Source organism: Pseudomonas sp. HD6422 (genome assembly GCF_025377065.1).
Taxonomy (GTDB): domain Bacteria; phylum Pseudomonadota; class Gammaproteobacteria; order Pseudomonadales; family Pseudomonadaceae; genus Aquipseudomonas; species Aquipseudomonas putida_U.
This window is the reverse complement of the sequence record NZ_JAHWIW010000005.1, coordinates 1-204,147: the sequence shown is the minus strand read 5'-3', so window position 1 is coordinate 204,147 and position 204,147 is coordinate 1. Positions and strand designations below refer to the sequence as shown.

General features: G+C 62.1%; 177 protein-coding genes, 3 tRNA genes and 2 pseudogenes. 92 read left to right on the top strand and 90 right to left on the bottom strand.

What is annotated here, in order from left to right:
• The first annotated feature begins 316 nt into the window (after nt 1–316).
• Nucleotides 317–1,003 carry a hypothetical protein gene (locus tag KY379_RS05535; RefSeq protein ID WP_186711451.1) on the top strand — a complete coding sequence of 229 codons (687 nt, stop codon included), beginning with the start codon at nt 317–319 and terminating at the stop codon, nt 1,001–1,003.
• Nucleotides 1,004–2,057: 1,054 nt separating this feature from the next.
• Here KY379_RS05535 and KY379_RS05530 read toward each other — a convergent pair.
• Nucleotides 2,058–2,321, bottom strand: a pseudogene (locus tag KY379_RS05530) (integrase); the annotation flags it as partial.
• Between the two features lie 211 nt (nt 2,322–2,532).
• On the opposite strand from KY379_RS05530, the gene KY379_RS05525 reads away from it, so the two are divergent.
• Nucleotides 2,533–2,883, top strand: a complete 351-nt coding sequence (locus tag KY379_RS05525) for a type II toxin-antitoxin system RelE/ParE family toxin (RefSeq protein ID WP_306466402.1) — start codon at nt 2,533–2,535, stop codon at nt 2,881–2,883.
• On the opposite strand, the gene KY379_RS05520 is transcribed toward KY379_RS05525, so the two are convergent.
• The 3 genes from KY379_RS05520 to KY379_RS05510 all read right to left on the bottom strand — a co-directional run bounded on the left by KY379_RS05520 (nt 2,880) and on the right by KY379_RS05510 (nt 3,907).
• Complete coding sequence (locus KY379_RS05520; RefSeq protein WP_261239389.1) at nt 2,880–3,203, bottom strand: helix-turn-helix domain-containing protein; 324 nt, start codon at nt 3,201–3,203, stop codon at nt 2,880–2,882. The genes KY379_RS05525 and KY379_RS05520 overlap by 4 nt on opposite strands.
• Nucleotides 3,204–3,484: 281 nt before the next feature.
• Nucleotides 3,485–3,560 (bottom strand) — tRNA-Thr (locus KY379_RS05515).
• Nucleotides 3,561–3,658: 98 nt separating this feature from the next.
• The gene (locus tag KY379_RS05510; protein WP_196172085.1) at nt 3,659–3,907 is read right to left on the bottom strand and encodes a hypothetical protein; all 249 of its coding nucleotides are present in this window, start codon (nt 3,905–3,907) and stop codon (nt 3,659–3,661) included.
• A gap of 542 nt (nt 3,908–4,449) precedes the next feature.
• Between KY379_RS05510 and KY379_RS05505 the strand changes: the two genes are divergently transcribed.
• Nucleotides 4,450–4,734 carry a DUF3077 domain-containing protein gene (locus tag KY379_RS05505; protein WP_133327521.1) on the top strand — a complete coding sequence of 95 codons (285 nt, stop codon included), beginning with the start codon at nt 4,450–4,452 and terminating at the stop codon, nt 4,732–4,734.
• Between the two features lie 307 nt (nt 4,735–5,041).
• Here KY379_RS05505 and KY379_RS05500 read toward each other — a convergent pair whose 3' ends face one another.
• The 5 genes from KY379_RS05500 to KY379_RS05480 form a co-directional block, all read right to left on the bottom strand.
• Nucleotides 5,042–6,247: an SAM-dependent methyltransferase gene (locus tag KY379_RS05500; protein WP_261239387.1), complete on the bottom strand. Its 1,206-nt coding sequence runs from the start codon at nt 6,245–6,247 to the stop codon at nt 5,042–5,044.
• A 144-nt stretch (nt 6,248–6,391) separates the two neighbouring features.
• The gene (locus tag KY379_RS05495; protein WP_133327517.1) at nt 6,392–7,081 is read right to left on the bottom strand and encodes an ABC transporter permease; all 690 of its coding nucleotides are present in this window, start codon (nt 7,079–7,081) and stop codon (nt 6,392–6,394) included.
• A complete protein-coding gene (locus KY379_RS05490) occupies nt 7,078–7,773 on the bottom strand; it encodes an ABC transporter permease (protein WP_133327515.1) in 696 nt (231 codons plus the stop codon). Before KY379_RS05490 ends, KY379_RS05495 begins: the two co-directional genes overlap by 4 nt.
• A 54-nt stretch (nt 7,774–7,827) precedes the next feature.
• Nucleotides 7,828–8,583, bottom strand: a complete 756-nt coding sequence (locus KY379_RS05485; protein ID WP_261239386.1) for an ABC transporter substrate-binding protein — start codon at nt 8,581–8,583, stop codon at nt 7,828–7,830.
• Between the two features lie 11 nt (nt 8,584–8,594).
• Nucleotides 8,595–9,368: an ABC transporter ATP-binding protein gene (locus tag KY379_RS05480; protein WP_196172081.1), complete on the bottom strand. Its 774-nt coding sequence runs from the start codon at nt 9,366–9,368 to the stop codon at nt 8,595–8,597.
• A 619-nt stretch (nt 9,369–9,987) separates the two neighbouring features.
• Here KY379_RS05480 and gabP point away from each other — a divergent pair.
• On the top strand, nt 9,988–11,373 hold the full coding sequence (gene gabP, locus KY379_RS05475; RefSeq protein ID WP_196172080.1) for a GABA permease: 1,386 nt from the start codon (nt 9,988–9,990) through the stop codon (nt 11,371–11,373).
• Between the two features lie 127 nt (nt 11,374–11,500).
• Here the strand turns inward: gabP and KY379_RS05470 are convergent, their stop codons facing one another.
• The 5 genes from KY379_RS05470 to KY379_RS05450 form a co-directional block, all read right to left on the bottom strand.
• A complete protein-coding gene (locus KY379_RS05470; protein ID WP_196172079.1) occupies nt 11,501–11,944 on the bottom strand; it encodes a hypothetical protein in 444 nt (147 codons plus the stop codon).
• A gap of 125 nt (nt 11,945–12,069) precedes the next feature.
• Nucleotides 12,070–12,145, bottom strand: a tRNA-Phe gene (locus KY379_RS05465).
• 91 nt (nt 12,146–12,236) lie between these two features.
• Complete coding sequence (locus tag KY379_RS05460; protein WP_133327505.1) at nt 12,237–12,509, bottom strand: oxidative damage protection protein; 273 nt, start codon at nt 12,507–12,509, stop codon at nt 12,237–12,239.
• Nucleotides 12,506–13,573, bottom strand: a complete 1,068-nt coding sequence (gene mutY, locus KY379_RS05455; RefSeq protein ID WP_261239384.1) for an A/G-specific adenine glycosylase — start codon at nt 13,571–13,573, stop codon at nt 12,506–12,508. Before mutY ends, KY379_RS05460 begins: the two co-directional genes overlap by 4 nt.
• Nucleotides 13,570–15,801, bottom strand: coding sequence for an AsmA family protein (locus KY379_RS05450; RefSeq protein ID WP_261239383.1), 2,232 nt, complete (start codon nt 15,799–15,801; stop codon nt 13,570–13,572). Before KY379_RS05450 ends, mutY begins: the two co-directional genes overlap by 4 nt.
• A gap of 442 nt (nt 15,802–16,243) precedes the next feature.
• Here KY379_RS05450 and KY379_RS05445 point away from each other — a divergent pair, with 442 nt between their 5' ends.
• The 5 genes from KY379_RS05445 (at nt 16,244) to hisF (ending at nt 21,028) form a co-directional block, all read left to right on the top strand.
• A complete protein-coding gene (locus KY379_RS05445) occupies nt 16,244–17,905 on the top strand; it encodes an OFA family MFS transporter (RefSeq protein WP_133327500.1) in 1,662 nt (553 codons plus the stop codon).
• A gap of 257 nt (nt 17,906–18,162) precedes the next feature.
• Nucleotides 18,163–18,756, top strand: coding sequence for an imidazoleglycerol-phosphate dehydratase HisB (hisB, locus tag KY379_RS05440; RefSeq protein WP_133327498.1), 594 nt, complete (start codon nt 18,163–18,165; stop codon nt 18,754–18,756).
• Complete coding sequence (hisH, locus tag KY379_RS05435; protein ID WP_133327496.1) at nt 18,757–19,395, top strand: imidazole glycerol phosphate synthase subunit HisH; 639 nt, start codon at nt 18,757–18,759, stop codon at nt 19,393–19,395.
• 114 nt (nt 19,396–19,509) lie between these two features.
• A complete protein-coding gene (hisA, locus tag KY379_RS05430) occupies nt 19,510–20,247 on the top strand; it encodes a 1-(5-phosphoribosyl)-5-[(5-phosphoribosylamino)methylideneamino]imidazole-4-carboxamide isomerase (RefSeq protein WP_003257484.1) in 738 nt (245 codons plus the stop codon).
• A 10-nt stretch (nt 20,248–20,257) separates the two neighbouring features.
• Entirely contained in the window at nt 20,258–21,028 is a 771-nt protein-coding gene (hisF, locus tag KY379_RS05425) for an imidazole glycerol phosphate synthase subunit HisF (RefSeq protein WP_079226229.1), read from the top strand.
• Between the two features lie 137 nt (nt 21,029–21,165).
• Here the strand turns inward: hisF and choV are convergent, their stop codons facing one another.
• The 3 genes from choV to KY379_RS05410 form a co-directional block, all read right to left on the bottom strand.
• The gene (gene choV / locus KY379_RS05420) at nt 21,166–22,344 is read right to left on the bottom strand and encodes a choline ABC transporter ATP-binding protein (RefSeq protein ID WP_133327494.1); all 1,179 of its coding nucleotides are present in this window, start codon (nt 22,342–22,344) and stop codon (nt 21,166–21,168) included.
• Complete coding sequence (choW, locus tag KY379_RS05415) at nt 22,341–23,189, bottom strand: choline ABC transporter permease subunit (RefSeq protein ID WP_196172089.1); 849 nt, start codon at nt 23,187–23,189, stop codon at nt 22,341–22,343. Before choW ends, choV begins: the two co-directional genes overlap by 4 nt.
• A gap of 81 nt (nt 23,190–23,270) precedes the next feature.
• Nucleotides 23,271–24,218: a choline ABC transporter substrate-binding protein gene (locus tag KY379_RS05410; RefSeq protein ID WP_133327490.1), complete on the bottom strand. Its 948-nt coding sequence runs from the start codon at nt 24,216–24,218 to the stop codon at nt 23,271–23,273.
• 443 nt (nt 24,219–24,661) lie between these two features.
• On the opposite strand from KY379_RS05410, the gene KY379_RS05405 reads away from it, so the two are divergent.
• Both KY379_RS05405 and KY379_RS05400 read left to right on the top strand, forming a co-directional pair.
• A complete protein-coding gene (locus tag KY379_RS05405) occupies nt 24,662–26,038 on the top strand; it encodes an L-serine ammonia-lyase (RefSeq protein WP_261239382.1) in 1,377 nt (458 codons plus the stop codon).
• 501 nt (nt 26,039–26,539) lie between these two features.
• Nucleotides 26,540–27,646, top strand: a complete 1,107-nt coding sequence (locus tag KY379_RS05400; protein WP_133327486.1) for a GlxA family transcriptional regulator — start codon at nt 26,540–26,542, stop codon at nt 27,644–27,646.
• A gap of 121 nt (nt 27,647–27,767) precedes the next feature.
• Here the strand turns inward: KY379_RS05400 and KY379_RS05395 are convergent, their stop codons facing one another.
• From KY379_RS05395 to choX, 5 genes are all read right to left on the bottom strand, one after another.
• Nucleotides 27,768–28,025 carry a hypothetical protein gene (locus KY379_RS05395; protein WP_084941137.1) on the bottom strand — a complete coding sequence of 86 codons (258 nt, stop codon included), beginning with the start codon at nt 28,023–28,025 and terminating at the stop codon, nt 27,768–27,770.
• Nucleotides 28,026–28,287: 262 nt separating this feature from the next.
• On the bottom strand, nt 28,288–28,764 hold the full coding sequence (locus KY379_RS05390; protein ID WP_196172074.1) for a thioesterase family protein: 477 nt from the start codon (nt 28,762–28,764) through the stop codon (nt 28,288–28,290).
• Between the two features lie 10 nt (nt 28,765–28,774).
• On the bottom strand, nt 28,775–29,740 hold the full coding sequence (locus tag KY379_RS05385) for an L-carnitine dehydrogenase (protein ID WP_261239380.1): 966 nt from the start codon (nt 29,738–29,740) through the stop codon (nt 28,775–28,777).
• Between the two features lie 18 nt (nt 29,741–29,758).
• Complete coding sequence (locus tag KY379_RS05380) at nt 29,759–30,643, bottom strand: 3-keto-5-aminohexanoate cleavage protein (protein ID WP_084942015.1); 885 nt, start codon at nt 30,641–30,643, stop codon at nt 29,759–29,761.
• Nucleotides 30,644–30,766: 123 nt separating this feature from the next.
• On the bottom strand, nt 30,767–31,711 hold the full coding sequence (gene choX / locus KY379_RS05375; protein WP_261239379.1) for a choline ABC transporter substrate-binding protein: 945 nt from the start codon (nt 31,709–31,711) through the stop codon (nt 30,767–30,769).
• Nucleotides 31,712–31,857: 146 nt separating this feature from the next.
• Here choX and KY379_RS05370 point away from each other — a divergent pair, with 146 nt between their 5' ends.
• From KY379_RS05370 to KY379_RS05360, 3 genes are all read left to right on the top strand, one after another.
• Nucleotides 31,858–32,808: a GlxA family transcriptional regulator gene (locus tag KY379_RS05370; protein ID WP_261239378.1), complete on the top strand. Its 951-nt coding sequence runs from the start codon at nt 31,858–31,860 to the stop codon at nt 32,806–32,808.
• A gap of 132 nt (nt 32,809–32,940) precedes the next feature.
• Nucleotides 32,941–34,095 carry a metallophosphoesterase family protein gene (locus KY379_RS05365; RefSeq protein WP_261239377.1) on the top strand — a complete coding sequence of 385 codons (1,155 nt, stop codon included), beginning with the start codon at nt 32,941–32,943 and terminating at the stop codon, nt 34,093–34,095.
• Between the two features lie 285 nt (nt 34,096–34,380).
• Nucleotides 34,381–35,541, top strand: coding sequence for a metallophosphoesterase family protein (locus KY379_RS05360; protein WP_261239376.1), 1,161 nt, complete (start codon nt 34,381–34,383; stop codon nt 35,539–35,541).
• A gap of 23 nt (nt 35,542–35,564) precedes the next feature.
• On the opposite strand, the gene KY379_RS05355 is transcribed toward KY379_RS05360, so the two are convergent.
• Nucleotides 35,565–35,966 carry a lysozyme inhibitor LprI family protein gene (locus KY379_RS05355; RefSeq protein ID WP_261239375.1) on the bottom strand — a complete coding sequence of 134 codons (402 nt, stop codon included), beginning with the start codon at nt 35,964–35,966 and terminating at the stop codon, nt 35,565–35,567.
• Between the two features lie 285 nt (nt 35,967–36,251).
• Between KY379_RS05355 and KY379_RS05350 the strand changes: the two genes are divergently transcribed.
• The 6 genes from KY379_RS05350 (at nt 36,252) to KY379_RS05325 (ending at nt 44,069) form a co-directional block, all read left to right on the top strand.
• On the top strand, nt 36,252–37,229 hold the full coding sequence (locus KY379_RS05350) for a dipeptidase (protein WP_054903400.1): 978 nt from the start codon (nt 36,252–36,254) through the stop codon (nt 37,227–37,229).
• A gap of 77 nt (nt 37,230–37,306) precedes the next feature.
• Nucleotides 37,307–37,837 carry a DUF5943 domain-containing protein gene (locus tag KY379_RS05345; protein WP_133327470.1) on the top strand — a complete coding sequence of 177 codons (531 nt, stop codon included), beginning with the start codon at nt 37,307–37,309 and terminating at the stop codon, nt 37,835–37,837.
• Between the two features lie 15 nt (nt 37,838–37,852).
• A complete protein-coding gene (dgcA, locus tag KY379_RS05340) occupies nt 37,853–39,913 on the top strand; it encodes a dimethylglycine demethylation protein DgcA (RefSeq protein WP_133327468.1) in 2,061 nt (686 codons plus the stop codon).
• 190 nt (nt 39,914–40,103) lie between these two features.
• Nucleotides 40,104–42,056 (top strand): dimethylglycine demethylation protein DgcB, encoded by a 1,953-nt coding sequence (dgcB, locus tag KY379_RS05335; protein WP_261239374.1) that lies wholly within the window; start codon nt 40,104–40,106, stop codon nt 42,054–42,056.
• Entirely contained in the window at nt 42,056–43,288 is a 1,233-nt protein-coding gene (locus KY379_RS05330; RefSeq protein ID WP_261239373.1) for an electron transfer flavoprotein subunit alpha/FixB family protein, read from the top strand. Before dgcB ends, KY379_RS05330 begins: the two co-directional genes overlap by 1 nt.
• A 10-nt stretch (nt 43,289–43,298) precedes the next feature.
• Entirely contained in the window at nt 43,299–44,069 is a 771-nt protein-coding gene (locus KY379_RS05325; protein WP_261239372.1) for an electron transfer flavoprotein subunit beta, read from the top strand.
• 504 nt (nt 44,070–44,573) lie between these two features.
• Here the strand turns inward: KY379_RS05325 and gbcA are convergent.
• Entirely contained in the window at nt 44,574–45,866 is a 1,293-nt protein-coding gene (gbcA, locus tag KY379_RS05320; RefSeq protein WP_133327460.1) for a glycine-betaine demethylase subunit GbcA, read from the bottom strand.
• Nucleotides 45,867–46,160: 294 nt separating this feature from the next.
• Between gbcA and gbcB the strand changes: the two genes are divergently transcribed.
• A complete protein-coding gene (gbcB, locus tag KY379_RS05315) occupies nt 46,161–47,261 on the top strand; it encodes a glycine-betaine demethylase subunit GbcB (protein WP_133327458.1) in 1,101 nt (366 codons plus the stop codon).
• A gap of 185 nt (nt 47,262–47,446) precedes the next feature.
• Nucleotides 47,447–47,902: an REP-associated tyrosine transposase gene (locus KY379_RS05310; protein ID WP_133327456.1), complete on the top strand. Its 456-nt coding sequence runs from the start codon at nt 47,447–47,449 to the stop codon at nt 47,900–47,902.
• 201 nt (nt 47,903–48,103) lie between these two features.
• Here KY379_RS05310 and KY379_RS05305 read toward each other — a convergent pair whose 3' ends face one another.
• On the bottom strand, nt 48,104–49,729 hold the full coding sequence (locus KY379_RS05305) for a methyl-accepting chemotaxis protein (protein ID WP_261239371.1): 1,626 nt from the start codon (nt 49,727–49,729) through the stop codon (nt 48,104–48,106).
• A 278-nt stretch (nt 49,730–50,007) separates the two neighbouring features.
• Here KY379_RS05305 and KY379_RS05300 point away from each other — a divergent pair, with 278 nt between their 5' ends.
• Both KY379_RS05300 and KY379_RS05295 read left to right on the top strand, forming a co-directional pair.
• Nucleotides 50,008–50,238 (top strand): hypothetical protein, encoded by a 231-nt coding sequence (locus tag KY379_RS05300; protein WP_133327450.1) that lies wholly within the window; start codon nt 50,008–50,010, stop codon nt 50,236–50,238.
• A complete protein-coding gene (locus tag KY379_RS05295; RefSeq protein WP_133327448.1) occupies nt 50,235–50,537 on the top strand; it encodes a cell division protein ZapA in 303 nt (100 codons plus the stop codon). Before KY379_RS05300 ends, KY379_RS05295 begins: the two co-directional genes overlap by 4 nt.
• Nucleotides 50,538–50,574: 37 nt before the next feature.
• Here the strand turns inward: KY379_RS05295 and KY379_RS05290 are convergent, their stop codons facing one another.
• Entirely contained in the window at nt 50,575–51,615 is a 1,041-nt protein-coding gene (locus tag KY379_RS05290; protein ID WP_196172068.1) for a threonine aldolase family protein, read from the bottom strand.
• Between the two features lie 311 nt (nt 51,616–51,926).
• Here KY379_RS05290 and KY379_RS05285 point away from each other — a divergent pair, with 311 nt between their 5' ends.
• The 8 genes from KY379_RS05285 (at nt 51,927) to KY379_RS05250 (ending at nt 61,631) form a co-directional block, all read left to right on the top strand.
• On the top strand, nt 51,927–53,180 hold the full coding sequence (locus KY379_RS05285; RefSeq protein ID WP_261239370.1) for a serine hydroxymethyltransferase: 1,254 nt from the start codon (nt 51,927–51,929) through the stop codon (nt 53,178–53,180).
• A 15-nt stretch (nt 53,181–53,195) separates the two neighbouring features.
• Nucleotides 53,196–54,446, top strand: coding sequence for a sarcosine oxidase subunit beta family protein (locus KY379_RS05280; protein ID WP_133327444.1), 1,251 nt, complete (start codon nt 53,196–53,198; stop codon nt 54,444–54,446).
• Between the two features lie 14 nt (nt 54,447–54,460).
• Entirely contained in the window at nt 54,461–54,796 is a 336-nt protein-coding gene (locus KY379_RS05275; RefSeq protein WP_133327442.1) for a sarcosine oxidase subunit delta, read from the top strand.
• Complete coding sequence (locus KY379_RS05270; protein WP_133327440.1) at nt 54,793–57,810, top strand: sarcosine oxidase subunit alpha; 3,018 nt, start codon at nt 54,793–54,795, stop codon at nt 57,808–57,810. Before KY379_RS05275 ends, KY379_RS05270 begins: the two co-directional genes overlap by 4 nt.
• A 129-nt stretch (nt 57,811–57,939) precedes the next feature.
• Nucleotides 57,940–58,572, top strand: a complete 633-nt coding sequence (locus tag KY379_RS05265; RefSeq protein WP_133327438.1) for a sarcosine oxidase subunit gamma — start codon at nt 57,940–57,942, stop codon at nt 58,570–58,572.
• An 11-nt stretch (nt 58,573–58,583) separates the two neighbouring features.
• Complete coding sequence (purU, locus tag KY379_RS05260) at nt 58,584–59,441, top strand: formyltetrahydrofolate deformylase (RefSeq protein WP_133327436.1); 858 nt, start codon at nt 58,584–58,586, stop codon at nt 59,439–59,441.
• Nucleotides 59,442–59,711: 270 nt separating this feature from the next.
• A complete protein-coding gene (gene fdhA / locus KY379_RS05255; protein ID WP_133327434.1) occupies nt 59,712–60,911 on the top strand; it encodes a formaldehyde dehydrogenase, glutathione-independent in 1,200 nt (399 codons plus the stop codon).
• 144 nt (nt 60,912–61,055) lie between these two features.
• On the top strand, nt 61,056–61,631 hold the full coding sequence (locus KY379_RS05250) for a DUF2780 domain-containing protein (RefSeq protein ID WP_133327432.1): 576 nt from the start codon (nt 61,056–61,058) through the stop codon (nt 61,629–61,631).
• Between the two features lie 115 nt (nt 61,632–61,746).
• On the opposite strand, the gene KY379_RS05245 is transcribed toward KY379_RS05250, so the two are convergent.
• Nucleotides 61,747–63,096 carry an APC family permease gene (locus tag KY379_RS05245; protein WP_196172067.1) on the bottom strand — a complete coding sequence of 450 codons (1,350 nt, stop codon included), beginning with the start codon at nt 63,094–63,096 and terminating at the stop codon, nt 61,747–61,749.
• A gap of 245 nt (nt 63,097–63,341) precedes the next feature.
• Nucleotides 63,342–64,229: an acyltransferase gene (locus KY379_RS05240; protein ID WP_196172066.1), complete on the bottom strand. Its 888-nt coding sequence runs from the start codon at nt 64,227–64,229 to the stop codon at nt 63,342–63,344.
• 182 nt (nt 64,230–64,411) lie between these two features.
• Between KY379_RS05240 and KY379_RS05235 the strand changes: the two genes are divergently transcribed.
• From KY379_RS05235 to creD, 4 genes are all read left to right on the top strand, one after another.
• Nucleotides 64,412–64,912 (top strand): ATP-dependent zinc protease, encoded by a 501-nt coding sequence (locus KY379_RS05235; RefSeq protein WP_133327426.1) that lies wholly within the window; start codon nt 64,412–64,414, stop codon nt 64,910–64,912.
• Nucleotides 64,913–65,007: 95 nt separating this feature from the next.
• Nucleotides 65,008–65,688, top strand: coding sequence for a two-component system response regulator CreB (gene creB, locus KY379_RS05230; RefSeq protein ID WP_261239368.1), 681 nt, complete (start codon nt 65,008–65,010; stop codon nt 65,686–65,688).
• Nucleotides 65,688–67,121, top strand: a complete 1,434-nt coding sequence (creC, locus tag KY379_RS05225; protein WP_133327422.1) for a two-component system sensor histidine kinase CreC — start codon at nt 65,688–65,690, stop codon at nt 67,119–67,121. Before creB ends, creC begins: the two co-directional genes overlap by 1 nt.
• Nucleotides 67,122–67,217: 96 nt before the next feature.
• Complete coding sequence (gene creD / locus KY379_RS05220) at nt 67,218–68,546, top strand: cell envelope integrity protein CreD (protein ID WP_196172064.1); 1,329 nt, start codon at nt 67,218–67,220, stop codon at nt 68,544–68,546.
• Nucleotides 68,547–68,715: 169 nt separating this feature from the next.
• Here the strand turns inward: creD and KY379_RS05215 are convergent, their stop codons facing one another.
• The 5 genes from KY379_RS05215 to aceE form a co-directional block, all read right to left on the bottom strand.
• A complete protein-coding gene (locus KY379_RS05215; RefSeq protein WP_133327418.1) occupies nt 68,716–69,339 on the bottom strand; it encodes a glutathione S-transferase in 624 nt (207 codons plus the stop codon).
• Nucleotides 69,340–69,342: 3 nt separating this feature from the next.
• A complete protein-coding gene (gene msrA, locus KY379_RS05210) occupies nt 69,343–70,011 on the bottom strand; it encodes a peptide-methionine (S)-S-oxide reductase MsrA (protein WP_133327416.1) in 669 nt (222 codons plus the stop codon).
• Between the two features lie 150 nt (nt 70,012–70,161).
• Entirely contained in the window at nt 70,162–72,852 is a 2,691-nt protein-coding gene (locus KY379_RS05205) for an EAL domain-containing protein (protein ID WP_133327414.1), read from the bottom strand.
• Between the two features lie 304 nt (nt 72,853–73,156).
• Entirely contained in the window at nt 73,157–74,794 is a 1,638-nt protein-coding gene (gene aceF / locus KY379_RS05200) for a dihydrolipoyllysine-residue acetyltransferase (protein ID WP_261239367.1), read from the bottom strand.
• Between the two features lie 13 nt (nt 74,795–74,807).
• The gene (gene aceE, locus KY379_RS05195) at nt 74,808–77,453 is read right to left on the bottom strand and encodes a pyruvate dehydrogenase (acetyl-transferring), homodimeric type (protein ID WP_133327410.1); all 2,646 of its coding nucleotides are present in this window, start codon (nt 77,451–77,453) and stop codon (nt 74,808–74,810) included.
• A gap of 383 nt (nt 77,454–77,836) precedes the next feature.
• On the opposite strand from aceE, the gene glnE reads away from it, so the two are divergent.
• The 8 genes from glnE to KY379_RS05155 all read left to right on the top strand — a co-directional run bounded on the left by glnE (nt 77,837) and on the right by KY379_RS05155 (nt 87,876).
• The gene (glnE, locus tag KY379_RS05190) at nt 77,837–80,770 is read left to right on the top strand and encodes a bifunctional [glutamate--ammonia ligase]-adenylyl-L-tyrosine phosphorylase/[glutamate--ammonia-ligase] adenylyltransferase (RefSeq protein WP_261239365.1); all 2,934 of its coding nucleotides are present in this window, start codon (nt 77,837–77,839) and stop codon (nt 80,768–80,770) included.
• 142 nt (nt 80,771–80,912) lie between these two features.
• A complete protein-coding gene (waaF, locus tag KY379_RS05185; protein WP_133327406.1) occupies nt 80,913–81,962 on the top strand; it encodes a lipopolysaccharide heptosyltransferase II in 1,050 nt (349 codons plus the stop codon).
• Nucleotides 81,963–83,024, top strand: coding sequence for a lipopolysaccharide heptosyltransferase I (gene waaC, locus KY379_RS05180; RefSeq protein ID WP_133327404.1), 1,062 nt, complete (start codon nt 81,963–81,965; stop codon nt 83,022–83,024).
• Nucleotides 83,024–84,148 (top strand): glycosyltransferase family 4 protein, encoded by a 1,125-nt coding sequence (locus KY379_RS05175; protein WP_133327402.1) that lies wholly within the window; start codon nt 83,024–83,026, stop codon nt 84,146–84,148. Before waaC ends, KY379_RS05175 begins: the two co-directional genes overlap by 1 nt.
• Nucleotides 84,145–84,951 (top strand): lipopolysaccharide core heptose(I) kinase RfaP, encoded by an 807-nt coding sequence (gene rfaP / locus KY379_RS05170; protein WP_133327400.1) that lies wholly within the window; start codon nt 84,145–84,147, stop codon nt 84,949–84,951. Before KY379_RS05175 ends, rfaP begins: the two co-directional genes overlap by 4 nt.
• Entirely contained in the window at nt 84,951–85,685 is a 735-nt protein-coding gene (locus KY379_RS05165) for a lipopolysaccharide kinase InaA family protein (protein ID WP_133327398.1), read from the top strand. Before rfaP ends, KY379_RS05165 begins: the two co-directional genes overlap by 1 nt.
• On the top strand, nt 85,682–86,434 hold the full coding sequence (locus KY379_RS05160; RefSeq protein ID WP_196172062.1) for a lipopolysaccharide kinase InaA family protein: 753 nt from the start codon (nt 85,682–85,684) through the stop codon (nt 86,432–86,434). The genes KY379_RS05165 and KY379_RS05160 overlap by 4 nt, the downstream gene beginning before the upstream one ends.
• Entirely contained in the window at nt 86,434–87,876 is a 1,443-nt protein-coding gene (locus KY379_RS05155; protein ID WP_261239364.1) for a lipopolysaccharide kinase InaA family protein, read from the top strand. Before KY379_RS05160 ends, KY379_RS05155 begins: the two co-directional genes overlap by 1 nt.
• On the opposite strand, the gene KY379_RS05150 is transcribed toward KY379_RS05155, so the two are convergent.
• The 8 genes from KY379_RS05150 to KY379_RS05115 all read right to left on the bottom strand — a co-directional run bounded on the left by KY379_RS05150 (nt 87,837) and on the right by KY379_RS05115 (nt 98,950).
• On the bottom strand, nt 87,837–90,656 hold the full coding sequence (locus KY379_RS05150) for a dermonecrotic toxin domain-containing protein (protein WP_261239363.1): 2,820 nt from the start codon (nt 90,654–90,656) through the stop codon (nt 87,837–87,839). The genes KY379_RS05155 and KY379_RS05150 overlap by 40 nt on opposite strands.
• A gap of 70 nt (nt 90,657–90,726) precedes the next feature.
• Nucleotides 90,727–90,903 (bottom strand): hypothetical protein, encoded by a 177-nt coding sequence (locus KY379_RS05145; RefSeq protein ID WP_165976054.1) that lies wholly within the window; start codon nt 90,901–90,903, stop codon nt 90,727–90,729.
• The gene (locus KY379_RS05140; RefSeq protein ID WP_133327390.1) at nt 90,900–92,012 is read right to left on the bottom strand and encodes a PepSY-associated TM helix domain-containing protein; all 1,113 of its coding nucleotides are present in this window, start codon (nt 92,010–92,012) and stop codon (nt 90,900–90,902) included. The genes KY379_RS05145 and KY379_RS05140 overlap by 4 nt, the downstream gene beginning before the upstream one ends.
• Nucleotides 92,013–92,068: 56 nt before the next feature.
• On the bottom strand, nt 92,069–94,501 hold the full coding sequence (locus KY379_RS05135; protein WP_261239362.1) for a TonB-dependent siderophore receptor: 2,433 nt from the start codon (nt 94,499–94,501) through the stop codon (nt 92,069–92,071).
• A gap of 163 nt (nt 94,502–94,664) precedes the next feature.
• Nucleotides 94,665–95,621, bottom strand: a complete 957-nt coding sequence (locus KY379_RS05130) for a FecR domain-containing protein (RefSeq protein ID WP_133327386.1) — start codon at nt 95,619–95,621, stop codon at nt 94,665–94,667.
• Nucleotides 95,618–96,136: an RNA polymerase sigma factor gene (locus KY379_RS05125; RefSeq protein WP_261239361.1), complete on the bottom strand. Its 519-nt coding sequence runs from the start codon at nt 96,134–96,136 to the stop codon at nt 95,618–95,620. The genes KY379_RS05130 and KY379_RS05125 overlap by 4 nt, the downstream gene beginning before the upstream one ends.
• Before the next feature lie 169 nt (nt 96,137–96,305).
• The gene (locus tag KY379_RS05120; RefSeq protein WP_261239359.1) at nt 96,306–97,016 is read right to left on the bottom strand and encodes a PolC-type DNA polymerase III; all 711 of its coding nucleotides are present in this window, start codon (nt 97,014–97,016) and stop codon (nt 96,306–96,308) included.
• Nucleotides 97,013–98,950 (bottom strand): DUF294 nucleotidyltransferase-like domain-containing protein, encoded by a 1,938-nt coding sequence (locus tag KY379_RS05115; protein WP_133327380.1) that lies wholly within the window; start codon nt 98,948–98,950, stop codon nt 97,013–97,015. Before KY379_RS05115 ends, KY379_RS05120 begins: the two co-directional genes overlap by 4 nt.
• Before the next feature lie 213 nt (nt 98,951–99,163).
• Here KY379_RS05115 and KY379_RS05110 point away from each other — a divergent pair, with 213 nt between their 5' ends.
• Nucleotides 99,164–99,607 carry a response regulator gene (locus tag KY379_RS05110; RefSeq protein ID WP_133327378.1) on the top strand — a complete coding sequence of 148 codons (444 nt, stop codon included), beginning with the start codon at nt 99,164–99,166 and terminating at the stop codon, nt 99,605–99,607.
• 43 nt (nt 99,608–99,650) lie between these two features.
• Here the strand turns inward: KY379_RS05110 and KY379_RS05105 are convergent, their stop codons facing one another.
• On the bottom strand, nt 99,651–101,828 hold the full coding sequence (locus tag KY379_RS05105) for a malate synthase G (protein ID WP_261239357.1): 2,178 nt from the start codon (nt 101,826–101,828) through the stop codon (nt 99,651–99,653).
• A gap of 346 nt (nt 101,829–102,174) precedes the next feature.
• Here KY379_RS05105 and KY379_RS05100 point away from each other — a divergent pair, with 346 nt between their 5' ends.
• Nucleotides 102,175–102,693, top strand: a complete 519-nt coding sequence (locus KY379_RS05100) for a glycine cleavage system protein R (protein ID WP_133327374.1) — start codon at nt 102,175–102,177, stop codon at nt 102,691–102,693.
• Between the two features lie 219 nt (nt 102,694–102,912).
• Here KY379_RS05100 and rarD read toward each other — a convergent pair whose 3' ends face one another.
• From rarD to KY379_RS05080, 4 genes are all read right to left on the bottom strand, one after another.
• Nucleotides 102,913–103,800, bottom strand: coding sequence for an EamA family transporter RarD (gene rarD, locus KY379_RS05095; protein WP_261239356.1), 888 nt, complete (start codon nt 103,798–103,800; stop codon nt 102,913–102,915).
• 64 nt (nt 103,801–103,864) lie between these two features.
• The gene (locus KY379_RS05090) at nt 103,865–104,839 is read right to left on the bottom strand and encodes a serine/threonine protein kinase (RefSeq protein WP_261239355.1); all 975 of its coding nucleotides are present in this window, start codon (nt 104,837–104,839) and stop codon (nt 103,865–103,867) included.
• Between the two features lie 83 nt (nt 104,840–104,922).
• Complete coding sequence (locus tag KY379_RS05085; protein ID WP_133327368.1) at nt 104,923–105,687, bottom strand: TOBE domain-containing protein; 765 nt, start codon at nt 105,685–105,687, stop codon at nt 104,923–104,925.
• Nucleotides 105,688–105,719: 32 nt separating this feature from the next.
• Nucleotides 105,720–106,457 carry a ComF family protein gene (locus tag KY379_RS05080; RefSeq protein ID WP_196172053.1) on the bottom strand — a complete coding sequence of 246 codons (738 nt, stop codon included), beginning with the start codon at nt 106,455–106,457 and terminating at the stop codon, nt 105,720–105,722.
• A gap of 88 nt (nt 106,458–106,545) precedes the next feature.
• Between KY379_RS05080 and bioB the strand changes: the two genes are divergently transcribed.
• The 9 genes from bioB to KY379_RS05035 all read left to right on the top strand — a co-directional run bounded on the left by bioB (nt 106,546) and on the right by KY379_RS05035 (nt 117,045).
• Complete coding sequence (bioB, locus tag KY379_RS05075) at nt 106,546–107,604, top strand: biotin synthase BioB (RefSeq protein ID WP_133327364.1); 1,059 nt, start codon at nt 106,546–106,548, stop codon at nt 107,602–107,604.
• 1 nt (nt 107,605) lies between these two features.
• Nucleotides 107,606–108,778: an 8-amino-7-oxononanoate synthase gene (gene bioF / locus KY379_RS05070; protein ID WP_261239354.1), complete on the top strand. Its 1,173-nt coding sequence runs from the start codon at nt 107,606–107,608 to the stop codon at nt 108,776–108,778.
• Entirely contained in the window at nt 108,771–109,502 is a 732-nt protein-coding gene (locus tag KY379_RS05065) for an alpha/beta fold hydrolase (protein WP_261239353.1), read from the top strand. The genes bioF and KY379_RS05065 overlap by 8 nt, the downstream gene beginning before the upstream one ends.
• On the top strand, nt 109,495–110,313 hold the full coding sequence (gene bioC / locus KY379_RS05060; protein ID WP_261239352.1) for a malonyl-ACP O-methyltransferase BioC: 819 nt from the start codon (nt 109,495–109,497) through the stop codon (nt 110,311–110,313). The genes KY379_RS05065 and bioC overlap by 8 nt, the downstream gene beginning before the upstream one ends.
• A 9-nt stretch (nt 110,314–110,322) precedes the next feature.
• Nucleotides 110,323–111,003: a dethiobiotin synthase gene (bioD, locus tag KY379_RS05055; RefSeq protein ID WP_133327356.1), complete on the top strand. Its 681-nt coding sequence runs from the start codon at nt 110,323–110,325 to the stop codon at nt 111,001–111,003.
• A 211-nt stretch (nt 111,004–111,214) separates the two neighbouring features.
• A complete protein-coding gene (locus KY379_RS05050; protein WP_133327354.1) occupies nt 111,215–111,511 on the top strand; it encodes a pyrroloquinoline quinone biosynthesis protein PqqE in 297 nt (98 codons plus the stop codon).
• Between the two features lie 301 nt (nt 111,512–111,812).
• Nucleotides 111,813–113,618 (top strand): phenylacyl-CoA dehydrogenase, encoded by a 1,806-nt coding sequence (locus KY379_RS05045; protein WP_133327352.1) that lies wholly within the window; start codon nt 111,813–111,815, stop codon nt 113,616–113,618.
• Nucleotides 113,619–113,861: 243 nt separating this feature from the next.
• Nucleotides 113,862–115,145, top strand: coding sequence for a sensor domain-containing diguanylate cyclase (locus KY379_RS05040; protein WP_133327350.1), 1,284 nt, complete (start codon nt 113,862–113,864; stop codon nt 115,143–115,145).
• Nucleotides 115,146–115,266: 121 nt separating this feature from the next.
• On the top strand, nt 115,267–117,045 hold the full coding sequence (locus tag KY379_RS05035; protein ID WP_133327348.1) for an acyl-CoA dehydrogenase C-terminal domain-containing protein: 1,779 nt from the start codon (nt 115,267–115,269) through the stop codon (nt 117,043–117,045).
• A gap of 231 nt (nt 117,046–117,276) precedes the next feature.
• Here the strand turns inward: KY379_RS05035 and KY379_RS05030 are convergent, their stop codons facing one another.
• Entirely contained in the window at nt 117,277–118,164 is an 888-nt protein-coding gene (locus KY379_RS05030; RefSeq protein WP_133327346.1) for a LysR family transcriptional regulator, read from the bottom strand.
• A gap of 210 nt (nt 118,165–118,374) precedes the next feature.
• On the opposite strand from KY379_RS05030, the gene KY379_RS05025 reads away from it, so the two are divergent.
• Together KY379_RS05025 and KY379_RS05020 are read left to right on the top strand one after the other, a co-directional pair.
• The gene (locus KY379_RS05025; protein ID WP_261239351.1) at nt 118,375–119,655 is read left to right on the top strand and encodes an aspartate aminotransferase family protein; all 1,281 of its coding nucleotides are present in this window, start codon (nt 118,375–118,377) and stop codon (nt 119,653–119,655) included.
• A 150-nt stretch (nt 119,656–119,805) separates the two neighbouring features.
• The gene (locus KY379_RS05020; protein ID WP_009681539.1) at nt 119,806–119,964 is read left to right on the top strand and encodes a YqaE/Pmp3 family membrane protein; all 159 of its coding nucleotides are present in this window, start codon (nt 119,806–119,808) and stop codon (nt 119,962–119,964) included.
• Between the two features lie 80 nt (nt 119,965–120,044).
• Here the strand turns inward: KY379_RS05020 and KY379_RS05015 are convergent, their stop codons facing one another.
• From KY379_RS05015 to KY379_RS04970, 10 genes are all read right to left on the bottom strand, one after another.
• On the bottom strand, nt 120,045–121,868 hold the full coding sequence (locus KY379_RS05015) for an alpha/beta hydrolase family protein (RefSeq protein WP_261239350.1): 1,824 nt from the start codon (nt 121,866–121,868) through the stop codon (nt 120,045–120,047).
• The gene (gene pqqE / locus KY379_RS05010) at nt 121,834–122,982 is read right to left on the bottom strand and encodes a pyrroloquinoline quinone biosynthesis protein PqqE (RefSeq protein WP_261239349.1); all 1,149 of its coding nucleotides are present in this window, start codon (nt 122,980–122,982) and stop codon (nt 121,834–121,836) included. Before pqqE ends, KY379_RS05015 begins: the two co-directional genes overlap by 35 nt.
• Nucleotides 122,954–123,229, bottom strand: a complete 276-nt coding sequence (pqqD, locus tag KY379_RS05005) for a pyrroloquinoline quinone biosynthesis peptide chaperone PqqD (RefSeq protein WP_133327338.1) — start codon at nt 123,227–123,229, stop codon at nt 122,954–122,956. The genes pqqE and pqqD overlap by 29 nt, the downstream gene beginning before the upstream one ends.
• Nucleotides 123,226–123,981, bottom strand: a complete 756-nt coding sequence (gene pqqC, locus KY379_RS05000; RefSeq protein ID WP_133327336.1) for a pyrroloquinoline-quinone synthase PqqC — start codon at nt 123,979–123,981, stop codon at nt 123,226–123,228. The genes pqqD and pqqC overlap by 4 nt, the downstream gene beginning before the upstream one ends.
• Before the next feature lie 8 nt (nt 123,982–123,989).
• Nucleotides 123,990–124,901: a pyrroloquinoline quinone biosynthesis protein PqqB gene (gene pqqB, locus KY379_RS04995; RefSeq protein ID WP_133327334.1), complete on the bottom strand. Its 912-nt coding sequence runs from the start codon at nt 124,899–124,901 to the stop codon at nt 123,990–123,992.
• Between the two features lie 80 nt (nt 124,902–124,981).
• On the bottom strand, nt 124,982–125,053 hold the full coding sequence (gene pqqA / locus KY379_RS04990) for a pyrroloquinoline quinone precursor peptide PqqA (protein WP_003243383.1): 72 nt from the start codon (nt 125,051–125,053) through the stop codon (nt 124,982–124,984).
• A gap of 169 nt (nt 125,054–125,222) precedes the next feature.
• A complete protein-coding gene (gene pqqF, locus KY379_RS04985; protein WP_261239392.1) occupies nt 125,223–127,511 on the bottom strand; it encodes a pyrroloquinoline quinone biosynthesis protein PqqF in 2,289 nt (762 codons plus the stop codon).
• Nucleotides 127,504–128,298: a carbon-nitrogen hydrolase family protein gene (locus KY379_RS04980; protein ID WP_261239348.1), complete on the bottom strand. Its 795-nt coding sequence runs from the start codon at nt 128,296–128,298 to the stop codon at nt 127,504–127,506. The genes pqqF and KY379_RS04980 overlap by 8 nt, the downstream gene beginning before the upstream one ends.
• A 15-nt stretch (nt 128,299–128,313) precedes the next feature.
• A complete protein-coding gene (locus KY379_RS04975) occupies nt 128,314–129,996 on the bottom strand; it encodes a flavin monoamine oxidase family protein (RefSeq protein WP_261239347.1) in 1,683 nt (560 codons plus the stop codon).
• A gap of 188 nt (nt 129,997–130,184) precedes the next feature.
• Entirely contained in the window at nt 130,185–130,646 is a 462-nt protein-coding gene (locus KY379_RS04970; RefSeq protein WP_133327326.1) for an Lrp/AsnC family transcriptional regulator, read from the bottom strand.
• A 272-nt stretch (nt 130,647–130,918) separates the two neighbouring features.
• Between KY379_RS04970 and KY379_RS04965 the strand changes: the two genes are divergently transcribed.
• Complete coding sequence (locus KY379_RS04965) at nt 130,919–131,449, top strand: DUF2442 domain-containing protein (RefSeq protein WP_196172041.1); 531 nt, start codon at nt 130,919–130,921, stop codon at nt 131,447–131,449.
• 236 nt (nt 131,450–131,685) lie between these two features.
• Here KY379_RS04965 and KY379_RS04960 read toward each other — a convergent pair whose 3' ends face one another.
• Complete coding sequence (locus KY379_RS04960) at nt 131,686–132,807, bottom strand: Fic family protein (protein ID WP_196172040.1); 1,122 nt, start codon at nt 132,805–132,807, stop codon at nt 131,686–131,688.
• A gap of 551 nt (nt 132,808–133,358) precedes the next feature.
• Here KY379_RS04960 and KY379_RS04955 point away from each other — a divergent pair.
• The 3 genes and pseudogenes from KY379_RS04955 to KY379_RS04945 form a co-directional block, all read left to right on the top strand.
• Complete coding sequence (locus KY379_RS04955) at nt 133,359–133,598, top strand: hypothetical protein (protein WP_196172039.1); 240 nt, start codon at nt 133,359–133,361, stop codon at nt 133,596–133,598.
• Between the two features lie 248 nt (nt 133,599–133,846).
• On the top strand, nt 133,847–134,116 hold the full coding sequence (locus tag KY379_RS04950; protein ID WP_196172038.1) for a DUF3077 domain-containing protein: 270 nt from the start codon (nt 133,847–133,849) through the stop codon (nt 134,114–134,116).
• A 652-nt stretch (nt 134,117–134,768) separates the two neighbouring features.
• Nucleotides 134,769–135,350: pseudogene (locus KY379_RS04945) on the top strand (transposase); the annotation flags it as partial.
• Nucleotides 135,351–135,529: 179 nt separating this feature from the next.
• On the opposite strand, the gene pqqA (KY379_RS04940) reads toward KY379_RS04945, so the two are convergent.
• Complete coding sequence (pqqA, locus tag KY379_RS04940; protein ID WP_003253598.1) at nt 135,530–135,601, bottom strand: pyrroloquinoline quinone precursor peptide PqqA; 72 nt, start codon at nt 135,599–135,601, stop codon at nt 135,530–135,532.
• Between the two features lie 229 nt (nt 135,602–135,830).
• On the opposite strand from pqqA (KY379_RS04940), the gene KY379_RS04935 reads away from it, so the two are divergent.
• The 3 genes from KY379_RS04935 to KY379_RS04925 all read left to right on the top strand — a co-directional run bounded on the left by KY379_RS04935 (nt 135,831) and on the right by KY379_RS04925 (nt 141,212).
• Nucleotides 135,831–136,987, top strand: a protein-coding gene (locus KY379_RS04935) for an IS3 family transposase (protein WP_261239346.1) whose coding sequence is annotated in 2 segments (ribosomal slippage) — nt 135,831–136,089 and nt 136,089–136,987 — 1,158 coding nt in all. Because the reading frame shifts where the segments join, the coding sequence is not laid out codon by codon here.
• A 382-nt stretch (nt 136,988–137,369) separates the two neighbouring features.
• Nucleotides 137,370–139,805, top strand: a complete 2,436-nt coding sequence (locus KY379_RS04930; RefSeq protein ID WP_054573694.1) for a membrane-bound PQQ-dependent dehydrogenase, glucose/quinate/shikimate family — start codon at nt 137,370–137,372, stop codon at nt 139,803–139,805.
• Between the two features lie 114 nt (nt 139,806–139,919).
• The gene (locus tag KY379_RS04925; protein WP_054573695.1) at nt 139,920–141,212 is read left to right on the top strand and encodes a carbohydrate porin; all 1,293 of its coding nucleotides are present in this window, start codon (nt 139,920–139,922) and stop codon (nt 141,210–141,212) included.
• A 472-nt stretch (nt 141,213–141,684) separates the two neighbouring features.
• Here the strand turns inward: KY379_RS04925 and KY379_RS04920 are convergent, their stop codons facing one another.
• Nucleotides 141,685–142,224, bottom strand: a complete 540-nt coding sequence (locus KY379_RS04920) for a plasmid mobilization relaxosome protein MobC (RefSeq protein WP_253153040.1) — start codon at nt 142,222–142,224, stop codon at nt 141,685–141,687.
• A gap of 392 nt (nt 142,225–142,616) precedes the next feature.
• On the opposite strand from KY379_RS04920, the gene virB5 reads away from it, so the two are divergent.
• From virB5 to KY379_RS04895, 5 genes are all read left to right on the top strand, one after another.
• On the top strand, nt 142,617–143,381 hold the full coding sequence (gene virB5 / locus KY379_RS04915; RefSeq protein WP_054573696.1) for a P-type DNA transfer protein VirB5: 765 nt from the start codon (nt 142,617–142,619) through the stop codon (nt 143,379–143,381).
• A gap of 1 nt (nt 143,382) precedes the next feature.
• Nucleotides 143,383–143,874, top strand: coding sequence for a hypothetical protein (locus tag KY379_RS04910; RefSeq protein WP_054573697.1), 492 nt, complete (start codon nt 143,383–143,385; stop codon nt 143,872–143,874).
• The gene (locus KY379_RS04905; RefSeq protein WP_054573698.1) at nt 143,871–144,125 is read left to right on the top strand and encodes an EexN family lipoprotein; all 255 of its coding nucleotides are present in this window, start codon (nt 143,871–143,873) and stop codon (nt 144,123–144,125) included. The genes KY379_RS04910 and KY379_RS04905 overlap by 4 nt, the downstream gene beginning before the upstream one ends.
• The gene (locus KY379_RS04900) at nt 144,122–145,207 is read left to right on the top strand and encodes a type IV secretion system protein (RefSeq protein WP_239688304.1); all 1,086 of its coding nucleotides are present in this window, start codon (nt 144,122–144,124) and stop codon (nt 145,205–145,207) included. Before KY379_RS04905 ends, KY379_RS04900 begins: the two co-directional genes overlap by 4 nt.
• A gap of 287 nt (nt 145,208–145,494) precedes the next feature.
• Complete coding sequence (locus KY379_RS04895) at nt 145,495–145,686, top strand: antitoxin VbhA family protein (protein ID WP_054573699.1); 192 nt, start codon at nt 145,495–145,497, stop codon at nt 145,684–145,686.
• A 275-nt stretch (nt 145,687–145,961) separates the two neighbouring features.
• On the opposite strand, the gene KY379_RS04890 is transcribed toward KY379_RS04895, so the two are convergent.
• The 8 genes from KY379_RS04890 to rpsU all read right to left on the bottom strand — a co-directional run bounded on the left by KY379_RS04890 (nt 145,962) and on the right by rpsU (nt 156,836).
• The gene (locus KY379_RS04890) at nt 145,962–146,795 is read right to left on the bottom strand and encodes a hypothetical protein (protein WP_054573700.1); all 834 of its coding nucleotides are present in this window, start codon (nt 146,793–146,795) and stop codon (nt 145,962–145,964) included.
• A complete protein-coding gene (locus KY379_RS04885; protein ID WP_054573701.1) occupies nt 146,792–147,028 on the bottom strand; it encodes a hypothetical protein in 237 nt (78 codons plus the stop codon). The genes KY379_RS04890 and KY379_RS04885 overlap by 4 nt, the downstream gene beginning before the upstream one ends.
• A gap of 238 nt (nt 147,029–147,266) precedes the next feature.
• Nucleotides 147,267–148,331 (bottom strand): tyrosine-type recombinase/integrase, encoded by a 1,065-nt coding sequence (locus tag KY379_RS04880; protein WP_004887790.1) that lies wholly within the window; start codon nt 148,329–148,331, stop codon nt 147,267–147,269.
• Nucleotides 148,332–148,457: 126 nt separating this feature from the next.
• Nucleotides 148,458–148,534, bottom strand: a tRNA-Ile gene (locus tag KY379_RS04875).
• A 17-nt stretch (nt 148,535–148,551) separates the two neighbouring features.
• A complete protein-coding gene (locus KY379_RS04870) occupies nt 148,552–152,295 on the bottom strand; it encodes a bifunctional diguanylate cyclase/phosphodiesterase (RefSeq protein ID WP_261239345.1) in 3,744 nt (1,247 codons plus the stop codon).
• A 117-nt stretch (nt 152,296–152,412) separates the two neighbouring features.
• Nucleotides 152,413–154,263 carry an RNA polymerase sigma factor RpoD gene (gene rpoD / locus KY379_RS04865; RefSeq protein WP_133327322.1) on the bottom strand — a complete coding sequence of 617 codons (1,851 nt, stop codon included), beginning with the start codon at nt 154,261–154,263 and terminating at the stop codon, nt 152,413–152,415.
• A gap of 67 nt (nt 154,264–154,330) precedes the next feature.
• Entirely contained in the window at nt 154,331–156,313 is a 1,983-nt protein-coding gene (gene dnaG, locus KY379_RS04860) for a DNA primase (protein WP_133327320.1), read from the bottom strand.
• Between the two features lie 307 nt (nt 156,314–156,620).
• Nucleotides 156,621–156,836 (bottom strand): 30S ribosomal protein S21, encoded by a 216-nt coding sequence (rpsU, locus tag KY379_RS04855; RefSeq protein WP_003255575.1) that lies wholly within the window; start codon nt 156,834–156,836, stop codon nt 156,621–156,623.
• Between the two features lie 205 nt (nt 156,837–157,041).
• Between rpsU and tsaD the strand changes: the two genes are divergently transcribed.
• On the top strand, nt 157,042–158,067 hold the full coding sequence (tsaD, locus tag KY379_RS04850; protein WP_261239344.1) for a tRNA (adenosine(37)-N6)-threonylcarbamoyltransferase complex transferase subunit TsaD: 1,026 nt from the start codon (nt 157,042–157,044) through the stop codon (nt 158,065–158,067).
• A gap of 15 nt (nt 158,068–158,082) precedes the next feature.
• On the opposite strand, the gene plsY is transcribed toward tsaD, so the two are convergent.
• Nucleotides 158,083–158,652 carry a glycerol-3-phosphate 1-O-acyltransferase PlsY gene (gene plsY / locus KY379_RS04845; RefSeq protein ID WP_133327316.1) on the bottom strand — a complete coding sequence of 190 codons (570 nt, stop codon included), beginning with the start codon at nt 158,650–158,652 and terminating at the stop codon, nt 158,083–158,085.
• A gap of 74 nt (nt 158,653–158,726) precedes the next feature.
• Here plsY and folB point away from each other — a divergent pair, with 74 nt between their 5' ends.
• Both folB and folK read left to right on the top strand, forming a co-directional pair.
• Complete coding sequence (gene folB / locus KY379_RS04840; protein ID WP_133327314.1) at nt 158,727–159,083, top strand: dihydroneopterin aldolase; 357 nt, start codon at nt 158,727–158,729, stop codon at nt 159,081–159,083.
• On the top strand, nt 159,074–159,583 hold the full coding sequence (folK, locus tag KY379_RS04835) for a 2-amino-4-hydroxy-6-hydroxymethyldihydropteridine diphosphokinase (protein ID WP_196172036.1): 510 nt from the start codon (nt 159,074–159,076) through the stop codon (nt 159,581–159,583). Before folB ends, folK begins: the two co-directional genes overlap by 10 nt.
• A gap of 48 nt (nt 159,584–159,631) precedes the next feature.
• On the opposite strand, the gene KY379_RS04830 is transcribed toward folK, so the two are convergent.
• The 11 genes from KY379_RS04830 to KY379_RS04780 all read right to left on the bottom strand — a co-directional run bounded on the left by KY379_RS04830 (nt 159,632) and on the right by KY379_RS04780 (nt 173,593).
• Nucleotides 159,632–160,738 carry a multifunctional CCA tRNA nucleotidyl transferase/2'3'-cyclic phosphodiesterase/2'nucleotidase/phosphatase gene (locus tag KY379_RS04830; protein ID WP_261239342.1) on the bottom strand — a complete coding sequence of 369 codons (1,107 nt, stop codon included), beginning with the start codon at nt 160,736–160,738 and terminating at the stop codon, nt 159,632–159,634.
• 60 nt (nt 160,739–160,798) lie between these two features.
• Entirely contained in the window at nt 160,799–162,367 is a 1,569-nt protein-coding gene (locus KY379_RS04825; RefSeq protein WP_133327308.1) for a SpoVR family protein, read from the bottom strand.
• Nucleotides 162,364–163,635, bottom strand: coding sequence for a YeaH/YhbH family protein (locus KY379_RS04820; RefSeq protein WP_133327306.1), 1,272 nt, complete (start codon nt 163,633–163,635; stop codon nt 162,364–162,366). Before KY379_RS04820 ends, KY379_RS04825 begins: the two co-directional genes overlap by 4 nt.
• A 141-nt stretch (nt 163,636–163,776) precedes the next feature.
• Nucleotides 163,777–165,699: a PrkA family serine protein kinase gene (locus KY379_RS04815; protein ID WP_133327304.1), complete on the bottom strand. Its 1,923-nt coding sequence runs from the start codon at nt 165,697–165,699 to the stop codon at nt 163,777–163,779.
• A 282-nt stretch (nt 165,700–165,981) separates the two neighbouring features.
• Nucleotides 165,982–166,311 carry a thiosulfate sulfurtransferase GlpE gene (gene glpE, locus KY379_RS04810; RefSeq protein WP_261239341.1) on the bottom strand — a complete coding sequence of 110 codons (330 nt, stop codon included), beginning with the start codon at nt 166,309–166,311 and terminating at the stop codon, nt 165,982–165,984.
• A gap of 14 nt (nt 166,312–166,325) precedes the next feature.
• Nucleotides 166,326–167,192 carry a symmetrical bis(5'-nucleosyl)-tetraphosphatase gene (locus KY379_RS04805; protein ID WP_196172034.1) on the bottom strand — a complete coding sequence of 289 codons (867 nt, stop codon included), beginning with the start codon at nt 167,190–167,192 and terminating at the stop codon, nt 166,326–166,328.
• Nucleotides 167,192–167,572 (bottom strand): Co2+/Mg2+ efflux protein ApaG, encoded by a 381-nt coding sequence (gene apaG / locus KY379_RS04800; protein ID WP_133327298.1) that lies wholly within the window; start codon nt 167,570–167,572, stop codon nt 167,192–167,194. The genes KY379_RS04805 and apaG overlap by 1 nt, the downstream gene beginning before the upstream one ends.
• A 145-nt stretch (nt 167,573–167,717) precedes the next feature.
• Nucleotides 167,718–168,518 (bottom strand): 16S rRNA (adenine(1518)-N(6)/adenine(1519)-N(6))-dimethyltransferase RsmA, encoded by an 801-nt coding sequence (rsmA, locus tag KY379_RS04795; protein WP_133327296.1) that lies wholly within the window; start codon nt 168,516–168,518, stop codon nt 167,718–167,720.
• Nucleotides 168,515–169,504: a 4-hydroxythreonine-4-phosphate dehydrogenase PdxA gene (gene pdxA / locus KY379_RS04790; protein WP_261239340.1), complete on the bottom strand. Its 990-nt coding sequence runs from the start codon at nt 169,502–169,504 to the stop codon at nt 168,515–168,517. The genes rsmA and pdxA overlap by 4 nt, the downstream gene beginning before the upstream one ends.
• The gene (gene surA, locus KY379_RS04785) at nt 169,501–170,820 is read right to left on the bottom strand and encodes a peptidylprolyl isomerase SurA (protein WP_261239338.1); all 1,320 of its coding nucleotides are present in this window, start codon (nt 170,818–170,820) and stop codon (nt 169,501–169,503) included. The genes pdxA and surA overlap by 4 nt, the downstream gene beginning before the upstream one ends.
• Nucleotides 170,801–173,593, bottom strand: coding sequence for an LPS-assembly protein LptD (locus KY379_RS04780; protein ID WP_261239337.1), 2,793 nt, complete (start codon nt 173,591–173,593; stop codon nt 170,801–170,803). The genes surA and KY379_RS04780 overlap by 20 nt, the downstream gene beginning before the upstream one ends.
• A gap of 131 nt (nt 173,594–173,724) precedes the next feature.
• On the opposite strand from KY379_RS04780, the gene KY379_RS04775 reads away from it, so the two are divergent.
• The 3 genes from KY379_RS04775 to KY379_RS04765 are packed head-to-tail and all read left to right on the top strand — an operon-like array spanning nt 173,725 to nt 176,178.
• On the top strand, nt 173,725–174,744 hold the full coding sequence (locus KY379_RS04775) for an aminoglycoside phosphotransferase family protein (RefSeq protein WP_261239336.1): 1,020 nt from the start codon (nt 173,725–173,727) through the stop codon (nt 174,742–174,744).
• Nucleotides 174,741–175,412 (top strand): N-acetylmuramate alpha-1-phosphate uridylyltransferase MurU, encoded by a 672-nt coding sequence (gene murU, locus KY379_RS04770; RefSeq protein ID WP_261239335.1) that lies wholly within the window; start codon nt 174,741–174,743, stop codon nt 175,410–175,412. The genes KY379_RS04775 and murU overlap by 4 nt, the downstream gene beginning before the upstream one ends.
• A gap of 1 nt (nt 175,413) precedes the next feature.
• Entirely contained in the window at nt 175,414–176,178 is a 765-nt protein-coding gene (locus tag KY379_RS04765; protein WP_196172030.1) for a TerB family tellurite resistance protein, read from the top strand.
• Between the two features lie 39 nt (nt 176,179–176,217).
• Here the strand turns inward: KY379_RS04765 and KY379_RS04760 are convergent, their stop codons facing one another.
• Complete coding sequence (locus KY379_RS04760; protein WP_261239334.1) at nt 176,218–177,213, bottom strand: alpha/beta hydrolase family protein; 996 nt, start codon at nt 177,211–177,213, stop codon at nt 176,218–176,220.
• 95 nt (nt 177,214–177,308) lie between these two features.
• Here KY379_RS04760 and KY379_RS04755 point away from each other — a divergent pair, with 95 nt between their 5' ends.
• The 9 genes from KY379_RS04755 to trpE all read left to right on the top strand — a co-directional run bounded on the left by KY379_RS04755 (nt 177,309) and on the right by trpE (nt 188,008).
• Nucleotides 177,309–179,714 carry a PAS domain S-box protein gene (locus tag KY379_RS04755; protein WP_261239333.1) on the top strand — a complete coding sequence of 802 codons (2,406 nt, stop codon included), beginning with the start codon at nt 177,309–177,311 and terminating at the stop codon, nt 179,712–179,714.
• Entirely contained in the window at nt 179,711–180,340 is a 630-nt protein-coding gene (locus tag KY379_RS04750) for a response regulator transcription factor (protein WP_196172029.1), read from the top strand. The genes KY379_RS04755 and KY379_RS04750 overlap by 4 nt, the downstream gene beginning before the upstream one ends.
• Nucleotides 180,341–180,478: 138 nt before the next feature.
• Nucleotides 180,479–181,603 (top strand): ABC transporter ATP-binding protein, encoded by a 1,125-nt coding sequence (locus KY379_RS04745; RefSeq protein ID WP_133327277.1) that lies wholly within the window; start codon nt 180,479–180,481, stop codon nt 181,601–181,603.
• 40 nt (nt 181,604–181,643) lie between these two features.
• Complete coding sequence (locus KY379_RS04740; RefSeq protein ID WP_133327275.1) at nt 181,644–182,678, top strand: ABC transporter substrate-binding protein; 1,035 nt, start codon at nt 181,644–181,646, stop codon at nt 182,676–182,678.
• Nucleotides 182,679–182,743: 65 nt separating this feature from the next.
• Complete coding sequence (locus KY379_RS04735) at nt 182,744–183,991, top strand: ABC transporter permease (RefSeq protein WP_196172028.1); 1,248 nt, start codon at nt 182,744–182,746, stop codon at nt 183,989–183,991.
• 11 nt (nt 183,992–184,002) lie between these two features.
• Complete coding sequence (locus KY379_RS04730) at nt 184,003–184,830, top strand: ABC transporter permease (RefSeq protein WP_133327271.1); 828 nt, start codon at nt 184,003–184,005, stop codon at nt 184,828–184,830.
• Between the two features lie 136 nt (nt 184,831–184,966).
• Nucleotides 184,967–185,641, top strand: coding sequence for a ribulose-phosphate 3-epimerase (gene rpe / locus KY379_RS04725; protein WP_133327269.1), 675 nt, complete (start codon nt 184,967–184,969; stop codon nt 185,639–185,641).
• Nucleotides 185,638–186,456 carry a phosphoglycolate phosphatase gene (locus KY379_RS04720; protein WP_261239332.1) on the top strand — a complete coding sequence of 273 codons (819 nt, stop codon included), beginning with the start codon at nt 185,638–185,640 and terminating at the stop codon, nt 186,454–186,456. Before rpe ends, KY379_RS04720 begins: the two co-directional genes overlap by 4 nt.
• 70 nt (nt 186,457–186,526) lie before the next feature.
• Nucleotides 186,527–188,008, top strand: coding sequence for an anthranilate synthase component I (gene trpE / locus KY379_RS04715; protein ID WP_133327265.1), 1,482 nt, complete (start codon nt 186,527–186,529; stop codon nt 188,006–188,008).
• A 31-nt stretch (nt 188,009–188,039) separates the two neighbouring features.
• Here trpE and estP read toward each other — a convergent pair whose 3' ends face one another.
• Nucleotides 188,040–189,929, bottom strand: a complete 1,890-nt coding sequence (gene estP / locus KY379_RS04710) for an esterase EstP (protein ID WP_261239331.1) — start codon at nt 189,927–189,929, stop codon at nt 188,040–188,042.
• 368 nt (nt 189,930–190,297) lie between these two features.
• On the opposite strand from estP, the gene KY379_RS04705 reads away from it, so the two are divergent.
• From KY379_RS04705 to KY379_RS04690, 4 genes are all read left to right on the top strand, one after another.
• Nucleotides 190,298–190,891 (top strand): aminodeoxychorismate/anthranilate synthase component II, encoded by a 594-nt coding sequence (locus KY379_RS04705; protein ID WP_196172026.1) that lies wholly within the window; start codon nt 190,298–190,300, stop codon nt 190,889–190,891.
• Between the two features lie 9 nt (nt 190,892–190,900).
• The gene (trpD, locus tag KY379_RS04700; protein ID WP_133327259.1) at nt 190,901–191,950 is read left to right on the top strand and encodes an anthranilate phosphoribosyltransferase; all 1,050 of its coding nucleotides are present in this window, start codon (nt 190,901–190,903) and stop codon (nt 191,948–191,950) included.
• Nucleotides 191,947–192,780, top strand: a complete 834-nt coding sequence (gene trpC / locus KY379_RS04695) for an indole-3-glycerol phosphate synthase TrpC (protein ID WP_133327257.1) — start codon at nt 191,947–191,949, stop codon at nt 192,778–192,780. Before trpD ends, trpC begins: the two co-directional genes overlap by 4 nt.
• Nucleotides 192,781–192,901: 121 nt before the next feature.
• Nucleotides 192,902–193,606 (top strand): biotin/lipoate A/B protein ligase family protein, encoded by a 705-nt coding sequence (locus tag KY379_RS04690; protein WP_261239330.1) that lies wholly within the window; start codon nt 192,902–192,904, stop codon nt 193,604–193,606.
• Here KY379_RS04690 and crp read toward each other — a convergent pair.
• A complete protein-coding gene (gene crp, locus KY379_RS04685) occupies nt 193,603–194,247 on the bottom strand; it encodes a cAMP-activated global transcriptional regulator CRP (protein ID WP_133327253.1) in 645 nt (214 codons plus the stop codon). The genes KY379_RS04690 and crp overlap by 4 nt on opposite strands.
• Before the next feature lie 189 nt (nt 194,248–194,436).
• On the opposite strand from crp, the gene KY379_RS04680 reads away from it, so the two are divergent.
• The gene (locus KY379_RS04680; protein ID WP_003255523.1) at nt 194,437–194,859 is read left to right on the top strand and encodes an OsmC family protein; all 423 of its coding nucleotides are present in this window, start codon (nt 194,437–194,439) and stop codon (nt 194,857–194,859) included.
• Between the two features lie 39 nt (nt 194,860–194,898).
• Here the strand turns inward: KY379_RS04680 and KY379_RS04675 are convergent, their stop codons facing one another.
• From KY379_RS04675 to hemJ, 5 genes are all read right to left on the bottom strand, one after another.
• A complete protein-coding gene (locus KY379_RS04675; RefSeq protein WP_261239329.1) occupies nt 194,899–195,939 on the bottom strand; it encodes a DUF2157 domain-containing protein in 1,041 nt (346 codons plus the stop codon).
• Between the two features lie 7 nt (nt 195,940–195,946).
• On the bottom strand, nt 195,947–196,594 hold the full coding sequence (gene coq7 / locus KY379_RS04670) for a 2-polyprenyl-3-methyl-6-methoxy-1,4-benzoquinone monooxygenase (RefSeq protein ID WP_133327249.1): 648 nt from the start codon (nt 196,592–196,594) through the stop codon (nt 195,947–195,949).
• 65 nt (nt 196,595–196,659) lie between these two features.
• Entirely contained in the window at nt 196,660–196,998 is a 339-nt protein-coding gene (locus KY379_RS04665; RefSeq protein WP_133327247.1) for a histidine triad nucleotide-binding protein, read from the bottom strand.
• A gap of 64 nt (nt 196,999–197,062) precedes the next feature.
• A complete protein-coding gene (locus KY379_RS04660; RefSeq protein WP_261239328.1) occupies nt 197,063–197,845 on the bottom strand; it encodes an SDR family NAD(P)-dependent oxidoreductase in 783 nt (260 codons plus the stop codon).
• Between the two features lie 87 nt (nt 197,846–197,932).
• Nucleotides 197,933–198,358 carry a protoporphyrinogen oxidase HemJ gene (gene hemJ / locus KY379_RS04655; RefSeq protein WP_133327243.1) on the bottom strand — a complete coding sequence of 142 codons (426 nt, stop codon included), beginning with the start codon at nt 198,356–198,358 and terminating at the stop codon, nt 197,933–197,935.
• Nucleotides 198,359–198,499: 141 nt separating this feature from the next.
• Here hemJ and argC point away from each other — a divergent pair, with 141 nt between their 5' ends.
• Nucleotides 198,500–199,534, top strand: coding sequence for an N-acetyl-gamma-glutamyl-phosphate reductase (gene argC / locus KY379_RS04650; protein ID WP_133327242.1), 1,035 nt, complete (start codon nt 198,500–198,502; stop codon nt 199,532–199,534).
• 147 nt (nt 199,535–199,681) lie between these two features.
• A complete protein-coding gene (gene erpA, locus KY379_RS04645; RefSeq protein ID WP_133327240.1) occupies nt 199,682–200,032 on the top strand; it encodes an iron-sulfur cluster insertion protein ErpA in 351 nt (116 codons plus the stop codon).
• Between the two features lie 59 nt (nt 200,033–200,091).
• Here the strand turns inward: erpA and KY379_RS04640 are convergent, their stop codons facing one another.
• A complete protein-coding gene (locus KY379_RS04640) occupies nt 200,092–201,183 on the bottom strand; it encodes an anhydro-N-acetylmuramic acid kinase (RefSeq protein WP_133327238.1) in 1,092 nt (363 codons plus the stop codon).
• A 4-nt stretch (nt 201,184–201,187) separates the two neighbouring features.
• Nucleotides 201,188–202,591 (bottom strand): peptidoglycan DD-metalloendopeptidase family protein, encoded by a 1,404-nt coding sequence (locus KY379_RS04635; protein WP_133327236.1) that lies wholly within the window; start codon nt 202,589–202,591, stop codon nt 201,188–201,190.
• A 212-nt stretch (nt 202,592–202,803) separates the two neighbouring features.
• On the opposite strand from KY379_RS04635, the gene tyrS reads away from it, so the two are divergent.
• Nucleotides 202,804–204,003, top strand: coding sequence for a tyrosine--tRNA ligase (gene tyrS, locus KY379_RS04630; RefSeq protein ID WP_133327234.1), 1,200 nt, complete (start codon nt 202,804–202,806; stop codon nt 204,001–204,003).
• Nucleotides 204,004–204,147 lie beyond the last annotated feature (144 nt).

Below are 204,147 nucleotides of genomic sequence, written 5' to 3'. Positions count from 1 at the left end.
CGCTGACGACTCATGGCACCTCCTATTTGGGCCTCATTATGAGGCTTGGAGGTGTCTACGAAACTAGGGGCGATTCACTAACCCAGATAATGAAGTTTATCGCCCTAGTCATCCATATAATCGATATGTCTTTATGAGGATATCTGAAAACTATCGGCGCGTGTACAACTCGCCTCCTGGCGATCTGAAGGGCCTACCATTACGGTACCGCCAATGTCTACTATTGACGGATATGATATCTGGCATGACAGACTCCTATGCGGTAAACCTTCTTCAGGAGCTCCGCTCCTATCAAGCTCGTGGGTGAGATAGCTCAATGAATTCAAAGTCAGCGAAAAAGAAAATTCAGGTATTTCTCGGTGAGGAGCTGGGAGAAACTCATCCGATTCAGCACCTGAAAAGCTCTCTCGCTGACTTAGCTATATTTGGTGGGATGATTCGCGATCTAACGTTAGGGCGTCCTGAATTTTTTAATTCGGATATAGATTTGGTATCAAGCGCATCTGCCGAAGAAATATACTATGCAATCCGAAATTACTCACCTGTGAGAAATAGGTTTGGAGGGTATAGGTTTTTCTTTTTAGGGCGCCCTTATGATATTTGGTCTCTAGAAGATACGTGGGCTGTTCGCGAAGGGTACGTGAAAGCAATATGCATAGAAGATCTGTGCAGGACAACCTTCTTTACTACTGATGCTGCCATATTTAACATTAATAGTGAATGTTTCTATTTGCCTAAATTTTGTAGGCAGTCTATTAGGCGTAAAATTCTAGATATTAATCTAATACATAATCCTTATCCTGCAAAAATGGCGATAAAAGCTATTGATCTATCAGTGAGAAGAGGGTTTAAGTTATCGCCAGGCTTATGCGAATATGTCTTGCGAAATGACGCCTTGTTAGGGAATTTCGCTGGCTTTAGGGCTAATTTGATTAGCCATCTTGAAAAAAGCCCAGAAAGGCCATTCGAATTTACTAGGCAGCTTTCTCTGGAGTTTATTTAGCTCAGCTTAAGGCTCATCAAAGCATTTCGGCTCATAAAGTAAGATAGTCGCTTCCAAAAACTACATTGGCACCTGTGGCGCTGCGTAGCTCATAGCTGAAATTGCGGCCATCTTGTATACCCACCAATGCCGATCACCTCATTTTTTCACCGACCCTCGCCCCACGTCATCCCGCCAAGAATGCTGAGTGTTATCAGGGATCAAGGCCCCTGCGACCTGTGGGGAATGTCCTCTACGCGGGACTGGCGGCTCCTTACAACCGGGAGCAAGGGCATCTCATGATCTGGCCTCCTGAGCACCGTTACCGGTGGGCGGGTGGAAGCAGCGCTGGCTGACTAAAGCAGCGCCTGAAGATCCTGAGCCGAGTGAACGCAGCAATGCGATGACCGGGGCATGCCTGACTGTCAGTCAGGTGCAGTCCATTCCGTGGTCTGCGGCACCATCATCTACAAGGCTGTTGCTGGTGACATCGGCGTTTGTCACGCCGATTGTCACGAGGGGGAATGCCGCAAAGCCACGTGCGATCAGGGCTGCAGCATTGGTAGAAGTGCCCGTCTCTTTTCAGGAAAAGAGACGGGCACAGGTTGGCGCAATATTCGGCCAAGCGGATAGGTTGCTGCAGGGCAGAGAGGTACGGTGTATCTGGCGCACGAGCGCAATACGTGTAAGAGCATCCATCACATGGGTAGTGACCGGGCGAGCTGCCGGATGCGAATCGCCCTTGGGGAGAACCACCGCGGGAGCGGCGTCACCTTTAAGGCTCGGGTCACCTGGGGTGCTGTCATCGACAGCGCTTGCAACTCCCGGTCTACGCCTGTGGACAATATTCGTCAAGCAAAGCGATTTCAGAGATTTAGCGCCTGTGGATAAAACTATCCCCCGGTGGACATCAGTGGTTTTCCACAGACGTACGCTGTGCCAGCAGTTTTTTTCTTAGGTATGGTCCTTTCAAACGGGGCGGCTTTGCAGCCCCGTTTGAAAGGACCCGCGCGGAGGAGCTTCATGCGGTGCTGTGGGTAACTTAACAGCGAGTTTGAGGTGGTGGTGCGGCGGGTTATTCGGTCTTCTTGGCACTGCGAAGGCGCGTGACGTTCTCGCCCGTCTGCTTGGCAAACTCATGCGGCGTCACATGGTCCTGGCGGTTCGCCTCCAGAAACCGGTTCCACCAGGTCATGATCATCCGGCGCTCTTCGAGGAACTCGGCCTTGTGGGTATCAGCGGCCCGTACGTTGTTGCGTTCCTTGTGGCTCATCTGCCGTTCGATAGCCGTCTCCGACCACAGCCCGGACTCGACCAGCGCACTGCACGCAATGGCTTGGTCAGCACTACAGGTGTACAGCAGCTTTGGGAAGACGAGTTATGTTGGCAGCAAACAGATCAGCTCCTGCAACGCACGGGTAAAAACTGGATACATCAGGCTACATCCCGAAATAGCTCTATCACTGTTGTCTGTAAGCAACTGCGATAAATTCCCTACTCTTCGGCATCCCGCCGTCCCCTGTTTCCGTATTTCCTTTGTGGGTAGAACGTTGAGAAAGTTTGCGTTTGTGAGTGCAGCTGCGGAGCGTGAGTACAAGGACCTGCCACTGGATGTTCAGGACGACTTCGGCAAGGATCTGCGTCGCATCCAGTATGGCCAGGACCCTGATCGGCCGATCAAGTCGCTGACGGAGTCGGTCGGCGCGGGTGCGATAGAACTCATCATCAACGGCAGCCCTGCATTCCGATGCGTCTATGTGGCCAAGTTTGCGGATATGGTCGTTGTGCTGCATTCGTTCGTGAAGACCACCAACAGATCCGACCGGCACGCGATGCAGGTTGCTGAAGAGCGCATGAAGGAGTTCAAGCAAGAGCTTCGCAAAATGGGATACAGGGTCTAGCTGCTAGGTACTTGCGAGATAACAATCTGCGGAAGAGCGCCAGCGTCGTTCGAGGGCAGGACCAGGCTCGTACGAAAGCCGAGCTTGTCGAGCATGTCCATCATGGCGTCCAGCGTAAATTTCTCGATCTTGCCATTTGCCAGCTCGGAGATACGCGATTGGGTCACGTTCAGCCTGACCGCAGCATCATGCTGCTTGAGGCCCATTTTTTTGATGCAGTCTGTTATGAAAATGGACAGATCCATCTTCAAGGCCATTTTGCTGGCCGTCTCTGCATCGTGGGTGGCGTGGAAGGGGCTTTCATGGAATTGAAGCGCCATTGGCTTGCCTCAGAAGAGATATCTAAAATTTACGATAAAAATCGTAGCTGGGCTTGATGGGCAAGTCAAAGCGTTTGTGTTTGGGGGCGTGTCTTTTAGGTCAGAGAATGCGGGATATTGAGATTGCCGGGGCCGCTGCGCGGCCCATCGCAGGCAAGCCAGCTCCTACATCGATCGCGTCGGCAGCTATGATTTGTTTCGGCACGACCCTGGGCGGTGAGGGTTTTGCAACGCAAACAAAAAAGGCCCACCTTTCGGTGAGCCTTCTTTGATACTGCGTATGGTGCCGGCACCAGGAATCGAACCCGGGACCTACTGATTACAAGTCAGTTGCTCTACCAGCTGAGCTATACCGGCAATGGGGCGTCATTATAGCGATCAGGGGGCGGCTGTAAACCACTTCCTTGCGTTTGCGTGCAAACGAGCTAAGTCACCGGCTTAAAAGGAGATTTTTCCTACCAGCCACGGTGGATGGTGTTGACGCTTGGCTCGGTCTTGCCTGGGTTGAAGAACAGCTTGTCGTTGTCGCAGCCGCGCTTGCGGCAAGGGCTCTCGTGGCGGATGGGCAGGCCGTTGTCGCCGCCCAGCTGCATGCCAGGCGTGTTCCAGTCGAGGTTGCTGCCGTGCGGGGCCGGGTTGCCGCTGGCGCAGGCGGCCAGGGCCAGGGTGGAGGTCAGCAGGGCAAGGGCTTTGGCTTGGGGCACGATGTTTAGGTCCGATAGTCCATTGTCGATCTGGCGCAACGCCAGAGGGTCGCGGGGGCTGGCGGGCAGCGCGCGACTCGGTTTTCTAGGTATTTAGGGTGGGGATGATACACCGTTCGGGTTTGGCGGTGGATGGCACGGGCTGCGCCCGTGTTCGCGGGCAAGCCCGCTCCCACAGGGACCGCGCCGACTTTTTCATTTTGAGCCAAGAGGCGCAGATGTCAGGGATTTCTGAAACTGGAACTGGATGCCTCGTGAGTGGATTGTATCGGACGTATCCTACGAGCGCTGGCGAGGTACTGCCGTAGGCGGGGAAGGCCTTCAGGGATAACGTTTCCAAGCCGCCTAGCAGGGCGGTCGGGCGTGAGAACCTGATCACGAATCCAACGTCAGCATCCTCCATGGCAGCTGTGCACGGGCAGACTATGTCTGGCCGAGAGTTTCTGGATTCGCTCGGTTTCTCACCCCGCGCACCGCTGCCACCCTAACCCGTGAGAAAGGTTGATGTGGCGGCTTCTGAGGCTCGAATCCGGAAAATCGTCATGAAAAATTCTGATGTGACTCAACCCAAACCCGTAGTCACCGCAGGCATCGAAACCTTCCTAGAGGTAGGCGCTTCGTCGGTCGACTTGCTCCGGGTCCAACCCGGTATCCCGATCGATGATGTCTACGAACAAGTCTCGATTCTGCTCGGATACATCAAGCACTTGCTGCGTGAAGGTGACCTTGAAGACGATCACAAACTGCTAGGCGCAGCGGATTACCTCACCAACCTGGCCAAGGCCCTGATGAACGATATCGAAATCGCCAGGAACGGCTTGCATTGATCGAGCGCGCCCTATCGCCGACATCCACGGCGATAGGGACAAAACACAGCGAAAAACACGATACAAAGCCCCCAAATCGCGAATACCAGTGGTGCGTCAACAGCCACATCAAAGGTTTATGCACAAGAGGCATCAGTGACTTTTGCCTAGAGCGTGCCAATTGACATAACCACCGGTCTTTGCGCAAACGCCTGTTTTCATTGGCCTGGAGCGGTACCCCGGAATAAGCCGAACCCTTTAAATAGCGCCCGGATCCAACCATTCATCAAAAGCTTGTTCACAGAGTTATCCACAGGCTGTGCTGTGGCTAAGTGTCGCGTTCGGCCAGTAGCAACAGATTGCGTGGTGTGAGCGGGTAATCACAGAACAAGCCCAGGCTGACCCGATAGCCTTGTTCTTCGAGAAACAGCGCGTGGTCGAGCACCAACCATAGTTCCAAGGGGCGACGGAACAGGTTGCGCACGCGTTCGAGGTTGCGTACCTCGGCCAGGCGCTGCCAGCCGGCGGCTTCCAGGGCCGCCCAGTCCGGTTGGCCGCGTAGTTCGACCTGACGCAGCTCCGCCAGCTCGCGACAGTACTGCTCGAACGGTTTGTCCAGCCACGCGATCGGCAACGAGGGGGTGGACAGGTATTCGTCACGTTGGCGTTGCTCGCGTTGCAGCAGGTCGAAGCCCAGGCGCCGGGCCATCGAGCAGTCACGCTGGTGGCGCACGCGGGCGCTGGCGGTGACGGCCTCGTTCAGCGGCAGGCCGAGGTCGGTCAGGCTCAGCGCCAGGGACGAACGCTGGGCGGCTGTGGATAACGGCTGGTAGTGCTCGCCCGGGATGCGGTTGTAGCAGCAGGGCGCTACCGCGACGTGGCGGCAGCCGCGCTGGCTGGCCAGGCGCAACAACTGCACGTGCAGCTCGCCGCAGGCGTGCAGGGCCACCACGCTCTTGTCACTGCCCAGGTGTTCGGCACTGCTGGGGTCCATGACGTCCTGGCGCACGTGCGTCGCCGGCAACTGATGGTGGTCGCTCAGCGCCTGACCGGCTTCGACCAGGGCCGGATCGTACTCCAGGCAGGTCAGTCGCTGGCCGGGCTGCAGCAGGCGGCGGCCGAGGTGGCCCTTGCCCGAACACCAGTCGAGCCAATGACGGGTTTGTTGGCGAAAGCCCAGGCGGCGGCTGAAGGCTTCGATCTGCTGCCACTTGCGTCCAGGCACGTTGACGTCGAGGCGGTGTCCGGCCTGGAGCAGACCAGTGTCGGGCAGCTCACCCACCGCTGAGAGTTGCCGGGCCTGGGCCGCCAGTTGCGGGAAGGGCGCGGGCAGGCTTTGCGTGTCGAGGTCGGCTTCGGCGTCGGCGAGGGTGCACTGGCGCAGGTGGGCGGCCAGTTCGGGGTGAGTGGTTTCCCAGTCCAGACGCAGGGCGGTGAAGGGCCGGGGTTTCCACAGCGGTTGGTGCTCGGTCAGGAACTGGTCGAGGGCCTGGAAGCGTTCGGCTAGGTAGTGGCTGTGGAGGATGGAAGGCATGGTGGTTTTACAGATGTGGGGGTGTTTTCGGGGGCCCTTTCGCGGGACAAGCCCGCACCCACAGAATCCTTACCGGCTGCACATGCAGCGGAAAACCTGTGGGAGCGGGCTTGTCCCGCGAAAGGCTGCAAGCAGCCTCAGGGGCTAGCGGCCCTGGCTCGCGTCGACGCGCAACCAGCGCTCCAGCAACTTGAAGCCTTGCACCAGCACGAACGAGATCACCAGGTAAAACACGCCGGCGGCGAAAAAGATCTCCACCGGCAGGTAGGTCCGAGCGATGATCGTGCGGGCCATGCCGGTCAGTTCCAGCAGGGTCACGGTACTGGCCAGGGCACTGGCCTTGAGCATCAGAATCACTTCGTTGCTGTACGCCGGCAGGCCAATGCGCGCAGCGCGAGGCAGCATGATGTACAGCAGCGCCTGCCCACGCGACATGCCCAGGGCTCGCGCTGCTTCGATCTCGCCTTTGGGGATGGACTGCAGCGCCCCGCGCAGGATCTCGGCGATGTAGGCCGCGGTGTGCAGGGTCATGGTCAGCACGGTGCACCAGAACGGATCGCGCAGGTACGGCCACAGGCTGCTCGAGCGTACCGCGTCGAACTGCGCCAGGCCGTAGTAGACCAGGAACAACTGCACCAGCAATGGCGTGCCGCGGAAGAAGAAAATGTAGCCGTAGGGCACGGCGCGCACGTACCAATGGCGGGACGAGCGGGCGATGCCCAGCGGAATGGCCAGGATCAGACCGGCGACCACCGCGATGGCCACCAGCTCCAAGGTCAGGGTCGCGCCTTGGGCCAGGCGTGGCAGCCACTTGATGATGACTTCCCAATTCATTGTTCGGCCCTCGCAAAGCCGCGAGCGGCGCGTTTTTCCATGAAGTGCATGCCGATCATGGCGACGACCGTCAGGCTCAGGTAGATGCAGGCCGCGACCATATAGAAGGTGAACGGCTCCTTGGTCACGGTCACGCCGATCTGCGCGTGGCGCATGATTTCTTCAAGGCCGATCACCGACACCAGGGCGGTGTCCTTCATCAGGATCATGAACAGGTTGCCAAGGCCCGGCAGGGCGATGCGCCACATTTGCGGGAGGATGATCCGCGCGAGAATCCGGCCTTTACTCAGGCCGAGGGCCAGGCCGGCTTCACGGTGCCCCTTGGGGATCGCCAGGATCGCGCCGCGGAACACTTCGGTGGCGTAGGCGCCGAAGCATAAGCCCAAGGCGATCACGCCGGCGGCGAAGGCATTGAGTTCCAGGCCAGGCAGGTGCAGGGCTTCGCCGAGGCTGTTCATCAGCCCGACAGTGCCGAAATAGATGAGCAGGACCCAGAGCAGTTCCGGCACGCCGCGCACCAGGGTCGAGTAAAAGCCGCCAAGCCATTGCAAGGGCTTGACCGAGGACGTTTTGGCCAGGGCGCCGAGCAGGCCCAGGACCAGCCCCAGCAGCAGGGCGCAGAGCGCCAGTTTTACGGTCATCAGGGTGCCGGCCATCATGGCCGGACCGAATCCGTGCAGGTCAATATTCATGGGCAGGTCATTCTAGGGACAGGCGCGCCACGAGGGCGCGCCGGTCAGGGCGGATCATTCGATGCTGAACGGGAAGTACTTGTCGTTGATCTTCTTGTACGTGCCATCGGCCTTGATTTCGGCCAGGGCCTTGTTCAGGTCGTCGCGCAGCTTGGTGTCACCCTTGCGCACGGCAATGCCGATCTTGTCGCTGTCCATCACCGGCTCGCCTTTGAACTCGAAGTTCGAGCCATCTTTGCTTTTCAGCCACTCGTACTGCACGTACTTGTCGGCCAGGATGCCGTCGATACGGCCGGACACCAGGTCCAGGTAGGCATTTTCCTGGGTGTCGTACAGCTTGATGTCGATGTCGCTGCCGTAGTTGTCTTCCAGCCAGGTACCGGCCAGGGTCGCGCGCTGGGTGCCGATCACCTTGCCCTTGAGCGAGGCCTTGTCGGTCTTGAAGTCGACGTTCTTCGGCGCGATGAACTGCAGCTTGTTGGAATAGTAGGGGTCGGTGAAGTCGACGGCCTGCTTGCGCTCGTCGGTGATCGACAGCGACGACACCAGGAAGTCGAACTTCTTGGCGTTCAGGGCCGGAATGATACCGTCCCAGTCGGAGGTGACGACCGAGCACTCGACCTTCATCTTGGCGCACAGGGCGTCACCGATGTCCTTGTCGAAGCCGACCACGTTACCGCTGGCGTCCTTGTTGTTGAACGGCGGGTAGGCGGCTTCGATGCCCATGCGCAGTTTTTCCGCGGCCAGGGCGTTGGCCGAAAACACCAGCGTGGCGGCAGCGGCCAGGAAGAGTTTCTTGTAGGTCTGCATGTGTTGCTCCGTTAGCGGTGGCTGGACATGAATTGCTTGCAACGCGCCGAGGTCGGGTTCTCGAACACCTGCTGCGGCGATCCTTGCTCTTCGACCAAGCCCTGGTGCAGGAAGACGACTTCGCTGGACACCTGGCGGGCAAAGTTCATTTCGTGGGTCACCAGCAGCATGGTGCGACCTTCTTCGGCCAGCGCGCGGATGACATTAAGCACTTCCTGGACCATTTCCGGGTCGAGCGCCGACGTCGGCTCATCGAACAGGATGACCTTGGGCTTCATGGCCAGGGTGCGGGCGATGGCGGCACGCTGTTGTTGGCCACCGGAAAGCTGGGCGGGGTAGCTGTGGCGCTTATCAAAGATGCCGACTTTGTTCAGCAGCGCCTCGGCAGCTTCGACGGCCTCGGCCTTGCTCTGGCCGAGCACGCGGCGTGGCGCCTCGATGATGTTGTCGAGAATCGACATGTGCGGCCACAGGTTGAAGTTCTGGAAGACGAAGCCGATTTCGCTGCGCAGGCGGTTGATCTGGCGGTTGTCGGCGGCGATCAGGTCGCCGTTCTTGGCGGCCTTGAGCTTGAGGGCTTCGCCGGCGACGAGGATTTCGCCCTGGTGCGGGTTTTCCAGCAGGTTGATGCAGCGCAGCAAGGTGGACTTGCCGGAGCCGGACGACCCCAGGATGGAGATGACGTCGCCGTCGCGCGCAGTCAGCGAAATGCCCTTGAGAATCTCCTGCTCGCCATAGCGTTTGTGCAGGTTGCGGATTTCCAGCGCGGGCGTGGCCTGGGCCATGTGCGGTCCTCATGTATTCGGGTGCGTTCCCAGCTGTTGGCGGCCTTCCTGGCGAGCGCCACGCTAGCATAGCGGCATAATGGCGGCCAACTGGGTTGCAAGGGGCTTGGGGCAATGCTGGGGCAGTTTGTCGCATCGCTGCAGCGCAACGTCGCGCAGATGTCCGCGATGGATCGGCCCAGCGCCATAGCCTTGATGAAAAAAGGCGCGATGGTGCCAGCTTTGGCCGGTCGTTGGAAGCGGTTTTAGACCATTCGCCGGTAATCTGCGGTACATAGGTCGCGCCCGTCCGGGTGACAAGGTTGCACCTTTAGGTTGTACTGTTTTGCGTTGCGTTGGTGCAAAGGTGTTACCGAGGAGCACCTTTGGTGCATTTGTAAGTGAGTATTTCAGTAATCCGGCATCGGCGGAGTCATCCGATGACCATTCGGTCGGATCCTGGCCGAATACCCTGCAGGCCGCGCAGTTCTTGGCGCGAAAGTCCTGTCCGACGAAACCATTCAGCAACTGGCCCACTTATTGCCAGTTGCAATGCGCCGATTGCAGTGACGCCTAATCCCACCCCCAGGTGCACTTCGTATGGCAATCGGCGTGGTCCACTCCTTACAAAGGTAGTTTTATGAGCGGTAACAATTCCAATGACCTCGCTCAGGGGCTCAAACAGCGGCATGTCACCATGCTGTCGATTGCTGGCGTCATCGGCGCCGGTCTGTTCGTAGGCTCTGGGCACGCCATCGCGGCGGCCGGTCCTGCCGTGCTGCTGGCGTATGCCGCCGCCGGAACCCTGGTGGTGCTGGTGATGCGCATGCTCGGTGAAATGGCGATCGCCTCGCCGGATACCGGTTCTTTCTCCACCTACGCCGACCGCGCCATTGGCCGCTGGGCCGGCTTCACCATTGGCTGGCTGTACTGGTGGTTCTGGGTGCTGGTGATCCCGCTGGAGGCCAATGCCGCCGCCGCGATCCTGCATGCCTGGTTCCCTGCGGTGGACCTCTGGGCCTTCTCCTTGCTGATCACCCTGGCGCTCACTCTGACCAATCTGTGCAGTGTGAAGAACTACGGTGAGTTCGAATTCTGGTTCGCTCTGCTCAAGGTGCTGGCGATCATCGGCTTCATTGTGGTGGGTTGCGTGGCCATGTTCGGCCTGGTGCCGAGCAGCCAGGTCAGTGGTGCCAGTCACCTGTTCGATACCCAAGGCTTCATGCCCAATGGCTTGGGCGCCGTACTGGCGGCCATGCTGACCACCATGTTCTCGTTCATGGGGACTGAGATCGTCACCATCGCTGCCGCCGAATCGAAAGACCCGGGCAAGCAGATCAGCCGCGCCACCAACTCGGTGATCTGGCGTATCTGCCTGTTCTACCTGGTGTCGATCTTCCTGGTCGTGGCCCTGGTGCCGTGGAACGACCCGGCGCTGGCCGAAACCGGCTCCTATCAGACCGTGCTGAGCCGTATCGGCGTGCCGAACGCCAAGCTGATCGTCGACATCGTGGTCCTGGTCGCTGTGACCAGCTGCCTGAACTCAGCGCTGTACACCTCCTCGCGCATGCTGTTCTCGCTGAGCAAGCGCGGTGATGCGCCGGCCATCGCCCAGCGCACCACCAAGGCGGCTACTCCGCATGTCGCTGTACTGCTGTCGACCGCGGCAGCCTTCCTTTGCGTGTTCGCCAACTATGTCGCCCCGGCGCAGGTGTTCGAGTTCCTGCTGGCCAGCTCCGGCGCCATCGCGTTGCTGGTGTACCTGGTGATTGCCGTGTCGCAGCTGCGCATGCGCAGCCAGCGTGAGGCGCGTGGCGAGAAGATCGACTTCAAGATGTGGCTGTTCCCAGGTCTGACCTGGGCGACCATCGCCTTCATCGTCGCGGTGCTGGGGGTGATGGCGCTACGTGAGGATCATCGCATCGAGATCATCGCGACCGCGCTGCTGAGCATCGGTGTGGTGGCGGCGGGCTTGCTGGTGCACCGCAAGCGTGAAGCTGCCGGACGGGTGGCGCTGGATAACTGATCCGCGCTGCTGATGATGAAAAGGCCGCGTCCTGTGCAGGGCGCGGCCTTTTTGTTTGTTCGACGCGAGGTTTGTGGTGGGGCGGCGCTCGATATCCGCCGCCCCCCAAACTCGAGACGAGCCCCTCTCAGCCAAACTGCTTCTGCTGTTGCTGCTGCTTGGCCACGACCTCCGAGGCTGCCACATAAGCGTCCTGGAACTCGTCACTTTCCAGCCAGGCCATGGTGGTGTCCTCGTCGGCGCCATCGAGCCATTTGCGGTACGCGGTGAACACCAGCACGATGTAGTCGGTGGCGTGTTCTTCCTTGTGCCCCTTGAGTACCAAGGTCAGCAGCGGGTCGACCAGGAACACCGAGATCATCGGCACCAGGCCGTTTTCCTGGGCTTCCTTCATCTTTTTGAACAGCGGTTCGTAGCTGCCCGACTCCATGGCCTTGTTGAAGACCTGCTCGACGCTGGCGCTGTCGCCGGCACTGGCCTTGACCGCCTGGCCACTGCGCACCATGCGATTTTGCTTGGCCTTGCTGGCGGCGCGTTTGGCGCGTTTCTGTTGCTTGGTATTGGAGGCCATGGGTGTCGGGTCCTTGGGGCGATAGGGGAGCCTATTGAAGCAAAAATCGCAGGCAACAAAAAACCCGCACTAGGCGGGTTTCTTGTGTCGCTTCGGGTAACTTTGCAACCACCAGAAGCTGAAGGTGGTGCCCAGAGACGGAGTCGAACCGCCGACACGAGGATTTTCAATCCTCTGCTCTACCGACTGAGCTATCTGGGCGACGGGGCGAATTAAAAAGGTTTTCAGACCTTCCGTCAACGACTTTTTTGAAAATTTTTTAAATTAATTCCGTCGCTTACGATTTCTGGGGTCATTCGCTCGGTGGAACGTAGCCTTCGGCCTGGGCGTACTCCTCACCGGCGAAGAACTTGTCCATCTCGGCCTGGAGGAATTTGCGGTCCTCGGCGTTCATCATGTTCAGGCGCTTCTCGTTGATCAGCATGGTCTGGTGTTTCTGCCAGTCAGCCCAGGCCTTCTGCGAGATGTGCTCGAAGATGTCCTGGCCCTTGGCGCCGGGGTAGGGCGGACGGTCCAGGCCTGGCAGTTCTTCGTTGTACTTGCGGCACATCACGGTGCGGGTCATCGGGCTTCTCCTGCAATCAATTCGTCGGCCGCGCGTTTGAGCAGCTTCTTCACCGGGGCGGCGAGGCCCAGGCGCGGCGGGGTGGCGAGGTTATACCAGAGCCAGTCGGCCTCGGCCACGTGCTCGCCGATCGGGTCGACGCGCACCAGCCAGGGTTCGATGGCCAGCTGGAAATGGCTGAAGGTGTGAGTCAGGCCATCCAGCGCGCGGCTTTCGGCCAGGCGCAGGCCGTGCTGGTAGGCAAGGTCGTCGAGCTGGCCGAGGTCATCCAGCTCCGGCAGGCTCCACAACCCGCCCCACAGCCCGCTGGACGGACGGCGATAGAGCAGGATGGCGCCGTCGTGGTTGGTCAGCAGCGGCATTAACGTGCGGCGTTGGGGCAGCGTCTTGCGCGGCTTGGGCTCGGGGTAGCGGGTTTCCTCGCCGTGCAGGTGCGCCTCGCAGCCGCGTTGCAGCGGGCAGATCAGGCAGCTGGGCTTGCTGCGGGTACACAGCGTCGCGCCCATGTCCATCATCGCCTGGGTGTAGTGGTTGGCCCGCGCCTGAGGAGTGAAGCGCTCGGCGGTGGCCCACAGCTGGTTGGCCACCTTGGGCTCGCCGGGGTATCCCGCCTGGGCGGTGTAGCGGGCCAGCACACGCTTGACGTTGCCGTCGAGGATCGGTGCACGGATGCCCATGCTGATGCTGGCAATGGCGCCGGCGGTGGAGCGGCCGATGCCGGGGAGCTCGATCAGCTGCTCGACGCTGCGCGGGAACTCGCCGCCGTGCTGCTCGACGACGATCTTCGCCGCCTTCTGCAGGTTACGTGCGCGGGTGTAGTAGCCAAGTCCGGTCCACAGGTGCAGCACTTCGTCCTCCGGCGCTTCGGCCAGCGCTTGCACGGTCGGCAAGGCTTGCATGAAGCGGTCGAAGTAGTTGAGCACGGTGCTGACCTGGGTCTGCTGCAGCATGATTTCCGACACCCACACCCGGTAGGGGGTGATGCCCTGTTGCCAGGGCAGGTCGTGCCGGCCGTGCTGGTCGTACCAATCCAGCACGGCGCTGGAGAACTGCTCGGGGCTCATCGTTTGAACAGCCCCTTGAGCGCGTCTTTCAATTCTGGGCTCACTTTTTCTCCGAGTTTTTCATCGATCTTGTCTTTCAGGCGGTCGCCGGCCAGCTTCGCGGCCACTTTGCCCAGCCCATTCTGGTCCAGGCGGCAGGCCTTGGCGCCCAATTCCAGGGGACCACGGCAGCGCAGCGGCACTTCGACGCCGACATAGCGCTCGTTGACCTGGCAGGCCGGGTCGGGCATGGCGCGCTGATCGCCCTCGACCACCACGCCGATGTTGTAGTCCATGCCCAGCACGCGCAGGTCGAGGTCGCCGTGGCCATTGACGGTCAGGCCTGGGATGCGGGCCTTGAGGTCGGGGTTGCTGGCTACACCGTTGCGCACCACCAGGCTGCCGCGCAGTTCCTGGAAGGGCGTATCCTTGCCGCGTGGTTCGCCGCTCAGGGTCTTGCGGTTGAGCGTGGCGATGGCCTGGCACAGCTGCTGCTCGAGGTTGGCATTGACCAGCACGCCGTCGTTGATCGTGAAGTGTGCGCTGCCATTGAGGGTGTCGACCAGTGCCTTCTGGCTGTTGCCGCTGGCGGTGAGGTCGCTGGTCAAGGTCAGCAGGCCTTTGACTGGCGGGGTCTGGTCCTTGCCGTGGGGCTTGATGAAGTGTTCCACCGGTACCCGGTTGATCTTGGTGTTGATGCCGACCTGCGGCACCGCAGGCCGCACGTCGACGGTGCCCTTGGCCTCGAAGCTGCCGTCGTAGAGGCCGCCGCGCAGGGTTCGCAGGGTAACCAGACCACCTTGGCCCGTGACCTGCAACTGGGCGTCGGTGATCGGCAGTTGGTCCAGGGTCAGGGCGTTGAACGCCAGATCGGCTTGCAGGTCGAGGGCGCGCAGACGGTCGACCGGCAGCAGTTTGTCATTGCTCCAGGCCACCTGGGTCGGGGCGTTGGGCAACGGCGTGCTGCCCGCCACGACGCTGGTTTGTTGTTGCTCGACCTCGGCCTGACGGGCAGCGGTGGCACCCTTGGCTTCTTCACTCTTGGCCGGCAGGTAGCGGTCGGCGTTGAACTTGTCGCCCTTGAGCTGTACGCGTATGGCCTGTTTGGCGAAATCTTCGATGGCGACGCGACCTGCGAAGCTGGTGTCGTCCAGTTTCACCGCCAGATCTTCCAGGGCCAGCGCATTCGGCGAGCCTTGCAGGCGGCTGACCAGCTCCAGCTTGGTGAGCGCGGCCGGGTCGGTGGTGGGCGGCAGTGTCTGACCGATGCCATCGAGGAAGGCGCGCAGGTCGAATTGCGCGATGGACAGGCCGCCGCTCAGCTGTGGGGTCTTGTCCAGGTCGCGCAGGTTCAGCTCGCCCAGGGCACGCAACTGGTTGGCCGAAAGCTTCAGGCCGGTCCATGAGGCGACGTTCGCCCCCATGTCGACCAGTAACTGGCCTTGGGCCGAGAAGCTCAGGGTCTTGCCGGCCAATGGCTCACCGGAGGTTTCACCCGACAGGCGCATGTCCTCGAAGTTGTAGCGCTTGAGCTTGCGGTCGAAGCGCAGATCGCCGGCCAGCTCGGTGCGCGCCTTGATATTGGGTTGGCTGGCGCTGAGGAAGGCGCTGGCCTTGAGCGAGATGTTCGAGCCTTCGTGCACGGGGCCGGTGCTCAGTTGGATGCTTTCGGCGCTGTAGCTTTTGCCGGTCTGGGCATCGGTGTACTGCACGCGGGCGTTGTTGACCGTCAGGCTGTCGATGTCGAGCTTGACCGCCCGCTCGTTGCTGCGCTCAGGCGTCGGTGCTGGCTGCTCGCCTGTTGCCGGTGCCGGCGTGCCAGGCGTGGTGCCGTTTTCGGCTGGCAGTGGCTTGCCGATGTCTTCCCAGTTGCCATGGCCGTGCTCGTCACGCGCCAGGGTCAGGTTCAGGCCTTCTACGCGCACGTCGCTCATCTGTACTTCGCGGCGCAGCAGTGGCAGTACGCGGACCGACAGACCCAGCATCTGCAGGTCGGCGAACGGCGCCTTGGGGTCAGTCAGCGTGGCGATGCTGGCATCGTGCAGTTCCAGACCCAGCCAGGGGAACAGGCTCCAGCCAATGTCGCCATTGAGGGTTAGCTCCACGTGGGCCTTGTTGCGGGCCAGCTGGCGGATTTCGTCTTTGTAATCGTTGGGATCGAACAGGTGGGTCAGGGCGAAGCCCAGCGCCACGATGATCAGCAACAGCCCGAGTAGGCCCAGCCCCAGGATTTTGCCGAACGCTTTCATGGGCGAGTCCTTGTAGTCCGTTTTATGAATTTCGCGGGGCAGAGTATAGCGCCGCCGCCATGGGCCCTGAGAATTCGACTAGCGAGATAGGGCATTTCGTACGAATGGATCGGGTTATGAGGATTCAGTTCCGGGTTTCCCTGCAGTTCCCACCGGATCTCCGAGGCCTTCGACAGCGGCGCGGTCCCTGTGGGCGGGCTAGCCCGCGAAAGGACCGCCGCAGGCATACAGCAAGGAAATACCGTTTCAGCTTGGCAAAAAAACGCGATATCAGATTGCTTTCATCGCGCCGGATGCTGGTAACCTTGCGCCGTTGTCGGAGCGGCCGCGACCTATGGTCGCAGCGCGTCACCCTGGAAAAGGCCTGCTACGCCTTGCGTACACCCCACAAGAGCCTGGGATTAAATCCGCCAGCCCCGTCTACCTACATAAGGATAAATCCATGAGCAGTACTATCACGGCCGAAGGCCTGGCGACATCGCCAGGCTTCCTGTCGAAGGAGCGCATCATCGCCCGCCCGGGCTTCAACCGCTGGCTGGTACCGCCGGCAGCCCTGGCGATTCACCTGTGCATCGGTATGGCCTACGGCTTTTCGGTGTTCTGGCTGCCCCTGTCGCAAGCCATCGGTATCACCGCACCGGTCGCCTGTTCCGCCGACATGGGCTTCATCGCCCGTATGTTCACCAGCGAGTGCGACTGGCCGATCTCGATGTTGAGCTGGATCTACACCCTGTTCTTCGTCTTCCTTGGTTGCTCGGCCGCCGTGCTCGGCGGTTGGCTGGAACACGCCGGCCCGCGCAAGGCCGGCTTGGTGTCGGCGCTGTGCTGGTGTGGCGGCATGCTGATCTCGGCGATCGGCGTGAAAACTCACCAGCTCTGGCTGATGTGGCTGGGGTCCGGTGTGATCGGTGGTATCGGCCTGGGTCTGGGCTACATCTCGCCGGTGTCGACCCTGATCAAGTGGTTCCCGGACAAACGCGGCATGGCCACCGGCATGGCGATCATGGGCTTCGGCGGCGGCGCGATGGTCGGTGCACCTCTGGCGACCGCGCTGATGGGCCACTTCGGCAACGCCCAGGAAGTCGGCGTCTGGCAGAGCTTCGTGGTGATGGCTGCGGTTTACTTCGTGTTCATGACCGCAGGTGCCCTGGCCTACCGCATTCCTCCGACTGGCTGGAAGCCTGAAGGCTGGACGGCTCCAGCGAAGAAAGCCGGCAACGGTATGGTCACCGACCGTCACGTGCACGTCAGCGTCGCCTGGAAGACCCCGCAGTTCGCCCTGGTCTGGCTGGTACTGTGCCTGAACGTCTCGGCCGGTATCGGTATCCTCGGCATGGCTTCCCCGCTGCTGCAGGAAGTGTTCGCCGGCAAGCTGCTGGGCAATGAGCTGAGCTTCAGCCAACTGGATGCCGCACAACTGACCCAGATCGCAGCGATCGCCGCCGGCTTCACCGGCCTGCTGAGTCTGTTCAACATCGGTGGTCGGTTCTTCTGGGCTTCGTTCTCCGACTACATCGGCCGCAAGAACACTTACTTCGCCTTCTTCGCCCTCGGCGTTGGCCTCTACAGTCTGATCCCCAACATGGGTCACCTGGGCAACGTGGCGCTGTTCGTAGCGGCGTTCTGCATCATTCTGTCGATGTACGGCGGCGGTTTCTCCACTGTACCGGCGTACCTGGCCGACCTGTTCGGTACCCAGATGGTCGGTGCCATCCATGGTCGCCTGCTGACCGCGTGGGCCGCGGCCGGTGTGCTCGGCCCGGTGCTGATCACCTACCTGCGCGAGTACCAACTGGCGGCAGGCGTGGAGCGTGCAGCGGCCTATGACATGACCCTGTACATCCTCTCCGGTCTGCTGGTACTGGGCTTCATTTGCAACCTGCTGATCCGTCCGGTGGCCGACAAGCACTTCATGAGCGATGCCGAACTGGCCGCCGAGCGTGCCCTGAGCCACGACAAAGGCGCCGATGGCGCGCGTTCGCTGGAATGGCACGCGGCACCGGGCAGCCTGCCGCTGGTGCTGATCGCCTGGGCGGTAGTAGTGATTCCGCTGGCCTGGGGGGTGTGGATCACCCTGCAGAAAACGGCTGTGTTGTTCCATTGAACGATGAAATAGCCAGCGTTTTCACGGCCTGAAAGGGCTCTGTCACCGGCAAACCGGCTCCTCCAGTGACCTCTTCTGCAGGAGCCGGCTTGCCGGCGATGGGCTGCCAAGCAGCCCCTGATACCCGGTTGTATAGACCTGTAGCACTATCGGTCCCCGTAATTCCTCGCTTTGCCATATGTCATCCGCGTTTCAAGCGGGCGCGTTCTGGGCCTATAATGGAGCCCTTTTCGCCCAATGATTTTGCGGAGCTGGTGATGGTCGAACGTAAGGCTTCCGTCGAGCGCAATACCCTGGAGACCCAGGTCAAGTGCTCGATCAACCTCGATGGCAGTGGCAAGGCCCGATTCGATATCGGCGTGCCGTTCCTTGAACACATGCTTGACCAGATCGCTCGCCACGGGCTGATCGACCTGGATATCGAGTGCAAGGGCGACCTGCATATCGACGATCACCATACCGTCGAAGACGTCGGTATCACCCTCGGCCAGGCATTCGCCCAGGCCATTGGCGACAAGAAGGGCATCTTCCGCTACGGCCACGCCTACGTGCCGCTGGACGAAGCGCTGTCGCGCGTGGTCATCGACTTCTCTGGCCGTCCGGGCCTGCAGATGCACGTGCCGTACACCCGTGCCAGCGTCGGTGGCTTCGATGTCGACCTGTTCCAGGAGTTCTTCCAGGGCTTCGTCAACCACGCTCTGGTGACCCTGCACATCGACAATCTGCGCGGCCACAACACCCATCACCAGATCGAGACCGTGTTCAAGGCTTTCGGCCGCGCCCTGCGCATGGCCGTGACCCTCGACGAGCGCATGGCCGGCCAGATGCCGTCGACCAAAGGGTGCCTGTAAATGCAGACGGTAGCCGTAATCGACTATGGCATGGGTAACCTGCACTCGGTGGCCAAGGCGCTCGAGCACGTCGGCGCCGGCAAGGTGCTGGTCACCAGCGACGCCGCGGTGATCCGCGAGGCGGACCGTGTGGTGTTCCCGGGCGTCGGCGCGATTCGCGACTGCATGGCCGAGATTCGCCGCCTGGGCTTCGACAGTCTGGTCCGCGAAGTCAGCCAGGATCGTCCGTTTCTCGGTATCTGCGTCGGCATGCAGGCGCTGCTGGAGCACAGCGAGGAAAACGACGGCGTCGACTGCATTGGCCTGTTCCCGGGCCAGGTGCGCTTCTTCGGCAAGGGCCTGGAAGAAGACGGTGAGCACCTGAAGGTGCCGCACATGGGCTGGAACGAGGTCAGCCAGACCATCGACCACCCGCTGTGGCACGACATCTCCGACCGCGCGCGCTTCTATTTCGTGCACAGCTACTACATCAATGCCGGCAAGCCGGGGCAGGTGGTCGGTCGTGGTCACTACGGCGTCGACTTCGCCGCTGCGCTGGCCGACGGATCGCGCTTTGCCGTGCAGTTCCACCCGGAGAAGAGCCATACCCATGGCCTGCAGCTGCTGCAGAACTTCGTCGCTTGGGACGGGCGCTGGTAAGTCTTTGGCTTCAAGCTCCGAGCTACTAGCGCCAGGCACTTGCGCCTAGCTCGGGCAAACGCGTGCAAGCTTGTCGCTTGAAGCTTGCAGCTTGTGACTTTTCGAGGAACACACATGCTGATTATCCCCGCTATCGATCTGAAGGACGGAGCCTGCGTGCGCCTGCGCCAGGGCCGCATGGAAGACTCCACGGTGTTTTCCGACGACCCGGTGAGCATGGCCGCCAAGTGGGTCGAGGGTGGTTGCCGCCGGCTGCACCTGGTCGACCTCAACGGTGCCTTCGAAGGCCAGCCAGTCAACGGTGAAGTGGTCACCGCCATCGCCAAGCGCTATCCGACCTTGCCGATCCAGATCGGCGGCGGCATCCGCTCGCTGGAAACCATCGAGCACTACGTCAAGGCGGGTGTCAGCTACGTAATCATCGGCACCAAGGCGGTCAAGCAGCCTGAGTTCGTGGCCGAGGCGTGCAAGGCGTTCCCGGGCAAGGTCATCGTCGGCCTGGACGCCAAGGACGGCTTCGTCGCCACCGACGGCTGGGCTGAAGTCAGCTCGGTGCAGGTCATCGACCTGGCCAAGCGTTTCGAGGCCGATGGCGTCTCGGCGATCGTCTACACCGACATCGCCAAGGACGGCATGATGCAAGGCTGTAACGTGCCGTTCACCAAGGCACTGGCCGAAGCCACCTCGATTCCGGTGATCGCTTCGGGCGGCATCCACAACCTGGGTGACATCAAGGCCCTGCTCGATGCCAAGGCCCCTGGCATCATCGGCGCCATCACTGGCCGCGCCATCTACGAAGGCACGCTCGATGTCGCCGAGGCCCAGGCCTTCTGTGACAACTACCAAGGCTGAGGACTGAACCATGGCATTGGCCAAGCGCATCATCCCTTGCCTGGACGTGGACAACGGCCGGGTGGTCAAGGGCGTCAAGTTCGAGAACATCCGTGACGCCGGTGACCCGGTGGAAATCGCCCGTCGCTACAACGAGCAGGGTGCCGATGAAATCACTTTCCTCGACATCACCGCCAGCGTCGATGGCCGCGACACCACCCTGCATACCGTCGAGCGCATGGCCAGCCAGGTGTTCATTCCACTGACCGTGGGCGGTGGCGTGCGTACCGTGCAGGACATCCGCAATCTGCTCAATGCCGGTGCCGACAAGGTATCGATCAACACCGCCGCGGTGTTCAACCCGGAGTTCGTTGGCGAAGCCGCGGACCGTTTCGGTTCGCAGTGCATCGTCGTGGCTATCGACGCCAAGAAGGTGTCGGGCCCTGGCGAGGAGCCGCGCTGGGAGATCTTCACCCATGGCGGACGCAAGCCAACCGGGCTGGATGCGGTCGAGTGGGCGAAGAAGATGGAAGGCCTGGGAGCGGGTGAGATCCTCCTGACCAGCATGGACCAGGACGGCATGAAGAATGGCTTCGACCTGGGCGTGACCCGCGCCATCAGCGATGCGCTGGGGATTCCGGTGATTGCTTCGGGCGGAGTGGGTAACCTGCAGCACCTGGCTGACGGGATTCTGGAAGGGCATGCCAGCGCGGTGTTGGCGGCGAGCATCTTCCACTTCGGCGAGTACACCGTGCCTGAGGCCAAGGCCTACATGGCTTCGCGCGGCATCGTCGTTCGCTGAAGCATTGATTGGGGCTGCTTTGCAGCCCATTCGCGGGCAAGCCCGCTCCCACAGGGACCGCACCGTCCTTGAAATCGGTGGAGGGCCTGTGGGAGCGGGCTTGCCCGCGAATGGGCCGCCAGGCGGCCCCAATTGCATCACCCGTGGGTCTTGCCGAGCAGCGCGTGATAGAGCTCGGTATCCCCGAGAATCCCCACCACTTTGTCGTCTTCCTGCAGCACCAGTTTGTTGCCGGTCTGGTAACGAATCTGCAGCGCGTCGCGCATGCCGATGTCGGCGTGCACCAGCGTCGGCTTGCGCCCCAGCCCTTCCACTGCCTGTCCCGGGGCCCAGTTCTGCATGTCCAGACCGTTCTGTCCCTGACGGGCGCGCTTGATCGAGTTGCCTTCGCCCAGGTCCAGCCACGAGTCGCCGCCCGGATCCAGACACACCGAACCATTGACTCGCTTGCAGTCGTCCAGAGTGCGCATCAGGCTGCGCCCGCACAGCACGTTCAGCGGGTTGGTGTGGGCGACGAAGGTACGTACGTAGTCATCGGCCGGGTTGAGGACGATTTCCTCGGGTTTGCTGTACTGGATGATCCGCCCGTCCTTCATGATGGCGATGCGGCTACCCAGCTTGAGCGCCTCGTCCAGGTCGTGGCTGACGAACACGATGGTCTTGCTCAGTTTGCGTTGCAGTTCCAGCAGTTCATCCTGCAGGCCTTGGCGGATCAGCGGGTCGAGGGCCGAGAACGGTTCATCCATCAGCAGGATATCGGCATCCATCGCCAGCGCCCGGGCCAGGCCCACGCGCTGCTGCATGCCGCCGGAGAGTTCGTCCGGTTTCTTGTTGCGCCATTGGGTCAGGCCGACCAGCTCGAGTTTCTCGTCGACCAGCTTGCGCCGTTCTTTCTCCGGACGGCCCTGCATCTCAAGGCCGAAGCTGATGTTCTCACGCACCGTCAGCCAAGGCATCAGGGCGAATTTCTGGAACACCATGGCGATGCGCTTGGTGCGCATCAGTTTCAGCTCCGCCGCGGTGCAGTTGGCGATGTCGATGTGCTTGCCTTCGTGCTCGACAAACAGCTTGCCGCGGCTGACGGTGTTGAGGCCGTTGATGCAGCGCAGCAGGCTCGACTTGCCCGAGCCCGACAGGCCCATCAGCACGCAGATCTCGCCCTTGTTGATGTCCAGATTGGCCTTCTCGACTCCCACCACCAGCCCGGTCTGCTTGAGGATCTGTTCGCGGGTCTTGCCCTCGTCGAGCAATGCCAGCGCTTCGCGCGGCTTGCTGGAGAAAATGACGTCGACGTCTTCGAAACGAATGATGCTCATGCTTCACCCCTTACCGGCAGCTCCGGTTGCTTGCAGATACGGTCGAGCATGATCGCCAGCAGCACGATGGCCAGACCTGCTTCGAAGCCCAGGGAAATATCGGCGGTGTTCAGTGCGTTGACCACAGGCTTGCCCAGGCCATCGGCGCCTACCAGGGCGGCGATCACCACCATCGACAGCGACAGCATGATGCATTGGGTCACGCCGGCGGCGATGCTCGGCATGGCGTGAGGCAGTTCGATGCGGGTCAGCAATTGACGGCGCGAGCAGCCGAATGCCTTGCCGGCGTCCATCAGCTCCTGCGGCACGTCGCAGATACCCAGGTAGGTGAGGCGGATGGGCGCGGCGATGGCGAATACCACCGTGGAGATCAGCCCCGGCACCACGCCCAGGCCGAACAGGGTCAGGGTCGGGATCAGGTAGACGAAGGTCGGCACCGTCTGCATGAGGTCCAGGATCGGACGCATGGCGGTATAGAACATCGGCTTGTGCGCCGCGACGATGCCCAACGGCACGCCGATGGCAACGCAGACGACGGTGGCGAAGCTGACCTGGGCTAGGGTCTCCATGGTTTCCTGCCAGTAACCCAGGTTTAGGATCAGCAGGAAGGACAGGGCGACGAAGACGGTCAGCGACCATTTACGCTGGATCAGGTAAGCAAGGGCGGCGAACAGGGCGACGAGGACATAGGGGTTGAACCAGGTCAGGGCACTGGTGACGCCATGGATCATGAATTCCAGGCCCTGAGCGATGGCGTCGAAATAATCGGCGCCGTTCTGGGTCAGCCATTCGACGAACGACGCGATGTACTGACCCAGGGGTATTTTGTGATCGATGAGCATGATAGCGAGCTTCCACCTGCAAAGATTGAAATCAGTCCGGGACGGGCACGGTCCCGCCCCGAGGTAGCGCTATTACGTATTTCGTTATTGCACGAGCTTGGCCTTGGCCGCCTCAAGGCCGGGTTTGCCATCCACGGTGGTAACGCCGGCGAGCCAGGTATCGAGCTTGCCGGGGTTGTCCTTGAGCCACTTCTTGGCGGCTGCTTCGGGTTTCATCTTGTCGTCCAGGACATAGCCCATCATGGTGCTCTCATCCTTGAGCTCGAACGACAGATTCTTCAGCAGTTGGCCAACGTTGCTGCATTCCTGCACATAGCCCTTGCGGGTGTTGGTCAGCACGGTCGCCTTACCGAAATCGGGACCGAAGAACTCGTCCCCGCCGGTCAGGTACTGCATCTTGAAGCGGGTGTTCATCGGATGCGGTTCCCAGCCCAGGAACACGATCGCCTCGCCACGCTTCTGCGCGCGGTCGACCTGCGAGAGCATGCCGGCCTCGCTGGACTGCACGATCTTGAACCCGGCGTCCTTCAGACCGAAGGCGTTCTTGTCGATCATGCTCTGGATGGTGCGGTTGCCATCGTTGCCGGGCTCGATGCCGTAGATCTTGCCGTCCAGTTCTTTCTTGAACTTGGGAATGTCGCTGAAATCCTTCAGCCCCTTGTCATACAGCGCCTGGGGGACCGCCAGGGTGTATTTGGCGTTTTCCAGGTTGGCGCGCACGGTTTCTACGGTGCCGGCGTCGCGGTATTGCTTGATGTCGTTCTCCATGGTCGGCATCCAGTTGCCGAGAAACACGTCCAGGTCCTTGCCGGTGGCCAGTGACTTGTAGGTCACCGGTACCGAGATCATCGTCGTGTGGGTCTTGTAGCCCAGGGCTTCGAGCACGACGCTGGTGGTGGCCGTGGTGACCGTGATGTCGGTCCAGCCGACATCGGAGAACCGTACCGTCTGGCACTGTTCGGGTTCGGCGGCCTGGGCCAGCAGCGGAGCGGTGAGCAACGCTACCAGCAACAGCGAGGGTGAACCTTTCATGGATGGACTCCTGTGATTTTGTCTTCGGGTTCGCGTGGGTCGCCGGGCGTTCTGAGGGTCCGGTCGACCAGGCCTGCAGAGGGCAGGTTGCGTGGCCGTGCTATACGAGTCGCTTTCGATAATCCTCCAGCGCCGGGCAATCGCCTACTGGTGGGGTCGTATCCAGTACGCAACGGGTCGCATCCAGTATGGGCGATGTCGTTTATGGGTTTTTCTACCCATACAGCCGCGGTTTTACGTCACAAGGTCACTCGAAAGCGGCGCTTGCGGGTAGGAAAAGTCAGCGGCGCAGCTGGACAAAAGTACGTCGGTTGCAGACGGCGAGGGGGTAGGCAAAAGCCCGATGATGCGTGCATTCCTGGCGGCTCGCAGCTATCAGCCTAGCAGTTGCCCCGCCCTGCGCATGGCGCGCAGAGACAAGCCCAGCAAGAGGTGATTCGACAATGGCCATCAGCGTGTTCGACCTGTTCAAGATCGGTGTCGGGCCTTCCAGCTCGCACACCGTGGGGCCCATGCGGGCCGGTGCGTTGTTCGTCCAGGGGCTGCGCGAGCGCGGCGAGTTGCAACGGGTCAAGCGGGTCGAGGTGCGGCTGTATGGCTCGCTGTCGGCCACCGGGGTCGGCCACGGCACCGATAACGCCACGATCATGGGCCTGATGGGAGAATGGCCTGACGCCATCGACCCGACGCAGATCGTGCCACGCATCGCCGACCTGCGCGAAACCAACACCTTGTTGCTGGATAACCAGCTGCCCGTCGAGTTCGTCTGGGCCCGCGACATGCTGCTGCTGGACGAGAACCTGCCATACCACCCCAACGCCATGACCTTGATCGCCGAAGGTGAGCAGGGCGAGCTGCACCGCGACACTTACTACTCGGTCGGTGGTGGTTTCGTGGTCGATGCCGCGCAGGCTGCCAGCGGTGTGCTGGACGCCGACCAGACGGTGCTGCCGTACGATTTCAACAGCGCCGCCGAGCTGCTGCGCTTGTGCAAGCAAAACGACCTCAGCGTGTCGCAATTGATGATGGCCAATGAGAAGGTCTGGCGCAGCGAGGAAGAAATCCGCGCAGGCTTGCATAAGCTCTGGGACGCCATGCAGGAGTGCGTCGCCAATGGCCTGAAGTACGAAGGCACGCTGCCGGGCGGGCTCAACGTGCGCCGCCGCGCCGCCAAACTGCACCGCAGCTTGCAGGAAATCGGCAAGCCCAATGTGATCGGCTCGACCATGAGCGCGATGGAGTGGGTCAACCTGTTCGCCCTCGCGGTCAACGAAGAGAACGCCGCCGGCGGGCGCATGGTCACCGCGCCTACCAACGGCGCGGCGGGGATCATCCCGGCAGTGTTGCACTACTACATGCGCTTCAGCGATGCCGTGGACGAGTCCAGTGTGGTCGACTTCTTCCTCAGTGCGGCCGCGGTAGGCATCCTGTGCAAGAAGAACGCTTCGATTTCCGGTGCCGAGGTCGGCTGCCAGGGTGAGGTCGGTTCGGCCTGCGCCATGGCCGCGGCAGGCCTCGCCGAGGTGCTCGGTGCAACTCCGGCGCAGTTGGAAAACGCCGCTGAAATCGCCCTGGAGCACAACCTAGGGCTGACCTGCGACCCGGTCGGCGGGTTGGTGCAGGTGCCGTGCATCGAACGCAATGCAATTGCCGCAGTGAAAGCCATCAACGCGGTGCAGATGGCGCTGCGTGGCGACGGCGAGCATTTCATTTCCCTCGATCAGGTGATCCGTACCATGCGTGACACCGGCGCCGACATGCACGACAAGTACAAAGAAACCTCGCGCGGTGGCCTGGCGGTCAGCGCCATCGAATGTTGATGTAACTGGTGTTGTTCGCGGGCAAGCCCGCTCCCACAGGAAGCCCACAATGCTTCGATTTCGTGGATTATCTGTGGGGGCGGGCTTGCCCGTGAAAACGCCACGAATGATCTACCGGTGCATCATTTTGTTTCAACGCTCCTTCTTGGTGCACCGCTCATCCCGACCGATCGTCGGCTGTCGTAATCAGTGTTGGCGTTGTCGGTGACACTCAAGAGTGTCGTTTCTGGGCAACCAATATTGCGCGTGTCACCAAATTGCTCAGCCGTTACGTGCAATGCGCTAGCACGCAGGTTTGCGAAGATTGACCAACGCTTGGCGAAGTGCTTGATTTGCCTGATTAAGGGGTCGTTTTCAGGTTTTTTCGGACGACCATTCAATTTTAGGCACGACCTTTGCGTTGAGATTGGCATCCAAGCGCCGGCATTTTGAGCCGGCGCCATAACAAGAATCAGTGCTCGCCTGAGGCACACCCCAGCATTTGTGTGAGGAGAAACCGCGATGACGTCCTACACCTCCGGGAATCAATCCCAGAACCGCACAGCACCCCAGTCCATCGGGTTTCTCCTATTGGACAACTTCACCCTGATTTCCCTGGCGTCGGCCGTCGAGCCGCTGCGCATGGCCAACCAGCTGTCCGGCCGCGAGCTGTACCGCTGGCACACGCTGACTGCCGACGGCGGCCAGGTCTGGGCCAGCGATGGCTTGCAGATCACTCCCGACGCAGCGATGCACAGCGCACCGCCCATCGATACCGTGATCGTCTGTGGCGGCGTGGGTATCCAGCGCAGCGTCACCCGCGAGCACGTCACCTGGCTGCAGGTCCAGGCGCGTCAGTCTCGCCGTCTGGGCGCGGTATGCACCGGCAGTTGGGCATTGGCCTGTGCCGGCCTGCTCGATGGTTTCGATTGCAGCGTGCATTGGGAATGCCTGGCCGCCATGCAGGAGGCCTTCCCGCGGGTCAACATGAGCACTCGTCTGTTCACCCTCGACCGTAACCGTTTCACCAGCTCCGGCGGCACCGCGCCGCTGGACATGATGCTGCACCTGATCAGCCGCGATCATGGTCGCGAGCTGTCGGCAGCGATCTCCGAGATGTTCGTCTACGAGCGCATCCGCAACGAGCAGGACCACCAGCGGGTGCCGCTCAAGCACATGCTCGGCACCAACCAGCCGAAGCTGCAGGAAATCGTCGCGCTGATGGAGGCCAACCTGGAAGAGCCGATCGACCTCGACGAGTTGGCGGTATATGTGTCGGTGTCGCGGCGACAGCTCGAGCGGCTGTTCCAGAAGTACCTGCACTGCTCGCCGTCACGCTACTACCTGAAGCTGCGCCTGATCCGCGCCCGGCAACTGCTCAAGCAGACCCCGATGTCGATCATCGAGGTGGCCTCGGTGTGCGGGTTCGTCTCCACACCGCACTTCTCCAAGTGCTACCGCGAGTACTTCGGCATTCCGCCGCGTGACGAGCGTGTGGGTTCCAATACCGCGCAGCAGGTGGCGATGATGCCGATTCCGCAGGCCATGGCCCTGTCGCCGCACAGTGGGCCGATGGCGGCGTTGAGTCAGGCGCGTAACGAGTCGACGTTTGCCAGTGTGAGGCTCTAGAACGACGCGGGCCTCTTCGCGGGGCAAGCCCGCTCCCACAGGTACCCCACTGTTCTCAAGGGCGGTGGGGTACCTGTGGGAGCGGGCTTGCCCCGCGAAGAGGCCCGCCCAGGAAAAACGCTCAGGCGCGTTTGTTGAACTGCGCCAACGCCGGTAACAGTTGCTTGTCGATCGCCTGTCGCACCGCCGGCAAGATCGTCGCGCTACCGGTGTACATCTGCTCGACCATGCCCTTGAGCGCCCGGGCATTGGGCTCGGTCAACCCCCGCACCACAGCCTCGCAGGCTTGCTCGGCACTGGCTCCTGCCGGAATCTCGAACCCGCGCGCCCGCAGTTGGCCCAACAGGTCGTCCTGATCAATCAAATCCGCATGCATCATGGCTGTTGTCCCTTTTATCGCGAAGAGAGTGCTGCTGTGATTTACGACCGATTCTGTGACGCGGGCGACAGGCCGGCAAGGACAGAATGTCGCAATGGCTGCTTTGACTAAGAACAGGTCGTTTCGGGCTAAATCGGCCAGGCAGGAAGTGCGCACACTCAAGCCATCTACCGCAACGGAGGTTTGGTCACCCTCGTTCGTGCACAGTGGATGTTGCTCGCTCTTGGCCCCGGATGCTCACGGCTTTCCGGGGTTATTTTTTTCAGCGGGGTTTGGGTAGGGCTATGACTCGTCCAACGAACGCGCAGGGCGGCAGATCCCTTTGTTGATCCGCGATGTCCTGCAGCGATGACGTGCTGCGCTCGCCGAACGGCGCTGAGCGCGGCCCAGCCAGATCCACGTGCAAGAGCATTTGCTCACTCGCTGCCAACACCTCGTCGAACCCCGGCCGGTGCAGGCTGTGACATACATGTAGACGCTTCGTGTCGAAACCAATGATCTGCGTCTGTACCCACACCTCGGTACCTTGCTTCACCTCATGCAGATAGTTGATGTGAGCTTCCAGAGTGAACAGCGAGTGGCCACTTTGCCCACGGCTGTCGGCGTCCAGACCGATGCGTTCCATCAGCGCATCGGTGGCGTAACTGAAGATCAGCAGATAGAAGGCATCGCGCAGATGCCCGTTGTAGTCGACCCAGTCCTCCTGGACTGGGGTACGGTAGGTGATCAAAGCGGGCATCGCGTTTTCCTCAGTCGCTGAACGACATGCCGTGATTGGCCTTGCTGGTCTTCACCGCATCGAGCACCGCCAGCAGCGTGTCATCACGATAGCGCTCCAGCGCGGCGATGCTGTGCTGGCCCAGTTGCTCCGAGGTGCCATCGACCACGTCATCGATCAGCTTGTCGGTCAATTCTGGCGCTGGCAGATAGGTCCAGGGCAGCTTCAGTGCCGGGCCGAATTGCGACATGAAGTGGCGCATGCCGGCGTCGCCACCGGCCAGGGTGTAGGTCAGGAAGGTACCCATGAACGACCAGCGCAGACCTGCGCCGAAGCGGATCGCATCGTCGATTTCGCCGGTCGTGGCCACGCCGTCGTTGACCAGGTGCAGGGCCTCGCGCCACAGCGCTTCGAGCAGGCGGTCGGCGATGAAGCCTGGCACTTCTTTGCGCACATGCAGTGGACGCATGCCAAGGGCGGTGTAGATGGTCTTCGCCGCCTCGATGGCTTCTGGCGTGGTGCGCTTGCCTCCGACGATTTCGACCAGCGGCAGCAGGTAAACCGGGTTGAACGGGTGGCCGACCACACAGCGTTCGGGGTGGGTGGACGATTCGTAGAACTCGCTGGGCAACAGGCCCGAGGTACTGGAACCGATGATCGCATCGGGCTTGGCGGCGGCGCTGATCCTGGCGTGCAGGTCGAGCTTCAGGTCCAGGCGTTCGGGGGCGCTTTCCTGGATGAAGTCGGCATCGCGCACGCAGTCTTCGACCGTGGCGACGAAGCTCAATCGGTCCTGCGAAGCGCCAGGCGCCAGACCTTGTTTTTCGAGGGCCGGCCAGGCATTGGCGATACGTTTGCGCAGTGCCTGCTCAGCGCCCGGTGCCGGGTCCCAGGCGACCACGTCCAGGCCATGGGCCAGGGCGCGGGCGACCCAGCCGCTGCCGATGACGCCGCTACCGAGGGCGGCGAAGGTCTTGATCTCGGTGATGAAGGACATATTGGTCTCCTGAGGGAATCAGCGGCGCTTGAGGTTCATCTTTTCCCGACCTTCTGCCGGGCTGAGCACGCGGCCACCCATACGGGTGATGATCTCGGCCGCACGCTCGACCAGCTGGCCATTGCTCGCCAGCACGCCACGGTCCAGGTACAGGTTGTCTTCCAGGCCGACCCGCACGTTGCCGCCGAGCAGCACCGCCTGGGCGGCCATCGGCATCTGCATGCGGCCGATGCCGAAGCCAGCCCAGGTGACGTTGGCCGGCAGGTTGTCGACCATGGCCTTCATGGTGGTAGTGTCGGCCGGCGCTCCCCACGGGATGCCCAGGCACAGCTGGAACAGTGGGTCGTCGAGCAGGCCTTCCTTCATCATCTGTTTGGCGAACCACAGGTGGCCGGTATCGAAGATTTCCAGCTCGGCCTTCACCCCCAGTTCGGTGATGCGCTTGGCGCCCGCACGCAATTGCGCCGGAGTGGAGACGTAGATGGCGTTGCCGTCACCGAAGTTGAGCGTGCCGCAGTCGAGGGTGCAGATCTCTGGCAGCAGCGCCTCGACGTGGGCCAAGCGCTCCAGCGGGCCGATCAGGTCGGTGCCTGGGCCGAACTCCATGGGCGACTCGCCCGGACCGATTTCCAGATCGCCGCCCATGCCGGCAGTGAGGTTGACGATGATATCCACGTCGGCTTCGCGAATGCGCTCCATGACTTCGCGGTACAGCGCCACGTCGCGGCTGAAACGGCCGGTCTCGGGGTCGCGAACGTGGCAGTGGACGACGGTGGCTCCGGCCTTGGCGGCTTCGACGGCAGATTCAGCGATCTGCTTGGGCGTGACCGGGACCAAGTGGCTCTTGGCGACTGTGTCGCCGGCGCCGGTGAGGGCGCAGGTGATGATGACGTCGTGGTTCATGGCGTATTCCTTCTAGTGTCTGTTGTGGCCCTTTCGCGGGCAAGCCCGCTCCCACAGGGGAGCGGAGTGCCCCTGGCATGCGCGTATGTCTGTGGGAGCGGGCTTGCCCGCGAAGAGGCCGGGTCAGTTGGCGCTGAGCTTGAGGTTCTCAGCCGCCGGCTTGCCGTCGAAGGTGGTCACCCCCTCAAGCCAGCGGGCCTTGTCTTCGGGGTGGTCCTTTAGCCACTGGCGCGCCGATTCCAGCGCATCTTTGTGGTCGAGCAACGGCTGCATCATGCGGCTCTCGTCCTCGGCGCTGAAGTTCAGGTTGGTCAGCAGGCGATTGGCATTGGGGCAGCGTTCGGCATAGTCCGGGGCAGTGACCGTCCACACCGTCGCACGGCCTTCGTCCGGGCCCAGAGCATCCTGGCTGTCGCCCAGGTAGACCATGTCGATGTTGACGTTCATCGGGTGCGGCGCCCAGCCGAAGAACACCACCGCTTGCTTGCGCCGCACGGCGCGGTCCACCGCGGCGAGCATCCCGGCCTCGCTGGACTCCACCAGCTGGAACTTGCCCAGACCGAACTGGTTCTTGTCGATCATTGCCTTGATCTGGGTGTTGGCACCCGAACCTGGCTCGATGCCGTAGATCTTGCCACCCAGCTCCTTCTCGAACTTGTGGATGTCGGCGAACGTCTTCAGGCCTTTGTCGGCCAGGTACTTCGGCACCGCGAGGGTGGCGCGGGCGTCTTCCAGGCTCGGTTTGTCGAGTACCTTGACTTGCTTGGCGTCGACGAACGGAGTGATGATCTGGGTCATGATCGGGTTCCAGTACCCCAGGAACATGTCCAGGCGTTGGTCGCGGATACCGGCGAAGATGATCTGCTGCGAGGCGCTGGTCTGCTTGGTGTCGTAGCCGAGGCCATCGAGCAGCACCTGGGCCATGGCGCTGGTGGCGATGACGTCGGTCCAGTTGACCACGCCCAAGCGGACGTTCTTGCATTCGGCCGGCTCGGCGGCGAACAGTGGGGTGACCAGGGTGCTGCTCAGGGCAAGGGACAGCAGGCTGCGGCGGACAAAGCGGTGCATGGTGGCTCTCCATCGGCAGTGCATATTGTTATGGTGGCCGGTCTCTCTGGACCGTGTGAACACGCTACGCTGCCCACAGTGCGAAAAATCGCACTCCGGCGACCAACATTTGCACGCAAGCGACTTCTTCTCCCGTGGAGCCTGCAATGCCGCAATTGATTCATTTCCTGCTGTTGCCAGGGTTCTCGGCCATGGGCTTCATCAGCGCCGTGGAACCCCTGCGGGTGGCCAACCGCTTCAAGGGGCCGTCGTACCGTTGGCGGGTGTTGAGCCTGGACGGCGGTGCGGTATTGGCCAGCAATGGCATGTCGGTGAACGCCGACGCTGCGCTGGGCGCGGTCGAGGCCGGCGCAATCGTGTTGATCGTTGCCGGCTTCGAGCCGCTGGCCTGCTACGGTCCGTCGCTGCAGCAGGCGTTGCGCCGTCTCGATCATGCCGGCGTGATTCTGGGAGGTATCGATACAGGCCCGATGGTGCTAGCCGAAGCAGGGCTGCTCGATGGTTACCGCGCCACCTTGCACTGGGAGGCACTGGAGGCGTTCAAGGAGCGCTATCCCCGATTGCAGGTGACCCAAGAACTGTTCGAGATCGACCGTCGGCGCATCACCTGTGCGGGCGGCACGGCCTCGATCGACCTGATGCTCGACCTGATCGGGCAGGCCCACGGCAGCGAGTTGGCGGTGCAGGTTTCCGAGCAGTTCGTGTTGGGGCGGATCCGCCCCCGCCAGGATCACCAGCGCATGCAGATCGCCAGCCGATATGGCATCAGCAATAAGAAGTTGGTGAAGGTGATTGGCGAGATGGAAAGGAATATCGAATCGCCGCTCGATACACACAGCCTGTCCGAATTTATTCAAGTAACCCGTCGGCAGCTGGAGCGATTGTTCCAGTTACACCTGGAAATGACACCCAGTGCCTTTTATCTGCGTTTGCGTTTGGACAAGGCTCGGCAGTTACTGCAACATTCGGATATGAGTGTGCTGGAGGTCAGTATTGCCTGTGGTTTCGATTCCCCCTCTTATTTTGCTCGATGTTACAAAACATGTTTCGGTAAATCTCCCCGCCAGGATAGAGCCATAAAAAGTGTGAGCGATTGATTCATGCTGGGCCAATGGAGGGTGCAACGCCGCTGAGTTTCCGGACTGGTCATTAGACCCTATCAGATATACGAGTATTGACCCGTATACCGCTTTGATAGGGTCTGCTGGCCTATTCAATGGAGACTTTGTATGTTTGGCTATAAGTGTTCGCCGCGTTTCCCATTTCTTGCGGCTATTGTATTGTTCGCCAGTGGCGCTAATGCGGGTGTGGTTCCGCCAGGAGGCATTTACCCGAAACCTCAACCGCCGGCACCATTCTCGCGGGGCTGTGAAGTTACCCGGAAAACTACCGAAGACTTCAGCGGGTATATTCGCCCCGGTTGGCAAACGGCGTCGCCAACGCTGCAAAAGATGCTGATCACCTCGGACATTCAGCCTTTCAGGGTGAAACCTGCCGCTGGCGGCGACGACGACGTCAACGCCAAGAGGTGGCGCGTCGTGAGCAGTAGCATGGCCGACATTCTACGCGCTGAGCGAGGGGGGGCTCACTATGTACCGTTGATCCTCAATGGTGACATCACAGAGTTTGGCCATAACGGAGAACGGAAGGCTTTCCGAGAGTTCATCAAGCGCACCTTCCCGGTCAGGGCGGGCGCCCCGGGTGGCCCCCTGTTCTTCCCTGGATTGGGGAACCATGATTATTCCAATAATCTTAACAAATGTGCGAACAATGGCTGCGCCCGGGATGCGGTATGTGACAACATCATCTGGACTCGGGCCATCCAAGAGCAGGCGAGGGGACTGAATTTCGACCATTCCTACAGCAGGAGCGTTCATAAAGGATCTTTGTCATATTCATTTGACGTGGGCAAGGTCCATGTGGTGCAGCTCAATAACGAGCCTACTTATACAGCGAGGTTTGGAACGGGAGGTGCGTTCATGTCGCCCGGCGAGGAGAGGCGCTTTGAAATCACTTCGTCGTTGGAATGGTTGAAAAAGGATTTAGCCGCCGCCAAGGCGCGAGGGCAGTACACGATAATAAACATGCACAAGCCCGACGACTGGCAAAACGAGGATGTTTACAAACGAACGTTCAAGCACATCATTGGCAATAAACGGGTGATTGCCGTGTTCGCAGGGCACTATCACACCAGTCTAGGGAAGAAGAGATACTCTGCCTTCGGCGATGTGCCTATGTTCTCGAGTGGTGCGATCATGCACAGCAACTATCTACGCCTGATGTTCGACTGGCGTAAAAATCAGCTACAGGTCAGCTGGTATGACGGGCGCACGCAGAAAGGTCAATATACCTACAATGTCGACACCTTGAAGGCTGTGAAGTAGGCGCCTACCCGTCACGCAGTACAGAGTGTAACCATGGCTCGTTCGTAGAAGAGCCGTGGTTGCACCTGTTGTGGCTATCGGTCATCGCTGCGCTAAGGCTAGTCGCCAGTTGCACAGGGAACTAAATTCCAGCGCCTTTTCTGAGCGGGTTGTATTTCCTGGGCTGTAATGCGATGGCGTGCGCATTGCGGTATCTGTTTGCGGAGAATACCTAATAGATCTACGAGTATGTGGCATGTTTTTCGATTGCTATGGTCTCCTCGGTCATTGAACGGAGGACCAATCGTGTTTAAATTAAGTTACATGTATCAATTGCCGCTGTTTGTGTTCGGCCTAATGTTCGCAACGGGTTCCATGGCCGGCCTAGTTCCGCCGGGAGGGATTTTTCAACCGCCCGATCGTCAATCGCCAGGGTGTGAAGTAACGGGGCGCGTTATGCCTGGGTTCAAGGACTACATCAAGCCGGGCTGGCAAGAAGCACCGCAGATGCAGCAAAAGCTTTTGATCACCTCGGACCCACAACCCTTCAGGCACAAGCTTGGAATGAACAGGAAGATTAAGGAGCCGTGGACGAGAATCACCAATCGTATGGCAGACATCTTGCGGTCGGAACGAGAAGGGGGGCGGTATGTACCGTTGATTATCAATGGAGATATTACTGAGTACGGTCACGGTGATGAACGGGCCGCGTTCCGGAGTTTTATTCAGAAAACGATGAGCAAAAGCGGCGGTGGGCCTTTGTTTCTGCCCGGGCTCGGTAACCATGATTACGCCAACAATGTAAACGACTGCGCGAATAATGGTTGTGCCCGCGATGCGGTTTGTGACCATATCGGCTGGGCGAGGACGCTGCAGGAAAACGCACAAAACTTCAGTTTTGACCATTCCTTCAGGGACCGCACGCACACGGGTTCGTTGGCCTATTCGTTCGATATCGGTAGGCTGCACATCGTGCAACTGAACAACGAGCCGGGTTATACCCGATCATTCGGAACGGGGGGGGGCGCGAAGGGCCTCACGCGCCGTTTCAATATCACCTCGTCCATGTCTTGGTTGGAGCGAGACCTGCAAGAGGCCAAGCGGCGTGGGAAAGTGACGATCATCAATATGCACAAACCTAACGAATGGCAGGATGGGTCCATCAGACCTAAGTTCAAACAACTCATCGAGCAAAACAATGTGGTGGCTCTGTTTGCCGGCCATCACCACGGCGACCTGGGCAAGATGAACTACTCGATGTACGGCAAGGTTCCCCTGTATTCCAGCGGGGCGATCATGTTTGGCACCTACCTACGTGTGATGTTCGACTGGAGTGCCTCCACCATGCGAGTGGAGTGGTTCGATGAGCGCACCTTGAAGGGCCACCATACGCAACCGTTTACAGTGCCTGCGACCGATAGACCGCCTGTAACGACCAAGCCTATAACGATCCCAGTGGGAAAATAAGGTCGGTCAGTACCGGCGGCGTTTCATTGTTGCCCAATGCCTTGTAAATATTCCGAGCGGTCATCGCTGCGCTGCGCCACACAGGTGCTCCACGCCGCTTCGAACGCCGGACTGCCAGGCTTTTCGGCATAGGTCTCGACCTTGCAATCGGCATCGCGCAACTGCGCCCACAGTTTTTCTGCCGCCTCCATGCGCTGGATCAGGCCGCTGGCCTGGCCCGGCGCATCGGCATATTGATCGCGGATGCGCTGGATCAGATCGTCGTACGCGGCTTTCAACTCACGCTCGGCGGTCTGCTTGTTGAACGCAGCGCAGGCGAATGTCTGCTGTTCGGTCTCGACGTTGTCGCACGGGGTGCTTTCTTCCTCACCGGCGTGGGCAGCCGTGACCACGGCCAGCAAGACCAGCCATGCCATTGATTTCATCCGTTTTCTCCTCAACAAGGCTGACGAATCGGCTGGATTCTCGCTCAGCCGCAGACAAGACGATAGCTCCCTGACGAAATGTTCATGTAATGCGGTAAATGTCGTTATCGCGACTGTCTCTCATCCCCGCGCACCGCGCCAGACGCCCCGATGTCGGGCATTGACGCTTTCGGCAAACCCCCTGTCGTTTTTGTATCGGGGCGCCTTTGGGCACAAGCATATGCTGGCTCCAAAGCGCCGGCAGAAGATTCGGCGCGACCCGTATCGATAATAGGGGACAGCCTGATGAGCCCAGCCGAACTTCACGCCGACAGCATCGTCATTGACGGCCTGATCATTGCCAAATGGAACCGCGAGCTGTTCGAGGACATGCGCAAGGGCGGGCTCACCGCGGCCAACTGCACCGTGTCGGTCTGGGAAGGCTTCAAGGCCACCGTCGATCAGATCGCCGCCAGCCAGAAGCTGATCCGCGACAACAGCGACCTGGTGATGCCGGTGCGCACCACCGCCGACATCCGCAAGGCCAAGGAACTGGGCAAGACCGGTATCCTCTTCGGCTTCCAGAACGCCCATGCGTTCGAGGACCAGATCGCTTACGTCGACGTGTTCAAGCAGTTGGGCGTGGGCATCGTGCAGATGTGCTACAACACCCAGAACCTGGTCGGCACCGGCTGCTACGAGCGTGACGGTGGCCTGTCGGGCTTCGGTCGCGAGATCGTCGCCGAGATGAACCGCGTCGGCATCATGTGCGACCTGTCCCATGTCGGCTCCAAAACCTCCGAAGAAGTCATTCTCGAATCGAAGAAGCCGGTCTGCTATTCGCATTGCCTGCCTTCGGGCCTCAAGGAGCACCCGCGCAACAAGTCGGACGAAGAGCTGAAGTTCATCGCCGACCATGGTGGCTTCGTTGGCGTGACCATGTTCGCGCCGTTCCTGGCCAAGGGCATCGACTCGACCATCGACGACTACGCCGAGGCCATCGAGTACACCATGAACATCGTCGGTGAAGACGCTATCGGTATCGGTACCGACTTCACACAGGGTCACGGTCAGGAGTTCTTCGAGTACCTGACCCACGACAAGGGCTATGCCCGACGTCTGACCAACTTCGGCAAGATCATCAACCCGCTGGGCATTCGCACCGTGGGCGAATTCCCCAACCTCACCGAAACCTTGCTCAAGCGCGGCCATTCCGAGCGCGTGGTACGCAAGATCATGGGCGAGAACTGGGTCAACGTCCTCAAGGACGTGTGGGGCGAGTAAGCCGCTCTCCAAAGCCTGAAAGCCCCTGCCAGCAACGCCGGGGCATCCAAACAAAAATTTTATGGAGTTGAGTTTCCATGGCCAAGATCGCCCCGCAATTGCCAATCGAAGTCGACAGCGAAACCGGTGTCTGGACCAGCGACGCCTTGCCGATGCTGTACGTGCCGCGCCACTTCTTCGTCAACAACCACATCGGTATCGAGGAAGTGCTGGGTGCTGACGCCTACGCCGAGATCCTCTACAAGGCCGGCTACAAGTCCGCCTGGCACTGGTGCGAGAAAGAAGCCGAGTGCCATGGCCTGGAAGGTGTGGCGGTATTCGAGCACTACATGAAGCGACTGAGCCAACGTGGCTGGGGCCTGTTCGAGATCCAGGACATCGACCTCGACAAGGGCACCTGCAGCGTCAAGCTCAAGCACTCTGCGTTCGTCTACGTCTATGGCAAGTGCGGCCGCAAGGTCGACTACATGTTCACCGGCTGGTTCGCTGGTGCCATGGACCAGATTCTCGCCGCCCGTGGCAGTTCGATTCGCACCGTGGCCGAGCAGGTCTACGGCGGTTCGGAAGAAGGTCACGATGACGGCCTGTTCGTCGTCAAGCCGTTGTAAGTCGGAGAGAGCGTCATGGCATTCGAAGCAATGTTCCAGCCGATCCAGATCGGCAAACTGACCATCCGCAACCGCGTGCTCAGCACCGCGCATGCCGAGGTCTACGCCACTGACGGCGGCATGACCACCGACCGTTACGTGAAGTATTACGAAGAAAAGGCCAAAGGCGGCATTGGCCTGGCGATCTGCGGTGGATCGTCGGTGGTTGCCATCGACAGCCCGCAGGAGTGGTGGTCCTCGGTCAACCTGTCCACCGACCGCATCATCCCGCACTTCCAGAATCTCGCCGACGCCATGCACAAGCATGGCGCCAAGATCATGATTCAGATTACCCACATGGGCCGTCGCTCACGTTGGGACGGTTTCAACTGGCCGACCCTGATGTCGCCGTCGGGCATCCGTGAACCCGTGCACCGTGCCACCTGCAAAACCATCGAGGTGGAAGAGATCTGGCGCGTGATCGGCAACTACGCCCAAGCTGCGCGGCGGGCCAAGGAAGGCGGCCTGGATGGCGTCGAGCTGTCGGCCGTGCACCAGCACATGATCGACCAGTTCTGGAGCCCGCGGGTCAACAAGCGTACCGACGAATGGGGCGGTAGCTTCGAAGGCCGCATGAAGTTCGGTCTGGAAGTGCTCAAAGCCGTGCGCGCCGAGGTCGGCGACGACTTCTGCGTGGGCATGCGTATCTGTGGTGACGAGTTCCATCCCGATGGCCTGAGCCACGAGGACATGAAACAGATCGCCGCTTACTACGATGCCACCGGCATGCTCGACTTCATCGGCGTGGTCGGTTCAGGTTGCGACACCCACAACACCCTGGCCAACGTCATCCCGAACATGAGCTACCCGCCGGAGCCGTTCCTGCACCTGGCTGCCGGCATCAAGGAAGTGGTCAAGGTCCCGGTACTGCACGCGCAGAACATCAAGGACCCGAACCAGGCCACGCGTATTCTGGAAGGCGGCTATGTCGACATGGTCGGCATGACCCGTGCGCACATCGCCGACCCGCACCTGATCGCCAAGATCAAGATGGGCCAGGTCGACCAGATCAAGCAGTGCGTCGGTGCCAACTACTGCATCGACCGCCAGTACCAAGGTCTGGACGTGCTGTGCATCCAGAACGCCGCCACCTCCCGTGAATACATGGGCGTGCCGCACATCATCGAGAAGAGCACCGGGCCCAAGCGCAAGGTAGTGGTGGTCGGTGCCGGCCCTGCCGGCATGGAAGCCGCGCGCGTGGCTGCCGAGCGTGGCCACGACGTGACCGTGTTCGAGAAGAAGGATCAGATCGGCGGGCAGATCACCATCGCCGCCAAGGCGCCGCAGCGCGACCAGATCGCCGGCATCACCCGCTGGTACCAGCTGGAGTTCGCCCGTCTGAAGGTTGACCTGCGCCTGGGTACCGCGGCCGATGTCGCGACCATCCAAGACCTGCGCCCGGACATCATCGTGCTGGCGGTGGGCGGTCATCCGTTCGTCGAGCAGAACGAGCACTGGGGTGCTGAAGAAGGATTGGTGGTCAGCAGTTGGGATGTGCTCGACGGCAAGGTCGCGCCGGGCAAGAACGTACTGGTGTACGACACCATCTGCGAATTCACCGGCATGTCCACTGCGGACTTCCTGGCCGACAAGGGTGCCCAGGTCGAAATCGTCACCGACGATATCAAGCCGGGCGTGGCGATGGGCGGTACGACATTCCCGACCTACTACCGCAGCCTGTACCCCAAGGAAGTGATCATGACCGGGGACATGATGCTGGAGAAAGTCTACCGCGAAGGCGACAAGCTGGTGGCGGTGCTCGAGAACGAATACACCGGCGCCAAGGAAGAGCGCGTGGTCGACCAGGTCGTGGTCGAGAACGGCGTGCGTCCTGACGAGCAGTTGTACTACGCGCTGAAGGAAGGTTCGCGCAACAAGGGCCAGATCGACGTGGAGGCGCTGTTCGCCATCAAGCCACAGCCGATCCTCAGCCAGCCGGGCGAAGGGTACCTGTTGTATCGCATCGGCGACTGCGTGGCCCAGCGCAACGTGCATGCGGCGATCTACGACGCCCTGCGCCTGTGCAAGGACTTTTGATCCTGGTGGCATGAATACCGCCCCACTGTGGGCGGGACTGGCCCCCTGTGGGAGCGGGCTTGCCCGCGAAAGCGTCAGCATGAACGACAGCGTTGTCTGATCTGACGTATTCGCGGGCAAGCCCGCTCCCACAGGGTCCGCGCCCATCCTGAGAATCGGCGCAAGAATCCAGCTGTTGTGGGAGCCTCCCATGTTGAACACCCTTCTACCCATCCTGCTGTTCGCTGCCCTTGGCCTGGCAGTGCTCGGCGCCCTGCGCCGGGTGCGCATGTGGCGTCGTGGCCGGCCGAGCAAGGTCGACCTGATCGGCGGGCTGCTGGCGATGCCGCGGCGCTACCTGGTGGACCTGCACCATGTGGTCGAGCGCGACAAGTACATGTCCAAGACCCACGTGGCCACCGCCGGTGGCTTCGTGCTCTCGGCAGTCTTGGCGATCCTGGTGCACGGCTTCGGCCTGCAGAGCAAGATCCTCGGTTACGCCTTGCTGGTCGCTACGGTGATCATGTTCAGCGGTGCCATCTTTGTCTTCAAACGCCGCCTGAATCCTCCTTCGCGCCTGTCCAAGGGCCCGTGGATGCGCTTGCCGAGAAGCCTGCTGGTGTTCGCCGCGAGCTTCTTCATCGCCACCTTGCCGGTCGCCGGCATCCTGCCGGCCAACACCGGGGGTTGGGTGATGATCGGTGTGCTCGGCCTCGGGGTGCTGTGGGGCGTGTCGGAGCTGTTCTTCGGCATGACCTGGGGCGGGCCGATGAAACACGCCTTCGCCGGTGCCCTGCACCTGGCCTGGCACCGCCGCGCCGAGCGCTTCGGCGGCGGTCGCTCCACCGGCCTCAAGCCGCTGGACCTGGAAGACCCGAATGCACCACTGGGCGTGGAAAAGCCCGTGGACTTCACCTGGAACCAGCTGCTGGGCTTCGATGCCTGTGTACAGTGCGGTAAATGTGAAGCCATGTGCCCGGCCTTCGCTGCCGGCCAGCCGCTGAACCCGAAGAAACTCATCCAGGACATGGTCATCGGCCTGGCCGGTGGCAGCGACGCTCAATTCGCCGGCAGCCCGTATCCGGGCAAGCCGATCGGGGAGCATGGCGGCCATCCGCACCAGCCGATCGTCAATGGTCTGGTCGACGCCGAGACGCTGTGGTCGTGCACCACCTGCCGCGCCTGCGTCGAGGAATGCCCGATGATGATCGAGCACGTCGACGCCATCGTTGACATGCGCCGACATCTCACCTTGGAAAAAGGCGCCACGCCGAACAAGGGCGCCGAGGTGCTGGACAACCTGATCGCCACCGACAACCCTGGCGGTTTCGCCCCCGGCGGACGGATGAACTGGGCGGCCGACCTGAACCTGAAACTGCTGTCGGAGGTGAAAACCACCGAGGTGTTGTTCTGGGTCGGCGACGGTGCGTTCGACATGCGCAACCAGCGCACCCTGCGTTCGTTCGTCAAGGTACTGAAGGCTTCGGGTGTGGACTTCGCCGTGCTCGGCCTGGAAGAGCGCGACAGTGGCGACGTGGCCCGTCGTCTGGGTGATGAAGCGACCTTCCAGCAATTGGCCAAACGCAACATCCAGACCCTGGCCAAGTACAGGTTCCAGCGCATCGTCACCTGTGACCCGCACAGTTTCCATGTGCTGAAGAACGAATACGGCGCCCTGGGCGGCGACTATCAGGTGCAGCACCACAGTACCTACATCGCCGAACTGATCGCTGCCGACAAGCTCAACCTCGGCCAGCACAAGGGCGGCAGCGTCACCTACCACGACCCGTGCTACCTGGGCCGTTACAACGGCGAGTACGAAGCGCCGCGGGCAGTGCTCAAGGCGCTGGGTATCGAAGTACGCGAGATGCAGCGTTCGGGCTTCCGCTCGCGTTGCTGTGGCGGTGGCGGCGGTGCGCCGATCACCGACATCCCAGGCAAGCAGCGTATTCCCGACATGCGCATGGACGACATCCGCGAAACCGAGGCCGAATTGGTGGCGGTGGGATGTCCGCAATGCACCGCGATGCTCGAAGGTGTGGTCGAACCGCGTCCACAGATCAAAGACCTCGCCGAACTGGTGGCCGATGTGCTGATCGAGGAGGAAACTCCCGCAGTCCCAAAGTCGCCAACGGTCAATCGTGAACCTGCGGAGGTGCACTGATGAGCGACATCATCCGCCGCGACCCACGCGCCGAGTGGATCGCCCGTAACCGTCTGCATCCGCTGCATGCGGCGATGCAGACGCAACAGAGCAGTTGGATGGGGCCCAACGGCCTCATCCGCAAGAACCCCCATGCGCTTGCCGCAGGTTTTATCGGCCCGGCCGGCATCAAGCGGATCGACCGCAGCGGCGCCCAACAGGGCACCGCTGGGGGCGCGCGCCGCACGGCGGCGGTCGAGGTCAAGCTGCCACTGCACCAAGTGGCGACGCCTGCCTTCTACATCGCCGTGGTGCCGGACATGGTCGGAGGCCGCCTGAGCAGCCACGACCGCGACCTGCTCGGGTTGGCCCACAGCCTGGCCGGCAGCGACGGTGCGGTGTTGGCAGTGGTCTTTGGCGAACACAAGGAAAGCAACTTTTCCACAGCCGGTGTCGACCGTTTGCTGGTCATTGAAGGCGAAGCTTTCGAGGGTTATGCACCGGAGCAACTGGTACAGGGCCTGCGCGCTGTGGATAACCAGTTCGCCCCGCGCCACTGGTTGCTGCCTGACAGCCGCACCGGTGGCGGCGAACTGGGCCGGCGCCTGGGCGCTGCGCTGGGCGAGCGTCCGGCAACGCGGGTATGGCAGGTCAAAGACGGGCAATGCATCGGCCGCGCCGGTGCTGGCCAGCAAGACCTGCAACGTGCCGTCCCGCGTTTGATCCTGGCTGCGGCAGAGTGCGCCGAGCCGGTCAGCGAAACTCGTCATGAAGCGTTGCCGGTGGAGTTGTCCACAGGCGTGGCGCGCAGCTTGTCGCGCATCGAGGATCTTGGCTCGGTGGCTGTGGATCCGGCTACCATCGCCATGGCCGAGGCCGAGTTCATCGTCTCCGGCGGCAATGGCGTGAAGGACTGGGACCTGTATCACAAGGCGACCGCAGCTCTCGGCGCTACCGAGGGCGCCTCACGGGTGGCGGTGGACGACGGCTTCATGCCACGTAACCGTCAGGTCGGAGCCACGGGTACTTGGGTCACCGCACGGGTCTACGTGGCGGTGGGTATTTCCGGCGCTATCCAGCACCTGCAGGGCATCGGTGCCTGCGACAAGGTGGTGGCGATCAACATGGACCCGGGCTGCGACATGATCAAACGGGCCGACCTGTCGGTGATTGGCGACAGCTCGGCGATTCTCCAGGCACTGATCGAGGCTGTGGAAAACTTCCGCAGTGGCGGCCAGCGCGACGCGGCATAAGGGCACGAGCATGAGTACGAAAGTCATCAGCCTGGTTTCCATCGGTGCCCACCCCAGCTCCGGTCGCGCCCGTCGCGCCGAGCAGGATGCGCGGGCCGTGGAGTTGGGCTTGCAACTGGCTGGGGATAACTTGCAGGTGGTGCATGCCGGCGATCCACGCGAGGAGGCCCTGCGTGCCTACCTGGGCATGGGCCTGAATCATCTGGACGTATTGGAACAACCCGCAGGCGCCGATGTGCTCGGGGTGCTGGGCGATTACCTGCGCGATGCCGGCGCCCAGTTGGTGTTGACCGGTAGCCAGGCGGAAACCGGCGAGGGGTCGGGCATGTTGCCGTTCCTGCTGGCGGAAAAGCTCGGCTGGCCGCTGATCGTGGGACTGGCCGAGGTGGAGTCGATCGACAACGGCACTGCCCAGGTGCTGCAGGCCTTGCCACGTGGCCAGCGTCGACGCCTGAAGGTGCGCCTGCCCTTGCTGGCCACTGTGGATAACGCAGCGCCCAAGCCACGTCAGAGTGCATTTGGACCTGCGCGCCGGGGCGTGTTGGCGGCGCGTAACGTGGCCATTGTCGAGGACGAATGGCTGTCCGACTCCGAACTGCAGCCTGCACGGCCTCGACCCAAGCGATTGAAGGTGATCAAGGCCAAGAGCGGCGCCGACCGCATGAAGGCTGCGACGGCCAAGGCCAGCGGTGGTGGGGGCAAGGTGCTCAAGGACGTATCGCCACAGGAAGGCGCCGAGGCGATTCTCAAGCTGTTGGTGGAGGAGGGCGTACTGCGCTGATCCCTAACCCAGGCGCCATCGCCGGCTTGACGACGAAGGCGCCTGGTGAGCTTTTTTGCCCACTGAATCTGTTCGCCAGTATGTGGATAAAGTGTTCATCCCTCGCTAAAGCCCCCGCCCTATAAGGCTTCCAGGCCTTTGATCAAAAAACGAACAGTCTTCCTGCCGACCCGTGCGGGGCAATCTTGCCCTGGAATCTCAGAGTTTCCCACAATCGCTGTTGGCGGCTCTGTGGATAATCTGTTCGACAAACCCTGCAGCCCACGTATATCCAGGCCTCCGCGGCTTTGGTCAAAAACTGATCAAATGCTCTTGCTGGCCGAAACAGACGAGTGATTTCAGTAGCTTGACTGGATTATCCACAGGGAGTAAAGCGGGGGTGGGCGGATGTGCACAGCATACATTGCGCAATCTGTGGTTAAGCTGTGCGAAGCCTTTGGATGGCCATGTAAAAACGCCCCGGCTGACGTGTCAGCCGGGGCGCTCCTGTGTTGCCCTCTGCAGTTATTGCGCTACGACTTCCTTGAGGTAAGGCGCAGGCTCGGCACCGAGGTTTTCCAGCACACGCTGGCTGTACCAGTCGATGAAGTTCACTACACCAAACTCGTAGGTCTTCGAGTACGGGCCGGGCTGATAAGCAGTGGAGTTGATGCCGCGTTGGTTCTCTTCAGCCAGACGGCGGTCCTGGTCGTTGGTGGCGTCCCACACCTTGCGCATGCGCTCAGGGTCGTAATCGACACCTTCCACAGCATCCTTGTGCACCAGCCACTTGGTGGTGACCATGGTCTCCTGGGCGCTGATCGGCCATACGGTGAACACGATCATGTGATCGCCCATGCAGTGGTTCCACGAGTGCGGCAGGTGCAGGATGCGCATCGAGCCCAGGTCCGGGTTCTTGATGCGGCCCATCAGCTTCTGGCAGGCCTGCTTGCCGTCCATGGTCATCGACACGGTGCCCTTGAGCAGCGGCATGCGCACGATCCGGTTACGCAGACCATGGCTCTTGTGCAGGTATGGGATCTTCTCGGCTTCCCAGGCGGCGGCGGAGGCGGCCACGTGGTCCTTGAAGGCCTGGTCGGCGCGTGGATCGTTGGTGTCGTCCCATTCCAGCAGGGTCTGCAACAGCTCCGGGTGGGAACCGTTGCAGTGGTAGCACTCGCGGTTGTTTTCCAGCACCAGCTTCCAGTTGGCCTTTTCCATCAAGGTGGTCTGTACGGCCACCTTGGTGTTCTCCATGTCGTACGGTTCCATGTAGTGGTCCAGGGTGGCCAGGAACTCGTCGATGGCAGGCGGATTCTCGGCCAGGCTGATGAAGATGTAGCCACCGGCTACCTTCACGTTCACCGGCTTGAGGCCGTACTGATTCATGTCGAAGTCGCTGCCCATCTCGGTGCCGGCGAACAGCAGGCGCCCGTCGAGCTCGTAGGTCCACTGGTGGTACGGGCAGACCAGCTTGGCCACCTTGCCCTTTTCGCTGACGCACAGGCGCGAACCGCGGTGACGACAGACGTTGTGGAAGGCATGCACCTTGCCTTCGGCCCCGCGCACCACGATGATCGGGTTCTTGCCGATCTGTAGGGTGATGTAGTTGCCCTTGGCCGGGATCTCGCAGGTCATGCCGGCGATCAGCCATTCCTTGTGGAAAATCTCCTGCATGTCGATCTGGAACAGACGTTCGTCGGTGTAGAACGGCTGGGGCAGCGAGTAGGTGCGCTCGCGGGTCTGCAGCATCTCGGCGGTGGCCTTGCGTGCAGGTTCCAGTGGATCGCCCAGGCTCAGGGTTGCGGTGACGTCCATCGTGTATTCCTCGGGGCCGTGTACGGCCGGCAAAAGGTGGCTAATCGTTGTGGTGGTGCCGCAAGGCTGTCGTTTGAAAACAGCGGTTTCTTTTGCCGAGGAGTGTGCGTCCGAAGACGCCCCGAACCGTATCCATGGGCGACATGGCCGATTTGAATTACGACGCGCCAGACCACGTATCGCGGGGCTGGTCGCGATAAGCACGCCGATGTCGCTGGCAGGAATGTACATCGCTCTCGGGTTGCGCATCATCACAGCCAGAAAAAGGCCAATCGTTGGCTGCTGGAGAAGAACATGTCCGATACATTCCTCAATCCGGTCACTACCCAGACCTGGGCCAACGGCCGCCACATCGTGCGCTGCGTCAAGGTCATCCAGGAGACCTGGGACGTGCGCACCTTCTGCTTCATGGCCGACCAGCCGATCATGTTCTTCTTCAAGCCAGGGCAGTTCGTGACCCTGGAGCTGGAGATCGAAGGCAAGCCGGTGATGCGCTCCTACACCATTTCCAGCTCGCCGTCGGTGCCCTACAGCTTCTCCATCACGGTCAAGCGGGTACCTGGCGGGCAGGTCTCGAACTTCCTCCACGACACCATGCATGAAGGCCTCGAGGTGCCGGTGCACGGGCCGGTAGGGTTGTTCAACGCCATCGACTTCCCGGCCGGCAAGGTGCTGTATCTTTCCGGCGGTGTCGGCATCACTCCAGTGATGTCGATGGCGCGCTGGTTCTACGACACCAACGCCAACGTCGACATGGTCTTCGTGCACAGTGCCCGTTCGCCCAAGGACATCATCTACCACCGCGAGCTGGAGCAGATGGCTTCGCGCATCCCCAACTTCAGCCTGCACATCATTTGCGAAAAGCACGGGCTGGGCGAACCCTGGGCGGGCTATCGTGGCTACCTGAACCAGCGGTTGATGGAGCTGATCGCCCCTGACTACATGGAACGCACCATCTTCTGCTGTGGCCCGACCCCGTACATGACGGCGGTCAAGCGCATGCTTGAGGCGGTCGGCTTCGACATGAACAACTACCACGAGGAGTCGTTCGGCGCGACGCCTGCAGAAGCCAAGGCCGACGCGGTGGAACATGCCGAGCAGGCTGCCGACGCGCCGGAAGTGGACGTCTCCGAACTCAACCTGGTGGAATTCATCGGCAGCGAGAAGAGCATCCGTATCGCCCCCGGCGAAACGGTGCACGCGGCGGCTGCCAAAGTCGGCCTGATGATTCCCAAGGCCTGCGGCATGGGCATCTGCGGCACCTGCAAGGTGCTCAAGCTTGGCGGCGAAGTGGAGATGGAGCACAACGGCGGCATCACCGAGGAAGACGAAGCCGAGGGTTACATCCTGTCGTGCTGCAGCGTGCCGAAGGGGGATGTGCGGATCGATTACTGATCCTGGGATGCATGGGGCTGCTTCGCAGCCCATTCGTGGGGAAAATCGGGACGCCGAACCGCCGCTCCCACAGGAATTGCGCTGAGCCTGTGGGAGAGTCTGCCAACATCCAGAAAGCATTCTCCGTCTCATGTCGTTGATCCCTCGGCTAGGGTCTATCCCGTGCTTTGATTCAGGGACATCACATGGACCGTGCCCAATCCTGCCTTCTACGCCGTGGTCGTTTCTCCCAGCCAGGTGGTATTTACCTGCTGACCACGGTAACTCACCAGCGAAAGCAGATCTTCACCCAGCTCCAACTCGCTCGCAGCGTCATCCAGCAATTCAGGCTGGCTGAAATCGATGGACTTTGTCACTCCCTGGCGTGGGTGGTGATGCCTGACCATGTGCATTGGTTGATCGAATTGCGAGACGCCACCCTTTGCTGCTTGATGCGCAGGTTCAAGTCACGCAGCAGTCATGCGCTGTATCGGCAAGGCATGCGCCGCGAAAGAATATGGCAGCCGGGCTATCAGGACCGGGCATTGCGTCGGGAAGAGAGCGTGTTGAAAGTTGCGAGGTACATCGTTGCCAACCCAATAAGAGCCGGATTGGTTGGCCGGGCAGGCGACTATTCGCATTGGGATGCTGTTTGGCTCTGATGACGCCTTCATGGGGCAAGTCGGAGCGCCGAAAACTGTGGCCTGTGGGAGCGGGCTTGTCCCGCGAATGGGGCGACGCGGTGGATGGCACCGGCTTCGCCGGTGTTCGCGGGACAAGCCCGCTCCCACAGATTTCGGCTAAATCAATGAGTTGTGTTTTGTTCTGCGGATGGGCCGCAAAGCGGCCCCGGCGTTCTCGGATCAGGTCCGGAACCGCGCCACCAAGCCATTCAGGTCGACCGCCAGGCGCGACAGCTCGGTACTCGCCGCGCTGGTCTGATGCGCGCCGGTCGCGCTCTGCACCGACAGGTCGTTGATGTTCACCAGGTTGCGGTCCACCTCCCGCGCCACCTGGGCCTGCTCTTCCGCCGCACTGGCGATCACCAGATTGCGTTCGTTGATCTGCGCCACTGCCCCGGCAATGGTATCCAGTGCCATACCGGCACCCTTGGCGATGTTCAGGGTCGATTCGGCGCGCTCGGTGCTGGTGCGCATCGACGCGACTGCCTCCTCGGTGCCGCCCTGGATGCTGCCGATCATGCGCTCGATTTCGCTGGTCGACTGCTGGGTGCGGTGAGCCAATGCTCGTACTTCGTCAGCCACCACGGCGAAGCCACGGCCTGCCTCGCCTGCCCGTGCCGCTTCGATTGCCGCGTTCAGAGCCAGCAGGTTGGTTTGGTCGGCCAAACCGCGGATCACGTCCAGCACCTTGCCGATGTCGCGCGACTGCTCGGCCAGGTGGGTGATCAACTTGGACGTGCCCTGCACGTCTTCGCTCATGCGTTCGATGGCGCCGACCGTTTCCATGACCAGGTCACGTCCGTCGCCGGCCGAGCGGCTGGCTTCGCTGGACGCTTCCGAGGTGCTGACGGCGTTGCGTGCGACTTCTTCCACGGCACTGGTCATTTCGGTGACCGCAGTGGCGGCCTGCTCGATTTCATTGTTCTGCTGTTGCAGGCCGCGGGCGCTTTCGTCGGTGACCGCGTTGAGCTCCTCGGCAGCGGAGGCCAGCTGGGTGGCCGAACCGGAAATCTGGTGCAGGGTCTCGCGCAACTTGTCCTGCATGCGGGCCATGGCACGCAGCAGGCGTGCAGCTTCGTCGGTGCCGTCTGCGCTGATGCTGTGCGTCAGGTCGCCATCGGCGATCTGCTCCGCAGCTTTGAGCGCGTCGTCGATCGGCTTGACGATGCTGCGGGTCAGCAGGAAGGCGCAGAGGAGGGTCAGCACTGTGGCGGCCACCAGCAGGCCGATGACCAAGGCAAAGGCGGCGTTGTACTGGCTGGCCGCCGTGGCGTTGGTTTCGCGGGTCTGATCGGTGTTGATCCGCACCAGGTTGTCCATCACCTGGTTGATTTGCTCGGAGTTTGCCTGCACTTCGGTGTTGATCAGCGCGCGCAGCTCTTCAAGCTTGTCGGCCTGGCTCAAACTGCGCATGCGCGATTCGAGCTGGCGGTACTGGGTGAGCAACTGCTCGTATTGGTCGTAGGCCGCCCGCTCATCGCTGGCGACGATCAGCGGCTCGTAGGTGCGCCGGGCTGTGTCGATCTGGCCGTTACGCTGCTCCATCAGCCTGAGGATATCCTGCTGGCTCTGCGCCTCACGGTTGAGCAGCAGGCGGAAGGACAAAGTGCGCAGACGCAGGTTCAGTGCGTTCAAATCGTCCAGGGCCTTGATGCTCGGCACGCTGATCTGCTCGATGGTGACACCAGCCTGTCGGATGTTGCCCATCTGCATGAGCGAGAAGATACCAAGGCCAAGCATCAGCACGCCGATCAAGGCAAACCCCAGCAGCGCACGCGGGGCGATATTCATGTTGCGTAAGGACATGGAAAGGAATCCAGGCAATGGAGAGGGAACGCGATCCATGCGACGAAATGAGACCCAACTCGCTATCGGTCGGGGGCGTCGAGTCTTGAGGCTCTGGCGGATGAAAATAGGAGGCAGCTATCCAAATACTCGACCAGCGGTTGACCAAGGTCGGAACAAGGTGGTGTTGAGCCTGTCAATCTGCGCAGGCTTTTGCCTTGAGAATCCGATATTTAATGGCGGGGGTTCGCGCTTTTCTTTATCGTGTGCGCCCTTTGCAACAACCGAGACCTGCCCCCATGTTGGAAGCCTCCCTGAATCAACTCGAGCAACTGGTCAGCGACCTGATGCACAAGAACGCTCAACTCACCGAGCAGAACACCGCCCTCGGCCAGGAACTGGCCCAGGCCAAGGAAGAAAACGAAAACCTGCAGCTGTCGTTGATGGAGCAGGAAGAGAAGCACGGTGCCACCGCCGCGCGTATCCAGGCGCTGGTCGAGCGCGCCAGTGCAGGCGTCGTCGGCGCATGAGACTGCAAGCGCAGCCGATCAATGTCGTGTCGATCCTGGGCAGCGACTATTCGATCAAGGCGCCTGAAGGTCAGGAGGAAACCCTGGCGCAGGCGGTGCGGATGCTCAACACCGCCCTGGCTGAAACCAAGCGTCAGTATCCGACGCTGATTGGCGACAAGTTGCTGGTGCTGGCGGCCCTGAACCTGTGTTCGAAACAGGTGGAGCTGCAGAAGGAACACCAGCAGACCCTCGAGCGTACCCAGGCTCAGATCGATGCCACGGTAGACGCCATCGTTCGGACCATCGCCGAGTCCTGATCGATAGCCGGGAGCGCATAGCGTCCCCGGCAAACTTTCAGGTGCCGAGGATGCTGCGGATATCCGCCGCCAGCTCCCGCACCCGTGCCTCTTGGGTATCCCACGAGCACATGAACCGCGCACCGCCGCTACCGATGAAGGTATAGAAGCGCCAACCCTTGCCGCGCAATGCGTCCAAGGCGGCCTCCGGCATTTGCAGGAACACCCCGTTGGCTTCCACCGGGAACATCAGCTCGACCCCGGGCAAGCCTTTCACCAACGACGCCAGCAGTTGCGCGCAGTGGTTGGCATGCGCGGCATGGCGCAACCAGGCGTCGCCTTCGAGCAGGCCGACCCAAGGCGCCGATAGAAAGCGCATCTTCGACGCCAGTTGTCCTGCCTGTTTGCAGCGATAGTCGAAATCCTCGGCCAGGGAGCGGTTGAAGAACAGGATTGCCTCGCCCACCGCCATGCCGTTCTTGGTGCCTCCGAAGCACAGCACATCGACGCCCGACTTCCAGGTCAGCTCCGCCGGAGTGCAGCCAAGGAAGGAGCAGGCATTGCTGAACCGAGCGCCGTCCATGTGCAGGTTCAAGCCCAGATCCTTGCAGGTGGCGCTGATCGCCTTGAGCTCGTCGGGACGGTACACGGTTCCCACTTCGGTAGCCTGGGTGAGGGTCACAACACGCGGCTTGGGGTAGTGGATGTCCTGACGTTTGAGCGCTACTTCGCGGATCGATTGCGGCGTCAACTTACCGTGGGTGCTGGCGGCGGTGAGCAGTTTCGAGCCGTTGGAGAAGAACTCCGGCGCGCCGCATTCGTCGGTTTCGACGTGGGCCGTCTCGGAACAGATCACGCTGTGATAGCTCTGGCACAGCGAGGCCAGGGCCAGCGAGTTGGCGGCGGTACCGTTGAAGGCGAAGAACACCTCGCAGTCGGTTTCGAACAATTGCCGGAAGTACTCGGCAGCACGCTCGGTCCACTGGTCGTCGCCATAGGCGCGCTCATGGCCGTGGTTGGCCTTTTCCATGGCCGCCCAGGCTTCCGGGCAGATACCGGAATAGTTGTCGCTGGCGAATTGTTGGTTGTTGTCGGTCATCACGGCGGTCCTTTATACGACGCAGAACCGCACTCTAAACCATCGATTCGGCGGTTGCCTATACAAGCTGTGGATCTGTGCCGGCCTCTTCGCGGGCAAGCCCGCTCCCATAGGTACACCACTGATTTCGAGATCAGTAGGGGCCTGTGGGAGCGGGCTTGCCCGCGAAGAAGCCAACACCGCAACGAATGTCGTAAACGCGCCATTGCAAGGCGTGCGCAGGCATCTGACCCACCCCGGCCAGTCATACCATCGCCACAAAGGGCCACAGTGCCCCACGACAAAAAACGATCGCTGCCGGGAGATACACGATGTTCAGCAAGCAAGACCAGATCCAGGGTTACGACGATGCACTGCTGGCGGCGATGAATGCCGAAGAACAGCGTCAGGAAGATCACATCGAACTGATCGCCTCGGAAAACTACACCAGCAAGCGCGTGATGCAGGCCCAGGGCAGCGGCCTGACCAACAAGTACGCCGAAGGCTACCCAGGCAAGCGCTACTATGGCGGTTGCGAGCACGTCGACAAGGTCGAGGCGCTGGCCATCGAGCGTGCCAAGCAGTTGTTCGGCGCCGACTACGCCAACGTCCAGCCGCACTCCGGCTCCTCGGCCAACGGCGCCGTCTACCTGGCCCTGCTGCAGGCCGGCGACACCATCCTGGGCATGAGCCTGGCCCACGGTGGCCACCTCACCCACGGCGCCAAGGTGTCGTCCTCGGGCAAACTGTACAACGCAGTTCAATACGGTATCGACACCAATACCGGCCTGATCGACTACGATGAAGTCGAGCGTCTGGCTGTCGAGCACAAGCCGAAGATGATCGTCGCTGGCTTCTCGGCCTACTCCAAGACCCTCGACTTCCCACGCTTCCGCGCCATCGCCGACAAGGTCGGTGCGCTGCTGTTCGTCGACATGGCCCACGTTGCCGGCCTGGTCGCCGCTGGCCTGTACCCGAACCCGATCCCGTTCGCCGACGTCGTCACCACCACCACCCACAAGACCCTGCGCGGCCCACGTGGCGGCCTGATCCTGGCCAAGGCCAACGAAGAGATCGAGAAAAAGCTCAACGCCGCGGTGTTCCCTGGCGCCCAGGGCGGCCCGCTGATGCACGTGATCGCCGCCAAGGCGGTGTGCTTCAAGGAAGCGCTGGAGCCTGAGTTCAAGGCCTATCAGCAGCAGGTCATCGAAAATGCCCGGGCCATGGCCCAGGTGTTCGTCGACCGTGGCTACGACGTGGTCTCCGGTGGCACTGACAACCACCTGTTCCTGGTCAGCCTGATCCGTCAGGGCCTGACCGGCAAAGATGCCGACGCCGCCCTGGGCCGCGCGCACATCACCGTCAACAAGAACGCCGTGCCGAACGATCCGCAGTCGCCGTTCGTCACCTCTGGTCTGCGTATCGGTACGCCAGCCGTTACCACCCGTGGTTTCAAGGTCGCCCAGTGCGTGGCCCTGGCCGGCTGGATCTGCGACATCCTCGACAACCTCGGTGACGCCGACGTCGAAGCCGATGTGGCGAAGAACGTCGCCGCACTGTGCGCAGACTTCCCTGTTTACCGCTGAGTGGAGTAAACGACAATGCAACGCTATTCGGGCTTCGGCCTCTTCAAACACTCCCTCAGCCACCACGAGAACTGGCAGCGCATGTGGCGCACGCCGACCCCTAAGAAGGTCTACGACGTGGTCATCGTCGGTGGTGGCGGTCATGGCCTGGCCACGGCCTACTACCTGGCCAAGGAGCACGGCATCACCAACGTCGCGGTGATCGAGAAGGGTTACCTGGGCGGCGGCAACACCGCCCGTAACACCACCATCGTGCGTTCCAACTACCTGTGGGACGAGTCGGCGCACCTGTACGAGCACGCCATGAAATTGTGGGAAGGCCTGTCCCAGGACCTCAACTACAACGTGATGTTCTCCCAGCGTGGCGTCTACAACCTGTGCCACACCTTGCAAGACATGCGTGACTCCGAACGCCGAGTCTCCGCCAACCGCCTCAACGGCGTCGATGGCGAGTTGCTCAACACCGCTCAGGTCGCGGCCGAGATCCCCTACCTGGACTGCTCGAAGAACACCCGTTATCCGATCCTCGGCGCCACCGTCCAGCGCCGCGGCGGCGTAGCCCGTCACGACGCCGTGGCCTGGGGCTTCGCCCGTGCTGCCGACGCCCTGGGTGTCGACCTGATCCAGCAGACCGAAGTGATCGGCTTCCGCAAGGAAAACGGCGCGGTCATCGGTGTCGAAACCAACAAGGGCTTCATCGGTGCCAAGCGCGTCGGCGTGGTCACCGCCGGTAACTCCGGGCACATGGCCAAGCTGGCTGGCTTCCGCCTGCCGCTGGAATCGCACCCGCTGCAAGCCCTGGTGTCCGAGCCGATCAAGCCGATCATCGACAGCGTGATCATGTCCAACGCCGTACACGGTTACATCAGCCAGTCCGACAAGGGCGACCTGGTGATCGGTGCCGGTATCGACAGCTGGGTCGGCTACGGCCAACGGGGTTCCTACCCGGTCATCGAGCACACCCTGCAGGCGATCGTCGAGATGTTCCCGAACCTGTCGCGCGTACGCATGAACCGTCAGTGGGGCGGCATCGTCGACACCACCCCGGACGCCTGCCCGATCATTTCCAAGACGCCGGTCAAGAACATGTTCTTCAACTGCGGCTGGGGTACTGGTGGCTTCAAGGCTACCCCAGGCTCGGGCAACGTCTTCGCGGCGAGCCTGGCCAAGGGCGAGATGCACCCGCTGGCCGCGCCTTTCTCCATCGACCGTTTCTACAACGGCGCGCTGATCGACGAACACGGCGCCGCTGCCGTCGCCCACTAACCGGAGACACTGTCATGTTGCAAATTTTCTGTCCCCATTGCGGCGAGCTGCGCTCCGAAGAAGAGTTCCACGCCTCTGGCCAGGCCCACATCGCCCGCCCGCTGGACCCTAATGCCTGCTCCGACGAGGAGTGGGGCACCTACATGTTCTTCCGCGACAACCCGCGCGGTATTCACCACGAACTGTGGGACCACGTCGCCGGCTGCCGTCAGTACTTCAACGTCACCCGTGACACCGTGACCTACGAAATTCTGGAAACCTACAAGATTGGCGAGAAGCCGCAGGTGACCGCAGGCGGCAAGTCCAGCAGCGCACCGTCGACCGTCAAAGGCCAAGGGGAAAAAGTATGAGCCAGACCTATCGCCTCGCCAGCGGCGGCCGTATCGACCGCAGCAAGGTCCTGAACTTCACCTTCAACGGCAAGAGCTACCAAGGCTATGCCGGTGACAGCCTGGCCGCCGCATTGCTGGCCAACGGCGTCGACATCGTTGGCCGTAGCTTCAAGTACTCGCGTCCACGCGGCATCATCGCTGCCGGTACCGAAGAGCCGAATGCCATCCTGCAGATCGGCTCCAGCGAAGCCACCCAGATCCCCAACGTGCGTGCCACTCAGCAGGCGCTTTACGCAGGCCTGGTCGCCACCAGCACCAACGGCTGGCCGAACGTCAACAACGACGTCATGGGCATCCTCGGCAAGGTCGGTGGCAGCATGATGCCGCCGGGCTTCTACTACAAAACCTTCATGTACCCGAAATCGTTCTGGATGACTTACGAGAAGTACATCCGTAAGGCGGCAGGCCTTGGCCGTGCGCCGCTGCAGAACGACCCGGACAGCTACGACTACATGAACCAGCACTGCGACGTGCTGATCGTCGGTGCTGGCCCTGCCGGCCTGGCTGCTGCACTGTCGGCCGCCCGTAGCGGTGCCCGTGTGATCCTGGCCGACGAACAGGAAGAGTTCGGCGGCAGCCTGCTCGACACCCGTGAGACCCTCGACGGCAAGCCTGCGACCGACTGGGTCAACGCCGTGGTCAAAGAGCTGGAAAGCCTGCCGGAAGTGACCCTGCTGCCCCGTGCCACGGTCAACGGCTACCACGACCATAACTTCCTGACCATCCACGAGCGTCTCACCGACCACCTCGGCGACCGCGCACCGATCGGCCAGGTCCGCCACCGTGTACACCGCGTACGTGCCAAGCGCGTGGTGCTGGCCGCTGGCGCCCACGAGCGTCCGCTGGTCTACGGCAACAACGACGTGCCGGGCAACATGCTGGCCGGTGCCGTGTCCACCTACGTGCGCCGCTACGGCGTGGCGCCGGGCCGCAAACTGGTGCTGTCGACCAACAACGACCATGCCTACCGCGCCGCATTGGACTGGCACGACGCCGGCCTGCAAGTGGTCGCCATCGCTGACGCCCGCCACAATCCGCGCGGTTCGCTGGTCGAGGAAGCCCGTGCCAAGGGCATTCGCATCCTCACTTCCAGCGCTGTGATCGAGGCCAAAGGCAGCAAGCACGTCACCGGCGCCCGTGTGGCCGCCATCGATGTGCAGGCGCACACCGTCACCAGCCCAGGCGAAACCCTCGACTGCGACCTGATCGCCACCTCCGGTGGTTACAGCCCGATCGTCCACCTTGCCTCGCACCTGGGCGGTCGCCCGGTATGGCGGGAAGACATCCTTGGCTTCGTGCCGGGCGATGCTCCGCAAAAACGTGAGTGCGTAGGCGGCGTCAATGGCGTGTACGCCCTGGGCGACGTGATTGCCGATGGTTTCGAAGGCGGCGCCCGTGCAGCCACCGAAGCCGGTTTCAAGGCCAGCGTCGGCACCCTGCCGAAAACCGTTGCCCGCAAGGAAGAGGCCACTGTGGCGCTGTTCCAGGTGCCGCACGACAAAGGCACCGCCCGTGCGCCCAAGCAGTTCGTCGACCAACAGAACGACGTCACCGCTGCCGCCATCGAACTGGCCACCCGCGAAGGCTTCGAATCGGTCGAGCACGTCAAGCGCTATACCGCGCTGGGCTTCGGTACCGACCAGGGCAAGCTGGGCAATATCAACGGCCTGGCCATCGCCGCCCGCTCGATCGGCATCACCATTCCGGAAATGGGCACCACCATGTTCCGCCCCAACTACACGCCGGTGACCTTCGGCGCGGTAGCGGGTCGTCACTGTGGCCACCTGTTCGAGCCCGTGCGCTTCACCGCCCTGCATGCCTGGCACGTGAAGAACGGCGCCGAGTTCGAAGACGTCGGTCAGTGGAAACGTCCGTGGTACTTCCCGAAAGCCGGCGAAGACATCCATGCTGCCGTTGCCCGTGAATGCAAGGCCGTGCGTGACAGCGTGGGCTTCCTGGACGCCTCGACCCTGGGCAAGATCGACATCCAGGGTCCGGATGCCCGCGAGTTCCTCAACCGCATCTACACCAATGCCTGGACCAAGCTCGACGTGGGCAAGGCCCGCTACGGCCTGATGTGCAAGGAAGACGGCATGGTCTTCGACGACGGCGTGACCGCCTGCGTCGGCGACAATCACTTCATCATGACCACCACCACCGGCGGCGCCGCACGTGTGCTGCAGTGGCTGGAGCTGTACCACCAGACCGAATGGCCGGAGATGAAGGTGTACTTCACCTCGGTCACCGACCACTGGGCGACCATGACCCTGTCCGGCCCGAACAGCCGCAAGCTGCTGAGCGAGCTGACCGACATCGACATGGACAAAGAAGCCTTCCCATTCATGACCTGGAAGGAAGGCAACGTCGGTGGCGTGCCGGCCCGTGTGTTCCGTATCTCGTTCACCGGTGAGCTGTCTTACGAAATCAACGTCCAGGCCAACTACGCCATGGGCGTGCTGGAACAGATCATCGAGGCCGGCAAGAAGTACAACCTGACCCCGTACGGCACCGAGACCATGCACGTGCTGCGTGCAGAGAAGGGCTTCATCATCGTCGGTCAGGACACCGACGGTTCGATGACGCCGGACGACCTGAACATGAGCTGGTGCGTCGGTCGCAACAAGCCGTTCTCGTGGATTGGCCTGCGTGGCATGAACCGCGAAGACTGCGTGCGCGAGAACCGCAAGCAGCTGGTAGGCCTCAAGCCTGTGGATCCGACCAAATGGCTGCCGGAAGGCGCCCAACTGGTCTTCGATCCGAAGCAGCCGATCCCGATGGACATGGTCGGCCACGTCACCTCCAGCTACGCGGCCAACTCCCTGGGCTATTCGTTCGCCATGGGTGTGGTCAAGGGCGGCCTCAAGCGCATGGGCGAGCGGGTCTACTCGCCGCAGGCCGATGGCAGCGTGATCGAGGCGGAAATCGTGTCTTCGGTGTTCTTCGATCCGAAGGGTGAGCGGCAGAACGTTTAAGGCCCATAGATCGGTCCCGTTGGAATGCAAACCCTGTGGGAGCGGGCTTGTCCCGCGAATGCGATGGCGAATTCAACGCCCTCTTCGCGGGACAAGCCCGCTCCCACCCGAATTCAAGGCAGGTAAGAAATGAGCGCTATCAACGTCTTCCAGCAAAACCCCGGTGCCGAAGCCAAGGCCCAGTCGCCGCTGCACCACGCCGACCTGGCCAGCCTGGTTGGCAAAGGTCGCAAGAACGCAGGCGTGACCCTGCGTGAACGCAAGTTCCTCGGCCACTTGACCCTGCGTGGCGACGGCCACGACCCGGAATTCGCCGCAGGCGTGCACAAGGCCCTGGGCCTGGAGCTGCCGGTGGCCCTGACCGTGGTCGCCAACGCCGAAATGTCGCTGCAATGGGTCGGTCCCGACGAGTGGCTGCTGATCGTCCCTGGTGGCCAGGAAGTCGCGGTCGAGCAAAAACTGCGTGCGGCTCTCGAAGGCCAGCACATCCAGGTGGTCAACGTCAGCGGCGGGCAGAGCCTGCTGGAACTGCGCGGGCCGAACGTGCGCGACGTGCTGATGAAATCCACCAGCTATGACGTGCACCCGAACAACTTCCCGGTGGGCAAGGCCGTCGGCACCGTGTTCGCCAAGTCGCAACTGGTGATCCGCCGCACTGCCGAAGACACTTGGGAGCTGGTGATCCGTCGCAGCTTCGCCGATTACTGGTGGCTGTGGCTGCAGGACGCTTCCGCCGAGTACGGCCTGAGCATCGAGGCCTGAGGAGAACGAACATGAGTCGGGCACCGGATACCTGGATTCTCACCGCCGACTGCCCGAGCATGCTCGGCACTGTCGACGTGGTGACGCGTTACCTCTTCGAGCAACGCTGCTACGTCACCGAGCACCACTCCTTCGACGACCGGTTGTCGGGGCGCTTCTTCATTCGCGTGGAGTTCCGCCAGCCGGACGATTTCGACGAGGCGGCCTTCCGGGCTGGCCTCGCCGAGCGTAGCGACGCGTTCGGCATGACCTTCGAGCTGACCGCCCCGAATCACCGCCCCAAGGTGGTGATCATGGTGTCGAAGGCCGATCACTGCCTGAACGACCTGCTGTATCGCCAGCGCATCGGTCAACTGAGCATGGACGTGGTCGCGGTGGTGTCCAACCACCCGGATCTGGAGCCGCTGGCGCAGTGGCACAAGATTCCCTACTACCACTTCGCCCTCGATCCGAAGGACAAACCGGCGCAGGAGCGCAAGGTGCTGCAGGTGATCGAGGAGACCGGCGCCGAACTGGTGATCCTTGCCCGTTACATGCAAGTGTTGTCGCCTGAGCTGTGCCGGCGCCTGGACGGTTGGGCGATCAACATCCATCACTCGCTGTTGCCCGGGTTCAAGGGCGCCAAGCCTTATCACCAGGCCTACAACAAGGGTGTGAAGATGGTCGGGGCCACGGCTCACTACATCAACAATGACCTCGACGAGGGGCCGATCATCGCCCAGGGCGTCGAGGTGGTGGACCACAGTCATTATCCGGAAGACCTGATCGCCAAGGGCCGCGACATCGAGTGCCTGACCCTGGCGCGCGCGGTCGGGTATCACATCGAGCGGCGGGTGTTCCTCAACGCCAACCGGACGGTCGTTCTCTAACGCCTATACTGGCCCTTTCGCGGGACAAGACCGCTCCCACAGGTTCACCGCCGTTTCGAACATGGCGGTGAAACCTGTGGGAGCGGGCTTGCCCGCGAAGGGGCCGACACATTTTTACCTGCCGTAAAAAGGCATCTCCCTGTCGCTTCCAGTCACTGCGACAAGCGCCATCAGGCCCACAATTCCTGCATTCCAGAAACACATGCCGCCCAAGGATGGTGGCGCGTTCAACCACCGCTGCATAAATAAAAACCAAGCGAGGTAAGAGCAATGTCTGGCAATCGTGGAGTGGTATATCTCGGCGCCGGCAAGGTCGAGGTGCAGAAGATCGACTACCCGAAAATGCAGGACCCACGTGGCAAGAAGATCGAGCACGGCGTGATCCTCAAGGTGGTCTCCACCAACATCTGCGGCTCCGACCAGCACATGGTCCGTGGCCGCACCACTGCCCAGGTCGGCCTGGTCCTGGGCCATGAAATCACCGGTGAAATCGTCGAGAAAGGTCGCGATGTCGAGCGCATGCAGATCGGCGACCTGGTGTCGGTACCGTTCAACGTCGCCTGTGGCCGCTGCCGTTCGTGCAAAGAAATGCATACCGGTGTCTGCCTCACCGTCAACCCGGCTCGCGCCGGGGGTGCCTACGGCTACGTCGACATGGGCGACTGGACCGGCGGCCAAGCCGAGTACGTGCTGGTGCCGTACGCCGACTTCAACCTGCTGAAGCTGCCGGAGCGTGACAAGGCCATGGAGAAGATCCGTGACCTGACCTGCCTGTCCGACATTCTGCCGACCGGCTACCACGGCGCCGTCACCGCTGGCGTTGGCCCAGGCAGCACCGTCTACGTCGCCGGTGCCGGTCCGGTCGGCTTGGCTGCCGCTGCCTCGGCGCGCCTGCTCGGCGCTGCCTGCGTGATCGTCGGTGACCTAAACCCAGCCCGCCTGGCCCATGCCAAGTCCCAGGGCTTCGAAGTGGTCGACCTGTCCCTGGACACCCCGCTGCACGAGCAGATCGTCGACATCCTCGGCGAGCCTGAAGTGGACTGCGCTGTCGACGCCGTAGGCTTCGAGGCCCGTGGTCATGGCCACGAAGGTGCCAAGCACGAAGCCCCGGCTACCGTGCTGAACTCGCTGATGCAAGTGACCCGCGTCGCCGGCAACATCGGTATCCCGGGCCTGTACGTGACCGAAGACCCGGGCGCGGTGGACGCTGCTGCCAAGATCGGCGCACTGAGCATCCGCTTCGGCCTGGGCTGGGCCAAATCGCACAGCTTCCACACCGGCCAGACCCCGACCATGAAGTACAACCGCCAGCTGATGCAGGCGATCATGTGGGATCGCATCAACATCGCCGAAGTGGTGGGCGTGCAGGTGATCAACCTGGATCAAGCGCCGGAAGGTTATGGTGAGTTCGATGCCGGTGTGCCGAAGAAATTCGTGATTGACCCGCACAAGATGTGGGGTGCGGCCTAAGGTCGAATGCAACGCCCCCGGTTCGGGGGCGTTGTGCTTTCTGGTGAGCCGAAAACAGGCCGATGGCCGGCCTGGAACAAACCCCTGAAGCCTCAGTCGAAAGCCTCGTTTCCCAGGCCATCCCGGCCGACGAGGTCCCTCCCGATGAAAGCATTTACCCTGGCAACCCTGATGACCTTGGCCGCAAGCCCGGTGTTCGCCTTCAACCTGAGCGACGCTGCCAACGCCGTGTCTGCCATGCAGACGCAGAAACAGCAGGGCCAGGTGCAGGCGCCCGAGGCGCAGGCCAATCTGCTCAATACCCTTGGCAGCGAACTGAACATCACCCCCGAACAGGCCGTGGGCGGGGCTGGAGCGATGTTAGGGCTGGCGCGCAATAACCTCAGTGGCGAGGACTATGGTCAGCTGACCAAGGCCGTACCGGGGCTCGATCTGCTGTCCGGCGCCAATGCGCTGAGGGGATTGAGCGGCTTGGGCGAGTTGCTGGGCAACGACAGCGAAAGCCAATCGGCCTTGAGTAAGGCCTTGGGCAACGACGTGGAAAACCGCAGCGATCTGGATAACGCCTTCAAGGCACTGGGCATGGATACCGGCATGATCGGGCAGTTCGCCCCGTTGATTCTGCAGTACCTGGGGCAGCAGGGTATTGCCGGGTCGTTGTTGCAGAACCTGGGGAGTTTGTGGGCGACTCCGGCGCCGCTGACCCAACCTTCGGTCTGAAGGTAGGTGGAGGGCGCTGTGGGAGCGGGCGGCGCGGTGGCTGGCACGGGCTTCGCCCGTGATCGCGGGGCAAGCCCGCTCCTACAGAAACCGCGCCGGCCTTTGATAGTGATGCTTAGGCAGCTTCGGTGAAGTCCACCAGCCGCACCGGTCGACGGAAGCCGGCAGTCAGTACCGCCAGGTACGCCAACCCCAAGGCAAACCAGCACAAGCCAATCACCAACGTCAGCGCTGACAGGCTGGTCCACAGCCACAGGGTCAGTGCCAATCCCACCAGCGGTACCACGCCGTAGCACAGCAGCGCCTTGGGCGTGCGCGCAGCGTTGCCGTCGATCAAGTGGGTCTTCACCACTGCCAGGTTCACCGCCGAGAACGCCACCAGGGCGCCAAAACTGATCAGCGAGGCGAGGGTCGCCAGGTCGATCACCAACGCCAACAGCGAGAATGCCGATACCAGCGCGATGGCGAACACCGGTGTGCCGAAGCGTGGCGACAGGTAACCGAAGCTGCGTCGTGGCAACACGTTATCGCGGCCCATGGTGAACAAAATGCGCGACACCGCTGCCTGGGAGGCCAGTGCCGAACCCAGGCTGCCGGCGACATAGGCGGCGGTGAAGAAGTTGGACAGGAATTGCCCACCCGCCTTGAGCATCACTTCATTGGCAGCAGCATCGGCGTTGGCGAAGCTGCTGCCCGGCAACACCAGTTGGCTGACATAGGCCAGCACGGTGAACAGCACACCGGCAAACAGCGTGGTGAGGATGATCGCCCGGGGTACGTCGCGGCGTGCGTCGCGGCACTCTTCGGCCAGGGTAGAGACGGCATCGAATCCGAGGAACGACAGGCACAGCACCGCAGCGCCGGCCATCAGCGGGCCGAAGCCGGGTTGTGTACCGTCACCCAGCAGCGGCGACAGCAGGTCGAGCGGCTGGCCAGCCAGGGATTTGCAGGAAAGCGCGACGAACACCGCGATGAACACGATCTGCGCGCCGACGATCAAGTTGCTGGTCTTGGCCACCGAATGAATGCCCACCACGTTGAGCACGGTGACCAGGGCAATCGAGGCCAGGGCGATCGACCACGCCGGAATGGCAGGGAAGGCGATGTTGAGGAACAGACCGATGAGCAAGTAGTTGATCATTGGCAGGAACAGGTAATCCAGCAGCAGCGACCAGCCGGCGAGAAAACCGACATTTGGGCCGAAGGCCAGGTTGGTGTAGGAGTATGCCGAACCGGCCACCGGAAAGCGCTTGACCATGAAGCTGTAGGAAGCGGCGGTGAACAGCATGGCCAGCAGCGTGACCAGATAGGCGCCGGCAGTGCGACCACCGGTGAGCTCGGTGACGATGCCGTAGGTGGTGAAGATGGTCAGGGGGACCATATAGACCAGGCCGAAGAACACCAGGGCGGGTAGGCCCAGGACACGGCGCAGTTGCGCGTTGGGGGAGCAAGGTGGATTGGCCATCGATCGATCCTGGCGTTTTTCTAGTTGTGATTAGATCGATTTTTATCCACTTAGGTGGGGGATGACAAAAAAGTAATCCTTATTTCGATTATTAGCCTGGGTTTTAATCGGAATTATGCGCAAGCCTGTGCCGGCCTCTTCGCGGGCAAGCCCGCTCCCACAGGAACTCCACCGAGCTCGAAGACGGTGGTGATTCTGTGGGAGCGGGCTTGCCCGCGAAGAGGCCGGTGAGGAGCAAGAAGATATCAGCCCATCTCCACCCGCAACTGCTCGATCCGCTGGTCCTTCTCGACCCACAACTGGTTCACCCAGTCCTGCACGGTCTGGCGGAAAACCGGGTCGTTCTCGTAGTCCCCAGCCCATAGCGCCGGGTCCAGTTCCCGCACGCGAATGTCGATAATCACCCGACTGATGCTGCCATTGAGCAGGTCCCAGAACCCGGGCGCCTTGTTGCCCGGATAGACGATGGTCACGTCCAGCAGTGCATCGAGCTGTTCGCCCAATGCCGCCAGCACGAACGCCACCCCGCCGGCTTTGGGCTTGAGCAGATGGCGATAGGGCGACTGTTGCTCCTGGCGCTTGGCCTCGGTGAAGCGTGTGCCTTCCAGGTAGTTGACCACGGTCACCGGCTGGCGCTTGAACAACTCGCAGGCGGCCTTGGTGATTTCCAGGTCCTTGCCCTTGAGCTCCGGGTGCTTTTCCAGGAAGGCCTTGCTGTAGCGCTTCATGAACGGGTAATCCAACCCCCACCAGGCCAAGCCCAGCAACGGCACCCAGATCAGCTCCTTTTTCAGGAAGAACTTGAAGAACGGTGTACGGCGGTTGAGGCTTTCGATCAGCGCAGGAATGTCGACCCAGGTCTGGTGGTTGCTCACCGCCAGATACGACGTGTCCTGGCGCAGCTTCTCGACACCGCGGATATCCCACTGGGTGGGAATGCACAGGGCGAAGATCAGTTTGTCGATCTCCGACCAGGTTTCGGCGATCCACATCACCCCCCAAGAGGCATAGTCACGCCCACGGCCTGGCAAGACCAGTTTGAGCAGGGCGAACACCAGTAGCGGACCGATCAACACCAAGGTGTTGAGCAGTAGCAGGGTGGTCGTAAGAATGCCAATCAGCAGGCGACGCATAAGAAGACTCTTGTTGTAGGACGTAAGCGGTCGGCAATGATAAGCAGCCCGGTGGGCTACGCCAAATGTCCATTGTCTCGGCGGTAGGACAAATGTTTCACATTATGTTGAATACTCTGGTTACACCGAACTGTATCGCTCTTCACAGTCTAAGCACTGTCCCCGATCAAGGAAGCCTGCCCGTGAAATCACTGCTTGTCCTGTTGTCACTCTTGGCCCTGCCTGCCGTGGCAGCCGAGCCCACCCTCTACGGACGTTACGAATACATCGGTCTGCCGGAAATCGGTGAAACCCTCAAGGCCAAGATGGACACCGGTGCCTACACGGCCTCGTTGTCGGCCAAGGACATCGAGCTGTTCACCCGCGATGGCGAGGAATGGGTGCGGTTCCGGCTGGCCACCAAGGATGCCGATGACAAGGTGTACGAACACAAGCTGTCGCGTATCAGCAAGATCAAGAACCGAGTCGACGAAGAGGAGGAAGGCGATGCCCCCGAGCTTTCCAAGCGACCGGTGGTCGACCTGGAGCTGTGCCTGGGTGATGTGAAGCGCACCGTCGAAGTTAACTTGGTGGACCGCAGCCACTTCAACTACCCCTTGCTGGTCGGTGCCAAGGCGCTGCGCGAATTCAAGGCGGCGGTAAACCCAGCCAAGCGATTCACCGCAGGCAAGCCGGATTGCTAGGACGTAAGCTGCAAGCTGCAAGCACAAGCGGATCGGTGTAAGTTCACGCGATCCGCTTTTACTTGAAGCTTGCAGCTTGAGGCTTGCCGCTCATCATGCCCCATATCCTCATCGTCGAAGACGAAGCCGCCATCGCCGACACCCTGGTCTACGCCCTGCAGGCCGATGGCCACAGCACCGCCTGGGTGACCCTGGGCAGCGCCGCCCTCGACCAGCAGCGCCAGTGCCCCGCCGACCTGATCATCCTCGACATCGGTCTGCCCGACATGACGGGCTTTGAAACCTGTCGCCAGCTACGCCGTTTCAGTGAGGTGCCGGTGATGTTTCTCAGTGCCCGCGATGGCGAGATCGATCGTGTGGTGGGCCTGGAGATCGGTGCCGACGACTATGTGGTCAAGCCGTTCAGCCCTCGCGAAGTGGCGGCGCGGGTACGTGCGATTCTCAAGCGTATGGCCCCCAGGGCCGAGCCTGCCAGCGAGGCCACGTTGTTCCACCTCGACACCTTGCGGATGCAGATCACCTACCGTGGCCAGCCACTTCCCCTGACCCGCCACGAGTTCCGCCTGCTGCAATGCCTGCTTGAGCAGCCGCAGCGGGTATTCAGCCGCGAACAACTGCTCGACGCCTTGGGTGTGGCCTCCGACGTCGGCTACGAGCGCACCATCGACAGCCACATCAAAAGCCTGCGCGCCAAACTGCGCCAGGTGGTCAGCGACGCCGAGCCAATCCAGACCCATCGTGGCCTCGGCTACAGCTATAGCCCGGACCACGCCTGATGCGCCTGGGCATCCGGATCTTCCTGGTGTACTTCCTCTTCGTGGGTCTGGCCGGCTATTTTTTGCTCAATACCGTGCGTGAGCAGATCCGACCGGTGGTCCGTCAGTCCTCCGAGGAAACCCTGGTCGATACCGCCAACCTGCTGGCGGAAATCCTCCATGACGAGGTCAAGGCCGGCACCCTCGGCCAAAGTCGCTTGCCGGAGGTGCTCAAGGCTTATGGGCTGCGCAGCCCCGGTGCGCAGATCTGGGGCTTGGAGAAGGCGGCGGTGAGTCACCGCATCTACGTCACCGATGCCAAGGGCATCGTGCTGCTCGACTCCACCGGGCAGGACCTGGGCAAGGACTATTCGCAATGGAACGACGTCTACCTGACCCTGCGTGGCCAGTACGGCGCGCGCTCCACACGCAGCGTGGCGGACGACGAGAGCACGTCTGTCATGCATGTCGCCGCGCCGATCGTCGATGCCGGCAAGATCATCGGCGTGGTGACCGTGGCCAAACCCAACAGCTCATTGCAGCCCTATATCGACCGCTCCGAGCGACGCTTGCTGATCCTGGGGCTGAGCCTGATCGGCCTGGGGCTGGTGATCGGCGCAGCACTGTCCTGGTGGCTGGCCCGCTCGCTGCGGCGCTTGGCCCGCTATGCCCAGGCGGTCAGCGAAGGTCAGCGCGCGGCCTTGCCGCACTACAAGGGCGGTGAACTGGCGCACCTGGCCAACGCCGTGGAACGCATGCGTACGCAGCTCGAAGGCAAGGCCTACGTGGAGCGCTACGTGCATACCCTGACCCACGAGCTGAAAAGCCCGTTGGCGGCGATCCGCGGCGCCTCCGAGCTGCTCCAGGGCGATATGCCGGATGAGCAGCGGGCGCGCTTTGCCGGCAACATCGAACGGGAAAGCGAGCGCTTGCAACAGATGATCGAACGGCTGCTCAATCTGGCTCGGGTCGAGCAGATGCAGGCGCTTGAGGATGAACAGTTGGTGGCGCTGGCACCCCTGGTCGACGAGATGCTGCTTGCCCATGCACCGCGCATCGAGGCCGGTCACCTGCAGGTTCGCCAGCGGGTACCGGTGCAACTGCGGCTGTGGTGTGACCCGTTCTTGATGCGTCAGGCATTGGCCAATCTGCTCGATAACGCCCTGGATTTCACCCCGCCCGGGGGCGCACTGCTGTTCGAATTGGAGCGCCAGGGCGAGCGCGTGGCGTTGAGCCTGTTCAACCAAGGTGAGGCGATTCCGGACTATGCCCTGGAGCGGGTCAGCGAGCGGTTCTACTCGCTGCCGCGGCCAGGCAGCGGGCGCAAGAGCACCGGCTTGGGCCTGAACTTCGTGGCCGAGGTGATGCAGCTGCATGGCGGGGCGTTGGAAGTAGAGAACGTCGACGGCGGGGTAAGGGTGCGGCTGTGGCTGCCGGCCCGGCGCATCAGCTGAGCGCGCAGCAGCGGCAAAAACACACAATCTCCACACAGTCTCCCTGAAGCCTCCATGCAAGGCGCAGACACTGCGCCCACTGCCATAGGAGGCCCCATGAACAAGACCCTGAGTTTCAAGCTCGGCACCATCGCCTTGCTGATCGTGCTGCTGCTCATCCCCCTGCTGATGATCAGCGGCCTGATCGACGAACGCCAGCAACTGCGTGACGGCGTGCTGCACGATATCGCCCAGAGCGCCAGCTATGACCAGCAGATCAACGGCCCGCTCCTGGTGGTGCCGTACCGCAAGTTCCAGCGCCGCTGGATCGAAAAGGACGGCCAGAGGGTGGAGGAGACCAGCACCGTCGCCGGGCACCTGTACTTCCTGCCGGAAACCTTCGATGCCGACCTGGGTGTGGACACCGAGCTGCGCGCCCGAGGCATCTACCAGGCGCGTCTGTTCCACGCCAAGGGGCGTCTGTCTGGCAGCTTCAAGCTACCGGCGCGTTGGGGCATCGAGAAGGACTACGACGACTATCGCTTCGACAAACCGTTCCTGGTGGTCGGCATCACCGATATCCGCGGCATCGAAAGTGCCCTGGAACTGAGCGTCGACGATCGGCGCGTGCCGTTCGAGGCGGGCACCGGCCTGGACTGGCTGCGCAGCGGCGTGCATGTACCCCTGGCGCAACTCGATGGTCAGCAGGCCCAGGCGTTCACCTATGGTTTCGATCTGGCCTTGCAGGGTACCGGGCAGTTGCACGTCTTGCCGGTGGGGCGCACCAGCAGCGTCGACATGCATGCCAACTGGCCGCACCCGAGCTTCATCGGCAGCTACCTGCCCAGCCGCCGCGACATCGACGAGCAAGGTTTCACGGCGCACTGGCAGACCTCGTTCTTCGCCACCAACCTCGAAGATGCCCTGCGCCAGTGCGCCATTGGCGGTCAATGCGCGGACTTCAGCGAGCGTACCTTCGGCGTGAGCTTCGTCGATCCGGTCGACCAGTACCTGAAGAGTGAACGGGCGATCAAGTACGCCCTGCTGTTCATCGCCCTGACCTTTGCCGGCTTTTTCCTCTTTGAGGTACTCAAGGGCCTGAGCGTGCATCCGGTGCAGTACATTCTGGTCGGTGTGGCCCTGGCGTTCTTCTACCTGCTGTTGCTGTCGCTGTCCGAGCACATTGGCTTTGGGCCGGCCTATGGGCTGTCGGCGTCGGCCTGCGTGCTGCTGATCGGTTTCTACCTGAGCCACGTATTGCGCAGCCTGGGGCGGGGCGTGGGGTTCGCGGCGGGGCTGGCGGCGTTGTACGCGATGCTCTATGGCTTGCTCAGTGCTGAGGACTACGCACTGCTCATGGGCTCGCTGCTGTGCTTTGGCCTGTTGGGGGTGTTCATGGTGCTGACCCGGCGGCTGGACTGGGCGCGGGTGGGGAGGGCGGCATGAGGGAGGATAGAGAGGTTGGGCGCTGGTTGGCCCGCAGAATCAGGCAGTTGTTTCCTGTAATACCGCGTTGAGGCCTGGGGCTGCTGTGCAGCCCATTCGCGGGGCAAGCCCGCTCCCACAGGTACTGCGCTGTGTCTGTGGGAGCGGGCTTGTCCCGCGAAGAGGGCGGTCAGGCCACCGGTGCCGTGGCAGCCATCGAGGGCCGCTTGGCCACCTCGGCATACCAAGCCGCCAACCCAGGCTGCCGCTCCCGCCAACCGAACGCCGGCTGGCGCAGGTCGAGATACCCCAACGCACAAGCCACGCCGATCGCCGCGAGATCGAAGCCGCAAGCCAGTTCGGCCAGGTGCTCCTGCTCCAGGTTGGCCAGGCTGCGGCGGATCTTCCCGGCTTGCGCCTCGAGCCAGCCGTCCCAGCGCTTGTCCTCGGGCCGCAGGAAGCTCTCGTAGCGACTGGATACCGCGGCATCCATGATCGCATCGGCCTGGGAGGCCAGTGTCATGCGCCGCCAGCGAGCCGATCCCTCGCGCGGCAGCAGCGGTTCGCCGACATGCTGCAGGTCGAGGTATTCGCAGATCACCCGGCTGTCGTGCAGGACCGTGCCATCGGCCAGGCGCAGGGCAGGGATCTTGCCGATCGGGTTGCCCTGGTTGAGTTGATCGTCGCCGCTCACGGGGCTGACGTTCACCGCTTGCAGCGTGACGCGTTCGAGCTGGCCGGTCTCGTGCAAGACGACCATGACTTTGCGCACGAAGGGAGACAGCGGCGAATGGAACAGGGTCATCGTGCTCATGGGTCAGTTGCCTTGCAGGCTGGGCGGCAGGCACACGCCGGTGCCGCCGATGCCGCAGTAGCCCTGCGGGTTCTTGGCCAGGTACTGCTGGTGGTAGGCCTCGGCGAAGTACACGGTCGGCGCCTGGTCGATTTCGGTGGTGATCTCGCCGAAGCCGGCCTTGCTCAGTTCGGCCTGGAAGGCATCGCGGCTGGCCTTGGCTTGCTCCAGCTGTTCAGGGCTGGTGCAGTAGATGGCCGAGCGGTACTGGGTGCCGACGTCGTTGCCCTGGCGCATACCCTGGGTGGGGTTGTGCAGCTCCCAGAACATCGCCAGCAGCTCGCGGTAGCTGACCTTGTCCTTGTCGAACACCACCAACACCACCTCGGTGTGGCCGGTCAGGCCCGAGCAGACTTCTTCGTAGGTGGGATGGGGGGTGAAGCCGCCGGCATAGCCGACCACGGTGCTGACCACGCCTTCACGCTCCCAGAAACGGCGCTCGGCGCCCCAGAAGCAGCCGAGGCCGAAGATGGCGAAGTCGATGTTGCCTTCGAAGAACGGGCCGAGCAGCGGCGTGTCCTTGAACACATAGTGGAACTCCGGCAGGGCCATCGGGGTTTCGCGACCGGGCAGGGCTTGCTCGGCGGTAGGCATGACGTTTTTGTTCACCAGGATTTCAGAACGCAGGACCATGGCCGTTCCTCTGTGTCTATTCAGTTGGATAGGTGCTGGCCTCTTCGCGGGCGAGCCCGCTCCCACAGGATCACCATCGAATCTTGTAGGAGCGGCCTGGCCGCGAAAGGGCCCGAATGGGTTCTATAGTGCCCGAGCTTTACGCCGCTGTCAGGCCATTGGACCGCGCGGATAGCGCTTGAGTCGTGCTTCGAGCTCACGCCCCGGGATCGGCCGGTCGAACAGATAGCCTTGGCCGACGTCGCAGCGATGCCTGCGAAGGAACGCCAGCTGTTCCGGGGTCTCGATACCCTCGGCCACCACCTTGAGCTTGAGGTTGTGGGCCATGGCCACCACTGCCGAGGTGATTTCCATGTCGTCCTGGTTGTCGGGGATCTCGTTGATGAAGCTGCGGTCGATCTTGATGATGTCGATCGGGAATTTCTTCAGGTAGCTCAGCGACGAGTAGCCGGTGCCGAAATCGTCCATCGCCAGGTTCAGGCCCAGGGCCTTGAGCTCGTCGAGCTGGCGGTGGGTGTCCTCGCTGGCTTCCAGCAGCAGCCCTTCGGTCAGTTCCAGTTCCAGCAAGTGTGGAGGCAGGGCTTCTTCCTTCAGGATACTGCCGATCGAGGCGACCAGATCGGGGTCGGAGAACTGCTTGGGCGACAGATTGATGGCGACATGCAGACTGCCCATACCGGCCTGGCGTAGCTGTTGGCTCATGCAGCAGGCCTGGCGCACCACCCATTTGCCGATAGGAATGATCAGGCCGGTTTCCTCGGCCACGCTGATGAACTGGTCGGGGCGGATCATGCCGCGTTCTGGGTGATTCCAGCGCAGCAGCGCCTCCAGGCCGAGCAGGCGACCGCTGCGCAGGCACAGCTTGGGCTGGTAGAACACTTCCAGTTCGTTCTGGGTCAGCGCGCGGCGCAGGTTGTTCTCGACGAACAGCTTGTAGCTGGCCTCGGCGTTGAGGACCTCGGTGAACACCTGTACCTGATGCTTGCCGTTGGCCTTGGCCTTGTGCAGTGCCAGGCCGGCGTTCTTCATCAGCGTGGTCGGATCGCTGCCGTGCAGCGGCGCACAAGCCAGGCCCACCGAGGCGGTGACGTTGATCAGCTGATTGTCGACGAACATCGGTTTGTCGAGGGTGTGCAACAGCTGCTGGGCGACCCCTTGGCCGTCTTCCAGGCTGGTGTTGTCGAGCAGTACGGCGAACTCGTTACTGGCGAAGCGGGCCAGCATGCCGTCGGCGTTGAGGCTGTTGCGCAGGCGCCGGGCCAGGCTCACCAGCAACTTGTCGCCGGTTTGGTGGCCAAGGCTGTCGTTGATCCGCTTGAAATTGTCGATGTCCACCAGCAGCAGGCAGATCGGGCTGTCGCTGACATGGGTGAAGCGCTCATCGAGGCTGCGGATGAACGCTGGGCGGTTGCCCAGGTTGGTCAGGTTGTCGGTGTAGGCCAGGCGTTCGATGCGCTGTTGGGCCAACTTGGACTGGGTGATGTCCTCGTAGATGCCGATGTAGTGGGTCAACTCGCGGTTATCGCCGTACACCTTGGAGATCGATAGTTGACCCCAGTAGGGTTCGAGGTTCTTGCGTCGGCTCTTGAACTCGCCTTGCCAGCTGTTGCCCATGGCCAGGCTCGACGGCGAGTCGAACAGCAGTTCGCTGAGGTTCTCCAATGCCGGTAGCTCGCCCAAGTGCCGGCCTTGAACCTCCTCGGTGCTGTATTGGGTGATGGCCGTGAAGCTTGGGTTGACGTACTCGACCATGCCGTCGCGGTTGACCAGCAGGAAGGCGCTGGCGCTTTGTTCCACCGCGCGTTGGAACAGGTGCAGGGCGCTGGCCGCGGTACGTCGGTTGTGGTTGGTGATGACCTGGGCGAACTGGTCGGCCAACTCACCGGCGAAGGCGATCTCGTCGGACTGCCAGGCCCTGGGTGTGCCGGTTTGCTCCAGGCATAGCACACCCACCACCTGGCCATCGACGCGGATGCTGGCGTCGAGCATGGCGTTGTCGGCAACCGAGAGGGTGGCTACCAATGCGCGGGTCCGCGGGTCTTGGCTGGCGTTGTGTGCGTCGATGGCGCGGCTGGTGTGCAGGGCTTCGAGGTAGTCGGGAAAGCGGCTGGCGTCGACCGGTGCTGGCAGGCGGTACCCTTGCTCGTCGCGCAGCCAGGCACTGATCGGCTCCAGGCGCTGACCTTCGAGGTGCCAGATGCTGGCACTGTCGACTTTGTAGATCTCGCAGGCGCTGCGGGTAATCAGCTCGGCGGCTTCCTGCAGCGAGTTTTCGGCACTGTAGCGCTGGCGGGCGAGGCGCAGGATCAGGTCTTGCTGGCTGCGTACCCGTTCGAGGTGCTCGAGTTGCTCCTGCTGGGCATGCTGGTTGAGCTGCAAGGCCAACTGCAGGCGGTTGTTGCGCGATTCCAGCTCGTCGGCAGTCGGGTCGGTGGCGCCGTGTGCCTGATCGTCGAGCACCATCAGGTAGCCGCGCAGCAGCTGGCGGTTGTGCTGCTTGTAGACCTCACCGGTTTCCAGCAGGCGCAGCGCACCGGCCTGGGCATGCAGGGTGTAGCGTACCCGGTAGTAACCGCGACGGCCCAGTTGTTGCTGGATGTCGTCGTGCAGGGCATAGCGCGCCTCGGGCTCCATCAGGCTGGCGTAGGGCGAGCCTATCAGTGCACAGAGCTCGGCCGCCGGCAGGGCGAACTGGCGTTCGCAGGCGGGGTCGAGGTAGAGCATGGCCCAGCTGGCTTCGTTCAGCCTTTCGAAACGCAGCATGCCGAGCCGCGAAGGCACGGGAAGCTGCGTAACGACCTCGGCCGCCACACGGCTGGCGGCATCGGGTTGGCTTTTCATCGAAGACTCGCTTGAAGAGGTGACGCGGCCTGGGGCGGCGGCGCATCTGGCAAGGTTGCATCATGTCCCCAGAGCTGGCAAGCGGCCATATGGGGTATCAGTCAGGTTTTCGGCCGTTGGTCGAGAATCCTTAAGGCTGATTGGCGGGTGGAGGCTGAAAGGTGTTTGGCTGGGGATTTCAATCGCGCTGCAAATGTCTGGGCGAGCGGAAAAAAAAGCCCCGCCAGAGGGCGGGGTTGAGGTACGAGCGTGGCAGCTCGAAAAGGGTGCCTGCCTCCCCGCAGGGAGGCAGGTTGGCTGCCGGTTACAGCAGCATGGTGCGGATGTCGGTCAGCAGATCGCCCAGCCGCTTGGTGAAGCGTGCGGCGGCGGCGCCGTTGATCACGCGGTGATCGTAGGACAGCGACAGCGGCAGCATCAGCTTCGGCTGGAAGGCCTTGCCATCCCAGACCGGCTGCATGGTGGCCTTGGAAACGCCGAGGATCGCCACCTCCGGCGCGTTGACGATCGGCGTGAAGCCGGTGCCGCCAATGTGGCCGAGGCTGGAAATGGTGAAGCAGGCGCCCTGCATGTCGTCGGCCGACAGCTTCTTGGTGCGGGCCTTCTCGGCCAGGGCCGCGGCTTCGCCAGCCAGTTGCAGCAGGCTCTTCTGATCGACGTTCTTGATCACAGGGACCAGCAGACCATCCGGGGTGTCCACGGCAAAGCCGATGTGCACGTACTTCTTGCGGATGATCGCCTTGCCGCTTGGCGCCAACGAACTGTTGAAGTCCGGCAGTTCCTTGAGCAGGTGGGCACAAGCCTTGAGCAGCAGCGGCAGCACGGTCAGCTTGACGCCCGCCTTCTCGGCCACGGCCTTCTGCGCGACGCGGAAGGCTTCGAGCTCGGTGATGTCGGCCGAGTCGAACTGGGTGACGTGAGGCACGTTCAGCCAGCTGCGATGCAGGTTGGCAGCACCGACCTGCATCAGGCGGGTCAGGGCGACTTCTTCGACTTCGCCGAACTTGCTGAAGTCGACGGTCGGAATCGGCGGGATACCGGCACCACCGGTCGCGCCGGCGGCCGGGGCTTCCTTGGCCTTCTGCATGACCGATTTGACGTAGACCTGCACGTCTTCCTTGAGGATACGGCCGTGCGGGCCGGTTGCGGCGACCGCGCCCAGGTCGACACCGAATTCACGGGCCAGCTGGCGTACTGCCGGGCCGGCGTGAACCTTGGCGTTGCTGCCGGCCGCCGGAGCGGTGGCCGCTGGTGCTGGAGCAGCAGCCGGGGCGGCAGGAGCGGCCGGGGCTGCGGCCGGGGCCGCCTCGGACTTGGCCGGTGCAGCAGCCGGAGCCGGTGCGGCAGCAGGTGCTGCGCCGGCGACTTCCAGCTTGAGGATCAGGTCACCGGTGCCGACTTCGTCGTCCAGCTTGGCGATCACTTCCTTCACCACGCCAGCGGCGGGCGACGGGATTTCCATGGAGGCCTTGTCGGACTCCAGGGTGATCAGCGACTGATCGGCTTCGACGGTATCGCCGGCCTTGACCAGCACTTCGATGATCTTGGCCTTGCCCGACGAGCCGATGTCCGGCACGTGGATGTCCTGCACGCTGGCGGCAGCTGGTGCTGCGGCCGGAGCAGGAGCAGCAGCGGCTTCTGCGGCAGGCGCAGGTGTAGCAGCCGGTGCAGGCTCGGCAGCCGGAGCCTCGGGGGCCGCAGCAGCGGCGCCCTCGGCTTCCAGAACCAACAGCTCGTCGCCTTCTTTCAGACGGTCGCCCAGCTTGACCTTGAGTTCCTTGATGACGCCGGCCTTGGGGGCCGGGATCTCCATGGAGGCCTTGTCGGACTCCAGGGTCAGCAGGCTCTGGTCAGCCTCGATACGGTCACCGACCTTGACGAACAGCTCGATGATTTCACCTTCACCGCTGCCGATGTCAGGTACGCGAATGAGTTCGCTCACTTAAAGATACTCCTCAGCAGTCCAGTGGGTTGCGCTTGTCCGGGTCGATGCCGAACTTGACGATGGCGTCAGCCACAACCTTGGGTTCGATCTCGCCACGGTCAGCCAGGGCTTCCAGGGCAGCCAGCACCACGAAGTGGCGGTCGACTTCGAAGAAGTGACGCAGCTTCTTGCGGCTGTCGCTGCGGCCGTAGCCGTCGGTACCCAAGACCTTGAACTCTTTGCTCGGCACCCACTGGCGGATCTGCTCGGCGAACAGCTTCATGTAGTCGGTGGAGGCGATGACCGGACCTTTGCGACCGTTCAAGCACTGCTCGACGTAGGTCTGCTCTGGCTTCTGGCCAGGCTTGAGGCGGTTGGCGCGTTCCACGGCCAGGCCGTCGCGACGCAATTCGTTGAAGCTGGTGACGCTCCACACGTCGGCACCGACGTTGAACTCTTCACGCAGGATCTTCGCCGCTTCGCGGACCTCGCGCAGGATGGTGCCGGAGCCCATCAGCTGTACGTGGTGCGCGGCTTCGCGGGTGTCTTCTTCGAGCAGGTACATGCCCTTGATGATGCCTTCCTCAACACCGGCCGGCATGGCTGGCTGCTGGTAGGACTCGTTCATCACGGTGATGTAGTAGAAGATGTCCTGTTGCTCTTCGGTCATCTTCTTCATGCCGTCCTGGATGATCACCGCCAGCTCGTAGCCGTAGGTCGGATCATAGGTGCGGCAGTTCGGGATGGTGCCCGCCATCATGTGGCTGTGGCCGTCCTCGTGCTGCAGGCCTTCACCGTTGAGGGTGGTACGGCCGGCGGTACCGCCGATCAGGAAGCCACGGGTACGGCTGTCGCCAGCGGCCCAAGCCAGGTCGCCGATACGCTGGAAGCCGAACATCGAGTAGAAGATGTAGAACGGCAGCATCGGCTGGTTGTGGCAGCTGTACGAGGTGCCGGCAGCGATGAACGACGACATGGCGCCGGCTTCGTTGATGCCTTCCTCGAGGATCTGGCCCTTCTTGTCCTCGCGGTAGAACATCACCTGGTCCTTGTCGACCGGCTCGTAGAGCTGGCCCACGGACGAGTAGATGCCCAACTGGCGGAACATGCCTTCCATACCGAAGGTACGGGCTTCGTCCGGAATGATCGGAACGATGCGCTGGCCGATTTCCTTGTCCTTGACCAACTGCGCCAGGATGCGCACGAAGGCCATGGTGGTGGAGATTTCGCGGTCGCCCGAGCCATCCAGGATCGCCTTGAGCGTTTCCAGTGGCGGGGTCGGCACGCTGAAGCTCTTGGCGCGACGCTGCGGCACGAAGCCACCCAGGGCGCTGCGGCGCTCGGCCAGGTACTTGGCTTCGGCGGAGCCTTCTTCCGGGCGGAAGAACGGCAGATTTTCCAGGTCGGCATCCTTGACCGGGATGTCGAAGCGGTCACGGAAGTGACGCAGGCTGTCGACGTCGACCTTCTTGGTGTTGTGCGCGGTGTTCTTGGCTTCGCCGGCACCGGTACCGTAACCCTTGATGGTCTTGGCCAGGATGACGGTCGGCTGATCCTTGTGGTTCACAGCCTGGTGATAAGCCGCGTAGACCTTGTACGGGTCGTGGCCGCCACGGTTGAGCTTCCAGATCTCGTCGTCGGACAGGTCTTCGACCATGGCCTTGAGCTCTGGGGTGTTGAAGAAGTGCTCACGGACGTACGCACCGTCCTTGGCCTTGTAGTTCTGGTATTCGCCGTCGATGACTTCGTCCATGCGACGCTGCAGGGCGCCGTTGGTGTCCTTGGCGAACAGTGGGTCCCAGAAGCGGCCCCAGACGACCTTGTTGACATTCCAGCCACCGCCACGGAACACGCCTTCGAGTTCCTGGATGATCTTGCCGTTGCCGCGTACCGGGCCGTCGAGGCGCTGCAGGTTGCAGTTGATGACGAAGATCAGGTTGTCCAGCTTCTCGCGGCCGGCCAGGGCGATCGCGCCCAGGGATTCCGGCTCGTCGCACTCGCCGTCGCCCATGAAGCACCAGACCTTCTGCTTGCCGGCCGGGATGAAGCCACGGGCTTCGAGGTACTTCATGAAACGGGCCTGGTAGATCGCCTGGATCGGGCCCAGACCCATGGAAACGGTCGGGAACTGCCAGAAGTCAGGCATCAGCCAAGGGTGTGGGTACGACGACAGGCCGTTGCCGTCCACTTCCTGACGGAAGTTGTTCATCTGGTCTTCGCTGATGCGGCCTTCCATGAAGGCACGAGCGTAGACGCCAGGCGAGGCGTGGCCCTGGAAGAAGATCAGGTCGCCGCCGTGTTCTTCGGTCGGCGCCTGGAAGAAGTAGTTGAAGCCGATGTCGTACAGGGTGGCACTGGAGGCGAAGCTGGAAATGTGTCCGCCCAGGTCCGAGTCTTTCAGGTTGGTGCGCATGACCATGGCCAGGGCGTTCCAACGTACCATCGAGCGAATGCGGCGTTCCATGAACAGGTCGCCAGGCATGCGTGCTTCGTGGGTGACAGGGATGGTGTTGCGGTACGGCGTGGTGATGGCATACGGCAGCTGCGAGCCACTGCGGGTGGCCAGCTCGCCCATACGGGTCATCAGGTAATGAGCGCGGTCTTCGCCTTCTTTGTCGAGGACCGACTCCAGGGCATCCAGCCATTCCTGGGTTTCGATTGGATCGAGGTCTTGCATGGCTTGCTCCAGGGCGGAAAGGCCACCAGAATCGGGGGCCTGAGTTTGCGACTGGCCTTATGGGCAGACGTCGTGAATTCTTGGATTACCGGGGTGTGATCCGGCGCCGTGTAGTTTTACTACAAATGCTTTCGCATTTCATGCTTTTACCCTGTTGGGGTAGTAGTAAAACTACAGAAATGCGACGTTCGGTCGCACCTTGGCTTGTGAGGAAAAACGTTCATGTTGGTTGGCGTTGTGTTGCGAACGGGTGATTCTTGATGTTTCTTGCCAATGTTTCGTTTTTTTCAGCTATTTCCAACTTTTGTACGACACTCCAACCGTGGTCGAGCATCCCCTTGGCCGCTTCCACCCCTCACTTTCTCGCCGATCAAGGATAGTCCATGCGCCTGCCTTTGCCGCTCGATCTGCCCGCTACCCTGCAACCGCTGGTCGCCCGTAACCAGCAGTTCCTGCACGACGCCGTGGCTGCCCATCCAGAAATCGATCTGAAGACTTGGAGCCCTGTGCACCGGCAACAGTTCGATCAGGTCGCCGCGGCCAGCGAGTTCGTGCTCGACCAGGCCCAGCGCGAACCGGCACAGCTCTGCGCGTTGCTGGCCAGTGGCGAGCTCGACCGCCGCTATGCCCCCGGCGAACTGCGCGGACACGTTGCCCAAGCGGCCCAGGCGGCGCAGAGCGAAGACGAGCTGGCGCGCAACCTGCGACGTGAGCGCAATCGCCAGCAGCTACGGATCATCTGGCGCGACATCACCCGCCAGGCCGAGCTGGGTGAAACCTGCCAGGACCTTTCCGATCTCGCCGATGCCGCCATCGACGAGGCCTATCAATGGCTGTACCCGCGTCATTGCCAGCAGTTCGGCACGCCGATCGGCAATCGCAGCGGCCTGCCCCAGCACATGGTGGTGCTGGGCATGGGCAAGCTGGGCGCAGTGGAATTGAACCTGTCATCCGACATCGACCTCATCTTCGCCTTTCCCGAGGGCGGCGAAACCGAAGGGGTCAAGCGTTCGCTGGATAACCAGGAGTTCTTCACCCGGCTGGGCCAGCGTCTGATCAAGGCACTGGACCCCGTCACCGTCGACGGCTTCGTGTTCCGCGTCGACATGCGCTTGCGCCCCTACGGCTCGTCCGGCGCCCTGGTGCTCAGCTTCAATGCGCTGGAGCACTATTACCAGGATCAGGGCCGCGACTGGGAACGCTACGCGATGATCAAGGCGCGGGTGGTCGCCGGCGATCAGGCCAGTGGCGCGCAACTGCTGGAGATGTTGCGCCCGTTCGTCTACCGGCGTTATCTGGACTTCTCCGCGATCGAGGCGCTGCGCACCATGAAGCACCTGATCCAGCAAGAGGTGCGGCGCAAGGGCATGGCCGACAACATCAAGCTCGGCGCTGGGGGTATCCGTGAGGTCGAGTTCATCGCTCAGGCTTTTCAGTTGATCCACGGCGGGCGTGACCTGAGCCTGCAGCAGCGGCCTTTGCTCAAGGTCCTGGCCACCCTGGAAGGCCAGGGCTACCTGCCCCCTGCGGTGGTGCAGGAACTGCGCGAAGGGTATGAGTTCCTGCGCTATACCGAGCATGCCATCCAGGCCATCGCCGACCGCCAGACGCAGATGCTGCCCGAGGGCGAAACCGATCGGGCGCGGGTCGCGTACATCCTCGGCTTCACCGATTGGCAGACCTTCCATGACCAACTGATGCATTGGCGTGGTCGGGTTGACTGGCATTTCCGCCAGGTCATCGCCGACCCGGACGAAGAGGAACGCGAGGGCGAGCTGGTGGTGGGTGGCGAATGGTCGCCGCTGTGGGAGCAGGCCCAGGATGAGGATGCGGCCGGTCGTCAGCTCGAAGAAGCCGGCTTCCGCCAGCCGGCCGAGGCCCTGCGGCGTTTGGCCGGCCTGCGCGCCAGCCCGCAGCTGCGCTCGATGCAACGCATTGGTCGTGAGCGTCTGGATGCCTTCATTCCCCGACTGCTGGCCCAGGCCGTCGAGCACGACAACCCGGATCTGGTCCTGGAGCGTGTGCTGCCGCTGGTCGAAGCGGTGGCACGGCGTTCGGCCTATCTGGTGCTGCTCACCGAGAACCCGGGCGCTTTGCGCCAACTGCTGACCCTGTGTGCGGCGAGCCCATGGATCGCCGAACAGATCGCCCGTTACCCGCTGTTGCTCGACGAGTTGCTCAACGAAGGACGTTTGTTCAGCCCGCCATTGGCCCCGGAACTGGCCGCCGAGCTGCGTGAGCGCTTGACGCGCATTCCTGAGGACGACCTCGAACAGCAGATGGAAGCCCTGCGCCATTTCAAGCTCGCTCATAGCCTGCGCGTGGCCGCTTCGGAGATCAGCGGCAACCTGCCCTTGATGAAGGTCAGTGACTACCTGACCTGGCTCGCCGAAGCCATCCTCGACCAGGTACTGGCCCTGGCCTGGCGCCAGACCGTTGCCCGCCACGGTCAGCCCAAACGCAGCGATGGCAGTCTGTGCGACCCGGGCTTCATCATCATCGGCTATGGCAAGGTGGGCGGGTTGGAGCTGGGCCACGGTTCGGACCTGGACCTGGTGTTCATCCATGATGGCGACCCACAGGCCGAGACCGATGGCGCCAAGCCCATCGACAGCGCGCAGTTCTTCACCCGTCTGGGGCAACGCATCATCCACCTGCTGACCACCCAGACCAACTCCGGCCAGCTCTACGACGTCGACATGCGCCTGCGCCCTTCCGGTGCTTCGGGGCTGCTGGTCAGTTCGCTGGGGGCGTTCGAGCGCTACCAGCAGAACGAGGCCTGGACCTGGGAGCACCAGGCCCTGGTGCGGGCCCGGGTGCTGGTCGGCTGCAAGCAGGTGGCGGCGGCTTTCGAAGGCGTGCGCGCCAAGGTGTTGGGCCGCGCACGCGACCTGGTCGGGCTGCGCACCGAGGTGAGCGAGATGCGCGCCAAGATGCGCGACAACCTCGGGACCAAAGCGACCGCCGCCGGCACTGCCGGCAACGCCTTCGATGCCGGGATGCCCTTCGATATCAAGCAGGATGCCGGCGGTATCGTCGATATCGAATTTATGGTGCAATACGCCGCCTTGGCCTGGTCCCACGACCACCCTGCCATCCTGCGCTGGACCGATAACATCCGGATCCTCGAGGAACTCGAGCAGGCAGGCCTGATGCCGGCCAGCGACGCAGTCCTGTTGCGCGAGGTGTACAAGGCGTTCCGTTCGGCGTCGCACCGTCAGGCTTTGCAGAAGCAGGCCGGGGTGATCGATGCGGCGCAGTTCGCCGCTGAGCGCCGCGAAGTGAGGCGGATCTGGGGAGAACTCGGGTTGGCCTGATAGCGAGCTCGTCCGCGGATGGGCCCTGGTGAACAGCTTCAGACCCTGAGTGTTACACTGTCCGCCACATAGCCTGAATATATAGAGGGGAGGCCAGGCTGTAATGCAGCCTGCAGCCTCCCCGACCGTTTCTGGACCAAGCATGAGAATACTGATCATTGGCCCCAGCTGGGTCGGCGACATGGTGATGGCGCAGACCCTGTTCCAGTGCCTGAAACAGCAGCACCCCGACTGCGTGATCGACGTCCTGGCTCCCGAGTGGAGCCGGCCGATCCTCGAGCGCATGCCCGAGGTGCGCCAAGCCCTGAGCTTTCCGCTCGGCCACGGTGCGCTGGAGCTGGCCACGCGGCGGCGCATCGGCAAATCCCTGGCCGGCCAGTACGACCAGGCCATCCTGCTGCCCAACTCGCTCAAGTCGGCGCTGGTGCCGTTCTTCGCCGGTATCCCCAAGCGCACCGGCTGGCGCGGTGAAATGCGCTTCGGCCTGCTCAACGACGTACGCAAGCTGGACAAGGCCCGCTACCCGCTGATGATCGAGCGTTTCATGGCCCTGGCCTACGCGCCGGATGCCGAACTGCCGCAACCCTACCCGCGTCCGAGCCTGCGCATCGAGCCGCAGAGCCGCGATGCCGCCCTGGCCAAGTTTGGTCTGGAGCTGGACCGGCCGGTGCTGGCGCTGTGCCCGGGAGCCGAGTTCGGCGAGGCCAAGCGCTGGCCGGCCGAGCACTACGCCGAGGTGGCCGATGCCCTGATTCGCCAGGGCTGGCAGGTGTGGTTGTTCGGCTCGAAGAACGACCATCCGGTCGGCGAGCAGATCCGCGACCGGTTGATCCCAGGGTTGCGTGAAGAGTCCTGTAACCTGGCCGGCGAGACCTCGCTGGCCGAGGCCATCGACCTGATGTCCTGCGCCGCTGCCGTGGTGAGCAACGACTCCGGCCTGATGCACGTGGCCGCCGCGCTCAACAGGCCGCTGGTGGCGGTCTACGGGTCGACCTCGCCGGGCTTCACCCCGCCGCTGGCCGAGCAGGTCGAGGTCGTACGCACCGGCATCGAGTGCAGCCCGTGTTTCGACCGCACCTGCCGGTTCGGCCACTACAACTGCCTGCGCCTGCTCGACCCGGGCATGGTCATCGCCGCGCTCACGCGCCTGAGCGGGCCGGAGTTGATCGATACCGTGACCGAGGTCGACTAAGTGCGGGTACTGATCATCAAGACCTCGTCGCTGGGCGACGTCATTCACACCCTGCCGGCCCTTACCGATGCGGCCCACGCGATTCCCGGGATCCGCTTCGACTGGGTGGTGGAAGAAGGCTTCGCCGAAATCCCCAGCTGGCACCCGGCGGTCGATCAGGTCATTCCGGTGGCGATCCGTCGTTGGCGCAAGAACCTCTGGCAGACCTTCAAGAGCGGCGAGTGGAAAGCGTTCAAGCAGCGTCTGCGCGAGCGTAAGTACGACCTGGTGATCGATGCCCAGGGCCTGGTCAAATCAGCCTGGCTGACCCGCTACGTCAAGGCACCGGTGGCCGGCCTGGATCGCTATTCGGCCCGCGAAGGCTGGGCCAGCCGCTTCTATGATCGGCGCCTGTCGGTCGCGGTCGGGCAACATGCCGTGGAGCGCGTGCGTCAGCTGTTCGCCATGGCCCTGGCCTACGACCTGCCCGAGGGTCTGGGCAACTACGGGCTCGACCTCGACCGCCTGCAACTGCCGCCCGCCGCGCCCTACGTGGTGTTCCTGCATGGCACTACCTGGGCCACCAAGCACTGGCCCGAGGCCTATTGGCGCGAACTGGCCGAACGCATGGGTCGGCGCAAGCTGCAGGTGTGCCTGCCGTGGGGCAACCCGGCCGAGAAGGCCCGGGCCGAGCGTATCGCCCAAGGCTTGAACAACTGCCAGGTACTCCCCAAATTGAACCTGGCCGGGGTGGCCCGCGTGTTAGCCGCAGCCAAGGCTTGCGTGGCCGTGGATACCGGGCTGGGCCACCTGGCCGCGGCGCTCGACGTGCCGACCATTTCCCTGTTCGGCCCGACCAATCCAGGCCTGACCGGGGCCTATGGCCGCACGCAGATCCACCAGGCCAGCGACTGGCCGCCTTGCGCCCCTTGCCTGCAAAAGAAATGCACTTATAAACCGAGCGCCGACGACCTGCGCCGGTTCGATATCAAACGCGAGTGGCCGTTGTGCTTCACTCGCCTGAATCCCGAGCATGTGGCGAGCCGCCTGAGCGCGCTGCTGCTGGCTGAGGATGTTCGTTGATGCAACTGGCTTTCGTGCTTTACAAATATTTCCCCTTCGGTGGCCTGCAGCGCGATTTCATGCGTATTGCCCTGGAGTGCCAGAAGCGTGGCCATCAGATCCGCGTGTATACGCTGATCTGGGAGGGCGACGTGCCGCCGGGCTTCGAGGTGCTGGTGGCGCCGGTCAAGGCGTTGTTCAACCACCGCCGCAACGAAAAGCTCAGTGCCTGGATGGCTGCCGACTTGGCCAAGCGCCCGGTCGACCGACTGATCGGCTTCAACAAGATGCCTGGGCTGGACGTGTACTACGCCGCCGACGGTTGCTTCGAGGACAAGGCCCAGACCCTGCGCGGCGGTCTGTACCGCCGTTGGGGCCGCTACCGGCACTTCGCCGAGTACGAGCGCGCCGTGTTCGCCAAGGATGCTCACACCGAGGTGCTGATGATTTCCGAGGTGCAGCAACCGCTGTTCATCAAGCACTACGGCACCCCGGTGGAGCGCTTTCACCTGCTGCCGCCGGGCATTTCCCAGGACCGCCGCGCGCCGGCCAACGCCGCCGAGATCCGTGCCGAGTTCCGCAAGGAGTTCGGCCTCGGCGATGACGACCTGCTGTTGGTGCAGATCGGCTCGGGATTCAAGACCAAAGGCGTCGACCGCAGCCTCAAGGCCCTGGCCGCCCTGCCTTCGGCCCTGCGCAAGCGTACCCGGTTGATGGTCATCGGCCAGGACGATCCCAAGGTGTTCCAGCTGCAGAGCGCTACCCTGGGCTTGGGCGAGCAGGTGCAGTTCCTCAAGGGGCGCAGCGATATCCCACGCTTCCTGCTCGGTGCCGATCTGCTGATCCACCCGGCCTACAACGAAAACACCGGTACCGTGCTGCTCGAAGCCCTGGTGGCCGGGTTGCCGGTGCTGGTGTCGAAGGTGTGCGGCTACGCCCACTACATCGCCGAGGCCGACAGCGGCCTGGTGCTGGACGAGCCGTTCGAGCAAGAGCAGCTCAATGATTACCTGCAACGCATGCTCGAAGACCCGCAAGCCCGTGCCGACTGGGCGCGCAACGGCCTGGCGTTCGCCGACACCGCCGACCTCTACAGCATGCCGCAGCATGCCGCCGACGTGATCCTCGGGAAGGTGAGCGCATGAAGCTGATCCTGGCCGAGCCATTCAAGCGCCTGTGGGCCAAACGCGATGCCTTCGAGGCGGTCGAGGCCCTGCAGGGCGAGGTGTACCGCGAGCTGGAAGGGCGCCGCACGTTGCGCACCGAGGTCGACGGTAAAGGCTACTTCGTGAAGATCCACCGTGGCATCGGTTGGGGCGAGATCTTCAAGAACCTGTTCACTGCCAAGCTGCCGGTACTCGGTGCCGGCCAGGAATGGCGGGCCATCCAGCGTCTGCACGAAGTGGGCGTACCGACCATGACCGCGGTGGCCTATGGCGAGCGCGGCAGTGATCCGGCTCGGCAGCACTCGTTCATCGTCACCGAAGAGCTGGCGCCGACCATCAGCCTGGAGGACTACAGCCTCGACTGGGTCAGGCAGCCACCCGCGCCTCGCCTGAAATGGGCGCTGATCGCCGAAGTGGCGAAAATGACCGGCGGCATGCACCGCGCCGGGGTCAACCACCGCGATTGCTACATCTGCCATTTCCTGCTGCACACCGATCGTCCGGTGACGCCGGAAGACTTCAAGCTGTCGGTGATCGACCTGCATCGTGCCCAGACCCGGGCGACAATCAGCCGCCGTTGGCGGGACAAGGACCTGGCCGCACTGTACTTCTCGGCGCTGGACATCGGTCTGACACGGCGGGACAAACTGCGCTTTTTGCGCGGCTACTTCCAGCGTCCACTGCGCCAGGTGCTCGCCGACGAAGCGGCACTGCTCGCCTGGCTCGAACGCAAGGCGCAGAAACTCTACGATCGCAAGCAACGCTATGGGGATGCACTCTGATGGCGGGTTGGACACTGGCGCCGGGTTACGAACATCTGGCGGCGGACTTCGGTAGCCTCGACGCGGTATTCGCCGTCGAGGGCGAACGCCTGACGCGCGACCCGCTGAGCGAGGTCGTGCGGGTCGAGCGGGACGGGGTCAATTATTACGTCAAGCGCTACACCGGCGCTGGCAAGCACATGCGCCGTTACCTGGGCCGGCCGCGGATCAAAGCCGAATGGCAGAACCTCAAGCAGTTCGCCAAATGGCAGATCCCCACTGCCGAAGTGGTAGCCTGGGGCCTGGAGCGCAACGGCCTGGCATTCGGCCGCGGGGCCATGGTCACCCGCGAACTGCCACGCACCGAAGACCTGCAAGAGCTGGCCAAGCGCAACGATCCGCGCCTGGCCGACCGCCATTGGGTCGACCATGTCAGCCGCCAATTGGCACGGCACACCCGGGTCATGCATGAGCACCGTTTCGCCCACAACGACTTGAAGTGGCGCAACCTGCTGGTCGACGACCAGGGCACGCTGTTCTTCATCGACTGCCCCACCGGCGACTTCTGGCGGGGATTCATGTGGCGCCACCGCCTGATCAAGGATCTGGCGTGCCTGGACAAGGTCGCCAAATACCACCTGTCGGCGACCCAGCGCCTGCGTTTCTATCTGCAGTACCGCCAGCACCAGCGTCTCGATGCCCGTGACAAGCGGCGTATCCGCCAGGTGCTGGGTTTCTTCGAGGGAAGGGAATGACCGATTACCTGGCCAGCGCCGACCTCGCGCTGCTGCAGCGCCATGGCCTGAACGACTTCGAGGCGTTATGGGCGCTGCAACTGGACGCCGTGGACGAACCCAACACCGGGCGTGGCGGTTGGAGCCAGGTGTTTCGCATGGAACTCGAAGGCAAGGGATATTACCTCAAGCGCCAGGCCAACTACCTGACTCGAACCCTGCACCGTCCCTTCGGCGAGCCGACGTTCGCCCGCGAGTTCCGCAACATCAGCCGTTACCAGAAGCTCGCGATCCCGGCTTTGCAGGCGGTGTTCTATGGCGAGCGCAAGGAGGGCGGCGAGCACCGGGCGATCCTCATGACCCGCGCCCTGGATGGCTGGAGCGATCTGGACAGCCTGCTCAGGCAATGGCCGCAGTTCGATGCACCGACCCGCAACGCCATCCTGGTCGCCTGTGGCGGACTCGCCCGCACCCTGCACGCGGCCGGCCAGGTACACGGCTGCTTCTACCCCAAGCACATTTTTCTGCGTCAGCGCCGCGAGGGCTGGGACGCGCAACTGATCGACCTGGAAAAGACCCGACCGCTGCTGTTCGGCAAGCGTGACCGGCTCAAGGACCTGGAACCCCTGCTGCGCCGCGCCCGCGCCTGGAGCGAGGCGGATGTGCGCACGCTGTTGGCCGCCTACCTGGCGCAACCGGCCGAGAGCGCCCAGGTGGGCGCCTGGCTGCAACGCCTGACGCAACGCCGTCGTGAAAAAGAGGCCCGCTGATGCGTTTGTCTGAACTCAAGGATTTGGGCCGCAGCCCGGCGCTGCCGCTGTCCGTCACCCTCGCCGATGCCGCTGGCGACAGCGATCTGCAACTGCTCAGCCTGCTGCGTGTGTTGCCTGGTCAGCGCTACGTCGGTGCCGGGATCTGGCGTGGCACGCCAGTGCTGGCCAAGTTGCTGGTCGGCGGCAGTGCCCCGCGGCACTTCCAGCGCGAACTCGAAGGTGTGAAGCTGCTCGCTGAAGAAGGCCTGACCACGCCGACGTTGTTGGCCGATGGGCTCAAGGAGGGCGAGGGTGGTTGGTTGCTGTTCGAGTTTCTCGACGGCGCCCAGAGCCTGGCCGATGCCTGGGCCGAGGTAGAGCGCCAGCCGGTGCTGTCCGACGCCCAGCACCTGGTACTGGGCGAGGCCCTCACCGCCGTAGCGCAGATGCACGCCAAGGGCCTGTGGCAGGAAGACCTGCACCTGGACAACCTGTTGCGTCATGGCGGCAAGCTGTACCTGATCGACGGCGCCGGCATCCGCGCCGAGACCCCTGGTCAGCAGTTGTCGCGCCCGCGTGTGCTGGAGAACCTTGGCGTCTTCTTCGCCCAGTTGCCTAAGCGCCTGGAGCCTTTCATCGAAGAGTTGCTGGTGCATTACCTGTTGGCCAACGCCGAGCATGCTTTGCCCTTGGAAGCCCTGCAGAAGCAGGTGGACAAGGTCCGCAGCTGGCGGCAGAAGGATTACCTGGAAAAAGCTGGCCGCGAATGCACGCTGTTCAGCGTGCAGCGCAGCTTGTCCGGCCTGCGCGCCATCGTGCGCGACGAGGTCGAGGCCATGTTGCCGGTGCTGGAGCAGGCCGATACCCTGATCGACAGCGGCCACCTGTACAAGACCGGTGGCGCGGCCAGTGTCGCACGCATCGAAGTCGACGGGCGCCCGCTGGTGCTCAAGCGCTACAACATCAAGAACACCGCTCATTGGTTCAAGCGCTTCTGGCGCCCGAGCCGGGCCTGGCATTCGTGGATCGAAGGCCACCGCCTGGCGTTCCTCGACATTGCCACGCCACGCCCGTTGGCGGTGCTGGAGCAGCGTGTGCTGGGATTGCGCAGCCGCGCCTACCTGGTCACCGAGTACCTCGATGGCCCCGACCTGGCGGCCTGCTTCGCGCCCTACGTGGACAACGGCGAGGCGCCCGAGGAGCAGGTCGACGCTCTGGTCCGGTTGATGCGCCAGCTGATCCGTGAACGCATCAGCCACGGCGATTTCAAGGGCCACAACCTGTTCTGGGTGGACGGGCAATGGTCGCTGATCGACCTGGATGCCATGTGCCAGCATGCGACCCAGCTGAGCTTCGCCCCGGCCTATGCCCGCGACCGGGCGCGGCTGCTGCGCAACTGGCCAGCGAGCAGCGCCTTGCATCAGCGGCTTGACCGACTGCTGCCACGGTTGTCGGAATAGCCGGCCGGTAGCGCCAGCCAGTCGCTACTGCGTCCTGGCTGGCGCACGCGGATTCGCCATTGCTCATCCTGCCAGCGAAGGATTGCCCAGGCCGGACCACGACGATTGGGTTGGCCTGGGATCAGCAGGTGGTAATGGTGTTCGAGCAGGTGAGCGCGCAAGGGTAGGGCATGGCCGCCAGCGCGCAGGTGCAGCTTGTCGTTACTGCGGTAGACACCGGGTGTGGAGGGTTCGGCTTCGCCCTGCGGTACCTCCTCCAGACGACAACCGTCCAGCAGCGCCGCAAGGTCCGGCAGGCCTTCGTACCACAGGACCGGTGAGTCGACGACCCATTCACCATCTTCGCGGCGTTTGACCGCCACCTTGGTGTAGGCATCGACCTGTTGTGGGTCGACGGCGCGCCAGCGGTAGCCATCGAACGCTACCTGGTAGTAGAACCCGGTGTTGTCCTGGATGTAGTAGTGGGTCAGGCCTGGGTAGGTCGACGGCTTTTCGAATACCCCTTCGCCATGGATGCCATCGATGCGGTAGCGCAGTTTGGCGGGATCGGGTTGGACCTTGTAGCTCGGCGGCAGCATCACCGGTGGTGTCGGTGGCATGGCGCGGATCGCCCGGCGCACCACGGTTGAGCCGCTGATGCTGTTCAGGCCGTCGCCGGCGTGAGTGAACATCTCGACCAGATGGGCCAAGGCGCCGATCCGGTCATCCTCGTCCAGCGCCTGTACGCTATCCAGCGCGGAGATGGCTGCCCGGCCAAAGGCCAGGGGCGTCAGGGCGCGGTTGGGCAATATCAGGCTGACGATGTCGAGGATGACCCACAGCGCCCGCAGGCTGGCATGGCCCAGCAGTTCCAGGCGGGTGTTGGTACTGGCATCCACGGCCGCGATGACCGCACGCACTTCGGCCAGGTAACAGGCGTGCAGGAAGTTGCCGGTAATTTCCGGGGTGGTCAGTTCCCGTCCCAATCGCCCTTTGGTCAACAGGGTTTGCAGTGTGCTGCGCTTGGCCATGGGCAGGCGTTCGATCACGTAGTCGCGAAAGGCTGGCTTGTCGCGCAGCGAGCGTAGCAATTCGCGAACCGAGGCATATTCGCGCCAAGGCTTGCGGTCGGGCGCATCAGGGGCATACAGAAGGAAACGCTTGACCGTCGGCGTGTCGGTCGTGATCAGCAGAACGCCCTGAAGCGTCTGGTTGCTGATCAGCATTTGCCGCACCTGGATGCGGTTTTCCTGCACAAGGGGCCGCCATTGGCTGTCCGGAAAGTTCATGATCGCCCTGGCCCAGCGATAGCCGATTTGCCCAGGGCTGTACTTGAAGTGTCCGGCATAACGGCCTTTGGCTGCTTCGGCGTGCATGCGCGCGCGGTTGATGTTGGCATGCGCTTGCTGGCGCCACCGACCGGCAGCGGAGTCGATCAGGTGGGTGCGCAGAAAACGTGGATAGCTCGCCCCAGTATCCAGTTCGCGCACCAGCTTCTTCGCCTGTGCCGCGCTGAGCTCGGGCAACGCGCTGCCGTCTGCCTGGTGAACACGTGCGGTCAGCCAGTAGTCCACGTCCAGCCAGGCGACGTTGAGCAATGCCAGTTGTTCCAGGCTGTAGGTGCGAGGTACGAGCTCGACCGTCCCACCCACCCGATCACGGCTGGCCACAGGCACGTAGCTGTTCGGCAGCGAGGGATGGAGTACCGGTCCGACCTGGCGCGCCATGGTCACGCTGATCAGCACGTGACGGGGGTCGATGTCGAGCAGGTGCTGCTGGCGTAACGCCTGGCGTAGGCGTTCTCGGGTCCATACCTGCAAGCTATTTTGCTCGAGAAACTCGTGGTGGCGGGGAATACCCGGTGCAGCGGCCCGCTCGATGCTGATCACCAGTTCCTGGATGGTCTGCATGATATGCGTCAGAGCCTGCGGCGAGGCGCGCTTGAGCCAGGCGGGCGAGTGCTTTTCCAGCAGCAGAGCGTAACGTGTGGGCAATACCGCCCTGCTGGTGGTGGCCTCGAGCAGGTCTGCGGCGCGGCGCAGGCGTGCAGCGAATTCCTCCTGGGCGCTCGTCTGTGCTGGCTCGGGGTGGATCTGCCAGCAGTCGGCCAGGCGCCTTTGCTGGGCATCGAGCAGGTCTTGAACCTGCGACTGCAGCAAGTCATCGGTCAGCCAGTCATAGCGCAGGCGTTCGGCATTGTGCGCACAGCTCTGATCGTCGGTACGGACGAACAGCCGTAGCAAGGGCAGGCTTTGCAGTGGGTCGTCGAGCCGCTCGCAGAGCTCCCGGTGCAGTGCCGACAGGTCGCTGAACGCTTCGATACCGTGGGAGAGGCTGCACAGCAAGGCTCGGCCGCGGGCCTGGCCGTGGTTCAGCAACTGACCGGGCGGGCCGCCTTCCACGATCACCACTACACCGGGTATATGGCCCCGCCAATTGGGGCGGGTGATATCCAGCAAGGGTCGGTACAGTTGTGAGCGTGTCGCGGCGGGCAGTACTTGCCGCTGCCAGGACAGCGGTTTGTCCAGACAGGTTTCGAGTAGTTGGGCATGAGCAGGTTCGAGTGTCTGGTCGGCCATGCGCAGCTCGATCTCGGCGCGCAATTGCTGGCCCCGCAGCTGGATCAGGCGCGCTTTGCGGTTTTCGCCGGTGCTGTCCGGCGCATTCCAGTAATCGGCCAGGTCACCGAAGAAGCGTTGCCGGGCCTGCCAGGAGGGCAGCGCGCGGTCGTGTTCCGGAAAGCCGGAGAGCAGTTGGATGATGGGGGCGTCCAGGGACTTGAGACGCTGCAAGGGGGTCATGGGCATGCTCCTGTTGGGCGGGCCAGGAGCATGGTCGTTACGGCAGGCCTCGGTGTGGCAGCGGGTTACCTCACCTGCGGTACAGCCCGCGCAGGCCGAGTATGGCGGGTATGCCCAGGCCCAGCCAGGCGAGCGCGTCCCAGAGCCCGTCGCCGAGCAGCGCGGCGAACAGTCCCGCCGCGCCGAGCGCCGCGATCGCGCACGGCCAGAGGAAGATGCGCCAGGTAGCGCGTGACCGGTGGCTCATGGGCGCACCTCCCGGACCTTGCGTTGCTTGCCCCACCACAGGTACAGGCCACTGCCGAGCACGATGATGGTCAGCACATCGAGCACGGCCCAGAGAATCTGCATCGGTCGCCCGCCGTAGTCACCGAAGTGCAGAGGCTGTGACAGCCCCATGGCATCCATGTACCAGGGCCGATCGCCGACGGCGGTGACCGCCAGGGTGCGCGCATCGATCAGCACCGGGGTGAGCAAATGCGAGGTCAGGTGCGTGGCGCCTTTCATGAACACGGCATAGTGGTGCTCGCTGGAAAAGCGTGTGCCGGGGAAGGCGATGAAGTCCGGGCGCATGCCGGGGGCGGCCTGTTCGGCGATGTCCAGTAGCCGTGTCGCCGGGGCCCGTTCGGTGAGCGGGGGGGCGTCACGGTAGGGCGCGACCATCGCGGCCAGGCTGTCGTTGCGCCAGGCGGCGATGACCAGGTCCGATAGCGCGCTGATCACGCCGGTGACGCCTACGGTCAGGGCCCAGGCCAAGGTCACCACGCCGATCAGGTTGTGCAGGTCGAGCCAGCGCAGGCGCGTCGATTTGTCGTTACGTACCGTGGCGAAGTCCAGGCGGCGCATGAACGGGGCGTAGAGCACCGTTCCGGAAACGATGGCGACCACGAACAACAGGCCCATGAACGCCAACAATAGTTTGCCGGGCAGGCCGGCGAACATGTCCACGTGCAGGCGCAGCATGATCATCATGAAGCCGCCATTGGCGGCAGGCATGGCCACGGCTTCTCCGGTACGGGCATCGAGCATGAAGGTGTGCGACGAATTGGGTTCGGTGCCGGCGGTGGCTGCGGTGATGGCGATCACACCGTTGCGTTCGTCCTCGTCGTAGCCGAAGTATTGCATCACTTCGCCTGGGCGGTGCTGCTCGGCTTTGAGCACCAGTTGTTGCAGGTCGAGGTGCGGCGTGCCAGCGGGCATTTCGCGCAGTTCAGGAGCGTCGCCGAGCAGGTGTTCGAGTTCGTGGTGGAAGATCAGCGGCAAGCCGGTGAGCGCCAGCAGGAGCAGGAACGCGGTGCAGACCAGGCTGCTCCACGTGTGGACCTGCGACCAGCGGCGGATGGTTGGGCTTTTCATCAGAGTTCCGTTGCTTGTCTGTCGGAAGCCTGGGCCGCACAGCGGCCCGTGCTCAGTCAGAACTTGTAGGTGGCGCTGGCCACGACGCTGCGCGCATCGCCGTAGTAGCAGTAGAAAGCGTCACAGGTCGAAAGGTATTCCTTGTCGAACAGGTTGGTGGCGTTGACCGCCACCGAGGCACCCTTCAGGCTGTTATCCAGACGCCCCAGGTCATAGTGCACGGATGCGTCGAACACGGTGTAGGCATTGGCCTTCCCCAGGTAGGTGTTGGCCTGGTCGCCGTAGGTGTTGCCGGTATAGCGCGCACCGCCGCCGATGCCGAAGCCGTCGAGCCAGCCGCTGTGCCACGTGTAGTCGGCCCACAGCGAGGCCTGTTGGTTGGGCATCAGTTGCAGGCGGTTGCCTTTGTACAGGCCATCCTGCACTTCGGACTTGGCCAAGGTATAGGCGGCGATCAGCTTCAGGTTGTCGGTGACATCGGACACGGCCTCCAACTCCAGGCCGTGCACTTTCACTTCGCCGGTCTGGCTGGTGATTGTCACGCCGCCGACGTTGTTGGTGACCGAAACGTTCTTCTGGGTCAGGTCATAGATCGCTGCCGAGAGCAGCGTGTTGGAGCCAGGTGGCTGGTACTTGATACCCAGCTCCCACTGTTCGCCCTCGGTAGGCTTGAACGATTGGGTTGCCGAGGCGGTTGCATTGAGGGTCGGTTGGAACGACTCGGCATACGAAAGGTACGGTACCAGACCGGAGTCGAACACGTAGCTGATGGCCGCGTTAGCGCTGAACTTCTTGTCACGCTCAGTGTTGGTGGCGTCGTTGTCGTTGAAGAACTTGGTGCCGGTGTGCACCCAGTCCTCACGCCCACCCAAGGTCAGGCGCCAGTTGCCCAGCGCCATCTGGTCCTGGATGTAGACGCCGGTCTGGCGGGTCTTCTGGTTGTAGTCATAGAAGGCGTCGGCGCGATCCGGTCGGCTGATCGGCAAGCCATAGACCGGGTCGTTGACGTTGCTCGGCGGCACCGTGAAGTCGAAGATCGACAGGTAGTTGGTATTGATGCGCTGGTGGTCCAGGCCGATCAGGAGTGTATGGGTAACGTCACCGGTGGCGAAGTCGGCCTGGAAGTTGTTGTCCACGGCAAACTGGCTGATGTCTTCATCGGTGTTGGTGGACAAACGGCTGACGGTGCCATCGTCCTGCACCGGCGGGGTGATCGGGTTGTAGCTGCCGGGGGTGATGGTCTGGAACGCCAGGTCCGACTTGGTGTAGCGCAGATTCTGGCGGAACTGCCAGACGTCATTGAATCGGTGTTCGAAGGCATAACCCAACGCATAGTAGGTACGGTCGTAGAACTCGTAGTCCGGATCGCCCAGGTTCTTGTGGCGGGAGATCTTGCCGAAGGGCATGTCGATCTTGGTGCCCTGGATAGGTCGAAACTGGCTGGTAGCGCCGGTATCGTCGCGGGTGAACTGGGTCAGCAGGGTCAGCGAGGTGTCGTCGTCGATGTTCCAGGTCAGGCTTGGCGCAATGTTGTAGCGCTTGTCGTCGATGTGGTCGATTTGCGTGCCGCCATCGCGGATCACGCCACTCACGCCATACAGGAACTGGCCTTGATCATCGATCTTGCCGGTGCTGGCGAAGTTGATCTGGCGGTGATTGTCACTGCCGTACTGCAGCTGGATTTCATGGGCGCTTTCGGCCTGGGGGCGACGGCTGACCATGTCCAGCAGACCGCCCGGTGGGGTCTGGCCGTAGAGCGAGGAAGCCGGGCCGCGCAACAGGGCCAGGCGGTCGAGGTTCCAGGTCTCGGGCTTGGGGTTGGCATAGACGCCGCGGGGCAACGGCAGGCCGTCGAGATAATGGGTCGGCTCGAAGCCGCGTACGCGCATCCAGTCATAGCGGGTGTCGCTGCCGAAGCTGGCGGAGACGATCCCCGGCATGTAGCGCACGGCATCGTCGAGGCTATGCACACCCCGGTCGCTCATCTGCTCACGGGTGGCCACCGAGATCGAACGGGGGACTTCGACCAGGGCGGTGTCGGTCTTGGTGCCAGCAGCAGTGCGCTTGGCGACGTAGCCTTCGACCGGGCCCCAGGCCGTTTCGTAGGCCGCGTCGGCATTGATCGCGGTTTCCGGCAGGGCCAAGGCGCCATCGGGCACCGCCACCAGGCTATAGCTGCCCGCATTGCTCAGCTGCAGCTGTAGCCCGGTGCCGCGCAGGGCCGCGCCCAGAGCGCCTACGCCGTCGTACTGGCCATTGACTGGGGCCGAGGTTAGCCCGCTGACCAGTGCCGGATCGATAGCCAGGGCGATACCCGACTGGCTGGCGATCTGGTTCAACGTGCTGGCCAACGGTGCGCTTGGCAGGTCGTAGCGCTGCGCCGTGGACGGTTCGGCAGCGAATACCGCGGCAGCGGCAAGCGGGTTAGCTAAACCGATGGCCAAGGCCAAGAGGCTAGGGCGAAGCAAACGATCAACAGCGTGGGACATGCAACGGCTCCTCGACGGATAAGTGCTAGTTGCTTCCTTGCCGAGCGAGATTCGAAAAGTGACAGGGGTATACGAAAAAAAGTGAGAACAATTCAGATTAGTGGTTTGCCTGCGCCAGCCACGTCGCCGGCGAGGTGCTTCCTGCCAGGGCAAGCAGGCTTGCTTATTTGGGGACTACCGTGACCCACCACGGTGTGTGCTGTTCGATCTTCACCGGCAGCGCCGGCACCAGCGAAGCCAGGGCCAGGTCGGTGTTGGTCAGGGGGAAGCTGCCGGTCACGCGCAGGTCGGCGACCTCGTCGGCGACCCCAAGGTGGCCCCTGCGGTACTGGCCCAGTCGCGCCAGCAAATCGCCCAGGCGCACGTTGTCCACTACCAGCATGCCACGGGTCCAGGCGTCTGCACCGGTGGCAACCTGGCTGGTTTCGCCGAGGCCATTGGCATTCATCAGCACCTGCTGACCGGCCTGCACTACGCGCTCGTCGCCGCTGTTGCGCGGCATCGCCGCGACCGACGATTGCAGCACTTCCAGGCGCGTGCCCTGGTCTTCGCGGCGTACCAGGAAACGTGTGCCCAACGGGCGCAGGCGGCCGTCGTCGGTGCGCACCAGCAGCGGGCGAGGATCGGCATGGCCGGTCTCTACCGAGATTTCGCCCTGGTGCAGGACGAGTACCCGTTGCTCGCCGGCGTAGTCGATGTCCACGGCGGTGTGGCTGTTCAGACTCAGCAGGGTACCGTCTTCCAGACGCAAGGTGCGCAGTTCGCCGGTGGCGGTGCGCTGGTCGGCCAGCCAATAGCTGGGCGACAGCGAGGGAGCGCCGAGCCAGGCCAGCAGCGAGCCGAGCAGGAACATGCCGGCCAGCCCGCCACCGACCTTGCCGACACGGCGGCGCAACCCCACCCGCGATTGTTGCAAGGCCTGGCGTGCCGGACCGGCAGCGGCGCTGACGCGCTGGTCGAGGGCACCCAGTTGGCGCCAGGCGCGGGCATGCTCTTCGCTGGCGGCGTGCCAGCGCATGAATTCGCCGCGTTGGTCGGAGCCGCCGTAGCCCTCTTCAAGGTTCATCTTCCAGGCGATGGCGGCTTCGAGGACCCTGGCCGATACCGGTGCGCCGTTCACGTCGGCTCCCCATAGAGCGCCACGTAGCACTGGCGCATGCCTTGGGCGATGTACTGACGCACGCGCGATACCGAAACGCCCAGGCGCTCGGCGATCTCGGCTTGGCCCATGCCATCCAGACGATTGTGCAAAAACGCCGCGCGGGCCTTGCTGGACAGCTTGCCGAGCAGGCGATCGATGGCCTTGAGGTCTTCGAGGATCAGTTGCTGTTGTTCGGGAGAAGGATGCTCGGCTTCGGGCAGGCGCGCCAATTCAGTCAGGTAGGCCTGTTCCAGCGCGCTGCGACGGAAGTGGTCGAACAGTAGCCCCTTGGCCACGGCGGCGAGGAAGGCACGGGGTTCGCGTGGGGCGTCCAACTGGTCGCGGCCGAGCAGGCGGACGAAGGTATCCTGGCTGAGGTCTTCGGCACGTTGGCGGCAGGCCAGGCTGCGTTGCAGCCAGGCGAGCAGCCAGCCGCGATGGTCGCGGTACAGCGAGCCGACCAGTTCGGCATGTGGGCTGTGGGCAGAAGACACGCAGCGTCCCCCCGGAACGAATGCATTAACTAACGATAATTATTCGCGATTGTTGCAGAGGCGGGGGGCGGGTGCAATGGACGCTTGTCTGAATGGAGTGGGGTGGGGGATGTCTTGAGGGTTGTGGTGCGGTCGAGATCGAGCGCGGCCATCCCTGAACCGTGCCCCCCTATAACCCATGCCCTTGGACCTTACGCCGTCGCCACCCACGCAACCGCTGCTCCAGTTGCAAGGGGCTGTCGAGCTGCTGGCGGCGCGCCTGGCTGAACAGGATCAGGGCCAGCTCGGCGGTGACCTGGGCATCGGCGCTGGCATGGTGGCGATCATCCACCTGGAGACCGAAGCGCGCCACCCAGGCGTCCAGGCTGGCCTCGCGCAGCACCGTGTCGGGGTTGAGCATCGGTGCCAGCTCGGCAACGTCGAACCAGGGTTGCTGCAACCGCCAACCCAGGCTTTGCTTCAAAGCCCGGGCCAACATGCGCTGATCGAACCCGGCATGGAAGGCCAGCAGTGGGCTGTCGCCGATGAATTCGAGCAGATCGAGCAGCGCTTCGGCCGGGTCGCAGCCAGCGGCCAGTGCACTCGGGCCGAGGCCGTGGATCAGCGTGCTGGCGTTGGCTTTCTGGCTCGGGCGGTGCAAGGTCCGCTCGAACTGCTGGGCAAAGTCTATGGCGCCGTCGGCGATGGCCACGGCGCCGATCGACAGCACCTGATCGCGATGCGGGTTGAGGCCGCTGGTCTCCAGGTCGAGCACCACCCAGCGCTGTTCGCGCAGCGAGCAGACGCCCAGCGGCGCCGGTTTGGGCAACCGCTCCAGGCGCTGACGTAGGGACAAGCCCAGAGCCGGTGTGCTGGGGCGTAGCCAGGCGAACAGGTTCATAGCTGGTACCGCAGTGCCAGGTTGCTCTGCAGGCGCTGGGCCTGGCGCAGGGATTCCCGCAGGATGCGCCGGTCCAGGTGGTTGAGGCTGTCGGGATCGAGGCGGTTGGAGTACGGCAGGTTGTCGCGCGTCTGGCGCTGGTGTTGCTGCATGCGCGTCTGCTGGATGAAGTGGTAGGCCTCTTCGTAGGCGGCGCCATCGAGGCCATCGATCACCCCGTTGGCGACCAGTTGGCGCAGGCGTTCGAGGGTATTGCAGGCGCCAATGCCGTTGGCCAGGGCCAGCAGCCTGGCGCCATCGACGAAGGGCGTCAGGCCCTGCACCTTGAGATCGAGGGTGGCGGTCTTGTCATTGCCCTGGCGCGTCAGGACGAAATCACGCAGGCGGCCGACCGGAGGGCGCTGGCGCAAAGCATTTTCCGCCATCATCCGCTGGAACAGCCGATTGTCGGCGACTTGCTGCAACAGACTCTGGCGCAGCTGTTCGCAACCCTGTTCGTCGCCCCAGACCACCCGCAGGTCGAAATAGATGCTCGAACCGAGCAGGTTTTCCGGGCTGGCCTCGCGGATGAAGCCGGCGAAGCGCCGTGCCCATTCGCTGCGCGACAGGCACAGGTCGGGATTGCCAGCCATGACGTTGCCCTTGCACAGGGTGAAGCCACACTGCGCCAGGGATTGGTTGATGTACTGCGCCAACGGCAGCAGGCGGGCACGAATGGCCTCGGCTTGCTGACTGTCCTGGGCCTCGAACAGGATGCCGTTGTCCTGATCGGTGTGCAGGGTCTGCTCGCGGCGGCCTTCGCTGCCGAAACACAGCCAGGTGAACGGTACGCCGGGGTCGCCACGCTCGGCCAAAGCCAACTCGATCACCCGGCAGACCGTGTGGTCGTTGAGCAGGGTGATGATCTGGGTGATTTGCGTGGAAGAAGCGCCATGGGCCAGCATGCGTTCGACCAACTGGCCGATCTCGCCGCGCAGCGATACCAATGTCTCCAGGCGGGGGGCATGGCGGATGGTGCGTGCCAGGTGCACCAGGTCGACCCGCTGCAGCGAGAACAGGTCGCGCTCGGAGACCACGCCGCACAGACGCTGGTTTTCCACCAGGCAGACGTGGGCGATATGCCGCTCGGTCATCGCCATGGCGGCGTCGAAGGCGCTGGCGTGGGGACTGAGGAAGAACGGCTTGGCGGTCATGTGGCGGTCGATGGGCGCGCCCAGGTCGGCATCGGCGGACGCCACCACCTGGCGCAGATCGCGCAGGGTGAAGATTCCCAGCGGGAAGCGTTGTCGGTCGACGATGACGATGCTGCCGACCTGCTGCTCGTGCATCAACCGCACGGCTTCGCGCAGGGGGGTGTCCGGACTGCAGGCCACCGGATGGCGCATGGCCAGTTCACCCAATGGCGTGTTCAGCGAGTACTGGGTGCCGAGGGTTTCGACGGCGCGCTGACGCACCTGCTGGTTGACTTGGTCGAGCAGGCTGCTGACACCGCGGAGGGCGAAGTCGCGAAACGCCGCCGACAACGAGAATACGTGGATGAAAGCTGATTTGTTCAACTGCAGGCAAAACGTGTCCTCACCGGCCAGGTGTTCGGTACGGGTAGCACGCTCGCCCAGCAGCGCAGCCAGCGGGAAGCATTCGCCACTGGTGATCTCGAAGGTGGTTTCCATCCCCGGCTTGACCAAGTGCTGGCGCTCGCCCACGACGCGGCCCTGCTTGACGATGTAGAAGTGCTCCACCGGCCCGTCGGCGGGCCTGATGATGCTCTCGCCGCTGGCGTAGAAGCGCAGCTGGCACTGTTCAACCAGGTAGGCCAGATGGTTGTGCTCCATCTGGTTGAACGGGGGGAAGCGTTGCAGGAACTGCAGGGTGCCTTGGATGTTCTGCAGTACTGCGGTCCTGCCCGCCTGGCTATAGGCGTCCTTTTTGCTCATGAAACCGACCGTATCGCTACGCCGAACTATATATATATCTATATATAGGTGCGGCCTTGTTGTTTTCGACCTCCATGGTCTGCCGGCGGCGCAGTGGTGCCCATTGGACGTAAGTCTATGGACGCGACTGTCAGAGATCCGACGAAAGGCGAACGGCTTTAGCCGCGTGTTGTGGTCTTAACCCCAGAGTGGGATTTTTTTGACGAGAACAGCATGGCTGAGCATGACGACATCCTGAGTGACGCCGAGCGCGAGGCACTGGCAGTGGTAAGCGCGCCGGTCGCTCCCAAGCCAGTGGTGCTGGTGGTGGACGACAACCCGGTGAACGCCGAGGCGCTGTGCCTTTACCTGAAAAGCAGGGGCATCGACTGCATGACCGCAGATGGCGCGCAGGAAGCGATGTTCAAGTTGCACTACGAACCGCGCATTGCGCTGATGATCACCGACCTGCGCATGGCGCCCGATGATGGCTTGGAATTGATCCGGCAGATTCGTGAGTCGGAGCGGGCGGCGTTGTCGATCATCGTGGTGTCGGGCGACACCGATGTGAGCGAGGCGGTGGATGTGATGCACCTGGGGGTGGTGGATTTCTTGCTCAAGCCGGTGGATCTGGGGAAATTGCTAGGGCTTGTGCAGAAGGAATTGAAACTTACGTGATCCCGAGAGAGGGGTCGCGAAGCGACCCCTTGTCGCAGAAGTATTACAACCCGTTACGCGATTTGAATTCGCGACGACGGCGATGCAGTACTGGCTCGGTGTAGCCGTTGGGCTGCTTGGTACCTTCGAGCACCAGTTCGACCGCCGCCTGGAACGCGACGTTGTCATCAAAGTTCGGTGCCATCGGCCGGTACAGGGCGTCGCCGGCGTTCTGCTTGTCGACCACCGCCGCCATGCGCTTGAGGCTCTCCAGCACCTGTTCCTGGCTGATCACACCATGGCGCAGCCAGTTGGCCAGCAGTTGGGCCGAGATACGCAGGGTGGCGCGATCTTCCATCAGGCCGACATCGTTGATGTCCGGCACCTTCGAGCAACCCACGCCTTGGTCGATCCAGCGCACCACGTAGCCAAGGATGCCCTGGGCATTGTTATCCACCTCGTTGCGGATCTCCTCGGCCGACCAGTTGGTATCGGGCGCCAGCGGGATGGCCAGGATGTCGTCGACCGAGGCCGGGGTGCGGCTGGCCAGTTCGCGCTGACGCGCCTGCACGTCGACCTTGTGGTAGTGCAGCGCGTGCAGGGTGGCAGCGGTCGGCGATGGTACCCAGGCGGTGTTCGCACCGGCCAGCGGGTGAGCGATCTTCTGCTCGAGCATGGCCGCCATCAAGTCGGGCATCGCCCACATGCCCTTGCCGATCTGGGCCCGGCCTTGCAGGCCCGTGGCGAGGCCGATATCGACGTTGTTGTTCTCGTAGGCCCCGATCCACTTCTCGTTCTTCATGGCGCCCTTGCGCACCACGGCGCCTGCTTCCATCGAGGTGTGGATTTCGTCACCGGTACGGTCGAGGAAACCGGTGTTGATGAACGCCACGCGCTCGGCCGCGGCCTTGATGCAGGCCTTGAGGTTGACCGTGGTACGGCGCTCCTCGTCCATGATGCCGACCTTGACGGTGTTGCGCGGCATGCCCAGCAGGTCTTCGACGCGGCTGAAGATTTCGGCGGCGAATGCCACTTCTTCCGGGCCGTGCATCTTCGGTTTGACGATGTACACGCTGCCGCTGCGGGTGTTCTTGCGGGTGGTGTTGCCGTTGAGGTTGTGCAGAGCGATCAGGTTGGTGAACAGGCCGTCCTGGATACCCTCTGGGATCTCGTTGCCTTGGGCGTCGAGGATCGCCGGGTTGGTCATCAGATGGCCGACGTTGCGCACGAACAGCAGCGAGCGGCCATGCAAGGTGACGCTACCACCGTTGGGGGTGGCGTACTCGCGATCCGGGTTCATGGTGCGGGTGAAGGTCTTGCCACCCTTGCTCACCTGCTCGGCCAGGTCGCCTTTCATCAGGCCCAGCCAGTTGCGGTAGACGATGACCTTGTCATCGGCGTCGACGGCGGCGACCGAGTCTTCGCAATCCATGATGGTGGTCAGTGCCGACTCCATCAGGATGTCCTTCACGCCGGCGGCATCGGTGCTGCCCACCGGGGTGCTGGCGTCGACCTGGATCTCGAAGTGCAGGCCATTGTGCTTGAGCAGCACGGCGGTCGGCGCAGCGGCATCGCCATGGAAGCCGATCAACTGCGCGTCGTCACGCAGGCCGGTGTTGCTGCCGCCCTTGAGGGTAACGACCAGTTTGCCCGCCTCGATGCGATAACCGGTGGAATCGACGTGCGAGCCGGCTGCCAATGGGGCGGCTTCATCGAGGAAGGCGCGGGCGAAGGCGATGACCTTGTCGCCGCGAACCTTGTTGTAGCCTTGGCCGCGCTCGGCGCCGCCTTCGTCGCTGATGGCATCGGTGCCATACAGGGCATCGTAGAGCGAACCCCAGCGGGCATTGGCAGCGTTGAGGGCGAAGCGGGCGTTCATCACCGGCACCACCAGTTGCGGGCCGGCCATCAGGGCGATTTCTTCATCCACGTTCTGCGTGGTGGCCTGGAAGTCATCGGCTTGTGGCAGCAAGTAGCCGATTTCCTGGAGGAAGCTTTTGTAGGCCGAGGCGTCGTGGGCCTGACCTTGGCGCGCCTGGTGCCAGGCGTCGATCTTGGCTTGCAGCTCGTCGCGTTTGGCGAGCAGGGCTTTGTTCTTTGGAGCGAGGTCGTTGATGATCTTTTCTGCACCGGCCCAGAACTGCTCGGCGACGATGCCGGTCCCCGGAATGGCTTCGTCGTTGACGAAGTCGTACAGGACCTTGGCGACCTGAAGGCCACCGACTTGAACGTATCCAGTCATTGCTTGCCTCACTCTGCTCAGCTATTCGCTCTACGTGTATTAAGCCTGTAGCGCTTCTCTACAACATCGAACGACGTTTTGTAGTCCACGCCGTCGCATACTACATGAAGCAGCAGGCAGGGGAATACCAGACTAAAAGCGTCGTTGTGCGACCGTTTGGTCGCGTTGGGTCACGCTGGGAGTGGGTATGTTCGCAAAAAACTTGTGGATTGTTCCAGATAAATCTTGAAACAGTACACGATTAATCCCTCGGACTGTCCTGCGGCAGGTTGCCGCGCCTTGCCTATACTCAACCGATCCCCCCGAATTCCGTCGCCTCGCGCGGCCCGACACAGAGGAACGGCTTGTGGATCATCTGGTATTGACCGTGATTGCCCCCGACAAGGCCGGGCAGGTCGAGCGCATCGCCCAGTGCATCGCCGACCACAGTGGCAACTGGTTGGAGAGCCGCATGTCGCGTATGGCTGGTCAGTTCGCCGGCATCTTGCGGGTGGCGGTGCCGGCGGAAAACTACGACGAGCTGGTCGAGTCGCTGCAGGCGCTGGGCAAGTACGATATCCGTGTATTGATCGCCGAAAGTGGCATAGAGCCTTCCTGCACCTGGAAGCCCATTGCCATGGAGCTGGTCGGCAACGACCGGCCGGGCATCGTCCGTGACATCACTCGGCTGCTGGCCGATCAAGGGGTCAACCTCGAGCGCTTCACCACCGAGGTACGTCCGGCGCCGATGAGCAGCGAACCGTTGTTTCATGCCGATGCGCTGTTGGCGCTGCCGCTGACCCTGTCGCTGGAAGACCTGCAGCGCAAGCTGGAGGGCTTGGCAGACGACTTGATGGTGGAGTTGACGCTGCGGCCTGAAGATTGAACGAGGGTTATCCCCCGATTTAACGGGACGGCCCTGTGGATAACCTGGGGGTTCACTCCGCCAGCCCACGTGTGGCAAGGCTTCGCGCCGATTGAGCGAAAAACGTACAGAATTCAGCGGCTTGTGCACAAAGCACGGGGACGAGGGTGTGGATAACCTCTGGAGATGTGGCTACAGACCACGGATAACGTGGTCTGTAGCGTTTTGATCATTTTCTGATCAGGCGCGTTTGCGCAGGTTGAGCCAGGCGTCGACGCTGTAGATCGCCAAACCTGTCCAGATGCAGACGAAGGCCACCAGGCTGGTGGAGGACAGATGTTCGTCGAATAGCAGCACCGCCTGCAGCAGCACCAGGGTCGGTGCCAGGTATTGCAGGAAGCCCAGTGTGGTGTAGGGCAGGTGCCGAGCGGCGGCGTTGAAGCACACCAGTGGTACCAGGGTCACCGGCCCGGCCGCCATCAACCACAGCGCCTCGCTACTGGTATAGAACCCGCCCTGGACGCTCATGGCCGAGGGGTTCAGCAGCAACCAGCCCAAGGCCAGAGGTACCAGCATCCAGGTTTCCACCACCAGACCAGGCAGGGCCGCCACGGGGGCCTGCTTGCGTATCAGGCCATAGAACCCGAAGCTCAATGCCAGCACCAGCGAGACCCATGGCAGGCTTCCCACCTGCCACACCTGCTGCGCCACCCCCAAGGCCGCCAGGCCCACCGCGACCCACTGCAGGCGGCGCAGGCGTTCACCTAGCAGCAGCATGCCGAGCAGCACGTTGACCAGCGGGTTGATGTAGTAGCCCAAGCTGGCTTCGAGCATGCGGTCGTTGTTGACGGCCCACACATAGGTCAGCCAGTTACCGGCGATCAGCGTGCCGCTGAGGGCCAGGATCGCCAGACGTCGTGGGTTCTCGCGCAGCTCGCGCCACCAGCCAGGATGTTTCCAGACCAGCAGCAGGAGCGAGCCGAACAGCGCTGACCAGAGCACGCGATGGACGATGATCTCCACCGCCGGAACGCTCTGAATCGCTTTGAAGTACAGGGGGAACAGACCCCAGATGATGTAAGCGCTGAGGCCTAGAAGATACCCGCGGCGCGGGTTTGCAGCGTGCATGCAGAATCCTTGCTTGATAGCCGAGGTGAAGCGACTGCTATTGTAGACAGACCGAGATAGCGATTCAGAACAATTTCAATGGCGCTTCGTCCAATGCAGCGATCTGCTCGCGCAGGGCGAGGATCTGATCGCCCCAATAGCGCGGTTGACCGAACCACGGGAAGCTCGGCGGGAACGCCGGGTCGTCCCAGCGCCGAGCCAGCCAGGCGCTGTAATGCAGCTGGCGCAGGGCCCGCAGCGGTTCGATCAGGGCCAGCTCGCGCGGGTCGAAGTCATGGAACTCGTTGTAGCCATCGATCAGTTCGGCCAACTGCCCAAGGCGTTCTTCGCGGCTGCCGGCAAGCATCATCCACAGATCCTGCACGGCGGGGCCCATGCGGCAGTCATCGAGGTCGACGACGTGGTACACCTCATCGCGGTGCATCAAGTTGCCGGGATGCAGGTCGCCATGCAGGCGGATCAGTTGATGTGGAGTACGGGCATAGATGGCCTCGACTCGCTTGAGCAGGTCGCGCGCCACGGATTCGAATGCAGGGAGCAGTTCCCTGGGTACGAAGCCACCCTCGAGCAAGGTATTCAGCGATGCGTGGCCGAAGTTGTCCACAGCCAACGCCTCGCGATGTGCGAACGGGCGTGTCGCTGCAACGGCATGCAGGCGACCGAGCAACTGGCCGAGCCGGTAGAGTTGATCGAGGTTGCCGGGTTCGGGTGCATGACCGCCGCGGCGGGGGAACAAGGCAAAGCGGAAGCCCTGGTGCTCGAAGAGGGTCTGGCCGTCGTGCTGCAGCGGCGCGACCACGGGCACTTCGCAATCGGCCAGTTCAGCGGTGAAGCTGTGCTCCTCGAGGATTGCGGCGTCGCTCCAGCGACCGGGGCGGTAGAACTTGGCGACCAACGGCTGTGCGTCTTCGATGCCCACCTGGTAGACGCGGTTCTCGTAGCTGTTCAGGGCCAGCACCCGGGCGTCGCTGAGAAAGCCGAGGCTTTCCACGGCGTCCAGGACCAGGTCGGGGGTGAGGGTGTCGAAGGGGTGGGACATGGTGGCTCCGAAGGGGCGGGCGGCTTAGGGGGCATGGTAGCGCATTCCAGGGGCTTGCCCGCGAAAGCGCCGGCATCGACGACCTAGGCCGGCACCCCCAGCAATACATAAGAGGGAGGGAACTGAACCCGAACCTCGTCACCCTCGACCACCCGTTGATCCTTCAGCCAATCGGCCGCAGCGAAGGCGCACAGCGTCTGCCCATTGCCCAGCGCCAGTCTCACTTCACTCGGTCCCTGGGCGTCCGCCAAGACCTGCTCGACCGTCGCTTTCAGTACGTTGCTGCCCACCTCGGGCGTATCGCTTGCCCCTAGCACCTGCACCCACCCTGCCTTGAGCAAGGCCACTACGGTGGTTCCCAGGGTCAGATCCAGGCGCGCCGTGCTGTCGTGGGTGATCAACGCATCGATCTCCAGCCCGTCGCCCAGGGCCAGGCTCACGCGATCGTGTCGGCCCTCGCGCCGCAGCCCGCTGACCTGACCCTGCAGTTGGTTGCGAGCGCTGGTGCGCAGCATCAGGCGGCCCAGCAGGTCGAGGTCGCTGGATTGCTCGGCAGCTTCGAGCATCTGGGTTTGCAGCGATTGCAGGCGCTGGTAGAGGCGCAGCACCCGTTCACCCTCCGCCGACAGGTGCGCGCCGCCACCGCCACGGCCACCGGTGCTGCGCTCGACCAGCGGGCGGCTGGCCAAGTTGTTGAGCTCGTCGATGGCATCCCAGGCGGCCTTGTAGCTGATGCCGGCGGCCTTGGCGGCGCGGGTGATCGAGCCTTGTTCGGCAACGTGCTGGAGCAGAGCGATGCGCTGCGGGCGACGGGCGATGTGCTGGGTCAGAAGGGTCGGCAGGGACATGGGCGGCACTGGTTCAAGGGGTCTGTGAGGAATCATACATGCCCCGGCTTGGCTGTACGCGCCAGGCAATAGACATCGACCCGCCGCGCTCCAGCCCGGCGCAGCAGCCCGGCAATGGTCCGGGCCGTGGCACCCGTGGTCATCACGTCATCGACCAGGGCGATGTGTCGACCTGCCAGCGTGAGCCCGGGGGCCAGTGCGAAGGCTCCGCGCAGATTGCCCTGTCTGGCGCGGGCATCCAGGTTCTGCTGCGCAGGCGTGTCGCGGGTGCGCAGCAGGACGCTTGGGTCACAGGTTATCGACAGCTGGGTCGACAACCAACGCGCCAGCATCGCCGCCTGATTGAAGCCGCGCTTGCGCAGCCGGCGTCTGGCCAGTGGTACCGGCACCAGCAATTGTGGGCGTGGCAGGCCTTCGGCGAAACGATGGCGCAGGGCATGGCCGAGCAACTCGGCCAGCAATCGCCCCAGTGGCCATTGGCGGTTGTGTTTGAAGCGGCTGACCAGGGTATCCAGCGGAAAGCCGTAGTGCCAGGGCGCCACCACTTGATCGAACGGCGGAGCCCGGCGGCAGCACTGGGCGCAGGTCAGGCCGGCCATCGGCAGGGGCAGGGCGCAGCGCAGGCACTGATCTTCCAGCCAAGGCAGCTCCTGTTCACAGGCGATACAGAGCGGATAGGGCTGCCCGGCGCGAGCGTCGCACAGCAAACAGATCTGGTTACTATTTATCCACTTGTAAACCAGTGATTTAAGGCGTGGTTGACAGTTCATAGGCCTTCCATGACTATGCAAGCTATCCGTGATGCGCTGGCGGGTTTTCCGTGTCGGCGCCTGCTACAGCCTAAACAAGGAAACGCCGATGAGCGCCAGCACAACTGCAACAACACGTCACGACTGGTCCCTGGCCGAGGTCAAGGCGCTGTTTCAGCAACCATTCAATGACTTGCTGTTCCAGGCGCAGACCGTGCACCGCGCGCACTTCGACGCCAACCGCGTGCAGGTCTCGACGCTGCTGTCGATCAAGACCGGCGCCTGTCCGGAAGATTGCAAATATTGTCCGCAGTCCGGTCACTACAACACCGGGCTGGAAAAACAGAAGCTGATGGAAGTGCAGAAGGTGCTGGAAGAGGCCGCCCGGGCCAAGGCCATCGGCTCGACACGCTTCTGCATGGGCGCGGCCTGGAAACACCCATCGGCCAAAGACATGCCCTACGTGCTGGAGATGGTCAAAGGGGTCAAGGCCATGGGCCTGGAAACCTGCATGACCCTCGGCAAGCTCGATCAGGAGCAGACCGCCGCCCTGGCCCAGGCCGGGCTGGACTACTACAACCATAACCTCGACACCTCGCCGGAGTTCTACGGCAGCATCATCACCACCCGCACCTATGGCGAGCGTTTGCAGACCTTGGCCTATGTGCGTGAGGCGGGGATGAAGATCTGTTCCGGCGGGATCCTCGGCATGGGTGAGTCGCTGGACGACCGCGCCGGCCTGTTGATCCAGCTGGCCAACCTGCCAGAACACCCGGAATCGGTGCCGATCAACATGCTGGTCAAGGTTGCCGGCACCCCGCTGGCCGAGGAAGAGGACGTCGACCCGTTCGACTTCATCCGCATGTTGGCGGTGGCCCGTATTCTCATGCCCAAGTCCCACGTGCGCCTGTCGGCCGGCCGTGAGCAGATGAACGAGCAGATGCAGGCACTGGCGTTCATGGCTGGGGCCAACTCGATCTTCTACGGTGAGAAGCTGCTGACCACAGCCAACCCGCAGGCCGACAAGGACATGCAACTGTTCGCCCGCTTGGGCATCAAGCCCGAAGCGCGTGAAGAGCACGCCGACGAAGTGCACCAGGCCGCGATCGAGCAGGCTCTGGTCGAGCAACGCAGCAGCGAGCTGTTCTACGACGCAGCCAGCGCCTGACATGGCCTTTGACCTGGCGGCGCGCCTTGCCGAACGGCGCGCCGCGGACCTGTATCGGCAGCGGCCGCTGCTGCAGAGCCCGCAGGGGCCGCAGGTGGTCGTCGATGGCCAGGCGTTGTTGGCCTTCTGTAGCAACGATTACCTGGGCCTGGCCAACCACCCCGAGGTCATCGCCGCCTGGCAGGCCGGTGCCGAGCGCTGGGGCGTGGGCGGTGGCGCCTCGCATCTGGTGATTGGCCACAGCACCCCGCATCACCAGGTCGAGGAAGCCTTGGCCGAATTGACCGGGCGCCCGCGTGCGCTGCTGTTCTCCACTGGCTACATGGCCAATCTCGGCGCCATCACCGCGCTGGTGGGGCAGGGCGATACGGTGCTGCAGGACCGCCTCAACCATGCCTCGCTGCTCGACGGTGGTTTGCTCAGCGGTGCGCGCTTCAGCCGCTACCTGCATAACGACGCGGCCAGCCTGCAGAGCCGCCTGGCCAAGGCCAGCGGCAACACCCTGGTGGTGACCGACGGCGTATTCAGCATGGACGGCGACCTGGCCGATTTGCCGGCGCTGGCCGAGGTGACGCAGGCACATGGCGCCTGGATGATGGTCGACGACGCCCATGGCCTGGGTACGCTGGGTGCCAATGGCGGCGGTATCGTCGAGCACTTTGGCCTGGGTATCGACCAAGTGCCGGTGCTGATCGGTACGCTGGGCAAGGCCTGCGGCACCGCCGGTGCGTTCGTCTCAGGCAGCGATGAACTGATCGAGGCGCTGGTGCAGTTCGCCCGGCCCTACATCTACACCACTAGTCAGCCACCGGCGCTGGCCTGCGCCACCCTGAAAAGCCTGGAGCTGTTGCGTGCGGAAAGTTGGCGGCGCGAGCACCTGGCTGCGCTGATCCGCCAGTTCCGCCAGGGTGCCGAGCAGATCGGCCTGCAACTGATGGACAGCCCTACCCCGATCCAACCGATCCTGATCGGCGGTAGCGCACAGGCGTTGCGTCTGTCGCAGATGCTGCGCGAGCGTGGTCTTTTGGTGACCGCGATCCGTCCTCCGACCGTGCCCGCTGGCGGCGCACGGCTGCGTGTCACTCTCAGCGCCGCGCACAGTGAGGCACAGGTGCAGCTATTGTTGAATGCATTGGCCGAGTGCTATCCACAGTTGGAGTCCGCCGATGCGTAACCGAGTGATTCTCCTGCCCGGCTGGGGGCTGGGCACTGCTTCCCTGCAGCCGCTGGCCGCGAGCCTGCGGGCCCAGGATGCGCGCCTGCGGATCGACCTGGTGGCGCTGCCGGAGTTGGCCGAGGCCGACGTGCAAGTCTGGGTCGACCACCTCGACCGTCATCTGCCCACCGATGCCTGGCTTGGCGGCTGGTCGTTCGGCGGCATGCTCGCCAGCGAACTGGCGCGCAAGCGCGGCGACCATTGCTGTGGCCTGCTGACGCTGGCCAGCAATCCGAGTTTCGTGGCGCGGGCGGACTGGCCCCACGGCATGGCCGAAGACACCTTCGGGACTTTCCTCGATGGTTGCCGCAGCCACACCCAGGTCACCCTCAAGCGTTTCCGCACCCTGTGCAGCGACGGCGCGCAGCAGCCGCGCACCTTGCTGCGGCAACTGGGCGTGGGGGTGCCGGACACCGATCCGCTGTACCTGGCGACCGGCCTGCAAGTGTTGGCCCAACTGGACACCCGCGCCGCGCTGGAGGCCTACCCCGGCCCGCAGCTGCACCTGTTCGCCGGCAGTGATGCACTGGTACCGCCTGGCGCGGCGAAGGCCTTGAGCGAGTTGCTGCCGGATGTCGAGGTCGGCCTGGTCGAAGACAGTTCCCACGCGTTCCTGCTGGAGTACCCACAGGAACTGGCGTCGGGTATCAAGAGTTTCCTGCATGAGAGTGGCGATGACTGACCTTTCCCGTCCGGCCCTGCCCGGCGCGCTGCCGGACAAGCGCCAGGTGGCGGCTTCTTTTTCACGCGCGGCAGGCAGCTACGACAGCGTGGCGGCCCTGCAGCGCGCAGTCGGCGTGAGCCTGCTCGAACAGCTGCCTGAGGACCTGCAGCCCTCGTGCTGGGTGGATCTGGGCAGCGGCACGGGCCATTTCAGCCGGGTGCTGGCCGAGCGTTATGCGTCAGGCAGTGGGGTGGCGGTGGATATTGCCGAAGGCATGCTGCGCCATGCCCGCGGCGTGCAGGGCGGTGCGCGTTACCATGTCGCCGGCGATGCCGAGCGCCTGCCGCTGCGCGATGCCAGCGTCGATCTGCTGTTCAGTAGTCTGGCCGTGCAGTGGTGCAGCCAGTTCGCCAGCGTCCTGGGCGAAGCGCGGCGGGTGTTGCGTCCCGGTGGCGTGCTGGCGTTCAGCAGCCTGTGTGTCGGTACCCTCGATGAACTGCGGGCCAGTTGGCAGGCAGTGGACGGCATGGTGCACGTCAATCGCTTCCGCCGCTTCGAGGACTACCAACAGCTATGTGCCGCCAGCGGCCTGGAGACACTTTCCCTGCAACGTCGTGCCCATGTGCTGCATTATCCCGACGTGCGCAGCCTGACCCATGAGCTCAAGGCGCTGGGTGCGCACAACCTCAACCCCGGCCGGCCTTCGGGCTTGACTGGGCGCGCCCGTATGCAAGGGTTACTGCAGGCGTATGAAGCGTTTCGCCAGGCCGAGGGCCTGCCTGCCACCTATCAGGTGGTCTATGGTGTGATGCGCAAGCCACTGCTGTGAGGGAGTGAGATGAGCCAAGCGTATTTCATCGCCGGGACCGATACCGATGTGGGCAAGACCACCATTGCTGCGGGCTTGCTCCATGCGGCGCGTTTGCAAGGGCTGAGCACGCTCGGCGCGAAGCCGGTGGCGTCGGGCTGCACGATGACGCCCAAGGGCCTGCGTAACAGCGATGCCCAGGCGCTGATCGATGAAAGCACGATCAAGCTGCCCTATGAGCAGGTCAACCCATTCGCCTTCGAACCCGCCATCGCCCCCCATGTGGCCGCGCGCGAGGCGGGCGTGACGCTTACCGTGCCGACATTGCTGAGCGCAATGCGCAACGTGCTGCAGCAAAATGCCGACTTCACCTTGATCGAGGGGGCGGGCGGCTGGCGGGTGCCCCTGTCGGGGCTGGAGAACCTTTCCGACCTGGCCATCGCCTTGCGCTTGCCGGTGATCCTCGTGGTGGGCGTGCGCCTGGGTTGTATCAGCCATGCCTTGCTCAGCGCCGAGGCGATCGAGCGTGACGGCCTGCAACTGGCCGGATGGGTAGCCAACATCATCGAGCCGCGGACTTCGCGCCTGGAAGAGAACCTGGCGAGCCTGGCCGAGCGCCTGCCGGCGCCGTGCCTCGGACGGGTGCCCAAGCTCAAGCAGGCCAGCGCCGATTCGGTGGCCGAGCACCTGCAACTGGACCTTCTGGATTAGCAGGTTCCTGTGCCGGCCCTTTCGCGGGTAAACCCGCTCCTACAGAGCCTGCGAAGATCCGGTAGGCGCGGGTTTACCCGCGAACGGGTCGGGACAGGAATACCTTGGGCCTATCAGGTGGCACTGAGCCATTATGGATTTAAACGGGCCTTTTCGGCCCTGGCCTGCTTTAATTGGCCTTGTTGACACCCCGCGTCATTGGAGTCCTGACATGGAAATCACCGGCAGCACTGCCTATTACGCCGGCCTCAGCGCCATCCAGAGTGGCCAGCAGCGTATCGACCAGGCCGCCAGCAACATCGCCAATGCCTCGGTCGAGCGCGCCGCCACCAGCCAGTCCAGCGACTACCAGGCCGAGCGCCTGCGTTCGGTCGACCGCAGCCAGCAGCTGGACCTCGCCACCGATACCGTGCAGATGGCATTGGGCAAGCAGCAAGTCGAACTTGGCGTGAACGTCGCCAAGGCCTCCGACGAAATGCTCGGTCGTTTCATCGACACCTACGCCTGATTTGTCGCGAGTCACTCGCGAACCTTGTGGGAGCGGGCTTGCCCGCGAATGCGTCATTTCAGACACCTTTGTTTGTCTGGGAGGGCCCATTCGCGGGCAAGCCCGCTCCCACAGTCGTTTCAGGGCATTTCTCCAAGCGTGGCATCAATGTCACTTTCCACGGCAGAAATGGCACCATCGTCCCGGCTTGACATCCAGCGGAGCTAAACGTAAGTTTCAAACAACTGTTTGACCGAAAGCCGGCAAGAGCTGGTCGGTACCTGCGGTCTCCCCACCGGACTCATTACAGAGGTTCATCGCAATGCCTGATTACAAAGCCCCCTTGCGTGACATTCGCTTCGTCCGCGACGAGCTGCTCGGCTATGAGGCGCACTATCAGAGCCTGCCAGGTTGCCAGGACGCCACGCCCGATATGGTCGACGCGATCCTCGAGGAAGGCGCGAAGTTCTGTGAGCAGGTGCTGGCACCGCTGAACCGCGTCGGCGACCTCGAAGGCTGCACCTGGAGCGAGTCGGGCGTGACCACGCCGACCGGCTTCAAAGAGGCCTACCAGCAGTTCGTCGAAGGTGGCTGGCCGAGTCTGGCGCATGACGTCGAGCATGGCGGCCAAGGCCTGCCGGAGTCGCTGGGCCTGGCCATCAGCGAGATGGTCGGCGAGTCGAACTGGTCGTGGGGCATGTACCCAGGGCTGTCCCATGGTGCGATGAACACTCTGTCTGCCCACGGCACCGCCGAGCAGCAGCACACCTACCTGAGCAAGCTGGTGACCGGCGAGTGGACCGGCACCATGTGCTTGACCGAACCGCACTGCGGCACCGACCTGGGCATGCTGCGCACCAAGGCCGAGCCTCAGGCTGACGGTTCCTACAAGGTTTCCGGCACCAAGATCTTCATCTCCGCCGGTGAGCACGACATGGCCGACAACATCGTCCACATCGTCCTGGCGCGCCTGCCGGATGCACCGGCCGGCACCAAAGGCATTTCGCTGTTCATCGTGCCCAAGTTCCTGCCTAACAGCGAAGGCGGCGTCGGTGAGCGCAACGCCGTGAGCTGTGGCTCGCTCGAGCACAAGATGGGCATCCACGGCAACGCCACCTGCGTGATGAACTTCGACGGCGCCACCGGCTTCCTGATCGGCCCGGCCAACAAAGGCCTGAACTGTATGTTCACCTTCATGAACACCGCGCGTCTGGGCACCGCCCTGCAGGGCCTGGCCCACGCCGAGGTGGCCTTCCAGGGTGGCCTGAAGTACGCCCGCGAGCGTCTGCAAATGCGTTCGCTGACCGGTCCCAAGGCCCCGGAAAAAGCCGCTGACCCGATCATCGTCCACCCTGACGTGCGGCGCATGCTGCTGACCATGAAGGCGTTCGCCGAAGGCAACCGCGCGATGGTCTACTTCACCGCCAAGCAGGTCGACATCGTCAAGTACAGCCAGGACGAGGAAGAGCGCAAGAAGGCCGATGCGTTGCTGGCCTTCATGACCCCGATCGCCAAGGCCTTCATGACCGAAGTGGGCTTCGAGGCGGCCAACCATGGCGTGCAGATCTACGGCGGCCACGGTTTCATCGCCGAGTGGGGCATGGAGCAGAACGTGCGCGACAGCCGTATCTCCATGCTGTACGAAGGCACCACCGGCATCCAGGCCCTCGACCTGCTCGGGCGCAAAGTGCTGATGACCCAGGGCGAAGCACTCAAGGGCTTCACCAAGATCGTGCACAAGTTCTGCCAAGCCCAGGAAGGCAACGAGGCGGTCAAGGAGTTCGTCGAGCCGCTGGCGGCGCTGAACAAGGAGTGGGGCGAGCTGACCATGAAAGTCGGCATGGCCGCCATGAAAGACCGCGAGGAAGTGGGCGCCGCATCGGTGGATTACCTGATGTACTCCGGTTACGCCTGCCTGGCCTACTTCTGGGCCGACATCGCCCGCCTGGCCGCCGAGAAGCTTGCCGCCGGCACCAGCGAAGAAGGGTTCTACACCGCCAAGCTGCAGACCGCGCGCTTCTACTTCCAGCGCATCCTGCCACGCACCCGCACCCATGTGGCTGCGATGCTGTCGGGCGCTGGCAACTTGATGGCGATGAAGGAAGAGGACTTCGGTCTCTCTATCTAAGCCCGCTCCGCTCGTAGCGAAACCCGCCTGCCTTCACCGGCAGGCGGGTTTTTTGCGCTTTGGCGCTCGCTCATCGCCCGCCCCACCTTCTGGCAGCCGCTTGCCGACGATCGACCCCGCAGAAAAACCTCAAGCCCAGCCGTCCCGCTGCCGTTAACCCAGCAACCTATTCATCTATTCACGTGTGTTGCCGATGAAGTAAGGGCACAATGCCATTATTGATCTGCCGGGTCGGAGATTCCCTTGTTTCGTCTAAACGCGGTCCGCGCGAGCCATTTTCTGCCTTCGCTGTTCTTGTTGCTGGCGGGCCTCGCGGCGGCCTATGTGAGGGACCTGAGTGTGTTCTTCACGTCCCTGTTCAACGTCCTGCCGACGTTGGTGCTGCTGCTGGGCGGCGCCTATTGCGCGGTGTATCGCCGCCAGCGCGAATTGTTCCTGATGGTCACGGTGTACATCGCCTATTTCCTGCTCGATACCCAGACCGATTACTACCGTGACAACGGCCGCGTCCGAGAGGATGCGGCGGTCATCTTCCACCTGGTGTGCTTGTTGCTACCCGCCTTGTACGGTTTGTTCGGCGCCTGGCAGGAGCGCACTCACCTGGCCCAGGACCTGCTGGCGCGGTTCGCCGTACTGTTCGCTGTGGGCAGCGTGGCCCTGGCACTGGAGCAGAGCTTCCCGGACGCCCTGCTGGCGTGGTTGGCGGAAATCCGCTGGCCGGCACTGCATGGCCAGTGGATGAGCCTGATCCAGATGGTCTACCCGTTGTTCCTGATGGTGTTCATCCTGCTGGTGGTGCAATACCTGCGCGAGCCGCGGCCCCTGCATGCGGCACAGCTGATCGGCCTGGTCGGCATCTTCTGGATGCTGCCCAAGACTTTCATTCTGCCCTTCACCCTGAACATCATGTGCAGCCAGGTGATGCTGATGATTGCCGCGGCGGTCTCCCATGAGGCCTACCAGATGGCCTTCCGCGACGAGCTGACCGGTCTGCCCGGGCGCCGGGCGCTGAACGAGCGTATGCAGCGCCTTGGGCGCAACTATGTGATCGCCATGACCGATGTCGACCACTTCAAGAAATTCAACGACACCCATGGCCACGATGTCGGCGACCAGGTGCTGCGCCTGGTCGCCAGTCGTTTGGCCAAGGTCACCGGTGGCGGGCGCGCCTACCGCTATGGTGGCGAGGAGTTCGCCCTGGTATTCGCTGGCAAGACCGCCGAGGAATGCCTGCCGCACCTGGAGGCTGTGCGCGAGATGATCGCCAACTACGCCATGCATCTGCGCGATCCGAACAGCCGGCCGCAGGACGACAGCGCCGGGCGGCAACGGCGCAGTGGCAGCGCCGGTGGTACGGTCTCGGTCACCATCAGCATTGGTGTCGCCGAGCGCCTGGCAGACCACCGCAACCCCGACGAAGTGCTCAAGTCCGCCGATCAGGCGCTGTACAGCGCCAAGGGTGCGGGCCGCAACTGCGTGATGGTGTATGGCCAACAATCGTTGCGTGGGGCGGTGCGTACGGCGTGACCAGAAATGACTATATGGTCTAGTGATGACCCTATGTCTCGTAAAAGTTTGTCGGTTACACTGGATTTCAAATCCGTGCTGCGGTTGCCCGAACCGCCCGACCCACTAGCGAGAGGTTGTCATGGCTGAATATAAAGCGCCCCTGCGCGACATGCGCTTCGTTCTCAATGAAGTCTTCAACGTGGCCGAACAATGGGCGCAATTGCCTGCGCTGGCCGAGGCCGTAGACGCCGACACCGCGATGGCCGTGCTGGAGGAGGCTGGCAAGGTCACCGCACGCTCCATCGCGCCGCTCAGCCGTGCTGGCGATGAAGAAGGCTGTCACTGGGATAACGGCGCCGTGCGTACCCCAGCCGGTTTCATCGATGCCTACAACACCTACGCCGAGGGTGGCTGGGTGGGCGTAGGCGGTGATCCCCTGTTCGGTGGCATGGGCATGCCCAAGGCCATCTCGGCCCAGGTCGAGGAAATGGTCAATGCCTCCAGCCTGGCCTTCGGCCTGTACCCGATGCTCACCGCCGGGGCCTGCCTGTCGATCAACGCCCACGCCAGTGAAGCGCTCAAGGCGCAGTACCTGCCGAACATGTATGCCGGCGTCTGGGCCGGCTCCATGTGCTTGACCGAACCGCACGCCGGTACCGACCTGGGCATCATTCGCACCAAGGCCGAGCCCCAGGCCGACGGCAGCTACAAGGTCAGCGGCACCAAGATCTTCATCACCGGCGGCGAACACGACCTGACCGAGAACATCATCCACCTGGTGCTGGCCAAGCTGCCGGATGCACCGGCTGGGCCCAAGGGCATTTCGCTGTTCCTGGTGCCGAAGTTCCTGGTCAACGCCGATGGCAGCCTCGGCGCTCGCAACTCGGCCACTTGTGGCTCGATCGAGCACAAGATGGGCATCCAGGCTTCGGCCACCTGCGTGATGAACTTCGACGAAGCGGTGGGCTACATCGTCGGCGAGCCGAACAAGGGCTTGGCCGCGATGTTCACCATGATGAACTACGAGCGCCTGGGCGTCGGTATCCAGGGCTTGGCCTCGGCCGAGCGGTCCTATCAGAACGCGGTGGAGTACGCCCGCGACCGCCTGCAAAGCCGTTCGCCCACGGGCCCGCAAGCCAAGGACAAGGTTGCCGATCCGATCATCGTCCACCCTGACGTGCGCCGCATGCTGCTGACCATGAAAGCGCTGATCGAAGGCGGTCGGGCGTTTTCCACCTACGTGGCGATGCAACTCGACAGTGCCAAGTACAGTCAGGACGCTGCCATCGGCAAGCGCAGCGAAGAGCTGGTCGCGTTGCTTACCCCTGTGGCCAAGGCGTTTCTCACTGATCTGGGCCTGGAATGCGCGGTGCATGGCCAGCAAGTGTTCGGTGGCCATGGCTACATCCGCGAGTGGGGGCAGGAGCAACTGGTGCGCGATGTGCGTATCACGCAGATCTACGAAGGCACCAATGGTATTCAGGCGCTGGACCTGATGGGTCGCAAGGTGGTGGCCAGCGGTGGTGCGTACTACCGGCTGTTCGCTGACGAAATCCGTCAGTTCATCGCCAGCTCGGACAGCGAGGCGGTTGAGTTCACCCGCCCTCTGGCGGCAGCCCTCGATCAGCTCGACGGGCTCACCGACTGGGTGCTGGACCGGGCCAAAGGCAACCCGAACGAGATCGGCGCGGCTTCGGTGGAGTACCTGCACGCCTTCGGCTATGTGGCATACGCCTACATGTGGGCGCTGATGGCGCGTGCGGCCACCCAGGGCGAAGGTGACCCGGCGTTCTACTCGGCCAAACTGGGCACGGCACGCTTTTACTTCGCCCGCCTGCTGCCGCGAGTCGACTCGCTGGTGGCGTCGGTGAAGGCGGGCAGCGAGCCGCTGTATCTGCTCGATGCCGAACAGTTCTAAGGCGATGATCAGGTTTTGTAAGCTTTCTCCTACATGACGTGGTGACTATTCGCCACTGTTCGGCGATTGGATCCACGGTTAATCTCTGTTCCATGGACGTCGCGCAGGAAGCGCAAAGGACAGAACAGGGACAACGAAGGATGCCTGCCAGGGTCGGTGGGGCGATAGGGATGTCATAGGGAAACAGTCTGGAAAACCCCGCTTCGGCGGGGTTTTCTTTGTGCGCGGGTTTTAGCCGAGCACGTCTTCTTCCAGCAAGTTGCGCAACAGCTCCACCGAAGCCTGCTGGCGCTGGGCATCGCGAAACACCAGACCGACCTTGAGGGGCACACGAGGTTCGCTCAGTGGTTTCCACAGCAATCCCTGATCATCTTCGGCGGCCGCCTTGGCCCGGCCAGGCAGGATGGTCGCCAGCGCGGTGTGCGACAGACTGTCGAGAATCCCGGCCATGTTGTTCATCTCCGCCTGGACCTGGGGTCGACGCCCCTGGTTGGCCAACTGCTCCTTCCAGATCTGGCGGATCTGGAATTCTTCGCCGAGCATCAGCATCGGCAATTCTGCCGCCTGGCGAATGGATACCTTCTTGAAGTCTTTCAGGGGGTGGGTATCCGGTATGACCAGCTGCAATTCATCTTCGTACAACAACAGGCCATGCAGTCCTGGCTGACGCGGCGGCAGGTAGCTGATGCCAATATCCAGGCTGCCGTTGAGCAGACGTCGTTCGATCTCCAGCCCCGACAGCTCGTAGATCTGCACCACCAGATGCGGCTGGGCTTTGCGCACACGCTCGAGCAGCTGTGGCACCAGACCTGGGCGCACGGTCTGCAGCACCCCGATGGCCAGGGTGCGTACCGACTGCCCCTTGAAGTTGCGCATGGCTTCGTGGGCGCGCTGCAGGCCATCGAGCAACGGCTGGGCATGGTTGTACAGGGTGTGGGCAGCCAGCGTCGGCAACAGTCGCTTGTTGGCGCGCTCGAACAGGCTCAGGTCGAGACTGTGCTCGAGCTGGCGGATCTGCTGTGACAGGGCTGGCTGGGACAGCGACAGCCGCTCTGCGGCCCGGCCCACATGGCCTTCTTCATAGACCGCGACGAAATAACGCAGTTGGCGAAAATCCATAAGCAACACTTATCGAAAAAGCTGGAAAAACGGAATGGCCGCAAGCGCCTCGCACGCCTAGTCTATCGCCGTACAGCAAAGGGTTACAGCGCCATCGGCGGCGATTGTTACCGAGGCTGAGAAACACTTTTGATAGGCAGGGCAAAATTATCGGGCGCCGGCATCAGATCAGGCCCCGGATGCCCATTTGCGTGATTGGTCGGAGCCTCCATGAACCTGTTCAACCTGCGCCGTTCGGCACCTGCCGCGGTCGCCGAGCCCGTGCGTGCGCCGGTCGCCCCGGCGGATGCATCGCCGCTGTCGCGTGAGTGTCTGATGCCTGGCAGCGTGCGTGCCCCGCAGGTGTTCGTGCGGGGCCAGGGATCGTGGTTGTGGGACGACAAAGGCCACGCTTACCTGGATTTCACCCAGGGAGGTGCGGTCAACAGTCTGGGCCACAGCCCCAGCGCGCTGGTCAAGGCTCTGGGCAACCAGGCCCAGGCGTTGATCAATCCCGGCGCGGGCTATCACAGCCGTGGCTTGCTGGCGCTGGTCAATCGCCTGTGCCAGAGCACCGGCAGCGATCAGGCCTACCTGCTCAACAGTGGCGCCGAAGCCTGCGAGGGGGCGATCAAGCTGGCGCGTAAATGGGGCCAACTGCATCGCAACGGCGCCTACCACATCATCACCGCCAGTCAGGGCTGTCATGGCCGTAGCCTGGGCGCACTGTCGGCCTCCGACCCGCTCCCATGCAACCGCTGCGAACCGGGCCTGCCAGGATTCAGCAAAGTACCGTTCAATGATCTGGCGGCGCTGCATGCGCAGGTCGATTCGCGCACCGTGGCGATCATGCTCGAGCCGATCCAGGGCGAAGCGGGGGTGGTTCCGGCCACCCGTGAATACCTGCAGGGCGTGGAGAAGCTGTGCCGCGAGCTGGGCATCCTGTTGATTCTCGACGAGGTGCAGACCGGTATTGGTCGTTGCGGTGCGTTGCTCGCCGAACAGACCTACGGCGTGCGCGCCGACATCATCACGCTGGGCAAAGGCCTGGGCGGTGGAGTACCGCTGGCGGCATTGCTGGCCCGTGGTCGTGCGTGCTGCGCTGAGCCAGGCGAACTGGAGGGCAGCCACCACGGCAATGCGTTGATGAGCGCAGCCGGCTTGGCGGTCCTCGACACCGTGCTGGAGGCCGGCTTCTTCGAGCAGGTGCAGGACAGTGGCCGCCACCTGCGCGAGGGGTTGTCGCGCCTGGCAGGCCGCTATGGTCAGGGCGAAGTGCGTGGGCAGGGGCTGCTTTGGGCACTGCAACTGCGCGAGAACATCGCTCCGGCGCTGGTCGAGGCTGCGCTGGACGAAGGCTTGTTGCTCAACGCTCCGCAAGCGGATGTTCTGCGCTTTTCCCCAGCCCTGACCGTGAGCCGGGGCAGCATCGACGAAATGCTTCTGCGCCTGGCTCGGGCCTTCGCAAGGCTCCACGCCAAACAGCACAACCGGCGGGAAGTGCCGGCCTGATCCGCATTCAACCGAACCGTCTTGCGTTTCTGCGCACCGCCCTGGGCCGATCGACTTGGCTCGGGGCATTTTTTTGCCTGGCGTTCAGGCGGTGGAACCTCTGCAGGGCGCGGCTAGTCTTTGTTTAAACCCCTCAAAGGAGCTATACGCATGGACTTCATCCGCATCATCATCGCCATCATCCTGCCGCCGCTGGGCGTATTTCTTCAGGTAGGCTTCGGCGGGGCGTTCTGGCTGAATATCCTGTTGACGCTGCTGGGTTACATTCCGGGGATCGTGCACGCGGTGTACATCATTGCCAAACGCTGAGCGTGCAGGGCTGCTGGGCGGCCCTATCGCAACGTAAGCCCGGCAGGGTATGACACCGGCTGGGCCGGTGTTCGCGGGTATCAGCCGTTCAGCACCCGGCAATAGAACTTCCACTCTTCTTCCAATGCGTGCGCGAGGTTTTGCGCACTGCGTAGACCATGCCGCTCGCCGGCATAGAAGTGGCCTTCGGTCTCGATGCCGTTGGCCTTCAGGGCCGCCAACATCGACCGGGTCTGTTCCGGCACCACCACCGCGTCCAACTCGCCCTGGAAGAAAATCACCGGCGCTTTGATCCGAGCCGCATGCAGCAGCGGCGTGCGCTGGCGGTAGCGCTCGGCATCGCGCAGCGGATCGCCGATCAGCCAGTCCAGGTAATCGCCTTCGAACTTGTGCGTGGCGCGACCCAGGGCAATCGGGTCGCTGACGCCATAGAGGCTGGCTCCGGCACGGAACACATCGTGGAAGGCGAGCGCGCACAGGGTGGTATAGCCGCCGGCGCTGCCGCCGCGGATGAACGCCTTGTCGCGGTCGATCAGGCCGCGCGCAGCCAGGTGCTCGACCGCAGCGCAGGCATCCTCCACGTCGCTATCGCCCCAGTTCAGGTGCAGCGCCTGCCGATAAGCCCGGCCATAGCCGCTGCTGCCCCGGTAATTGAGGTCGGCGACGGCGAAGCCACGCTGGGTCCAGTACTGGATGCGTGGATCGAGTACCGGGTAGCAGGCCGAAGTCGGTCCGCCGTGGATGAACACCACCAGCGGTGCCGGGCCGCGGCTGCCGGCGGCGGGATAAAAGAAACCGTGGGCGGGGGTGCCCGCGCTGTCGTAGTGGATCGATTGCGGCAGGCTGATGTGCCGCGCCGGCATGACCTCCGCGCCACCGGCCAGCACCCGGACTTCGTGGTTGTCGCGGGCGATGGCGATGACCGCCGGTGGGCTGATGGGCGAGGCGGCGATGGCGTAGATGAAGTGCTCATCTTCGGCCAGGCTGCGAAAACGGCTGTAGGCGCTGGCGAAACGCTCTACCCGACCGTCGGCGGTACGCAGCCCGAGCTGGCCGAAACCGTCCTCGAACCAGCTGGCGAGGTAGCTCTGCGGGCCGTCGACAAGCCAGGTGCTGGCGCCCAGTTGCCACGGTGCCGGGGCATGGTCGGCTGCTTCGGCAGGCAGGGCCTGCCATTGGCCGTCGACTTCGCCCCAGGGTTGCCAGAAGCCATTGCGGTCGGACAGGCAGTAGAGTCGGCCTTGCAGGTCGAAGCGCGGCTGCTGCAAGGACTCGTCGTCGCCAGCGATGCAGCGCGCCGCGCCCCAGGTGCCGTTGCTGTCACGCTCGCGACCCATCAGCCGGGTCACTGTCCAGGGCTGCGCCGGTCGGTCCCACTCGATCCAGGCCAGGCGCTGACCATCGCCACTGAGTGTGGGCGCGGCATAGAAATCGGCGCCCTCGGCCAGCACCTGCCGAGTGCCTTCGCCCAGCGCGACCAAGCGATGCTCGACTTGCTCCGCATGGCATTCCTCGACTGCCAGCACCTGGCCGTCATGCCATTGCAGATCGCCGTAGCGGCACTGCGGGTCGGCGGTCAACGCATTGGGCAAGCCGTCGTCCAGCGACTGCAGATAGACTTGCTGATCGCCTTCGTTGACGAACACGACGGCGTCGCCGGCGAGGCAGAAACTACCTCCGCCATATTCGTAAACCCGGCTGCGTGCGCTGAAGCCGTCCGGGGTCAGGCAGCGGGCTTGATGGTCACGCCAGTGCCAAAGACGGCAGGCGCCATCGGCTGGACGGAACTCGTTCCAGAACAGGCCGGTGGGGCCGACCTTGATTTCGGCGAAGTCGGTGCCAGCGGCCACGGCCTGCTCGGCGCTGAATTCAACCGCGGACGATGACACGGGAGTTTCGTTCATTGCGGAAGGTCATCTGTTCAATGGCGAGCTGGGCGGTTTCCGCTTCCTCGCGGGCCTTGAGGATGATGCCGTGGTCCTGCGACTTGGCGCACACCGGGTCGGCCTTGCTGGCATCGCCGGTGAGCATGAAGGCCTGGCAGCGGCAGCCGCCGAAGTCTTTTTCCTTCTCATCGCAGGAGCGGCACGGTTCGGGCATCCAGTCGTAACCGCGGAAGCGGTTGAAACCGAACGAGTCGTACCAGATGTGCCGCAGGTCATGGTCGCGCACGTTGGGGAACTGCACCGGGAGCTGCCGGGCGCCATGACACGGCAAGGCGGTGCCATCCGGGGTGATGGTGAGGAACAGACTGCCCCAGCCGTTCATGCAGGCCTTGGGGCGTTCTTCGTAGTAATCGGGGGTGACGAAGATCAGCTTGCAGGGGTTGCCTTGGGCCTTGAGCTTGTCCCGGTACTCGTTGGTGATACGCTCGGCCCGTTCCAGTTGCGCGCGGGTCGGCAGTAGCCCGAGGCGGTTGAGATGCGCCCAGCCGTAGAACTGGCAGGTGGCGAGCTCGACGAAATCGGCCTCCAGGGCGATGCACAGTTCGATGATGCGGTCGATCTTGTCGATGTTGTGCCGGTGGGTAACGAAGTTGAGCACCATCGGATACCCGTGGGCCTTCACCGCACGGGCCATTTCCAGCTTCTGGGCGAAGGCCTTCTTCGAGCCGGCCAGCAGGTTGTTGACCTGCTCGTCACTGGCTTGGAAGCTGATCTGGATATGGTCGAGGCCGGCTTGCTTGAAGGCGGCGATGCGCTGCTCGGTCAGGCCGATGCCAGAGGTGATCAGGTTGGTGTAGTAGCCCAGCCGGCGCGCCTCGCCGATCAATTCGGCAAGGTCCTGGCGCACCAGTGGCTCGCCGCCGGAAAAACCGATCTGGGCAGCGCCCATTTCGCGCGCCTCGGCCATCACCTTGAACCACTGGGCAGTGTCCAGCTCCTTGCCCTGCTGGGCGAAATCCAGCGGATTGGAGCAGTACGGACACTGCAGCGGGCAGCGGTAGGTCAGCTCGGCGAGCAGCCACAACGGCAGGCCGACCGGGACCTCAGGCGAGGGTGATCCAGTGTTCGGCACGGGCCACCTCCATGAACTGCTCGATGTCGTCTGCGACCTCGGGCACATCGGGGAATTGCTGGGTCAGTTCGGCGATGATGGCGGCGACGTTGCGCTGGCCATCGATCAGTCCGCCGATCAGACCGGCGCTGTCGTTGAGCTTGATCATGCCCTCGGGGTACAGCAGTACATGGCCCTTCTGCGCCGGTTCGTACTGGAAGCGATAGCCGGGGCGCCAGTTGGGTACCAGGGTGCGATCGAAGCTCATAGGGCGATCCCCTTGTGCCAGACGCGCTCGCCGGTGACGCTGTGATAAGGCGGGCGGTTCAGTTCATAGGCCATGCTCATGGCGTCGAGCATGCTCCACAGGATATCCAGCTTGAATTGCAGGATCTCCAGCATACGCTCCTGGCCGGCACGGGTGGTGTAATGCTGCAGGGTGATCGCCAGGCCGTGTTCCACGTCACGTCGGGCCTGGCCCAGGCGGGTGCGGAAGTATTCGTAGCCGGCCGGGTCGATCCACGGGTAATGCTGTGGCCAGCTGTCCAGGCGCGACTGGTGGATCTGCGGCGCGAACAGCTCGGTCAACGAGCTGCTGGCGGCCTCCTGCCAACTGGCGCGGCGGGCGAAGTTGACGTAGGCGTCGACGGCGAAACGCACGCCCGGCAGCACCAGCTCCTGGGAGCGCAGTTGGTCGGGGTCCAGGCCCACGGCCTGGCCCAGGCGCAGCCAGGCCTCGATACCGCCGTCTTCGCCTGGCGCGCCGTCATGATCGAGCAGGCGCTGGATCCACTCGCGGCGGATCTCCCGGTCGGGGCAGTTGGCCAGGATAGCGGCATCCTTCATCGGGATGTTGACCTGGTAGTAGAAGCGGTTGGCCACCCAGCCCTGAATCTGCTCACGGGTGGCGCGGCCTTCGTACATCGCCACATGGTAGGGATGATGGATGTGATAGTAGGCGCCCTTGGCGCGCAGGGCCTGCTCGAATTCGGCAGGGGACATCGGCAGTGCTTCGCTCATCGGGCCTCCTACAACTCGATGCTCATGCCATCGTAGGCCACTTCCACGCCGCGGCGCAGGACCTCGGCTCGCTCGGGGGAGTCTTCATCGAGAATCGGGTTGGTGTTGTTGATGTGGATGAGCACCTTGCGCTGACGCTGGAAGCCGTCGAGCACTTCGAGCATGCCGCCGGGACCATTCTGCGCCAGATGGCCCATCTCGCGGCCGGTGCGGGTGCCGACGCCCCGTCTTTGCATCTCGTCGTCTTCCCACAGGGTACCGTCGACCAGCAGGCAGTCGGCGTCGTGCATCATCGCCAGCAGTTCGTCGTCGACCTGGCCCAGGCCCGGCGCGTAGAACAGCTTGCCGCCGCTGCGGGTGTCCTCGACCAGCAGGCCAAGGTTATCGCCCGGATGCGGGTCGAAGCGGTGCGGCGAGTAGGGCGGCGCGGCACTGCGCAGCGGGAAGGGGGTGAAACGCAGATTCGGGCAGGCGTCGATGACGAAGCTGCCTTCGAGCTCGATGCGGTTCCACTGCAGCCCACCGTTCCAGTGACTGAGCATGTTGAACAGCGGGAAGCCGGTGGTCAGGTCCTGATGGACCATGTCGGTGCACCAGACCTTGTGCGGGCAACCTTCGCGCAGGCTCAGCAGGCCGGTGGTATGGTCGATCTGGCTGTCGAGCAGGACGATGGCGTCGATGCCGGTGTCGCGCAGGGCACGGGCCGGCTGCATCGGCGCGAAGGCCTGCAGCTGGGCGCGGATGTCGGGCGAGGCGTTGCACAGGATCCAGTGCTCACCGTCGTCAGACAGGGCGATCGAGGACTGGGTGCGTGCCGTGGCGCGCAGGCTGCCATCGCGAAAGCCCTTGCAGTTGACGCAGTTGCAGTTCCACTGCGGGAATCCGCCACCAGCGGCGGAACCGAGAATCTGGATGTACATGGCCACTCCCTAATCCGAAGACCCGTATCCGAAAAACGACAACGCCTCGGCGGGCCGAGGCGTCGAACCACGAGCAGGGCTTAGCGGTTGGCGAAGTACATGGTCACTTCGAAGCCGATACGCAGGTCAGTGTAAGCAGGTTTGGTCCACATGGAGTTGCTCCTTCCGAAAGAGGGTTTTGGGTCCAGCCAGTACATTGGGTGCCGCCTCGGCAAGGAGGTTCCATTGACTGGGATTGCGCTATCTTACAAGAATTTTCTGTACCAAAAGGTTAATTATTCGAAATGGGCCCTTGCAGCCGACGTAACAATGGTGACCTGTTCAGGGCCACCAAAGGCTCGGCTCGGCTGTATTGGCCAGGCAGAGCCAGGTCGCATCGGGCGCGAGCATGTGCCCGAGCAAGGCATCCAGATCGGCTTGTTGCGTCATCAGGATAGACTGTCGTAGGCAAGTCAGCTTATCCGGCAAACGCCCCAGGTGGGCTTGCCAGGCCCAGTGGGCGACATCGGCGTTGGTCATGGCCGCTTCGCTGAACTGCTCGGCCAGTGCCTGGCGTGCCCCGGCCTGCAGCCTGACACCTTGTCGTAGCACGGCCTGGAGATGGCCGATGATGTCGCGGTGGCCGGCATGGGGTGACTGCACCCCGAACAGCAGGCCTGGCACGCCTTCGACCTGGCGGAAGGTGCTGAACACCGCGTAACCCAGTTGCAGTTCCACGCGCAGGCGCTGGTAGACCGGGCCCTGCAACAGATGCCCGAGCAGGCGGCCGCTGCCTTGCTCCCGACTCGTGAGGGGGTAGAACAGCAGCAACGCATGCTCGCTGCCGGTCGCGGCGGCCTGTTGCCAGCGGCGGGTCAAAGTCGGCGGCAACGGTCTTGCGTCGCTGCCCTGACCTGGGCAGCGCTGTAGCACCGTGGCCAGGGCATTCAGGCCAGTCTCGTCGAAGCCGGTCGCCAGGCCGTGCCAGGCTGCGTGTTGCCAGATCTGCTGCAACTTGCCTTGATCCAGCGTGCAGGCAGGTAGGGGCTCGACTGCCATGGCGTGCAGTGCATCCGGCAGTTGCTTGAGCAAGGTACGGATGGGGATCAGTGGCGACGGTTTGGCTGGTACGCGGGTGAAGGATTCGTCCGTAGGCTTGCGCAGTACCTCCAGCGCTTCCTCGCTGACCCGTACCACTGCACTGGGTACGCCTGCGCAGCGCAGATGCCAGTAGTCGCCCACCGTGCTGAAGTCCAACTGCAACGAGGCTCGTTCGGCCCGCTCATGCAGGGGGGCCAAAGCCTGTTCGAGTACGGCATGCAGGCGCTGGCGCAGTGGCGAGCGGATCTGCCAGCGCAGGTTCAGTTCGGCATGCAGGCGTGAGGCAGGCAGCGCATCGCTGACGCTCAGCGCCTTGGGCAATGACCCGGCAGGCGTGGCTGGCCAACCATTGAACAGCAAAGGATCGGTGGTTTGCAGTTGCCACTGCCCATAGGCATGCTTGGGCAGGCCATCGAGCAGGGCACCGAAAGCGCGTAGGCCAGGCCTGTCGAGGGCGCAGAAGGGGGTGCCCGCGCTATCCCGGCGTGCCAGCTCCAGTGCGCTGGCAGCTTCCTCTCGTCGCTGCTGGAGCAAGGCGAAGCCTGCGTTGAGTTGTTCAGCAGCGGCTCGATGCATGAAATGGAACCAGCCGTGGAACAGGCGTTGTGCTTCATCCAGGCAGGCTGTCGAATCAAGTCGCAGGTCGATGTGCCACAGCAACTGGTCTTCGTGGGCATACAGCACTTCGGTCTTGCAGCCTTGTAGCCAACCGCGTTGGCGCAGTGCATCCAGCCAGCCACCGGGGCGGCTGTCGTTCAGCCAGGCCAACAACAATTCCAATGCCTGCTCGCCGCCTGCGGGCAGGCTGTCGTGGGCGAACAGCAATGCCTTGGTGCTCGCTGGCAAAGCGGGCGGGCGATGCTGCGGCTGGTGATGCCCGGTGGGAAACAGGCTGGCGAAACGTTGGCCAAGGCGTTCGAGCTCATGCAATGGTTGAGGGCCGCACAGGCTCAGGGTGATCTGTCCGCCTTGGTAGAAATGCTGGTGGAAGTGCTGCAAGGCCTGCTGGAACGCCACATCCTGCACGGCAAGGGTGTAGCGATTGCCGGCATGGAAGCCGCTCAACGGATGCCCAGGCGCTGCGGCCTGGAGCAGGGCGAAACGGGCCTGGGCTTGCGGATCGCGCGACCAGGCAATGAATTCGGCATGTATCACGTCGCGCTCGCTGCGCTGACGGGCAATGCCCAGCTCCGGTTCGGCCAACATCTGGCACAGCCGCTGCAAACCGCCGGCGAGGGCATTGGGAGGGACTTCGAAGAAGAAGTCGGTGGTGCGTTCGCGGGTGCTGGCGTTGACCTGGCCGCCGAGGGCCTGGACATGGCGCATCAACCCATCCTCCAGCGGGAAACGCTCGGTGCCTAGGAAAAACAGATGCTCGAGAAAGTGTGCGAGCCCCGGCCAACGTGCCGGGGCGTCGTGGCTGCCGGCGTGCACGCGTAGGGCAGCGGCCGCGCGCTTGAGGTGCGGAGCATGGCGCAGCTTCAGGTGCAGGCCGTTGGCGAGGGTGAGATGGCGGGAGTTGTCAGCCACGGCGCACATGCAACTCCTGGCGCAAGTCCGCCAGATACGGAAACGCCTCGCGCCCTTGCGCCACTCGCTCATGGGCCAGTTCGGCCAGCAGCTGGCATTCATCATGCCCGGCCATGGCCAGCAGGCTACCGTCCGGGCCGACGATGCTGCTCTGCCCGCAATACTCGATCTCGCCCTCGGCGCCGCAGTAATTGGCATATACCAAGTAGCATTGGTTCTCCTGCGCCCGCGAGCGCACGGTCACCTGACAGACGAAATCGTACGGCGCCATGTTCGCCGTGGGTACCAGGATCAGCTCGGCGCCATCGAGCGCCAGGCGCCGGGCATTCTCGGGGAATTCGATGTCGTAGCAGATCAGCAGCCCGACCTTCCAGCCTTCCAGCTCGACCACCGGGAAATGGTCGGCGCCGGCACTGAACATCGAGCGGTCCAGCTCACCGAACAGGTGGGTCTTGCGGTAGTTGCACAGGCTGTGCGCCTGGGCATCGATCAGTTGCACGCTGTTGTAGATCGCCCCATCGTCGCCGCGCTCCGGGTAGCCATAGGCGATGGCGATGCCCTGGGCTTGGGCGATCGCCTGCACGGCCTTGGCCGATGGCCCGTCGGCGGCCTCCGCCAGCCGCTGCACTTGGGTCAGACCGATGTTGTAGCCGCTGAGGAACATTTCCGGGCACACCAGCAACCGCGCACCTCGTTCGGCCGCCGCCTGGGCCTGCTGTTGCAGGCGTTGCAGGTTGCCGGCCAGGTCGAGAGGGTTGGGTTCACCTTGGAACAGGGCGATGCGCATCGTGTCTCCTACGTGTCAGTCCGGCAGGGCGATCGGGCCGAGGGCTTCGAACAGATCGCCCGGGCCTGGGTTGTCCGGATGGGTCTTGCCGCCGAAGTGATTCATGATACCCCACACCGCGTTCAGCGAAGTCTGCACCGCGCCTTCCACCCAGGCGGGCGTCCATGACACATCGTCACCTGCGATGAATATGCCGCGCTGTTCTTCTGGCATGTCCTGTTGCATGAAGTGCGCGTACATGCGCTGGTTGTAGCGGTAGTGGCCTGGGAGGGCGCCCTTGAAGGCACCGAGGAAGTAAGGGTCGGCCTCCCAGGAAATGGTGATCGGGTCGCCGATGATGTGGCCGGCGATGTCGGTCTTGGGGTAGATCTTCTTCAGCGCGTCCAGAGCCAGTTGCACGCGCTTTTCCACCGGGTGAGGGAGCATCTTCAACGCATCGCTCATCCAGGCGTACGACAGGCAGATGACCCCCGGCTTGTCATCGCCGTTGTCGAACAGGTAGGTGCCGCGGGTCAGGCGATCGGTCAGGGTCATGCTCAGCAGGTCGCGGCCGGTTTCAGGGTCCTTGTCCTTCCAGAACGGCCGGTCGACCATCACGAAGGTTTTCGACGACTGCATGTAGCGTGTACGGTCCAGCGCCATCCACAGCTTTTGCGAGAACAGCGACTCCTCGCAGTCGATCTGCGTGGTCAACAGCCAGCTCTGGCAGGTGGCGAGGACCGCGCCATAGTGGCGGGTGTCGCCCCAGTTGTCGGTCACCGCCAGGCGGCCATCGGCGGCGCGGGCGATACGCTTGACGCCGCTGCGCGGCGCGCCGCCGTGCAGCGTGCTCAGGCTGGTGCCGGCAGGCCAGTGCGCGCAGCGCTCCGGGACATGGCGCCAGATGCCCTGGGGCACCTGCTCCACGCCACCGACGATCAGGTGCTGGTGGTCGTCGCAGTTGGTCATCACCACGCGGAAGATTTCCAGCATCGAGTTGGGGAAGTCCGAGTCCCAGCCGCCGGTGCCGAAGCCGACCTGGCCGAACACTTCACGGTGGCGGAAGGTCAGCTTGGCGAAGGCGTGCGAGGAGGCGACGAAGTCATAGAAGGTGCGGTCGTCCCACAGTGGAACCAGCTGGTTCCACAGGGTTTTCAGGCGCACCACGTCGCGATCGCGGATCGCCTGCTGGATTTCGGCGAACTGGGCACCGCTTTCCAGCGCATCGGCCCAGGCTTCGGCCACTTCGTGGAACAGGCTGGGCAGGTCCTGGGTGCTCTCGGCGTAGTAGGTCTGGCCTTCGAGATCGATCACCGTGCTCGCCGAAGCCGGGGTCAGCGGGTTGGGAAAGGGCTTGGTTTCCAGGCCGAGCTTGTCGACGTAGTGATAGAACGCCGTCGAGGACACCGGAAAACGCATGCCGCCGAGTTCGGCGACGATGCCGTCGGTGCCGTTGAACGCTTGCGAGCGCAAGCGGCCGCCGAGCTTCGACGCTTCGTACACCACGGGCTTGAGCCCCAGTTTCATCAGCTCGTACGCCGCCACCAGGCCTGCGATGCCTGCGCCGACAATGGCGACTTCCTCGCCGTACCGCTCAGCCGGAATGCTCCCCAGGCCGGCCGGGTGTTCCAGCCAGTCGTCGAACGCGAAGGGAAAATCCGGACCGAAGATGGTGATCGGTTTCTTGCCGTCGGCGGGATGGCGGTTGTTCCTGTTCATGAAGAGACCTTGCCAGAGCGGCTGCGCGAAGGGCGGAGCCTGAGTATAGGAGATGGCTGAAGGTCATTTTATGGAGCGGTGTGTTCGTAATTAAGGTGCAGAGTAGCTACGTAATGTATTTATTATCGTCGTAATGACTGGATACTTCGACATTATGTCGGCGCATGAAGCGCCACACGTTGATCCGCTCAGATCGGCTGCCCCCGGTCGACCTTGCTGCTGAGGATGATCGACGTCGTGGTTTTCTCCACACCTGCGAGGTTGCCGATCTGGTCGAGCAATTCGTCGAGTTGCTCTGGCGATTCGCTGCGCAGCCAGGCCACATAGTCGAACTCACCGCTCACTGCGCACAGTTGCTGCACCTGCCCCATGGCACTCAGTCGGCGGACCACATCCTTGCCCGAACGCGGCTGCACCTTGATGCCCACGTAGGCCTGCAGGCCCCCATCGATCAGGCGCTGGCCAAGGCGCACGCCATAGCCGGTGATGACCTTGTTCTTTTCCAGACGCTCCAGGCGCGAGTTGACCGTGGTGCGGGCGATCCCGAGCTGACGCGCCAAGGTCGCGACGCTTTCGCGCGCGTTGATTTGCAGCAGGGCGATGAGCTGGCGATCGACTTCGTCGAGGGTGATGGGGCGGGAGGCTGGCATGGTGGGTCTCGGTAGTAGGCCTCTTAGCCTAGCCAGCGGGGGTATGTGCGGCAAGGGCAAACCAGAGGCGCCAAGGCATTGGCCGGGCCGACAGGCTCGAAACCGCAGTGTTCAAAATGGGCGATTTCGAAAGTACTGCTTACATTTTTCTGAAAGAGCTACGTCGGCAGTGATGATACTGTTCGGTGCAACCATTGCACTCTGAGCGAGGCCGTCGAATGGGCCTCGCATAACCGACCTCAACTGCTTGCCAAGTGGAAGGAGTTGAACCCATGACCAACAAGCATTTCCTGTTGACCGATTTAGCCGTTACCGCCCCAGGGTCTTTATTGCTGACATTCGCCGATGGCCAGCGATTTCCGGTGGAGCTTGCCGAGGTCATCGCAAAGCATCCGACTTTGCGCCCTTTGTCCGACCCTGAAGTATTTGCTACTGCGGCGATGGGGGAGTGGAAGGACACAGTGATCTGGGACAATGATGACAATCTAGAACTCGCAGCTGACAACCTTCGGGCGCTCGCGGTTGAGCAGTCGGGCAAGTGTTCTCATGAGCGTGTCTGGAATTGGATGGCTGGAAACGAGCTGACACTGGACCGCGCAGCTCAGGAGCTGGGGTTGAGCCGGCGCATGCTTGCTTACTACCGAAGCGGAGAGAAACCAGTGCCGCGTACAGTTGCACTTGCCATGAAAGGGTGGGACGCCTTGTATGCGGGGAAGCCCAAGGTGAAAGTCTCGAATGAGCGAGAGGCTGGTTCGCGGGGTGGTCGGGTATCAGTCGTGCACCGCCCGAAGAAGAGAGCTTGATCGAGAGTGATCCTTGAATCCCACCTACCGGCGCATGAAATCCTGGTTTACCGGGTCATCTCTGGTGAGCAATTCCAGGTCACCGGTGCTCCGTAGTCTGTCCCTGACGAGGAGTGCGGCAGCCGCTCTAATAGGTGGCGCAGCCACGTATGAGGTTGCCCATGTTGATCTAGGAGCAAGCAGTGGAGATCAGAGTATTGGCCCGTCGAGGGCACAGTTCGGCATGGCCCAGGCGTTCAGCGTACTACCTGATAACGCGTGCTGCGCCCGCCACCCGGTAGTCGTTCGATACAGCCCTTCTCCAGCAGGTCGCTCAAGTGGCGGGTCGCAGTCGCTTTGGATACCTTGGCCACGGCCTGGTATTGCGCCGCGCTGATGCCGTCTTCGAAGCCGCGTTCGCCGCCATCGAGTAAACGGTTGAGTACTTTCACCTGTTCGGCTGACAAGGTTTGGCTGCGATGAGCTTGCCAGAAACGCGCCTTCACCAGTACGCGGTCGATGCGAGCAAGGGCTTGCTCCAGGCTTTTGAGTAGCGTGGCGAGAAACCACTGCAGCCAGGCGGTCAGGTCCGGGGTGCTCCGCTGGCTCGCTTCCAGGATGCGGTAATAACCGGCGCGGTCCTCCAGGATGCTGGCGGACATAGCGTAAAAGCGGATCGCCTGTTGTTCGCCTTGAGCCAGTGCCAGGTCGGTAATGGCGCGGGTAAGGCGCCCGTTGCCGTCATCGAACGGGTGCAGGGTCACGAACCAGAAATGTGCGATACCTGCGCGTAGAAAGGGGTCGAGACTGACGTCGCTACGGCTGCCCTCGAACCAGTCGAGAAATTCGCCCAACTGTTCTTCCAGTCCAAGGCGGGGAGGTGCTTCGAAGTGCACGGTAGGGCGCTCGAGCCTGCCAGATACCACCTGCATCGGTTCCTCGCCGCGAAGTGTGCCGATACGCAACGGGCGGCTCAGCAGGGAATCTTCGGCCGGGAACAACCAGCAATGCCACAGGAACAAGCGCTGCGCATCGAGCGGCTGCTGGTAGCCACACGTTGCATCGAGCAGCAATTGCGCCAGCCCTTCGGAGCGAGAGGTGGTGCGGCCGTTGTCGCTCAGTCCCAGGCGTCGGGCCAGGGATGAGCGCACCGAACCAACATTCAATTGCTCACCTTCGATGGCGGATGAAGTGACGATGTTTTGCAGCATGGCATCAAGGCTACTCTGCACCTCGGTATCATTGCCCGCGGCATTGAGCATGCCAAGCAAGCGACCTTGGGCCTGGCTGCAGGCCCTTAGTAGCGGTGCCAGCTTTGCGGCTTGCCAGCTGAATCGAGGCCAGTTGGGCTGTTGCCAGATCCAGAGAGGATTATTCATGCGGAATCGCCTGTGAGCCGTTTAATGAGCTTATTCGGCTCATTACATGAGCCGAATAATGCAGGCTATTCGGCTCATTGTCTAATTCCGCACGTTGATTCGTCCTATGACATGTCCATGCGTTGCGGGAAAACTGGGACATGTGATCGGTGCATGTGGAGAGTGATTTGCCGCAGATTTCTCGCCTTCAAAGTCATCGACCTCCGGTCGAGGTCATCGCTGCGCATGCGGTATCTCCAGCAAGATCGAAAATCAGATTTTCCCCCTTCCTTGTAGTCCGTTTCCCAAAGATACTTCACCCGCCTATTTTCCATTGCGGCCTCACTGGCAAGCGATCTAGTCTCAAGCCGTCGTTGCATATCAACGATGTGGCTTTGACAGGCCGCAAGGAACTTAAAGCACTGCTTCGCCTGCAATGGTGGCTGTGCGTGGGGCACGCTTGCGTGCGCCGGTCTCCCTGAGTTCCACCGGTCTGTCAACCCATGCACAGCCGCCACCCTTCTGTTTGACAGCAGACTCGATGGCGGTCCATTGGAACTCAGGAGCAGACTGTGTTGAAAATTGTCCCCGATCCACCGCAAAACCCCACCTCCTTGGAAGACACGCTACTGGTGGCGGCAGACTATGCCCTATGTGCGGAAGCTGTTGCGCAGCAAGCGGCCTATCTACAACCTCGCTCACCCACCACGCTACTGGTGATGGCGTCGATGCATGAACTTTCGACCCTACGTAAGTTGATCGATTCGGCGTTGGCGCAGGTTCAAATGCCACTGAGTCGAACTTTGCATTGAGCTGAAACTGACGTTGTCTGGGGCTGGCGCCGCGCTGCGTTCTATCCAGGCAATTCAATGGCTTCAAGGCATCTACATCGATACCAAGTTTCGCCTGGGCCGGTTTCAGTGCTGGCAAATCAGCGTTCCCCTTAGGCGGCGTAACTTGACAAACCGGGCGTCGCCCTCGCGGGGCGCTGGTTTGCCATGGCCCTAAGCCGAGGCGCTGAGGTCAGCCCAGGCACCTAGAGAACCAGGGAGAGAGCACCATGTCCACGGAAGATAACGACGGGAAAACCACTGTCGGAGAGACTAAGTTTTACCAGGGCGACGGGGGAACCCAACCGCTGTTCTGCATAGAGCCTGGCATTCCTTGTCAGGAGGCGCGTGAGCAAGCATCGGAATTGATGGGCTATGTACGCGATATGACCCTGACCGGGCTCATGGACGACAACTCGACATTGCTCTGGGCGGCGCATTACTTGAGCGCTTTAGCCAAGGCGCTGATGGATGACGCAGAGCTGGGAATGATGCGTTAGGTGGTGATCGGGTCGAAAAGAGGGGCTGCGGCCCCAGTGGACACTTTGTGGGCATCTGCATGCTTGCCGACGTTCCGGTAGCACATCTCGAAACGAGAAAAGCCGCGCAATTGCGCGGCTTTCAGATTGGTGGGCCCACACGGACTCGAACCGTGGACCAAAGGATTATGAGTTGCCCGGCCAACCGATATGCCTAGCGAAACCACTCAAAGCAGAGCGTAGGCTAGCATAGCTGGAGGCCATGTAACACTTGCCGTTGAGCGTAATTTAGAAAAGCTTGGCCAAGCTGGGCAATGTACCTTGGCTGTACTGTTTTTGCCGGTTACTCGGTATAGGTATGCGTTCCTGTAGATTCCACTGATCGCGTGCAGTGCCACCGTCTAGCAATCGAGCGGCATGCTTTCTGTTACCCGGCCGATGAATAGCAGCTGTGGCTTCTAACATTCGGCGATCCGGTTGGGAAATTGCACCTGACTTGACCAAGCGCTTGCATCCCACTTGACCACCTGTTTGCATTCGATTTGACCAAGGCATTTGCCTCGGATGTGACCAGCCCACGGTACGTCTTGACCGGCAGCTATCGACCCAGGCTGTGTGAAAACACCTGCGATTGTCTAACCTTCTGATCGTCGAGATCGTGGCGGGGACGATCATGAAGCGGTTCATTGAGGGTGAGGCCCGGACGCAAGTCACGCTGCTGCCGGAGTGCCTGGATGATTACATCACCGAAGAGAACCCTGTTCGGGTGGTTGACGTTTTCGTCGATGAACTCGACCTCGGAGTGCTCGGGTTCGAGGGTGTCGATCCGGCTGCAACGGGTCGTCCGGCCTACCATCCAGCAGTCCTGCTGAAAATCTACATCTATGGCTACCTCAACCGGATTCAGTCCAGCCGCCGGCTTGAGCGCGAGGCAGAGCGCAATGTTGAGCTGATGTGGTTAACGGGCCGGTTGGCTCCTGACTTCAAAACGATTGCCGACTTTCGCAGAGACAACGGCAAAGCCATTCGTAGCGTCTGCCGGCAATTCGTAGTGCTTTGCCGCTACCTCAATCTTTTCTCCCAGTCGATCATTGCCATCGACGGCAGCAAATTCAAAGCCGTAAATAACCGCGACCGCAACTTTACCCAGGGCAAGATCAAGGCGCGCATGCAGCAGATCGAGCAGAGCATTGACCGCTATCTTGCGGCGATGGATTCGGCGGATCGGGCAGCGCCCGAGGCGCCGAGACCAAGGCTGAACGGCTGGCGGAGCCCCTATTGAGGTACGTATCTGGCATCTCAGATGCGTTACATATGCCTTAAATGTTGGTTCTAGTTTTTTCTACAGGTCCTGAATGGCCGTCTTCTATTTCAGAAATATTTTCGAAAAAGGAAGATCCCCGGCAGGCCGAGGCGTGAAGTTGCATTAGAGATTTAGCGATTAGCAAAATACATAGTGACCTCAAAGCCAATGCGCAGGTCAGTGAATGCAGGTTTTGTCCACATAATATGGCTCCTTTTGGAAAAGTGGGGGTATGATCTCACCCCTATCAGTTGGGACTCATATAGATGGGGTCAAATAATCTTACAAGAAGACTGCCCGTCTAACTCTGTCGGTTTTGGAGAAAGTCTTTTGCAAGTAACGCAACAAATCAGGCTCATTGGAACGCTAGAGGTGATCTTGCCCAGTCCCAGTGGACACCCCGTTAAGCGATAAACTGCAACGAGGTGAATCATGGCAAGACAAGCAACCCCAATGAAGCAGACCCGCACCCGCCATTCCCAAGCCTACAAGGACGAAGCGCTGGCTTTGGCCGAGCGCATTGGCGTCAGCAAGGCTGCCGAACAGCTCGGCCTGCATGCTTCCCAGCTCTACGGCTGGCGGAGCAAGAAGCACCAGACTCAGGCCGGCAGCGAGCGCGAGCAGTCGCTGGCCGACGAGAATGCCCGACTCAAGCGGCTGTTGGCCGAGCACGCCGAGGGGCTGGCCATCGTAAAAAAGGCCGCCGCGTACTTTGCCAAGAGCCTCAAGTGAAGTACGCCTTCATGAGGACTCATACCGCGCATTTCTCGATCCAGGCCATGTGTCGCGTGTTGGGCGTTGCCCGCAGCGGTTACTACGCTTGGTGCTCTCGCAGGCCGTCAATGCGCCAGCGGCGAAGAGCCGAACTGGATCGGCAGGTCGCTCAGGCATACAGCGCATGCAAGGGCCGCAGCGGGGCTCCACGGCTGTGCCACGACCTGCGGGAAGCCGGCCTACCCTGCAATCGCAAGACGGTAGCCGCCTCGATGCAACGGCAAGGACTGCGTGCCAAGGCCGCCAAGAAGTTCAAGGCCACGACCAATTCTCAGCACTCCCAGCCAGTGGCAGAGAACTTGCTCAAGCAGGATTTCAAGGCATCTGCGCCAAATCAGAAATGGGTGGGTGACATCACCTACCTGCATACGGAGGAAGGCTGGCTGTATCTGGCAGTGGTCATCGATCTGTATTCACGGATGGTGATCGGCTGGGCCATGAACGAACGCATGACGGCCGACTTGGTTTGCGATGCCTTGCACATGGCGCTGTGGCGACGCAGGCAGCCTAATGACGTGATCGTGCATAGCGACCGCGGCAGCCAGTACTGCTCAGCGGCTTACCAGGAGCTGATCCGCGCCCATCACTTGCGATGCAGCATGAGCGCCAAAGGCAACTGCTACGACAATGCCTGTGCAGAGAGCTTCTTCCACAGCCTGAAGGTCGAGTGCATCCACGGCGAGCGCTTCACGAGCCGCGCCCAGATGCGTGAAACCGTGTTTGAATACGTCGAAACCGATTACAACCGCCAGCGGCGACACAGCACGCTGGGGCACATCAGCCCAGAGGCCTTCGAGGCCAGGATGTGTGCTTAAACCCGTGTCCACGGCTGCTGGGCAAGATCACTAGACTGATTGTTGCTGATTTGCAAACAATCTTTCTCAATCGTGTGGATGTATTTGGGCGGCTGTTTTGGATTATTCTTCTAGTAGCGTTAAGCTATAGGCTACGGGCTTTAATGCAGGGCTTATACCAAGCTTATAGATCTTTCGTGTCAGCAGGCTCACCTGATTTGTTCTACAGCTAGTAGCATTTAATCTGTATCGCTGACGCTTTACACGAGATCTACTGCTGGCGAAAACCTTCCCGAAGCTTTTGTTCGTATCACCTGCTAAAACCAGAAGCCACCCTTTCCTTGGCTCGGTTGCTCGCGCCCTGAGGGAACCGCTATGTACTCACCAATTGAGCTTACACACTATGACGGATGAAAATTGCAGCAACGCTGGGAGGCGCTCGTTAAGCGGTGCCGGGCGAATTCTTTTCTCGCTACTTGTAATGTGTGTAGCGCTGGCATTGATTTATGGCGGTGCCAAGCTTCTGGCCTTGGGCGGTTCAAGTTATTACTTGCTGGCAGGGCTGGCTTACGTCGTGCTGGCTGTACTCGCATTCTTGCGCAAGAAAATCAGTACTGTACTTTCCATTCTGATATTTCTTGCCACTTGCGTCTGGGCCTTCTACGAAGTTGGCCAGTTTAGTTACTGGCAACTGCTGCCTCGCCTGGTTGTTCCAGCCATCATCCTGACCCTGAGCCTGTGGGTCGGAGCTGCGCTACCCGATACCGCGTCGGGTACACGTCGAGCCGCCAATCGCGCCGGGTTTGCTGTGTTCCTGGCCTTGATCGCCACGTTCATCGCCGCCTTCTTCCCGCACGGCGGGATCTCCAACCCGATTGCAGCTGGTAGCCAGGCAATCCCGGATGCAACCGCCGAGGCCCCGGAGAACTGGGAGTTCTTCGGGCGCAACGCTTCGGGAACGCGCTTTGCCCCCTACACACAAATTACCCCAGAAAACGTCAAGGACCTGCAAGTTGCCTGGACCTACCGGACTGGCCGCAGAACCACTGGCCCAGGTGCCGGCGTTGACGAGAACACTCCGTTGCAGATCGGCAACGTGCTCTACTCATGCACCCCGGAAAACCTGATCACCGCGCTTGATGGCGACAGCGGCAAGCCGCTCTGGAAGTTCGATCCGCACGCCAAGAGCGCCGAGCACGTGACCTGTCGAGGTGTGGGCTATTACGACATCGACCGCGACGACAGCCTGAGCGCCGAGGCCAAGGCCTCCCATGCCAGCGAACAGCAATGTCGCCAGCGCATCCTGGTGTCGTCGGTGGATGCCCGCTTGTTTGCCCTGGACGCACACACTGGCAACTTGTGCCCCAACTTTGGCGAGCAAGGTTTCGTTGACCTCAAGAAAGGCATGGGACCAACGGAAGACAGCAAGCGCTACCACCCGACATCGCTGCCTGTCGTCATGGGCCACCTCACGGTGGTGGGCGGTTGGGTACGTGACATCGTGGCCGGCGAGCCTTCCGGTGCCGTACGTGCATTCGATGTGCTGACCGGTGCGCTGGTATGGGCGTGGGATGTCGGCGCGCCTGAAGGCACCGACACCGCAGCAGCTGACCATCAGTTCGCGCTGGAAACACCTAACGTATGGACTGTTCCTACCTACGATAAGGAATTGAACCTGGTCTATCTGCCAACCGGTAACGGCCCGCCTGACTATTGGGGTGGCGATCGTAATCAGGTGAAGGAGAAGTTCGGCACAGCGATTGTCGCGGTCGACGCGTCGACGGGTAAGGCGAAGTGGGTTTACCAGACTGTCCATCATGATGTCTGGGACTACGACCTGCCTTCGCAACCCGTGCTCTACGAAATGAACAATGCGCAAGGTGTGAAGACCCCGGTGCTGATTCAGACCACCAAGACCGGCAATATCTTCGTACTGGACCGTCGTACTGGTCAGCCCGTCACTGAGGTCCAGGAACGCCCCGTTCCCACCTCACCGGCTGCAGAAGGCGAACACCTTTCGCCAACCCAACCGTTCTCGACCGGCATGCCGGTGATTGGTGCGGACCCATTGACCGAGCAATCGATGTGGGGGGTATCCACCTTCGACCAACTCTACTGCCGCATCATGTTCAAGGACTCGGTATACGTCGGCCCGTTCACACCGCCCACCGAGAAGCCGTACATCGAATGGCCAGGGCTGTTGGGTGGCATGAACTGGGGTGGTATTTCCATCGATGAAAACACCGGCATGATGTTCGTCAACGACATGCGCATGCCGTTACGCATGTCGCTGGTAACCCAGGAAAACACCCGCAAGTACAAAGTCTCGACCGATGAAGTGCCTGGTTTCATGGGCACCATTCGCCCGCAGGTTGCAGGTATCTATGGCGGCGTGAAGATCGACATTCTCCAGTCACCGCTGGGCGTGCCATGCAATACCCCACCGTTTGGCAGCATGAGCGCGATCGACCTGAATACCCAGAAGCTGGTATGGCAGGTGCCACTGGGCACGGTTCAGGATACTGGCCCCCTGGGGATCAAGACGCATATGCAGATCCCGCTGGGTATGCCGACGCTGGGTGGCCCGACCTCGACGGCATCCGGCTTGGTGTTCTTCGCAGGCACTCAGGACTACTACCTGCGTGCACTCGACTCGAAAACCGGTAAGGAAGTCTGGAAGGCCCGCTTGCCAGTGGGCGCCGTGGCGGCCCCGCTGATCTACAAGTCGCCCACCACCGGCAAACAGTATGTGGTGATCTCCGCTGGTGGCATGAGCCATTCGCCAGATGTGGGCGACTACATCATCGCGTACGCGCTGCCTGACAGCAGCAAGCCGTAACGCTTCGTTGATGCCCTATGAAAAATCCCCGTTCGCGGGGATTTTTCTTTCCAGTCGGCCCTCTCGCAAGCCTGGGCTGTGCAACGATTTCTCACGCAAGGGAGCCTGCCCACCATGTCATTACCCCTCCGCACCGTGCTGGCCTGCAGCCTGTGCAGCGGCTTGTCCCTGTGTTTCCTGCCCCTGCCTTGCGCACTGGCAGGTACTTCCAGCCTGATGACGCAACCTACGCTCACTGGCAACTGGGGCGGACAGCGCCAGAAGCTGGAGGAGCAAGGTATAAAGCTGACGGGTGACTACACCTCGGAAACCCTTTCCAACCTGAATGGCGGCATCAAGCGCGGCACCCGCTATGCACAACAGATACGTCTGGGCGCGCAGTTTGACTTGAGCAAACTGCTCGACATTCCAGATGCCGGTCGTGTGCAAGTGCTGGTCAATGATCGTCGCGGCCACAGTGCCACCGAGGACCTGATTGGCAACCGCATGTCCGCGCAAGAAATCTATGGGGGCGAGTACACCCGGCTGACGGAGTTGAGTTACCAGCGCAATCTGTTCTCCCCCGACTTGTCCGCCAAGGTTGGCTACATGGTCATGGGCACCGAGTTCGGTGGCATGCCGATCCTGGCCAACTTTGTCAGCGCCGGCTTTTGTGCACACCCGCTGACCATGTCCAGCGGCAGTGGCTGGGGTAACTACCCGACAGCCCACTGGGGTGGCGAGTTGCGGTATGACGTCAACCCGTCGCTGACGCTGCAAACGGCGTTGTTCCAAGTCAACCCGGAGTACAACGCGCGCGTATCCAAAGCCTTCGCCATGCCCGCCAATGGCACGACGGGCGCCATCATGCCACTGGAGGCGATCATCAATAACGGCGCCTTCCTCAACGGCCAGTACAAGGTGGGCTGGTACTACGATACCTCCGATTACCCCAAGATTGGCGGCACCGGTAAAAGCAGCAGTCGTACAGGCGCTTACTTGCTGGTCGACCAGGCGATCTGGCGCGATGAGCAAGACCCGGCGAGTGCCCTACGGTTGTTCGGGCAAGCTGCCACCAGTAACGCTGCGACCTCACCCATGCGTCGCTGGTACTCCGTGGGCCTGGTTAGGCAAAAGCCGTTTGACAGCCGCCCGCAAGACTCCATTTCCTTTGGCTATGGCCGCGCCGTGATCAACCCGCGCGCCCGCGATTTGCAGGAAGCCGCTGCAGCCAGTGCAGAGCAATATGCAATGTTCAGTGGCCTGGATAGCGGGGAGCAAGTGCTGGAGCTGAACTACGGCGCGCAAGTGACCCCCTGGCTACTGCTGCGCCCCGATGTGCAGTACTACATCGAGCCTGGTGCATTCTTTGGTAAGCAAAGAGGAAACGCGCTGGCGGTTGGGTTTCAAATAAAAATGACGCTTTAACGGTTTGCCTTGGCTTGCTTGCTGGTTTGATTTTTAAAGTGATCGTGGAAGGCTTGTTTGTGCGCACTGGGCTTTCGGCGATCAGAGCAGGGGAGTCCCGATAGCAAAATTCGGAGCGTTCCAGGCATCGCCCCCAAGGGTGTCGGGAAGCTCACTACGTTCGAAGGATCGGATGACGAAACGGGAACAATACGGGGAAGATTTGTGCCCTGAAACAGAAATGGCCTACGTCGATTAGACGTAAGCCATTGATTTTTTTGTGGGCCCATATGGACTCGAACCGTGGACCTTTGCCAGTTCACCGACTTCAGCTGGAAGCTCTAAATTCAAATCAAGCATATATTCCTCCGTGATGATGAAAGGGACAGGCAGATAAATTTATCAACATTCTCCCTTGGCGGTGTGTGCTTAACTATCGCCCCTACACCGTCAATGGCGCGCGTAATGCTAGTGGTCAAGTTGGGTGAACAAGCTAATCAAGGCTCCAGCGCTCTAGGCTCGCCCGGATAGCTCGACTAACTCTGGTGGTATGGTTGTCAATTAGGTACCTAAGAGCGTCTATCCGTTCTACTGTCACCGGCTCGTAACGCCCCTCATTCAAAGCCCTGGAAATTTGATTTAAGTTTCTCCCTAAAGCAAGCAGCTGATAATTAGACTCACCTAGCTGATCGATCTCTGACATTGAAAATTGTGGTTCGTGAGTCAAGCCCACACGAATGGCATCTACAATCCAGCGTCTCATAGAGCACCTCTCGGCTTGTGAACGTTGTGCAATAGCAGCTTTCTCTGATTTAGTCAGAAGTATTTCGAAGCGTTGCTTTCGCTCTTTGAATTGCTCGTTTTGTCGATAGATTTTCGGTGTCGTGCTGACATCCGCGTTAGCTAGCTGATGTTCGATTGCCTCTTTAAGCGCAGCCCCTGGTGTTTTACCTCGTACATCACAATAGGCGACCCAGCGCGCCTTTAGATCTGCCCCCAGGTGGACGTTCATAGCTCGGTTGGGCTTTCGCATAACGACCTCTCACACGCTGCAAGGTATCTCTTGAAAACTGTGTGCGCACACTTTACCGGCGATTAGCCTATCCTGCAGTAGTCCTTCGTAGCAATCGAGATTTCGTCATGACGAAGAATTTGGGATGTATGGCACTTTCAGATAGTGCGCCAAAGTGAGATAATAGATATTGCCAAAGTACAGTGCTTTGGTTTAATTGCATGAATGCTGTAATCGTCTCGCTGATGCTTAATGCATTATGGGCGCGGCCCTTAAAAGACGGGGCCTACACCGGGTAAGACTGGCGCATAGTCACCCCAAGAACGGTACATCCGTGCTGGGTGCGATTCCTAAACAGATCGACAGGTCGGACAGACGGCCCAGTGTTCACCATGTCCAATGGAGAGGTGACTATGGGTCTGTTCAAGCGTCTCGCCTACAAAGGCGTCCGGCCATTTAGTTTCGCGACAACGCTCGCGTTGATGCTCGGCTCGCAGCAGGGATACGCGCAAATCCCTGTAACCGTTACTACCCAAGTGACGGATTCCCCCATGACTGTTGCAGAGTTCGCATCTAACACGACTCGCTGGGCACAGCAGGTTCAGCAGATGACATCTCAGATTGATCAGATGAAGCAGCAGTACGGTGCGCTCACAGGGTCGCGTGGACTCGGTCGAGTATTCGATGACCCGCAGCTGCGAGATTATCTGCCACAAGATTGGCAGGCTGTGTATGACGCAGTGAAGCGTGGCGGCTATTTAGGCCTAAATGGTCGTGCTGGTTCGATCTATGCGGATAACAAGGTGTTCGATGCTTGCGGAAGCCTGGTTCAGGATCAGCAGCGCGATGCTTGCCGAGCACAGGCGGTGAAGCCTTCGCAAGATAAAGCGTTTGCGCTGGAAGCCTATGACCAGGCCGAAGCCCGACTACGCCAGATTGACCAGCTCATGGGGCAGATCAATCAAACGCAAGATCCCAAAGGGATCGCAGAGCTGCAAGGTCGCATCGCGGCAGAGCAAGCGATGATCCAGAACGAGCAGACCAAATTGCAGATGTTCCAAATGGTCGCTGAGGCTGAGGGCAAGATCCAGGAGCAGCGACAACGGGAATTGAATGCCCAGGTGCTCGACAAGAGAGGCTACAAGAATCGCGAAGTGCTGAACCTGGGAGGCAACTGAAATGATCTCGTACGCTCATATCCTCCCCTTGGTCGTGTGCTTCTTCATCCTCACTTCCTTACGACGATTCTGGATTTGTATTGGCCGGTTCGGGGCTTTGAAAGAGGTGTCACGACGTGCACCCGAGTTGTTTCAGAGCGATCTCCTGGCAGCGTCGGCCGCGATCATGCCTTTTGTGCTCGCGTTTGCGGATTGGTTGCAGATAGTGCCGCCCCGAGCAACTGGGCCAATCTCGTCAACGCTCGCCGTTTTGATCTCGTTCGCATGTGCACTGGGTTCGTCGCTATTGATTTCGAGGTCTGAATACCGCATCGCGGGTAGTTGGGCAGGGACAAGGGAAAGCGCGTTGAGAACGCTTGCAGCACTCGAGATTATCAACGCTGCTGAGCTGGCCTATTCCCTGAAATTTGCTGGGGAATTCCGCACGGAGGCGGAGCATGTGCTGCCTCGCGAAGTGAATGGGGCGGATCAGAATCGGGAGGGCCGGAAATGACAGCCTATCGTTTCTCAATTGTCGCTTTGTTCCTGCTCACGGGCTGCGGGGCGGATGAATCGGTCCATTCTGTCGATTGGTACAAAGCCCACAGTTCGGAAAGGGATATCCGTATAGCGGAGTGTGAGCGACATGCCGGGACTCTGGCCCTTACGCCGAACTGCGTTAATGCCAAGCAAGCCAGGAATGAGCAGCAGCTTGATCAGCGCGGCTATCGGAAGCGTGAAATGCTGAATCTGGAGGGGCAATGACCATGGAGTCCAATATCTACGAATGGATAGGTGGCTCAGTCGACGCGGTGTTGAATAGCTACGTTCAGCTGATGGCACATAGTGTCATTGATGACTTCTCGGGCTTGTTCGTTGTCGGCGGTGGCCTGTTTTTCATGACCCTGGGCCTTTTGTCGGTCGGTGGGTTCATCGAGCATCCCCTTCCACATCTCTTTAAGCTGATGCTGAAGTGGGTGTTTATCGGCGCACTGGCACTCAATGCTGATACGTACCTTGGTTGGGTGGTGGAAGCGATTCACGGCCTTGAGGCTGGCTTGGCAGATGCATTTTCGCCAAACGGCGACGGTGTAGCTGCGACATCGGTCTATCAGGTGATTGATAGAGCTATGACCGACGGCTTGGATATCTTTTCTGATCTCATTGCTCGTGCAGGGAGGCGTGGGATTACCGAAATAGGCATGATTCTTTATGACGGGGTCATCGCTGGAACGATGCTCTTTGCAACATTCCTGATCACGCTACCCGCTGGAGCGATGATCATTACAGCGAAGGTACTTTTAGCGTTTTTGCTTGGGTGCGGTCCGTTGTTCATTGCAATGCTGCTGTTCGGCCAGATGACCAGCAAGTGGTTCGATCAATGGTTCGCCCAGGTGATGACCTATGTCATTCAGTGTGCTGCTGTCACGTCAGTGCTGACGCTTGGGATGAAATTCTTTTCGGTAATGTTGGCAGATGTGCAGCCCACTGCTGGAAACGGCCCAGCGACCGACATGTTGGAGATCCTCGCGTTGAGCGGGATCGTGCTCTACATGGTTTATCAGGCTTACTCTTTAGGAGGTCAGCTTGCAGGTGGTTTGTCGTCCAGTGCGATCACATTGCGGCAGATGGCGCAGGCGGCGTTGAATCCAGCCAAGGCGGTCTTCAACACAGTTAATCCGATGTCAACGCGCCGTGATCTGCAGTCGGGCATGATGACCACTGCAAGAGGCTTAAATCATGTGATCGCAGGGAACAGCGTTTGGAATCCCGCCTACCGGCAGCACGTCATGCAGAACCTGGGCAAGAACTGGGGTAGGGCGAGAGGAGGGAAAGTCGGCAGTTAAAGGTCTATTGGTGCCGTGGAGCATGCTGCGCGCCCTGGCGGGCTTACCCAAAGGGGCTCTGCCCCTCTGGACTTCCCGCCCTCGCCGGTAGCAGGGGCCGCTGGGAAAGGCATCCAGCAGCCCCCGCATATAGGATTGGAGGTGCGCAGCGTCAAGGGTTCGCTTCGCCGTCATCCTCGCCCGGTCCCGTTTCACGGGCTGCGGCCTCCGGTGACGCCCTTGACACTCGTTGATCTGTTCAGCGCTGAAATTGTCTTGTTTTAGTCACCGACACGAAGGGAAAGCCCGTGAATACTTCGGAGAGCATCATCGTCACGAATGCTGAGCGGGAGCGGCGTCGGAAGGCTGTCGAGTATGCGTGCGTGTCAATCGGGCTTGAGGGCTTTGTATTGAGCGCTGAAGAAAAGCGACGCGCTCAAGCTTTTGTGGACGGGGAGCTCACCTTGGCCGAATTTGTTTCAGCCAGCATTCACGAATAGCTGGAGGCTGGGTCAAGGGCATCACCGCAAGCCGCAGCGGAGCGCAGCCCGGAGGGCGAGCACCGAACGGGTGAGGATGATGGGCGTAGCCGTACCCTTGATGCAGCTGTAAGCGACCAAGCCTAGCGACAGGGGGAGGAACAAGGCGAAGCCGCCGGACCTGCCCCTGCCGCCCGTCCGGCAAGGATAGGACGCGGGATGCAACCGAAGGGGTTGCCCAAGCGGAGCGCGGAGATGAACGGCGAATAATGGCGAGGTTTCACAGCGCTTCGCTCCTACGCTTGTGGCTGCTGATATTTTCTATTCAGAACTGCAGCTATGTGCTTTGGCATGCCGGAGATGTTTGCATCCGCAACCGATCTCGTCTTGATCACCCGCTTCGTTTTGCGGGGCTGGTCTGGCAATGACGAATTCTGCTTATTTGCCATAGCGCGTGCAATCGTGGGCGAGAACTTACCTTCTCTGTAGCGTTTGAGAACTGCTTTGAACCATCTGTTAGGTGCTTTAACTCTGCCCGCTTCCAGATTGCCTGCTAGCTCATCAAGAAGCATCTGAGCGGCTTGTTGGTCCACGTCTATCAACAATGGCTCAATGAGGCTCCGCTCTGTGGCGGCCAGTGTTGGCCATGCGAGCGTATGCTTCGGTGAAGTCTCGCTGGTGTTAGGTTTTGTTCTAGTTTCTTTTATATTGGTATGGTTTGTATTGTTTTCTCTTTTTATTGGTATATCCCCCTGGGGGCCAGGGGATGGTTTCCCGGGCAGTGGCTCACCATGGCATGACCGACCACCCCCTGGTTTTTGGGGGGATGGTTCACTGGGGTTATACGTGACAAAATTCTCCCAGATGATCTTCCCGGATTCATTCTGGAATCGCTCCTGCTTGAAGTAGCCTAGCGCCCGTAGCTCCTTGCTTGTAGCGCTCCATTGCTGCTCGCTGAGGCCGAATTTTCCACGTATGTGGCCGACCCTAAGCTCCCAGCCTTCGTTCTGACCCAGCATCCAAGACAAGATCACGCGCGCACGCCAGCTCAGTCTGCTCTCGGTTAGGACGCTTGCTGGAACAATGCAGTAGGGCGGCTTTTTAACTTTGAAGGTTTGATCCGTGCTCATGGGATTGCACTTCCACGCTCCCCGTCGAGCGACAATACCTCCTTGACCTGGAGGGTGCGGAAATAAACTCGCCGGCCGATCTTGAGCATCGTAGGTTTGAGTCTTTTAGAGATTTCGGTGTTTGAGTAAAGGGCCACTCTGACTCCTTCTGGCGATCGGCCTAATATCGCGGCAATGTCTACGATGCTCATTAGTGGGCCAAAGCGCTCAAGCAAATATTGTTCGGTCGTCATTGTCAATCAACCATAGTTGCTAATAGTTAGGCGTATCTTTGGGTAGTGAAGCGCAGTCGTCAAATGGCTACGCCTCGGTTTTCAACCAAGGCGTATTAGTTTGGATTAAAGACTTTGTTGGTTTGTGGTTGCCAAAATATATGGTTTTGGTTAATTGGCAGACGTGGAAAAGCTAATGTATATAGGGGTTTTCCTGAAATCTATTGTCGGCGAATATGTAATAGAAATTATTTTTTGCCTATTTTTTAGCTTTCAAGCTATCAAGCCTCACCACCAGGTCCTCCGCGCGAAGATGCGTATATCGTTTCAACATCTGCATTGACTTGTGGCCGCTGATGCTAGAAACCTCTTGGTCTGAAAGCCCACCTTCAACCAATCGGCTGACTGCCTCATGGCGAAGGTCGTGGAAGCGGAAATCTGGCATGCCCAGCTTAGATTTGAGCAATCCCCAGATTTTCGTGAAGGCATAAGGGCGCCGCTTCCCGTCCTTTCCAGGTTCACCAAAAAAGATCAAATCGCAATCGATGGGGCGCACAGGGTTTTGAAGCGCTGCTTGGAATGTTGCTGCAGCGAGCTTGCTAAGTGGCACAGTCCGGGCGCTGTCGTTCTTCGTTACCAGAAGGCGTGCTACGCGCTTTTTGACATCGACCTGATGCCGACGTAGCCCTGTGATTTCAGACGATCGCATACCCGTTTCCAAGGCGATGCTGACGATCCATCCGAGCATAGGGTTGCTGTGTTTGTTTACCTCTTTCAGCAAGCGACGTTCCTCGTCTGCTGTAAGCCGACGATTTCGGCCTTCACCTGGGCTCGGTTTCCGAATGTTGAGCACAGGGTTGTATGTGAGTCCGAGGCCCCATTCCTGAATTGCGACAGTGAATAGGTGGCTGAGGAGGGCAAGCTCTAGCCGCACGGTGTTATTGCTGGTGGGTTGGCCGCGGTTGGTCAGGGAGCCCAGGCGTGTATCGCGATAGTTGGCAATAACCTCGGATGACAGAGCCGCCAGCGAGTATTTGCCCAGGTGCTTGATCAACTGCTGAGCCTTGGTCGCCTCGGCCTTCTGCGTGGTGGGCTTCTTGGTAGGGCTGACTTCGCGCAGATACCGCTGCAGCGCATTTTCGAGTGTCAGTCGCTCGGAACCGCTGCGTTGGATATACACACCCCGCACCATTTCATCTTCGGTGCGTCGTGACCAATCCTCGGCGTCACGTTTGGTGCGGAAGGTTTTGGCGTTGGTCGGCCATCCGGTCTTGCGGATGACGGCCTTCCAGGTGCCGGCAGGGGTTTTGACGATTGTGGCCATCTGAAGGACTCCAAAGGCGTGCAAGCGAAGCCGCACTGTACCTAATTTGTACCTTCGGACCATAGGACTGATCCGGCTGCCACAAACCCAGAAAGCTGAAAGCCGCGTAATACGCGGCTTCAAGGTTGGTGGGCCCACACGGACTCGAACCGTGGACCAAAGGATTATGAGTCCTCTGCTCTAACCAACTGAGCTATAGGCCCTCAGGAGGTGGAGGCGATTATAACGAGGGTTTTGAACGGGTGCCATCCGAAAGATCGGACAGTGCTATACGAAGAAAGGATGCAGCGAACTCATCTGCCGGCAGCGGCAGGCTGACGATGTAGCCCTGGATCTGCTCGCAGCCCTCCTGGGCCAGGAAGCGCTGCTGCGCCTGGTTCTCCACGCCTTCGGCGATGATGGTCAATTGCATACTGCGGCCCAGAGCGATGATCGCCCGGGCGATGGCGGCATCGTGGGTGTCGTCGGGCAGGCCGCGGATGAACGACTTGTCGATCTTGAGGATATCCAGGGGCAGTCGCTTGAGGTAGCTGAGCGATGAGTATCCCGTGCCGAAGTCGTCGATCGCCAGCTGTACGCCCAGCTCCTTGAGCTGATGCAGGACTGCCAGCGCTTCTTCGGCTTGACTCATGATGAAGTTCTCGGTGATCTCCAGTTGCAGGTCGCCGGCTTGGAGCTGGTAGTGCTTGAGCAGGTGTTCGATGCGCTTGGCAAGGTTGGGGTGGCGCAGTTGTGCGCCAGCAAGGTTGATCGAAAGCGGGCCGAAACTTTGGTAACGCTTCTTCCAGCGAGACATCTGCTTGCAAGCTTGTTCCAGTACCCAATCGCCCAGTTGCAGGATGGTGCCGTTCTCTTCGGCCAGATGGATGAAATGCTCAGGGGGCACTTCGCCGAGGGTCGGGTGGCACCAACGGATCAAGGCTTCGGCACCGACCAGTTGCTGGGTTTTCAGGCTGAGCTTGGGTTGATAGCACAGGCTCATTTCGTTGCGTTCGATGGCGCGGCGCAGTTCGTGCTCCAGGGCGATGCGTTCGCTGGCTTGGGCGGTAAGGTCGCGGGTGTAGGCTTCGACGCGGTTGCGGCCCTTGGCCTTGGAGCGGTACATGGCGGCATCGGCGTTGCGGATCAGCGAGGCGACGTCGGTGCCGTCCTGGGGGTAGAGGCTGATGCCAATGCTGGCACTGGTGAAGAACTCATGTTCGCCAGCCTCGAACGGGGCGTTGAAGCAGGCCAGCAGCTTATTGGCGATGGCGCTCGCATCGCTGGGCCTGTGCAGCCCGGGCAGCAGGATGATGAACTCGTCGCCACCCAGTCGGGCCACGGTGTCGACGTCGCGCACCTGCTCCTTCAAGCGCTGGGCGATACCCTTGAGCAACAGGTCGCCGACCGGGTGCCCGAGGCTGTCGTTGATGTGCTTGAAGCGGTCGAGGTCGAGAAACAGCACCGCGCCCTGGCGACTCGACACTTGGGGGCAGGTGAGCACGGTCTGCAAGCGGCTTTCGAACAGGGCGCGGTTGGGCAGGCCGGTCAGCGGGTCGTGGTGGGCCTGGTAGTCGAGCTTGGCTTGAGCGTGCTTGAGGCTGGAAATGTCGGCGAATACGGCAACGAAGTGGGTGATTTCGCGCTCTTGATTACGGACCGCGCTGATGGTCAGCCAACCGGGGTATAGCTCGCCGTTCTTGCGTTTGTTGTAGATTTCGCCTTGCCAGTGGCCCTCGGCGGTCAGTTGGTGCCACATCGCGGCATAGAAGGCGCTGTCGTGCTGGCCTGAGGCGAGCAGGCGAGGAGTCTGGCCGAGAGCCTCGATCTCGCTGTAGCCGGTGATCTCGCTGAAGGCTCGGTTGACCGCACTGATGCGTTGGTCGATGTCGGTGATCAAAACTCCTTCGGCAGTGTTCTCGAACACGGTGGCAGCCAGTTGGAGCTTTTCCTGCATCAGGTGGCGTTCGGTGATGTCGCGGGCGATGGTCAGCATGCAGTCGATGCCGCCGATCGGCAGAGGCCGTGCGGAGAGCTCGCACAGGCGGATCTGCCCGTCGCTGCGCCGCAGGTGGCAACTGAAATCACGGACGAAGCCATCGCGGGTCAATTGCTCGATCAGGCGCTTGCGCTCGTTGAGGTCCACCCAGATTCCCAGGTCGAAAGAGGTCTGGTCGATGGACGGGTTGAGGTCGTAGCCGGTCAGGCGGCAGAAGCCCTCGTTCACTTCCATCAACAGGCCGTCGCTCTGGCGTGACAGCAGCAGGCCATCGGGTGAGGCGTGGAAGGCCTTGGCGAATTTCTCCTCGGAGGTTTGCAGTTGTTCCTGGGTTTCCTTGAGCTGGCTGATGTCACGCACCGCTACGACGAGTGCCGGGATGCCATCGAGTTCGAAGGTTTCAGCCGAGGTCAGGCCGGTGAACAACTGGCCATTGCTGCGCCGAAACGTCATCTCGAGGTTACGGATGCCGCCCTGGTGCAGACGTTCGAGCAATGCCGGGCCGCTGCCACTGACGCCCCACAGGCCCAGTTGGGTCGCGGTGCGCCCGATCACCTGGGTGGGACTCAGGCCGATCTGCTCTTCAAAGGCTTCGTTGACCTCCAGCAGCACGCCGTCGCTGTGCCGGGCGATCAGCAGAATGTCCGGGCATTGCTGGAACACCGAAGCGAACTTCTGCTCCGACAGGCGCAAGGCATCTTCGGTGCGCTTGGTTTCGCTGATGTCGATCATCAAGCCACGCATCACCGGGCGATGACCGTGTTCGATCATGCTGACGATGTTACGCACCCACAACGCTTGGCCGTCGGCACGGATCACCCGGTAATCGAGGCTGTGGTCACGGCCGGCAGCAGTTTCACTTTCACAGTAGGCCTGGGCCCACAGGGCATCCTCGGGGTGCAGGATACTGCGCCAGAAACCCGGGTTGAGCCAGCTCTGGATTGGGTAGCCAAGCAGGTCCTCGGCGTGCGGCGAGACATAGCTGTAGGTGAAGTCGTTGGCGTCTGCCTCCCAGGCGATGGCCGACAGGCTTTCGATCAGACTGCGGTAGTGGTACTCGCTGCTGCGCAGTTCCTGCTCCAGGGATATGCGGCGGGAGATCTCCGAGCTCAGGCGACGGTTGATGCGCATGACCGCAGCGAGCATGGCCAGCAGTACCAGTACGGCGGGCAGGCCATACAGCACCAGGTCGTGCCAGAGCGCTCGTTTATCCACCACATTGCCCACCCAGCGCTGCTGGATCGCGCTGATCTCTTTGTCGCCAAGATCGGCGATTGCTTTGTCGAGGATGCCGACCAGTATCGGGTTGTCCCGAGGGGTGGCCATGGCCAGCTGGTAGCGATAAGGCGTCTCGCCGCTCACGTACAAACCGTCGAGCTTGAGCTGGCGCAAGCTCCAGATGCTCGAGGCGAGATCGCCGACCACTGCGTCCACCGCATCGGTAGCCAACGCTTGCAGCGTCGAGCTGACATTGGGCATGGCCACCAGATTGAGATCAGGGTGCTGGGCGCGCAGCAGCTCGTGGGGGGCGTAATTCTCAACCACGGCCACTTTCAGGCCATACAGGTCGTTCAGTGTGCGAGGTTCCGCGCCGCCCTCGTGGGCGAGGATGACGATGGGAAAGTCCAGGTAGGGGCGGGTGAAGGACAGGTAGGCCTGGCGTTCGGGGGTCGACATGATACCTGGCAACAGGTCGATACGCTGGTTGCGCGCCAGTTCCAGCACTTCGGTCCAGCTTTTCGGCTCCACCGGCGTGAGCGAAACGCCCAGGCGTTCCTGTAGCAAGGCGATGTAATCGGCGGCCAATCCCTGGTATCGGCCCTCCTGATCGCGAAACTCGAACGGAGGCCAGGAGGCATCGACGCCCAGGCTCACCCGCGGATGCGCCGCGAGCCAGGCTTTTTCCTCGTCGGTCAGGGTCAGGGCGCCGGCCGTTGTGTTCCACAGAAGCAGGATCAGCAACAGTATGGCCGGCATCGGCGGCATATCAGCCTCGCGTTCAGGTGGTCTGAAATCGAGTGTAGTCGCGCATCGGCCCCTGCGTCGGGGCGAAATCGCCCTGTCGCGGAAAAGAAAAACCCCGGCCTGGGCCGGGGTTCGTCATCACTCGTCGAGGAAAGATCGCAGGTGCTCGCTGCGCGTCGGGTGGCGCAGTTTGCGCAACGCCTTCGCCTCGATCTGACGGATCCGCTCACGGGTCACGTCGAACTGCTTGCCCACCTCTTCGAGGGTGTGGTCGGTGTTCATGTCGATGCCGAAACGCATGCGCAGCACTTTGGCTTCACGTGCGGTCAGGCCCGAAAGCACGTCACGGGTGGCTTCCTTGAGGCTTTCGACCGTGGCCACGTCGATCGGAGACTGCATGGTCGAGTCCTCGATGAAGTCACCCAGATGCGAATCTTCGTCGTCACCGATCGGGGTTTCCATGGAGATCGGCTCTTTGGCGATCTTCAGTACCTTGCGGATCTTGTCCTCAGGCATTTCCATGCGTTCACCCAGCTCTTCCGGGGTCGGTTCACGGCCCATTTCCTGCAACATCTGCCGGGAAATACGGTTGAGCTTGTTGATCGTCTCGATCATGTGCACCGGAATCCGGATGGTGCGAGCCTGGTCGGCGATCGAACGGGTGATCGCCTGGCGGATCCACCAGGTGGCATAGGTCGAGAACTTGTAACCACGACGGTATTCGAACTTGTCCACCGCCTTCATCAGACCGATGTTGCCTTCCTGGATCAGATCGAGGAATTGCAGGCCACGGTTGGTGTATTTCTTGGCGATGGAGATCACCAGACGCAGGTTCGCCTCGACCATTTCTTTCTTGGCGCGGCGAGCCTTGGCTTCGCCGATGGACATGCGACGGTTGATTTCCTTGATCTCGGCGACGGTCAGGCCGGTCTCGGTCTCGAGGTCGATCAGCTTCTGCTGGCAGGCGACGATGGCAGCGTCCTTTTCACCCAGGGCGGCAGCCCACTTGGTGTTGCGCTTGGCCAGATCGCTGCTCCAGGTCTGATCGGTCTCGTTGCTCGGGAACAGACGCAAGAAGTCGGCACGGGGCATGCGGGCGTCACGTACGCACAGCTGCATGATCGCACGCTCTTGCTGGCGCAGACGGCTCAGGGCATCGCGGACACGCTCGACCAGCACCTCGAACTGCTTGGGCACCAGCTTGATCGGCATGAACAGATCAGCCAGGGCCTGCAGGGCCTCGATGCTTTCCTTGGCGTCACGACCGCTCTTCTTCAGGACTTTGGTAGTAGCCTGAAGCTGATCGGCGACGGCGCCGAAGCGCTGGGCTGCGACGACCGGGTCAGGACCGCTTTCGGTCTCTTCTTCGTCGTCACTGCCGTCGCTCTCTTCTTCATCGTCGTCCGACTCTTCCTTGGCCGCAGGGGCCTTGGCGCCTGGGACAGGCACTTCGTCGGTTGGGGCGGCGATGTTGTCGTCAGGGTCGATGTAGCCGCTGAGAACATCCGACAGGCGGCCACCCTCGGTGGTGACGCGGTCGTATTCGCCGAGGATATAGTCGACAGTTCCGGGGAAATGGGCGATTGCGCCCATGACTTCACGGATGCCTTCCTCGATACGCTTGGCGATTTCGATCTCGCCTTCGCGGGTCAGCAGTTCGACGGTACCCATTTCACGCATGTACATGCGCACCGGGTCGGTCGTGCGGCCGATATCGGTCTCAACTGCCGCCAACGCAGCAGCGGCTTCTTCGGCCGCGGCTTCGTCGGTGTCGGCTTCCGCCAACAGAAGGGCATCCGCATCCGGAGCACTCTCGAATACGTTGATCCCCATGTCGTTGATCATGCGGATGATGTCTTCCACCTGTTCCGGATCTGAAATATCCTCAGGCAGGTGGTCGTTGACCTCCGCGTAAGTCAGGTAGCCCTGCTCACGACCGCGGGTGATCAACTCTTTGATACGAGACTGCTGTTGCGCTTTTCCGGACATAACACCCTATCCACTGAAGGTCTTGGCGGGCAAAAAACAAGCCGAGGATTATACCCGAGCATGGGCCTCACGCGCCAGATGAGGTCGGCGTTTGTGCGGGAACATTCCGGCTCAGCAGGGCGAGGAGCTGGGATTTTTCCTCGCTGGTCAATTCGCTTTGACGTGATTTCCTGAGCAGTTGTTCCAGGCTGCGCTCGCGTTGGCGGGCGGACAAGCTAGTTATGGTGTCGAAAAACTGTTGTTCAAGGTTGTCCGCGACGATCAGCCATTCCTTTTCCGCCAAGGCCCGCAACAGGCGGCCTTGCTCGGTGCCGTGCCAACGTGCGATCAACTGCATAGAGCTTAGACCAGGATTTTTCTGTGCGGCCTCGATCAGCGCCACCAGCAACTGGCTGTACAGGTGTTCTTCGTCGGCGAAATGACTGGCATCCTCGACCTTGCCGGCCAGCAGCGGGTGGTGCAGCAGGGTGCGCAGCGCGGCCAGGGTCGGCGGCTCCACGGGGGCCGGCACCCGTGGCGGGGCTTCGTCACGTTGCTGCCAAGGCTTGCCGCCCTTGCGGCCCTTGTCCCAGGGCTTGTCGCTCCAGGGCTTCTTACCGCTACCCTGTTTGGGTTTCCACTGTTGCTCCTGCTGCATCGGCGCGTAGTCCGGCTGCGGCATGTCGCCGTAGTCGGGGGTGTAGCTGGCCATGGCATCGTAGTCATACCCGGGGTCGTAGTCCGGCACGCTGCTGGTGGCCGGGACCTGCTGCGCCAGTTGTTCGACCTGCTGGGGATCGAGGCCGGTGATTTCCTTCAGGCGATTGCGCATCAGCTGACGCAGGTTGGCGCCGGGAATCTTTTCGATCAACGGTGCTGCCAAGGTCGCCATGTGCGCCTTGCCTTCCAGTGAGCGCGGGTCTGCTTCGGCGCTCAATTGCTCGAAGAAGTAGTCGGCCAGCGGCTGGGCATGCTGGTTGATGCGGGCTCTGAAAGCGTCGGTACCTTCGGCGCGCACCAGGCTGTCCGGGTCCTCGCCTTCGGGCAGGAACAGAAAGCGCGCGCGGCGGCCATCCTGCAGGGTCGACAGGGTCGACTCCAGGGCGCGCCAGGCGGCTTTGCGTCCGGCCTGGTCGCCGTCGAAACAGAACAATACGTTGGGTACCACGCGGAACAGGCGTTTGAGATGCTCCTCGCTGGTGGCCGTGCCGAGCGTGGCCACTGCATTGCGCAGGCCCTGCTGGGCGAGGGCGATGACATCCATATAGCCCTCGACCACGATGATCTCGTCGAGGTTGCGGTTATTCTTGCGTGCTTCATACAGCCCGTACAGTTCCTGGCCCTTGTGGAACACCGGGGTTTCGGGGCTGTTCAGGTACTTGGGCTTGTCGTCGCCCAGGACCCGACCGCCAAAGGCGATGACGCGCCCGCGGCTGTCGCGGATGGGGAACATGACGCGGTCGCGGAAGCGGTCGTAGCGTTTGCCGCTCTCGGCGTTCTCGATCAGCAGGCCGGCATCGATCATCACCTTTTGTTGCAAGCTGTCGGCACCCAGGTGCTTGAGCAGGTTGTCCCAGCCCGGTGGGGCGAAGCCGAGGCTGAAGTCGCGGGCGATTTCTCCGGACAGGCCGCGGCCTTTGAGGTAGTCGACCGCGGATTTACGGGTCGGGTGGCTGCGCAATGCCTGGCGGTAGAACTCCGCGGCTGCTTCGAGCAACGGATACAGCGGCGAATCGGTCGGCTGGCGCGGCTTCTGATTGCGCCGCCCCTCTTCGCGAGGCACTTCCATGCCGGCGGCGCGTGCCAGTTCCTCGACCGCCTGGGGGAAGTCCAGGTTGTCGTGGTCCATGACGAAGCCGAGGGCATTGCCGCCAGCGCCGCAGCCGAAGCAGTAGTAGAACTGCTTGTCGGGGCTGACCGTGAAGGAGGGGGTCTTCTCCTTGTGGAACGGACAGCAGGCGGAGTAGTTCTTGCCGGTCTTTTTCAGCTGGACGCGCGAACTCACCACGTCGACGATGTCGAGGCGGTTGATCAGGTCATCGATGAAGCTTTGGGGAATCAGCCCGGCCATGGCAGTCTCGTCATCTGGCAACTGGCAAGTCTAAACGCTAACGCGAAGGTAGGGGCGAGTGCTGCAACTGGGAAGTGCGAGGGGGTGTGTGCTCGTCGCCAGCCGCAAGGGCTCGTCAGACAGGACGTGCACGACTGGTCTGGGACCAGCTCTGACGTTTCAGGCGTTTGCTCCTTTGCTGGTGCAGAAGCACTGGCAAGAAGCGCCTTGGGCTAGCTGCTCAAGGTTTGAAGCGTTTTGAAGCAACCGCTGCCATCGGCCCGGCGCTGAGCCGGGCTGGGCAGAAGCTTTGCGTAGAACGTCTGTATTAGTACAGACGAACGGCGCGGCGCTGTTCGCGCTGAACTTTCTTGGCGTGACGCTTAACAGCTGCAGCTGCTTTGCGCTTACGCTCGGCGGTCGGCTTCTCGTAAAACTCGCGGCTACGAACTTCAGCCAGTACACCGGCTTTTTCGCAGGAGCGCTTGAAACGACGCAGAGCTACGTCGAAGGGTTCGTTCTCTTTAACTTTGACGGCTGGCATCCAGGGCTACCTTAATTCATTACCGGGGTAGACGTGCTCCTGGCAAAACAAAAGGTGTGCTGGAGAACGTCGGTTTTCAAGGGTTGCGGATGTTAACCCTTAGCACGCCGGAATGCAAAGCCTCTGATCGAAAACCGCTGGTCGGCACCCGGCACGGGGACTATCATGCGCGGCTTCGAATTCAGCCCCCACAAGGGACGAGCCCATGCTAGTACTGGGATTGGAAACATCCTGCGACGAAACCGGCGTCGCATTATACGACACTGAGCGCGGTCTGTTGGCCGACGCGCTGTTCAGCCAGATCGACCTGCACCGCGTGTTCGGCGGGGTAGTGCCCGAACTCGCCTCGCGCGATCACGTCAAGCGCATGCTGCCGTTGATCCGCCAGGTGCTGGACGAGGCCGGCTGCGTCGCCACCGAGATCGACGCCATCGCCTATACGGCCGGCCCCGGGCTGGTCGGGGCGTTGTTGGTGGGCGCCTCGTGCGCCCAGGCGCTAGCCTTTGCCTGGGATATCCCGGCCATCGGTGTGCACCACATGGAAGGTCACCTGCTGGCACCGATGCTGGAGGAAAATCCACCCGAGTTTCCGTTCGTCGCTTTGTTGGTGTCGGGCGGTCATACCCAGCTGGTGCGCGTCGACGGCATCGGCCAGTACGAGCTGCTCGGCGAGAGCCTGGACGACGCTGCAGGCGAAGCCTTCGACAAGACCGCCAAGCTGATCGGCCTGAATTATCCTGGCGGGCCGGAAATCGCTCGCCTGGCCGAGCACGGGGTCCCGGGACGATTCGTGTTCCCGCGTCCGATGACCGATCGCCCGGGCCTGGAATTCAGCTTCAGCGGCCTCAAGACCTTTGCGTTGAACACCTGGCAACAGTGCCGAAATGCTGGCGACGACAGCGAGCAAACCCGTTGCGACCTGTCCCTGGCGTTCCAGCAGGCGGTGGTGGAGACTCTGACCATCAAGTGCAAGCGTGCCCTCAAGCAGACCGGCCTCAAGCGCCTGGTGATCGCGGGTGGCGTCAGCGCCAACAAAGCCCTGCGCGCGTCGCTGGAAGACATGCTGGGCAGTATCAAGGGCAACGTGTATTACGCCCGCCCGCAGTTCTGTACCGATAACGGCGCGATGATCGCGTATGCCGGTTGCCAGCGGCTGTTGGCCGGGCAGCGCCAGGATCTCGCGATCAGCGTGCAGGCGCGTTGGCCGATGGAGCAACTGCCGCCGGTATGAGGGGCCACGGGCGCGTCAGAAATGCCTTTCGCGCCCGGCGAACAGATCGCGCAGGTTGTTGCGATGGCGCCAGACGATCATCACGGTGAGCACGGCGATCGGTAACAGGGCTTCAGGTTGACGCCATGCCAGCAGTGGCAGGGTCAACGGCGTTGCGACCAATGCGGCGAGGGAGCTGGTGCGGGTCAGATAGAAGGTCAGCAGCCAGGCGCCGATGGCCAACAGGGCGGCCGGGAAGTACAGGCCCATGAGCATGCCGGCGGCGGTGGCGACGCCCTTGCCGCCCTTGAAGCGGAAATACAGCGGGAACAGGTGACCGAGCACCGCGCAGACGCCGATCCAAGCCTGTTCCTGGAGGTCGAGGCCGGCAGCGCGAGCGAGCAGAACGGGCATCAGCCCCTTGCACAGGTCGCCAAGCAGGGTCAGGATCGCCAATTTGCGGCCTGCCAGACGTAGCATGTTGGTGGCGCCGGCATTGCCCGAACCGCTGGAACGCGGGTCCGGGCTGCCCGAAAGGCGGCTGAGGACGATGGCGAAGGACAGCGAGCCGAGCAGGTAGGCGAGCAGCGCCAATAACCAAAACATGCTAACTATTCCGGGCGAGGACGCCCTGATTCTAACGGCGCCCGTCGCCCTTGTCGTGCTGTGGAGAGAAGTGCTTGGACAGAGTGTTCATCGAAGGCCTGGAAGTCGATACCGTCATCGGTGCCTATGACTGGGAGCGGGATATTCGCCAGTGCCTGCGCCTGGACCTGAGCTTCGCCTGGGATAACCGCCCGGCGGCGGCCGGTGACGACTTGAACCTGGCATTGGACTATGCCAGCGTTTCGGCGCGGATCCAGGCATTCGCCGAGCAGGCCCGCTTCGAGTTGGTGGAAACCTTCGCCGAGCGCCTGGTCGCGGTACTGATGGCTGAATTCCAGATTCCCTGGGTGCGGCTGAAGCTGACCAAGCCAGGCGCCGTGCCTGCGGCCCGTGGTGGTGTTGGCGTGGAGATCGAGCGCGGATGTCTCTGAGCACGGTTTACCTGGGCCTTGGCAGCAATATCGATCGCCATGCGCACTTGTCTGCAGGGCTCGATGCGCTGGCGACGATTCTGGGCGACATGCGTTGCTCTCCCGCGTTCGAGAGCCAGGCGGTGGGGATCAAGAGCGGGCCGTTCATCAACTTCGTGGTGACCGGTACTACCGAACTGCCTTTGATCGAGCTGGATCGCCGGCTGAAGTTCATCGAGGCCGACAATGGCCGTTATGCGCCGGACCGCAAGGGGTTGCCGCTGGACATCGACGTACTTATGTATGACGACCTGCATGGCACGTTCGACGGACTGGTACTGCCTCGAGCCGAAATTCTGAAGAATGCCTTCGTGCTGTGGCCGTTATCGCTACTGGCGCCCGAGCTGGTGCATCCAGGCGTGGGCAAGAGCATGGCGCAGTTGTGGCAGGAAGCACGGATCGACCAGGTGCTGGCACCCGTTGCCTTCGAATGGAATGGGCTGCAGCTGACGCCTGATTGAGTCTGTGCCGTCCTCTTCGCGGGCTTGCCCGCGAAGAGGACGGTAGCCTCAATCGAGTTTGTAGGTCTCGAGTGCTTCCAGCCGCTGCGCCTTGAGCGCCTCGCCCAGCGCTTGGCCGGTCAGTCCGGCCTCTAGCAGCGGTTTGACGTCTACCGCTCGGGCTACCGCTGCAGCTTTGCGTAGATACGCTGCCTGTGGATAAATGGAGTCATCGATCCGCCGCGCCGCCATCTCGCATGCCGCCAGAAAGTCCTCGAAGCGTTGCGGCCGTCGGTACACATCGAATTTCTGCAGCATCTGCAACAGGTCTGCAGGGGCCAACGTCAGGGCGTCGTCGGCCCGGTCGGCGAATTCCGCCACCAGTACGGCCATTTCCTGGCATTCCCTTGGCGCCTTGAAACGTTGGTTGAGCGCCTTGATGGCCGCTGGCTCCAGCCCGCGCAGCAAGCAGGCCCAGCGTACATGTATCGGTTGCTTGTGCAGAGCCGCCTGCTGCAGTGCAGGCAGAGTGTCGATGTCGCGCTCCAGCTCCGGCATCAACTCTGGCAGGGCGCCGCAGGCACTCAGTACCTGGATGAACACCTGGGGCTGGTCTTCCATCAAGGCACGCTCGATTTCCTTCCAACTGCGCTCGGCGGTCAGCGCCTGCAGCTCACCCGAGGCGCTGATCTGGCGCATCAGTTCCAGCGTTTCGTCCGCGACCTGAAAACCCAGGGGCGCATAGCGGGCAGCGAAGCGGGCGACACGCAGCACCCGCAAGGGATCTTCGGCGAACGCGGGGGAAACATGACGTAAAAGGCGCTGACTAAGGTCTTCTTGGCCATGGTAGGGGTCGTGAATCACGCCCTGTTCGTCCTCGGCCATGGCATTGATCGTCAGGTCGCGGCGAATCAGGTCCTGTTCCAGGGTCACATCCGGGCTGGCATGGAAGGTGAACCCGCCATAACCCCGGCCACTCTTGCGCTCGGTCCGGGCCAGGGCGTATTCCTCGCCTGTCTGCGGATGCAGGAAAACCGGAAAGTCAGCGCCTACCGGGCGATAGCCCTTGGCGTGCATTTCCTCGACGGTAGCGCCGACCACCAGCCAATCTATATCGCTGACCGGGCGCCCCAGCAGACGGTCGCGCACTGCGCCGCCAACTTTGTAGATATGCATGTGCAGCCTCCATTACTGCCGACAGGATACCCTGTCGGCAGTAATGGCGTTGAGCCGATGCTAGAGATGATGGATGACGGCCAGGTCCATGCGGCCATAGTCGCCGCTTTCACCGTGCTCGCCACGTGGGGGCATATGGTGAGTCTTGATGATCTGGTCCCCCTGGACGGTCTCCAGATGAATGTCGAAGCCCCACAGGCGGTGCAGATGCTTGAGGACCTCCTCGGTAGAGTCGCCTAAAGGTTTACGGTTGTGCTGTTGGTGACGCAAGGTCAGCGAGCGGTCGCCGCGTCGATCGATGCTCCAGATCTGCACGTTGGGCTCACGATTGCCCAGGTTGTATTGGGCGGCCAACTGTTCGCGGATGGTACGGTAGCCGTCCTCGTCATGGATGGCCGGCACCAGGAGGTCTTCGCGCTGGTCGTCGTCCAGGATGCTGAACAGTTTGAGGTCGCGAATGACCTTGGGCGACAGATACTGCAGGATGAAGCTCTCGTCCTTGAAGCTGCTCATGGCGAACTTGATGGTAGAAAGCCAATCACTGCCGGCAATGTCGGGGAACCAGCGGCGATCCTCTTCGGTAGGGTGCTCGCACATGCGGCGGATGTCGGTATACATGGCAAAGCCCAGCGCATACGGGTTGATGCCGCTGTAATAAGGGCTGTCGAAGCCAGGCTGGAACACCACGCTGGTGTGCGACTGCAGAAACTCCATCATGAAGCCTTCGGTAATCAGGCCTTCATCGTACAGATCGTTCATCAACGTGTAGTGCCAGAAGGTGGCCCAGCCTTCGTTCATCACCTGGGTCTGACGTTGTGGGTAGAAGTACTGCGCGATCTTGCGCACGATCCGCACCACTTCACGTTGCCAGGGTTCCAGCAGCGGGGCGTTCTTCTCGATGAAGTAGAGGATGTTTTCCTGGGGCTCGGCGGGGAAGCGCGCATCGTCCCGCTCGCCGCCTTTCTCGGCACTTTTCGGGATGGTCCGCCACAGGTCGTTGATCTGCCGCTGCAGGTGCTCTTCCCGGTCTTTCTGCCGCCGTCGCTCCTCCTCCGCGGATATCGGATAGGGGCGCTTATAGCGATCGACGCCGTAGTTCATCAGGGCATGGCAGGAGTCGATCAGGTCCTCCACAGCGTCAATGCCGTGACGCTCCTCGCATTGGGCGATGTACTGCTTGGCGAACACCAGGTAATCGATGATCGAAGTAGCATCGGTCCAGGTGCGGAACAGGTAGTTGCCCTTGAAGAAACTGTTGTGGCCGTAGCAGGCGTGGGCAATCACCAGTGCCTGCATGCACATGGTGTTCTCTTCCATCAGGTAGGCGATGCACGGATCGGAGTTGATCACGATTTCATAGGCCAGGCCCATCTGGCCCCGGCTGTACGACTTTTCGGTGCTGAGGAACTGTTTGCCGTAGGACCAATGGTGGTAGCCGAGCGGCATGCCGACCGACGCGTAGGCGTCCATCATTTGCTCGGCGGTGATCACCTCGATCTGGTTGGGGTAGGTGTCCAGGGCGTAACGCTCGGCCAGCCGGCTGATTTCCCGATCGTAGGTCTGGATCAGCTCGAACGTCCACTCGGACCCGGTGGAAATGGGTTGGCGTCTCTGTGCTCTGGCGGTCATGTGGCTAACCTGCGCTGGAAGAGTTCACGGAAGACCGGGTAGATATCGCCGGCCGATACCAACTGCTGTTGGGCGAATGTGTCGGGGAAAGCCTCGCCGATACGCTCGTACTCATACCAGAGGGCTTGGTGCTCGCGTGGGGTGATCTCAACGTAAGTGTAGTACTGCACATGCGGCATGATCTGCTTGGAGAGAATCTCGCGGCAGATCGGCGAGTCGTCGTTCCAGTTGTCGCCGTCGGAGGCCTGGGCAGCGTAGATGTTCCAGTCGCTGGCCGGGTAACGCTCGGCCATGATCTCCTGCATCAGCTTGAGCGCGCTGGAAACGATGGTGCCACCGGTTTCCCGGGAGTAGAAGAATTCTTCCTCGTCCACTTCCCGAGCGCTGGTGTGATGGCGGATGAACACCACTTCGATGCGATCGTAATTACGCTTGAGGAACAGGTACAGAAGGATGAAGAAGCGTTTGGCGATGTCCTTTGTGGCTTGGGTCATGGAGCCGGACACGTCCATCAGGCAGAACATCACCGCCTTCGAGCTGGGGTTGGGCTGCTTGACCAGCAGGTTGTACTTGAGGTCGAAGGTATCGAGGAACGGTAGGCGGTTGATGCGCGCCTTGAGGCGTTCTATCTCCTGTTCGACTTCCTGGATATCGGTGAAATTGGCAGGCTCTTCGACCTTCAGCCGCGCCAATTCCTTCTGCGCCTCGCGCAGCAATGCTCGGCTGCTGCCGGTCAGGGCGATGCGCCGGGCATGGGCCGAACGCAGGGTGCGGACGATGTTGATGCGCGACGGGTTGCCCTCATTGGCGATGCCCGCGCGGACGGTCTTGAAGGTATCGGCGCCGGTCAGGTGACGCTTGACCAGATTGGGCAGTTCGAGGTCCTCGAACATGAATTCGAGAAACTCCTCCTGGGTGATCTGGAAGACGAAGTCGTCCATACCTTCGCCAGAGTTGCCGGCCTTGCCACGCCCGCCGCCGCCCCCACCGCCCTGCGGCCTGGCGATGTGTTCACCGGCGGTGAATTCCTTGTTGCCAGGGTGCACGATGGTCTGTTTGCCGCCGCGACCGTGGTGCAGCACCGGTTCGTCGATGTCCCGTCCAGGAATGCTGATCTGCTCGCCATGCTCCATGTCCATGATGGAGCGGCGGCTCACGGCTTCCTCGACAGCTTTCTTGATGTGTTCACGGTAACGCCGCAAGAAGCGCTGGCGGTTGACCGTGCTCTTGTTCTTGCCGTTCAGGCGTCGGTCGATAACGTAGCTCATGACCCCTCCGGTAGCTGGGAACAGCTGCAAGCCACAAGCTTCAAGCTGCAAGAGAGAGCAGCCACCTGGGCTGCAAGCTGCGGCGCAGGCCGGAGCGCTGACGCCGAGCAGCTTGCCGCTTGCGGCTAAAAGCTTGCCGCTTTATTGCGATTTCCTGACCCGCAGGTACCATTCCGACAGCAAGCGCACCTGCTTGTCGGTATAGCCACGCTCCACCATCCGCGTGACGAAGTCGTTGTGTTTCTGTTGGTCCTCCTTGCTGGCCTTGGCGTTGAAGCTGATGACCGGCAGCAGGTCTTCGGTGTTGGAGAACATTTTCTTCTCGATCACCACCCGCAGCTTCTCGTAGCTGAGCCAGCTCGGGTTCTTGCCGTTGTTGTTGGCGCGGGCACGCAGAACGAAATTGACGATCTCGTTGCGGAAGTCCTTCGGATTGCTGATCCCGGCCGGTTTCTCGATTTTTTCGAGCTCCTCGTTGAGGGCGATACGGTTGAGGATTTCGCCCGTTTCCGGGTCGCGGTATTCCTGGTCCTGGATCCAGAAGTCGGCGTACAGCACGTAGCGGTCGAAGATGTTCTGCCCGTATTCGCTGTAGGACTCCAGGTAGGCAGTCTGGATTTCCTTGCCGATGAACTCGATGTAGCGCGGTGCCAGGTACTCCTTCAGGTAACGCAGGTAGCGCTCACGCACTTCGGCCGGGAATTGCTCCTGCTCGATCTGTTGTTCCAGCACGTAGAGCAGGTGGACCGGGTTGGCGGCAACCTCATGCGGGTCGAAGTTGAAGACCTTGGAGAGAATCTTGAAGGCGAAGCGGGTCGACAGGCCATTCATGCCCTCGTCGACGCCCGCGGCGTCGCGGTATTCCTGGATCGACTTGGCCTTGGGGTCGGTATCCTTGAGGTTCTCGCCGTCATAGACGCGCATCTTCGAATAGATGTTGGAGTTTTCCGGCTCCTTCAGGCGCGACAGCACGGTGAACTGGGCCAGCATCTTCAGGGTGTCGGGCGCGCAATGGGCTTTGGCCAGTGAGCTGTTGATCAGCAGTTTGTCGTAGATCTTGATTTCATCGCTGACGCGCAGGCAATACGGTACTTTGACGATGTAGATCCGGTCGATGAACGCCTCGTTGTTCTTGTTGTTACGGAAGGTATGCCATTCCGATTCGTTGGAGTGAGCCAGCAGAATCCCGGAATAGGGGATCGCGCCCAGACCCTCGGTGCTGTTGTAGTTGCCTTCCTGGGTAGCGGTAAGCAGCGGGTGCAGGACCTTGATCGGCGCTTTGAACATCTCGACGAATTCCATCAGGCCCTGGTTGGCCCGGCACAGTGCCCCCGAATAGCTGTAGGCGTCGGCGTCGTTCTGCGGGAACTCTTCCAGCTTGCGGATATCCACCTTGCCCACCAGGGCAGAGATGTCCTGGTTGTTCTCATCGCCCGGTTCGGTCTTGGCGATGGCCACCTGATTGAGGATCGAGGGGTACAGCTTGACCACTTTGAACTTGCTGATATCGCCGCCGAACTCCTGCAGGCGCTTGGTGGCCCAGGGCGACATGATGGTGTTCAGGTAGCGCCGCGGGATGCCGTACTCTTCCTCGAGAATGGCCCCGTCTTCGGTAGCGTTGAACAACCCCAGCGGCGACTCGAACACCGGTGAGTCCTTGATGGCGTAGAACGGTACCTTTTCCATCAGTTGCTTGAGTTTCTCGGCCAGCGAGGACTTGCCGCCGCCGACCGGGCCGAGCAGGTAGAGGATCTGTTTCTTCTCTTCCAAGCCTTGGGCGGCGTGGCGGAAGTACGAAACGATCTGGTCGATGCACTCTTCCATGCCATGGAAGTCGGCGAAGGCCGGATAGCGGCGGATCACCTTGTTGGAGAAGATCCGCGACAGTCTGGAGTTGGTAGAGGTGTCGATCAGCTCCGGCTCACCGATGGCCAGCAACAGCCTCTCCGCCGCCGATGCATAGGCGCTACGATCCTCCTTGCACAGCTCGAGGTACTCCTGCAGCGAAAACTCTTCCTGGCGGGTTGATTCGAAACGTTGTTGGAAGTGGCTAAAAATGCTCATGACGTCACCTCGCTCGATACGTGGAGACGACGCCGGATCAGTCAGCTGATGCTGGCACGCAGCCGGTTTCGCCGACTGCTGTATACCCCCCAGAACACCCTGAAACGCTACCGATGACCCGCACGCCGGTGTACCGGCTCTCCCCTTTTTTGGATGGCCTGGGCTTAAGGATAGTTGGTAATCCGCAAGGTCAAGGGCGAGGGATGCAGAAGTTGCGCACGACCGTTCGTCAGGTGCGGCGCTAACCCGCGTGGGACGCGGGCTGCAGTAAAAATGAAAAAATTATTCGGTATCGCCTTGGGCCGTTTCTGCCGGGTAGGTGCTACGCCACAGTTCGAAGCCCCCATCGACGCTGTAGACCTCCGAGAAGCCTTGGCCCGCGAGATAGGCGGCTGCGCTCTGGCTGGAGTTTCCGTGGTAGCAGACCACCAGAGTGGGCGCGTCGAGGTCGGCGTTGCGGATGAAGTCGGCGACCGAGTGGTTGTCCAGGTGCTTGGCGCCGGTGATGTGTCCGGCGGCGAAAGCCTGTGGGTCGCGAATGTCGACGACGACGGCACCTTGCGCCCGAAGGGCCAGGGCCTGCTCGGGAGGGATGCGCTTGAATTCGCTCATGGGGGGACTTTCCTTCAGGTTTGATCGTTGATGTTAGTCGATGGTGCGGCCTGCCGTGGGTGCCCGTCGTCGGCGCACTCGCAGCGGTGATATTCGCCGCTGTCGACGTTGTACAAGGTCATGGCGCCGCCCCAGACGCAACCGGTATCCAGGGCGATCAGGTCAGGGGCGTCGACCTTGCCCTGCAGCGCCGCCCAGTGACCGAAGATGATCTTGACGTGGCGCGAACGGCGGCCTTTGTGGGCGAACCACGGCTTGTAGCCTTTCGGAGCGGTGCCCAGGCCTTCCTTGCTCTTGAGGTCAAGTTTGCCTGCCTCGGTGCAAAAGCGCATACGGGTCAGGCAGTTAGTGATGACGCGCAGGCGCTCGATGCCGGTAAGCTTGTTGCTCCACTTGCTCGGCTCATTGCCGTACATGCCCTCCAGGAACAGCTGCAGGCGGGTGTCGTCGCGCAGCACCTGCTCGACCTCCGCCGCCAGTTCGAGCGCCTTGCCCAGGGTCCACTGGGGCGGAATGCCGGCGTGCACCATGGCGATGCCGCGCGGCTCGTCGTAATGCAGCAGCTTCTGCTGGCGCAGCCAGTCGAGCAGTTGATCGGCATCGGGGGCTTCGAGGATCTCGCGCAGGGTGTCGTTCTTTTTCAGCCGCTCGACATTGTTCCAAGCTGCCAGCAGGTGCAGATCATGGTTGCCTAGCACGCACACCAGCGATTGGCGTATCGAATAGAGGTAGCGCAGGGTTTCCAGTGATTCTGGACCGCGGTTGACCAGGTCGCCGACCAGCCACAGGCGATCGACGGCAGGATCGAAGCGGACCCGCTCGAGCAGGCATTTGAGTGGTTGCAGGCAACCTTGCAGGTCGCCGACGGCGTAAGTAGCCATCAGTGCAGAGCCCCGGGCACCGCGAGGCGGAAGGGCGCGATCTGGGCATCGAAGCGTTTGCCGTCTTCGCTGAGCATCTGGTAACTGCCCTGCATGGTGCCTACGCGGGTGGTGATCACCGCGCCACTGCTGTAGGTATGACTCTTGCCCGGATCCAGGGTCGGCTGTTGGCCGACGACACCATCGCCGCGCACTTCCTCGACTTCGCCATCACCGTTGGTGATCAGCCAGTGACGGGACATGAGCTTGGCCCTGGTCGAGCCGTTGTTTTGCACGGTAATGGTATAGGCGAAAGCGAAACGACCGTTTTCCGGGTCGGATTGTTCTTTTAGATAGCGGGTCACGACGCTGACGTCGATTTGATAGCGGGGGTCGGACATGCAAGGGCCTTGAGCGAGCGGACGCAAAATACTGCAGTGCTTGCAGTCTAGGCCATTGGGAGGGGGGAGGGCCAGCGGGAGGGAATGCTGCTGTGTGTGCCGACCGCTTCGCGGGCATGTGCCGCGAAGCGGTCGGCGCGGCTGATCAGCCTTGCTGGTTGGCCAACTGATCGGCCAGGCGTACGAATGCGGCCAGGTCGAGCTGTTCGGGGCGCAGGCTGCCGTCCACGCCAGCTGCTTCGATGGCTTGGCTGTCGAGCAGACCTTTGAGGGTGTTGCGCAGGGTTTTGCGCCGCTGGTTGAAGGCCTCGCGAACCACGCGTTCGAGCAGTGCCGGGTCCTTGGCGGGATGAGGCAGCACTTCGTGCGGCACCAGGCGGACGATGGCCGAATCGACCTTCGGTGGCGGATTGAAGGCCCCTGGGCCGACGTTGAACAGATGTTCGACCCGGCAGTGGTATTGCACCATGATCGACAGGCGGCCCCAATCGCCGCCGCCCGGGCCGGCGGCCATGCGCTCGACCACTTCCTTCTGCAACATGAAGTGCATGTCGCGGATCAGGTCGGCGTGGCTGAGCAGGTGGAAGATCAGCGGGGTGGAGATGTTGTAGGGCAGGTTGCCGACGACTTTCAGGCTGCGCGGTGGCACGCCGAGCTGGTTGAAGTCGAACTTCAGGGCGTCGCCCTGGTGCAGGCGGAAGTTGCCGGCTTCGGCGAACTTGTGCTGCAGGATCGGAACCAGGTCCTTGTCCAGCTCCACGACATCCAGTTGCGCGCCGCTGCCCAGCAGGCCTTCGGTCAAGGCGCCCTGGCCAGGGCCGATTTCCAGCAGGTGCTCGCCGGCCTTGGCGTTGATCGCCCGCAAGATGCGGTCGATGATCCCTGCGTCGTGCAGGAAATTCTGGCCGAAGCGCTTGCGCGCCCGGTGTTGGTAGTGCTCGTTCATGGTCGGTTCTCGGCCATCTGGTAGGCGGTTTGCAGGGCGACCCGCAGGCTGCCGGTGTCGACCTTGCCGCTGCCGGCCAGGTCCAGGGCGGTGCCATGATCGACCGACGTGCGGATGATCGGCAGGCCCAGGGTCACGTTGACCGCCGCGCCGAAGCCTTTGTACTTGAGTACGGGCAGGCCTTGGTCGTGGTACATCGCCAGCACTGCGTCGCAGTGCTCCAGATATTTGGGGGTAAACAGGGTATCGGCCGGCAGCGGGCCGCGCAGGTCCATGCCGTCGGTGCGCAAGCGGGCCAATGTCGGTTCAATGATGTCGATTTCTTCGCGGCCCAGATGGCCGCTTTCTCCGGCATGCGGGTTGAGCCCGCACACCAGTATTCTCGGATTGGCAATGCCGAACTTGCCCTGCAGGTCGGCATGCAGGATGCGGGTGACGCGCTCAACGCGCTCGGCGGTGATGGCGTCGGCGATCTCACGCAGTGGCAGGTGCGTGGTCACCAGGGCGACACGCAGACCGTGCGTAGCGAGCATCATCACCACTTGCGGCGTGTGGGTCAGGTCGGCAAGAAACTCCGTATGCCCGGAAAAGCCAATCCCGCTTTCGTTGATCACCCCTTTGTGTACGGGCGCGGTGATCATCCCGGCGAAATCGCCATCCAGGCAGCCGGTGGCCGCACGGGTCAGGGTTTCAAGGACGAAGGCGGCGTTGGCCTTGTCCAGCTGTCCGGAGACCACGGGTGCCGCCAGCGGTGTATCCCATACATACAGGCTGCCGGCGGGTGCCGGTTGCTCGGGCCAGTGGCCCGGCATGACCGGCATCAGGTCGACAGCCAACCCCAGCTGGGTGGCCCGCTCGGCGAGCAGGTCACGGCTGGTGATGGCGATCAGGGGGTACGGCTGGTGCTCGGCGGCGAGCAGCAGGCAAAGGTCGGGACCTATGCCGGCCGGCTCGCCGGGCGTGACGGCGAAGCGCAGGGGCTTCACTGGGCGGCCTTGTCAGCGCCAGGCAGCTTGATTTCGACGTAGGCTTCGTCGCGGATCTGGCGCAGCCAGGTCTGCAGCTCTTCATCGTACTTACGGTTACGCAGGACGTTCAGTGCCTGTTGCTCGCGCGCCTGTTCGGTGCTGTCGGTGGCGCGACGGCCCAGCACTTCGAGGATATGCCAGCCGTACTGGGTACGGAACGGACGGGTCACTTGACCCTGGGCGGCATTGGCCATCTGTTCGCGGAACTCCGGTACCAGGCTGTTCGGGTCGACCCAATTGAGGTCGCCGCCGTTCAGAGCGGAGCCCGGGTCTTCCGAGAAGCTCTTGGCCAGTTCGGCGAAATCTTCGCCATTCTGGATGCGCTCGTACAGGCGTTCGGCCAGTTGCTTGGTAGCCGCGTCGCTGCGGATTTCGCTTGGCTTGATCAGGATGTGGCGCACGTGGACTTCGTCGCGCAGGACGTTCTCGCTGCCGCCGCGTTTCTCCTCGAGCTTGAGAATGATGAAGCCATTGGGGATGCGGATCGGCTGGGTGATGTCGCCGACAGCCATGCTGCTGAGCATCTTGGCGAAGTCAGGTGGCAGTTGACCGGCTTTGCGCCAGCCCATCTCGCCGCCTTCCAGGGCGTTCTCGCTGGCCGAGCGGGCAATCGCCAACTGGCCGAAGTCGGCGCCTTGCTTGAGTTGCTGGTAAACATCGCCGACCTGGCGCGCGGCGGCCTGGATAGCCTCCGAGTTGGCCGATTCCGGGGTCGGAATGAGGATGTTGGCCAGGCGGTACTCTTCCGACATCTGCATCTTGCCCAGGTCCGAGTTGAGGAAGTTCTTCACTTCCTGCTCGGATACCTGGATGCGCTCGGCGACGCGGCGCTGGCGCACGCGGCTGATGATCATCTCGCGCTTGACCTGGTCGCGGGCGTCGTCGAACGACAGGCCGTCGTGGGCCAGGGCGGCGCGGAACTGATCCAGGGACATGCCGTTTCGCTGCGCGATGGTGCCGATGGCCTGGTTCAGTTCTTCGTCGGTGATGCGGATGCCGGAACGCTCGCCGATCTGCAGTTGCAAGTTCTCGATGATCAAGCGCTCGAGGACCTGCTGCTCCAGGGCGCCGGCAGGCGGTACGCCGCCGCCGCGCTTGGCGATGGTCTGCTGTACTTCACGTACGCGCTGGTCCAGCTGGCTTTGCATGACCACATCGTTATCGACGATGGCCACCACGCGGTCCAGAGGTTGCACCGCGGCATGCACCGCGCCGCTCAGCAATGCAGCGCCCAACAGCAGTGGGCGCAGTCGATCAATAAGCTTGGTCTTCACGTGTACGATAACCTTGAATGCCTTCGTCGAGGAAAGACTCGACCTTATTGCCTACGACACCGCCGAGGCCCTTGAGGACGATTTGCAGGAACACGCCGTGGTCGCCTTTTTCGTTCTGAGGCGCGGCTTGGCTGAAGTCGTCGTAGTCGAGCCAGTAACGGTTGATCAGGCGCAGCTTCCAGCAGCAGTTGTCATACTCGAAACCGCCCATGGCTTCCAGGGTACGGTTGCGGTTGTAGTCGTGCTGCCAGCGGGCGATGACGCTCCATTGAGGCACGATCGGCCAGATGACCGAGAAGTCGTGCTGCTGGATCTTGTAGTAGTCCTTGATGTAGTTCGGATCGCCCGGAGTCCCATAGTCGCCACCCTCGCCCCAACGGCCGGTCAGCGGGTCGTACCGAACGGTGTCGTTGCGATAGCGATAACCGACGTTGACGATCTTGTTCGGGTTCTCTTGCGGCTGGTAGTGGAACATCGCGCTACCCGAGCGTGGCTTGTGGCTGTCCGGGTCCCAGTTGTAGTCCGCGTTCAGGCGCCAGTCGCGGTTGAAGGCGAGCATGTACTCCAGCGCGTATGGCGATACATCGGACTGCGAGCTGTCGCGGGTACGCCAGTCGATGCCTGGCAGCTGGACCTTGCGATCCTTGAAGTACAGTGCTTGGCCGACGCTGATGCGCTGGCGCTCGAAGCCATTTTCTTCGATCCAGCGGTTGGTGACGCCCAGCGAGAGCTTGTTCTCGTCGCCAATGCGATCGGAGCCGGAGAAGCGGTTGTCGCGGAACAGCGAGCCGTAGTTGAAGTACGTCTCGCTGGTGTCGAAGACCGGGATGTCCTTCTGATCCTCGTAAGGTACGTAGAGATAGAACAGACGTGGCTCGAGAGTCTGGCGGTAATTTTCGCCGAACCACTGAGTCTTGCGGTCGAAATACAGACCGCTGTCGACACTGAAGATCGGTACGCTGCGGTCGAGAGAGCTGTTGTAGCTACCGTAGCCAGGACGGGATGCCTGCGCCGCTGCTTGTGTCTTGCCCTGGCTGTCGAGGTCTAGATCGTAATGCGTATAGGCATACTTCAACGTCGGTTTGAGGTATCCGTAACTGGCTTCCATAGGCAAGCTGATAGCCGGAGCTACATTCAGACGGGTACCATTTGCTCGTGCGATACCGGAAACGTTCTGGTCCAGGCGACGACCATCTGCATTAGCGGTGGTATCCAACTCGCCGTCTTCATTGAATACGGTGCCACTCTTCAAGTCGCGCTCAAACCGCACTGCCTCAGTCTTGTAGCTGAAGTCGAAACCGCCCGGGTGGTACGGCAGCATGCCGTTGAGAGTAATCTGCGGCAGTTTGTCGTACGGAGTAATTTTCGAGATGGTAGTCATCTCATATGCATGCATGTTGAACCGCGCAGTGTAGTCGTCACCACGGTATGTCAACGCACCCTGCTGGTTGATCGCATCACGGCTCTCAACGCCGATCTGATCGGACTCCAGATCCTGGAAGTAGAACGGATCGCTGATATCGGTGTAATCAACCTCGGTCATCAGGCGCTCGTCCAGGCCACCTTTATGCTGCCAGTTGATCATCCAGCGCTGATCCTTGTAATCAGTCTGCAGCTTGCGATCGTCGTTCTTGTCGTTCAGGTACGCGCCACCGAACTGGCCTTCGCTGGACTTGGTCAGGTAGCGGAACTCACCTTCCATCAGCAGACCACGCTTGGTCATGTAGCGCGGGTACAGCGTGGCGTCGTAGTTCGGCGCCAGGTTGAAGTAGTACGGCGTGACCAGCATGAAGCCGGTGTCGCTGCTGGTGCTGAACGAAGGCGGCAGGAAACCGGACTGGCGACGGTCGTCGATCGGGAAGTAGATGTACGGTGTGTAGAACACCGGGAAATCCTTGACCCGCAGGGTGACGTTGGTCGCGGTGCCGAAACCGGTGGCTGGGTTCAGGGTGATGTTGTTGCCCTTCAGCTGCCAGGCGTTGCTGCCCGGTTCGCAGGTGGTGTACGTACCGTCCTTGAGACGGATGATGGCGTTTTCGCCACGCTTGGCGTACAGGGCGTTGCCGCGGATGTGCGACTTGTGCATCACGTATTCGGCGTTGTCGACCTGGGCTTCGCCGGTGTCCAGCTGAATCTGTGCCTCATCGCCGACGACCAGCGAGCCGTTGTCGCGGATCTTGACGTTGCCCTTGAGCTCGCCACGGTTCTCGGCCTGGTACAGGTTGGCCTCATCGGCCTCGGCCTGCATGCTGCCCTGGCGCATGATCACGTCACCGGCGAGGGTGGCGATCTGCTGCTCCTGTTGGTATTTGGAGACCTTGGCGTTGATGTAGGTCGGCGATTCGTCCTTCGGCGTGGTGTCAGCCATGCCTGGGCGTTGCGGCTCGATATAGGCGCCACCGCAGTACGGGCCGGTCTCGGCCAGCTGCGCAGCCGTGAGCTTGTCACGTGGCACCCAGTCCAGGTGGCTGTAGTCCTCGCTGCGTGACTTCAGGCCACGGCCCTTGGCCTCGGTGACCAGCATCGGCTTTTCGGACTCGGCTTCGCTCGCCTCGGTACCGGAGGTCAGCGCGGCGCCATCGTGCACGGGGCGCGGTGGCAGGTTGCTGGTCGGGGTCTTGGGCTTGCAGTCCCAACCACCGGAGGCGGACACTTGGCAGTCGAACTGCTCGGCAGCCACTACGTACGAGGTGGCCAGTGGTTGAAGGGCCAGCAGACCGCCGGTGACCAGCAACGGAAACTTTCTACGAAACGCGGGGGATTTCAATGCCATCTTATTAGTCCGGGCTTCCTGCGTGCCATCTGCCCGCGTGTGGGGGCCGCACGCCTCTCGATGGTCTGAAAAAGATGCTGGATAATAAAGCATGACCCGCTTGACGGCTAGGGCCGTCGGAGACCCTTGTAATGCCTGAACACGATGTACGCCTGCAACAACTGACTGTCTGGCTCGCCGAACAGCTCGAGAATCTGTACCGCGACAATGCCTGGGGCAGCGTGCCCGAAGGTACCCTGACCGCCGCCAGCAGCGACGCGAGCTTCCGTCGTTACTTCCGCTGGCAGGGCGAGGAACGCACGTTCGTGATCATGGATGCGCCGCCTCCCCAAGAGAACTGCCGACCTTTCGTCGAAATCGATCATTTGCTGGCCAGCGCTGGTGTGCACGTGCCGGTCATCCATGCGCAGGACCTTGAGCGTGGCTTCCTGCTGCTCGGTGATCTGGGGCACCAGACCTATCTGGACATCATTGATGCCGACAACGCCGACAGCCTGTTCAGCGATGCCATCGCGGCGCTGCTGAAATTCCAGCGCCTGCCGATGACTGCGCCGCTGCCAAGTTACGACGACGCGTTGCTGCGCCGCGAGGTCGAGTTGTTCCCTCAGTGGTACGTGGCGCGGGAGTTGGGCCGTGAGCTCACGCCAGCCCAGCAAGCGCGTTGGCAGCGAGTCAGCCAGTTGCTGATCGACAGTGCCCTGGCCCAGCCCAAGGTGCTGGTGCACCGTGACTACATGCCGCGCAACTTGATGCAGAGTGCCCCAAACCCTGGTGTGCTGGATTTTCAGGACGCCGTTTACGGCCCTGTCACTTACGACATCACCTGTCTGTTCAAGGATGCCTTCCTCAGCTGGCCCCAGGCCCGTGTCGAGGGTTGGTTGCGTGACTATTGGGAGCAGGCCCGCGCCGCAGGCATTCCGGTCCAGGCCGATTTCGACGCATTCCACCTCGCCAGCGACCTGATGGGCGTACAGCGCCACCTCAAGGTGATCGGCATCTTTGCGCGCATCTGCCACCGTGATGGCAAGCCGCGTTATCTGGCCGACGTGCCGCGCTTCTTCGCCTATATAGATGAGGTGATCGGCCGCCGTGGGCAATTGTCCGAACTGGGCGAGCTGATTGCCGAACTGAAGGCCGAGGCGCATTCATGAAGGCGATGATCCTGGCAGCAGGTAAAGGTGAGCGGATGCGTCCGCTGACCCTGCACACGCCAAAACCCCTATTGCCGGTCGCCGGCCAGCCTTTGATCGAGTACCACCTGCGTGCGCTGGCCGCTGCAGGCTTCACCGAGGTGGTGATCAACCATGCCTGGCTTGGTCAGCAGATCGAAGACCATCTGGGTGATGGCAGCCGTTTCGGCCTGAGTATCCACTACTCGCCGGAAGGCGAACCGCTGGAAACCGGCGGTGGGATCTTCAAGGCCTTGCCGTTGCTTGGTGAGGCGCCGTTCCTGCTGGTCAACGGCGATGTCTGGACCGACTACGACCTTGGCCGCCTGCGTGCTCCCTTGCAAGGCTTGGCGCACCTGGTGCTGGTCGACAACCCCGGCCATCACGGGCGCGGCGATTTCCGTCTGCAAGGTGCCCAGGTAGTCGATGGTGACGATGCCCCCGGCACCCTGACGTTCAGTGGACTCTCGGTGCTGCACCCGGCCTTGTTCGAGGGTTGCCGGCCTGGCGCCTTCAAGCTGGCGCCACTGCTGCGCCAGGCGATGGCCGCAGGCCAGGTGAGCGGCGAGCACTACCAGGGCCGCTGGGTCGATGTCGGCACCCAGGAGCGTCTGGCGGAAGTCGAGCGGCTGATCGGCGAGCGCGCCTGAAATGTGGTGGCCAGGCACGGTGATCGGATTGGGCGCCGGTTTCGCGGTCGCCAGCATCCCTGGGGCGCTATTGGGCGGATTGCTCGGCCAGGCCATGGATCGGCGCCTGCGCGTGCAGGGCTGGGACGACATGCGCGAGCGTCTGGGCGGGCGCCCGGCCCTGCGCGACGAGGAGTTGCTCTTCGTGCTGCTTGGGCGTCTGGCCAAGAGCGATGGGCGGGTGCTCGAGCAGCATATCCAGCAGGCCCGCCAGGAGATGCAACGCCTGCACATGGCCGATGCGGCGCGCCTGCGTGCGATTGCCGCATTCAACCGTGGCAAGGCAGGCAAGGATCGACTGGCCAGCCACTTGCGCCGTATTCGCCTGCAGCCCCATGCTGCCGAGGGCACTCTACGCGCCTGTTGGCGGATGGCCTGGGCCGACGGCAAAGCCGGACAGCATGAGCGCGACCTGTTGCTGGACTGGGGGCAGAAGCTGGGACTGAGTCGGCGCCAGGTGCAGGCGATGTCGCTGGAGTACGAGCCGCGCCAGGCTGCGGCCAGCAGTGGCGTGATGACCTACGCCGCAGCGCTACGGCTGCTGGGCGTCGAGGCCGATACCGAAGGTGATCGGGTCAAGCAGGCGTATCGGCGTTTGGTGAGCAAACATCACCCGGACAAACTCGCCGGTAGCGGGGCCAGTGAGGTGCAGGTGCGCGAGGCGACCGAGCGCACGCGCGAGCTGCACCAGGCCTATGCCCTGGTCCGCAAGCGTCGGGGGCTGTGATCCCCCTTCGCGCGCCAGCCTGCAGAGGCTGCTACAGGGCTAATCTTGCGGCATGATCCACCCCCTGACCCGGCGGAACAGTTGTTCCTGCTCGGACTTGGGATTTCCCGGCATGGCGATCAGCGACAGTTGTTTGTACTGGCTCTCCTTCTGCCGCTTGCTGGCCTGCAAACGCAACCTGGCAGCGTTGCTGTCCGCGCTGCGCGTCGCGAAATAGAAATCGGCGGTCGGTACCTTGAGCGTCGGCGCCAGGGCCTCGAGGTCCTGCTCGACCCTGGCCGGGGTTTGTGCGGCCACCATCACCAGCTTTTGCACCTGCGGGGGCTGCTTCTCGCTCAGGTAACGTGCGGCCCAGTAGGCACCGCTACCATGGCCGATCAGCACGATGCTGCGCGAGTTCTGCTGCTGGGCGTAGGCGACTGCTGCGTCGAGGCGGGCGAAGATGCGCTCGGCATCGACTGGGTCATTGTGCTCGGTGGCCTCCTCTGCATCGGTGGCCTCGGCGGTATCGGCATCGGCGGCGGTCGCCTGGGCGACGTTGGCGTTGGCGTCGTCCGGAGTGTCCTTGGCCGGCGCACTTTCGCCCTGGCCCTGCTCCTTGGATGGGGTTGGCTTGGTCTCGACCCTTGCCTGAGGGCGGTCGGCCAACAGGTCCGGCAGGCTGACACTCAGACTGTGCCAGCCGATATCGGGGAATTTGCGCCGCAACGGGCCGACGACGTCGGGCCAGTCGGCGCTCTCGCCGGCACCGGGCACGATGATCACCGCACCCTGCGGGTCGGCATCGTTGGCGGGTTTCCATAAAGCCAGGAAACGTTCATCACCTGCCTGCAGAGTCTGTTGTTCGGCCTTCGGCACGCTGGCCTCCAGTGCCAAGGCATCTTCCCGACTGCGCTCCAGCAGGGGGGCACGGGTCACGGCGGTAGCGGCCTCGGCTGCCGGTTGTGCGGGTTCGGCGTCGGCGGCGTGGGCCGCAAGTGGAAAGAACGAGGCCAGGCAGCACATTGCCAGCGTCGTGCGATAAAGTGTGGACATGAATCAACCCAAGGCCAGAATGATACCGGCAGCCTAATAGTATTTGCCCGCGACGGCCATGCTGCATGGCCGTCCTTGCCAGGACGAGCGTGTAGATGAAGCGAGTGCGTCGCCTGTTGCTTATCGGCTGCCTGTGGCTGCCCTTGATGGCCTGGGCCATCCCGGAAGTGTCCTCGGTGGTGGTGCTCGAGCCTGCGCAGCAGCAATGGCTCGAGGATCACCGCAACCTGCGTGTCGGTGTCGTCCTGCAAGCGCCGTATGCCCAGTTCGACCGGCGCTTGCAGCAGCTTTACGGGGCCAACGTGGAGCTGGTCAACGAACTTGCTCAGGCGCTGCGGTTGGACCTCACCTGGCGCACATTCGCCGATCAGGCCAGTCTCGAACAGGCTCTGCAGGCCGGCCAGATCGATTTCGCTCCCGGCCTGACCCAGACGCCCGCCAGCCTGCGCCTGTGGTCTTTCAGCGACCCCTACATGCGTGTGCCGCAACTGCTGGTGGGGTTGCGCGGCACCAGCCAGACGGCGGTGGAGTTGGAGAAGCTCGGCGCCGATGAGCGGGTGGCGGTGCGCATGCCCAGCGCTCTTGCCGACTATCTGCGCGCCAACTACGGCTATCTCAACCTGCAAGGGGTTCCCGGCGAGCGCGAGGCGCTGCAATGGGTGATCGGTGGCCAGGTCAGCTACGCCGTGCTCGACGAGGCGCAGCTCAGCCGCTTGTCCCGCGAGAGCGAGTTCGGCGAGTTGGTGGTGGTGGGCGACATCGGCTTGCCGCAACTGCTGCGGATCGGCTCCCGGCGCGATTGGCCGATGTTGGCCGAGGTTTTGGAAAAAGGTCTGCAGGCCATGCCGGCAAAGGCACTGGAACAGCTACACAGTCGTTGGTTGCAGCCGCGCTACACACGTTTGAGCGAGTCGCCTGGGTTTTGGCAAAACCTTGCCTGGCTGTTCGGCATGGCGCTGTTGTGCGCCATTGCCACCTTGATCTGGCAGCGTCGCCAGCAACAGCGCCTGGAGCGTGACCTGCTGGCGGCGCGCGAGCACCTCGCCGAGCGGCAGGTCCGCGAAGAGGCTTTGCGCCTGAGTCAATTTGCCAGCGACCAGAGTACGGTGGGCATTCTCTGGGTCAACTGGGACAGCCATGTCCGCTATGCCAACCGGGCGGTCCAGCACATGCTGGGGTATGCCGAGGACGAGCTGCTGGAGCGCCCGTTGGTGAACTTCGAGCCACAGCTGACCATGGATCGCTGGCTGGAACTGTGGAAGGGCGCGCGTGGCGGCGACCCCACCCTGGCAGAGTTCGAGACCCACTGCCTGCGGGCCGATGGCACTCTGATGCCGGTGGCGTTGTCGCTGAGTTTTCTGCGCTTTCGCGACGCCGAATACCTGGTGGTGTACCTCACCGACGTTACCGAGCGCCAACGGGCAATGGCGGCACTGCGCGAGAGCGAGGCTCGGCTCAAGGGCATCGCTGCCAACGTCCCGGGGCTGGTGTTCAGGCTGGAGCGCGACCCTGCCGAAGGCGACCTGGAGTTTCCCTACATCAGTGAGGGCAGCGAGGCGCTGGTCGGCTACCTGCCCAGTGAGATTCAGCATCCGCAGATGGGCCTGCGCAATCTGGTCCATCCTGACGACCGTGCCGACTATCACCGGGTCCAGGACCTGGCCCTGGCCAGCGAGCAGGACTGGTCCTGGCAAGGGCGCATCCTCACCCGCCACGGCGAGCAACGCTGGGCCGACATCAAGGCCAGTACGCGGCGTCTGGCCAACGGCCGGGTGGTCTGGGATGGCATCGTCTGGGACATCACCCAGGGCAAGCGTGCCGAACTGCAGTTGGCGCGCTCGCAGGAACAGTTGCGCGAGCTGTCGGCGCACCTGGAAAGCGTGCGCGAGGAGGAGAAGGCACGCATCGCCCGTGAAGTGCACGATGAGCTGGGTCAGATGCTCACTGTGCTCAAGCTCGAGGTGTCGATGTGCGAGCTGGCCTATGCCGACCTGGATCCTGGACTGGGCGAGCGCATGGCGAGCATGAAGCGACTGATCGCGCAGTTGTTCCAGCTCGCCCGGGATGTGGCCAGCGCATTGCGTCCGCCGATTCTCGACGCGGGCATCGCCTCGGCCATCGAGTGGCAGGCGCGGCGTTTCGAGTCGCGCACGCAGATCCCCTGTCTGGTGCAAGTGCCGGATAATCTGCCAGCATTGAGCGATGCCAAGGCCATTGGCCTGTTTCGCATTCTCCAGGAGGCGCTGACCAACGTCATGCGCCATGCCCAGGCGCATAGCGTGGAGATCGAACTGGTGCATGAGCGTGCTCAGCTGCGCATGGCGATCAGCGACGATGGCATCGGTTTCTGCCGCGACCAGGCGCGACCTTCGTCGTTCGGCCTGGTGGGGGTGCGCGAGCGGGTGTTGATGCTCGGAGGCAGCATGACGTTGGACAGCAAACCCGGCGAGGGCACCAGCCTGAGCGTGACGATTCCGTTGGAAACAGGAGAGCGAGCGTGATTCGAGTGCTGGTGGCCGAAGACCACACCATCGTCCGTGAAGGCATCAAGCAACTGATCGGCCTGGCCAAGGACATGCAGGTGGTCGGCGAAGCGGGCAATGGCGAGCAACTGCTCGAGGCCCTGCGTCACACGCCGTGCGAGGTGGTACTGCTGGATATTTCGATGCCGGGGGTCAATGGCCTCGAGGCGATCCCACGGATTCGCGCCCTGGCCGAGGCGCCGGCGATCCTCATGCTGTCGATGCACGACGAGGCACAGATGGCCGCTCGAGCGCTCAAGGCGGGTGCCGCCGGCTATGCCACCAAGGATAGCGATCCGGCGTTGCTGCTCACCGCCATTCGCCGGGTGGCCGGTGGCGGGCGTTACATCGATCCGGCCCTGGCCGACCGGATGGTCTTCGAGGTGGGCCTTACCGAAACGCGACCCCTGCATACGCTCTTGTCGGAGCGCGAGTTCTCGGTATTCGAGCGCTTGGCCCGGGGCGCCAACGTCAACGACATCGCTCAGCAACTGGCGCTGTCGAGCAAGACCATCAGCACCCACAAGGCGCGCCTGATGCAGAAGCTGCGAGTCAACTCGCTGGCCGAATTGGTGAAGTACGCCATGGCCCACAAGCTGATCTGAATACGACATGCCTGTAGGGCGATCCCTACAGTGAAATCTCCATCAGGATGATGAGATTCTCTCAGTAGCCCCGATTTCCGGGCACGCGCGGCTCTTCTACGCTGTGGCCCACGCAGTCATCCAAGAAAAGGTGCAGGCATGAGCGAGGCGAATTCGAACGCCGTCAGCGGCGAGACGCTGGTCAGCTTCCGAGGGGTGCAGAAGAGCTACGACGGCGAATCGCTGATCGTCAAGAACCTCAACCTGGACATCCGCAAAGGCGAGTTTCTGACCTTGCTCGGGCCGTCCGGTTCGGGCAAGACCACCAGCTTGATGATGCTCGCCGGCTTCGAAACGCCAACGGCGGGTGAAATCCAGCTGGCAGGTCGCTCGATCAACAACGTGCCGCCGCACAAGCGCGACATCGGCATGGTGTTCCAGAACTACGCGTTGTTCCCGCACATGACCGTGGCCGAGAACCTGGCTTTTCCATTGAGTGTGCGCAACCTGAGCAAGCCCGACATCAGCGAGCGGGTCAAGCGCGTGCTCGGCATGGTCCAGCTCGATGCCTTCGCCCAGCGTTACCCCGGGCAGCTTTCGGGTGGGCAGCAGCAGCGGGTGGCACTGGCCCGGGCCCTGGTCTTCGAACCGCAGCTGGTGCTGATGGACGAACCGCTCGGCGCGCTCGACAAGCAGTTGCGCGAACACATGCAGATGGAGATCAAGCACATTCATCAGCGTCTGGGCGTGACCGTGGTCTACGTGACCCACGATCAGGGCGAGGCGTTGACAATGTCCGACCGGGTGGCGGTGTTCCACCAAGGCCAGATCCAGCAGATCGCCGACCCCCGGACCCTCTACGAAGAGCCCTGTAATACCTTCGTCGCCAACTTCATCGGTGAGAACAACCGCATCAACGGCATTCTGCTGGCCAGTGACGGCGAGCGCTGCCAAGTCCAGTTGGCGCGTGGGGAGCGCGTCGAGGCGCTGGCGGTGAATGTCGGTCAGGCCGGCGAGCCGGTGACATTGTCGATCCGCCCCGAACGCGTACGCCTCAATGGCCACAGTGAGCGGTGCGTCAACCGCTTCTCCGGTCGGGTCGCCGAGTTCATCTATTTGGGCGACCACGTGCGGGTCCGCCTGGAGGTCTGCGGCAAGGCCGATTTCTTCGTCAAGCAGCCGATCGCCGAACTCGACCCGGACCTGGCTGTGGGCGATGTGGTGCCGCTGGGCTGGGCAATCGAGCATGCTCGTGCGTTGGACCCGATGGCTGACGCTCATTGATGGACCGCTTCACCAACCCTGTACTGTGGAGAGAATAATAATGCGCAAGCAGTTGAAGATGACCGCCCTGGCTCTGGGGCTGTGCGTAGCCGGCCAGACCCTGGCGGCGGAACTCACCGTGGTGTCCTTCGGCGGTGCCAACAAGGCGGCCCAGGTCAAGGCGTTCTACGAACCCTGGGAAAAGGCAGGCAAAGGCAAGATCATCGCCGGGGAGTACAACGGTGAAATGGCCAAGGTCAAGGCCATGGTCGACACCAAGAGCGTGTCCTGGAACCTGGTCGAGGTCGAGTCGCCGGAACTGGCCCGAGGCTGTGACGAGGGCATGTTCGAGGAGCTCGATCCGTCGTTGTTCGGCAATGAAGCCGACTACGTCAAGGGCGCCATCCAGCCATGCGGCGTAGGCTTCTTCGTTTGGTCGACGGTCCTGGCTTACAACGCCGACAAACTCAAGACCGCGCCTACCAGCTGGGCCGATTTCTGGGATACCAAGAAATTCCCGGGCAAGCGTGGCCTGCGCAAGGGCGCGAAGTACACCCTGGAGTTCGCTCTGATGGCCGACGGCGTCGCGCCCAAGGACGTCTACCAGGTACTGGCCACCAAGGAAGGCGTGGATCGCGCCTTCAAGAAACTCGACGAACTCAAGCCGAGCATCCAGTGGTGGGAAGCCGGTGCCCAGCCGCCGCAGTACCTGGCTTCGGGTGACGTGGTCATGAGCTCTGCCTACAACGGCCGCATCGCTGCCGTACAGAAGGAGAGCAACCTCAAGGTGGTGTGGAACGGCGGCATCTACGACTTCGACGCCTGGGCCATTCCGAAAGGCGCCAAGGATGTGGAAGAAGCGAAGAAGTTCATCGCCTTCAGCGTGCAGCCTGAGCAGCAAAAGACCTATTCCGAGAACATCGCCTATGGCCCGGCCAACACCAAGGCGGTAGACAAACTCTCGGACGAGGTGAAGAAGGACATGCCGACCACGCCTGAGAACATCGCCAACCAGGTGCAGATCGACGTCGCCTTCTGGGCCGACAACAGCGAGCAGCTGGAGCAACGCTTCAACGCCTGGGCGGCCAAGAAGTAAGGCGTCTGGTCAGGGCGTCGGCCAGCTGGCTGGCGCCCCTCGTTACCTTGTTCACGGAGTTCGCCATGGCCATTTCAGTGCCACTCAATGAAGGCGCAGGTCCTAGCCTCAAGCAGCGCCTCAAGCACGCCGAGCGGGTCAACCGCTGGAAGGCGCAGGCGTTGATCGCGCCGTTGGCGCTGTTTCTCCTGCTGGTGTTTCTGGTGCCGATCGCCGCGCTGTTGTACAAGAGCGTCGGCAATCCCGAGGTGGTCGCTGGTCTGCCGCGCACTGTCGAGGTGGTGTCGCAGTGGGATGGCAAAGGGCTGCCTGATGAAGCGGCCTACCGGGCGCTCGGCCAGGACCTTGCCGAGTCGCGCAAGAACCAGACCCTGGGCGATCTTTCCAAGCGCCTGAACATGGAGCTTGCCGGCTACCGCAGCCTGCTGGCCAAGACCGCGCGGGCGTTGCCATTCAAAAGCGAGCCCGCTTCCTACAAGGATGCCTTGCAGGCCTTCGACGAGCGCTGGGGAGATCCTGCCTACTGGCAGGCGATTCGTCGTAATACCAGCCAAGTCACGCCGTTCTACCTGCTGGCCGCGCTCGACCACCGCATCGACGACTTGGGCGAGTTGGCCAAGGCCACGCCCGACCAGGCCATCTACCTGGATATCTTCACCCGGACCTTGTGGATGGGCGTGGTGATCACCGTCATCTGCCTGGTCCTGGCCTACCCATTGGCCTACCTGCTGGCCAACTTGCCGACCCGGCAGAGCAACCTGCTGATGATCCTCGTGCTGTTGCCGTTCTGGACCTCCATCCTTGTGCGGGTCGCCGCGTGGATCGTGCTGCTGCAGTCGGGCGGCCTGATCAACAGTGCGCTGATGGCGATGGGCATCATCGACCAGCCGCTGGAACTGGTGTTCAACCGTACCGGGGTGTACATCTCGATGGTGCACATTCTCCTGCCGTTCATGATCCTGCCGCTGTACAGCGTGATGAAGGGCATTTCGCCCACCTATATGCGTGCGGCGATTTCCCTGGGCTGCCATCCCTTCGCCAGCTTCTGGCGGGTGTACTTCCCGCAGACTTACGCCGGGGTCGGTGCCGGATGCCTGCTGGTGTTCATCCTGGCCATCGGCTACTACATCACGCCGGCGCTGCTGGGCAGCCCGAACGACCAGATGGTCAGTTACTTCGTGGCTTTCTACACCAACACCAGCATCAACTGGGGCATGGCCACTGCGCTGGGCGGCCTGTTGCTGTTGGCCACCGTGCTGCTGTACCTGATCTATAGCTGGCTGGTCGGCGCCAGCCGCCTGCGCCTGAGCTGAGGAGCCTCGTCATGCTGAGCCCATACATGTCGCCTGTGGAGCGAGTCTGGTATTACAGCCTGCGCATCCTCTGCGGCCTGATCCTGCTATTCCTGGTATTGCCGGTCCTGGTCATCGTGCCATTGTCGTTCAATGGCGGCAGCTTCCTGGTCTATCCGCTGCAGGGCTTTTCGATGCAGTGGTACCACGACTTCTTCGCCTCGGCCGAATGGATGCGGGCGCTGAGGAACAGCATCATCGTCGCCCCGGCGGCCACTGCGTTGGCCATGGTGTTCGGTACGCTCGCGGCGATCGGCCTGACCCGAGGCGATTTTCCCGGCAAGTCGCTGGTGATGGCGCTGGTCATTTCGCCGATGGTGGTGCCGGTGGTGATCATTGGCGTTGCCAGCTACCTGTTCTTCGCCCCGCTGGGGCTGGGCAACAGTTTCATCTCGTTGATTCTGGTGCATGCGGTGCTGGGCGTGCCGTTCGTCATCATCACCGTCTCGGCCACCCTGCAGGGCTTCAATTACAACCTGGTGCGAGCCGCGGCAAGCCTGGGCGCTTCACCGCTGCTGACCTTCCGTCGGGTGACGTTGCCATTGATCGCGCCTGGGGTGATTTCCGGTGCGCTGTTCGCCTTCGCCACTTCCTTCGATGAGGTGGTGGTGACGCTGTTCCTCGCCGGCCCGGAGCAGGCGACCCTGCCGCGGCAGATGTTCAGCGGCATTCGCGAGAACCTGAGCCCGACGATTGCCGCAGCCGCGACCTTGCTGATCGCGTTCTCGGTGGTGTTGTTGCTGACCCTGGAGTGGTTGCGCGGGCGTAGCGAGAAGTTGCGCACCCAGCAGCCGGGGTGACGACCTGCTGCCTGCCCCAGCCCCTTGGCGGGGCAGGTATCGTCCGTTGGTAGACACCCATTGATGCCAATCAGCCCTGATCGGTTTCCCTGAGTTACAATGCGCGCCACCGTGATTCTTGCCCAACAGGTGCGCCATGCAGCCCTACGCTATTGCCCCCTCCATTCTCTCTGCCGACTTCGCCCGCTTGGGTGAGGACGTCGACAAGGTGCTGGCCGCCGGCGCCGACATCGTGCACTTCGACGTGATGGACAACCACTACGTACCCAACCTGACCATTGGTCCGATGGTCTGCAGCGCGCTGCGCAAGTACGGCGTCACCGCACCGATCGATGTGCACCTGATGGTCAGCCCGGTCGATCGCATCATCGGCGATTTCATCGAAGCCGGTGCCACCTACATCACCTTTCACCCGGAAGCCTCGCAGCACATCGACCGCTCGCTGCAGTTGATCCGCGACGGCGGCTGCAAGGCCGGCCTGGTATTCAACCCGGCAACCAGTCTGGATGCGCTGAAGTACGTGATGGACAAGGTCGACATGGTCCTGCTGATGAGCGTCAACCCTGGCTTCGGTGGACAGAAATTCATCCCCGGGACTCTCGACAAGCTGCGCGAGGCGCGGGCTCTGATCGACGCCAGCGGGCGCGACATCCGTCTGGAGATCGACGGTGGCGTCAACGTCAACAATATCCGTGAGATCGCCGCCGCCGGTGCCGACACCTTCGTCGCCGGCTCGGCCATCTTCAACGCCCCGGACTACCAGGAGGTGATCGCCAAGATGCGCGCCGAACTGGCCCAGGCCCGCCCATGAGCGGCTTCGAGCAGCTGTTCCCGGGGACGCTGCCCAGGCTGGTGATGTTCGATCTGGACGGTACCCTGATCGACTCGGTACCGGACCTTGCCGCCGCCGTGGACCGCATGCTGCTCGAACTGGGACGACCGCCTGCTGGCCTCGAGGCCGTGCGCCATTGGATAGGCAATGGCGCCCAGGTCCTGGTGCGCCGAGCCCTGGCCGGCGGCATCGAGCATGATGATGTGGACGATGTCCTGGCTGAACAGGGCCTGGCCTTGTTCATGGAGGCCTATGCCGAGAGCCACGAACTGACCCAGGTCTACCCTGGGGTCAAGGACACCTTGGCGTGGCTGCGCAAGCGAGGCGTAGAGATGGCGCTGATCACCAACAAGCCGGAACGATTCGTCGGCCCGCTGCTCGATCAGATGAAGCTTGGTCGCTATTTCCGCTGGATCATTGGCGGAGACACGCTGCCACAAAAAAAACCCGATCCCGCTGCATTGTTGTTCGTCATGCAGATGGCCGGCGTGAGCCCCACACAATCGCTGTTCGTCGGCGATTCGCGCAGCGATGTACTGGCTGCCAAAGCCGCAGGCGTACAGTGTGTGGGCCTGAGCTACGGCTATAACCATGGCCGGCCGATCAGCGACGAAGCGCCGAGCCTGGTGGTCGACGATCTGCGGGCGCTGTTGCCTGGTTGCTTAGATGCCGCCACTGGGATAACGTTGGCGGATCTTCAAGCCTCACAAGACAGAGAGTCCACCGTGGCGGTAACTGGCAAGTTCTGGATGAAAGTCATCAAGGCCCTGGCCCGTTGGCGCTGGCGCGCCTGACTTTTGCCCGCCGGCGCCCGCCGGCCCGTCCGCTTGCCCGACTCTATTGCTGCTTGCCACGAGGCTACCCATGACCCGCGAAGAATTCCTGCGCCTGGCCGCTGCCGGCTATAACCGCATTCCCCTGGCCTGCGAAACCCTGGCCGACTTCGACACCCCGCTGTCGATCTACCTGAAGCTGGCCGATCAAGCCAATTCCTATCTCCTCGAGTCCGTCCAGGGCGGCGAGAAGTGGGGGCGTTATTCGATGATCGGCCTGCCGTCGCGCACCGTGATGCGTGTCCACGGCTATCACGTCAGCATCCTGCAGGATGGCGTCGAGGTGGAAAGCCACGACGTCGAGGACCCGCTCGCGTTCGTCGAAACCTTCAAAGATCGCTACGAGGTCGCAGATATTCCTGGCTTGCCACGCTTCAACGGCGGTTTGGTCGGTTACTTCGGCTATGACTGTGTGCGCTACGTGGAAAAACGCTTGGGCGCCAGCCCGAATCCGGACCCTTTGGGCGTGCCGGACATCCTGTTGATGGTTTCCGACGCGGTGGTGGTGTTCGATAATCTGGCCGGTAAGATGCACGCCATCGTCCTCGTCGATCCCGCCGAGGAGCAGGCCTTCGAGAACGGTCAAGCGCGCCTGCAGGGCCTGCTGGAGAAACTCCGCCAGCCGATCACCCCGCGCCGTGGCCTGGACCTGAGCGGCCCGATGGCCGCCGAGCCGGAATTCCGCTCCAGCTATACCCGCGACGATTACGAGAATGCGGTAGGGCGTATCAAGGAATACATCCTGGCCGGCGACTGCATGCAGGTGGTGCCGTCGCAACGTATGTCGATCGACTTCAAGGCTGCGCCGATCGATCTGTATCGGGCACTGCGCTGCTTCAACCCCACACCCTACATGTACTTCTTCAACTTCGGCGACTTCCATGTGGTCGGCAGCTCGCCGGAGGTGCTGGTACGGGTGGAAGACAACCTGGTCACCGTGCGCCCGATCGCCGGCACCCGCCCGCGCGGCGCCAACGAGGAAGCAGACCGGGCGTTGGAGGACGACCTGCTGTCGGACGACAAGGAGATCGCCGAGCACCTGATGCTGATCGACCTGGGTCGCAACGACGTTGGCCGGGTCTCGTCCACCGGTAGCGTGCGCCTGACCGAGAAGATGGTCATCGAGCGTTACTCGAACGTGATGCACATCGTTTCCAACGTCACTGGCCAACTGCGCGAAGGCCTGACCGCCATGGACGCCCTGCGGGCGATCCTGCCGGCCGGCACTTTGTCGGGGGCTCCGAAGATTCGCGCCATGGAGATCATCGACGAGCTCGAGCCAGTCAAGCGCGGCGTTTACGGGGGCGCAGTCGGTTATTTCGCCTGGAACGGCAACATGGACACGGCGATTGCCATCCGTACCGCGGTTATCAAGGACGGCGAACTGCACGTGCAGGCCGGTGGCGGCATCGTCGCCGATTCGGTGCCCGCAGCGGAGTGGGAAGAGACCATCAACAAACGTCGGGCGATGTTCCGGGCTGTGGCGCTGGCTGAGCAGACTTCGGCCAAATAAATGGATTGGGGCTGCTTTGCAGCCCCGCAATTCAGAAGTCGACACTAACCCCCAAACTCACCCCTTGCTGCGTCAACTCATCGCTCTTGCGCCAGTTATAATTCCCGCGCAAGTGCACCCCCGCTACCACTTCATGGCTCACCCCCAGGCTTGCCCGGGTCAAGTCGCTGTGTGGCGTGTAGCCGGTCAGAGTGAAGTCATTCGCCGGCAAGCTTGTCAGGTGCATCGTCACATCCTGCTGGTCATCCTCGAACTCATGTTCCTGCGCGATCTCGGCGAACAGCCGGGTACTCGGCAGCATCTGCACACTGCCCAGCAACCCTACCCCCAGGCGGCGTGAGGTACGCTCCTGGTCATCGAAGCCTAGCGCCGTCGAGCGCGCGCTTTTCTCGTCATAGCCGTCGACCTTCACCCGTGCATAGTCGGCGCTGATGAACGGTGCCAACTGCCAAGTGCTGCCTTCGCTCGCCAGGTTGTAGCCCAGTCGTCCCGACATCGCCCAGGCCTCGCCATCGGTATCGCCCTTTTCGCTGCGCTCATTCACGCCCAGAGCAAAGGTGCGTTTGAGGTTGCTGTAGTCCAAGTGCCCAGCCGTCAGTGCGGCATCGGCCCACCAGCGGTCCTGGCGGTATTGGGCGAATGCGCTGGCCAAGTAACTGTTCAGCTTGTATTCCGAGTCATTTTCGCCGGCTTCCAACTTCTGTCGGTAGGCGCCAGCGGCCAGGCCTACGCGCCAGGCATCGTTCAAGCGGTAGCTGCCGCCCAGGGTCAGGTTGTAGCCACGGCCATCGCCGCTAGCTGCGCTGCGCTGGCCGTCGAAGTCCAGGTCCTGGGCGCCGGTGGCGACGAAGGCCTGCCATTGGCCAACCGCTTGCCAGGGGGTTTGCCACTGGTTGCGCAGTTCGTCCTGGTGGGCGCGCAGGCTGGCGTGGGCCATTTCGGGTAGCAGGGTCAGTTCCCAGGGGGCCGCGATGATCGAATAAGCGTAATCGGCGATCAGTTGCTGGCCAGCGATGGTTGGGTGCACCGAGTCGTTGAACAGCAGTTTGGTCGGGTCAGGCGTGGGGCCGTTGATGCCATACACCGGGTTTTCCACGCAGCCTTCGCCGCTGTAACAGCTACCGACCTGGTTCTGGTCGCTGGCCAGGCCGAACTGGCTCGGGCTGGCCAGCGCTTCGCTCAGCAGCAAAGGGATGTTCAGTGGGATGATTTCGGCATCGATCTGCCCCAATTGGCCGAGCAACGACTGGTTGAACGCACCGGACAGCAACGACAGCGGATTCTGCTGTGGTGTACCGCTGAAATTGGGCGTTTGGCCAAGGTCGGGCAGCAGCCAGACCATGATATAGCGGGCGCCGCCTTGCTGCAGGGCCTGGGCGCTGGCGGCCAGACGGGCACCTGCGGCCACAGCGTCGGCTGGGCTATTCACCAGGTCTTGCAGAAAGTCATTGCCGCCGCCGGTCAGATAGTACAGTGCGTTCGGATCAGCACGCAGGCTATTGGCCAGGTAGCCCGGTTTTTCACGCAGTACCAGCCCGGCACCGAGGCGCCCTGGCGGGATGACCGTCTTGGAGGTATCGGTGATCGAATCCAGGATCTGCTGAGTGGTGTAACCGCCTACTGCCCAGTTGTTGCCGTCGGGCTGAATGGCCACTGAGGTGGAAGGGTTCAAGTCATTCGGACTTACCCCCAGTCGCCCACCCAGGATCATCGGCGACACCGGCGCATAGTTGCCATTGGCATCGCGGTTGGTGAATCGCATGGCCGGTGAGCTGCCTAGCACGTTGGGAAACTGCCCGGCGTCGCTGAGGCTGTCGCCAAACACGATCAGCGTGGAGTAGGGCGAGGGTGCGGCGAATACCTGGCTGCAGGCCAAGGCCAATGAGGCGAGGGTAAAGCGCAAAAACGGGGCTTTTCGCATCGGAGAACATCCTTTTCTTTGTTTTTATGAAGGACTGCCCGATCGACCTTAACAAATCGCCGTGCATCCCTCCCAAGTCCATTCGTTTCCCCGTGTTTGCAGGCATATTGCGCCCGCCGCCCCGGTAGGCTACTGTGCCACGACGTATGAGCGAGACCTATCCTGTGTTGATCGTCAGTAAACTCTTGATGCGCGTAATCAAGGCCCACGCCCGTTGGCGTTGGCGCGCCTGACTTTATCCCTGCCGGCCCGTCCGGCCCGCCCCCGTTTGCCTTTCTGTCTACCACGCTTTTGTGGCAAAGCCGCGCCTGTGGCGGGTGCAGGAAGGTTCGAATTCTGAAGTCAGTAGATTCAAGAGGTTTAACCCGATGTTACTGATGATCGACAATTACGACTCATTCACTTACAACGTCGTCCAGTACCTGGGCGAGCTGGGTGCCGAGGTCAAGGTCATTCGCAACGACGAAATGACCATCGCCCAAATCGAAGCCCTTAATCCCGAGCGCATCGTCGTCTCGCCGGGCCCGTGCACGCCGAGCGAAGCGGGCGTTTCCATCGAAGCCATCCTGCACTTCGCCGGCAAGTTGCCGATTCTGGGTGTGTGCCTGGGCCATCAGTCCATCGGCCAGGCCTTCGGTGGTGACGTGGTCCGTGCCCGCCAGGTGATGCATGGCAAGACCAGTCCGGTGCATCACCGCGACCTGGGTGTCTTCAGCGGCCTGAACAACCCGCTGACCGTGACCCGCTATCATTCGTTGGTGGTCAAGCGCGAGACCCTGCCCGACTGCCTGGAAGTCACCGCCTGGACAGCCCTGGAAGACGGCTCGGTCGACGAGATCATGGGCCTGCGTCACAAGACCTTGAACATCGAAGGGGTGCAGTTCCACCCAGAATCGATCCTCACCGAACAGGGCCACGAGCTGTTCGCCAATTTCCTCAAACAGACCGGCGGCCGCCGCTAAGGATCGAACATGGATATCAAGACCGCGTTGAGTCGAATCGTCGGCCACCTGGACCTGTCTACCGAGGAAATGCGCGATGTCATGCGTCAGATCATGACCGGCCAGTGCAGCGAGGCGCAGATCGGCGCCTTCCTGATGGGCATGCGCATGAAGAGCGAGAGCATCGATGAGATCGTCGGTGCGGTGTCGGTGATGCGTGAGCTGGCCGACAAGGTCGAGCTGAACACCCTCGATGGGGTGGTCGACATCGTCGGCACCGGTGGCGATGGCGCCAACATCTTCAATGTCTCCACCGCTTCATCGTTCGTCCTCGCCGCTGCCGGTTGCACCGTGGCCAAGCATGGCAACCGTGCGGTGTCCGGCAAAAGCGGCAGCGCCGACCTGCTGGAAGCCGCCGGTATCTACCTGAACCTGACGCCAACCCAGGTCGCCCGCTGCATCGACAGCCTGGGTATCGGCTTCATGTTCGCCCAGAGCCATCACTCGGCGATGAAACATGCCGCAGGCCCGCGCCGTGACCTGGGCCTGCGTACCCTGTTCAACATGCTCGGCCCGCTTACGAACCCGGCCGGTGTGAAACATCAGGTGGTCGGCGTGTTCACCCAGGCGCTGTGCCGGCCTCTGGCGGAGGTGCTGCAGCGCCTGGGCAGCAAGCACGTGCTGGTGGTGCACTCCAAGGATGGTCTGGACGAGTTCAGCCTGGCCGCGCCGACCTATGTAGCCGAACTGAAGAACGGTGAGATCCTCGAGTACTGGGTCGAGCCGGAAGATCTCGGCATCAAGAGCCAGAGCCTGCACGGCCTGGCGGTCGAGGGCCCGCAGGCGTCGCTGGAGTTGATTCGCGATGCGTTGGGCCGACGCAAGACCGAGAATGGCCAGAAAGCCGCCGAAATGATCGTGCTCAATGCCGGTGCTGCGTTGTACGCCGCTGACCACGCGATGAGCCTCAAGGGGGGTGTCGAACTGGCGCACGACGTGTTGCACACCGGGTTGGCCTGGGAAAAGCTGCAGGAGCTGGGTGCATTTACCGCGGTATTCAAGGTGGAGAACGAAGCATGAGTGTACCGACGGTGCTGGAGAGGATCATTGCCCGCAAGTTCCAGGAAGTGGCCGAGCGCAGTGCACGGGTCAGCCTGGCCGAGCTGGAGCGTCTGGCCAAAGCGGCCGATGCGCCACGAGGCTTCGCCAATGCCCTGATCGAACAGGCCAAGCGCAAGCAGCCTGCGGTCATCGCCGAGATCAAGAAGGCGTCGCCGAGCAAGGGTGTCATTCGCGAGAACTTCGTACCCGCGGAGATTGCCGTCAGTTACGAAAAAGGCGGGGCGACCTGCCTGTCGGTGTTGACCGATGTGGACTACTTCCAGGGTGCTGACGAGTACCTGCAGCAGGCGCGCGCTGCGGTTGCGCTGCCGGTGATCCGCAAGGACTTCATGGTCGACCCCTACCAGATCGTCGAGGCCCGGGCCTTGGGCGCCGACTGCGTGTTGCTGATCGTTTCGGCCCTGGACGATGTGAAAATGGCCGAGCTGGCCGCCACGGCCAAGGACGTCGGCCTCGACGTGCTGGTCGAAGTGCACGATGGCGATGAGCTGGAGCGGGCCTTGAAGACCCTCGACACGCCATTGGTCGGAGTCAACAACCGCAACCTGCACACCTTCGACGTCAGCCTGGAAACCACCCTCGATCTGCTGCCTCGTATCCCGCGCGACCGTTTGGCCATCACCGAAAGCGGTATTCTCAACCGCGCCGATGTCGAGCTGATGGCAATCAATGACGTTTACTCGTTCCTGGTCGGTGAGGCGTTCATGCGGGCCGAGCAGCCAGGTCTGGAACTGCAGCGGTTGTTCTTCCCGGAACTGGTGAAGAAGACCGTTCAGTCCTTGGACTGATCGAACCGAAGCCGGCCTTGTGCCGGCTTTTTCATGGCTCTGGATTCCAGCACCGTCCCTGTAGGAGCGGGCTTGCCCGCGAAAGTGGCCGGTGGCGCCAACATCATAGGTGGCCCAATCAATGACCGATCAACCCCTGGCCCTGACCGTCGAACAAGGCTTGCACGCCGAACAGGAGCTGCTCGCCGCCGTCTGCCGTGGCGATCGCGAAGCCGGCGTGCTGTTCTGGCGCCCCACCGACCATGCCCTGGTCATGCCCCGGCGCATGAGCCGCCTGGACAACTTCGAAGCCGCCTGCGCGGAGTTGGCAATCGCCGGCTGGCCGGTCCTGCTGCGCGAAACCGGTGGCGAACCGGTGCCTCAGTCGCATGCGACGGTGAACGTGGCACTGGTGTATGTGGCACCACGCAGCGAAGGGGACCATGGTCGTATCGAGAACGCCTACGAACGGCTGTGTCTGCCGCTGTGCGATGTATTGCGCGAATGGGGTGGGGTGGCGTCGGTAGGTGAGATCGACGGTGCTTTCTGCGATGGCCGCTACAACGTCAATCTCAATGGTCGCAAGCTGGTGGGTACGGCTCAGCGCTGGCGTCAGGGTCTGGGAGGCAAGCGTCCGGTGGTGCTGGTGCATGGCGCGTTGTTGTTGGACAACGAGCGTGAGTCGATGGTGGCGGCGGTCAATCGATTCAACGAATGCTGTGGCCTTGAACAGCGATGCCGCGCCGACAGCCATATTGCCCTGCATGAGGTGGCGCCCCAAGTACCGTGGTTCGAGCGTTTGTCCCGCGCCTACGGCGAGGTATTGGCGGCGCTGCCCAGGGATTAGCGGGTGCCGTAGACCACCATGGTCTTGCCCTTGACCTGCACCAGGCTGCGCTCCTCGAGATCCTTGAGGACGCGACCGACCATTTCCCGCGAACAGCCAACGATACGGCCGATTTCCTGACGGGTGATCTTGATCTGCATGCCGTCGGGGTGAGTCATGGCATCGGGCTGCTTGCACAGGTCGAGCAAGCAGCGGGCGACGCGGCCAGTGACATCGAAGAACGCCAGATCGCCGACCTTGCGCGTGGTGTTGCGCAGGCGCTGGGCCATCTGGCTGCCAAGTGCGTAGAGAATCTCCGGGTCCTGGCGCGCCAGTTCGCGAAACTTGTCGTAGCTGATCTCGGCCACTTCGCACTCGGTCTTGGCACGTACCCAGGCGCTACGCTGCTGGTCGCTGCCGGCTGGCTCGAACAAGCCCAGTTCACCGAAGAAGTCGCCGCTGTTGAGGTAGGCGATGATCATTTCATGACCTTCGTCGTCCTCGATGAGGATGGTCACCGAACCCTTGAGGATGAACGACAATGTATCGGCCCGGTCACCGGCGCAGATGATGTTGCTCTTGGCGACATAGCGCCGACGCTGGCAGTGCACCAGCAGCTTGTCGATATTCTTGATCTTGGCGGGAAGGGCAGAGGCAACCATCACGAAATCCTGTTCGATGCGACGGGGAGTCTTGTTAGCAGCTATCTGGCAGGAACGCGCCAGTCGATTGGCGCCAGCTTATCAGACACTGTGGGTGTTTAAGCACAAAAGCGCAGCGTCTTGAGCTTTTCCGACGGCTGCACAAGCCGTAAGCTGACACCCTTTTCCGAATTTAAGGAGTATGGATAGATGAAGGCACGCATCCAGTGGGCCGGCGAAGCGATGTTCCTCGGCGAGTCGGGGAGCGGCCATGTCGTCGTGATGGATGGCCCACCCGAATCCGGTGGTCGTAACCTGGGCGTGCGTCCGATGGAAATGCTGCTGCTCGGCCTGGGTGGCTGCAGCAGTTTCGACGTCGTCAGTATCCTGAAGAAGTCGCGCCAGGCGGTGGAAAGCTGCGAGGCCTTCCTCGAAGCGGAGCGTGCCAGCGAGGATCCGAAGGTATTCACCAAGATCCACATGAATTTCGTGGTGAAAGGGCGCGGGCTCAAAGAAGCCCAGGTCAAGCGCGCAGTGGAACTGTCGGCGGAGAAGTACTGCTCGGCGTCGATCATGCTCGAGCGCGCCGGGGTGGAAATCACCCACGGCTACGAGATCGTCGAACTGGGTTGAACTCAACACGCCTGGGCGGCCTCGTCGCCCAGACGGTGCTCAGTCGCGTAACGCCGGTAGTGCCGTCAGCAACCACCGGGGCAGGCGCTCTCGGGCCGAGCGACTCAGGTGGTCGCGGCGTTTCTGATATGCCAGTCCAAGACCGATCACCCCCAGGCCGATCAAGGTCAGCACCACGGGGAACAACAGCGAGTCGGCGAATACCTCGTAAGCCAGGTAGCCCAGGTACGCAGCGATCCCTAACGCGCCGAAGACCATGAATACCGGGCGGCGCAACACGATGGCCATCGCCATCAAGCCGAGGTTGATCAGGCAGTAGAAGGCTTTGCCCAACTCGCTGTCGCTGTCCATCAAGGTCAAGCCACCCCAGAACGCCATCAACCCGGCCAGATAGCCCCAGTGCGCATAGTCCTGGCGCGTGCGGCCATCCACCAGCAGCATGACGGCCAGCAGGCCCAGGCCAAACCACAATGACACCGTGCGCCGCTGCTCCCAGGTGAAAGGCGCGCCGTAGATCCACTCACTCAAGTCCATCGACATGAACCACAAGGCCACGGCGATCGGCATGGCGATGAACGGATAGGGAACCAGTCTCAGCATGAGCAGCCCGGCCACCACGGTCGCCGCCTCCATCAGCAGCCAGGCGCCACGGATGTAAGCGTAGTAATCGTGGTAGCTCGACTGTGCATCTTCCAGTGGCCACCAGTCCAGCAGCCGTTCGACCGCGAACACGGCCAGCGGCACGATGCTGACGGCTACGGCCGCCAGTACGCCAGCGGCGACGGCCTGGCCGCGCCGCTGCAGGTTCAGGGCGAAGCCTGTGAGTAAGAAGATATAGAGTACGGCGATCGCCAGCAGTGCCCAGTCGCCGACGCGCATCCAGGCTTCGGTGAGCAGCCAGCCCATGGCACCCATGATCAGCAAGGCGCCGAAGTAGAAAGCGGCGTGGGCCAGTTGCAGGCTGCCACGTGCCGCCGGTTGTTGGCGCAGGAACGCGAGCAGGGCATGGTCCTGGCCGGGCTGGAGAATCCCGGCCTGCACCGCGCGCGCCAGGTCCTTGGCGTCGAAGCGATCCGTCATGATGTCCTCAGATGCGGTAAGTGCTCTTGGTCATGACCTTGGCCAGCAGGCTCATGCCAAAGCGCACTGGGGCCGGAAAACGGTATCCACCGGCTTCGAGGGCCGACTCGGCGTGTTGCTCTTCGTCCACTCGCATCTGCTCGAGGATCGCCCGGGACTTCTCGTCCTCGTGCGGGATCTGCTCGAGGTGCTCGTCCAGGTGTTTGCACACCTGGTGTTCGGTGGCGGCGACGAAGCCCAGGCTGACCTTGTCGCTGACCAGTCCGGCCAAGGCACCGATACCGAACGACATACCGTAGAACAGCGGATTGAGCACGCTCGGGTGGCTGTTGAGCTGACGGATACGCTGCTCGCACCAGGCCAGGTGGTCGATTTCTTCTTCGGCGGCATGCTCCATGGCTTTGCGCACCTCGGGCAGCTTGGCGGTCAGGGCCTGGCCCTGATACAGCGCCTGGGCACAGACTTCGCCGGTATGGTTGATGCGCATCAGACCGGCAATATGACGGGCCTGCGCCTCGTCCAAATCGGTGTCCGGCTGGATGACGGCGGGGGAAGGGCGGGAAGGTTGGCCGCTGAAGGGCAGCAAGGTGCGCATGGCGGTATCGGCCTGCAGCAACAAGCGGTCGAGCGGCGAGTAGTGACGTTCGGTAGCCATCGGGCACCTCCGCAAGAATGTGCCCGACAGTTTAACGCAATCGATGCGGGGTCGCCTGCTCTGGATCAGCCCGGCGGCCAGTGCATTTGACGTTGGCCGAGCACATGCATGTGAATGTGGTAGACGGTTTGCCCACCTTGTTCGTTGCAGTTCATGACCACACGGAAACCGTCCTCGCAGCCGAGTTCCTTGGCCAGGCGTTGGGCGGTAAACAGGATGTGGCCCGCCAGCCCCTTGTCGTCTTCGGTCAGGTCGTTGAGGGTGCGGATGTGCTTTTTCGGGATGACCAGAAAGTGCACCGGCGCCTGGGGGGCGATGTCGTGGAAGGCCAGAACCTGGTCGTCCTCGTAGATGATCTTCGCCGGGATTTCCCGGTTGATGATCTTGATGAATAAATCGTCCACAGCACTTGCTCCATGGTGAGGGTCCGGGCCGAGTGTACTCAGCCCGGTGCCGCTCGCCCAGTGGCTATTCCATTCCAACCGGGCAATAGCGGCGATGGATGACGCCGGCCAGCTTGCGCACCAGCCACGCCGGCAGCAGGCGCGGAGCGAACGCCAGCCAGCGGTTACGCCGGCCGGGGATGATCACCGCACGGTTGCGGTCCAGTGCGCGCACAGCGTGCAGTGCGACTTCCTCGGGGCTCAGGCAGCGGCTGCCGCCATCGAGCCGTGGGATCGGTCGCCGTGCCGAGCGCACCGGGCCGGGGCACAGTACCGAGACCTTGATGCCTGTGCGCTTGAGCTCTTCGCGCAAGGCCTGGGAGAAACTCATCACATAAGCTTTGCTGGCCGCATAGGTGACCATCCAGGGACCCGGCGCCACGGCGGCGAGACCGGCGACGTTGAGAATCTGCCCGCCCCCCTGGATCGCCATCAGGTTGCCGATGGCGTGGCATAGGCGGCTCAGGGCCAGGATATCGACCTCCAGCAAGTCCTGCTCATCAGCCCACTCATGGGCCAGGAACGGCCCATAGGTGCGCTGCCCCGCGCAATTGACCAGCAAGTCGATGCGCCGCTCGCCTTCCTCAAGCTCCAGTACGAATCCGGAAAGCCGCAGCGGTTGACTGAGGTCGCAGGCGCGCAGCAGCACTTCTACGCCGAAGCGTTGGCTGAGCTCGATGGCCACCGGCTCCAGGGTTTCCCGATGGCGTGCCACCAGGATCAGGTTGCGCCCGCGCCGCGCCAAGGCTTCCGCCAGTGCCAGGCCCAAGCCGCTGGAAGCACCGGTGATCATGGCGTAACGGGTCATGCAAGGCTCCTGGCGGCGGATGAGGGCAGGTAGTGTACAGCGCGTGACAGACCGAAGTGTTGCCTTTCGTTTCAGCCTTCGCAGGGGCTAGAACGGTTTGACCACCACCAGGATGACGATTGCCAGCAGGAACACTACCGGCACCTCGTTGAACCAGCGGTAGTACACGTGACTGCGGGTATTGGTGCCGGCGGCGAAGCGTTTGCGCTGGGCACTGCACATGTGGTGATAGCCGGTCAGCAGGATCACCAGGGTCAACTTGGCGTGCAGCCAGCCCTGACTCAGCCAGCCAGGAGTGAGGTAGAGCATCCAGGCGCCGAACACATAAGTGGCGACCATGGCCGGATTCATGATGCCACGCAGCAACTTGCGCTCCATGACCATGAAGCGCTCCTGGCTGACCTTGTCCTCGCTCTGTGCGTGGTAGACGAACAGGCGCGGCAGGTAGAACAGGCCGGCGAACCAGCAGACGACACTGACGATGTGCAGGGCTTTTATCCACAGATAGAGCATGGAGGGAGTTCCTTCAGGATTCACGGTCGTCAGATAGTAGTGGTCAAGCGTGCCAAGGGACACCTGAAGAGTTGTTACAGGAGCCACGGCCCCCTATTATCGTGCGCTTTCCAGTGGGTTCGTCAAAAAGGGGCAAGCGTCATGATCAAGGTCGGTATCGTCGGCGGCACGGGTTACACCGGTGTCGAACTGTTGCGTCTGCTGGCACAGCATCCGCAGGCAGAAGTTGCGGTCATCACCTCGCGCTCCGAGGCGGGCGTGGCGGTAGCCGACATGTACCCGAACCTGCGCGGCCACTACGACGGCCTGGCCTTCAGCGTCCCGGACAGCAAGACCCTGGCGGCCTGCGACGTGGTGTTCTTCGCCACCCCGCACGGTGTCGCCCACGCTTTGGCCGGCGAGTTGCTGGCGGCGGGCACCAAGGTGATCGACCTGTCGGCAGATTTCCGTCTGCAGGATGCCACCGAGTGGGGCAAATGGTACGGTCAGCCCCATGGTGCACCGGAGTTGCTCAAGGATGCCGTGTATGGTCTGCCGGAGGTGAACCGCGAAAAAATTCGCCAGGCGCGCCTGATTGCCGTGCCGGGTTGCTACCCCACCGCTACCCAGCTGGGCTTCCTGCCTTTGCTCGAAGCTGGGCTGGCGGATGCTTCGCGCCTGATCGCCGACTGCAAGTCGGGTGTCAGTGGTGCAGGTCGGGGCGCAGCCGTCGGTTCGCTGTTCTGTGAAGCAGGCGAGAGCATGAAGGCCTATGCCGTCAAGGGCCACCGCCACCTGCCGGAGATCAGCCAGGGCCTGCGCCTGGCTGCAGGCAAGGACATCGGCCTGACCTTCGTGCCACACCTGACCCCCATGATTCGTGGTATCCATGCCACTCTGTACGCGACGGTCGCCGACACCTCGGTCGACCTGCAGGCATTGTTCGAGAAGCGCTACGCTGACGAACCGTTCGTCGATGTGATGCCCGCTGGCAGCCATCCGGAAACCCGCAGTGTACGCGGTGCCAACGTTTGCCGTATTGCCGTGCATCGCCCGCAGGGCGGCGACCTGGTGGTGGTCCTGTCGGTCATCGACAACCTCGTCAAGGGTGCATCCGGGCAGGCGGTGCAGAACCTCAACATCCTGTTCGGTCTGGACGAACGCATGGGCCTTTCCCACGCCGGCCTGCTGCCGTAATTGTCTGGTGGTCACCAAAGGCCCGCCCCGTGCGGGCCTTTTTCTTGGCACAGACTAAAGCCGCACAATTCTTGACCATTTTTCTCGGGGAAGCGGATAATGCGCGTCATCGAGTTTTATGGCGGCACCAACGCCGGGAGAATCAGCATGAGCGTCGAAACCTTCACCCCCACGGTTCTTGAATTCACCCAAGGGGCTGCACAAAAGGTGAAGACCCTGGTCACCGAGGAAGGCAATGATCGTCTGAAGTTGCGTGTATTCGTGACAGGCGGCGGCTGCTCGGGCTTCCAGTATGGCTTCACCTTCGATGAGGACGTGGCCGAAGACGACACCATCGTCGAGCGCGAAGGCGTATCGCTGGTGGTCGACCCCATGAGCTTCCAGTACCTGGCTGGCGCCGAGGTGGATTATCAGGAAGGTCTGGAAGGGTCGCGTTTCGTGATCAAGAACCCGAACGCCACCACCACTTGCGGTTGCGGTTCCTCGTTCTCGATCTGAGAACAGCAGGTAGCAAAACGCCGCGCATTTGCGCGGCGTTTTGCATTGTGGCGGCTGGGTTAGGCAGGGTAGATCGCGCCGAGAATGCGCAACCCTCTGGCGGCGGTGACGCTCGGGCGGTTAGCGGGGATGCCTTCAAGGCAGCAATGTGCGAGCCAGGCAAACGCCATGCCTTCGACCCAGTCCGGGTCCACGCCATGGGCGGCGGTGCTGGCAACCTGAGCGTCGGGCAGCAACGCAGCCAGGCGGGCCATCAAGGTGCCGTTGCGCGCACCGCCACCGCAGACCAACAACGCCTCGGTGTCCTGCTGAGCGTTGCGTAAGGATTCGATGATGCTGCGTGCGGTCAGCTCGAGCAGCGTGGCCTGGACGTCCTCATCACGATAGCTGGGCAGGCGGGACAGGTGACTCTGCAGCCAGGGCAGATTGAACACCTCGCGGCCAGTACTCTTGGGCCCAGCGCCGGAAAAGAATGGGTCGCCCAGCATCGCGGCGAGCAATTCATCGATCACCTGCCCAGTTGCCGCCCAAGCGCCGTCGGCGTCATAGCGCAGGCCGCGCTGCTGCTCGATCCAGGCATCCATCAGCACATTGCCCGGGCCGCAATCGAAGCCATGCACTGGCGCATCGCAGGCGATCAGACTGAGGTTGCTGAATCCACCTACATTGAGCACCGCCAAGCGCTGCCCCAGATGACCGAACAAGGTCTCGTGGAAAGCGGGTACCAGGGGAGCGCCTTGTCCACCTGCGGCGACGTCGCGGCGACGGAAGTCGGCCACCACGCTGATGCCGGTCAGCTCGGCGAGCAGGGCGGGGTTGCCGATCTGGACGGTGAAGCCCTGGGCGGGCTCGTGGCGGATGGTTTGGCCGTGACTGCCAATGGCACGAATGGCGCCCGAGTCCAGACCTTGAGTTGCAAGGAGTGTCCGAATACCTTCGGCGGCTAGGGTAGCCCAGTGGTTCTCCGCCAACGCCGCACGGGCAATTTCGTCAGGACCGCTGGCGCACAGGCTCAACAGGCGCTGACGGAGCTCGCTGGGCATCGGCAGGTAGTGGGTGGCGAGCAGGCTGGGCTGCTCGCCCTGTTCGATCAGGGCGATATCGAGACCATCGAGGCTGGTGCCGGACATCACCCCCAGATAGAGCGCCATGGTTTCAGCGCTTGTTCGCGGCGAGAAGCGTGGCCTTTTCCTGATCCATGCGTGCGATCAGCGGTTTGCTCTGCTGCAGGAAACGTTGACGTTCGGCTTTTGCAATCGGGTCGGCCATTGGCACCTTCTGGCTCAGCGGATCGACATGCACGCCGTTGACCTGGAACTCGTAGTGCAGGTGTGGGCCGGTGGACAAGCCGGTGGTGCCGATATAGCCGATGATCTGGCCCTGCTTCACGGTGGTGCCGGTCTTGATGCCTTTGGCGAAGCCCTGCATGTGACCGTACAAGGTTTTATAGCGGTTACCATGGGCAATGATCACGGTGTTTCCGTAGCCACCACGGCGGCCGGCCAGCTCGATGCGGCCATCGCCGGCGGCTTTGATCGGGGTGCCGCGAGGTGCAGCGTAGTCCACACCTTTGTGGGCGCGGATCTTGTTGAGAATGGGGTGCTTGCGGCCAGCAGAGAAGCGCGAGCTGATGCGGGCGAAGTCCACCGGTGTGCGGATGAAAGCCTTGCGCAGGCTATTGCCGTCGGCGGTGTAGTAACTGGTATTGCCCTGCTTGTTGGTGTAACGCACGGCCGTGTAGGTCTTGCCGCGATTGGTGAAGCGGGCAGAGAGAATGTTGCCGGTGCCGACCACCTTGCCGTCCATGACCTTCTGTTCGTACACCACGTCGAATTCGTCGCCCTGGCGAATGTCCTGGGCGAAGTCGATGTCGTAGCCCAGCACGCGGGCCATATCCATGGTCAGGCTGTGGGACAGGCCGGCGCGCTGCGCGGAGGCCGACAACGAGCTCTTGATCACGCCGTGAGCATATGCAGTGCGCACAGTGGGCTTGCTGATCTCGCGGTCGAAGCTGTAGCCCTTGTCGGTCTTGCTCAGGCGAATGGTCTCAAGGTTGCTGACCTTGCTCTGCAGGCTGGTCAGTTGGCCATCCTTGTCGAGTTCGAACTGCAGCACCTGGCCGTGCTTAAGCTGGCTGAACTGCTTGGCCTGCTTGCTGCTGGCGAGCACGTCGTGCACGACGCTGGGGGCCAGACCGACTTCGGCAAACAGCGTGGACAGGGTGTCGCCGCTGGCGACGGTCACTTCGCGGTGGCCGGGCTGCTTGGCATCTGGTTGCGTTTGGCTGTCCGCCTGTTCGGTGGCCGGCTCGGCACCTTCGATCTGCGCGAAGGGTGAAGCTTGATCACCTTCGGCTTGGTCCGTCGCGGCTGCATCGGAGCGGTCTTTGAGTTGATCGGCCGGGCTTTCGAGCTCCAGGCTGAGGGTGGTTTTCTTGGCTTCCACCTCACTGGAAGGGAATACCAGCAAGGCCAGGCTGAGCAGGGCGGCGATACCGCTAGCGGCCAACAGATGGCTTTTCGGATAAAGCGGAGGCGCTTTAGGCGTTTCGTTGGTCATAGGTAAAAAGACTTTGAAAATGTGAAATGGAAAAGATGAATGACATGATGAAGATGAAATAACTGTATAAAATATAACCAAATCCATTTTCGCGCAAGGGCGCGTAGACGCTGCAAGGCGCCTGTCGGGTCACATTCCATTGCGAAACTTGTATTTGATGGCCGATCTTGTATGGTTGGCTCCCCTTGAATCTGAGCCTTGCGGGTCTGTCTATGAAGTCGGTTGAAGAGCAGCTGGCGCTTATCAAGCGCGGTGCGGAAGAAGTGTTGGTCGAGTCGGAACTGGTTGAGAAGCTCAAGCGCGGCCAGCCTCTGCGTATCAAGGCAGGCTTCGACCCGACGGCGCCCGATCTGCATCTGGGGCACACGGTGCTGATCAACAAGCTGCGCCAGTTCCAGGAGCTGGGGCACCAGGTGATCTTCCTGATTGGTGACTTCACCGGCATGATCGGTGATCCGAGCGGTAAGAGTGCCACCCGCCCGCCGCTGACGCGCGAGCAGGTGCTGGAGAATGCCGAGACGTATAAGCAGCAGGTGTTCAAGATCCTCGACCCGGCCAAGACCGAGGTGGCGTTCAACTCCACCTGGATGGACAAGCTGACTCCGGCCGACTTCATTCGCCTGGCATCGCAGTACACCGTGGCGCGCATGCTGGAGCGTGATGATTTCGACAAGCGCTATACCACCAACCAGCCGATCGCCATCCACGAGTTTCTTTACCCGCTCGTGCAAGGTTATGACTCGGTGGCGCTCAAGGCGGACGTCGAGCTTGGCGGTACCGACCAGAAGTTCAACCTGCTGATGGGGCGCGAGTTGCAGCGCGCCTACGGCCAGGAGGCGCAGAACATCGTGACCATGCCGCTGCTCGAAGGGCTGGATGGCGTGAAGAAGATGTCCAAGTCGCTCGGTAACTATGTCGGCATCCAGGAAGCGCCGGGGGTGATGTACAGCAAGCTGGTATCGATCCCGGATACGCTGATGTGGCGTTACTTCGAGCTGCTGAGCTTCCGCTCGATGGAAGAGATCGACCAGTTCCGTGCTGACGTGGCCAATGGTGCGAACCCGCGTGACATCAAGATCAAGCTGGCGGAAGAGATCGTTGCCCGCTTCCATGGTGAGGAGGCTGCTGCCAACGCGCACCGTGCGGCGGGTAATCGCATGAAGGAGGGTGAGCTTCCTGAAGACCTGCCGGAGGTCGAGGTGGTTGCCGCTGAAAGCCTGCCGATTGCTGCCGTGCTGAATCGTGCAGGTCTGGTGAAGAACTCGGCGCAGGCGCGCGATCTGCTCAGCGGTGGCGCGGTGAAGGTAGATGGCGCTGTGGTCGAGCGAGACTTCATGTTCGCAATCGGGGCCACCCACGTTTGTCAGGCTGGCAAGAAAGCCTTCGCTCGGGTGACGCTGAAGGCAGAGTGACGATTGCGCTTGCGTAGCTATATAAGAAGCGGGGAGGCCGACAGGCCTCCCCGCTTTGTTTTTTGGTGTTTTGGCTAAATATCTGATTTTCTTGAAAATAGGTGTTGACGCCGTTTCGAATCCCCTTATAATGCGCACCACTTC

Bases quoted from the DNA above. Each gene is read 5' to 3' on its own strand.
- KY379_RS04905 (WP_054573698.1), top strand. From the start codon at position 143,871: ATGACAGCCTATCGTTTCTCAATTGTCGCTTTGTTCCTGCTCACGGGC.
- KY379_RS05460 (WP_133327505.1), bottom strand. From the start codon at position 12,509: ATGACCCGCACCGTGATGTGCCGCAAGTACAACGAAGAACTGCCAGGC.
- fdhA (WP_133327434.1), top strand. From the start codon at position 59,712: ATGTCTGGCAATCGTGGAGTGGTATATCTCGGCGCCGGCAAGGTCGAG.
- dgcA (WP_133327468.1), top strand. From the start codon at position 37,853: ATGGCATTCGAAGCAATGTTCCAGCCGATCCAGATCGGCAAACTGACC.
- KY379_RS05285 (WP_261239370.1), top strand. From the start codon at position 51,927: ATGTTCAGCAAGCAAGACCAGATCCAGGGTTACGACGATGCACTGCTG.
- KY379_RS05135 (WP_261239362.1), bottom strand. From the start codon at position 94,501: ATGTCCCACGCTGTTGATCGTTTGCTTCGCCCTAGCCTCTTGGCCTTG.
- KY379_RS05485 (WP_261239386.1), bottom strand. From the start codon at position 8,583: ATGCAGACCTACAAGAAACTCTTCCTGGCCGCTGCCGCCACGCTGGTG.
- KY379_RS05405 (WP_261239382.1), top strand. From the start codon at position 24,662: ATGGCCATCAGCGTGTTCGACCTGTTCAAGATCGGTGTCGGGCCTTCC.
- KY379_RS04675 (WP_261239329.1), bottom strand. From the start codon at position 195,939: ATGACGGATCGCTTCGACGCCAAGGACCTGGCGCGCGCGGTGCAGGCC.
- KY379_RS05065 (WP_261239353.1), top strand. From the start codon at position 108,771: ATGCGTAACCGAGTGATTCTCCTGCCCGGCTGGGGGCTGGGCACTGCT.
- crp (WP_133327253.1), bottom strand. From the start codon at position 194,247: ATGGTTGCCTCTGCCCTTCCCGCCAAGATCAAGAATATCGACAAGCTG.
- KY379_RS05310 (WP_133327456.1), top strand. From the start codon at position 47,447: ATGGACCGTGCCCAATCCTGCCTTCTACGCCGTGGTCGTTTCTCCCAG.
- KY379_RS04925 (WP_054573695.1), top strand. From the start codon at position 139,920: ATGTCATTACCCCTCCGCACCGTGCTGGCCTGCAGCCTGTGCAGCGGC.
- KY379_RS05115 (WP_133327380.1), bottom strand. From the start codon at position 98,950: ATGAGCAAAAAGGACGCCTATAGCCAGGCGGGCAGGACCGCAGTACTG.
- KY379_RS04720 (WP_261239332.1), top strand. From the start codon at position 185,638: ATGAGCGGCTTCGAGCAGCTGTTCCCGGGGACGCTGCCCAGGCTGGTG.
- gabP (WP_196172080.1), top strand. From the start codon at position 9,988: ATGAGCGGTAACAATTCCAATGACCTCGCTCAGGGGCTCAAACAGCGG.
- murU (WP_261239335.1), top strand. From the start codon at position 174,741: ATGAAGGCGATGATCCTGGCAGCAGGTAAAGGTGAGCGGATGCGTCCG.
- dnaG (WP_133327320.1), bottom strand. From the start codon at position 156,313: ATGGCCGGGCTGATTCCCCAAAGCTTCATCGATGACCTGATCAACCGC.
- KY379_RS05160 (WP_196172062.1), top strand. From the start codon at position 85,682: ATGACCGATTACCTGGCCAGCGCCGACCTCGCGCTGCTGCAGCGCCAT.
- coq7 (WP_133327249.1), bottom strand. From the start codon at position 196,594: ATGGCTACCGAACGTCACTACTCGCCGCTCGACCGCTTGTTGCTGCAG.
- creC (WP_133327422.1), top strand. From the start codon at position 65,688: ATGCGCCTGGGCATCCGGATCTTCCTGGTGTACTTCCTCTTCGTGGGT.
- KY379_RS04870 (WP_261239345.1), bottom strand. From the start codon at position 152,295: ATGCCGCCGATGCCGGCCATACTGTTGCTGATCCTGCTTCTGTGGAAC.
- KY379_RS04780 (WP_261239337.1), bottom strand. From the start codon at position 173,593: ATGGCATTGAAATCCCCCGCGTTTCGTAGAAAGTTTCCGTTGCTGGTC.
- KY379_RS04930 (WP_054573694.1), top strand. From the start codon at position 137,370: ATGACGGATGAAAATTGCAGCAACGCTGGGAGGCGCTCGTTAAGCGGT.
- KY379_RS05270 (WP_133327440.1), top strand. From the start codon at position 54,793: ATGAGCCAGACCTATCGCCTCGCCAGCGGCGGCCGTATCGACCGCAGC.
- KY379_RS04740 (WP_133327275.1), top strand. From the start codon at position 181,644: ATGCGCAAGCAGTTGAAGATGACCGCCCTGGCTCTGGGGCTGTGCGTA.
- KY379_RS04690 (WP_261239330.1), top strand. From the start codon at position 192,902: ATGACCGATCAACCCCTGGCCCTGACCGTCGAACAAGGCTTGCACGCC.
- plsY (WP_133327316.1), bottom strand. From the start codon at position 158,652: ATGTTTTGGTTATTGGCGCTGCTCGCCTACCTGCTCGGCTCGCTGTCC.
- KY379_RS05445 (WP_133327500.1), top strand. From the start codon at position 16,244: ATGAGCAGTACTATCACGGCCGAAGGCCTGGCGACATCGCCAGGCTTC.
- KY379_RS05355 (WP_261239375.1), bottom strand. From the start codon at position 35,966: ATGAAATCAATGGCATGGCTGGTCTTGCTGGCCGTGGTCACGGCTGCC.
- KY379_RS04900 (WP_239688304.1), top strand. From the start codon at position 144,122: ATGACCATGGAGTCCAATATCTACGAATGGATAGGTGGCTCAGTCGAC.
- KY379_RS05240 (WP_196172066.1), bottom strand. From the start codon at position 64,229: ATGCGTCGCCTGCTGATTGGCATTCTTACGACCACCCTGCTACTGCTC.
- KY379_RS04775 (WP_261239336.1), top strand. From the start codon at position 173,725: ATGCCTGAACACGATGTACGCCTGCAACAACTGACTGTCTGGCTCGCC.
- gbcA (WP_133327460.1), bottom strand. From the start codon at position 45,866: ATGGACGTCACCGCAACCCTGAGCCTGGGCGATCCACTGGAACCTGCA.
- trpD (WP_133327259.1), top strand. From the start codon at position 190,901: ATGGATATCAAGACCGCGTTGAGTCGAATCGTCGGCCACCTGGACCTG.
- KY379_RS04660 (WP_261239328.1), bottom strand. From the start codon at position 197,845: ATGACCCGTTACGCCATGATCACCGGTGCTTCCAGCGGCTTGGGCCTG.
- KY379_RS05275 (WP_133327442.1), top strand. From the start codon at position 54,461: ATGTTGCAAATTTTCTGTCCCCATTGCGGCGAGCTGCGCTCCGAAGAA.
- KY379_RS05110 (WP_133327378.1), top strand. From the start codon at position 99,164: ATGGCTGAGCATGACGACATCCTGAGTGACGCCGAGCGCGAGGCACTG.
- rsmA (WP_133327296.1), bottom strand. From the start codon at position 168,518: ATGAACGAGCACTACCAACACCGGGCGCGCAAGCGCTTCGGCCAGAAT.
- virB5 (WP_054573696.1), top strand. From the start codon at position 142,617: ATGGGTCTGTTCAAGCGTCTCGCCTACAAAGGCGTCCGGCCATTTAGT.
- KY379_RS04880 (WP_004887790.1), bottom strand. From the start codon at position 148,331: ATGGCCACAATCGTCAAAACCCCTGCCGGCACCTGGAAGGCCGTCATC.
- KY379_RS05480 (WP_196172081.1), bottom strand. From the start codon at position 9,368: ATGGCCCAGGCCACGCCCGCGCTGGAAATCCGCAACCTGCACAAACGC.
- KY379_RS05265 (WP_133327438.1), top strand. From the start codon at position 57,940: ATGAGCGCTATCAACGTCTTCCAGCAAAACCCCGGTGCCGAAGCCAAG.
- tsaD (WP_261239344.1), top strand. From the start codon at position 157,042: ATGCTAGTACTGGGATTGGAAACATCCTGCGACGAAACCGGCGTCGCA.
- KY379_RS05330 (WP_261239373.1), top strand. From the start codon at position 42,056: ATGAGCGACATCATCCGCCGCGACCCACGCGCCGAGTGGATCGCCCGT.
- KY379_RS05025 (WP_261239351.1), top strand. From the start codon at position 118,375: ATGAACCTGTTCAACCTGCGCCGTTCGGCACCTGCCGCGGTCGCCGAG.
- choX (WP_261239379.1), bottom strand. From the start codon at position 31,711: ATGCACCGCTTTGTCCGCCGCAGCCTGCTGTCCCTTGCCCTGAGCAGC.
- rfaP (WP_133327400.1), top strand. From the start codon at position 84,145: ATGAAGCTGATCCTGGCCGAGCCATTCAAGCGCCTGTGGGCCAAACGC.
- hisB (WP_133327498.1), top strand. From the start codon at position 18,163: ATGGTCGAACGTAAGGCTTCCGTCGAGCGCAATACCCTGGAGACCCAG.
- KY379_RS04920 (WP_253153040.1), bottom strand. From the start codon at position 142,224: ATGCGAAAGCCCAACCGAGCTATGAACGTCCACCTGGGGGCAGATCTA.
- KY379_RS05325 (WP_261239372.1), top strand. From the start codon at position 43,299: ATGAGTACGAAAGTCATCAGCCTGGTTTCCATCGGTGCCCACCCCAGC.
- KY379_RS04960 (WP_196172040.1), bottom strand. From the start codon at position 132,807: ATGAATAATCCTCTCTGGATCTGGCAACAGCCCAACTGGCCTCGATTC.
- rpsU (WP_003255575.1), bottom strand. From the start codon at position 156,836: ATGCCAGCCGTCAAAGTTAAAGAGAACGAACCCTTCGACGTAGCTCTG.
- KY379_RS04705 (WP_196172026.1), top strand. From the start codon at position 190,298: ATGTTACTGATGATCGACAATTACGACTCATTCACTTACAACGTCGTC.
- KY379_RS05015 (WP_261239350.1), bottom strand. From the start codon at position 121,868: ATGAACGAAACTCCCGTGTCATCGTCCGCGGTTGAATTCAGCGCCGAG.
- KY379_RS05145 (WP_165976054.1), bottom strand. From the start codon at position 90,903: ATGAGCCACCGGTCACGCGCTACCTGGCGCATCTTCCTCTGGCCGTGC.
- KY379_RS05165 (WP_133327398.1), top strand. From the start codon at position 84,951: ATGGCGGGTTGGACACTGGCGCCGGGTTACGAACATCTGGCGGCGGAC.
- KY379_RS05395 (WP_084941137.1), bottom strand. From the start codon at position 28,025: ATGATGCATGCGGATTTGATTGATCAGGACGACCTGTTGGGCCAACTG.
- KY379_RS04825 (WP_133327308.1), bottom strand. From the start codon at position 162,367: ATGACCGCCAGAGCACAGAGACGCCAACCCATTTCCACCGGGTCCGAG.
- KY379_RS05505 (WP_133327521.1), top strand. From the start codon at position 4,450: ATGAAAAATTCTGATGTGACTCAACCCAAACCCGTAGTCACCGCAGGC.
- creD (WP_196172064.1), top strand. From the start codon at position 67,218: ATGAACAAGACCCTGAGTTTCAAGCTCGGCACCATCGCCTTGCTGATC.
- KY379_RS05450 (WP_261239383.1), bottom strand. From the start codon at position 15,801: ATGAAAGCGTTCGGCAAAATCCTGGGGCTGGGCCTACTCGGGCTGTTG.
- apaG (WP_133327298.1), bottom strand. From the start codon at position 167,572: ATGTCCGACCCCCGCTATCAAATCGACGTCAGCGTCGTGACCCGCTAT.
- KY379_RS05345 (WP_133327470.1), top strand. From the start codon at position 37,307: ATGGCCAAGATCGCCCCGCAATTGCCAATCGAAGTCGACAGCGAAACC.
- KY379_RS04805 (WP_196172034.1), bottom strand. From the start codon at position 167,192: ATGGCTACTTACGCCGTCGGCGACCTGCAAGGTTGCCTGCAACCACTC.
- waaF (WP_133327406.1), top strand. From the start codon at position 80,913: ATGAGAATACTGATCATTGGCCCCAGCTGGGTCGGCGACATGGTGATG.
- pqqB (WP_133327334.1), bottom strand. From the start codon at position 124,901: ATGTACATCCAGATTCTCGGTTCCGCCGCTGGTGGCGGATTCCCGCAG.
- KY379_RS05250 (WP_133327432.1), top strand. From the start codon at position 61,056: ATGAAAGCATTTACCCTGGCAACCCTGATGACCTTGGCCGCAAGCCCG.
- KY379_RS04910 (WP_054573697.1), top strand. From the start codon at position 143,383: ATGATCTCGTACGCTCATATCCTCCCCTTGGTCGTGTGCTTCTTCATC.
- KY379_RS05370 (WP_261239378.1), top strand. From the start codon at position 31,858: ATGCCGCAATTGATTCATTTCCTGCTGTTGCCAGGGTTCTCGGCCATG.
- KY379_RS05105 (WP_261239357.1), bottom strand. From the start codon at position 101,828: ATGACTGGATACGTTCAAGTCGGTGGCCTTCAGGTCGCCAAGGTCCTG.
- KY379_RS04975 (WP_261239347.1), bottom strand. From the start codon at position 129,996: ATGAACAGGAACAACCGCCATCCCGCCGACGGCAAGAAACCGATCACC.
- KY379_RS05520 (WP_261239389.1), bottom strand. From the start codon at position 3,203: ATGGCGCTTCAATTCCATGAAAGCCCCTTCCACGCCACCCACGATGCA.
- KY379_RS04815 (WP_133327304.1), bottom strand. From the start codon at position 165,699: ATGAGCATTTTTAGCCACTTCCAACAACGTTTCGAATCAACCCGCCAG.
- glpE (WP_261239341.1), bottom strand. From the start codon at position 166,311: ATGAGCGAATTCAAGCGCATCCCTCCCGAGCAGGCCCTGGCCCTTCGG.
- argC (WP_133327242.1), top strand. From the start codon at position 198,500: ATGATCAAGGTCGGTATCGTCGGCGGCACGGGTTACACCGGTGTCGAA.
- purU (WP_133327436.1), top strand. From the start codon at position 58,584: ATGAGTCGGGCACCGGATACCTGGATTCTCACCGCCGACTGCCCGAGC.
- hisH (WP_133327496.1), top strand. From the start codon at position 18,757: ATGCAGACGGTAGCCGTAATCGACTATGGCATGGGTAACCTGCACTCG.
- rpoD (WP_133327322.1), bottom strand. From the start codon at position 154,263: ATGTCCGGAAAAGCGCAACAGCAGTCTCGTATCAAAGAGTTGATCACC.
- bioB (WP_133327364.1), top strand. From the start codon at position 106,546: ATGAGCGCCAGCACAACTGCAACAACACGTCACGACTGGTCCCTGGCC.
- KY379_RS05150 (WP_261239363.1), bottom strand. From the start codon at position 90,656: ATGACCCCCTTGCAGCGTCTCAAGTCCCTGGACGCCCCCATCATCCAA.
- tyrS (WP_133327234.1), top strand. From the start codon at position 202,804: ATGAAGTCGGTTGAAGAGCAGCTGGCGCTTATCAAGCGCGGTGCGGAA.
- glnE (WP_261239365.1), top strand. From the start codon at position 77,837: ATGCGCCTGCCTTTGCCGCTCGATCTGCCCGCTACCCTGCAACCGCTG.
- KY379_RS05205 (WP_133327414.1), bottom strand. From the start codon at position 72,852: ATGAAAAGCCAACCCGATGCCGCCAGCCGTGTGGCGGCCGAGGTCGTT.
- KY379_RS05155 (WP_261239364.1), top strand. From the start codon at position 86,434: ATGCGTTTGTCTGAACTCAAGGATTTGGGCCGCAGCCCGGCGCTGCCG.
- folK (WP_196172036.1), top strand. From the start codon at position 159,074: ATGTCTCTGAGCACGGTTTACCTGGGCCTTGGCAGCAATATCGATCGC.
- rarD (WP_261239356.1), bottom strand. From the start codon at position 103,800: ATGCACGCTGCAAACCCGCGCCGCGGGTATCTTCTAGGCCTCAGCGCT.
- KY379_RS05295 (WP_133327448.1), top strand. From the start codon at position 50,235: ATGAGACTGCAAGCGCAGCCGATCAATGTCGTGTCGATCCTGGGCAGC.
- hisA (WP_003257484.1), top strand. From the start codon at position 19,510: ATGCTGATTATCCCCGCTATCGATCTGAAGGACGGAGCCTGCGTGCGC.
- estP (WP_261239331.1), bottom strand. From the start codon at position 189,929: ATGCGAAAAGCCCCGTTTTTGCGCTTTACCCTCGCCTCATTGGCCTTG.
- KY379_RS05085 (WP_133327368.1), bottom strand. From the start codon at position 105,687: ATGTCCCTGCCGACCCTTCTGACCCAGCACATCGCCCGTCGCCCGCAG.
- KY379_RS04885 (WP_054573701.1), bottom strand. From the start codon at position 147,028: ATGACGACCGAACAATATTTGCTTGAGCGCTTTGGCCCACTAATGAGC.
- KY379_RS04830 (WP_261239342.1), bottom strand. From the start codon at position 160,738: ATGCATATCTACAAAGTTGGCGGCGCAGTGCGCGACCGTCTGCTGGGG.
- KY379_RS04890 (WP_054573700.1), bottom strand. From the start codon at position 146,795: ATGAGCACGGATCAAACCTTCAAAGTTAAAAAGCCGCCCTACTGCATT.
- trpC (WP_133327257.1), top strand. From the start codon at position 191,947: ATGAGTGTACCGACGGTGCTGGAGAGGATCATTGCCCGCAAGTTCCAG.
- aceE (WP_133327410.1), bottom strand. From the start codon at position 77,453: ATGCAAGACCTCGATCCAATCGAAACCCAGGAATGGCTGGATGCCCTG.
- KY379_RS04680 (WP_003255523.1), top strand. From the start codon at position 194,437: ATGAAGGCACGCATCCAGTGGGCCGGCGAAGCGATGTTCCTCGGCGAG.
- KY379_RS04745 (WP_133327277.1), top strand. From the start codon at position 180,479: ATGAGCGAGGCGAATTCGAACGCCGTCAGCGGCGAGACGCTGGTCAGC.
- KY379_RS05030 (WP_133327346.1), bottom strand. From the start codon at position 118,164: ATGGATTTTCGCCAACTGCGTTATTTCGTCGCGGTCTATGAAGAAGGC.
- KY379_RS05350 (WP_054903400.1), top strand. From the start codon at position 36,252: ATGAGCCCAGCCGAACTTCACGCCGACAGCATCGTCATTGACGGCCTG.
- KY379_RS05215 (WP_133327418.1), bottom strand. From the start codon at position 69,339: ATGAGCACGATGACCCTGTTCCATTCGCCGCTGTCTCCCTTCGTGCGC.
- KY379_RS04765 (WP_196172030.1), top strand. From the start codon at position 175,414: ATGTGGTGGCCAGGCACGGTGATCGGATTGGGCGCCGGTTTCGCGGTC.
- KY379_RS05280 (WP_133327444.1), top strand. From the start codon at position 53,196: ATGCAACGCTATTCGGGCTTCGGCCTCTTCAAACACTCCCTCAGCCAC.
- KY379_RS05495 (WP_133327517.1), bottom strand. From the start codon at position 7,081: ATGAATTGGGAAGTCATCATCAAGTGGCTGCCACGCCTGGCCCAAGGC.
- KY379_RS05090 (WP_261239355.1), bottom strand. From the start codon at position 104,839: ATGTCCCACCCCTTCGACACCCTCACCCCCGACCTGGTCCTGGACGCC.
- KY379_RS05500 (WP_261239387.1), bottom strand. From the start codon at position 6,247: ATGCCTTCCATCCTCCACAGCCACTACCTAGCCGAACGCTTCCAGGCC.
- KY379_RS05020 (WP_009681539.1), top strand. From the start codon at position 119,806: ATGGACTTCATCCGCATCATCATCGCCATCATCCTGCCGCCGCTGGGC.
- KY379_RS05365 (WP_261239377.1), top strand. From the start codon at position 32,941: ATGTTTGGCTATAAGTGTTCGCCGCGTTTCCCATTTCTTGCGGCTATT.
- KY379_RS04760 (WP_261239334.1), bottom strand. From the start codon at position 177,213: ATGTCCACACTTTATCGCACGACGCTGGCAATGTGCTGCCTGGCCTCG.
- KY379_RS05535 (WP_186711451.1), top strand. From the start codon at position 317: ATGAATTCAAAGTCAGCGAAAAAGAAAATTCAGGTATTTCTCGGTGAG.
- KY379_RS05035 (WP_133327348.1), top strand. From the start codon at position 115,267: ATGGCTGAATATAAAGCGCCCCTGCGCGACATGCGCTTCGTTCTCAAT.
- hemJ (WP_133327243.1), bottom strand. From the start codon at position 198,358: ATGCTCTATCTGTGGATAAAAGCCCTGCACATCGTCAGTGTCGTCTGC.
- KY379_RS05050 (WP_133327354.1), top strand. From the start codon at position 111,215: ATGGAAATCACCGGCAGCACTGCCTATTACGCCGGCCTCAGCGCCATC.
- KY379_RS04635 (WP_133327236.1), bottom strand. From the start codon at position 202,591: ATGACCAACGAAACGCCTAAAGCGCCTCCGCTTTATCCGAAAAGCCAT.
- trpE (WP_133327265.1), top strand. From the start codon at position 186,527: ATGACCCGCGAAGAATTCCTGCGCCTGGCCGCTGCCGGCTATAACCGC.
- KY379_RS05045 (WP_133327352.1), top strand. From the start codon at position 111,813: ATGCCTGATTACAAAGCCCCCTTGCGTGACATTCGCTTCGTCCGCGAC.
- hisF (WP_079226229.1), top strand. From the start codon at position 20,258: ATGGCATTGGCCAAGCGCATCATCCCTTGCCTGGACGTGGACAACGGC.
- pqqD (WP_133327338.1), bottom strand. From the start codon at position 123,229: ATGAGCTTCGATCGCACCCTGGTACCCAACTGGCGCCCCGGCTATCGC.
- KY379_RS04730 (WP_133327271.1), top strand. From the start codon at position 184,003: ATGCTGAGCCCATACATGTCGCCTGTGGAGCGAGTCTGGTATTACAGC.
- rpe (WP_133327269.1), top strand. From the start codon at position 184,967: ATGCAGCCCTACGCTATTGCCCCCTCCATTCTCTCTGCCGACTTCGCC.
- erpA (WP_133327240.1), top strand. From the start codon at position 199,682: ATGAGCGTCGAAACCTTCACCCCCACGGTTCTTGAATTCACCCAAGGG.
- KY379_RS05120 (WP_261239359.1), bottom strand. From the start codon at position 97,016: ATGAACCTGTTCGCCTGGCTACGCCCCAGCACACCGGCTCTGGGCTTG.
- KY379_RS05380 (WP_084942015.1), bottom strand. From the start codon at position 30,643: ATGAACCACGACGTCATCATCACCTGCGCCCTCACCGGCGCCGGCGAC.
- bioD (WP_133327356.1), top strand. From the start codon at position 110,323: ATGAGCCAAGCGTATTTCATCGCCGGGACCGATACCGATGTGGGCAAG.
- KY379_RS04755 (WP_261239333.1), top strand. From the start codon at position 177,309: ATGAAGCGAGTGCGTCGCCTGTTGCTTATCGGCTGCCTGTGGCTGCCC.
- bioC (WP_261239352.1), top strand. From the start codon at position 109,495: ATGACTGACCTTTCCCGTCCGGCCCTGCCCGGCGCGCTGCCGGACAAG.
- KY379_RS04640 (WP_133327238.1), bottom strand. From the start codon at position 201,183: ATGGCGCTCTATCTGGGGGTGATGTCCGGCACCAGCCTCGATGGTCTC.
- KY379_RS05400 (WP_133327486.1), top strand. From the start codon at position 26,540: ATGACGTCCTACACCTCCGGGAATCAATCCCAGAACCGCACAGCACCC.
- KY379_RS04950 (WP_196172038.1), top strand. From the start codon at position 133,847: ATGTCCACGGAAGATAACGACGGGAAAACCACTGTCGGAGAGACTAAG.
- KY379_RS04980 (WP_261239348.1), bottom strand. From the start codon at position 128,298: ATGCGCATCGCCCTGTTCCAAGGTGAACCCAACCCTCTCGACCTGGCC.
- KY379_RS05490 (WP_133327515.1), bottom strand. From the start codon at position 7,773: ATGAATATTGACCTGCACGGATTCGGTCCGGCCATGATGGCCGGCACC.
- KY379_RS05390 (WP_196172074.1), bottom strand. From the start codon at position 28,764: ATGCCCGCTTTGATCACCTACCGTACCCCAGTCCAGGAGGACTGGGTC.
- dgcB (WP_261239374.1), top strand. From the start codon at position 40,104: ATGTTGAACACCCTTCTACCCATCCTGCTGTTCGCTGCCCTTGGCCTG.
- KY379_RS05080 (WP_196172053.1), bottom strand. From the start codon at position 106,457: ATGAACTGTCAACCACGCCTTAAATCACTGGTTTACAAGTGGATAAAT.
- KY379_RS04970 (WP_133327326.1), bottom strand. From the start codon at position 130,646: ATGCCAGCCTCCCGCCCCATCACCCTCGACGAAGTCGATCGCCAGCTC.
- KY379_RS04820 (WP_133327306.1), bottom strand. From the start codon at position 163,635: ATGAGCTACGTTATCGACCGACGCCTGAACGGCAAGAACAAGAGCACG.
- msrA (WP_133327416.1), bottom strand. From the start codon at position 70,011: ATGGTCCTGCGTTCTGAAATCCTGGTGAACAAAAACGTCATGCCTACC.
- KY379_RS05175 (WP_133327402.1), top strand. From the start codon at position 83,024: ATGCAACTGGCTTTCGTGCTTTACAAATATTTCCCCTTCGGTGGCCTG.
- KY379_RS05470 (WP_196172079.1), bottom strand. From the start codon at position 11,944: ATGGCCTCCAATACCAAGCAACAGAAACGCGCCAAACGCGCCGCCAGC.
- pqqC (WP_133327336.1), bottom strand. From the start codon at position 123,981: ATGAGCGAAGCACTGCCGATGTCCCCTGCCGAATTCGAGCAGGCCCTG.
- bioF (WP_261239354.1), top strand. From the start codon at position 107,606: ATGGCCTTTGACCTGGCGGCGCGCCTTGCCGAACGGCGCGCCGCGGAC.
- KY379_RS05290 (WP_196172068.1), bottom strand. From the start codon at position 51,615: ATGACCGACAACAACCAACAATTCGCCAGCGACAACTATTCCGGTATC.
- KY379_RS05140 (WP_133327390.1), bottom strand. From the start codon at position 92,012: ATGAAAAGCCCAACCATCCGCCGCTGGTCGCAGGTCCACACGTGGAGC.
- mutY (WP_261239384.1), bottom strand. From the start codon at position 13,573: ATGAGCCCCGAGCAGTTCTCCAGCGCCGTGCTGGATTGGTACGACCAG.
- KY379_RS05305 (WP_261239371.1), bottom strand. From the start codon at position 49,729: ATGTCCTTACGCAACATGAATATCGCCCCGCGTGCGCTGCTGGGGTTT.
- gbcB (WP_133327458.1), top strand. From the start codon at position 46,161: ATGTCCGATACATTCCTCAATCCGGTCACTACCCAGACCTGGGCCAAC.
- KY379_RS04965 (WP_196172041.1), top strand. From the start codon at position 130,919: ATGACCAACAAGCATTTCCTGTTGACCGATTTAGCCGTTACCGCCCCA.
- choV (WP_133327494.1), bottom strand. From the start codon at position 22,344: ATGAGCATCATTCGTTTCGAAGACGTCGACGTCATTTTCTCCAGCAAG.
- KY379_RS05410 (WP_133327490.1), bottom strand. From the start codon at position 24,218: ATGAAAGGTTCACCCTCGCTGTTGCTGGTAGCGTTGCTCACCGCTCCG.
- KY379_RS05245 (WP_196172067.1), bottom strand. From the start codon at position 63,096: ATGGCCAATCCACCTTGCTCCCCCAACGCGCAACTGCGCCGTGTCCTG.
- KY379_RS05385 (WP_261239380.1), bottom strand. From the start codon at position 29,740: ATGTCCTTCATCACCGAGATCAAGACCTTCGCCGCCCTCGGTAGCGGC.
- KY379_RS05300 (WP_133327450.1), top strand. From the start codon at position 50,008: ATGTTGGAAGCCTCCCTGAATCAACTCGAGCAACTGGTCAGCGACCTG.
- creB (WP_261239368.1), top strand. From the start codon at position 65,008: ATGCCCCATATCCTCATCGTCGAAGACGAAGCCGCCATCGCCGACACC.
- KY379_RS04735 (WP_196172028.1), top strand. From the start codon at position 182,744: ATGGCCATTTCAGTGCCACTCAATGAAGGCGCAGGTCCTAGCCTCAAG.